This is a genomic window from Novosphingobium bradum, assembly GCF_042646485.1.
GTDB lineage: Bacteria > Pseudomonadota > Alphaproteobacteria > Sphingomonadales > Sphingomonadaceae > Novosphingobium > Novosphingobium bradum.
Genome location: NZ_JBHRTQ010000007.1, coordinates 179,952 through 407,457, shown reverse-complemented (window position 1 = coordinate 407,457; position 227,506 = coordinate 179,952). Strand labels below are relative to the sequence as shown.

At 67.9% G+C, this 227,506-nt stretch carries 205 protein-coding genes, 1 tRNA gene and 1 pseudogene (1 of these 207 running past the window's edge); 86 read left to right on the top strand and 121 right to left on the bottom strand.

Features of this window, described 5'->3' with window-relative positions; genetic code table 11:
• The 17 genes from ACFOD9_RS07855 to ACFOD9_RS07775 form a co-directional block, all read right to left on the bottom strand.
• A protein-coding gene (locus ACFOD9_RS07855) for a TonB-dependent receptor (protein ID WP_379509533.1) crosses the window boundary here: on the bottom strand, positions 1–2,174 show its 5' portion. 352 nt of this gene lie to the left of the window's left edge; 2,174 of the gene's 2,526 nt are visible here — the first part of the coding sequence; the start codon lies at positions 2,172–2,174; the stop codon falls past the left edge of the window.
• Between the two features lie 94 nt (positions 2,175–2,268).
• A complete protein-coding gene (locus ACFOD9_RS07850; RefSeq protein ID WP_379509532.1) occupies positions 2,269–2,460 on the bottom strand; it encodes a YezD family protein in 192 nt (63 codons plus the stop codon).
• Between the two features lie 80 nt (positions 2,461–2,540).
• Entirely contained in the window at positions 2,541–3,005 is a 465-nt protein-coding gene (locus ACFOD9_RS07845; protein WP_379509531.1) for an RrF2 family transcriptional regulator, read from the bottom strand.
• A gap of 146 nt (positions 3,006–3,151) precedes the next feature.
• Complete coding sequence (locus ACFOD9_RS07840; protein ID WP_379509530.1) at positions 3,152–3,946, bottom strand: outer membrane protein assembly factor BamD; 795 nt, start codon at positions 3,944–3,946, stop codon at positions 3,152–3,154.
• 172 nt (positions 3,947–4,118) lie between these two features.
• Positions 4,119–6,434 carry a polyribonucleotide nucleotidyltransferase gene (gene pnp, locus ACFOD9_RS07835; protein WP_379509529.1) on the bottom strand — a complete coding sequence of 772 codons (2,316 nt, stop codon included), beginning with the start codon at positions 6,432–6,434 and terminating at the stop codon, positions 4,119–4,121.
• Between the two features lie 161 nt (positions 6,435–6,595).
• Positions 6,596–6,865 (bottom strand): 30S ribosomal protein S15, encoded by a 270-nt coding sequence (rpsO, locus tag ACFOD9_RS07830; protein WP_379509528.1) that lies wholly within the window; start codon positions 6,863–6,865, stop codon positions 6,596–6,598.
• A gap of 5 nt (positions 6,866–6,870) precedes the next feature.
• Complete coding sequence (gene truB / locus ACFOD9_RS07825; RefSeq protein ID WP_379509527.1) at positions 6,871–7,830, bottom strand: tRNA pseudouridine(55) synthase TruB; 960 nt, start codon at positions 7,828–7,830, stop codon at positions 6,871–6,873.
• Between the two features lie 70 nt (positions 7,831–7,900).
• Positions 7,901–8,272: a hypothetical protein gene (locus ACFOD9_RS07820; protein WP_379509526.1), complete on the bottom strand. Its 372-nt coding sequence runs from the start codon at positions 8,270–8,272 to the stop codon at positions 7,901–7,903.
• A gap of 67 nt (positions 8,273–8,339) precedes the next feature.
• Entirely contained in the window at positions 8,340–9,053 is a 714-nt protein-coding gene (locus tag ACFOD9_RS07815) for a site-2 protease family protein (RefSeq protein ID WP_379509525.1), read from the bottom strand.
• A 51-nt stretch (positions 9,054–9,104) separates the two neighbouring features.
• Positions 9,105–9,842: an alpha/beta fold hydrolase gene (locus ACFOD9_RS07810; RefSeq protein ID WP_379509524.1), complete on the bottom strand. Its 738-nt coding sequence runs from the start codon at positions 9,840–9,842 to the stop codon at positions 9,105–9,107.
• Positions 9,843–9,871: 29 nt separating this feature from the next.
• A complete protein-coding gene (rbfA, locus tag ACFOD9_RS07805) occupies positions 9,872–10,279 on the bottom strand; it encodes a 30S ribosome-binding factor RbfA (protein WP_379509523.1) in 408 nt (135 codons plus the stop codon).
• Positions 10,279–10,842, bottom strand: a complete 564-nt coding sequence (locus ACFOD9_RS07800) for a DUF1697 domain-containing protein (protein ID WP_379509522.1) — start codon at positions 10,840–10,842, stop codon at positions 10,279–10,281. The genes rbfA and ACFOD9_RS07800 overlap by 1 nt, the downstream gene beginning before the upstream one ends.
• A 122-nt stretch (positions 10,843–10,964) precedes the next feature.
• Positions 10,965–13,571 carry a translation initiation factor IF-2 gene (gene infB, locus ACFOD9_RS07795; RefSeq protein ID WP_379509521.1) on the bottom strand — a complete coding sequence of 869 codons (2,607 nt, stop codon included), beginning with the start codon at positions 13,569–13,571 and terminating at the stop codon, positions 10,965–10,967.
• A gap of 22 nt (positions 13,572–13,593) precedes the next feature.
• On the bottom strand, positions 13,594–14,370 hold the full coding sequence (locus tag ACFOD9_RS07790) for a DUF448 domain-containing protein (RefSeq protein ID WP_379509520.1): 777 nt from the start codon (positions 14,368–14,370) through the stop codon (positions 13,594–13,596).
• Positions 14,351–15,970 carry a transcription termination factor NusA gene (gene nusA, locus ACFOD9_RS07785; RefSeq protein WP_379509519.1) on the bottom strand — a complete coding sequence of 540 codons (1,620 nt, stop codon included), beginning with the start codon at positions 15,968–15,970 and terminating at the stop codon, positions 14,351–14,353. Before nusA ends, ACFOD9_RS07790 begins: the two co-directional genes overlap by 20 nt.
• A 2-nt stretch (positions 15,971–15,972) precedes the next feature.
• Positions 15,973–16,581 (bottom strand): ribosome maturation protein RimP, encoded by a 609-nt coding sequence (gene rimP / locus ACFOD9_RS07780; protein ID WP_379509518.1) that lies wholly within the window; start codon positions 16,579–16,581, stop codon positions 15,973–15,975.
• A 137-nt stretch (positions 16,582–16,718) separates the two neighbouring features.
• Positions 16,719–17,033 carry a hypothetical protein gene (locus ACFOD9_RS07775; RefSeq protein ID WP_379509517.1) on the bottom strand — a complete coding sequence of 105 codons (315 nt, stop codon included), beginning with the start codon at positions 17,031–17,033 and terminating at the stop codon, positions 16,719–16,721.
• A 114-nt stretch (positions 17,034–17,147) separates the two neighbouring features.
• On the opposite strand from ACFOD9_RS07775, the gene ACFOD9_RS07770 reads away from it, so the two are divergent.
• Positions 17,148–17,573, top strand: a complete 426-nt coding sequence (locus ACFOD9_RS07770; protein ID WP_379509516.1) for a SufE family protein — start codon at positions 17,148–17,150, stop codon at positions 17,571–17,573.
• A complete protein-coding gene (locus ACFOD9_RS07765) occupies positions 17,570–17,929 on the top strand; it encodes a YbaN family protein (protein WP_379509515.1) in 360 nt (119 codons plus the stop codon). The genes ACFOD9_RS07770 and ACFOD9_RS07765 overlap by 4 nt, the downstream gene beginning before the upstream one ends.
• Positions 17,930–17,932: 3 nt before the next feature.
• Here ACFOD9_RS07765 and ACFOD9_RS07760 read toward each other — a convergent pair whose 3' ends face one another.
• Positions 17,933–18,451, bottom strand: coding sequence for a sterol desaturase family protein (locus ACFOD9_RS07760; RefSeq protein WP_379509514.1), 519 nt, complete (start codon positions 18,449–18,451; stop codon positions 17,933–17,935).
• 156 nt (positions 18,452–18,607) lie between these two features.
• Between ACFOD9_RS07760 and ACFOD9_RS07755 the strand changes: the two genes are divergently transcribed.
• From ACFOD9_RS07755 to ACFOD9_RS07710, 10 genes are all read left to right on the top strand, one after another.
• Positions 18,608–19,018 (top strand): hypothetical protein, encoded by a 411-nt coding sequence (locus ACFOD9_RS07755; RefSeq protein ID WP_379509513.1) that lies wholly within the window; start codon positions 18,608–18,610, stop codon positions 19,016–19,018.
• Between the two features lie 97 nt (positions 19,019–19,115).
• Positions 19,116–20,546, top strand: coding sequence for a 3-isopropylmalate dehydratase large subunit (gene leuC / locus ACFOD9_RS07750; protein ID WP_379509512.1), 1,431 nt, complete (start codon positions 19,116–19,118; stop codon positions 20,544–20,546).
• Between the two features lie 29 nt (positions 20,547–20,575).
• Positions 20,576–21,115 (top strand): DNA-deoxyinosine glycosylase, encoded by a 540-nt coding sequence (locus ACFOD9_RS07745; RefSeq protein ID WP_379509511.1) that lies wholly within the window; start codon positions 20,576–20,578, stop codon positions 21,113–21,115.
• A gap of 31 nt (positions 21,116–21,146) precedes the next feature.
• Positions 21,147–22,238: a zinc ribbon domain-containing protein gene (locus tag ACFOD9_RS07740; protein WP_379509510.1), complete on the top strand. Its 1,092-nt coding sequence runs from the start codon at positions 21,147–21,149 to the stop codon at positions 22,236–22,238.
• A 31-nt stretch (positions 22,239–22,269) separates the two neighbouring features.
• Positions 22,270–22,452 (top strand): hypothetical protein, encoded by a 183-nt coding sequence (locus tag ACFOD9_RS07735; protein ID WP_379509509.1) that lies wholly within the window; start codon positions 22,270–22,272, stop codon positions 22,450–22,452.
• A complete protein-coding gene (gene leuD / locus ACFOD9_RS07730; RefSeq protein ID WP_379509508.1) occupies positions 22,452–23,048 on the top strand; it encodes a 3-isopropylmalate dehydratase small subunit in 597 nt (198 codons plus the stop codon). Before ACFOD9_RS07735 ends, leuD begins: the two co-directional genes overlap by 1 nt.
• A 95-nt stretch (positions 23,049–23,143) precedes the next feature.
• Positions 23,144–23,467 (top strand): DUF1476 domain-containing protein, encoded by a 324-nt coding sequence (locus tag ACFOD9_RS07725; protein ID WP_379509507.1) that lies wholly within the window; start codon positions 23,144–23,146, stop codon positions 23,465–23,467.
• A 10-nt stretch (positions 23,468–23,477) separates the two neighbouring features.
• On the top strand, positions 23,478–23,711 hold the full coding sequence (locus ACFOD9_RS07720; protein ID WP_379509506.1) for a BolA family protein: 234 nt from the start codon (positions 23,478–23,480) through the stop codon (positions 23,709–23,711).
• Positions 23,712–23,748: 37 nt separating this feature from the next.
• Positions 23,749–24,093: a Grx4 family monothiol glutaredoxin gene (grxD, locus tag ACFOD9_RS07715; protein WP_379509505.1), complete on the top strand. Its 345-nt coding sequence runs from the start codon at positions 23,749–23,751 to the stop codon at positions 24,091–24,093.
• 375 nt (positions 24,094–24,468) lie between these two features.
• Positions 24,469–25,263, top strand: a complete 795-nt coding sequence (locus ACFOD9_RS07710) for an NUDIX hydrolase (RefSeq protein ID WP_379509504.1) — start codon at positions 24,469–24,471, stop codon at positions 25,261–25,263.
• A gap of 12 nt (positions 25,264–25,275) precedes the next feature.
• On the opposite strand, the gene ACFOD9_RS07705 is transcribed toward ACFOD9_RS07710, so the two are convergent.
• From ACFOD9_RS07705 to ACFOD9_RS07670, 8 genes are all read right to left on the bottom strand, one after another.
• Positions 25,276–26,331: a 2-oxoacid:ferredoxin oxidoreductase subunit beta gene (locus ACFOD9_RS07705; RefSeq protein WP_379509503.1), complete on the bottom strand. Its 1,056-nt coding sequence runs from the start codon at positions 26,329–26,331 to the stop codon at positions 25,276–25,278.
• 4 nt (positions 26,332–26,335) lie between these two features.
• Entirely contained in the window at positions 26,336–28,192 is a 1,857-nt protein-coding gene (locus ACFOD9_RS07700; RefSeq protein ID WP_379509502.1) for a 2-oxoacid:acceptor oxidoreductase subunit alpha, read from the bottom strand.
• Between the two features lie 3 nt (positions 28,193–28,195).
• Positions 28,196–30,013: an FAD-dependent oxidoreductase gene (locus tag ACFOD9_RS07695; protein ID WP_379509501.1), complete on the bottom strand. Its 1,818-nt coding sequence runs from the start codon at positions 30,011–30,013 to the stop codon at positions 28,196–28,198.
• A gap of 312 nt (positions 30,014–30,325) precedes the next feature.
• Positions 30,326–30,838, bottom strand: coding sequence for a MaoC family dehydratase (locus tag ACFOD9_RS07690; protein ID WP_379509500.1), 513 nt, complete (start codon positions 30,836–30,838; stop codon positions 30,326–30,328).
• A gap of 15 nt (positions 30,839–30,853) precedes the next feature.
• The gene (locus ACFOD9_RS07685; protein ID WP_379509499.1) at positions 30,854–32,149 is read right to left on the bottom strand and encodes a sugar MFS transporter; all 1,296 of its coding nucleotides are present in this window, start codon (positions 32,147–32,149) and stop codon (positions 30,854–30,856) included.
• 248 nt (positions 32,150–32,397) lie between these two features.
• Positions 32,398–33,687 (bottom strand): L-rhamnose catabolism isomerase, encoded by a 1,290-nt coding sequence (rhaI, locus tag ACFOD9_RS07680; protein WP_379509498.1) that lies wholly within the window; start codon positions 33,685–33,687, stop codon positions 32,398–32,400.
• Positions 33,684–34,616 (bottom strand): alpha/beta hydrolase, encoded by a 933-nt coding sequence (locus tag ACFOD9_RS07675; protein ID WP_379509497.1) that lies wholly within the window; start codon positions 34,614–34,616, stop codon positions 33,684–33,686. Before ACFOD9_RS07675 ends, rhaI begins: the two co-directional genes overlap by 4 nt.
• Positions 34,617–34,699: 83 nt before the next feature.
• Complete coding sequence (locus ACFOD9_RS07670) at positions 34,700–36,823, bottom strand: bifunctional rhamnulose-1-phosphate aldolase/short-chain dehydrogenase (protein WP_379509496.1); 2,124 nt, start codon at positions 36,821–36,823, stop codon at positions 34,700–34,702.
• A 120-nt stretch (positions 36,824–36,943) separates the two neighbouring features.
• On the opposite strand from ACFOD9_RS07670, the gene ACFOD9_RS07665 reads away from it, so the two are divergent.
• The 7 genes from ACFOD9_RS07665 to ACFOD9_RS07635 all read left to right on the top strand — a co-directional run bounded on the left by ACFOD9_RS07665 (position 36,944) and on the right by ACFOD9_RS07635 (position 46,959).
• The gene (locus ACFOD9_RS07665) at positions 36,944–38,347 is read left to right on the top strand and encodes an FGGY-family carbohydrate kinase (RefSeq protein WP_379509495.1); all 1,404 of its coding nucleotides are present in this window, start codon (positions 36,944–36,946) and stop codon (positions 38,345–38,347) included.
• A complete protein-coding gene (gene lldD / locus ACFOD9_RS07660; RefSeq protein ID WP_379509494.1) occupies positions 38,344–39,498 on the top strand; it encodes an FMN-dependent L-lactate dehydrogenase LldD in 1,155 nt (384 codons plus the stop codon). The genes ACFOD9_RS07665 and lldD overlap by 4 nt, the downstream gene beginning before the upstream one ends.
• Complete coding sequence (locus ACFOD9_RS07655; protein WP_379509493.1) at positions 39,495–40,742, top strand: MFS transporter; 1,248 nt, start codon at positions 39,495–39,497, stop codon at positions 40,740–40,742. The genes lldD and ACFOD9_RS07655 overlap by 4 nt, the downstream gene beginning before the upstream one ends.
• Before the next feature lie 20 nt (positions 40,743–40,762).
• The gene (locus ACFOD9_RS07650; protein WP_379509492.1) at positions 40,763–41,533 is read left to right on the top strand and encodes a DeoR/GlpR family DNA-binding transcription regulator; all 771 of its coding nucleotides are present in this window, start codon (positions 40,763–40,765) and stop codon (positions 41,531–41,533) included.
• 226 nt (positions 41,534–41,759) lie between these two features.
• On the top strand, positions 41,760–42,851 hold the full coding sequence (locus tag ACFOD9_RS07645) for an alpha/beta hydrolase (protein ID WP_379509491.1): 1,092 nt from the start codon (positions 41,760–41,762) through the stop codon (positions 42,849–42,851).
• Positions 42,852–42,975: 124 nt separating this feature from the next.
• Positions 42,976–45,426: a glycoside hydrolase family 3 protein gene (locus ACFOD9_RS07640; protein WP_379509490.1), complete on the top strand. Its 2,451-nt coding sequence runs from the start codon at positions 42,976–42,978 to the stop codon at positions 45,424–45,426.
• 69 nt (positions 45,427–45,495) lie between these two features.
• Positions 45,496–46,959, top strand: a complete 1,464-nt coding sequence (locus ACFOD9_RS07635; protein ID WP_379509489.1) for an MATE family efflux transporter — start codon at positions 45,496–45,498, stop codon at positions 46,957–46,959.
• A gap of 30 nt (positions 46,960–46,989) precedes the next feature.
• Here the strand turns inward: ACFOD9_RS07635 and ACFOD9_RS07630 are convergent, their stop codons facing one another.
• The 10 genes from ACFOD9_RS07630 to ACFOD9_RS07585 form a co-directional block, all read right to left on the bottom strand.
• Positions 46,990–47,808 carry a CmcJ/NvfI family oxidoreductase gene (locus ACFOD9_RS07630; RefSeq protein ID WP_379509488.1) on the bottom strand — a complete coding sequence of 273 codons (819 nt, stop codon included), beginning with the start codon at positions 47,806–47,808 and terminating at the stop codon, positions 46,990–46,992.
• Positions 47,809–47,950: 142 nt separating this feature from the next.
• Entirely contained in the window at positions 47,951–48,865 is a 915-nt protein-coding gene (locus ACFOD9_RS07625; protein ID WP_379509487.1) for a LysR family transcriptional regulator, read from the bottom strand.
• Between the two features lie 252 nt (positions 48,866–49,117).
• Positions 49,118–50,236, bottom strand: coding sequence for a ThuA domain-containing protein (locus ACFOD9_RS07620; protein WP_379509486.1), 1,119 nt, complete (start codon positions 50,234–50,236; stop codon positions 49,118–49,120).
• Positions 50,233–51,921, bottom strand: coding sequence for a GMC family oxidoreductase (locus ACFOD9_RS07615; protein ID WP_379509485.1), 1,689 nt, complete (start codon positions 51,919–51,921; stop codon positions 50,233–50,235). Before ACFOD9_RS07615 ends, ACFOD9_RS07620 begins: the two co-directional genes overlap by 4 nt.
• A gap of 16 nt (positions 51,922–51,937) precedes the next feature.
• The gene (locus ACFOD9_RS07610) at positions 51,938–52,558 is read right to left on the bottom strand and encodes a gluconate 2-dehydrogenase subunit 3 family protein (protein ID WP_379509484.1); all 621 of its coding nucleotides are present in this window, start codon (positions 52,556–52,558) and stop codon (positions 51,938–51,940) included.
• 296 nt (positions 52,559–52,854) lie between these two features.
• The gene (locus ACFOD9_RS07605) at positions 52,855–55,308 is read right to left on the bottom strand and encodes a TonB-dependent receptor (protein ID WP_379509483.1); all 2,454 of its coding nucleotides are present in this window, start codon (positions 55,306–55,308) and stop codon (positions 52,855–52,857) included.
• A gap of 171 nt (positions 55,309–55,479) precedes the next feature.
• Complete coding sequence (locus ACFOD9_RS07600; protein ID WP_379509482.1) at positions 55,480–56,106, bottom strand: TetR/AcrR family transcriptional regulator; 627 nt, start codon at positions 56,104–56,106, stop codon at positions 55,480–55,482.
• 173 nt (positions 56,107–56,279) lie between these two features.
• Positions 56,280–56,606, bottom strand: coding sequence for a hypothetical protein (locus tag ACFOD9_RS07595; protein WP_379509481.1), 327 nt, complete (start codon positions 56,604–56,606; stop codon positions 56,280–56,282).
• 83 nt (positions 56,607–56,689) lie between these two features.
• Positions 56,690–60,097 (bottom strand): glycosyl hydrolase, encoded by a 3,408-nt coding sequence (locus tag ACFOD9_RS07590; RefSeq protein WP_379509480.1) that lies wholly within the window; start codon positions 60,095–60,097, stop codon positions 56,690–56,692.
• 197 nt (positions 60,098–60,294) lie between these two features.
• Positions 60,295–61,350 carry a LacI family DNA-binding transcriptional regulator gene (locus tag ACFOD9_RS07585; RefSeq protein WP_379509479.1) on the bottom strand — a complete coding sequence of 352 codons (1,056 nt, stop codon included), beginning with the start codon at positions 61,348–61,350 and terminating at the stop codon, positions 60,295–60,297.
• Between the two features lie 88 nt (positions 61,351–61,438).
• Here ACFOD9_RS07585 and xylB point away from each other — a divergent pair, with 88 nt between their 5' ends.
• The 8 genes from xylB to ACFOD9_RS07545 all read left to right on the top strand — a co-directional run bounded on the left by xylB (position 61,439) and on the right by ACFOD9_RS07545 (position 70,030).
• Positions 61,439–62,878: a xylulokinase gene (xylB, locus tag ACFOD9_RS07580; RefSeq protein ID WP_379509478.1), complete on the top strand. Its 1,440-nt coding sequence runs from the start codon at positions 61,439–61,441 to the stop codon at positions 62,876–62,878.
• A gap of 11 nt (positions 62,879–62,889) precedes the next feature.
• Entirely contained in the window at positions 62,890–64,203 is a 1,314-nt protein-coding gene (gene xylA, locus ACFOD9_RS07575) for a xylose isomerase (RefSeq protein ID WP_379509477.1), read from the top strand.
• 93 nt (positions 64,204–64,296) lie between these two features.
• A complete protein-coding gene (locus ACFOD9_RS07570; RefSeq protein ID WP_379509476.1) occupies positions 64,297–64,680 on the top strand; it encodes a c-type cytochrome in 384 nt (127 codons plus the stop codon).
• Between the two features lie 29 nt (positions 64,681–64,709).
• Entirely contained in the window at positions 64,710–65,642 is a 933-nt protein-coding gene (locus ACFOD9_RS07565) for a ThuA domain-containing protein (protein WP_379509475.1), read from the top strand.
• Entirely contained in the window at positions 65,639–66,778 is a 1,140-nt protein-coding gene (locus ACFOD9_RS07560; RefSeq protein ID WP_379509474.1) for a Gfo/Idh/MocA family protein, read from the top strand. Before ACFOD9_RS07565 ends, ACFOD9_RS07560 begins: the two co-directional genes overlap by 4 nt.
• A 13-nt stretch (positions 66,779–66,791) precedes the next feature.
• Positions 66,792–67,847, top strand: a complete 1,056-nt coding sequence (locus ACFOD9_RS07555) for a sugar phosphate isomerase/epimerase family protein (protein WP_379509960.1) — start codon at positions 66,792–66,794, stop codon at positions 67,845–67,847.
• 31 nt (positions 67,848–67,878) lie between these two features.
• A complete protein-coding gene (locus ACFOD9_RS07550) occupies positions 67,879–69,165 on the top strand; it encodes an MFS transporter (protein WP_379509473.1) in 1,287 nt (428 codons plus the stop codon).
• 4 nt (positions 69,166–69,169) lie between these two features.
• Complete coding sequence (locus ACFOD9_RS07545; RefSeq protein WP_379509472.1) at positions 69,170–70,030, top strand: sugar phosphate isomerase/epimerase family protein; 861 nt, start codon at positions 69,170–69,172, stop codon at positions 70,028–70,030.
• A 30-nt stretch (positions 70,031–70,060) separates the two neighbouring features.
• On the opposite strand, the gene ACFOD9_RS07540 is transcribed toward ACFOD9_RS07545, so the two are convergent.
• Positions 70,061–71,275 (bottom strand): ROK family protein, encoded by a 1,215-nt coding sequence (locus tag ACFOD9_RS07540; RefSeq protein WP_379509471.1) that lies wholly within the window; start codon positions 71,273–71,275, stop codon positions 70,061–70,063.
• Between the two features lie 194 nt (positions 71,276–71,469).
• Here ACFOD9_RS07540 and ACFOD9_RS07535 point away from each other — a divergent pair, with 194 nt between their 5' ends.
• On the top strand, positions 71,470–72,522 hold the full coding sequence (locus tag ACFOD9_RS07535; protein WP_379509470.1) for an alpha/beta hydrolase: 1,053 nt from the start codon (positions 71,470–71,472) through the stop codon (positions 72,520–72,522).
• A gap of 34 nt (positions 72,523–72,556) precedes the next feature.
• On the opposite strand, the gene ACFOD9_RS07530 is transcribed toward ACFOD9_RS07535, so the two are convergent.
• Genes ACFOD9_RS07530 through ACFOD9_RS07520 form a run of 3 tightly spaced genes read right to left on the bottom strand, consistent with a single transcriptional unit; the run spans position 72,557 to position 76,349 of the window.
• Positions 72,557–73,438, bottom strand: a complete 882-nt coding sequence (locus ACFOD9_RS07530) for a hypothetical protein (RefSeq protein ID WP_379509469.1) — start codon at positions 73,436–73,438, stop codon at positions 72,557–72,559.
• Positions 73,438–74,772: a DUF1552 domain-containing protein gene (locus ACFOD9_RS07525; protein ID WP_379509468.1), complete on the bottom strand. Its 1,335-nt coding sequence runs from the start codon at positions 74,770–74,772 to the stop codon at positions 73,438–73,440. Before ACFOD9_RS07525 ends, ACFOD9_RS07530 begins: the two co-directional genes overlap by 1 nt.
• Positions 74,769–76,349, bottom strand: coding sequence for a DUF1592 domain-containing protein (locus ACFOD9_RS07520; RefSeq protein ID WP_379509467.1), 1,581 nt, complete (start codon positions 76,347–76,349; stop codon positions 74,769–74,771). The genes ACFOD9_RS07525 and ACFOD9_RS07520 overlap by 4 nt, the downstream gene beginning before the upstream one ends.
• 392 nt (positions 76,350–76,741) lie before the next feature.
• Here ACFOD9_RS07520 and ACFOD9_RS07515 point away from each other — a divergent pair, with 392 nt between their 5' ends.
• The gene (locus ACFOD9_RS07515; protein ID WP_379509466.1) at positions 76,742–77,194 is read left to right on the top strand and encodes a c-type cytochrome; all 453 of its coding nucleotides are present in this window, start codon (positions 76,742–76,744) and stop codon (positions 77,192–77,194) included.
• 45 nt (positions 77,195–77,239) lie between these two features.
• On the opposite strand, the gene ACFOD9_RS07510 is transcribed toward ACFOD9_RS07515, so the two are convergent.
• Positions 77,240–78,361, bottom strand: coding sequence for a hypothetical protein (locus tag ACFOD9_RS07510; protein ID WP_379509465.1), 1,122 nt, complete (start codon positions 78,359–78,361; stop codon positions 77,240–77,242).
• A 118-nt stretch (positions 78,362–78,479) separates the two neighbouring features.
• Between ACFOD9_RS07510 and ACFOD9_RS07505 the strand changes: the two genes are divergently transcribed.
• The 5 genes from ACFOD9_RS07505 to ACFOD9_RS07485 all read left to right on the top strand — a co-directional run bounded on the left by ACFOD9_RS07505 (position 78,480) and on the right by ACFOD9_RS07485 (position 82,666).
• Positions 78,480–78,791: a high-potential iron-sulfur protein gene (locus ACFOD9_RS07505; RefSeq protein ID WP_379509464.1), complete on the top strand. Its 312-nt coding sequence runs from the start codon at positions 78,480–78,482 to the stop codon at positions 78,789–78,791.
• Between the two features lie 115 nt (positions 78,792–78,906).
• Positions 78,907–79,368: a MarR family winged helix-turn-helix transcriptional regulator gene (locus tag ACFOD9_RS07500; protein ID WP_379509959.1), complete on the top strand. Its 462-nt coding sequence runs from the start codon at positions 78,907–78,909 to the stop codon at positions 79,366–79,368.
• A 185-nt stretch (positions 79,369–79,553) separates the two neighbouring features.
• Positions 79,554–80,792 (top strand): cytochrome P450, encoded by a 1,239-nt coding sequence (locus ACFOD9_RS07495; protein WP_379509463.1) that lies wholly within the window; start codon positions 79,554–79,556, stop codon positions 80,790–80,792.
• The gene (locus ACFOD9_RS07490) at positions 80,789–81,580 is read left to right on the top strand and encodes an SDR family NAD(P)-dependent oxidoreductase (RefSeq protein ID WP_379509462.1); all 792 of its coding nucleotides are present in this window, start codon (positions 80,789–80,791) and stop codon (positions 81,578–81,580) included. The genes ACFOD9_RS07495 and ACFOD9_RS07490 overlap by 4 nt, the downstream gene beginning before the upstream one ends.
• 6 nt (positions 81,581–81,586) lie before the next feature.
• Complete coding sequence (locus tag ACFOD9_RS07485; protein WP_379509461.1) at positions 81,587–82,666, top strand: dihydrodipicolinate reductase; 1,080 nt, start codon at positions 81,587–81,589, stop codon at positions 82,664–82,666.
• Between the two features lie 55 nt (positions 82,667–82,721).
• On the opposite strand, the gene ACFOD9_RS07480 is transcribed toward ACFOD9_RS07485, so the two are convergent.
• Positions 82,722–84,284: a tannase/feruloyl esterase family alpha/beta hydrolase gene (locus ACFOD9_RS07480; protein WP_379509460.1), complete on the bottom strand. Its 1,563-nt coding sequence runs from the start codon at positions 84,282–84,284 to the stop codon at positions 82,722–82,724.
• A 292-nt stretch (positions 84,285–84,576) separates the two neighbouring features.
• Between ACFOD9_RS07480 and ACFOD9_RS07475 the strand changes: the two genes are divergently transcribed.
• Positions 84,577–86,871 carry a glycoside hydrolase family 3 N-terminal domain-containing protein gene (locus tag ACFOD9_RS07475; RefSeq protein ID WP_379509459.1) on the top strand — a complete coding sequence of 765 codons (2,295 nt, stop codon included), beginning with the start codon at positions 84,577–84,579 and terminating at the stop codon, positions 86,869–86,871.
• Here ACFOD9_RS07475 and ACFOD9_RS07470 read toward each other — a convergent pair.
• From ACFOD9_RS07470 to ACFOD9_RS07455, 4 genes are read right to left on the bottom strand one after another with little or no spacing between them, the layout of a single operon-like run.
• Positions 86,868–87,326, bottom strand: a complete 459-nt coding sequence (locus ACFOD9_RS07470; protein ID WP_379509458.1) for a Zn-ribbon domain-containing OB-fold protein — start codon at positions 87,324–87,326, stop codon at positions 86,868–86,870. The two genes, ACFOD9_RS07475 and ACFOD9_RS07470, sit on opposite strands and share 4 nt — an antisense overlap.
• Positions 87,327–87,328: 2 nt before the next feature.
• Complete coding sequence (locus tag ACFOD9_RS07465) at positions 87,329–88,549, bottom strand: thiolase family protein (protein WP_379509457.1); 1,221 nt, start codon at positions 88,547–88,549, stop codon at positions 87,329–87,331.
• A gap of 11 nt (positions 88,550–88,560) precedes the next feature.
• The gene (locus ACFOD9_RS07460) at positions 88,561–89,322 is read right to left on the bottom strand and encodes an enoyl-CoA hydratase/isomerase family protein (protein ID WP_379509456.1); all 762 of its coding nucleotides are present in this window, start codon (positions 89,320–89,322) and stop codon (positions 88,561–88,563) included.
• Between the two features lie 10 nt (positions 89,323–89,332).
• On the bottom strand, positions 89,333–90,556 hold the full coding sequence (locus ACFOD9_RS07455; RefSeq protein ID WP_379509455.1) for a CaiB/BaiF CoA transferase family protein: 1,224 nt from the start codon (positions 90,554–90,556) through the stop codon (positions 89,333–89,335).
• A 364-nt stretch (positions 90,557–90,920) separates the two neighbouring features.
• Between ACFOD9_RS07455 and ACFOD9_RS07450 the strand changes: the two genes are divergently transcribed.
• From ACFOD9_RS07450 to ACFOD9_RS07430, 5 genes are all read left to right on the top strand, one after another.
• Complete coding sequence (locus ACFOD9_RS07450) at positions 90,921–91,880, top strand: LysR family transcriptional regulator (protein ID WP_379509454.1); 960 nt, start codon at positions 90,921–90,923, stop codon at positions 91,878–91,880.
• A gap of 131 nt (positions 91,881–92,011) precedes the next feature.
• A complete protein-coding gene (locus ACFOD9_RS07445) occupies positions 92,012–93,280 on the top strand; it encodes an amidohydrolase family protein (RefSeq protein ID WP_379509453.1) in 1,269 nt (422 codons plus the stop codon).
• Between the two features lie 250 nt (positions 93,281–93,530).
• Positions 93,531–94,907 carry a 4-hydroxyphenylacetate 3-hydroxylase N-terminal domain-containing protein gene (locus ACFOD9_RS07440; protein ID WP_379509452.1) on the top strand — a complete coding sequence of 459 codons (1,377 nt, stop codon included), beginning with the start codon at positions 93,531–93,533 and terminating at the stop codon, positions 94,905–94,907.
• Positions 94,904–95,695, top strand: coding sequence for an enoyl-CoA hydratase/isomerase family protein (locus ACFOD9_RS07435; protein ID WP_379509451.1), 792 nt, complete (start codon positions 94,904–94,906; stop codon positions 95,693–95,695). Before ACFOD9_RS07440 ends, ACFOD9_RS07435 begins: the two co-directional genes overlap by 4 nt.
• Before the next feature lie 50 nt (positions 95,696–95,745).
• Entirely contained in the window at positions 95,746–97,308 is a 1,563-nt protein-coding gene (locus tag ACFOD9_RS07430) for an acyl-CoA synthetase (protein WP_379509450.1), read from the top strand.
• Positions 97,309–97,359: 51 nt separating this feature from the next.
• Here the strand turns inward: ACFOD9_RS07430 and ACFOD9_RS07425 are convergent, their stop codons facing one another.
• Positions 97,360–97,995, bottom strand: coding sequence for a TetR/AcrR family transcriptional regulator (locus ACFOD9_RS07425; RefSeq protein WP_379509449.1), 636 nt, complete (start codon positions 97,993–97,995; stop codon positions 97,360–97,362).
• A gap of 136 nt (positions 97,996–98,131) precedes the next feature.
• Between ACFOD9_RS07425 and ACFOD9_RS07420 the strand changes: the two genes are divergently transcribed.
• Positions 98,132–98,899 (top strand): SDR family NAD(P)-dependent oxidoreductase, encoded by a 768-nt coding sequence (locus tag ACFOD9_RS07420; RefSeq protein WP_379509448.1) that lies wholly within the window; start codon positions 98,132–98,134, stop codon positions 98,897–98,899.
• A 115-nt stretch (positions 98,900–99,014) separates the two neighbouring features.
• A complete protein-coding gene (locus tag ACFOD9_RS07415) occupies positions 99,015–99,809 on the top strand; it encodes a short-chain dehydrogenase/reductase (protein WP_379509447.1) in 795 nt (264 codons plus the stop codon).
• Positions 99,810–99,817: 8 nt separating this feature from the next.
• On the opposite strand, the gene ACFOD9_RS07410 is transcribed toward ACFOD9_RS07415, so the two are convergent.
• The 3 genes from ACFOD9_RS07410 to ACFOD9_RS07400 form a co-directional block, all read right to left on the bottom strand.
• Positions 99,818–100,027 carry a hypothetical protein gene (locus ACFOD9_RS07410; protein WP_379509446.1) on the bottom strand — a complete coding sequence of 70 codons (210 nt, stop codon included), beginning with the start codon at positions 100,025–100,027 and terminating at the stop codon, positions 99,818–99,820.
• 120 nt (positions 100,028–100,147) lie between these two features.
• Positions 100,148–100,354, bottom strand: coding sequence for a cold-shock protein (locus ACFOD9_RS07405; protein ID WP_379509445.1), 207 nt, complete (start codon positions 100,352–100,354; stop codon positions 100,148–100,150).
• A 212-nt stretch (positions 100,355–100,566) separates the two neighbouring features.
• A complete protein-coding gene (locus tag ACFOD9_RS07400) occupies positions 100,567–101,682 on the bottom strand; it encodes a phosphotransferase family protein (RefSeq protein WP_379509444.1) in 1,116 nt (371 codons plus the stop codon).
• Between the two features lie 145 nt (positions 101,683–101,827).
• Between ACFOD9_RS07400 and ACFOD9_RS07395 the strand changes: the two genes are divergently transcribed.
• Positions 101,828–102,985 carry a hypothetical protein gene (locus ACFOD9_RS07395; RefSeq protein WP_379509443.1) on the top strand — a complete coding sequence of 386 codons (1,158 nt, stop codon included), beginning with the start codon at positions 101,828–101,830 and terminating at the stop codon, positions 102,983–102,985.
• Here ACFOD9_RS07395 and ACFOD9_RS07390 read toward each other — a convergent pair.
• Positions 102,982–103,575, bottom strand: coding sequence for a TetR family transcriptional regulator (locus ACFOD9_RS07390; protein WP_379509442.1), 594 nt, complete (start codon positions 103,573–103,575; stop codon positions 102,982–102,984). The genes ACFOD9_RS07395 and ACFOD9_RS07390 overlap by 4 nt on opposite strands.
• Positions 103,576–103,944: 369 nt before the next feature.
• Between ACFOD9_RS07390 and ACFOD9_RS07385 the strand changes: the two genes are divergently transcribed.
• Positions 103,945–105,087: an acyl-CoA dehydrogenase family protein gene (locus ACFOD9_RS07385; protein ID WP_379509958.1), complete on the top strand. Its 1,143-nt coding sequence runs from the start codon at positions 103,945–103,947 to the stop codon at positions 105,085–105,087.
• Here ACFOD9_RS07385 and ACFOD9_RS07380 read toward each other — a convergent pair.
• The 9 genes from ACFOD9_RS07380 to ACFOD9_RS07340 all read right to left on the bottom strand — a co-directional run bounded on the left by ACFOD9_RS07380 (position 105,084) and on the right by ACFOD9_RS07340 (position 117,089).
• The gene (locus ACFOD9_RS07380; protein ID WP_379509441.1) at positions 105,084–106,055 is read right to left on the bottom strand and encodes a phosphotransferase family protein; all 972 of its coding nucleotides are present in this window, start codon (positions 106,053–106,055) and stop codon (positions 105,084–105,086) included. The two genes, ACFOD9_RS07385 and ACFOD9_RS07380, sit on opposite strands and share 4 nt — an antisense overlap.
• Before the next feature lie 82 nt (positions 106,056–106,137).
• Positions 106,138–107,022: a crotonase/enoyl-CoA hydratase family protein gene (locus tag ACFOD9_RS07375; protein ID WP_379509440.1), complete on the bottom strand. Its 885-nt coding sequence runs from the start codon at positions 107,020–107,022 to the stop codon at positions 106,138–106,140.
• Positions 107,023–107,043: 21 nt separating this feature from the next.
• Positions 107,044–108,210, bottom strand: coding sequence for an acyl-CoA dehydrogenase family protein (locus ACFOD9_RS07370; protein ID WP_379509439.1), 1,167 nt, complete (start codon positions 108,208–108,210; stop codon positions 107,044–107,046).
• An 11-nt stretch (positions 108,211–108,221) separates the two neighbouring features.
• Positions 108,222–109,004, bottom strand: coding sequence for an SDR family oxidoreductase (locus tag ACFOD9_RS07365; RefSeq protein ID WP_379509438.1), 783 nt, complete (start codon positions 109,002–109,004; stop codon positions 108,222–108,224).
• Positions 109,005–109,015: 11 nt separating this feature from the next.
• Positions 109,016–110,284, bottom strand: coding sequence for an acetyl-CoA C-acetyltransferase (locus tag ACFOD9_RS07360; RefSeq protein ID WP_379509437.1), 1,269 nt, complete (start codon positions 110,282–110,284; stop codon positions 109,016–109,018).
• Positions 110,277–112,547 (bottom strand): CaiB/BaiF CoA-transferase family protein, encoded by a 2,271-nt coding sequence (locus ACFOD9_RS07355; RefSeq protein WP_379509436.1) that lies wholly within the window; start codon positions 112,545–112,547, stop codon positions 110,277–110,279. The genes ACFOD9_RS07360 and ACFOD9_RS07355 overlap by 8 nt, the downstream gene beginning before the upstream one ends.
• Complete coding sequence (locus ACFOD9_RS07350) at positions 112,547–113,722, bottom strand: acetyl-CoA C-acetyltransferase (RefSeq protein WP_379509435.1); 1,176 nt, start codon at positions 113,720–113,722, stop codon at positions 112,547–112,549. Before ACFOD9_RS07350 ends, ACFOD9_RS07355 begins: the two co-directional genes overlap by 1 nt.
• Before the next feature lie 14 nt (positions 113,723–113,736).
• Positions 113,737–115,806: a 3-hydroxyacyl-CoA dehydrogenase NAD-binding domain-containing protein gene (locus tag ACFOD9_RS07345; protein WP_379509434.1), complete on the bottom strand. Its 2,070-nt coding sequence runs from the start codon at positions 115,804–115,806 to the stop codon at positions 113,737–113,739.
• 176 nt (positions 115,807–115,982) lie between these two features.
• The gene (locus ACFOD9_RS07340) at positions 115,983–117,089 is read right to left on the bottom strand and encodes an NAD(P)-dependent alcohol dehydrogenase (protein WP_379509433.1); all 1,107 of its coding nucleotides are present in this window, start codon (positions 117,087–117,089) and stop codon (positions 115,983–115,985) included.
• Positions 117,090–117,245: 156 nt separating this feature from the next.
• Here ACFOD9_RS07340 and ACFOD9_RS07335 point away from each other — a divergent pair, with 156 nt between their 5' ends.
• Complete coding sequence (locus ACFOD9_RS07335) at positions 117,246–118,079, top strand: SDR family oxidoreductase (protein ID WP_379509432.1); 834 nt, start codon at positions 117,246–117,248, stop codon at positions 118,077–118,079.
• Between the two features lie 9 nt (positions 118,080–118,088).
• Here ACFOD9_RS07335 and ACFOD9_RS07330 read toward each other — a convergent pair whose 3' ends face one another.
• Positions 118,089–118,862, bottom strand: a complete 774-nt coding sequence (locus ACFOD9_RS07330; protein WP_379509431.1) for an SDR family NAD(P)-dependent oxidoreductase — start codon at positions 118,860–118,862, stop codon at positions 118,089–118,091.
• Positions 118,862–120,283 carry an aldehyde dehydrogenase family protein gene (locus ACFOD9_RS07325; RefSeq protein ID WP_379509430.1) on the bottom strand — a complete coding sequence of 474 codons (1,422 nt, stop codon included), beginning with the start codon at positions 120,281–120,283 and terminating at the stop codon, positions 118,862–118,864. The genes ACFOD9_RS07330 and ACFOD9_RS07325 overlap by 1 nt, the downstream gene beginning before the upstream one ends.
• 100 nt (positions 120,284–120,383) lie before the next feature.
• On the opposite strand from ACFOD9_RS07325, the gene ACFOD9_RS07320 reads away from it, so the two are divergent.
• The 4 genes from ACFOD9_RS07320 (at position 120,384) to ACFOD9_RS07305 (ending at position 126,275) form a co-directional block, all read left to right on the top strand.
• Positions 120,384–122,738, top strand: a complete 2,355-nt coding sequence (locus ACFOD9_RS07320; RefSeq protein ID WP_379509429.1) for an enoyl-CoA hydratase-related protein — start codon at positions 120,384–120,386, stop codon at positions 122,736–122,738.
• Positions 122,739–122,784: 46 nt separating this feature from the next.
• Complete coding sequence (locus ACFOD9_RS07315) at positions 122,785–124,287, top strand: acyl-CoA synthetase (RefSeq protein WP_379509957.1); 1,503 nt, start codon at positions 122,785–122,787, stop codon at positions 124,285–124,287.
• A 184-nt stretch (positions 124,288–124,471) separates the two neighbouring features.
• Positions 124,472–125,446, top strand: a complete 975-nt coding sequence (locus ACFOD9_RS07310) for a carotenoid biosynthesis protein (RefSeq protein ID WP_379509428.1) — start codon at positions 124,472–124,474, stop codon at positions 125,444–125,446.
• Positions 125,447–125,564: 118 nt separating this feature from the next.
• Positions 125,565–126,275, top strand: coding sequence for a glutamine amidotransferase (locus tag ACFOD9_RS07305; protein WP_379509427.1), 711 nt, complete (start codon positions 125,565–125,567; stop codon positions 126,273–126,275).
• 34 nt (positions 126,276–126,309) lie between these two features.
• Here the strand turns inward: ACFOD9_RS07305 and ACFOD9_RS07300 are convergent, their stop codons facing one another.
• Complete coding sequence (locus ACFOD9_RS07300; RefSeq protein WP_379509426.1) at positions 126,310–127,287, bottom strand: D-2-hydroxyacid dehydrogenase; 978 nt, start codon at positions 127,285–127,287, stop codon at positions 126,310–126,312.
• A gap of 97 nt (positions 127,288–127,384) precedes the next feature.
• Positions 127,385–128,710, bottom strand: a complete 1,326-nt coding sequence (locus ACFOD9_RS07295; protein WP_379509425.1) for an MFS transporter — start codon at positions 128,708–128,710, stop codon at positions 127,385–127,387.
• A 186-nt stretch (positions 128,711–128,896) separates the two neighbouring features.
• On the opposite strand from ACFOD9_RS07295, the gene ACFOD9_RS07290 reads away from it, so the two are divergent.
• Entirely contained in the window at positions 128,897–129,235 is a 339-nt protein-coding gene (locus tag ACFOD9_RS07290) for a hypothetical protein (protein WP_379509424.1), read from the top strand.
• A 43-nt stretch (positions 129,236–129,278) separates the two neighbouring features.
• On the opposite strand, the gene ACFOD9_RS07285 is transcribed toward ACFOD9_RS07290, so the two are convergent.
• The 4 genes from ACFOD9_RS07285 to ACFOD9_RS07270 form a co-directional block, all read right to left on the bottom strand.
• Entirely contained in the window at positions 129,279–129,434 is a 156-nt protein-coding gene (locus ACFOD9_RS07285) for a hypothetical protein (protein WP_379509423.1), read from the bottom strand.
• 3 nt (positions 129,435–129,437) lie between these two features.
• Positions 129,438–130,454 (bottom strand): ribosome small subunit-dependent GTPase A, encoded by a 1,017-nt coding sequence (gene rsgA, locus ACFOD9_RS07280; RefSeq protein WP_379509422.1) that lies wholly within the window; start codon positions 130,452–130,454, stop codon positions 129,438–129,440.
• A gap of 234 nt (positions 130,455–130,688) precedes the next feature.
• Positions 130,689–133,160, bottom strand: a complete 2,472-nt coding sequence (locus tag ACFOD9_RS07275; protein WP_379509421.1) for a patatin-like protein — start codon at positions 133,158–133,160, stop codon at positions 130,689–130,691.
• Positions 133,161–133,226: 66 nt separating this feature from the next.
• Positions 133,227–133,601, bottom strand: a complete 375-nt coding sequence (locus ACFOD9_RS07270) for a hypothetical protein (protein ID WP_379509420.1) — start codon at positions 133,599–133,601, stop codon at positions 133,227–133,229.
• A gap of 510 nt (positions 133,602–134,111) precedes the next feature.
• On the opposite strand from ACFOD9_RS07270, the gene ACFOD9_RS07265 reads away from it, so the two are divergent.
• Positions 134,112–135,293, top strand: coding sequence for a sensor histidine kinase (locus ACFOD9_RS07265; RefSeq protein WP_379509419.1), 1,182 nt, complete (start codon positions 134,112–134,114; stop codon positions 135,291–135,293).
• A gap of 2 nt (positions 135,294–135,295) precedes the next feature.
• Entirely contained in the window at positions 135,296–136,003 is a 708-nt protein-coding gene (locus ACFOD9_RS07260; RefSeq protein WP_379509418.1) for a response regulator transcription factor, read from the top strand.
• Positions 136,004–136,391: 388 nt separating this feature from the next.
• On the opposite strand, the gene ACFOD9_RS07255 is transcribed toward ACFOD9_RS07260, so the two are convergent.
• The 14 genes from ACFOD9_RS07255 to ACFOD9_RS07190 all read right to left on the bottom strand — a co-directional run bounded on the left by ACFOD9_RS07255 (position 136,392) and on the right by ACFOD9_RS07190 (position 148,733).
• Positions 136,392–136,871: an A24 family peptidase gene (locus ACFOD9_RS07255; RefSeq protein WP_379509417.1), complete on the bottom strand. Its 480-nt coding sequence runs from the start codon at positions 136,869–136,871 to the stop codon at positions 136,392–136,394.
• Complete coding sequence (locus tag ACFOD9_RS07250) at positions 136,868–137,578, bottom strand: tetratricopeptide repeat protein (RefSeq protein WP_379509416.1); 711 nt, start codon at positions 137,576–137,578, stop codon at positions 136,868–136,870. The genes ACFOD9_RS07255 and ACFOD9_RS07250 overlap by 4 nt, the downstream gene beginning before the upstream one ends.
• Before the next feature lies 1 nt (position 137,579).
• Positions 137,580–138,551, bottom strand: a complete 972-nt coding sequence (locus tag ACFOD9_RS07245) for a type II secretion system F family protein (RefSeq protein WP_379509415.1) — start codon at positions 138,549–138,551, stop codon at positions 137,580–137,582.
• Between the two features lie 2 nt (positions 138,552–138,553).
• Entirely contained in the window at positions 138,554–139,555 is a 1,002-nt protein-coding gene (locus ACFOD9_RS07240) for a type II secretion system F family protein (RefSeq protein WP_379509414.1), read from the bottom strand.
• Position 139,556: 1 nt separating this feature from the next.
• Positions 139,557–140,924, bottom strand: coding sequence for a CpaF family protein (locus ACFOD9_RS07235; protein ID WP_379509413.1), 1,368 nt, complete (start codon positions 140,922–140,924; stop codon positions 139,557–139,559).
• Positions 140,925–140,937: 13 nt separating this feature from the next.
• Positions 140,938–142,116, bottom strand: a complete 1,179-nt coding sequence (locus tag ACFOD9_RS07230) for an AAA family ATPase (RefSeq protein ID WP_379509412.1) — start codon at positions 142,114–142,116, stop codon at positions 140,938–140,940.
• 2 nt (positions 142,117–142,118) lie between these two features.
• On the bottom strand, positions 142,119–142,790 hold the full coding sequence (locus tag ACFOD9_RS07225; protein ID WP_379509411.1) for a TadE family protein: 672 nt from the start codon (positions 142,788–142,790) through the stop codon (positions 142,119–142,121).
• Positions 142,787–143,332 (bottom strand): TadE/TadG family type IV pilus assembly protein, encoded by a 546-nt coding sequence (locus ACFOD9_RS07220; RefSeq protein ID WP_379509410.1) that lies wholly within the window; start codon positions 143,330–143,332, stop codon positions 142,787–142,789. Before ACFOD9_RS07220 ends, ACFOD9_RS07225 begins: the two co-directional genes overlap by 4 nt.
• The gene (locus ACFOD9_RS07215) at positions 143,329–144,849 is read right to left on the bottom strand and encodes a TadE/TadG family type IV pilus assembly protein (RefSeq protein ID WP_379509409.1); all 1,521 of its coding nucleotides are present in this window, start codon (positions 144,847–144,849) and stop codon (positions 143,329–143,331) included. Before ACFOD9_RS07215 ends, ACFOD9_RS07220 begins: the two co-directional genes overlap by 4 nt.
• A 19-nt stretch (positions 144,850–144,868) precedes the next feature.
• Entirely contained in the window at positions 144,869–145,159 is a 291-nt protein-coding gene (locus tag ACFOD9_RS07210; RefSeq protein ID WP_379509408.1) for a hypothetical protein, read from the bottom strand.
• On the bottom strand, positions 145,149–146,633 hold the full coding sequence (locus ACFOD9_RS07205) for a type II and III secretion system protein family protein (RefSeq protein ID WP_379509407.1): 1,485 nt from the start codon (positions 146,631–146,633) through the stop codon (positions 145,149–145,151). Before ACFOD9_RS07205 ends, ACFOD9_RS07210 begins: the two co-directional genes overlap by 11 nt.
• 17 nt (positions 146,634–146,650) lie before the next feature.
• Positions 146,651–147,619 carry a Flp pilus assembly protein CpaB gene (gene cpaB / locus ACFOD9_RS07200; protein ID WP_379509406.1) on the bottom strand — a complete coding sequence of 323 codons (969 nt, stop codon included), beginning with the start codon at positions 147,617–147,619 and terminating at the stop codon, positions 146,651–146,653.
• 121 nt (positions 147,620–147,740) lie between these two features.
• Positions 147,741–147,962, bottom strand: a complete 222-nt coding sequence (locus ACFOD9_RS07195; RefSeq protein WP_379509405.1) for a Flp family type IVb pilin — start codon at positions 147,960–147,962, stop codon at positions 147,741–147,743.
• Between the two features lie 171 nt (positions 147,963–148,133).
• Positions 148,134–148,733: a M23 family metallopeptidase gene (locus ACFOD9_RS07190; RefSeq protein WP_379509956.1), complete on the bottom strand. Its 600-nt coding sequence runs from the start codon at positions 148,731–148,733 to the stop codon at positions 148,134–148,136.
• 250 nt (positions 148,734–148,983) lie between these two features.
• Here ACFOD9_RS07190 and ACFOD9_RS07185 point away from each other — a divergent pair, with 250 nt between their 5' ends.
• Positions 148,984–149,487: a nitroreductase/quinone reductase family protein gene (locus tag ACFOD9_RS07185; protein ID WP_379509404.1), complete on the top strand. Its 504-nt coding sequence runs from the start codon at positions 148,984–148,986 to the stop codon at positions 149,485–149,487.
• 13 nt (positions 149,488–149,500) lie between these two features.
• Here the strand turns inward: ACFOD9_RS07185 and ACFOD9_RS07180 are convergent, their stop codons facing one another.
• A complete protein-coding gene (locus tag ACFOD9_RS07180; protein ID WP_379509403.1) occupies positions 149,501–150,511 on the bottom strand; it encodes an NAD(P)H-dependent amine dehydrogenase family protein in 1,011 nt (336 codons plus the stop codon).
• Positions 150,512–151,045: 534 nt separating this feature from the next.
• Between ACFOD9_RS07180 and ACFOD9_RS07175 the strand changes: the two genes are divergently transcribed.
• Positions 151,046–153,637: a TonB-dependent receptor gene (locus tag ACFOD9_RS07175; protein WP_379509402.1), complete on the top strand. Its 2,592-nt coding sequence runs from the start codon at positions 151,046–151,048 to the stop codon at positions 153,635–153,637.
• A gap of 136 nt (positions 153,638–153,773) precedes the next feature.
• Here the strand turns inward: ACFOD9_RS07175 and ACFOD9_RS07170 are convergent, their stop codons facing one another.
• Complete coding sequence (locus ACFOD9_RS07170; protein WP_379509401.1) at positions 153,774–154,574, bottom strand: carboxymuconolactone decarboxylase family protein; 801 nt, start codon at positions 154,572–154,574, stop codon at positions 153,774–153,776.
• 184 nt (positions 154,575–154,758) lie between these two features.
• On the opposite strand from ACFOD9_RS07170, the gene ACFOD9_RS07165 reads away from it, so the two are divergent.
• Complete coding sequence (locus ACFOD9_RS07165; RefSeq protein WP_379509400.1) at positions 154,759–155,460, top strand: pentapeptide repeat-containing protein; 702 nt, start codon at positions 154,759–154,761, stop codon at positions 155,458–155,460.
• Between the two features lie 57 nt (positions 155,461–155,517).
• A complete protein-coding gene (locus tag ACFOD9_RS07160; RefSeq protein WP_379509399.1) occupies positions 155,518–155,976 on the top strand; it encodes a hypothetical protein in 459 nt (152 codons plus the stop codon).
• A gap of 22 nt (positions 155,977–155,998) precedes the next feature.
• On the opposite strand, the gene ACFOD9_RS07155 is transcribed toward ACFOD9_RS07160, so the two are convergent.
• On the bottom strand, positions 155,999–156,904 hold the full coding sequence (locus tag ACFOD9_RS07155; protein WP_379509398.1) for a LysR family transcriptional regulator: 906 nt from the start codon (positions 156,902–156,904) through the stop codon (positions 155,999–156,001).
• Between the two features lie 104 nt (positions 156,905–157,008).
• Between ACFOD9_RS07155 and ACFOD9_RS07150 the strand changes: the two genes are divergently transcribed.
• The 3 genes from ACFOD9_RS07150 to ACFOD9_RS07140 are packed head-to-tail and all read left to right on the top strand — an operon-like array spanning position 157,009 to position 158,820.
• On the top strand, positions 157,009–157,722 hold the full coding sequence (locus ACFOD9_RS07150; RefSeq protein WP_379509397.1) for a pirin family protein: 714 nt from the start codon (positions 157,009–157,011) through the stop codon (positions 157,720–157,722).
• Positions 157,723–157,748: 26 nt separating this feature from the next.
• Positions 157,749–158,171, top strand: a complete 423-nt coding sequence (locus ACFOD9_RS07145; RefSeq protein WP_379509396.1) for a DoxX family protein — start codon at positions 157,749–157,751, stop codon at positions 158,169–158,171.
• A gap of 52 nt (positions 158,172–158,223) precedes the next feature.
• Positions 158,224–158,820: a nitroreductase family protein gene (locus tag ACFOD9_RS07140; protein WP_379509395.1), complete on the top strand. Its 597-nt coding sequence runs from the start codon at positions 158,224–158,226 to the stop codon at positions 158,818–158,820.
• Positions 158,821–158,884: 64 nt separating this feature from the next.
• Here ACFOD9_RS07140 and ACFOD9_RS07135 read toward each other — a convergent pair whose 3' ends face one another.
• Positions 158,885–160,366, bottom strand: a complete 1,482-nt coding sequence (locus ACFOD9_RS07135) for a glycerol kinase (protein WP_379509955.1) — start codon at positions 160,364–160,366, stop codon at positions 158,885–158,887.
• Positions 160,367–160,677: 311 nt separating this feature from the next.
• On the opposite strand from ACFOD9_RS07135, the gene ACFOD9_RS07130 reads away from it, so the two are divergent.
• On the top strand, positions 160,678–160,953 hold the full coding sequence (locus ACFOD9_RS07130) for an HU family DNA-binding protein (protein WP_379509394.1): 276 nt from the start codon (positions 160,678–160,680) through the stop codon (positions 160,951–160,953).
• A gap of 56 nt (positions 160,954–161,009) precedes the next feature.
• Positions 161,010–161,261, top strand: coding sequence for a hypothetical protein (locus ACFOD9_RS07125; protein WP_379509393.1), 252 nt, complete (start codon positions 161,010–161,012; stop codon positions 161,259–161,261).
• 126 nt (positions 161,262–161,387) lie between these two features.
• Here the strand turns inward: ACFOD9_RS07125 and ACFOD9_RS07120 are convergent, their stop codons facing one another.
• From ACFOD9_RS07120 to ACFOD9_RS07060, 13 genes are all read right to left on the bottom strand, one after another.
• The gene (locus tag ACFOD9_RS07120; RefSeq protein ID WP_379509954.1) at positions 161,388–161,900 is read right to left on the bottom strand and encodes an isoprenylcysteine carboxyl methyltransferase family protein; all 513 of its coding nucleotides are present in this window, start codon (positions 161,898–161,900) and stop codon (positions 161,388–161,390) included.
• Positions 161,897–162,958, bottom strand: coding sequence for a type III polyketide synthase (locus ACFOD9_RS07115; protein ID WP_379509392.1), 1,062 nt, complete (start codon positions 162,956–162,958; stop codon positions 161,897–161,899). Before ACFOD9_RS07115 ends, ACFOD9_RS07120 begins: the two co-directional genes overlap by 4 nt.
• Positions 162,959–163,104: 146 nt before the next feature.
• Entirely contained in the window at positions 163,105–164,214 is a 1,110-nt protein-coding gene (locus tag ACFOD9_RS07110) for a mandelate racemase/muconate lactonizing enzyme family protein (RefSeq protein WP_379509391.1), read from the bottom strand.
• A gap of 91 nt (positions 164,215–164,305) precedes the next feature.
• Positions 164,306–165,931, bottom strand: coding sequence for a choline dehydrogenase (locus ACFOD9_RS07105; RefSeq protein ID WP_379509390.1), 1,626 nt, complete (start codon positions 165,929–165,931; stop codon positions 164,306–164,308).
• A 13-nt stretch (positions 165,932–165,944) separates the two neighbouring features.
• The gene (locus ACFOD9_RS07100; RefSeq protein WP_379509389.1) at positions 165,945–167,447 is read right to left on the bottom strand and encodes an aldehyde dehydrogenase; all 1,503 of its coding nucleotides are present in this window, start codon (positions 167,445–167,447) and stop codon (positions 165,945–165,947) included.
• Between the two features lie 65 nt (positions 167,448–167,512).
• Entirely contained in the window at positions 167,513–168,976 is a 1,464-nt protein-coding gene (locus ACFOD9_RS07095; RefSeq protein WP_379509388.1) for an APC family permease, read from the bottom strand.
• A gap of 309 nt (positions 168,977–169,285) precedes the next feature.
• Positions 169,286–171,625, bottom strand: a complete 2,340-nt coding sequence (locus ACFOD9_RS07090; RefSeq protein ID WP_379509387.1) for a TonB-dependent receptor — start codon at positions 171,623–171,625, stop codon at positions 169,286–169,288.
• Between the two features lie 301 nt (positions 171,626–171,926).
• The gene (locus ACFOD9_RS07085; protein WP_379509386.1) at positions 171,927–173,558 is read right to left on the bottom strand and encodes a choline dehydrogenase; all 1,632 of its coding nucleotides are present in this window, start codon (positions 173,556–173,558) and stop codon (positions 171,927–171,929) included.
• Between the two features lie 57 nt (positions 173,559–173,615).
• Positions 173,616–175,127, bottom strand: a complete 1,512-nt coding sequence (locus tag ACFOD9_RS07080; protein ID WP_379509385.1) for an APC family permease — start codon at positions 175,125–175,127, stop codon at positions 173,616–173,618.
• A 90-nt stretch (positions 175,128–175,217) separates the two neighbouring features.
• Positions 175,218–176,969 (bottom strand): cis-3-hydroxy-L-proline dehydratase, encoded by a 1,752-nt coding sequence (gene lhpI / locus ACFOD9_RS07075; RefSeq protein ID WP_379509384.1) that lies wholly within the window; start codon positions 176,967–176,969, stop codon positions 175,218–175,220.
• Between the two features lie 32 nt (positions 176,970–177,001).
• Positions 177,002–178,510, bottom strand: coding sequence for an aldehyde dehydrogenase family protein (locus ACFOD9_RS07070; protein ID WP_379509383.1), 1,509 nt, complete (start codon positions 178,508–178,510; stop codon positions 177,002–177,004).
• A 114-nt stretch (positions 178,511–178,624) separates the two neighbouring features.
• Positions 178,625–179,551 (bottom strand): dihydrodipicolinate synthase family protein, encoded by a 927-nt coding sequence (locus tag ACFOD9_RS07065; protein ID WP_379509382.1) that lies wholly within the window; start codon positions 179,549–179,551, stop codon positions 178,625–178,627.
• Between the two features lie 108 nt (positions 179,552–179,659).
• The gene (locus ACFOD9_RS07060) at positions 179,660–181,228 is read right to left on the bottom strand and encodes an aldehyde dehydrogenase (NADP(+)) (protein ID WP_379509381.1); all 1,569 of its coding nucleotides are present in this window, start codon (positions 181,226–181,228) and stop codon (positions 179,660–179,662) included.
• 348 nt (positions 181,229–181,576) lie between these two features.
• On the opposite strand from ACFOD9_RS07060, the gene ACFOD9_RS07055 reads away from it, so the two are divergent.
• Positions 181,577–182,314 carry a GntR family transcriptional regulator gene (locus tag ACFOD9_RS07055; RefSeq protein ID WP_379509380.1) on the top strand — a complete coding sequence of 246 codons (738 nt, stop codon included), beginning with the start codon at positions 181,577–181,579 and terminating at the stop codon, positions 182,312–182,314.
• Between the two features lie 219 nt (positions 182,315–182,533).
• Positions 182,534–182,824 (top strand): Dabb family protein, encoded by a 291-nt coding sequence (locus tag ACFOD9_RS07050; RefSeq protein WP_379509379.1) that lies wholly within the window; start codon positions 182,534–182,536, stop codon positions 182,822–182,824.
• Positions 182,825–182,893: 69 nt separating this feature from the next.
• On the opposite strand, the gene ACFOD9_RS07045 is transcribed toward ACFOD9_RS07050, so the two are convergent.
• Positions 182,894–183,286: a MucR family transcriptional regulator gene (locus ACFOD9_RS07045; RefSeq protein ID WP_379509378.1), complete on the bottom strand. Its 393-nt coding sequence runs from the start codon at positions 183,284–183,286 to the stop codon at positions 182,894–182,896.
• A gap of 370 nt (positions 183,287–183,656) precedes the next feature.
• On the opposite strand from ACFOD9_RS07045, the gene ACFOD9_RS07040 reads away from it, so the two are divergent.
• The 8 genes from ACFOD9_RS07040 (at position 183,657) to ACFOD9_RS07005 (ending at position 189,036) form a co-directional block, all read left to right on the top strand.
• A complete protein-coding gene (locus ACFOD9_RS07040; protein ID WP_379509377.1) occupies positions 183,657–184,403 on the top strand; it encodes a winged helix-turn-helix domain-containing protein in 747 nt (248 codons plus the stop codon).
• A 244-nt stretch (positions 184,404–184,647) separates the two neighbouring features.
• Entirely contained in the window at positions 184,648–185,307 is a 660-nt protein-coding gene (locus ACFOD9_RS07035) for a MarR family transcriptional regulator (protein WP_379509376.1), read from the top strand.
• 110 nt (positions 185,308–185,417) lie between these two features.
• Positions 185,418–186,389: an AraC family transcriptional regulator gene (locus ACFOD9_RS07030; protein WP_379509375.1), complete on the top strand. Its 972-nt coding sequence runs from the start codon at positions 185,418–185,420 to the stop codon at positions 186,387–186,389.
• A gap of 65 nt (positions 186,390–186,454) precedes the next feature.
• Entirely contained in the window at positions 186,455–186,823 is a 369-nt protein-coding gene (locus tag ACFOD9_RS07025) for a hypothetical protein (RefSeq protein WP_379509374.1), read from the top strand.
• Between the two features lie 145 nt (positions 186,824–186,968).
• Entirely contained in the window at positions 186,969–187,271 is a 303-nt protein-coding gene (locus ACFOD9_RS07020; protein WP_379509373.1) for a hypothetical protein, read from the top strand.
• A 110-nt stretch (positions 187,272–187,381) separates the two neighbouring features.
• On the top strand, positions 187,382–188,173 hold the full coding sequence (locus ACFOD9_RS07015; protein ID WP_379509372.1) for a response regulator transcription factor: 792 nt from the start codon (positions 187,382–187,384) through the stop codon (positions 188,171–188,173).
• Between the two features lie 130 nt (positions 188,174–188,303).
• Positions 188,304–188,540, top strand: coding sequence for a hypothetical protein (locus ACFOD9_RS07010; RefSeq protein WP_379509371.1), 237 nt, complete (start codon positions 188,304–188,306; stop codon positions 188,538–188,540).
• Positions 188,524–189,036 (top strand): hypothetical protein, encoded by a 513-nt coding sequence (locus ACFOD9_RS07005; RefSeq protein WP_379509370.1) that lies wholly within the window; start codon positions 188,524–188,526, stop codon positions 189,034–189,036. Before ACFOD9_RS07010 ends, ACFOD9_RS07005 begins: the two co-directional genes overlap by 17 nt.
• Here ACFOD9_RS07005 and ACFOD9_RS07000 read toward each other — a convergent pair.
• The 3 genes from ACFOD9_RS07000 to ACFOD9_RS06990 all read right to left on the bottom strand — a co-directional run bounded on the left by ACFOD9_RS07000 (position 189,033) and on the right by ACFOD9_RS06990 (position 195,983).
• The gene (locus tag ACFOD9_RS07000; RefSeq protein WP_379509369.1) at positions 189,033–189,740 is read right to left on the bottom strand and encodes a hypothetical protein; all 708 of its coding nucleotides are present in this window, start codon (positions 189,738–189,740) and stop codon (positions 189,033–189,035) included. The two genes, ACFOD9_RS07005 and ACFOD9_RS07000, sit on opposite strands and share 4 nt — an antisense overlap.
• Before the next feature lie 574 nt (positions 189,741–190,314).
• Positions 190,315–190,863 (bottom strand): hypothetical protein, encoded by a 549-nt coding sequence (locus ACFOD9_RS06995; RefSeq protein WP_379509368.1) that lies wholly within the window; start codon positions 190,861–190,863, stop codon positions 190,315–190,317.
• A 68-nt stretch (positions 190,864–190,931) separates the two neighbouring features.
• Positions 190,932–195,983, bottom strand: coding sequence for a beta strand repeat-containing protein (locus ACFOD9_RS06990; protein ID WP_379509367.1), 5,052 nt, complete (start codon positions 195,981–195,983; stop codon positions 190,932–190,934).
• 220 nt (positions 195,984–196,203) lie between these two features.
• Between ACFOD9_RS06990 and ACFOD9_RS06985 the strand changes: the two genes are divergently transcribed.
• Together ACFOD9_RS06985 and ACFOD9_RS06980 are read left to right on the top strand one after the other, a co-directional pair.
• On the top strand, positions 196,204–196,611 hold the full coding sequence (locus ACFOD9_RS06985; protein WP_379509366.1) for a hypothetical protein: 408 nt from the start codon (positions 196,204–196,206) through the stop codon (positions 196,609–196,611).
• A gap of 44 nt (positions 196,612–196,655) precedes the next feature.
• Complete coding sequence (locus tag ACFOD9_RS06980; RefSeq protein WP_379509365.1) at positions 196,656–199,010, top strand: S8 family peptidase; 2,355 nt, start codon at positions 196,656–196,658, stop codon at positions 199,008–199,010.
• Between the two features lie 136 nt (positions 199,011–199,146).
• Here ACFOD9_RS06980 and ACFOD9_RS06975 read toward each other — a convergent pair.
• Positions 199,147–199,236, bottom strand: a tRNA-Ser gene (locus ACFOD9_RS06975).
• A 203-nt stretch (positions 199,237–199,439) separates the two neighbouring features.
• Between ACFOD9_RS06975 and hspQ the strand changes: the two genes are divergently transcribed.
• Positions 199,440–199,820, top strand: a complete 381-nt coding sequence (gene hspQ, locus ACFOD9_RS06970) for a heat shock protein HspQ (protein WP_379509953.1) — start codon at positions 199,440–199,442, stop codon at positions 199,818–199,820.
• Positions 199,821–199,983: 163 nt separating this feature from the next.
• Here the strand turns inward: hspQ and ACFOD9_RS06965 are convergent, their stop codons facing one another.
• On the bottom strand, positions 199,984–200,868 hold the full coding sequence (locus tag ACFOD9_RS06965) for an ABC transporter permease (protein WP_379509364.1): 885 nt from the start codon (positions 200,866–200,868) through the stop codon (positions 199,984–199,986).
• A gap of 92 nt (positions 200,869–200,960) precedes the next feature.
• Here ACFOD9_RS06965 and ACFOD9_RS06960 point away from each other — a divergent pair, with 92 nt between their 5' ends.
• Positions 200,961–201,659 (top strand): GcrA family cell cycle regulator, encoded by a 699-nt coding sequence (locus tag ACFOD9_RS06960; RefSeq protein WP_379509363.1) that lies wholly within the window; start codon positions 200,961–200,963, stop codon positions 201,657–201,659.
• Positions 201,660–201,837: 178 nt separating this feature from the next.
• Here the strand turns inward: ACFOD9_RS06960 and ACFOD9_RS06955 are convergent, their stop codons facing one another.
• Positions 201,838–201,987, bottom strand: coding sequence for a hypothetical protein (locus tag ACFOD9_RS06955; protein ID WP_379509362.1), 150 nt, complete (start codon positions 201,985–201,987; stop codon positions 201,838–201,840).
• Between the two features lie 66 nt (positions 201,988–202,053).
• Between ACFOD9_RS06955 and purS the strand changes: the two genes are divergently transcribed.
• A complete protein-coding gene (gene purS, locus ACFOD9_RS06950) occupies positions 202,054–202,290 on the top strand; it encodes a phosphoribosylformylglycinamidine synthase subunit PurS (protein WP_379509361.1) in 237 nt (78 codons plus the stop codon).
• Positions 202,290–202,970 carry a phosphoribosylformylglycinamidine synthase subunit PurQ gene (gene purQ, locus ACFOD9_RS06945; RefSeq protein ID WP_379509360.1) on the top strand — a complete coding sequence of 227 codons (681 nt, stop codon included), beginning with the start codon at positions 202,290–202,292 and terminating at the stop codon, positions 202,968–202,970. Before purS ends, purQ begins: the two co-directional genes overlap by 1 nt.
• Positions 202,971–203,017: 47 nt before the next feature.
• On the opposite strand, the gene ACFOD9_RS06940 is transcribed toward purQ, so the two are convergent.
• The 5 genes from ACFOD9_RS06940 to glmU form a co-directional block, all read right to left on the bottom strand.
• Complete coding sequence (locus ACFOD9_RS06940) at positions 203,018–205,384, bottom strand: putative bifunctional diguanylate cyclase/phosphodiesterase (RefSeq protein WP_379509359.1); 2,367 nt, start codon at positions 205,382–205,384, stop codon at positions 203,018–203,020.
• A gap of 88 nt (positions 205,385–205,472) precedes the next feature.
• Positions 205,473–207,296 (bottom strand): glutamine--fructose-6-phosphate transaminase (isomerizing), encoded by a 1,824-nt coding sequence (gene glmS, locus ACFOD9_RS06935; protein ID WP_379509358.1) that lies wholly within the window; start codon positions 207,294–207,296, stop codon positions 205,473–205,475.
• 21 nt (positions 207,297–207,317) lie between these two features.
• Entirely contained in the window at positions 207,318–207,683 is a 366-nt protein-coding gene (locus tag ACFOD9_RS06930) for a PIN domain-containing protein (protein WP_379509357.1), read from the bottom strand.
• Entirely contained in the window at positions 207,680–207,943 is a 264-nt protein-coding gene (locus ACFOD9_RS06925) for a ribbon-helix-helix domain-containing protein (protein ID WP_379509356.1), read from the bottom strand. Before ACFOD9_RS06925 ends, ACFOD9_RS06930 begins: the two co-directional genes overlap by 4 nt.
• A 161-nt stretch (positions 207,944–208,104) precedes the next feature.
• The gene (gene glmU / locus ACFOD9_RS06920; RefSeq protein ID WP_379509355.1) at positions 208,105–209,496 is read right to left on the bottom strand and encodes a bifunctional UDP-N-acetylglucosamine diphosphorylase/glucosamine-1-phosphate N-acetyltransferase GlmU; all 1,392 of its coding nucleotides are present in this window, start codon (positions 209,494–209,496) and stop codon (positions 208,105–208,107) included.
• 83 nt (positions 209,497–209,579) lie between these two features.
• Here glmU and ACFOD9_RS06915 point away from each other — a divergent pair, with 83 nt between their 5' ends.
• Positions 209,580–210,269, top strand: coding sequence for an HAD-IA family hydrolase (locus tag ACFOD9_RS06915; RefSeq protein ID WP_379509354.1), 690 nt, complete (start codon positions 209,580–209,582; stop codon positions 210,267–210,269).
• Here the strand turns inward: ACFOD9_RS06915 and ACFOD9_RS06910 are convergent.
• Positions 210,266–211,651, bottom strand: a complete 1,386-nt coding sequence (locus ACFOD9_RS06910) for an alginate export family protein (protein WP_379509353.1) — start codon at positions 211,649–211,651, stop codon at positions 210,266–210,268. The two genes, ACFOD9_RS06915 and ACFOD9_RS06910, sit on opposite strands and share 4 nt — an antisense overlap.
• A 137-nt stretch (positions 211,652–211,788) precedes the next feature.
• On the opposite strand from ACFOD9_RS06910, the gene ACFOD9_RS06905 reads away from it, so the two are divergent.
• A complete protein-coding gene (locus ACFOD9_RS06905; RefSeq protein ID WP_379509352.1) occupies positions 211,789–212,688 on the top strand; it encodes an SDR family NAD(P)-dependent oxidoreductase in 900 nt (299 codons plus the stop codon).
• 28 nt (positions 212,689–212,716) lie between these two features.
• Here ACFOD9_RS06905 and ACFOD9_RS06900 read toward each other — a convergent pair whose 3' ends face one another.
• From ACFOD9_RS06900 to ACFOD9_RS06885, 4 genes are read right to left on the bottom strand one after another with little or no spacing between them, the layout of a single operon-like run.
• Positions 212,717–213,055, bottom strand: coding sequence for a DUF2794 domain-containing protein (locus tag ACFOD9_RS06900; RefSeq protein WP_379509952.1), 339 nt, complete (start codon positions 213,053–213,055; stop codon positions 212,717–212,719).
• Positions 213,056–213,088: 33 nt separating this feature from the next.
• The gene (epsC, locus tag ACFOD9_RS06895; RefSeq protein ID WP_379509351.1) at positions 213,089–213,814 is read right to left on the bottom strand and encodes a serine O-acetyltransferase EpsC; all 726 of its coding nucleotides are present in this window, start codon (positions 213,812–213,814) and stop codon (positions 213,089–213,091) included.
• A gap of 47 nt (positions 213,815–213,861) precedes the next feature.
• Positions 213,862–214,497 carry an ATPase gene (locus ACFOD9_RS06890; protein WP_379509350.1) on the bottom strand — a complete coding sequence of 212 codons (636 nt, stop codon included), beginning with the start codon at positions 214,495–214,497 and terminating at the stop codon, positions 213,862–213,864.
• Between the two features lie 15 nt (positions 214,498–214,512).
• Entirely contained in the window at positions 214,513–215,787 is a 1,275-nt protein-coding gene (locus ACFOD9_RS06885) for a heavy-metal-associated domain-containing protein (protein WP_379509349.1), read from the bottom strand.
• 74 nt (positions 215,788–215,861) lie between these two features.
• Here ACFOD9_RS06885 and purM point away from each other — a divergent pair, with 74 nt between their 5' ends.
• Entirely contained in the window at positions 215,862–216,965 is a 1,104-nt protein-coding gene (purM, locus tag ACFOD9_RS06880; protein WP_379509348.1) for a phosphoribosylformylglycinamidine cyclo-ligase, read from the top strand.
• Positions 216,958–217,536: pseudogene (purN, locus tag ACFOD9_RS06875) on the top strand (phosphoribosylglycinamide formyltransferase); the annotation flags it as partial. The gene purM and the pseudogene purN, both read left to right, overlap by 8 nt.
• Before the next feature lie 28 nt (positions 217,537–217,564).
• Here the strand turns inward: purN and ACFOD9_RS06870 are convergent.
• The 5 genes from ACFOD9_RS06870 to ACFOD9_RS06850 all read right to left on the bottom strand — a co-directional run bounded on the left by ACFOD9_RS06870 (position 217,565) and on the right by ACFOD9_RS06850 (position 221,258).
• Positions 217,565–217,816, bottom strand: coding sequence for a hypothetical protein (locus ACFOD9_RS06870; protein ID WP_379509347.1), 252 nt, complete (start codon positions 217,814–217,816; stop codon positions 217,565–217,567).
• 107 nt (positions 217,817–217,923) lie between these two features.
• Positions 217,924–218,346: a nucleoside-diphosphate kinase gene (gene ndk, locus ACFOD9_RS06865; RefSeq protein ID WP_379509346.1), complete on the bottom strand. Its 423-nt coding sequence runs from the start codon at positions 218,344–218,346 to the stop codon at positions 217,924–217,926.
• Between the two features lie 117 nt (positions 218,347–218,463).
• Positions 218,464–219,387 (bottom strand): DUF2889 domain-containing protein, encoded by a 924-nt coding sequence (locus ACFOD9_RS06860; RefSeq protein ID WP_379509345.1) that lies wholly within the window; start codon positions 219,385–219,387, stop codon positions 218,464–218,466.
• Positions 219,388–219,529: 142 nt separating this feature from the next.
• A complete protein-coding gene (locus ACFOD9_RS06855; RefSeq protein WP_379509344.1) occupies positions 219,530–220,339 on the bottom strand; it encodes a tyrosine-protein phosphatase in 810 nt (269 codons plus the stop codon).
• A 136-nt stretch (positions 220,340–220,475) separates the two neighbouring features.
• Entirely contained in the window at positions 220,476–221,258 is a 783-nt protein-coding gene (locus ACFOD9_RS06850) for a sulfite exporter TauE/SafE family protein (RefSeq protein ID WP_379509343.1), read from the bottom strand.
• A gap of 214 nt (positions 221,259–221,472) precedes the next feature.
• Between ACFOD9_RS06850 and ACFOD9_RS06845 the strand changes: the two genes are divergently transcribed.
• From ACFOD9_RS06845 to ACFOD9_RS06825, 5 genes are all read left to right on the top strand, one after another.
• Complete coding sequence (locus ACFOD9_RS06845; RefSeq protein ID WP_379509342.1) at positions 221,473–223,008, top strand: hypothetical protein; 1,536 nt, start codon at positions 221,473–221,475, stop codon at positions 223,006–223,008.
• 146 nt (positions 223,009–223,154) lie between these two features.
• Positions 223,155–224,717: a hypothetical protein gene (locus ACFOD9_RS06840; protein ID WP_379509341.1), complete on the top strand. Its 1,563-nt coding sequence runs from the start codon at positions 223,155–223,157 to the stop codon at positions 224,715–224,717.
• A gap of 168 nt (positions 224,718–224,885) precedes the next feature.
• A complete protein-coding gene (locus ACFOD9_RS06835) occupies positions 224,886–225,407 on the top strand; it encodes a GtrA family protein (protein WP_379509340.1) in 522 nt (173 codons plus the stop codon).
• A complete protein-coding gene (locus ACFOD9_RS06830; RefSeq protein WP_379509339.1) occupies positions 225,404–226,420 on the top strand; it encodes a glycosyltransferase in 1,017 nt (338 codons plus the stop codon). The genes ACFOD9_RS06835 and ACFOD9_RS06830 overlap by 4 nt, the downstream gene beginning before the upstream one ends.
• Before the next feature lie 41 nt (positions 226,421–226,461).
• Positions 226,462–227,370 carry an NAD-dependent epimerase/dehydratase family protein gene (locus ACFOD9_RS06825; protein WP_379509338.1) on the top strand — a complete coding sequence of 303 codons (909 nt, stop codon included), beginning with the start codon at positions 226,462–226,464 and terminating at the stop codon, positions 227,368–227,370.
• Positions 227,371–227,506: the final 136 nt, after the last annotated feature.

Here is a 227,506-nt window from a genome sequence, read left to right as displayed (position 1 = left end):
TGGCCCGAAATGTCGCACGAACGCGGGCTGAGCGCGCCGGCAACACCGGCCTGGCTGAGGTCGGAGGTGACCCCGGCCGCATAGAAGGTGCCGCCGGAAAGCTCGGGCGGGCACGGGGCATTGGTGAACCGGGCATATTTGGCGTCGGTATAGGCGCCGTTGACATAGGCGGTCAGCCGGTCGCTCGGGCGGATCTTGAAATCGGCCTCGATCCCCTGCGAACGGACCTTCTCGGCATTGGCGAGATAGCCGCGCACCGTGCCGAACTGCCCGCCGTTGACCGTGGCCTGGAAGTCCTTGATCTCGGTGAGGAAGGCGCTGAGGTTGAAGGTCGCCCGGCGATCCCAGAACTGCGCCTTGAGGCCGATCTCGAAGTGGTTGACCGATTCCGGCTTCACCGTGCTGGCGGTCAGGTCCGGCACGTTGGCCGTAGTCAGCGGCAGGCCGTTCTGGTTGATCCCCAGGGTCTTGAAGCTCTTGGCATAGGTTGCATAGACCAGGACGTCGCGGGCCACCTTGTAGTTGAGGTTCAGGTCGTAGCTGAGGTTCCACTTGCTCGCCGCGGGCGAAGTGGTCTGCGGCTGGTAGACCCCGCACTGCGCCGCCAGCACCGAGCCGGAGGCCGGCGCCGGGGTGCAGCTGATCACCACGCCCGCGCCGGTGGTCACCACGCGGCTGTAATAGCCCTCCTTCTTGTCATAGTTGATCCGCAGGCCCGGCTGGATGGTCAACTTGTCGGTCAGCTTGTAGCTGAGCTGGCCATAGAGCGCGGCACTGCTGCTCTTGAGCCACTGGGTGTTGTTCGCCGTCAGGCCCGACAGGATGCTGGCATCGGCCGCCTGGGCGCCGGTCAGGCTCCAGCGGCTGGCGTCGCTGCCCTGCCGTTCCAGGCCCTGGGTGTCGATCCGCTGCCTGAAGCCGAACAGGCCCACCACGAAGTTCACCTTGTCGCCTTCGTAGTTGTAGCGGAACTCCTGGCTGTACTGGTTCTGCTGCGAGGGATTGTTCGAGGCCGAAACCACCGAGAGACCCGAGAAATCGCGATCGTTCTGCGGCTTCCAGTCCCAGTAGCGCCAGGCCGAAATGGCGGTGAGCGTGCCCGCGCCCAGCTTCCACTTCACCCGCAGCGAGGCACCGCCGATCTCGTTGCCGGCCTGCAAGGGGGCATCGATGTCGGTCAGCCGGTCATAGACGTTGCGGCTGGGCACGGCATAGTTGCGCCCCGGATTGGCGGCATTCACCGCCGCCACCAGCGCATCATACTGCCGGCTGAGCGCGCGCTGCGTCCGGCCGACCCGCACGAACGAGGTGCCGAAGCCATAGGGATCCTGCTTGCTGAAATCGCCCGAGACCGTGATGCTCAGGTCATCATTCGGCTGAAACAGCAACTGCCCGCGCACGCCGATGTTGTCCTGCTCGTTGATCCAGCGCCTGGTCGCCACGTTGTAGATCGTGCCGCGCCGGCTGGTCGAGGCGATCGCCACGCGGGCCGCCAGGGTATCGCTGATCGGCCCGGAAACAGCGGCCTTGGCCTGTTTCAGGTTGAGGTTGCCCAGGGTCAGCTCGGCGCGGCCCTCGAAGTCGAAGGTCGGCTGGTTGGTGGTGATGGAGATCGCGCCGGCGGTGGTGTTCTTGCCATAGAGCGTGCCCTGCGGCCCGCGCAGCACTTCGACCTGCTGGACATCGAGGAAGTCGAACGTGGCGGCGGCCACGCGCGAATTGTAAACATCGTCGACATAGATGCCGACGCCCTGCTCGAACCCGTCGCTGGTCAGGCCGAACGGCACGCCGAGGCCACGGATGTTGACCGACGTATTGCGCGGGTTCGACGAATAGACCTGCAAGGTCGGCGCCACCTGCTGGAGCTTGACCACGTTGAAATTGCCGGTCGATTCGATGGAATCAGCCTTGATCACCGAGATCGCCAGCGGCACCGCCTGGGCGGTTTCCTGGCGGCGGCGGGCGGTGACGATGATCACCTCGCCCCGGCTCGGGTCGCCATCATCAATCTGGGCATCGGCAGGAGCCACGGCGGCGGCAGAATCTGCGGCAGTAGCAGCGGCAGCGGCAGCGGCAGCGGCATCAGCGCCATCAGCCGCCTGGGACGGCGTTGTCAGCGCGAAGAAGGAAAGCGAGGTTGCGGCCAGAAGACCGCCGCGGACGAACGAATGCATGGATCCAATCCTTTGAGAAGGGAATGGATGCATCCGGCGGTCCGGTCTGCACCTGGGTATTCAGTGTGAAAATCTGCCCCGAAAACAGGGCGGGTCAGGTGAAACGCTGGCGCTCGGTAACTTCGAGCTGGACGACCCGGCCGTCATGGACCGTCAGACCGATGGCGCCGTAGCGCAGCCGCGAAATTGCCTCGATCACGGCGCTGATCGCGGCTGCGGCGGCCTCTTCGGGCGTGGGGATCGGGCGCTTGTCGTCAAACGCCCGGGAATCGGGTGGTGCTGCCATGGGTGCCTCCTTGCGAGGCCTTTTTATCTCTACCATTACGATAGACAATGGCAGATCAGCTTTGCGCCGACAAAGCGCGGCTATTGCGCGCCGGGCTGTTCGCTTTCCGGGAACGGCGGCTCCACCGCGATCGGATCGGCCAGGGTAATCCGGTCGAGGATCGCGGCCATCTCGTCGCGCAGGGTCAGCATCAGCCCGCGCAGGCGGCATTCGGCCTCGGGCAGGCAGTTGGCACACTTTTCATGGGCATTGCGCGCCGCGCAGGGAACCAGGGCCAGGCTGCCGCGGGTCAGCCGGATGATGTCGCCATAGCGGATATCGACCGGCGCCAGGGCCAGCTCATAGCCGCCCTCACGGCCCCGGTGCGAGATCACGATCCCGTCGCGCACCAGTTCGGACAGGATCACGGTGAGGAACTTGCGAGGGATGTTCTGGGCTTCGGCGATGGCATCGAGCCGCACCGCCCCCCCACTGCGATCGGGCCGCCAATGGTCGGCAAGGTGCTGCAAGGCCCTGATCGTATAGCGCGTTTTCTGCGAAAGCATGGTGGCCTAGAGACTCCCCTGCCCCGCCCTTGTCAACCGGCGCGATAGAACACGCCTTTTCCCGCGCAGCCCCCCGGATCACCTCCGGAATGACGGCATCGGGAAAGGCGGCGACCCAGGCATCGCGCGCAGGGCCGCCAGGCCGCTCAGCTCGCGGCCACGCCCGGCGCGTGCTTGTTCATCAGGGCGAAGGCCCGGCCATACCATTCGCTGCCGGGATAGTTCTTGCCCAGCACGGCGGCGGTCTTCTGCGCCTCCTCGGGCAGGCCGATCGAGAGGTAGCTCTCGGTCAGACGATAAAGCGCCTCGGCCGTGTGGCTGGTCGTCTGGTACTTGTCGATCACCGTGCGGAAGCGGATCGAGGCGGCCAGCCACTTGCCCTGCCGCTGGTAGGCACGGCCGATGTCCATTTCCTTGCCGGCGAGGTGATCGTTGATCAGGTCGATCTTCAGGCGGGCATCGGCGGCAAAGCGCGTGTCGGGATAGCGCCGGGTCAGCTCGGTCATCGCCTGGAGCGCCTGGGCGGTGGCTTTCTGGTCGCGGGTCACGTCACTGATCTGCTCGTAATAGGACAGGGCGATCAGGTAGTAGGCGTAAGGCGCGTCCTTGTTGCCCGGATGGATCGACAGGAACCGCTGCGACGACTGGATCGCCTTGGTATAATCACGCGCCACGTAATAGCTGAAAGCGCTCATCAGCTGGGCGCGTCGTGCCCAGGGCGAATAGGGGTGCTGGCGCTCCACCTCGTCGAACAGGGCAGCTGCTTCCTTGGCCCGCCCCCGGTCAAGCCAGCTCTTGGCGGCGAGGTAGAGCGTGTCGACATCGCGCGCGACATAGGCGGTATCGCGGTTCTTGCCCCCCTTGCCGGCGCAGCCGGCGGTGAGCGCCATGGCGGCGGTGGCGGTGGCAAGGATGGCGAGCTTGAGCGGCGAATGCTTCATGGCGACGGGCTATAGCCAGCACCGCCCTGAACGCCAAGTGAAAGCGCCGTCCGCCCGGTGGACGAACCCACGCCCGCCCCGTCGATCCCGCCCACCGGCCCACACCGCCGGCGCGCAACGAAAAAGGGGCCGCCGAAGCAGCCCCTGATCCGTTTCGCCTGGCGCGAAAGTGTCAGTCGTCGTTCTTGAGGAACGCCGGCATATGGTCGGCGTTGCCGCCTTCCTCGCGGCGCGGACCGCGATCACGATCGCCACCCTCGCGGCGGGGACCACGGTCACCACCCCGGCCACCATCACGGCCGCCATCGCGGCGCGGGCCACGACGATCGCCGCGATCGCCCCGGTCACCGCGCGGCTCGCGCGGTTCGCGCGGCGGACGGGTGTCCTCCAGCGCTTCGCCGGTTTCCTGGTCGACCACCCGCATCGACAGGCGAACCTTGCCGCGCTGGTCGATCTCGAGCACCTTGACGAAGACTTCCTGGCCTTCCGAGACGACATCGGTCGGGCGTTCCACGCGCTCGTTCTTCATTTCGGACACGTGGACGAGACCGTCCTTGCCGCCCATGAAGTTCACGAAGGCGCCGAAGTCGACGATGTTGACGACCTTGCCCTTGTAGATCTTGCCGACCTCGGCCTCTTCCACGATCCCGAGGATCCACTGGCGGGCAGCCTCGATCTGGGTGAGGTCGGACGAGGAGATCTTGATCAGCCCCTCGTCGTCGATGTCCACCTTCGCGCCGGTGGTGGCGACGATCTCGCGGATCACCTTGCCGCCGGTGCCGATCACGTCGCGGATCTTCGACTTGTCGATCTGCAGCGTCTCGATACGCGGGGCATGGGCCGAAAGCTCGGTCCGGGCCTCGCCCAGAGCCTTGGTCATCTCACCCAGGATGTGGGCGCGGCCTTCGCTGGCCTGCTTGAGCGCCACCGCGAAGATCTCGCGGGTGATGCCGGCCACCTTGATGTCCATCTGCATCGTGGTGATGCCTTCGGCGGTGCCGGCCACCTTGAAGTCCATGTCGCCGAGGTGGTCCTCGTCGCCCAGAATGTCCGAGAGGACCGCGAACTTGTCGCCTTCCAGGATCAGGCCCATCGCGATGCCCGAAACCGGCCGCTTGATCGGCACGCCGGCGTCCATCATCGACAGGCAGCCGCCGCAGACGGTCGCCATCGAGGAGGACCCATTCGATTCGGTCACGTCCGACAGGACGCGGATCGTGTAGGGGAACTCGTCCTTGGTCGGCAGCACCGGGTGCAGCGCGCGCCACGCCAGCTTGCCATGGCCAACCTCGCGGCGGCCCGGCGCGCCGAAGCGGCCCACTTCACCGACCGAATAGGGCGGGAAGTTGTAGTGCAGCATGAAGTTCTCGTAGCGCAGGCCTTCGAGGCCATCGATCATCTGCTCCGATTCCTTGGTGCCAAGGGTGGTGGTGCAGATGGTCTGCGTTTCGCCGCGGGTGAACAGCGCCGAACCGTGGGTGCGGGGCAGGAAGCCGACCATCGATTCGATCGGGCGGACCTGGGTGACGGAGCGGCCGTCGATGCGCTGGCCGTCGTTGAGGATGGCGCCGCGCACGATGTCGGCTTCCACCTTCTTCATGGTCTTGATGGCGACCATCTGGGTCTGCGGGCCTTCGCTGGCGAAGGCTTCCTTGGCCTTGGCGCGCGCCGCGTTGAGCGCGTTCGAGCGGGCCGACTTGTCGGTCAGCTTGTAGGCCGCGGCAACATCCTTGCCGACCAGGTCCTTGAGCTTCTTCTTGATATCGGCCGTGCTGTCCGAAAGGTCGATGTCCCAGGGTTCCTTGGCCGCCTTCTCGGCGAGCTGGACGATCGCGCCGATCACCTTGCGGATCTCGTCATGCGCGAACAGGACCGCGCCGAGCATCTCGTCTTCCGAAAGCTCCTTGGCTTCCGATTCCACCATCATCACGGCAGCATCGGTAGCGGCGACGACCAGGTCGAGCCGGCCATCGGCCAGCGCCGCATCCTGCTTCGGGTTCAGCACGTAGGCGCCATCGACATAGCCGACGCGCGCGGCCGCGATCGGCCCCATGAACGGCACGCCCGAGATGGTCAGCGCGGCCGAGGCGGCGATCATCGCCACGATATCGGGCTCGGTCTCGCCATCATACGAAAGAACCTGCGCGATGCAGTTGATCTCGTTGTAGAAACCTTCGGGGAACAGCGGACGGACCGGACGGTCGATCAGGCGGGAGACCAGCGTCTCCTTCTCGGTGGCGCCGCGTTCGCGCTTGAAGAAGCCGCCCGGGATGCGCCCGGCGGCGGAATACTTTTCCTGGTAGTGCACGGTCAGCGGGAAGAAGTCCTGCCCTTCCTTGACCGACTTGGCGGCGGTGACCGCGCAGAGCACGACCGTTTCGCCATAGGTGGCGAGGACCGCGCCGTCGGCCTGACGGGCAATGCGGCCGGTTTCCAGGGTGAGGGTCTTTCCGCCCCACTCCATCGATACAGTCTTGACGTCGAACATGAGATTTCCTTCGGACCCGCCTGCCCTATTGCCGGCGGGGTTTGCTGCCGGGGATTCCGTCCCGGTCCGGTGCGGGGCATTTGTCGCGCCCCAGGGGCGCCCCGCCGGATTGCGGAGCCGCCTGAAAGCAAAAGCGCCCCGCTAGGGGGCGCTCCGCTTGATTACTTACGCAGACCCAGCTTCTGGATCAGGGCGTTGTACCGCTCGACATCCTTCTTCTTCAGGTAGTCAAGCAGACTGCGACGCTTGTTGACCATCATCAGCAGGCCGCGACGCGAGTGGTTGTCCTTGTGGTGGCCCTTGAAGTGCTCGGTCAGGTTGCGGATGCGCTCGGTGAGGATCGCGACCTGCACTTCCGGCGAACCGGTATCGCCCGACTGGCGAGCGTTGTCCGTGATGATTTCCTGCTTACGTTCAGCGGCAACCGACATATTCTTCACTCCGCGACATCGGAAAGGTTGAACCCCCGAACGACCTTGAGATCGCCACCCGAAAGCTCGACCAGCGCGACCGGCACGTGACCTTCTCGCGTCCAGCACAGCCCATCGGGAAAGGGCACCCCGGTCAGAACGCGGCCCTGGCGGACCGCCCTTGCCTGCTCCGGGGAGAGATCGAGGGCCGGGATGTCGACCAGCCCCTTCTCCAGCGGCAAGAGTACCTGTTCAAGTGGCGCGCCCTTGCCGATTTCGTTCAGTTTGTCCAGCGAAATCGCCTGGTCGATCCCGAACGGCCCGGCCTTCAGCCGGCGCAGCATGGTCACGTGCCCCACGGTCCCGAGCGCCCGGGCAATGTCGCGGGCAAGACTGCGGATGTAGGTGCCCTTGGAGACATGGACTTCCAGGGTGACTTCCCCAAGACCCTCCCCCCCTGGGGGAGGTGGCAGCCCGTCAGGGCTGACGGAGGGGGCCAGCGCAAACACCGTCACGCACCTGCCCTTGAGCTCCACCACCGCGCCCTTGCGCGCAAGGTCATAGGCCCGCTCGCCATCGACCATCAGCGCAGAAAAGGCCGGCGGCACCTGCTCGATCGCCCCGGTGAACCGCGCCAGCACCGCCTCCACCTCCGCCAAGGTCGGCCGCACCGAACTCTCGGCGATCACCTTGCCCTCAAGGTCGAGCGTATCGGTCTCGCTCCCGAACCTCACGGTGAATGCATAGACCTTGCTCGCGTCCAGCATCCGTCCAGCAAGCTTGGTCGCCTCGCCCAGCGCGATCGGCAGGACGCCGGTCGCTAGCGGATCAAGCGTGCCGCCGTGGCCGACCTTCACCTTCTTGCCGAAGCCCGCCTCGCGCAGATTGCGTTTCACCGCCGCCACGGCCTGGGTGGAGCCAAGGCCAAGCGGCTTGTCGAGGATGATCCATCCGTTGGGAGCAGGCGGGGCAACAGGCGCGGTCATCGGCGCGCCCTAGCGCCTCGCGCGCCGCCTGTCAGGCCTTGTTGTCTCGGCTGCCGCCGGCAGCGGGGGATCAGTGCCGGCGCGCGATCCGCCGGGGCGGCGGACCGGGCATCGCCTCGAACGACCGGAAATCGTAATGCTGCCCGCGCACCACGATCCCGCCGAACTTGTCGAGCGTGCCCATCGGGCGGGCATCGATGCCGATCCGCTCGACATAGGGCAGGTCGATGGCCGGGGTGAACAGGATCGCGCGGAACCAGCGGCGGTGGCTGTCCCTGAACCAGATCTCACGGTCGCTCACCACGCGCCAGTCGTCCACCCCGCCGTGGTTGGCGAAGGGGATCTCGGCGCGCGGTGGCGGCGGCGGGGCGGCGCCCGCCGCCAGCGGGGTCGCGGCCACGGCCAGGGCGGCAAGGGCCGGCATGATCAACTTGCGAAGCATGGCACGCCTCCTCTCTCCACCCAGATGGGGCGGCCGGCCCGAATGGCCAAGCGGCCGCGACACTTTCTTACTGGCCTGAACCACCCGCGATCGCATCGGCCAGCGCGAAATAGTGTCCGGTCAGCCATTCGACCGGCGGCCTGACCAGCCAGCCGATCGGATCGAACCCCCGGACCAGCGTCGGCAGGACGATCAGCACCACAAGCACCAGGGCAAAGCCCAGCCGCCGCACTTTCGCATAGCCGCGCGCCAGCCGCAGCGGCAGCAGCCCCTCGACAATGTGCGACCCATCGAACGGCGGGATCGGCAGCAGGTTGAACAGCGCCAGGAACACATTGATCATCACGAAATTGATGAGGTTCAGAGCCAGGAACCCGACCAGCCCGCCGGCCTCGCCCTCGCCCACGCCGGCCCCGGCAAAGGGCCGCGCCAGCAGGCCCAGCAGCACCGCCCCCACCAGCGCCAGCGCCAGGTTCGTTGCCGGCCCGGCTGCGGCCACCAGCATCATGTCGCGCCGGGGATTGTCCAGCCGCCGCGCGTCGACGGGCACCGGCCTGGCCCAGCCGAACACCGGCAGGTGCGCCAGCGCCAGCATCCCGGGCAGCACGATCGTGCCGATCGGATCGACATGGCGCAGCGGGTTGAGCGTGAGCCGGCCCCGCTCCAGTGCCGTCGGATCGCCGAAATGGCGCGCCACCCGGCCATGGGCCACTTCATGAAAGACAATCGCCAGCACCAGCGGCATGATCAGGGCCGCGGCCTGGACCAGGGTATCGTTCATTGGCAGGAACCTTCGCGTTAGCGGATAGGGCGCGTAATCGGATCGGGCGGCTCAGGCCGGCGGCTCGGCTTCGAGCATCAGCAGCTCGGCCAGCCCCTGCGGGCGGGTGACCATCACCTGGTGCCCGGCAGCGATCCGGACCGTCCGCTCGCAATGGAGCCGGGCGGCAAAGACCTCCTGCTCCCAGGGCGGCAGGATCGTGTCCTCCAGACAGTGCACGTAGGTGGAGGGCAGCGCGGCGAGGTGATCATAGGCCCAGTCGGCATAGACGCTGGCGGATTCGGGCCAGTGATCCTGGGACAGGCGATCAAGGAAGGCCTCGGCCTGCACCGGCCCCATGTCGTTGCAGAAGGCCCGGAAGAACTGCTCGCGCATCGGCACCTCGGGATTGCCGAAAATGCCGTGGAGCGGCGCGCGGGGGTTGGCGTGGATCGCCATGGCCGCGTCGAGCACGCTCGAACCCGGGGCGGGCGCCACGCAGGAAACATGGATCGCCCGGGCGAACAGGTCGGGCCGCGCCGCGATCAGCGCGGGCAGGACCACTCCGGCCATCGAATGACCAACCACCACCACATCACGCAGGTCCGCGCGCGCGATGTCCGCCAACAGCTCGTCAACCAGCTCGGGAAAGGCGATGGCGCTGGTGTCGCGGCCGCGCCTGGTCCCGCAACCGGGCACGTCCAGCACCAGGGTGCGATGCCGGCCCGGCGCCTGGAGCGCCATGGCCGCCACGGTCTGTTCCCAGACCCAGCCGCCCTGCCCGCCGCCATGCAGGAACACGAAGTCCATCGGCCTCCCCCCCTTCTCGCAGGCCGCGCTCAGTCGTCCTCGCCGTCCTCGGCCAGGTCGCGCTTCACGCGCGGATCGTTCAGCAACGAGTCGATCCGGCTGGCTTCGTCAAAGCTCTCGTCCGGCAGGAACTTGACCTTGGCGGCATATTTCAGCTTCAGCTTGCCGGCCACTTCCTTCTGGAAATAGGCCGTGTGGGTCCGCAGCGCCTTGAGCACGATCTCCTCGTCCGAACCCAGCAGTGGCTTCACGAAGACCGTGGCATGGCGCAGGTCCGGGCTCATCCGCACCTCGGTGACCGAGATGGTATGGGCGCTCAGCACGTCGTCGTGCACCATCTGGCGCATCAGCAGCTCGGAGATGACATGGCGCACCTGCTCGCCCACCTTGAGCAGGCGGACCGATCGGTTTTCGGGCGTGGCGGATTGGCGGGCCATCAGTTTTGGTCTTCGTCCATCTTGGTTTCGTCGAACTTGTGCAGGATGCGGGCGAGCGAACGCATATTGCGCGCCGTGCCGCGCCGGCCCAGCCGCCGCTCGAGGAAGGGAGCGGTCAGCCGGCTGGACCCCACCCCTCCGGCATAGTCGATATAGAGCGCGCGGTCACCCAGGGCGAGCCGCTCCGGCCCGCGCCCCTCGTGATCGGCCAGCAGAACCCGGAACTGCGCCGGATCGGCATCGCTTTCGAGGAACATGGTGTGGACCAGGTTAGCCTCGCCGCTGGCCGCGAAGGGATTGTCGGCAATGGCTGCGGCCACCTCGTCGCGGCTGCGGACCGCCGCGATCGAGCGCATCCCGAAGCGATGCCGCAGCAGATGCTCCAGCTTCTCCTCCAGCCCGCGCGTCGGCCGCTCGTCGTGGTCGAACAGCACGTTGCCGCTGGCCACCACCGTCTCCAGCCCGGCGAACCCCTCGGCCTCCAGCGCGGCGCGCAGTTCGGCCATGGTCAGCCGCTGGCCGCCGACGTTGATCGAACCGAGGAAGGCAACGTAGCGGGTCATCAGGTTCGCCCGATCAGCCAGGGGAAATGCGGCACGGCGGCAATCGCCGACCGGACGGGCGCCAGGCCAAGGCCCACAATGCGTCGTGGTCCCCGGCCTGGCTCATGGCCCATTGGCGCCGTTCAGCCGATGGTCCGCTCGCGCATCTCGACCTCGAAGACTTCGAGCATATCGCCCGGCTTGATGTCGTTGGTGTCCTGGAGGACCACGCCGCATTCCAGCCCTGCGCGCACTTCCGGCACGTCGTCCTTGAAGCGCCGCAGCGAGGCGATGACCGTCTTGGAAACGATGACGTCGTTGCGGGTAAGGCGGGCGTTGATGCCCTTCTTGATGTAGCCTTCGAGCACCAGCAGGCCGGCCGCCTTGTCCTTCTTGCCCGCCGGGAACACTTCCTTGACCTCGGCGCGGCCGACCACGTGTTCGAGCCGTTCCGGCCCCCAGATGCCGGCCATTTCCTTGGCCACTTCGTCGGTCAGGTGATAGATCACGTCGAAGTACTTCATCGGCACCTTCGTGCGCTCGATCAGCTCGCGCGCCTTGGCGTTGGGCCGCACGTTGAAGCCCACGATCGGCGCGCCCGAGGCCGAAGCCAGGGCCACGTCGCTCTCGGTGATCGCGCCCACGCCCGAAGTCAGGACGCGCACCTTGATCTCGTCGTTCGAGAGCTTGTTCAGCGCATTGACGATCGCCTCGGTCGAACCCTGGACGTCGGCCTTGATAACCACCGGGTATTCCAGCACCGCCTGCTTGGCGGCGAGCGCCGAGAACATATTCTCGAGGCTGGCCGGGGCATGGGTCGTGCGGCGCGCGGTCGCCTGTTCCTGGCGATAGGCGGCAACCTCGCGGGCGCGGGCCTCGCTCTCGACCACGGTCAGGGTGTCGCCGGCCATCGGCACGCCGCCAAGGCCCAGCACTTCCACCGGCAGGGCCGGCGGCGCTTCCTTGATCTGGCGGCCCTTGTCGTCAAGCATGGCGCGCACGCGGCCCGAATGGGTGCCCACCACCAGGATGTCGCCCACCTTCAGCGTGCCGCGGTTGACCAGCACGGTCGCCAGCGGCCCCTTGCCCTTGTCGAGCTTGGCCTCGATCACGGTCGCCTCGGCGGCGCGGTCGGGGTTGGCGGTCAGTTCGAGCAGTTCGGCCTGAAGCAGGATCTTCTCGATCAGCTTGTCCAGCCCGGCGCCGGTCTTGGCCGAAACCTCCACGTCCTGCACGTCGCCGCTCATCTCCTCGACGATGACTTCGTGCTCGAGCAGGCGCTCGCGGATCTTCTGCGGGTTGGCCTCGTGCTTGTCGGCCTTGGTGATCGCCACGATCATCGGAACGCCGGCGGCCTTGGTGTGATTGATGGCCTCGATCGTCTGCGGCATGATCCCGTCGTCGGCGGCCACCACCAGGATCACGATGTCGGTGACGTTCGCCCCGCGCATCCGCATCTCGGTGAAGGCCTCGTGGCCCGGGGTGTCCAGGAAGGTGATCAGGTCGCCGCCCTTGGTCTTGATCTGGTAGGCGCCGATGTGCTGGGTGATGCCGCCGGCCTCGCCGCGCACCACGTCGGTGCCGCGCAGGGCATCGAGCAGGCTGGTCTTGCCGTGATCGACATGGCCCATGATCGTGACCACCGGCGGACGCGGCTTCAGCGTCTCGGGCGCATCCACGTCGGCGGCGGCGTCGATGTCGACATCGCTCTCGCTCACGCGCTGGATGTTGTGGCCGAATTCCTCGACCAGCAGCTCGGCCGTATCCTGGTCGATCGTCTGGTTGATGGTGACCATCATGCCCATCTTGAACAGCGACTTGACCAGGTCCGCGGCCTTTTCGGCCATGCGGTTGGCCAGTTCCTGCACCGTGATCGCCTCGGGCACGATGACATCGCGCACCTGCTTCTCGCGCTGCTGGTGCTGGCCGCCGAAGTGCGCGCGGCGCTCCTTCTCGCGGGCGCGCTTCAGGGCGGCGAGGCTGCGGGCGCGGGCACCCTCGTCCTCGTTGAGCGCGCGGGTCACGGTCAGCTTGCCGCCACGGCGCTCGTCGGCGCCCTTGCGGTCGCGGGCCGGGGCACCGGGCTTCTTGGCGGCCGGCTCGGGGCGCTTGGGCGCGGGCGCCGAGGCCACGGGGGTAAACCGGCGCGGCGGCGGCGCGGGCTGGGCCGGCGCGCTGGGCGCAGCGGCAGCGGCAGCCGGCTCGGCGGCAGCTTCCGGCGCGGGCGCGGCGGCGGCGGTGGTGGCGGCAGGCGCCTCGATCACAGGCTCGGTGGCCGGAGCCGGCACGGCCGGAGCGGCCTCAGGCTGTTCAGCCGCGGGGGCCTGGGCGGCCTTGCGATTGTCCTCGGCGCGGCGACGCTCCTCCTCAAGCGCGCGCAGGCGCTCCTCTTCCTCGCGGCGGCGCGAGTCCTCGGCCATCCGCAGGCGCTGTTCCTCCGCCTCGCGCAGCAGGCGGGCCTGCATTTCCTGGCGGGTCTCGCGGTTGGCCGAAGGTGGCGGCGGCGGCGGCGCGGGCTGGATGGGCGCGGCAACCGGCGGCGGCGCAGATTGGACCTGGGCGGCGGGCACGGCCTCGGGGGCCGGCGCGGCCTCGCCCGGCTTGCCGATCAGCTTGCGCCGCTTCACCTCGACCACCACCTTGTTGGTGCGGCCGTGGCTGAAGGTCTGCTTGACCTCGCCCGCTTCCACCGAGCGCTTCAGCCCCAGCGGCTTGCGGCCCAGCGTCGGTTTGTTGTCGGTCTCGCTCATCGGTTCAAACAGTCCTTCAAAATCAATGCGTCGTCGCTGCGGGCGCAAGGGCTTCAGCCGAAGCTGAAACCGCCCGCTCGCTCAGGTCATCTTGTCCGGCCGTCCCGGTTTCATTCTGGCCGGCTGCATCCTGGCCGGCTGCATCCCGGGACTGGCCCATGAAGAGCGCCAGCCGCTGCAACACGGCGGCAAGCCTTTCGGCAGCCGCGGAATCGGTCAGCGCCAGGTGGACGACGTTGTCGCGGCCCAATGCCACAGACAAAGCCGCCCGGTCCAGTGGCAAGCGCAGGCCGTGAAGACCGGAACCTTCCTCCTCGCGCCCGACCCGCCAGGCCTGGTCGAGCTTGCGGTTGCCGTCCTCGCCGGCATCGGCGGCATGGGCCAGCCAGGCCACGTTGCCAGCCCGCGCGTTCTCGGCGATGCGGTCGGAACCGACCAGCAGCTTGCCGGCGCGCATCTCCAGCCCCAGCCGGTCGGTGAAGGCGCGCATCAGCGCCGCCTCAATCCGGTCGGCCAGATCGTCCGGGATGGCCAGCGCGACCCCCTTGAAGGCCCGCGCCAGCGCTCCCTTGAGGTTGCCCTTGGCCAGCGCTTTTTCAAGGGTGGCGCGCGAAACGCCGATCCACGCGCCACGCCCCGGCGCCCGCGCCAGAACATCGGGCAGCACCAGACCGTCCGGCGAGATCGCCAGCCGGATCAGCGCATCGCGCGGAGCCACCTCACCGGAAAGGATGCATTTCCTTTCCGGTCCGGCGTCAGCACTGTCGGAGCTTACGCGCTCATTGCGAGGATTCCGCATTGGCGGCCTCCTCGGCTTGGGACTGGTCTTCGTCCTCGAACCAATGGGCGCGCGCGGCCATGATGATCTCGTTGCCCTGCTCTTCGCTCAGGCCATATTCGCCCAGCACGCCGCCCTTGTCGTCGGTGCGCTCGCGGCGGGCGCCATCACGGCGGCGCTGCTCGGTACGCTTCTTGGCGATGAGCTCGTCGGTGGCCAGGTCGGCCAGGTCGTCGAGGGTCTTGATGCCCGCCTTGCCGAGCACGACCAGCATGGCCTCGGTGAGATGGGGGATCTCGGCCAGGGCATCGTCCACGCCCAGCGACCGGCGCAGCTCGCGCGCGGCTTCCTCGCGGCGCTCGAGCGCCTCGGAGGCGCGGCTCTGGAGTTCCTCGGCCAGTTCCTCGTCGAAGCCCTCGATCCCGGCCAGTTCCGCCAGTTCGATATAGGCCACTTCCTCCAGCTCGCTGAAGCCTTCGGCCACCAGCAGCTGCGACAGGGTCTCGTCGACGTCGAGCTCTTCCTCGAACATCTTGGAGCGTTCGGCGAATTCCTTCTGGCGCTTCTCGCTCGCCTCGGCATCGGTCATGATGTCGATCTGCGAGCCGGTGAGCTGGCTGGCGAGGCGCACGTTCTGGCCGCGGCGGCCAATGGCGAGCGAAAGCTGGTCATCGGGGACGACCACCTCGATCCGGCTCTCTTCCTCGTCGATCACCACACGCGAAACGGTCGCCGGCTGGAGCGCGTTGACCACGAAGGTCGCGGTGTCCTCGCTCCACGGGATGATGTCGATCTTCTCGCCCTGCAGCTCCTGGACCACCGCCTGGACGCGGCTGCCCTTCATGCCGACGCAGGCGCCGACCGGGTCGATGCTGGAATCGCGGCTGATCACGCCGATCTTGGCGCGGCTGCCCGGATCGCGGGCGGCGGCCTTGATCTCGATGATGCCGTCGTAGATCTCGGGTACTTCCTGGGCGAACAGCTTCTTCATGAATTCCGGGTGCGCGCGGCTGAGGAAGATCTGCGGGCCGCGGTTCTGGCGCTCCACCTTGAGGATCAGCGCGCGCACGCGCTCGCCCACGCGGGCAGCCTCGCGCGGGATCTGCTGGTCGCGGCGGATCACGCCCTCGGCCCGGCCGAGGTTGACGATCACGTGGCCGAACTCGACCGACTTGATCACGCCGGTGATCACTTCGCCGGCGCGGTCCTTGAACTCGCCATACTGGCGCTCGCGCTCGGCATCGCGGACCTTCTGGAAGATCACCTGCTTGGCCGACTGGGCATCGATGCGGCCCAGGTCCACCGGCGGCAGCGGATCGACGATGAAGTCGCCCAGCTTGGCGCCCGGCTGGAGCTTTTCGGCGGCCTTGAGGTCAACCTGCTTGAAGTAGTCCTCGACCACTTCCACCACTTCGACCACGCGCCACAGGCGCAGGTCGCCGGTGCGCGGATCGAGCTTGGCGCGAATGTCGTTCTCGGCGCCATAACGGTTGCGCGCCGACTTCTGGATCGCCTCTTCCATCGCCTCGATGACGATCGCCTTGTCGATCATCTTTTCCGTGGCGACCGCATTGGCGATCGCCAGGAGCTCGGCGCGGTTTGCGGAAATCGCACTGGCCATAATCAGTCTTCCTGCTCTGCGAGGGGCTCGCCCCCGGCTTCGATGTCTATCTCGATCTCGGTCTCGTCGGCGCCGGAAGCGTCGATCGGCCTGGCGGCGGCGATCAGCCGGTCGGTCAGGACCAGCTTGGCCGATTGAATATCGCCAAAGGGAAACGAAACCCGGCCCGACTTGCGCTCATCCAGCTGCACCGTCTCGCCGTCCACGCCGGCGATCTCGCCCTGGAGGCTCTTGCGGTTGCCGTCCACCGGCGCGGTCAGCGTCACCTTGGCCTCGTGCCCGGTCCACTCGGCGAAATCCCGAAGGCGGGTCAGCGGACGGTCGATCCCCGGCGAGGACACCTCCAGCCGGTAGGCATCGGCGATCAGGATCTCGCCCGCTTCCTCCAGCGAATCGATCCGGTCGGAAATGCGGCGCGACAGCGCGGCGCAATCATCCAGCACCAGCTGCCCGGTCTCGGGCCGCTCGGCCATGATCTGCAGGGTGAGTTCCTCATCCCCGCTGATCGAGCCGATCTCGCCGCCGCGGAACATGATCACGCGCACGAGATCGAAGCCCAGGGCCTTCACCTCCGGCTCGATCACTTCGGTAATGCGCGCGATATCCGCCAATGCCTGCTCCAACCAAGCCCGACCGCCAGCGATGCAACGAAGTTTCGCGCCGGCCCCTTTCGGCGCCAGCCCTGACGTTGCATCACAATGTCGGGATGGATGGGCAAATAGGCGCTTGTCGCGCCGAAAGCAAGCCCTCAGTTGCCGTTGGCGCGCCGGGCCGCATCCCCGGCGCTCTGCCAGTTATCGACCGTGTCCTTCTTGAGGCTGCCCGGCAGGAACTTGCCCACGTCGACCCCGGCATAGTCCCTGGCCGCCCCCGCCGCCACGCCGATCGCCTTGTCGGCGAGGCTGACCTGGGCATCGCTGGCTGCTTGCTGGGCCGCATCGGTGCCCCACGGGTTCACCGCCTTGCGCTCGTCGCCCCCGCGCCCGAACACCACCACGCCGATCGCCACCACGGCCACCACGCCGATCTTGTGCCGAACCAGAAACTGCGCCGCCCTGAACATTGCTGCCTCCCCCAAAGTAGATAGGCCCAGGTACGGCCGCCCCGGTTTCCAGCCGGTTAACCAGTGCCACGCTGTATCTTGCCCCCCGCCGCGCCCGCCCCTAAACGCGCCGCCATGCGCCCGATCGACGATATCCGCGAAGAATATGAATTCCTCGATGGCGATGAACGCTATCGCCTGCTGATCGAGCTTGGCCGCGAGCTCGATCCCATGCCCGATGCCCTGAAAACCGACGCCACCAAGGTGCGCGGCTGCTCGGCCTCGGTCTGGGTCTACCCCACGCAAACCGAGGACGGCCGCCTCCATTTCCTGGCCGACAGCAATGCCGCGATCACCAAGGGCATCGTCGCGCTCGTCCTTTCCGCGGTGCAGGATCGCCCGGCCGCAGAAGTCGCCGCCACCGACATCGCCGAGGCCCTCGCCCCGTTCGACCTGAAAAACCAGCTCTCCTCGAATCGCACCCAGGGCGTGCCCAACATGATCGCCCTGATCCGCGAAACGGCGGCGCGTATCGCCAGCGGCGGTTCGGGAGCGGCGTGAAGCGCCTCGCCCGCCCGTTCTGGCTCGGCGGCGGGCTGCTGGCGGTTGGTCTCGGCATTCTGGGCGTGGCCCTGCCGCTGCTGCCCACCGTGCCGTTCTTCCTCCTCGCCACGGTCTGCTTCGCCCGGTCCAACCCGGCGTGGGAACGGCGTCTGCTCGATCACCCGCGCTATGGCCCGCCGCTGCGCCAGTGGCGGGAGCGCCGCGCGATCTCGCGCAAGGCCAAGCTCGCCGCGCTCACCGCGATGGGCGCCACGATCGCCCTCTCCGCCGCCCTGGCCGGCTGGCCCTGGGTGCTTGCGCCGGTGCTGGCTTGCGGTGCGAGCGGCGCGTGGATCTGGACGCGGCCGGAATAGGCCTCAATCGCCGACCGCCTCGCGCAGCACCGCAATTCCCCGTTCGCGCTGCGCCTTCAGCTCCTGCTTGAGCACCGCCGGATCGCGCGCGAAGACGAAACCGAAGCTGACCCCGCCCTCCTTGCCGATGGTGGCGTGATGCAGCCGGTGCGCCTGGACCAGCCGCCGGGCATAGCCCTTGCGCGGCACCCAGTGGAAATAGCGCTGGTGCACCAGCCCGTCGTGGATCAGCGAATAGACGATCCCGTAAAGCAGAATGCCAAGCCCGATTTCCGTGCCCGGCGCCCAGGCCTTCGCCCCCATCACCAGCGGACTGCCCAGGGCAAAGGCCGCAATGCTCATCGCCGCGCCGACCAGCGCATAGCGGTCGTTCGTCTCCAGCACCTTGTCGTGGGGCTCGTGGTGGTCGCGGTGCCAGCACCAGCCGAAGCCGTGCATCACGTACTTGTGGCTCGACCAGGCCACCCCCTCCATCGCAAGGAAAGTGGCGGCGACGATCAGGATGGCAGCGCCGGTGCTCATGCCGCCGCCCTATCCCAAAGCGCGACGGCGCGCGACATTTTACGACACGAAGGCCAGGCCGGCGTTTCACCGCCGTTCATCTCGGAGGGGTAAAACCTGAACCTGCGGACACCGGCAAGGCCATGTCCGGCAGAATGAACCAGAGGAGTACAGGTCATGCACAAGTTCACCAGGATCGTGGTTCCGGCCCTCGCCGCCATCGCCGCGCTCGGCTCGGCCGGGGTGGCATCGGCCCAGCCCTACGGCGGGTACGACCACGGGCGCGACCCGGGGCGCGACTGGGGCCGTCACCAGACACCGGCCCGCGCCGAGGCCATCCGCGCCCAGATCGTCCAGCTCGAACAGCGGGTCAACCGCTCCGACAACCGCGACCGCATCTCCGAGCGCGAAGCCTGGGGCCTGCGCCGCGAAGTCCGCGACATCCGCGAACAGTTCCGGGCGTTCAACCGCGATGGCCTCAACGACCGCGAATTCCGGATCCTCCAGACCCGGATTGACCGGGCCAGGGACCGCCTCCACTTCGAGCGCACCGACCGCAATGGCCGTCCGGACGGTCGCCGCTGGTAATCACCCGCCGCTCGCCGGCCGGCACACGAAGGGCGCTCCCGCGGGAGCGCCCTTTTGGCTTGTTTTTCGCCCCCCGGCTCCCTAGGTCCGGCCCATCATGACCAGCACTCCGCGCACGCTCTACGAAAAGATCTGGGACGCCCACGTCGTGGAATCCCAGCCCGACGGCACCAGCCTGATCTACATCGATCGCCACCTCGTCCACGAGGTGACCAGCCCCCAGGCCTTCGAAGGACTGCGGACCGCCGGGCGCAAGGTGCGCCGCCCCGATCTCACCCTCGCCGTGCCCGATCACAACCTGCCGACCACCGCGCGGCTCGATGCGGCGGGCCAACGCCTGCCGATCGCCGACGTGGAAAGCGCCCAGCAGCTTGCCGCGCTGGAACACAACGCCCCCGAATTCGGCATCCGCTACATCGGCGCGACCGACCGCGAACAGGGCATCGTCCATGTCGTCGGCCCGGAACAGGGCTTCTCGCTGCCCGGCGCCACGATCGTGTGCGGCGATAGCCACACCTCGTGCCACGGCGGCCTCGGCGCGCTCGCCTTCGGCATCGGCACCAGCGAGGTGGAGCACGTGCTCGCCACGCAGACCCTGCTGCTCACCCGCTCCAAGACCATGGAAGTGCGCGTCGAGGGCGATCTCGGCCCCGGCGTCACCCCCAAGGACCTGGTCCTCCACATCATCGGCGTGATCGGCACGGCCGGCGGCACCGGCCACGTGATCGAATTCCGCGGCCCCGTGTTCGAGGCCATGTCGATCGAGGGCCGCCTCACGGTCTGCAACATGAGCATCGAAGGCGGCGCCCGCGCCGGCCTCGTCGCGCCCGACGAGAAGACCTTCGCCTGGCTCAAGGGCCGTCCCATGGCCCCCACCGGGGAAGCCTGGGACAAGGCCGTGGCCTGGTGGCGCAGCCTCCCCACCGATCCCGGCGCCCGGTTCGACAAGTCGGTCGTGATCCAGGCGGCCGACGTGAAGCCCACCGTCACCTGGGGCACCAGCCCGGAAGACGTCGTGCCGATCGATGGCGTGGTTCCCGCGCCCGAAAGCTTCGCCGATCCCTCCAAGCAGCGCGCCGCGCAAGGGTCCCTCGATTACATGGGCCTCACGCCGGGCACGAAGATGACCGACGTCGAAATCCAGAACGTCTTCATCGGCAGTTGCACCAACAGCCGCATCGAAGACCTGCGCGCCGCCGCCGCCGTGCTCAGGGGCCGGCACAAGGCCGCCAGCGTCAAATGGGCGATCGTCGTCCCCGGTTCCGGCCTGGTGAAGGCCCAGGCCGAGGCCGAGGGGCTGGACAAGGTGTTCATCGCGGCCGGTCTAGAATGGCGCGAGCCGGGCTGTTCGGCGTGCCTCGGCATGAACCCCGACAAGGTGCCCGCCGGCGAACGGTGCGCCTCCACCTCCAACCGCAACTTCGTCGGCCGGCAAGGCCCGGGCGCGCGCACCCACCTCGTCTCCCCGGCGATGGCGGCCGCCGCCGCGGTCACCGGCAAGCTCACCGACGTGCGCGAGCTGGCCTGACCGCCGGCTTCGGCAGGCCACCTCCGTTCATGTCGAACGAAACCCCACGTTCGTTCGTGTCGAGCGAAGTCGAGACACGCCGCAAGCAGGCCTTCGCGCCGGTCGTCGCGCCGAATACGCGGGTTCTGATCCTCGGCTCCCTGCCGGGCGAGGCCAGCCTTGCAGCGGGGCGCTACTATGCCCACCCGCGAAACCGCTTCTGGCACCTCGCCGGCGCGGTGATCGGGCGGGCCGACCTGCCAGACCTTGCCTATGAGGCCCGCCTCGCCGCGCTCCTCGCCGCCGGCCTTGGCCTGTGGGACGCGATCGCCTCGGCCCGGCGCACGGGCAGCCTCGATGCGGCGATCCGTGAGGCCGAGGCCGCGCCCTTGCGGCAATTGGCCCAAACCCTCCCCGCCCTGCGCGCCGTGGGCTTCAACGGTGCCCGCGCCGCCGCGATCGGCCGCAGGGCGCTGGCGGGATCGTCCCTCGCCCTGATCGACCTGCCCTCGTCCAGCCCGGCCCATGCCGCCATGCCGCTGGCGGCAAAACAGGCGCGCTGGCTGGAACTCGCCGCCCACCTGGGCTAGCCTGCCCTCCGCAACGGGAGGGACTAAGGTCATGCTCAAGGCCGCACGCGCACCGGAAAAGGCCTATGCCATCGTGCTCTGGCTGGTCTCGGTGGTCTTCGCCGGGTTCATCATCGGGCTTGGCAACCTCGTCATCGGCGACTTGCCGCAGGTCGGCGCGGGCGAATATGGCGTGACCGCGCCAAGCGCCGCCGAACAGCGCCTTGGCCGCGAAATCGCGCAAGTGTCCGAGCGCATCGGCCAGATCGACGACAGGCGCGCCATCGTCCAGCTCCAGCTTGATCAGGCGCGCAAGGCCTCGCAAACCGGGACCGAAACCTTCCAGGCCTGGATCGCCACCCGCACCGCCACGACCAATCCGGCGCAGGATCCCGAAGTCGTCGCCCGCACCCGCCAGCTCGAAGCGCTCAAGGCCGGCGAGCGCACCCTGCAAGGCCAGGTCAATGCCTTCGACAACGAGCGCCTGCCGCTCGAACAGCAGCGCTCCGAACTGCAGGGCGCCCAGGCCCGCGCCGCCCAGGCCGCCGAGCCGGCGCGCGAGCGGGCGCGGTTCTGGCAGGAACTCAGGGTCTTCCTCCTGCGCCTCGCCGTCACCCTGCCGATGCTGGCGGTCGGCACCTGGCTGGTGGCGAGGAAGCGCAAGAGCGATTACTGGCCGCTGGGGCGCGGCTTCGTGCTGGCCGCGGTCTTCGTGTTCTTCGTCGAACTGGTGCCCTATCTGCCCAGCTACGGCGGCTATGTCCGCTATGGCGTGGGCATCCTCCTCACTTTCGCGGCCGGGGTGTTCCTGATCAAGAATATGCGGCGCTACCTGGAAAGCCGGCAGAAATCGGAGGCCCAGGCCGAGGCCGAGCGGCGGGCCAGGGTCAGCCACGACGAGGCCTTCCGCAAGATGGCCGCGCGCCAGTGCCCCGGCTGCGACCGGCCGATCGCCACGATGGAAGGGGCCGAAACCAACTTCTGCGTCCATTGCGGGATGACCCTGTTCGACCATTGCCCATCGTGCCATTCGCGCAAGATGGCCTTCTTCCGCTTCTGCATGGCCTGCGGAACGCCCGCGCAAGCACCGGCCAGGGCCAATGCAACGCCCCCGCAAGGCGAAATTCCGCCGCAGCCGGCTTGAACCGCGCGGCCGGGCGTCACATAGGGAAACCATGACCAAGGAATCCGACAAGCCAAACCGTTCCGGCGCGTGGACCGGCAAGGCCGCCATCGCCGGCGCCGCGATCGGCTCGGCCGCGCTGGCCGCCGCCCTGCTCTACCGTTCGCGACGCAAGGACGCCGACAAGGCGAAGGCCGCCCCCGCCCGCCCCGAAGACGCTCCGGAGACCGACTGATGGAACCCGTCCGCGAGATCGAGGGCAAGGCCTATCCGTTCGGCCTCAAGAACGTCGATACCGACATCATCATCCCGGCCCACTGGCTCAAGACCATCAGCCGCGAAGGCCTGGGGCGCGGCGCCTTCGAGGCGCTCCGCAAGGAGCCCGGCAACCTGTTCGACAGCCCGGAATACGCCGGCGCGCCGATCCTGGTGGCGGGGGACAATTTCGGCTGCGGCTCCAGCCGCGAACACGCCGCCTGGGCCTTGCTCGACATGGGCGTGAAGGCGGTGATCGCGCCGTCCTTCTCCGACATCTTTTCGGGCAATGCCTTCAAGAACGGCATCCTCACCGTGGTCCTCCCGCAGGAGGCGATCGACCGGCTGATGGAAGTGGCGCGCGAGCACACGATTTCGATCGACCTCGAACACCAGACCGTGACCACGCCCTTCCAGGACCGTTTCACCTTCGAGATCGACCCCTTCCGCAAGCACTGCCTGCTGGGCGGGCTTGACGAAGTGGGGCTGACCCTTGCTCGCCAGGATGCCATCGGCGCCTACGAGGCCCAGGCCCGGGCCGAGCGCCCGTTCCTCGCCACCGGGGTCCCCGCCTGATCAGAATGCCTGAATTTCATTGCCTGACTTTCATCAATGCCAATTGGACCGGCCCTGGCCAGCTTCAGGCGCCGTCCACAACAGGGATCGAGACCATGACCAATTTCAATGACCGCGAACGCGCCGAAGAGGCCAAGTTTGCCCGTGACGAGGACACCCATTTCCGCGTGGTCGCCCGCCGCAACCGCCTGCTGGGCGAATGGGCGGCCGAGCGCATGGGCCTGTCCGCCGCCGAGACCGAGGCCTATGCCAAGTCGGTCGTCCAGGCCGATTTCGAGGAAGCCGGCGACGAGGACGTGATCCGCAAGGTGCTGGGCGACCTGATCGGCGCCGGGGTGGAATCGAGCGATGGCGAAGTGCGCGCCGCGCTGGAGGCCAAGCTGGTCGAAGCCCGCCGCGCCCTGCTCGGCGAAGCCTGAGGATCCTGCGATGGGCATGGCCGCCGACGATATCGCCGCGCTGATCAAGGCGGCCCTGCCCGACGCGGAGGTGACCATCACCGACCTTGCCGGCGACGGGGATCACTATGCCGCCCACGTTGTTTCGGCGGCCTTTGCCGGCAAGAACCGCGTGGCCCAGCACCAGTTGGTCTACAAGGCGCTGGGCGGGCGCATGGGCGGCGAACTCCACGCCTTGCAACTGACCACCGCACTTCCCAATTGAGCGCCAAGCCCCATTCCAATCGAGGTTGCCGAAACCCATGTCCGACACCGCCAACAACCCCACCGACGCCCGCATCGCCGAAATCGTGAACGGCAATGACGTCGTGCTGTTCATGAAGGGCACGCCGCTGTTCCCGCAGTGCGGCTTTTCCAGCCGCGCGATCGCCATCCTCGATCATCTCGGCGTCGACTATGCCAGCGTCGACGTGTTGCAGGACATGGAGATCCGCCAGGGGATCAAGACCTTCTCCGATTGGCCGACCATTCCCCAGCTCTACGTGAAGGGCGAATTCGTCGGCGGCAGCGACATCATGATGGAAATGTTCGAGGCCGGCGAGCTGGCCCAGCTGATGGCCGAGGCCGCGGTCAAGCCCGCCGCCTGAGCCGGCCTTTCCGGGCCAGTCCGGCCGGACGAATCAGAAAGGCCCGCGAACCCCTGGGGGTTCGCGGGCCTTTTTAGCGAGCCGGGTGGGACCGGGTACGCTCAGGAGATATCGTTTTCTCGGGGAGGCGGGCCGCGGAGACCAGGATGCGGACCCGCCTCTATTCGAGACTGCTTGGGGTATCCAGGGTATAGCACGAGCCGTGCCAAACTTGAAAATGCGCGGAAAACAGCCATTCTCGTCAGAAAGCCTGGTTACCCGCCCCGGCCCATGTGTAAACCAAGCCGACAATTCCCCCGCCACGGCACCGGCCCGGTTCCGGCCAGATCCCCGATGGACTTGCCCGCCCACCTCCCGCACAATCCGGAACAGCCCATGACGACCGACCAGCCCCCGCCCGAAGGCGCCGCAACGCCGCCCACCCCGGCCGCCACGCTGGTGGTGTTCCGCCGCGCGCCCGCCGGTGGCCCGCCCGAACTGCTGATGATCGAACGCGCGGCGCATATGCGCTTTGCCGCCCGCGCCACGGTGTTTCCGGGCGGACGGGTCGATCCGGCCGACCACGCCCTTGCCGCCCGCCTCGCGCCCGCCGGCGCGCCGCTGCCGGCGGAGGAGACGGCCAACCGCATCGCCGCCATCCGTGAAACGCTGGAGGAAACCGGGCTGCTGGTGGGTGTAAACCAGGCCGTCACCGCCCGCGCCGCGGCCGAGGCCCGCGCCGTGCTGCTGGACAGCGGCAAACTTGGCACGGTGCTGGAGCGGTTCGGCTGGGCGCTCGCGCTGGACCGACTGGTGCCCTTCGCCCGCTGGTGCCCCAACCGCGAACGCGCCTTCGATACCCGCTTCTACCTGACCGACCTTGGCACTGGCGCGGTGGACCTGGCGGTGGACGGAACCGAGAACAGCCGCCTGTTCTGGTCGAGCGCGGCCGATACCCTGGCCAGCGCCGACCGGGGCGGACCGCAGGTGATCTTCCCCACCCGGCGCAATCTCGAACGGCTCGCCCTGTTCGCCGAATTTTCCGAGGCCGCCGACCACGCCGCCGCCCACCCGGTGACGACGATCTCGCCATGGATCGAGGAACGCGACGGCGAGCGCCATCTCACCATCCCTGAAGGCCGGGGCTATCCGGTCACCTCGCAGCCGCTGGCAACCGCGATGCGCGGATAACCGCGCCGGCGCTCAGCGCAGCGAGGCGTTGAGCGCGTCCAGCGCCTGCGAGCCGGGACACAGCTCGGCCTCGCCCAACTGGTTGAGCGGGGTTTCAACCGTGTTGAGGTGGCGGTGGAGATCCTCGGCGCCTTCGTCCACGTAAAGCAGGCCGGTGACGATCTCGCCCAGCGCGGCGCGTTCGTGCAGGTGGTTCATCGCGCCGATCCGGTCGGTCGGATCATAGTCGTCGCCCAGCTTGCGAAGGAGCAGCATCGAGCCATCGTGCTGGACCACGCGGCGCAAGCTGCCCGGCTCATAGCTGGCCTCGATCGCATCGCGCGGCAGGATCACCTCCAGCCGGTTCACCGCCTCGTTGTGCTCGCGCACATAGTCATACGACTTGGTGGAGCCGGCGTGGTTGTTGAAGGTCACGCAAGGCGACAGCACGTCGATGAAGGCCGGCCCCTTGTGGCGCAGCGCGCCCTTGATCAGCGGCACCAGCTGATCCTTGTCACCCGAAAAGCTGCGCCCGACATAGCTGGCGCCCAGTTGCAGCGCGAGGGCGACCATGTCGATCGGGCTGTCGGGGTTGAGCACGCCCTTCTTGCTTTTCGAGCCCTTGTCGGCCGTGGCCGAGAACTGGCCCTTGGTAAGGCCATAGACCCCGTTGTTCTCGACGATGTAGGTGAGGTTCACCCCCCGGCGCATGGCATGGGCGAACTGGCCGATGCCGATCGAGGCCGAATCGCCGTCACCCGAAACGCCAAGATAGGTGAGATCGCGGTTGGCCAGGTTCGCGCCGGTGGCCACCGAGGGCATCCGGCCGTGGACCGAATTGAACCCGTGGCTGGCCCCCAGGAAATAGTCCGGCGTCTTCGACGAACAGCCGATGCCCGAAAGCTTGGCCAGGCGATGGGGTTCGAGATCCAGCTCCCAGGCCGCCTGGACGATGGCGGCGCTGATCGAATCGTGCCCGCAGCCCGCGCACAGGGTGGAAACGCGGCCCTCATAATCGCGCCGGGTGAAGCCGATGGCATTGCGCGGCTGGACATCGGCAAGGAGGCGCGGCTTGGTGATATAGGTCATCGGCTTAGCCCTTGATCGGAGCGAGCGGGCGCAGGCGCGGGGTGTTCATGGCCTCGGCGATGGCCCCGGCAATGAACCGCGCGGTGATCGGCGAGCCATCATAGTGGAGCACCTTCACCAGCTTCTTCGGATCGAACTCGCATTCGTTGACCAGCAGGGTGCGAAGCTGGGCGCTTTCGTTCTGTTCGACCACGAAGACGAAATCGTGGGCATCGACGAATGCCTCGACCTCGGCATTGAACGGGAAGCCCCGAACCCTGAGCGCATCGAGATGCAACCCTTCGGCCCCCAGCAGGTCCAGCGCCTCGCGCATGGCCGGGCTGGTCGAGCCGTAGGAAATCACCCCAAGGCGGGTCGGCTGACCGGCCGGGGTCACTTCCGGCGCGGGGACCAGGCTCTTGGCGGTCTCGAACTTCTGGCGCAGACGCTCCATGTTGTAGACATAGTCGCGCCCGTCCTCGGAATAGGTCGCCTTGGCGTTGCGGCTGGTGCCCCGGGTGAAGAAGGCACCCTTGGACGGATGCCCACCCGGCAGGGTGCGCCAGGGGATGCCATCGCCGTCCACGTCCTCGTAGCGGCCAAACAGCTTGCCGGCATCGAGATCGGCGGCACTCAGCACCTTGCCGCGATCATAGCTGCGCGCATCGTCCCAGGCGAAGGGGGCCGAGAGGCGCTCGTTCATGCCGATGTCGAGGTCGGTCATCACGAAGACCGGGGTCTGCAAGCGTTCCGCCAGATCGAAGGCCTGCGCGGTCATGGTGAAGCATTCGTGCGGGTCTTCGGGGAACAGCAGCACGTGGCGGGTGTCGCCGTGGCTGGCATAGGCGCAGAGCAGCAGGTCCGATTGCTGGGTCTTGGTCGGCATCCCGGTGGACGGCCCGCCGCGCTGCACGTCGATCACCACCGAGGGGATTTCCGCGAAGTAGGACAGGCCGAGGAATTCCTGCATCAAGGAAATGCCCGGCCCCGAGGTGGCGGTGAAGGCGCGCGCGCCGTTCCAGCCCGCGCCGATGACCATGCCGATCGAGGCCAGCTCGTCCTCGGCCTGAACGATCGCATAGTTGGCCGCGCCGCTATCGGGATCGGTGCGGTACTTGCGGCAATAGGTGGTGAAGGCCTCGACCACCGAGGTGGAGGGGGTGATCGGATACCAGCCGCAGACCGTGGCCCCGCCATAGACCGCGCCAAGGCCGGCGGCGCTGTTGCCATCGATGAACACGCGGTCGCCCACCCCGTCGGCGCGTTTCACCCTGATCGGCAGCGGGCAGGCGAAGTGTTCGCGGGCATGGGCATGGCCGATCCGCGCGGCCTCGCGGTTGCCCTCGATCAGCTTGTCCTTGCCGCGATATTGCCGGGCGATCAGCCCTTCGACCACCTCCAGCTCGATATCGAGCAGGGCAGCCAGCGCGCCGACATAGAGGATGTTCTTGAACAGCTTGCGCTGGCCCGGATCGGAAAATTCGCGCGCGCAGATCGCGGTGAGCGGAATGCCGATCACGTTGATGTCGTCCCGGAATTTGCTGCGCGGCAGTTCCCTGGTGGAATCGTGGAACAGGTAGCCGCCGGCATCGATCTCGGCCACGTCGCGGTCCCAGGTCTGCGGGTTCATCGCCACCATCATGTCGCAGCCGCCGCGCCGGCCGAGCCAGCCTTTCTCCGAAACGCGCACCTCGTACCAGGTGGGCATCCCCTGGATGTTGGAGGGGAAGATGTTGCGCGGGGAAACCGGCACCCCCATCCGGATGATCGAACGGGCCAACATCTCGTTGGCCGAGGCCGAGCCGGAACCGTTGACGTTAGCGAACTTGACCACGAAATCGTTGGTGGCCGCGATGGCGGAAAGGGTCTGGGTCGCGGTCATCGCTCAGGCCTCCACAGCCAGTTCGGGGGTGGTGCCGGGGGTGGCGCAGGCCTTGGGCGCCTGGGGCACCAGCCATTCCACCTTCTGCATATCCCAGGCATTGGTCGGGCAGCGCTCCGAACACAGGCCGCAGTGCAGGCACAGGTTCTCGTCCTTGACCATGACCCGCCCGGTCTTCAGCCCGCCTTCGATGTAGAGCGGCTGCTCCAGGTTGGGCGCGGGAGCCTTCAGGCGGGCGCGCAGTTCGGCGTCCTCGCCGCCTTGGGTAAAGGTGATGCATTCGGTCGGGCAGATATCGACGCAACTGTCGCACTCGATGCAGGTGGGCGCGGTGAAGACCGTGGCCATGTCGCAGTTGAGGCAGCGCGCGGCTTCCGAGCAGGCCTTCTCCACGTCGAAGCCCAGCTCAAGCTCCAGCTTGATGTCCTTGAGCGCGGCCGCGAGGTTCAGCGTCGCCATCTGCTGGCGATCGTCCTCGGAGATGTCGTTGTCGTAGGCCCATTCGTGGATGCCCATCTTCTGGCTGGCCAGGGTCACCCGTTCGCCCGGCCGGTCGGCGACGACATCCTTGCCGCTGAGGTACAGGTCGATCGACACCGCCGCGCGGTGGCCCTGGGCCACGGCCTCGATGATGTTCCTGGGGCCAAGCGCCGCATCGCCGCCGAAGAACACGTCCGCCACGGTCGATTGCAGGGTCTGCTCATTGAGGACCGGCATATCCCACTTGTCGAATTCCAGCCCGATGTCGCGCTCGATCCAGGGGAACGAATTTTCCTGGCCGATCGCCACCAGCACCTGGTCGCAGGGGACCGTTTCCATCCGGCCGGTGGGGGCCAGACGGCGCTTGCCCGCCTCGTCGTATTGCACTTCCACGTGCTCGAAGGTGACGCCGGTCAGCTTTCCGGCCTCATGCTCGAAGGCCATCGGCACCATGCAGTTGCGGATGGCCACGCCCTCGTGCAGCGCCTCGTCCTTCTCCCAGGGCGAGGCCTTCATCTCCTCGAAGCCCGAGCGGACGATGACGTTCACTTCCTCGGCGCCAAGGCGCAGCGAGGAGCGGCAGCAGTCCATCGCGGTATTGCCGCCGCCCAGCACGATCACCCGCTTGCCCACCGTGTCCACGTGGCCAAAGGCGATGTTGGACAGCCAGTCGATCCCGATGTGGATATGAGCGCCCGCTTCCTGGCGGCCCGGCAGGTCCGCCTCGCGGCCGCGCGGGGCGCCGGTGCCGACGAAGATGGCGTCCCAGCCTTCGGCGCGCAGGTCCTTCAGGCTGCCGACATACCGGTTCTGCACCACCTCGACGCCCAGCGCTTCCACATAGCCGCATTCCTCGTCGATCACGCTGTCGGGCAGGCGGAACTTGGGGATCTGGCTTCGCATCATCCCGCCCGGGCGGGTCAGGTTGTCGAACACGGTGACGCTGTAGCCGGCCAGCGCGAGGTCGCGCGCGGCGGCGAGCGAGGCCGGGCCGGCGCCCACGCAGGCGATCCGCTTGCCGTTCCCGCGCTCCGGCGCCTTGGGCAGGCGGGCGGAGATATCGCCCTTGAGATCGGCCGCCACCCGCTTCATCCGGCAGATCGCCACCGGCTCCTCGTCCACCCGCCCGCGCCGGCAGGCCGGCTCGCACGGACGGTCGCAGACCCGGCCGAGGATGCCGGGAAACACGTTGGACCACCAATTGATCTCGTAGCTGTCGGCATAGCGGCCGGCCGCGATCAGCCTCAGGTATTCGGGGACCGGCGTGTGCGCCGGGCAGGCCCACTGGCAATCGACCACCTGGTGAAAGTGGCCCGGCCGGCCGCCATCCGAAGTTCCCATGATCCTCTCAGTTCTTCTTGCAAGCCATTCTGGAAAAACCAGAATCACATCCTCAAATCCGGGTGCTCCGCGCTCTTCCAGCGCGGTTCGCAGCAGTGGCACTTGTGATCCGCCCGGTGATCCCTCCAGCGGTCGGCTTAGGGCTTTTCGCTTGCCGTCCGCCCCCCCCGAGATCCCCCAATGGTATGCCTTTCGACAAAGGGAATAGCATTCGCGATTCCCTGTCAACCCGCCCGGGCCGGCAGGGCCGAGCTATGCACAAGCCATCGGCGCGACGATCCCGCCGCCCCGCCCATGCCCATGCCGCCCCAATCAGGCCGGCGCGCGTTTGACCATGGCCGAACGCAGGCAGGAACAGACCACCTCGTCGCGCTGGTTGATCAATTCGTGGCGGAAGGTGACGATGCCGGCACCGGGGCGCGAGCCCGAAGGCTTCAGCGCCACCACCTCGCTGGTCGCGCGCATGGTATCGCCGATGAACACCGGCCTCGGCATCACCAGCTTGTCATAGCCCAGGTTGGCCACCAGCGTGCCCAGCGTGGTCTCGCCCACCGACAGGCCAACCATGAGGGCGAAGGTGAAGGTGCCGTTGACCAGGATCTGGCCGAATTCGCTGGCCCGCGCCGCTTCGGCATCGATGTGCAGCGGCTGGGGGTTGTGGGTCATGGTCGAGAACAGGAGGTTGTCTGTCTCGGTGACGGTGCGCCGGATCTCGTGTTCGATCCGGTCGCCCACCTGCCATTGGTCGAAAAACCTGCCGGCCATGTCCGCTTGTCCCCTGCCTCTTGCCCGGCGCGTGCCCGGCCGGGCCGGCGCCGCCACCATGGCGGCGCCGAGCCTTCAGACCGCCGGCTTGCGGGCGTAGATACCGAAGGCGGCGATGATCGCATAGCACACCGCCGGCAGGACCAGCGCCACGGCCAGGCTTCCGGCGGCATCGGCGATGGCCCCGGTCAGCAGCGGCAGCACCGCACCGCCGAAGATCGCCACGTTGATGATCCCCGAACCGTCTGCCGATCGCGGCCCCAGCCCTTCGCAGGCCAGGCTGAAGATGGTGGGGAACATGATCGAGTTCATCAGGCCGATCGCCAAAAGGCTGTAGCCCGAAACCATGCCCGAGGTCTGGGTGGAGATCAGCGCCAGCAGGATCGCGCCGGCTGCGTTGAAGGCCAGCACCTTGCCCGGGCTGACGAAGCGCAGGACCGCCGAACCGATGAACCGGCCAACCATCGCTCCGCCCCAGTAAAGCCCGATCAGCTTGCCGGCGGCCTGTTCGTGCAGGCCCATGACATGGCCCTGCATCAGGTAGTTGACGATCAGCGAGCCGATCGAGACTTCCGCCCCGACATAGAGGAAGATGCAGAGCGCGCCGAAGGCAAAGCGCGGGCGGCGCAGCAGGTCGCCGCCGGCAAACTTGCTGCCCTCGGCCGACTTTTCCTCGTTCAGCCGGTTGCGGAAATACCAGACTGCGAGCGCTACCACGGCAAGCGCAACGGCCAGGCCCAGGTAGCCGCGAACGATGGCGCCGCTTTCCGCCGTGCGATAGGCGTCAAGCTCGGCACCGGAAAGCTGGTGTGCGCTCTTCGAGGCCAGGCTGCCCAGGATCAGCAGCGATCCGAAATAGGGAAACACGGTCGTCCCCAGCGAATTGAACGCCTGGGCGAAGGTCAGCCGGCTGTGCGCGGTGGAGGCCGGGCCAAGCAGCGAGATCAGCGGATTGGCCACCACCTGCACCACCACGACCCCGCTCGCCAGCACGAACAGCGCCAGCAGGAACACCGGGTAGGAGGCGCTCTGCGAGGCCGGGATGAACAGCAGACAGCCGGTCATCATGGTCAGCAGGCCGGCCACCGCGCCGCGCATATAGCCGATCCGCTTGACCAGCATGGCGCCCGGAATGCCCACCAGGGCATAGGCGGTGAAGAAGCAGAACTGCACCAGCATGGCCTGGGTGTAGTTGAGCGTGAACAGCTCCTTCAGCTTGGGAATGATCACGTCATTCAGGCTGGTGATGCCGCCGAAGATGAAGAACAGCGCCATGACGAACAGCTGCAATTGCGGCGCATTGACGTGCGGGGTGCTGCCTTCCGTCACCGGCGAGGCCGGATTTTCAGAGGAGCTGGGAATGAGGGCCATGGGATGGATTCCTGCTGTTCGTTCGGAAGGCGCGGGTGCATGACCGACGCGGGGGGCGTTCAGACTGGCGCGGCGGGGCCGCGCAGCGACGGGCAGATCGGATTGTTCAAGCCCGCCTCCCCCAGCGCTTGCGGATGCCGGACACCGCGCCGGCCCGTTATGGCGGACCCGCCGCTTGCGTCAATCGGTGAAGTGCGCCAGCGGCCGGTTCGCCCGGGGCCGGGATCAGACGATCCCCGGGGCCGGGATCAGACGATCCCCGCGCCCAGCCCCACGGCCTTGCGCTCCTGCGCCTTGCGGTCGCGCCAGCGGCTGTCGCGGTAGACGGCCAGCACGTCGAAGGCGCCGCCAGCTTCCACCCGCGCCTTGGCGAGGATCGGGGCAACGTCGATGTTGTAGGCCCGGCGCAGCGCCTGGAAGGCCATCATCGTGTCGTTGGCCTCCTGCGCGCCATGCAGCGCTGCGCGGTCGACCAGGCTGGCCTTGGCATAGCACTGGGTGATCGCCTCGGCCGAGGAAAGCATCGATTCGATCGGATCGGTCACGTTGTGCGACTGGTCGATCATGTAGCTGGGGCGGAAGCCGTCCCGCGGGTTGGCCTCGGCCTCGGCCAGCTCGTTGAACACCAGGAACAGCTGGTGCGGGTTGATCGAGCCGGAATCGAGATCGTCGTCGCCATACTTGCTGTCGTTGAAGTGGAAGCCGCCCAGCTTGCCGAAGCGGTGGAGGCGGGCCACGATCTGCTCGATATTCACGTTGGGCGCGTGGTGGCCAAGATCAACCAGGCACTTGGCCTTGGGGCCAAGCTCCTGCGCGGCCAGGATCGAGCTGCCCCAGTCCGAGATCACGGTCGAATAGAACGCCGGCTCGAACATCTTGTGTTCCAGCAGCATCCGCCAGTCGTCCGGCAGGGCGGCATAGATCTGGCTCGCGCCATCGAGATAGCGATCGAGGCTGCGGGCGAAGTCCTGCTGGCCGGGGAAGTTGGTGCCATCGCCCACCCACACGGTGAGGTCGGTCGAGCCGAGCTGGCGGCCATATTCGATGCATTCGATGTTGTGGTCGACCGCCTGCTGGCGGGTCGCCGCGTCCTGCGCCGAAAGCGAGCCGTTGGCATAGGTGTGCGCCTGACCGGCCTGGTCCTGGAAGGTGTTGGAATTGACCGCGTCCCAGCCCAGCCCCAGCTCGGCGGCTTCCTCGCGCAGCGCCTTGAAATCGGTCACCTTGTCCCAGGGGAAGTGCGGCGAGACGCGCGGGGTGACGCGCGAAAGCTGGTTGATGACCGCGCAATCCTCCAGCTTCTCGTGGATGTTGGTCGGCTCGCCGGCAATCGGGAACTTGGCGAAGCGGGTGCCGCCCCGGCCCGCGCCCCACGAAGGCACGGCCACCGAGAAGCCCGCCACGCGGTCCTTGATCGCGTCGATGTCGATGCCGGTGCGCGCGAGCTTGCGGCCCAGCGCGGCATAGTCTTCCTCCAGCGCCTCGGCGTTGGCGGCATTGTGCTCGGCGATGAGGTCGGCGGAAATGGGCAGGGTCATGGTCTTGCCTTTGCTTCAAGGAGGCCTCGGGATTGCATCCAGGCCAGGAATTGGGACATCATCAAGGTGCTGGTCGTGCCGGGCGTGCCCATGCCGAAGCCGTGGCTGCCCCCGGCATAGGCATGAAGTTCGACCGGCTTCTTCGCCGCGTGCCAGGCCGAGACGATCGAAAAGTCGCCATTGCCGAACAAGGGATCGTCCATCGCCAGGGCGGCGAACATCGGCGGCGCGCCGGCCGGAACGGTCACGGCCGCCATCGGCCCATAGATATAGCCGATGAAGTCGGGGCCGGGCTGCCGGTCGGTCGCCTGGAGGACCGCGTTGAGCGTGGTGATCGCGCCGGCCGAAAAGCCGATCATCCCGACGCGGCGGGGATCGACGCCCCATTCGCCCGCCCGAGCGCGCACCACGCGCAGCGCGGCCAGGGCATCGTCAGTCGCGCGCGGTTCGCGGATTTCCGGCGGCTTTCCGGCTTTGCCGGCGGGGCTCGCGCCGCCCATCAGCCGGGCCATGGTCGCCATCCAGGCCTTGTCGTCGCGCTCCGACGGGTTGAGCCGGTACTTGACCACGAAGGCCGCCACTCCGTGATCGGCCAGGGCCTGGGCAACGCGCCAGCCTTCGTTCTGGAGCGAGAGCATCTGGAACCCCCCGCCGGCCAGCACGAGCACGGCCGCGCCATTGGCCTTGCCCGGCGCGGGCAGGATCGGGGTCAGGGTCGGGTAGGTGATGTTGCGGATCACCGTCTCTCGCCCCATGAACCGCGTCTCGACCTCGTCGCGCGGACTGCCGGGCGTGTCCTTGCCGTAAAGCGGGATCGCCGCGCTGCCGGCCGGGGGCGTGGCGGACCCTTGCGGCGGCACCGCCAGCTGCGCGGCGACCGGAACCGGCGCGGCAGCCAGGGCAAATGCCAGGGCATGGCGAAACTTCATGTCACGTCTCTCCCGTTTCGCCGCGATCCCGGCCACTTGACCCGGCCGGGATCACTGCCTGGTTCTCGCCGGCCTTCCCCGCTTTAACGGGTGAAGGCCTGCACGTTGCCCGCATCGACGTTGATCATGTTGCCGGTCGACTTGGCGGACTGGTCCGAACCCAGCCAGTAGGCGGCCTCGGCGATGTCCTCGGGCAGCACGTCGCGCTTGAGCATCGAGCGGTTGCGGTAGTGCGCTTCCAGCTCGTCGCCGGCATCGACCTTGTTGGAAGCGGCGCGTTCCTTGCGCCAGTCGCCGTCCCAGATCTTGCTGCCGCGGATCACCGCGTCGGGGTTCACCACGTTGACCCGGATGCCCTCGGGCGCGCCTTCCAGCGCGAGGCAGCGGGCCAGGTGGTTGGCGGCAGCCTTGGCCGAGGCATAGGCCGAGGCGCCAGCGGCGGCGGCCACGGCATTCTTCGAGCCGATGAACACGACCGAGGTCCCGCCCTGCTCCTTCATCCGCTTCAGCAGCGGCCAGGCGTGCTTCGAGGTCAGGAAATAGCCCTGGGCCAGCACGTCGAAATTGCGGTTCCACAGTTCAACCGTGGTCTGCTCGATCGGCGCCGACGAGGCGATGCCGGCATTGGCCACCAGCACGTCAAGCCCGCCGAATTCGCGCGCAGTGGCGGCGAAGGCGGCGGCGACCTGGGCCTCGTCGGTCACGTCACACACGGTGGCGCGGACCACGTCCTTGCCGAACTGGCCGGCAAAGCCGTTGCAGACCTCTTGCACCGCGGTTGCATCGCGGTCAGCCAGCATCACGCAGGCGCCTTCGCGCAGCAGCCGCGCCGCGGTCGCCGCGCCGATCCCGCCGGCCCCGCCGGTAACGAGGGCAATCCGCCCGACCATGGGCTTGGGCGCCGGCATCCGCTGGAGCTTGGCTTCTTCCAGCAGCCAGTATTCGATATCGAAGGCTTCCTGCTCGTCGAGCGCGATGTAGTCGCCGATCGCCTCGGCCCCGCGCATCACGTTGATCGCATTGCCATAGAACTCGCCGGCCAGGCGCGCCGTGGTCTTGTCGGTGGCGAAGGTGATCCGGCCAACGCCCGGCACCAGCACGACCACCGGGTTGGAATCGCGCATCGCCGGGCTGTTCGGCCGCTTGCAGCGCTCGTAATAGGCGGCATAGAGATCGCGGTAGGCGCTGACCTGCTCGGCCAGATAGGCATCGTCCTGAATCCGCGCCGGATCGAGGGTGAGCGGGGCGATCTTGGTCCGCAGGAAGTGATCGGGGCACGAGGTGCCCAGCGCGGCCAGCCGCGCGAAGTCGGCCGAGCCGACGAATTCCAGCGCCTCGGCATCGTCCGAAAAGTGACCGAGCTTGCGGCGCGCGCCGGTCATGAAGCCGCGCAGGCGGGGCATGAGATCGGCGGCGATGGCCGCGCGCTCCGGGTTGGGGGTGACGACCTGGCCGCCGAAGGCCGGCCCGCCGGCCAGCTTGCCGTTGAGATAGTTCGCCGCGTCCGCGATCAGCCGCACGGTATGATCATAGCAGGCCTTCGCATCGTCGGCCCAGCAGATGATCCCGTGGCCGGCAAGCATCACGCCCTCGATCCCGGGATTGGCGGCCACGTAATCGCGCAGCATCACGCCCAGGGTATAGCCCGGGCGCTTCCAGCCCAGCCAGCCGATCTTGCCGCCCCAGATTTCCTTCGTCGCGGCCTCGCCGCCCGACGAGGCGGCCAGCGCGATGATCGCATCGGGGTGGACGTGATCGACATGGGCAAAGGGCAGCAGCGAGTGCAGCGGGGTATCGATCGAGGCGGCGCGGCCATTGAGGTTGAAGGTGCAGTGCGGGAGGAAGCCGACCATCTTGTCGTCATCGTCCGGCCCGGCATAGTGCTTTTCCAGCCCGAGCAGCTTGTCCTGGTAGAGCGTGGCGAAGCCATCGAGCTTCATCGAGCCGATATCCCCGCCCGAACCCTTGACCCACAGCACCTCGGTGCTCGCGCCGGTCAGCGGATCGGTTTCGGTCAGTTTGGCCGAGGTGTTGCCGCCGCCGAAATTGGTAACGGTCAGGTCCGAACCCAGCAGGTTCGAGCGATAGAGCAGCAGCTCGGCCGGGCTGAGCCGGGCGGCCACCGAGTCGTCCCAGCGGCTGGTCGGCACGGCAAACGGCAGGGCGGCAGCGGCATTCCGGGGGGAAATCGTGGTCTCGGCGTTCATGGCATCCCTTTTACGGCTGCGGCGTCATTGCGCCTTCTGGTCCGGGTGCTAACATTTCTACTGGAAATGATCAAGAATGATTGCTAGTGATCGTTTGAAAGCGGAATGGGAGAGAAGCGCTTGGACAAGGGCGCAACCATCGTCATCGATCTCGGCAAGACGCTGAGCAAGGTCAGCCTGTGGACGCGTGACGGCCGCATGGTGGATCGCCACGTGCGCCCGAACCGGCTGGTCACGGCCGAGGGCGTGCGCCGGCTCGACGTCGAAGGCATCGGCGCCTGGCTGGTCGAAACCTTGGCCCGGTTTGCCGCCCACCCGGTCGAGCGGATCATCCCGGTCGGCCACGGCGCCGGCGTGGTCGCGCTGGTCGATGGCGCCCTGGCCTTTCCCCCGCTGGACTACGAACAGGTCATCCCGGCCGACGTCATGGCGGCCTACCGGGCCGAGCGCGATCCCTTCGCGCTCACCGGCTCCCCCGCCCTGCCCGACGGCCTCAACATCGGCAGCCAGCTCTACTGGCTGGAGCGCCTCCATCCCGAGGCCATGGCCCGGGCCACCCTGCTGCCCTGGGCGCAATACTGGGCCTGGCTGCTCACCGGCCGCGCGGTCAGCGAGGTCACCAGCCTTGGCTGCCATTCCGATCTGTGGTGCCCCGCCGAAGCCGATTTCGCGCCGATGGCCCGGCGCCTGGGCTGGGCCGATCGCTTTGCCCCGGTCGTCCGCGCGGCCGACGTGGTCGGAACGCTCACCGCGCAAATGGCCGAGGCCACCGGCCTTTCGCCCCGGGTCGAAGTGCTGGCCGGCCTCCACGATTCCAACGCGGCCCTCCTTGCCGCGCGCGGCTTCGCCGAGATCGCCGGCAACGAGGCCACCGTGCTCTCCACCGGCACCTGGTTCATCGGGATGCGCCTGCCGGCCGAGCCGGTCGATACCGCCAGCCTGCCCGAAGCGCGCGATTGCCTGGTCAACGTCGATGCCTATGGCCGGCCGGCGCCCTCGGCGCGGTTCATGGGCGGCCGCGAGATCGAGACCCTGATCGAGATCGACACCCGCCGGGTGGATATCAAGCCCGACCAGCCCGCCCTGCTCGCCGCCGTGCCGCAGGTGCTGGCCGCCGATACGATGATCCTGCCGACCATCGCCGCCGGCTGCGGTCCCTTCCCCCAGGGGCGCTTCGATTTCCGCAATCGCCCGGACGACTGGTACCAGCGCCGCGCCGCCGCCTGCCTCTATGCCGCGCTGGTCGCCGACGTGTCGCTCAGCCTGATCGGCAGCAAGGAACGCGTGCTGGTGGAGGGCCGCTTCGCCGAGGCCGAGGTCTTCGTGCGCGCGCTCGCCGCCCTGCGCCCTGATTGCGCGATCTACACCGCCAATGCCCACAACGACGTTTCGTTCGGCGCGCTGCGGCTGGTCGATCCCGAACTCAGGCCCGCGGGCGAACTGGTCCGCGTGGTCCCGCTCGACCAGGACCTCACCCGATACCGCGCCCGCTGGGCCGCACAAGTCGAGGCTCTCGCCGCATGATCACCGCTTCCGTTGCCGATTTCCGGGAGGCCGCCAAGCGCCGCCTGCCGCGGTTCCTGTTCGAATATATCGATGGCGGCTCCTATGCCGAGGCCACGCTGAAGCGCAACGTCTCGGATCTCGCCGATATCGCCCTGCGCCAGCGGGTGCTGCGCGACGTTTCGCAGCTTGACCTGTCGACCGAGCTGTTCGGCCAGAAGCTGGCCCTGCCGGTCGCCCTCGCCCCGATCGGGCTGGCCGGCCTCAACGCCCGGCGCGGAGAACGCCAGGCCGTGCGCGCGGCGGAAAAGGCGGGCATCCCCTTCACCCTTTCCACCGTGGGCGCCTGCCCGCTGGGCGAAGTCGCCGATGCCGCCTCGCGGCCGTTCTGGTTCCAGCTCTACATGATCCGCGACCGCGCCTTCATGAAGGACCTGATGGCCCAGGCGGTCGCCGCCCAGTGTTCGGCGCTGATCTTTACCGTCGATATGCCGGTGCCCGGCAGCCGCTACCGCGATTACCACACGGGCCTGGCCGGTTCGCCCGGCCTCAAGGGCGCGCTGTGGCGGGTGGGCCAGGCCATGCTACGCCCGCACTGGGCCTGGGACGTGGGCCTGTGGGGCCGCCCGCACACGCTCGGCAATGTCGCCCCGGTCCTTCAGGGCCGCACGGGGATCGAGGATTTCTTCGCCTGGATGCGGAACAATTTCGACCCCTCGATCAACTGGCGCGATCTCGAATTCATCCGTTCGGAATGGAAGGGACCGCTGATCATCAAGGGCATCCTCGATCCCGAGGACGCCAAGGAAGCCGCCAACCTCGGGGCCGATGGCATCGTCGTCTCCAACCACGGCGGCCGCCAGCTTGACGGCGTGCTGTCCACCGCGCGCGCCCTGACCCCGATCGCCCAGGCCGTGGGCGACCGGCTGACCGTGCTGGCCGATGGCGGCGTGCGCTCGGGCCTTGATGTGGTCCGCCTGCTGGCGCTGGGCGCCAAGGGCGTGCTGCTCGGCCGGGCCTGGGCCTGGGCGCTGGCCGCCGGCGGCGAAGCGGGGATCACGAAGATGCTGGGCGTCATCGAGGCCGAGATGCGGATCGCGCTGGCCCTCACCGGCACCACCAGAATCGCCGACATCGACAAGACCATCCTGGCGGGAGAGGGACTGAAATGAGCAACACCGCAAATTCGGGCAGCTGGCGGGACACGATCCTCGCCGGCCTCGCCAACTATATCGACGCCGGCTCGATCGTCTCGGCCTCGGTCGCCCTCGCGCTGTGGCAAGAGCATTTCGGCCTGTCGGAAAGCTATCTCGGCGTGCTTGGCGCTTTCGGCCCCAATGCCATCGGCGCGGGGGTTGGCGCCCTGGTCGGCGGGCGGCTGTGCGACAAGTTCGGCCGCAAGAAGATCTACCAGTGGGATATGCTGGTCTATGCGGCGGGCATGGCGCTGCTGGTCTTCGCGGTGGCGCCGTGGATGATCGTCACCGGCTTCCTCATCGTCGGCCTCGCGGTGGGCGCCGACATTCCCGCCTCGTGGTCGCTGATCGCCGAACAGGCGCCCGACGATGCGCGCGGCAAGCATTCGGGCGCGGCCCAGGTGCTGTGGTATCTCGGCCCGGTGGTCGTCCTGCTGATGAGCCTGGCCCTGACCAACCTCGGCCTGCTCGGCGCGCGGATTGTCTTCGCCCACCTGCTGGTCCTGGCGCTGGGCCTCACCTTCCTGCGAAGCCGGATGAAGGAATCGCGCCGCTGGGAGGAAGCGCAGGCACAGGCCACGCAGGAAGCTCCGCCGCTGTCCTCGCTGTTCCGCGGGCATCACCTCGCCTCGATCCTCGGGCTGGTGGGAATGTACGGCTTCTGGAACCTGTGGGCGGGGACCAACGGGTTCTTCTTCCCCTATATCCTGCACACCGTGGGCGCGGCCACCCAGGCCCAGTCGGTGGCGATCCAGGCCTTGTCGTTCTTCATCGGCATGGTCTCGATCTGGTTCGTGTTCATGAAGCTGGTCGACAAGGTCAACCAGCGCCAACTGTTCATCGCCTCGGCCGTGATCCAGGTGATCGGCATGGCCCTGCTGGCCGTGTTCCCGCTGACCATCCCGATCGCCCTGCTCTATGTCTTCCTGCTCCAGTTCGGCGGCGGGTTCGGCGCGCAGAGCTTCTTCCAGCTGTGGAGCGCCGACCAGTTCCCCACCGCGCTGCGCGCCACGGCACAGGGCATCTGCTTTGCCATCGTGCGGATCGCGCTGGGCGTGTTCAGCTTCTTCGTGCCGATGCTCAATGCCACCGGTTTCTCGAACCTCGCCTGGATCCTCACCGGGTTCCTGGTGATCAGCGGGGTGATCGGCTACCTGTGGGCGCCGCGCAACGAAGGCAAATCGCTTGAACAACTCGAGGCCGAACGGCAGAGAGCCTGAATCGGAACGGGGGGAAGGCAATGCACGCGGCTGAGCGCGAACGGCTGATCGTCGAGGCGTTGGGGCCAACCGGGTTCGTCTCCTACCGCGAGTTGGAGTGCCTGCTCGAAGCCTCCCCCGCCACGATCCGGCGCGACCTCACCCGCCTGGAGGAGGAAGGCCGGATCGTCCGCGTGCATGGTGGAGCCAAACAGGCCGAACCGGTCGACATGGCGCCGCGGCTGGTCGGCACCCCGTTCGACCAGTCGATCACCCTCAACGCCGCGGCCAAGCGCGCGATCGGCAAGGCCGCCGCCGCGCTGGTCAGCCCCGGCGAGGGGATCATGGTCGATGGCGGGACCACCACCCTGCAGATGTGCCCCCACCTTTCCGGGCTGCGCTGCCAGGTGCTGACCAACTCGCTCCACATCGTCAACGCGCTGCTCCCGCAGGAGGGTACCGGGATCCTCGTCCCCTCCGGTTCGGTGTTCCGCGAGCAGAACATCATCCTCGCCGCGGCCGGCGAGGAATCGATGCCGCGGTTCCATGCGCCCAAGCTGTTCATGGGCGCGGCGTCGGTCGGGCCGCAGGGGATCATGCAGGCCGACATCATCCTGGTCGCGGCCGAGCGCCGGCTGATCGACCGCGCGGAAGAAGTGATCCTGCTGGTCGATTCCAGCAAGTTCCGCGACCAGTCGGGCACGATCGTGTGCAAGCTGGATGAAGTGGACACGATCATCACCGATGCCGTGCCGCCGGACATGGAGGCCATCCTCCAGCGCAACCAGGTCAAGGTGATCATCGCGCAATAGGCCGGCCCGTTCGGCCACCCCGCCGGTTCGCCGCCGCGAGCGCCGCCGGCATGGCGCGCGGCTCGCGCGTGATGCGGCCTTGCCGTGCCTGGCCCAACTACCCTGTTGTAAATCGGCCATCATCGATCATAAGCGATCACACCCACACCGGGCGCGCGGAGAGCCGATCGGCGCTGCGTGCCGGGTCGATGATTCCCCCGTTGCATCGTGGAATGGAGATCTTTGCGTGCGAGCGATTCTGAAAACCCTGCTCCTCATCGGGTGCATCGCGCCGCCCGCCTCGCTGGCGTTCGCCCAGTCCACCGTGCCGGTGATCGATGGCAATGCCACGGTTCGCCTGCCCTCGGTGCCGATCCCCTTTTCGGAGCTCGCCACGCCTGAGGCCAAGGCGGCCTACCTGCGCCTGATGGAAGAAAACCGAGTCGCCGCCACCAAGCCGGCGCGCACCATCGCCGACCAGCGCGCGATCGAGGATGCCAAGTTGATCCCGATGAAGGAGCGGCAGATGCAGGCTCTTGCGGTCAGCATCGACCCCCAGGTGATCGCCGGCGTGCAGACCGACGTGATCACGCCCAAGGCCGGCATCGCCCCGCGCAACCGCAACCGCGTGCTGATCAACCTCCACGGCGGCGGCTTCACCACCGGCGCGCGATTTGGCGGGCAGGTCGAATCGATTCCGGTGGCCTGGGCCGGGCGGATCAAGGTCGTCACGGTGGACTACCGCATGGCCCCCGAACATCGCTTTCCCGCCGCCAGCGAAGACGTCGTGGCGGTCTACCGCGAACTTCTCAAGACCTACCGTGCGGAAAACATCGGGATTTTCGGCTGTTCGGCGGGCGGGATGCTCACCGGCCAGACGCTTGCCTGGTTCCAGACTCACGGCGTGCCCCGCCCTGGCGCCGCCGGCATCTTCGGCTCGGGATCGCAGATCCGCGGCTCGGGCGACAGCAACTATGTTGCGGCCCCGCTCATGGGCTGGCCCATGCCGCCGCTGCCGCCGGGCCTCAATGCCACCCAGTATATGCCCTATTTCCGCGGCGCGAACCCCAACGATCCGGTGCTCTCCCCGATTGAGCATCCCGAGATCCTGAGCAAGTTCCCTCCCACCCTGATCGTCTCGGGCACCCGCGACATCGGCCTTTCCCCGTCGCTCAACCTGCACGCCAAGCTGGTCGACGCCGGCGCGACCGCCGAGCTGCACGTTTGGGAAGCCATGACCCATTGCGGGTTCACCGAGCCAGACGTTCCCGAATCGCGCCAGGCCTGGAAGGTGATGGCGCAGTTCTTCGACCGCTATCTCGGCACGAAGCGCAAGTAAGGCCCGCCTCCCGCGCGCGCCGCGTGCAACGGCCCTGCAAGAGCCTTGCAACGATGATGCAAGGCTCTTGCATCGCGGCGCAAAGGGAGCGCTAACACAGACCAGATTCCAAGGGAGTGGCGCCATGACGACCAAGCCAACCAACCGCGCTTTCCGGCGCCGGACAGCGCTGCTGCTGGCCACCCTGCTCGCCACCGGCTCGTCGGCGCTGGCGCAGGTTGCCCACCCCGAGAAATGGCCCGCCCGCAAGGCCTCGGTGCTGGTCGACCGCCAGGCCGAACGGACGATCGACCGGATGCTCGCGCGCATGACGCTCGAGGAAAAGATCGGGCAGATGATCCAGGGTGAAATCCGCTCGGTGACGCCGGAGGACCTGCGCCGCTATCCGCTGGGCAGCATCCTGGGCGGCGGCGGCGCCGCGCCGCTGGGGGCAACCCCGCGATCCGGCCCGGCCCCCTGGGTCGCCAGCCGCCGGGCCTATGACGCGGTGGCGCTCGAGGCACGGCCCGGCCACGAGCCGATCCCGATCATCTTCGGCTTCGACGCGGTTCACGGCGCCAACAATATCCGCGGCGCCACCCTGTTTCCCCACAACGTCGCGCTGGGCGCGGCGCGCGATCCCGAGCTGATCCGCCGGATCGGGCGGGCGACGGCGGAGGAGTCCGCCGCCTCGGGCATCGAGTGGACCTTCGCCCCCACCCTCGCCGTCCCGCAGAACGATCGCTGGGGCCGGACGCTGGAGGGCTATTCGGAAGATCCCGCGCTGGTCGCCAGCTATGCCGGCGCGATGATCGAAGGGCTCCAGGGCCGCGCCGGCCTGGCCCGGCCGATCGCCCGGGGCTTCGTGGCCGCCACGGCCAAGCACTTCGTTGGCGACGGCGGCACCCATGACGGGGTGGACCAGGGCGACACGCGGGTGAGCGAGGACGAGCTGATCCGCATCCATTTCGCCGGCTACGGCCCGGCGATCGATGCCGGGGCGATGACGGTCATGGCCTCGTTCAACAGCTGGAACGGCCAGAAGATGCACGGCAACCGGTCGCTGCTGACCGGCGTGCTCAAGGAGCGGATGAAGTTCGGCGGCTTCGTCGTGGGTGACTGGAACGGCCATGCCCAGCTTCCCGGCTGCACCGCCGACCACTGCGCCGCCGCCTTCAACGCCGGGGTCGACATGGCCATGGCCCCCAATGACTGGAAAGCCCTGTTCGCCAATACCCTGGCCGATGTGAAGGCCCGGGTGATCCCGCTGGCCCGGGTGGACGATGCGGTCCGCCGGATCCTGCGGATCAAGCTCAGGCTCGGCCTGTTCGGCACGCCGCGCCCCTATGAGACCAAGCCCGAGGTGGTCGGCTCGGCGCAGCACCGGGCGCTGGCCCGCGAAGCGGTCCGCAAGAGCCTGGTCCTGCTCAAGAATGACGGCGTGCTGCCGATCAAGGCCAATGCCCGGGTGCTGGTCGCCGGGGAAGCCGCCGACCAGATTTCGCAGCAATCGGGCGGGTGGACCCTTACCTGGCAGGGCGACGGCAATACCAATGCCGATTTCCCCAATGCCCAGTCGATCTGGGCGGGGCTGGCCGAGGCGGTGCGCGCGGGCGGCGGCACGGCCACGCTCAGCCCCACCGGCGCCTATGACACGCGGCCCGACGTGGCGATCGTGGTCTTCGGCGAGACGCCCTATGCCGAGACCGCCGGCGATCTCGCCACGCTGGAATTCGAGCCGGGCGACAAGCGCGCGCTGGCCTTGCTCAAGAAATTCAAGGCCGCCGGCGTGCCGACCGTCTCGGTGTTCCTCTCCGGGCGCCCGCTCTGGGTCAATCCGGAGATCAACCAGTCGGACGCCTTTGTCGCGGCCTGGCTGCCCGGCTCGGAAGGCGGCGGGATTGCCGACGTGCTCGTCGGCACCGCCGATGGCCGGGCGCGCCACGATTTCACCGGGCGCCTGTCCTACAGCTGGCCCCGGCGCGCCGACCAGTTCGCGCTGAACCGGGGGGCGCCGGGCTATGAGCCGCTGTTCCCGCTCGGCTTCGGCCTTGCCTATGCCCACGGCGGCCAGACGCCCAGGCTGAGCGAGGATCCCGGCCTCGATGCGGCCAGCGTCAACCGCTCGGTGGTGTTCTCGCGCGGGCAGGTGCGCGCGCCCTTCGCACTTCAGGCCGACCCGGCGATCCGGCAGGAACCGGTCGATACCGAGCAGGCCCAGGGCGGCGCGCTGCGCTTTGGCTGGTCGGGCACGGCCCCGGTCCGGCTGCGCTTCACCGGCCCCGTGCTCGACTTCGCGCGCGAAGCCAAGGCCGACCATGGCCTTTCGCTGACCCTGCGGGTGATCGGCCAGCCGGCGCAGGCGCCGATCATCGCCCTTGCCGGTGGCCGGCTTTCGGGAGCCGGCCTGGTGGCCGCGCCCGGCACCTGGCAGACCATGCTGATCCCCTTCGCCTGCTTCGCCGCCGCCGGGGCAGACTTTTCGCGGATCACCGACTACCTGACGATCGAGGCGAGCGCGCCGCTCGCGCTCGACATTGCCGAGGTCAAGCTGGTGGGCGGCGCCGATCCGGCGAAATGCCCTGCCCGGCCATGACCGCCCGGCCATGACAGCAAGGCCTGGCCCGCAAGGCCGGCCAGAGCAGGAAGACAGGAACACCCGCGAATGCCCAAGCCAGACCGCGCCGCCGCGGGCCATGCCAGGAACCTGACCGAGGGTCCGATCGGACGGACCCTCATCACCTTCGCGATCCCCACCCTGTTTTCCAATGTGCTGCAATCGCTGAACGGATCGATCAATTCGATCTGGGTGGGCCGGTTCCTGGGGGAATCCGCCCTGGCGGCCACGGCCAACGGCAATGTCATCATGTTCCTGATGATGTCGGCGGTGTTCGGTTTCGGCATCGCCGCCATGGTCCTCGTCGGTCAGGCCATCGGCCGGCGCGACCTGCCCGCCGCGCGTCAGGCCTTCGGCTCGGCGCTGGGCTTCAACCTCGGCCTCTCGCTGCTGGTGATGGCACTTGGCTGGCTCTGCGCGCCGCAGATGCTGCGGCTGCTGGCCACGCCCCCCTCCTATTATGCCGAGGCGCTGATCTACCTGCGGGTGGTGTTCCTCTCGATGCCGGGGATCGTGCTGTTCATCATGATGACGATGGGCCTGCGCGGCAGCGGGGATTCGCTGACGCCGCTGTGGTTCATCGGCCTGGCGGTGGTTCTCGATGCCGGGCTCAACCCGGTGTTCATTCTCGGGCTTGGCCCGGCGCCCCGGCTGGGGATCGCCGGATCGGGGGTGGCCACGGCCATCGCCAACTATGGCTCGTCCATCGCTCTCCTGGCCTGGATCTATCGCCGCGACCTGCCGCTGCGCCTGCGTGGCCGCGAACTGCGCTGGCTGGTGCCGGGCCGGCGCGATGCCTGGGGGCTGGTTTCCAAGGGCTTGCCGATGGGCCTGCAGATGATCGTCGTCTCGGGCGCGGGGCTGGTGTTCATGGGCTTCGTCAACCGCGAGGGGATGCTGACCGCCGCCGCCTATGCCGCGGTCCAGCAGGTGTGGACCTATATGCAGATGCCGGCCATGGCGATTGCCGCGGCGGTCAGCGGCATGGCCTCGCAGAACGTGGGCGCCGGGCGCTGGGACCGGGTCAACGCGATCGCCCGCCACGGCATCGCCTTCCACCTGGCGATCACCGGGGCGGTGCTGGTGCTGATCCTGGCCTTCGACCGGCCGGTGCTGCAATTGTTCCTGGGCGCCCACAGCCCGGCGGTCGAGATCGCCCGGCACATCCAGCTGATCGCCAGCGCCACCTTCCTGATCTTCGGCATTCCCACGGTGCTGTTCGGGGTGATGCGGGCCAATGGCGTGGTGATCGCGCCGCTGCTGGTGATCGCCATCGCCATGTTCCCGGTGCGGCTGATCGTCTACTGGCTGGGCTATCCCGGGTTCGGGGCCGACGCGCTGTGGTTCTCCATGCCGGTGGGATCGGCCTTCACCCTGCTGGTATCCTCGGCGCTCTACCTGGCGGGCAACTGGCGCGGAACGCCGGCCCACGTCCCGCCGACGCTGGAGGAAAACGCCGAGCTGGCGCTGGGCGAAAGCGACCAGGCCGGCCGGATGACGCCGACCGGCTGAGCCAGACCGGCCCCGGCCGGCTCCTGGACCTCAGCTCTCGTGAAAGACGTAGAACCGGGTTTCCAGGCTCACCCGGGGCACGCCGCCGTGAACCGTGGGATCGCGGAAGGCGCCGTGCAGGCAGCCGGGCAGGCGCGCGGGATCGTCGTCGTGGTTCTTGAAGGCGATCAGTTCATCGGGCGAGAGGCTGGAATAGTAGTACCAGCGGTTGTCCGGGTTGTAGACCGCCGCCATGTGCTTGACCTGGAAGCGCATATTCGGCTCGCGGGTTTCGCCCACCAGCCAGTCGCCCGGGGCGATGGTCCGCTGGTCGCAGATCGCCAGGGGGACATCGTGGGGCGGCGGCGACAGCGCGCGCCAGAAATTGATCATCTCGAAGCGCGGGTAGCGGGTGCGGATCGCTTCATCGACATTGTTGCGGATGATCTCGCGGCAGCTTTCGCGCTCGCGGTCCATGTGGGCGAAGGCTGCCGCCGGGGCCGCGCCATTGCCGGCGGTATCGCGGATCACCCAAGATCCCGGGAAGGTGACCGCCTCGGCCCCACCGGTGATCCTGAGCGCCAGATCACGCAGGACCGGCAGGTAGCTGGACTGGATCCAGGCATCGTCGGTCCACCGGGGATTCTCGACCGGCACATGGTGCAGTTCGAAGCCTTCGCGCTGGTAGCTGGCGGCGGGCGCGAGCAGGCGGGCATCGCGGATCGGAACCGCCTGCTCTTCCACGACGAGGGTGGTCTTTTCCGGTTCGAAGTTGCTGACGACGAAAGTCTCGACCTCGCGCATCCGGGGCGAGGCGAAGTTGATAGGCGCAACGAGGCTGTCGGCGATCAGGTCCGCGGCATGGCTCATGGTGTCTCTCCTGCGGTCCGCCGGGGCCGGGGCATGGGCGGATCATGGTGCCGGATTGCCGGCTTGGCCAGGAGTGTAACCGGTCCGGCTTCGCCCGGTAAAATAGGAATGGCGAGGAAAGATATAGGCGGAGCTTATATGTTTATGCCGCCGGGGCGGCCTCGCGCTGGCCGAGGTCGGCGGCGGCCAGCGCCCACAGGTCGGCACCGGGATGGCTGGCATCACCGCGCCGGCGCATCAGACCCCACCGGGCGAGCATCGGCAGCGCACCGGGGACCGGCAGGACGGTGACCTGATCACGGTAGCTGGGGAAGCAATCGGACAGGTCGGGCATCAGCGCGGCCTTCTCGAAGAACAGCGCGCTCCGCAGCAAGGCCTCGAAATTGGCCTGCGAGCAGCGTTCGAGCGGAAGGCCCGCCGCTTCGGCAAGGTGCGCCACCTCGGCCATGAAAGCGGGCTGGTAGCGTTCGGGCAGGGTCACCACCGGATCGCCGGGCACGACATCGCCCTCGATCCCGCCAAGACCCGACCGCTCCACCGGAACGAACAGTTTCATCGCATGGCCATAGAGCGGCAGGATATCGATCCCCGGCGCCGGGCACGGCAGCAGCGAGAGGATCATGTCGAACCGGCCATCGAGCAGGCCGGCGACGAGGTCGGTCGGCGAGGCGTTTTCGATCACCAGGTCGACCCCGGGATGCAGGCGCATGAACTCCACGATCAGCGCGTTCCAGTTGGTGAAATCAAGCGTGATCGGCTCCGCGCCCACTGTCAGCCGGTTGCGGAAGGCCTGGCCCAGTTCGAACAGGCGGTCCTGGGCCTGATCGAACGCCTCGACCGCGCCGCGCCCCGCCGCGACCGCCGCCTCGCCGGCCGGGGTGAGTCGCACGAACCGCCCCCGCCCCCGCACCACCAGGGCCACGCCCAGCGCTTGCTCGATCTGGCGCAGCTGCTCGGAAATCCACGGCTGGCTGACGTTCATCCGCCGGGCCGCGCCGGTGAGCGAGCGCTCTTCGGAGATCGCCAGCAGCGCCCGCAATGCCTTGATGCTGATCATGCCCTGTCCCGACCGATGCAGATGAACCAGCGCTCCGTGATCTGGCCAATGCTTCTTCCGCACTCGGTCCGCATCTGACAAGCCCGCAAGCGATCTTTCCCATGGCGGACTGCCGGAGAGGACGATTGTCCCTGGCCCCGATGCGCCGACGCCTCCGGACCGGGAAGGTCCAGAGGCGCAGGTTCTTTGTTGGCAGCGGGTTGGCCGGAAGGCCATTCCCCGCCGTCCATGCGGATCAACCGGCCATGCGGATCAATGGGCGGGGCAGCGCCCGGACTTGTCCATCACGGCGGTGATGCCACCTTCGAGCAGGGCCAGGTTGTTGGCGTTGGTATAGGTTTCGGGACGGTGGCCGATGGCCGAGTAGAACACCCGGCCCTTGCCCACGCAACGCATCCAGGCGATCGGATGATCGTCGCCCATCCGCAGGTTCTGGCCCATCATGCCGTCCGGCTTGTAGGTCGATTCGTCGAGCCGGGCGATCACGGTGGCGCCATTGAGGCGCGCGCTCTTGCGGAACGAATACCATTCGTCGGACATCACCCACTCGCGCGGGGCGGCGGCGAATTTCGGATCGGTCGTTTCCACCACGACCCGCGCATCCTGGAACTGCGGGTTCATCGGGTGGCCGATGAACCGGGCGCCGAGCAGGGTATCGGCATACCAGTCCCAGAACCAGGCGGGATCGCCTGCCGAACCGTGAATGCCAACGAACCCGCCGCCCTGTTCCATCCAGCGCTGGAAGGCGCGCCGCTGCGAAAGCGTCAGGGCATCGCCGCTGACGTTGTTCCAGATCACGGCGTTGAACTGGCCCAGGGTCCGCGCGTTGAAGGCGCCGCCCTTGTCGGTGAAGACCAGCGCCCAGCCCTTGCGGACGGCCATGGCCTCGAGCGCGGCATGGCCGGCGTCGACCGAGGGGGTGTCCTTGAAGCCGTTGATCTTCTCGAACACCAGGACGTGCGGCTTGCCGGCGGGCAACTGGAACTTCGGCGTATCATTGTCGTAACGAGCGCAACGGGCGATGCGATCGGCCGCCGTGACCGGGACCGCGCGCAGTTCCGCATCGATCGCCTTGAGCTTGTCATCCTTCAGGCCCGAAAAACCGGCGCCGACGCGCAGATTCAGGATCGCAGCGAAGGTCGGCGGCGTGGTGCCCATGAAGCCCGGCGGGAACTTCGAGAAGCGGGAGTTGGTGGCCCGATCGAGCACCGCCTTGGCCTGCGGGCTGAGCAGGATGTCGATGATCGGGGAATCGACCGAGAACGGCGCATCGCGCAGCGGACAGTCGGTCACCGCCCGGGCCGTGGCCGGCTGGGCGATCCCGAGGCAGGCGGCCATGGCGGCCGCGAACAGGGTTCCGATCCGCTTCACAGCACGCCCTCCTTCAGGAATTCGGCCGCATGGTGCGCGGCGCGCGCACTGAGCGCCATGTAGGTCAGCGACGGGTTCTGGCACCCGCTCGACGCCATGGCCGAGCCATCGGTGATGAACAGGTTGGGAATGTCGTGGGCCTGGTTGTACTTGTTGAGCACCGAGGTCTTCGGATCGGTGCCCATGCGCGCGGTGCCCATTTCGTGGATGCCCAGCCCCGGCACGCCCGGGGTCTCGGTGGTCGAGGCGACGAAGCCGCCGGCGGCCTCGATCATCGCCCGGCCATCGGCGATGACCTGCTTGGCCATCTTGTGCTCGTTTTCGCCCAGCGCGCAGTTCACGTGGACAATGGGAATGCCCCACTGGTCGCGCTCGGTCGCGCTCAGGGTCACGCGGTTTTCCGGATTGGGCAGCATCTCGCCGAACCCGGAGATATACATGACCCACGGCCCCAGCTTGTGGGCGGTTTCCTTGAGCGGGGCACCGATGCTGGGCGCCATCATCGTGGCGTTGCGCCCGCTCATGCGGAACGACATCCCCTGGTAGCCATAGCCGCGCAGGAATTCGCCCGGCTCGCCCACGTTGCGGAAACGCGGGATGTAGATGCCGACCGGACGCCGACCGTGGTAATAGGTGTTCGGCCCCTGCGGGAAGATGCCGAAGACCGACAGCGCATAGAGGTGATCCATCAGGTTGCGCCCGACCATGTCCGAACGGTTGGCCAGCCCGGTGGGGAAGGCCTCCGAGGCGGAATTGAGCAGGATCTGCGAGGTTCCGATCGTGGAGGCGCAGCTGAAGATGACCTTGGCTTCGTAGGTCGTGCGCGCCTTGGTGTGGGCATCGATCACCCGCACCCCGGTCACCCGCCCGGTCTTGGGATCATGGACGATGGAATCGACGATGGCATCGGTGACGATGGTCAGGTTGCCGGTCCGCTCGGCCGCCGGCAGCGACGAGGACAGGCTGGAATGATAGGCGCCATAGGAGCAGCCGCGATCGCAGTAGGAGCGGTTCTGGCAGCTGTTGCGCCCCAGTTCCTCGTGCTGCGGCTGGGCCACGGACAGGTTGGCGGTGCGCCCCGGGATGACCTTGCGGCCCGGGAACTTCGCCTCGACCTTCTCCTTGAAGGCGCTTTCCAGATCGGTCATCGCGAAGGGCGGCAGGAATTCGCCGTCGGGCAGTTGCTCCAGCCCTTCGCGCGTTCCGGCAACCCCGATGAACTTCTCGACGTGGTCATACCACGGCGCGAGGTCGGCATAGCGGATCGGCCAGTCGGAGCCGTGCCCGTCCTTGGCATTGGCGGCAAAGTCCATCTCGCTGAGGCGATAGGACTGCCGGCCCCACATGATCGAGCGCCCGCCCAGGTGATAGCCGCGGATCCAGCTGAACGGCTTGCCCGGTTCCTGGGTATAGGGATGTTCGCTATCCTTGACCCAGTACTGCTTGTTGGTCGAGTTGAAGGCGTAGCAGGTGCTCTGCACCGCATAATCGCGGGCGGCTTCCTCTTCGGGGACCATGCCGGCATTCGGCATTTCCCAGGGGCGCATCCAGTCGGTGTACTCCGGCCCCGCGTGCTCGATCTTGCGACCGCGCTCGATCACCAGGGTCTTCAGGCCACGTTCGCACAGTTCCTTGGCGGCCATGCCGCCGCTCATGCCCGAGCCGATCACGATTGCGTCAAACATTGCCGGTTCCTTCTATTCAGTAGCTGACGCCGCCATCGGGGCGGGTTTGCGGCGTAACCGGCACGGACGGCACCCATTTGCCCGGCGCGTGCACATAGGGCAGCTCCTGGGTGAGCGCGGCTTCGGAGAAATAGTAGGCCGTGATGACCAGCTCCTTGAGCTTGGCATATCCCGGATTGGCCACCTTCGGGCCGGACATCATGTCCGCAGCTGCCACTGGACCGGTCCGCGGCAGGGGCGTGGTCGCCGCCTTGTCGTGAGGCTTGAGCAGGGCGAGGCGCGCGTCGGGCGCCAGCGCGGCGAAGGGCTTGCCCTGCGCCTTGGCCGACAGCTCGTCGATCTCGGTCAGCGCGCGCGCCAGTTCGACCCGGCGCGGCCCCGAGGCCCAGTTCGCCAGCAGCCCGTCGACGACCTGGGGCACGCCCGCCTCGATCGCGCCGGCGGTGTCGGTCCTGGGGATCACGGTTTCGGCGAAGGCCGCCAGCGTGGCCATGTGCGGCGCGTCGAGGTAGGTTTTCGCCGCCGCGCCCTTGCGCGCCAGCAATGGCGACCCGATGCTGGCGACAGCGCTCGCGCCCACCAGGGCCATCATGCGCTGCATCAGCGCCCGGCGTTCGATCATGAAGGAATTGGTCATCGGCTGATGCTCCGGCTTCCCGCCCTGCGGACGGCAACTGTTTCGGTGCAGTGAATTAGGCAGAGCCACTTGAACTCGGCGTGTATGTCGGCGATTCCTGCTTCGGACGACGGCGCGGCCGGTCAATCCATCCGCAAATCAGTCTTTCAGACGCATCCTGCCGCGTAGCCCGCGGTCAATGTCTTGTCGTGCGAGTGGGAACCCGATGAGGCTCCCGCCCGGTTTCCACCGCCTGACGGCGGGGAAAAATGGTGCGGGCGTCACGATAAGCGACGCCCGCACCCAATTCAATCCAATCAGCGCGAACCGAAGGCGTAGCGCAGCTGGATACCCACTTCGCTCGGCAGGGTCGTGCTGACCTGGTCGTAGCCCGTGGCACCGAACGGCGCATACATCGCGTCGATCGGAAGGCGGGTCAGCTCCTTGCGAACATTGAAGATGTTCTTCGCGAAGGCGCCCACTTCCCAGGCCCCGTCGCCGCCGGTGACGCCGGCGAACAGATCGGTGATCGCATAGGCGCTGGTCGGACGGGTCGAGGTGCCGAAGTTCTTGCTCTTGCCCTGGTAGTTCAGGTTGAACCGGACGTAGCCCGAAAGCTGGTCGTTGATCGGCATATCATAGCTGCCGTTCAGGTTCGCCTGGAAGTAGGGCGACGGGGTCAGGTCCTGGCCCTTTGCCGAAGCGCAGGTGTTGATCGGGTTGGCCGCCGTGATCGGACGGGCAACGCTATCGTTGCACGGGATGACACCGCCCTGCGAGGTGATCTTCGCGTAGCTGGCCGTGGCGTTGAGGCTCAGGCCATCAAGCGGCTTCAGGCCCAGCTCCGCTTCGACACCGCGCACGCGGGCATCGACGTTGCGGAAGAACGCCAGGTTGGTGGTGCTGACCTGCCCGCTGGTGGTGTTGTAGTACTGGATCCCCTGGAAGGTGGTCAGCTGCCCCTTGTAGTTGATCTGGTAGGCCGCGATGTTGAACCGGATGCCCGGCGCAAGCGTGGTCTTCAGACCGACTTCATAGGAGGTGGCCTTCTCCGGGTTCGGGTTGCTCAATCCGACCGGCAGGCCGGTGTTGGCGACCGCCGGCAGACCGCCGCGATAGGACGTGCCCACCGTTGCATAGGCCAGGATGTCGTCGCCGAACTTCTTCGACGCCGACACGTTCCAGATCGTGGCGGTGTGGCGGTTGGCGTAGGACTCGTTGATGGTGCCAGCCGCGATCGGCAGGTCGCAGGTCCCCGCATAGCTCGGGCTGTCGACCACACCCGCCAGCGCCGGCGAGACAAAGCCGAGGAACGCACAGGGGAAACCGGTCAAACGCGGATCGATGCTCGCGGGGGTGCCGAGGTTGATGAAGCCGGCACCGATCGTGGTGTTCAGCGCGAGCGGGGTATGATCGGTGATGTGACGGATGCCACCGGTCAGCTCGATGTCGCTGGGCAGGTGCAGCTGCACGCTGCCGTAGGCCGATTCTTCCTTGCGCTGGATGCTGACCCCCAGGCCGATCGGCAGGGTATAGCGCGACAGCGGCGAGGTCACCGAGCCCGGCGTGAAGCCGAAGGCACCGGAAAGGTAGGTGTGCTGCAGCAGGCTGGTCGGCGCATTGGCGAAGAAGTTGTAGTAGCCAATGTCATAGTCGATCAGGTGGCTGCCGCGCTGCGACGACAGGCGGATTTCGTGAATGGCATTGCGACCATGCGGAACATTGTTGGTCGGCACGCCATCGAAGCCGGGGATCTGGTTCGCGACATCCTCGCGGCCCACGCCGCGGCCCACGCCCCATTCACCGCCGTAGTTGTAGGACAGGGTATGACCCAGCACGTCCCACTTGGCATTGACGGTGACGATGTCATCGTCGGAGTTGACCACGTTGCGCTGCTCACCGACGGCCAGCTGCTGCTGGGCAGTGATGACCGGGCCGTTGTAGCCAGCGCGGATGCCGAGGGCGGGAACGCCCGGGCTGCCGGAACCGGCAACCTGGGTGAAGAAGCCACCCCGGGTCGCGGTGTGCTGATACATCGCGAAGACTTCAACCGTGTCGGTCGGCGTGAACAGGGCCGAGACGCGGATCTGCTTCTGCTCGATCTTGGGCTTTTCGGTCGAGTTCACGCTCGACACGTTGTTGCCACGCGTGGTGTCGTAGTTGCCGGCAATACGCAGGCCCAGGACATCACGGACGACGGGCAGGTTGACCGCACCCTGGACGCCATAGTGATCGTGAGTGCCGGCAACGCCCTGCACGTAGCCGCCGAATTCGCCCAGGTTGGGACGGCGGGTCGAGACGGTGATGGCGCCCGAGATCGACGGCGCACCGCGCGAGGTGCCCTGCGGACCGCGCAGCACTTCGATCTGGCCGATGTCGAACAGGCTGGAGAGGCCGACGTTCGGCCCGAAGCTGGCTTCGTTCAGGTAAACCGGAACGGCCGGGGCGCCGGAAGCCGGCGACCAGCGCACGCCGCGCAGGATGATCGCCTGGTTGGAACCGGCGGTGTTCGGCGGGGTCAGCGTCAGGCCGGGAGCCAGCTTGGCGACTTCTTCCGAACGGGTGATGCCCAGCTTCAGGACCGTGTCACGCGAGATGACCGAGACGCTGACCGGGACGTTCTGCAGCGATTCCTGCGAACGGCGGGCGGTAACGATGATCTCATCGGTAACCGCGGCACCCTGAGCGGGCGCTTCCTGCGCGTTGGCGGAACCGGCGCTGACAGATGCGAGCGCGGTGGCAGCAAACAGACTGATTTTGAAGCGATTCATTGAAACTCCCCCATGATAAGGCCCTTCCGATTCCGCGGCTCTATAAATTTTCCCGCGTTTAGGTCAACGGTGCCGTAGACAAATTGTCACAAAAATCTGGTAGAATGTTAGCGCTATCGCGGCGGGGGAAAAATTCCCTCCCGAAAATGCGACCCTTGCTTTGTGCCCGCGTCAGCCGCGCGAATCAAGCGTTTCGTTGGCCCGTTCGAACGGTTCACCGAGAATCAGGGCGCGGACGAGATAGTCCAGATCGGCCTCGCTGGTCCCCCAAACGAGGCTCGCATTGAAGGCCACCCCGTTGACGGCATTGAGGACGAGATCCGCGCGATCCGCCCCGGGCAGGCCCTGCCGCTTCATGGCCGCGGCAAGTTCGGCGCGGTCACGATCGCGGCGCAGCGTGACATCGGCCAAGAGGTGCGCGGCATATGCGGGGCGGACCTGGGTTTCGGCCAGGATGAAGCGATAGCACTGGCCCATCACGGGCTGCTGAAACCATTCGATGAGCTGGCGGGCAAGGCGCAGGACATCGGCGACCGCATCGCCCGTGTCCGTGAACTCGACGACCGAAATGTACCGCCCGAAGGCCGCATAGGCCGCATCGACCGCCGATGGCCAGCGCAGGTAGAAAGTCTTCTTGGTGATCTCGGCCCGTTCGCAGATCCGCTCGACCGTGAGCCCGGAAAAGCCACCCTCGGCCAGAACCTCCAGGCAACTGGTCAGCAGGCGTGCCTCAAGCGCCGCATCGCGCGGGCGCCCCCGACGCCGTTTCAAGCTGGCCACTTCAGCCGGCGCGTTCATTGCGCGCACCGCCGGTTGGCAGGGCCGATCGGCCTTGCGCGGAATTCGTCCATCTGCCCCATCCCCATCTCTTGTCAGGCGGGGACATAAAGGCGAACGCGCGGCTGGCAAGATGGTTCTGCCCTGCCCGCGCAGGTCGACACGGAGCGCCTCGCGGCGCTCCGTGTGCAAGGTCAGTTGGCCTTGGCGATCTTGGCCAGGTCCTGATCGACCTTGCCGAGGGCATCGTCGGTCAGGATGTCGGCCGCGAAGCCCTGGATCTGGCGGAGCGTCATCGCCCGGGCCATTTCGATCTGGGGATTGGTGGAGAAGCCGGGAAGATACTTGTCGAGCACGGCCTTGGTCGCCGGGGTATCGACCAGGGTGCCGATGTCGGTGGTCTCGGTCGAATAGGCCGGCGCCGGGGCGGCGGCGGGCGCCGGGGCATCGACGGCCAGCGCGGCCGAGGCGGGAGCCAGCCCGGCGATCATGGCGAGAGCGGCGATGGTAGCGGTCTTCATTCGTTCAGTTCCTTTGCAGTTCGAGACAGATTTACAGGCAATCAGATGAATACAGGGCAACGCGGCGGGGCTGCGCCCCTGCCCTAGCGCCGTTCGCGCAGGAGCGTAACCGGGCCGAGCAGGCCCGAGGGCCGGAGCGGGGCATCGGCCTTGTAGGTCGGCAGCGGGGTCCAGGTGGTCTTCTTCGCGCCGGGCTGGGCATCGCCGATCAGGCGGTTGACCCACAGGTTGGCGACCTTGACCTCAAGCGTGTTGCGGCCCGGATGCACCGCCGATCCAAGGGCGATGCGCCACGGTGCGTGCCAGGCATAGCCGACGTCCTTGCCGTTCACCCGGACCTGCGCGATATCCCCGACATTGCCGAGATCCAGCCACAGCGGCTGCCCGGCGCGCCCGCGCGGCACGGTGAAGGTGGTGGCATAGGTGGCCGTGCCCGAGAAGTACTTGATCCCGGGATCGGCATTCTCGTTGAGCGGGGCCAGCCTGGCCAGGCTGGCCTGTTCGGGCGCGCCGCGGCCGCTTTCGAAGCGCACGGTCCAGGCGCCGTCCAGCCGGGCCGCGGTGTCGAGCACCGGCGGCGCGACGACCTGCTGCGCCGCGGTGGCCGGCTTGCGGAACACCACGAAGACCGCATCATCGGCCTGGAGCGCCAGGGGCACGATGGTGACGCCGTTTTCGATGCGGTAGCTGACCGGCTCGGCCTGGCCGGTTTCCGGGCGCCACAGTTCGGGCTGGCGACCATCAACGCGGAACCGCGCCTCGATCGCCTGCGGGGCGGCCTGGCGATTGACGAGGTAATAGGCATCGCCATCGCCGCTGCGGCGATGCACGAACGGGATCGAGACATCGCCCCCGGTTCCGGTAAAGGTGAAGTCGGGGGCAACGCCGATCTGCTTCAGCGCCGTTTCGACATCGGTGCCGGCGATGACCCGGCCCTTGCCCACGGCCCCGCCAGTGGCGGTCGGCCACAGCTTGCCGACCAGATCGGCCCATTCGGCGGTTTCGGCCGGGCCGGCATCCGTGCCCGTGGGGGTCGATTGCGGGCGATTGCCGATGATCGTCGCCCCGCCCTGCGCCAGCTGCGCCAGCCGGCGCAGCGTGGCCACCGACATCCGGTAGGACGAACCGCCGAGATAGAGCGCCTTGTAGCGCGCGCCGCCGGTGGCGACGATATCGGCGCCATCGGTGGACAGGTGGTTGGCCAGGGCGTCGAAGTTCACGAAGTCATAGGCGTGGCGGACCGGGGCATCGGCCACCGGCTTGTCGCCATAGAGCCCGGTCAGCGGGGCTTCCTCGCCGTAGAAGTAGCCGACATCGGCCACGTTGCGGCCCTGCTGGAGGAGCAGGCTCGAGCGCGCGATGTAATCGACCCAGGGCCGGGCCATTTCCGCCCAGGTATCGTTGCGGTTGAAATACTGGCCGAAGATGAACAGCGACAGGCCGGGCTTGCGATCCTCGACCGGCACGTGGACCGAGGTGTGGATCACCGGGCGGTTGACGCCGGTCACGAACATCAGGTCGATGACCCGCTTCAGGTCCTTGGGGGCATAGTTCCAAGGATTGAGCGAGGCGGTCAGCGATTCGGCGGCGACAAGGTTCTGGCCGTAGATATGGGCGACCGAGGCCGCGCCCTTGATATCGGCGAGATAGGTGGGGACCGGGCCGACCTCGCGCGAATGCATCCACATCGCCGCCATCGGCACGTCGGTGTGGCTCCGCATGGTCATGTCGTCGCCGTGGGTCGGGCGATGGTCCTCGAGCGCTTCGCCATAGACCTTGAGGCCATTGGCATGGGCCACCCGGGCCAGCGTGCCATAGTGCTCGCTGGCCATCAGGTCGGACAGGGTCCGGCGGAAATCGAACAGGAAGCGGTCGCTGTCCTCCCGGCTGCCGATCAGGGTGCCGGTCAGCACGGGGAGCCACGGGGTCGGGTCGTAGCCGCGCAGGCGCTTGAACTGCTCGACCAGCCGCGGGGTCCAGTTGGCCGCGCCAATCTCGATCGAATCGGTCAGGATCGCCCGGACCCCGTGCGCGCCCACCATGTCGGCGCCGGCGGCATCGCGGTACATCCCGATATAGTGATCCATGTAGCGCTGGACCGCCTCGCCATCGAACTTGTCGACCTCGAGCCCGGTGGCCTCGGGCGGGGCGGGATGGTTGGTCTTGCCGACCAGCGAATAGCCCAGGCGAATGATCTTCCAGGCGCCGCCCGGCGCGTTCCACGCCAGGGTGCCATCGGGCCGCAGGTATTGCGTGACATCGATCACCCGGGTGGCCGGCACGCCGATCGCGCCATCGCCGGGGCCGGTCAGCGCGTAGTAATCGGCCACGGTCGAGAAGCCGGCCTTCACCTCGCTGCGATCGACCGCGACGTCATTGGACAGGCTCAGTTCGGCCAGCGCCATCGGCGTGGCCGCCGCGCCCTTGCCCATATCCATGACGTTGAAGGCGAGGCCCGGCGCGGGCGAGGACAGGGTGCTCACCACCGCCTTGGGCGGCGTGAAGGTGACACGGAATTCGCGCGCGGTGGTGGGCGCGAAGGCCAAGGTGGTCGGCACCGCGTCGAGTGGCATGGCGGCAAGCGTGCGCCAGGCATCGCCCTCGCGCACTTCCAGCCTGGCCTCGGCGATCGGGCCGAGGATGCTGCGCCCGCCCGGGACGAACAGCTTGAACGAGCGGACCTGCCGGGGCGCGGCGAAGGTCATCAGGACGGAACTGGGCGCGCCCTCGCCCGGCCGGGCGATCTTCGCCATGGTGGTCAGGTCGCCATCGGCCAGCCGCGTTCCATCGAGCGCCTTGCCATCCGACGTGACGTAGGCCGGCAGGGGCGTGGCGGCAGGCGACGTGGCGGGCACGGCCAGAACGGCAACATCGCGATAGAATTGCGGGCGCTGGGCCGCGCCCTTGGGCGTGATGAATTCATCGAAGCCCTTTTCCGGCTCCAGGTTCTGGAACGGGCCGGTCTGCCCAGACGGCGCGGCGATCTTCACCGACAGCTTGCGGCCACCGGCGATCAGGGTTTCGCTCCACACCAGCTTCTTGAGGCCATCCTCGGGCTTGACCCAGGGGCCACCGGTTTCCGACCAGCCCGGCGACGAGGCGATGGTCAGCTCCAGCCCGCGCCGATCGGCCTCCTGCGCGGCGAAGCGGAAGGCGTCCTTCCATTCCGGGGTCATGTAGACCAGCCGGTTCTTCACGATCTGCGGGGTCATCAGGTTGACGTCAAAGTTCTGGAGGCCGCCGATGCCGACGCGCTGCATCCAGTCCATGTCGCGGGCGATGCCATCCTTGGTGATGTTGCCGTTCATCCAGTGCCACCACACGCGCGGCCGCGCGGACGACGGCGGATCACGGAACTGATCCTCAAGCGCGGGTGCCGCCCCCGGCGCCGGCCCGGCCGGCGCAACGGGCGTTTCCTGGGCCAACGCAGGCACGCCTACCAGGGCGGTGGCGAGAATGAGCGCCTTGCGGAACTTGCCTGCGAATTTCATGATCGAACTCCTCGTCGCCGGGGTCAGGAATGCGCCGATGGCGATCGAATCCTGCCTGTATTATTTATTTCGATACCCGATTTAATTTTCCGAGGGAAGTGCGCCCGATGCGCCAGGGCGCCGGTGATCCGCAATATGCCTGGCAGGCCGATGGCGACGGCCACCGTTTGGCGGGGCACACGGCGGTGCCGGCGCCCTCACTTCGGCGGCACCGCCCCGTCGGACTCGCGCCCCACCAGAGTGAACTTCAATTGCATGGGCCGCGGGGCCGGCGCGCCAGGCTTGCTGCGCTTGACCAGCGCCTTGACCGCGATCCGCGCCATCTCCGTGATCGGCTGGCGGATGGTGGTCAATTCCGGCCAGATCGTGGTGGCCATGGCGGTATCGTCGAAGCCGCAGATCGAGATGTCGCGGGGGACGTCGAGCCCCTGCTGGTGCGCGACGGCCACCGAGGCGGCGGCCATGTCGTCGTTGCTGGCGAAGATCGCGGTGGGACGGGGCTTGCAGCCCAGCAGTTTCCGCGCAGCGGCAAGGCCCGAGCGATAGGTGAAGTCACCATTGGCGATGAGCCGGGGGTCGGCGGCAATCCCCGCCTCGGCCAAGGCCCGTGCGAAGCCGGCCCGGCGCAGCGCGCTGGCTGTCTGGTTCGGGTTGCCGGAGATGAAGCCGATGCGGCGGTGGCCCTTGGCGATCAGCCGCGCGGTCATGGCATGGGCGGCAGCCTCGTCGTCGATGGCGACCGAGGAGGCCTGCGGGTGCGGCTGGCCGGTGGCGACCTGGGCAATCGGCATCCCCTGCTCCAGCATCGCCGCGATCAGGCGGGCATCGTCGCACAACGGCGGCGGCAGGAGGCAGGCATCGATGCGGTGATCGGCCAGTTGCACCGCGATGGCCGCCGGATCGGGATTTTCGGCGCAATGTTCGACCAGCAATTGCGCCCCGCTGGCGCTCGCCTCGCGCAGCGCGCCGACCATGAATTCGCTGAGATAGGCGGCGCTGGGGTTGGAGTGCAGCAGGGCGATGCGGAACTGCTTGCCCCCGGCCAGGCTGCGCGCCGCCTGGTTGGGCACGTAGCCCAGTTCGGCCACCGCGGCGAGTACGCGGATGCGCGTGGCTTCGCGGACATGGGTGTCGCCATTGACCACGCGCGACACGGTCATGGCGGAAACGCCCGCCTTGTGCGCCACGTCGGCGACGGTGGGGCGATGCTCTCCCCGTCGCCTTCGCGGCGTGCCGGATTGGACTTCGGTCATCGGCCGCGCATATCCGGGCACAGGCCCGGTCACAAGCCCTTGGCGAATCACGATGGTAGCGCTAACTTGCGGGCCGGGAGATATTTTCGTGTTTCTTGGCATCGATATTGGCACCTCGGGGTGCAAGGCCGTGCTCGTCGGAGCGGACGGCGCACTGGCCGCACAGGCCAGCGCGCCGCTTGATGTGTCGCGCAGCCAGGCCCTGTGGGCCGAGCAGGATCCGGCCGACTGGTGGGCGGCCACCGAGGCCGCCGTGCTGGCCTTGCCGGCCGACCTGCGCGCGCAGGTCATGGGCGTGGGCCTGGCCGGCCAGATGCACGGCGCGACCCTGCTCGACGCGCAAGACCGCCCCTTGCGCCCCGCGATCCTGTGGAACGATGGGCGCAGCTTCCGCGAATGCGCTGAGCTTGAAGCGCGCGAACCGCGCAGCCGGGCAATCACCGGAAATATCGCGATGCCCGGGTTTACCGCGCCCAAGCTCGCCTGGGTTCGCAAGCACGAGCCGGATATCTTCGCGCAGGTGAGGACTGTCCTGCTGCCCAAGGACTACGTCCGCCTGCTGATGACCGGCGAAAAGGCCAGCGACCTTTCCGACGCCGCTGGCACGCTGTGGCTCGATTGCGCCGCGCGCGACTGGTCGGACGCCATGCTGGAGGCCTGCGATCTTGACCGGACCGCCATGCCGCGGCTGGTCGAAGGCAGCGACGTTGCCGGCACCCTGCGCGCCGACATCGCGGCCCGCTGGGGCATGGCGCCGGTTCCGGTGGCCGGCGGAGCGGGCGACAATGCCGCGGGCGCGGTGGGCATGGGCATGGTTCATGATGGCGACGCCCTGCTTTCGCTCGGAACATCGGGGGTGGTGTTCGTGGCGACCGGGCAGTTCCGGCCCAATCCGGACCGCGCGGTCCATGCCTTCTGCCACTGCGTGCCCGATATGTGGCACCAGATGAGCGTGCACCTTTCGGCCGCCTCCTGCCTTGACTGGGGGGCGCGGCTGGCCGGCACGGACGTTGCCGGTTTCCTCGCCGCGGCCGAGCGGGCCGGGCCGGCGGCCGGGCCGGAGCTGTTCCTGCCCTACCTTTCCGGCGAGCGTACGCCGCACAACGATCCGCTGGTGCGCGGCGCCTTCCTCAAGCTCGACAACGATACCGATCCCGGGCGCCTGGCCGCCGCGGTGCTTGAAGGGGTGGCCTTTGCCCATGCCGACGGCCTGGCCGCGCTGCGCCAGGCAGGCACGGGAATCGAGACGCTCGCGGTCATCGGCGGCGGCTCTCGTTCGCGCCATTGGGGGGCGATCCTTGCCGCCGTGCTGGATGTGCAACTGCACTATCTGGATGGCGGTGAAGTTGGCCCGGCCCTGGGCGCGGCCAAGCTCGCGCGGATGGCCGTCACCGGAGAACCCGCCTCCGCCGCCTGCACCAGGCCCGCGGTGCTCGACACGATCGATCCCGACCCCACGCTGGCCGCGCGTCTTGCGCCCAAGCTCGAAACCTTTCGCGCGGCCTACCGCGCGGTCAAAGACCTTTAGAAGGAACTCCCATGTCAGCCGAATATTTCGCGCCCTTCGAGACCGTCCGCTACGAAGGCCCGGAAACCGCCAACGACCTTGCCTACCGCTGGTATGACAAGGACCGGGTGGTCATGGGCAAGCGCATGGAGGACCACCTGCGCTTCGCCGTGTGTATGTGGCATACCTTCTGCTGGCCGGGCAGCGACGTGTTCGGCGCCGGCACCTTCTCGCGCCCCTGGCATGACGGGCCGAACGACGCGGTCCGCGCCCGGGCCAAGCGCGAGGCGGCGCTGGCCTTCGTCGAGAAGCTCGACCTGCCGTTCTACTGCTTCCACGATGTCGACGTGATGGCCGATGCCGATGATGTCGCCTCGTTCCGCTCGTCGTTCGCGCAAGCGGTCGATCATCTCGAGGAGCTTCAGGGCCGCACCGGCCGCAAGCTGCTGTGGGGCACCGCCAACCTGTTCAGCCACCCGCGCTACATGGCCGGCGCCGCGACCAACCCGGACCCGGAAGTCTATGCCTGGGCGGCCATGCAGGTGCGCGACTGCCTTGAGGCGACCCACCGCCTCGGCGGCGCCAACTACGTCCTGTGGGGCGGCCGCGAAGGCTACGACACGATCCTCAACACCGAGATCGGCATCGAGCAGGCGAACTTCGGGCGCTTCCTCAACCTGGTGGTCGAGCACAAGCACCGCATCGGTTTCACCGGGACCATCCTGATCGAGCCGAAGCCGCACGAGCCGACCAAGCACCAGTACGATTTCGACACCCAGACGGTCTACGCCTTCCTCAAGCGCTTCGGGCTGGAGAACGAGGTCAAGGTCAACATCGAGGCCAACCACGCGACCCTTTCGGGCCACACCTTCGAGCACGAGATCGCCATGGCCCGCGCGCTGGGCATCCTCGGTTCGATCGACGCCAACCGCGGCGATCCGCAGAACGGCTGGGACACCGACCAGTTTCCCAACTCGGTCGAGGAGACCACCCTCGCCCTCATCGAGGTGCTGCGCGCCGGCGGCCTCGGCAATGGCGGCTTCAACTTCGATGCCAAGGTGCGCCGCCAGTCGGTCGATGCGGTGGACCTGTTCCATGGCCACATCGGCGGGGTCGACACGATCGCCCGCTCGCTGCTGCGCGCCGCCGCGATCCTCGAGGATGGCCGGCTCGAGGCTTTCCGCGCCGAACGTTACGCCGGCTGGCAGGGGGACCTGGGCCGCAAGATCCATGCGCCCGAAACCTCGCTCGCCGACATCGCGGACCTGGCCATCCAGTCCAACCACGCCCCCGAAGCCCGCTCGGGCCGGCAGGAGTGGTGCGAGAACTATATTGCTCGATTTTGAGCGAAAATGAAGGCAAACAGACGGTCAACGGACAAGGCGGCACCCTTTGCGGGGCCAGCGCGTTGACCGAATCCATCGATGACGGAGTTTAGGATGAAAACCGGTTCCAAGATCGTTTCGAGCGCGCTGGCCGCGGCGATCGTCGCACTGTCCGCCGCCCCGGCCCTGGCCGCCCCGCCCGCCCCGGTGGTCGACCAGGTGTTCCACCAGCGTTGCGAGGCCTGCCATTCGACCGCCAAGGGCGCTCGCCCGGGCATCGGCCCGAACTTGGCGGGCGTGGTGGGCCGCACCGCCGGCTCGACCGCGTTCAATTATTCGGACGCCCTGAAGAAGTCGGGGATCAAGTGGACGCCGGCCAACCTCGACCGGTTCCTCACCGCGCCCTCGCGCATGGTTCCGGGAACGCGGATGGCCGTGGCCATCTCCGACCCGGCCCAGCGCGCGCAGCTGATCCGCTTCCTGTCGCGCGCCCGCTGAGCGCAAGCGGGGGTTCAAGGGAGAGAGACATGGTCCGCAAGATCCTGAAAATCGCAGGCATCGTGCTGCTCGGGCTGGTGGCGATCATCGCCGTGATCGCAGCCAGCCAGTGGGAGTTCATCCAGCGGATGCTGCTGGGCGGACTCAAGGTCTACGAGACTGAGCCGCCCGCCATGCCGGCCGAGATCAAGCACCCGGCCCTGCTCGTCTTTTCCAAGACCAACGCCTTCCGCCACGAAGAGGCCATCCCCGCGGCCAACGCCCTGTTCGACGACCTGGCGCGCCAGCGCGGCTGGACCGTGTTCAAGACCGAGAACGGGGCCACCTTCTCGCCCGCCATCCTCGCCCGGTTCGACGCCGTGGTGTTCTCCAACGTCAGCGGCGATGTTCTCACCCTGCCGCAGCGCCAGGCCTTCCAGAACTTTGTCCAGAACGGCGGCGGCTTTGTCGGCATCCACGCAGCGGGCGACAATTCGCACACGGCCTGGCCCTGGTATGTCCAGAACATCATCGGCGCCAAGTGGATCGGCCATCCGATGGACCCGCAGTTCCAGAAGGCCACGGTGCGGGTGGAAAACCACGAGCATCCGGCCAGCGCCACCTTGCCCGCGGCCTGGCAGCGGGTGGATGAATGGTATTCCTACGAGAAGTCGCCGCGCGGCGTTCCGGGGCTGACCGTGCTCGCCACGCTGGACGAGCGGACCTACAAGCCGGGCAGCCTGTGGGGCACCAAGCTGGCCATGGGCGCCGATCATCCGATCGCCTGGTGGCGTTGCACCGGCAAGGGCCGGGTGTTCTATTCCGCGCTCGGCCATACGGCCGCGTCCTATACCGAGCCGGAAAACCGGGCCTTGCTGGCAGGCGCGCTGGCGTGGTCGATGCGCCTTGAAGGCGAGGCTTGCGGCACGAAGCCGCTGGTTACCACCAAGTCCGAAGCGCCGGCCGGGGAGACCGCGAAGTGAGCCCGGTCCGCTATGGCATGATCGGCGGCGGGCAAGGCGCCTTCATCGGCGGCGTCCACCGTATCGCGGCGCGCATCGCCGGCAACTGGACCCTGGCCGCCGGCGCGCTGTCGTCCACCCCGGAAAAGGCCCGCGCCTCGGGCGCCGAACTTGGCCTCGATCCGGCGCGCACCTATGGCAGCTGGGCCGAGATGCTCGAGCGCGAGGCGCAATTGCCAGCGGACGTGCGGATCGAGGCGGTGGCGATCGTCACCCCCAACCATATGCACGCCGCCCCCGCGATCGCCGCGCTGGAGGCCGGCTTCGATGTCATCGTCGACAAGCCGCTGGCCGACAGCCTCGCCAATGCCCAGGCCATCGCCGAGGCCGCCGAGCGGACCGGGCGCAGGGTGGCGATCACCCACACCTATACCGGCTATCCGCTGGTCAAGCAGGCGCGCCGCCTGATCGCCTCGGGCAAGTTCGGCAAGGTTCGCCGCGTGGCGGTGAAATACACGCAGGACTGGCTGAGCCGGGCCTCCGATCTGGAAGGCAACAAGCAGGCCGCCTGGCGGGTCGATCCGGCCCAGTCGGGCGATGCCGGCGCCTTCGGCGACATCGGCACCCACGCCGCCAACCTGTGCGAATTCATCACCGGCGAGCGCATCACCCGCATCTGCGCGGAACTGACCATGCTGCCGGGGCGCCGGATCGACGATGACGGCGCGGCCCTGTTCCACCTTTCGGGTGGCGGCAAGGGCACGCTGACCGCCAGCCAGGTGCTGGTGGGCGATATCAACGACCTCGCCATCTCGGTCTATTGCGACGAGGCCGGCCTGCACTGGCGCCAGGAGCAGCCCAATACCATGCGGATCGGCTACCGTGACCGGCCGACCGAAATCTGGAATGCCGGGGGCAATCGCGCGTACCTTGATGCCGACATCCTCGCCATCCAGCGCACCCCCGCCGGCCATCCGGAAGGCTATCTCGAAGCCTTCGCCAATATCTACCAGGCCTTCGGCAATGCCCTGCGCGGGGTGAAGGCCGAGGGCGACGAGCCGGGCTACGCCACCATTTCCGATACGCTCGCGGGTATGGATTTCCTGCGCGCCAGCCTTGAATCGAGCCGCAAGGGCGCGGTCTGGGTCGACCTTTGAAGGAGCACGCATGATGAAAGGCCCCGCCGTTTTCCTGGCGCAGTTCGCCTCGGACGAAGCGCCGTTCAATTCGCTCGACGCCATCACCCGCTACATGGGCGGCCTGGGCTACAAGGGCGTCCAGATTCCCACCTGGGACTCGCGCCTGTTCGACCTCGAACGCTGCGCGCAGAGCCAGGACTATGCCGACGAGATCAAGGGCGTGTGCGCGGCCAACGGCGTGGAAGTGACCGAGCTGTCCACCCACCTGCAGGGCCAGCTCGTCGCCAGCCACCCGGCCTATGACCGCCTGTTCGACGGTTTCGCCCCCGCCGCGCTCCACGGCAACATCCCGGCCCGCACCGAATGGGCGGTGGAGCAAGTGAAGCTGGCGGCGCTCGCCAGCCGGCGCCTTGGCTGCACCGCACACGCGACCTTTTCCGGCGCGCTGCTGTGGCACACGGTCTACCCCTGGCCGCAGCGCCCGGCCGGGCTGGTCGAGGAAGGCTTTGCCGAACTGGCCCGCCGCTGGACGCCGATCCTCAACGTGTTCGAGGACAACGGCATCGACGCGGCCTTCGAACTGCACCCGGGCGAAGACCTGCACGACGGCGTCACCTTCGAGCGGTTCCTCGAAGCGGTGGGCAACCACCCGCGCGCCAACATCCTCTACGATCCGAGCCATTTCCTGCTGCAACAGCTCGATTACCTGGCTTTCATCGACATCTATCACGAGCGGATCAAGGCCTTCCACGTCAAGGACGCTGAGTTCCGCCCCAATGGCCGGGCCGGCGTCTATGGCTCCTATGCCGGCTGGGGCGATCGTCCGGGCCGGTTCCGTTCGCTGGGCGACGGGCAGATCGACTTCACCGGCATCTTCACAGGCCTGACCCACCACGGCTACGACGGCTGGGCCGTGCTCGAATGGGAATGCGCCTACAAGCACCCCGAGCAGGGGGCCGCCGAAGGCGCGCCGTTCATCGCGCGCCACATGATCCGCAAGGCCGACAAGGCATTCGACGATTTCGCCGGCACCGGCACCGACATGGCACTGGTGCGCGAGGTGCTGGGCCTGGATTCGGCCGGCTGAACGACAAGACAATATCGGGAGGGGATAGGACATGACGCAACAACCGCCGAACCGGCGCGCGCTTTTCTGGATCTGCGTGCTGGCGCTGTTCACCGCGGCGCTTTCGAATGCCGTGCGCGCCGGCGCCGCCAATGCCATCAAGCTGGCCGCGCTCGATCCGATCGACGCCCAGCATTCGGGCGAGATGATCGGCACGGTGCTGGGGAGTTCCTTCCTCGGCTTCGCGCTGAGCCTGCTGGTCATCAGTCCGCTGCTCGACCGGATCGGCGCCAAGCGCGCGATCATGGTCGCGGCGGCCTGCTACACGCTCGGCCCGGTGCTGGTGCTGCTGGCGGCCGGGGCGGGATCGTCGGTCTATGTCCTGCTCAACCTGGCGATGGTTGTCTGGGGGTTCGGCTGGGGCGCGACCGAGGCCTCGATCAATCCGGTGACCGCCACGATCTATGCCGATGACAAGACCGGCAAGCTCAACAACCTCCACGCCTGGTGGCCGGCGGGCGTCGTGACCGGCGGGCTGCTCAGCCTGCTGTTCTTCAAGTCGCTCGACCTGCCATGGCAGGCGCTGGTCGGCCTTTGCGCGGTGCCGGGCGTGGTCCTGGGCATCTGGGCCTCGCGGCACAGCTTCCCGCGGACTGAAAGCGCGGTCCAGGGCGTGACCTTCGGGGAAATGATGGCCGAGCCGTTCAAGCGCCCGGGGTTCTGGGTGTTCTTCGCGATCATGTTCCTCACCGCTTCGACCGAACTGGCGCCCGGCGCCTGGGTGGACGTGGCGCTGACCCAGACCCTGAACGCGCCGGGCATCATCGTGCTGATCTATGTCTCGGCGATCATGTTCGTCATGCGTCACTTCGCCGGTGCGCTGGATCGGCGCTTTTCCGACATGGGCCTGCTGCTGATGTGCACCGTGCCGGCCACCGCCGGCCTCTATCTGCTCAGCACCGCCAGTTCGGCGCTTCCGGCCCTGATCGCGGCCACGCTCTGGGCGTTCGGCGTGTGCTTCATGTGGCCGACCATGCTGGCGGCGGTCTCGCGCCGCTATCCGCGCAGCGGGCCGTGGGGCATCGGCCTGATCGGCTTTGCCGGCGCCCTGGCGATCTACTTCGTCCTGCCGGAACTGGGCCGGATCTACGACGATGCCAAGCTGGCCAAGGCCGGCGGCATGGCCGCCTTCGAGGCTCTGCCCGCCGACAGCCCGGCGCTGCACGCAGCCCTCGCCTATGCGGCGGAGAAGTCGTTCAAGACGGTCGCCATCATTCCGGTGGTGCTGTTCTTCATTTTCGGCGCGGTCAGGCTGACCGAACGCAAGCGGAAGGGTTGAGGCGATGAAGATCGGCATGAATATGCTGCTGTGGACCGGCCACGTGACGCAGGAGCACGTGCCGGCCCTCAGGGCGATCAAGGAGACCGGGTTCGACGGCGTCGAGATCCCGGTCTTGGACACCTCCGACGAAGGCCACTACCGCTGGCTGGCCGGCGTGCTCGACGATCTCGGGCTTGAGCGGACCGTGGTGGCGCTGATCCCCGACGAGGCGCACAGCCCGCTCTCGCCCGATGCCGCGCATCGCCGGGCCGCCGGCGACCACCTGGCGCGGGTGATCGAATGCACCCATGTGCTGGGCGGCCAGGTGATCGCGGGGCCGTGGTTCCAGCCGCTCGGCGTGTTCAGCGGCTCCGGGCCGACCGCCGCCGAGCTGGACCGCTGCGCCGAGGTGCATCGCGGCGCGCTGGCGCTGATGCGCGAGGCCGGGATCGTGCCCGGGCTGGAGCCGCTCAACCGCTTCGAGGCCTATCTGCTCAACACCTGCGAGCAGGCCATCGCCTATGCCGAGCGCGTCGGCCCGGGCGGCATCGGCATCCTCTACGACACGTTCCATGCCAACATCGAGGAGAAGGACCCGATCGCCGCGCTTCACGCGCTGCACGCCTCGGGCAACCTGGCCCACGTCCACATCTCCGAGAACGATCGCGGCACGCCCGGGCGCGGCCACGCCGCGATCCCGGAAACGATCCGCGCGCTCAAGGCGCTCGGCTATGACGGCTGGCTGACGATCGAGGCTTTCGGCCGCAGCGTTCCCGAACTGGCCGCGGCCACCCGGGTCTGGCGGGAGTTCTTCCCCAGCCCGGACGAGGTTGTCACCGAGGGATACAGGTTCATTCGCCAGCACTGGGACGACGCCGCCTGACCATGAAGCCGGGCGCCCGCGCGCCCGGCTTCATGCAGTCCCGGCCGCTCGCTCCGGCCCGGCCTCGGCACCCAGGTAGATCTGCTCAAGCGCAAGCGCCGCTGCGCCCTTCCACCGCCAGCCAGTCATCACCTGGTCGATCTGGACTTTTCCCCGATGGCGAAACACCGACAGCACATGGCGGTCCAGCGCGTCCATCAGGGGCGGGCGGAGCAGGTCGGCAAACCGCTGGTCTGGGGTCTGCAGGAGCAGCAGGCCCGGATCGAGGATCGCGACGAGATTGGCGAGCGCAATGCCGAGATGCTCGCCCGCGCGATCGAAGCGGGCCTTGGCCCCGGCGTCGCCAGCGAGCGCCCGATCGGCAAGCTCCTCGAAGTCCGTCTGCACCGCCGCCAGGAACCCGGCCACGTCCAGCGGCTCGCGGGCATCCGGCATCCGATCGACGATCGCGAACATCGAGGCCATGGTCAGCAGGCATCCCCTTCCCCCGCAGATGCAGGGCCGGGCTTTATCGGAAAAGTCGGTCTTCACATGGCCAAGTTCGGCATTGAGACCGTCGGCTCCGCTGGCGACCACGCCATCGGTGAACATCGCCATGCCCACCGCCTGCCCGACATGGACCAGGACGAAATCATCCACCGGCATCTCGCCAAACCAGTGATGTGCCCGGGCGAAGCAATCGAGATCATTCTCCACGGTCACCGGCAGGCCGAGGCGGCGCGAGATGATCGCCGCAACGGGCACTTCACCCATCGGCAAGGGCGGAAAGAACCGGACGATGCCGCGCTGGCGATCCACGATGGCCGGGAGCGACAAGGCCACGCGCATGATCCGATCGCGCGGCAGGCCGCTTTGGACGATGGCATCGTCGAGCAGTCCGGCCACGATCCGGGCCAGTTCGGCAAGCGAGGACAAGGCGATCATCGGCCTGCTGAAGCTGTGCAGAATCTCGCCGCCCAGATCGACGAACGTGGCCACGAATTCGCCCCCCGGAACGATATGGGCCGCCAGCGCGACCCCCGCTCGGGCATTGATCACCAGCTCGCTGCGGGGCCGCCCCCGGCCCGATGCCTTGACGCGATGCTCCTCGAGCAGCCCCATCGTCATCAGGCCGCCGGTGATCTCGGTGATGGTCGCCCCGCCCAGCCCGGTCAGCCGCGCCAGTTCGCCGCGCGATACCGGAGCGCTGCGGCGAATGGCCTTGAGCACGGCCAGCCGGTTCAGCGTCTGGGCATCGTGGCGCATCGCGTGCCTTTCCTTGGGGCCGGAAGAGGAATTTTAATCGGGCACCGAAATATTAATTTCCGTCGCCCGCTGCAATGGGGCAAAGTGCGACCCATGCCAATGGCCAAGCGCAGCACTGGTGGCAACCGCCCAAGCCAAGCACAGTCCCGGCATTCACCAATGAATAGCCGGGCCAACGAGAGGGGATTGCAAGGATGGATCTGAGCCGCCGACACCTGGCCAAGCTGGCTTTGGCCGTTGCCGCATCGAGCGCCATCGAACCCGGCGGCGTCCTGGCCCAGGCCCGGTCGGCGCGCGATGAGTTATGGTTCATCAATCCCGAGCTTCGCGGTTTCGTGAAGCAGGTGAAGCCGTTTATCGACAAGATGCCCCGGTTCACGCTCGCGAACCTGCCCACGCTCCGCAAGGGCTTCACCCCGCCGCAACCGCCGCTGCCGGCCGTCCCTTGGGAGAAGCGGGTGATCGGCGGCGCGGCCGGCCAGCCCGACGTGACCGTGTACGTCATCAACTCGCGGCCCGGCCAGCTGCGCGGCGGCATCCTGCACACCCATGGCGGCGGCTTCGTGACCGGCAATGTCGCGGGCGACCTGGTCTGGTTGCAGGAACTGGCCCGGGCGGTCGATTGCTGCATCGTCAGCGTCGATTACCGCCTGGCCCCCGAAACCGACTATCGCGGTTCGACCGAGGACAACTACGCCGGCCTGCGCTGGCTCCACCGCTCCGCCGAAAGCCTCGGCATCGATCCGGCGCGGATCGCGGTGATGGGCGAAAGCGCCGGCGGTGGCCATGCCGCGCTGCTGGCCCTGCTGGCGCGCGATCGCGGCGAGGTGCCGCTGGCGTTCCAGTGCCTCACCTATCCGATGCTTGACGACCGCACCGGCTCCACGCGCGCCGCGCCCCATCCGATCGGGGCTTTTGGCTGGTCGGCCGCTGACAACGCCTTTGGCTGGCGTTCATTCCTGGGGATGAAGCCGGGCGGCCGCAATGTCCCGGAGGCCGCGGTTCCGGCCCGGCACCGCGATCTCGCAGGCCTTCCCCCGGCCTGGATCGGGGTTGGCTCGATCGACCTGTTCGTGAGCGAAGACCTTGCCTATGCCGAGCGGCTGATCGAAGCCGGCGTGGCCGTTGAAACGCTTGTCTCGCCGGGCGCTTTCCATGCCTTCGACCGTTTTCCGGTTGGCGCCGAGGTCGCCAACGCGTTCAACGCCGCGCGGATCGCCGCCCTGCGCCGAGCCTTGAAAGGCTAGGCGCAGGGCCGGCGCTGGCTGCCGGCCCCGGAGGTCAGCGGGCGAAAACTTCCAGCCGCTGCCAAAGCTGCGACGGCGGTTCGCCGCTGCCTGGCCGCAGGGCGTAGACCGGCTTGCCCGCAAAGCTCCAGGCGCTGCCGCCCGAGGCGGCTGGCACCGGCTGCCATCCCTGCATCGGCCGGGCGGCCAATGGCGCCACCAGCGGGGCCAGCCCGCCACAATCGTTGGCGCAGGTCTGCCCCGAGCGCGGGACATACAAGGCATTGCCGGCGGCATCGAACAGCCGGAAACCCTTGCTGAACGCCCGGGCCGCAATCCCGGCGGGAAGGTCGAGATTCGCCGCGCCCGCATCATAGAGTGCCGGCTGCCAATAGGCGGTCGCCACCGGAACCCCATCGATCAGCTTGATCGGGGCTGCGGAATAGGAGGAAATATAGGGCGGCACAATCCGCTCATCGGCCAGCCTGGCCATGTCGGCGCCGACAAAGCGATAGAGCGCCCGCCCCTTGTAGGCCAGCGCCGGCCGGCCCTCGCGCTCCACCCGGCTCCACTCGCTTCCGGCGGGCAATTGCTCGGGCGGGACAAGCGGCGCCCAGTCCGCGAGACAGGTGCTGCCGCACCGATCGCGGGGGATCCGGGTGCTCCGCTTCAATGGGGCATCGAAGATGAGCACGTAGAGTGGGGTGTCATCGCTGGCCACCAGGGCGATCGCATCACCGGCATCGACCAGCTTGACGTTTTCCGGCAACGCGCGGGACTGGGACGAGGACGGCACGCGCGTCGGCACGGCAGACTGCGCGCGCGCCGCGCCCGAAGAGGCCATCAGCAGGGCCACGGCCAATCCCGCCGCCACGCGCAGCCGGGCGATGCTGGTCCGGTTGGGCGCCCGGCGCCGAAGAGAGTGCGACTGCTCCATCAGGCCATGATCTCGCCAATGGTCTTGCTGGTCTTCATGCTGTCCTGCCCCCAGGTGTCGATCGGCACGCCCATCACCTGCTGCACGGTCAGGCCGATGCGCGAGATCGGCGTACCGTTGCCGGCCACGTGGATTCCGGTCTTTACCTTGCCATTGGCGCGCCCGGCCAGCATCACCGGGATGCCCTCCACCGTGTGAGCCTTGGCAAAGTTCGTTTCCGAGTGGGCGACGACCAGGCTGTGATCAAGCAGGGTGCCATCGCCCTCCTTGAACTTGCCGAGCGTGTCCACGAACAGGCCGAACGCTTCCATGCAGCGCTCGACGAACCAGGTCGATTCGGGCTGGTAGCCAAGCTGCGGGTCGATCTGCTCCTCGTGGGTCAGCTGGTGGTGCGAGATCGTGCTGCCCGCGCGGGTCAGCGACGAGGCGGCATTGTTGAAGTTGATGTTGAACACGCTGGTCTGGTTGCAGGCGAGCCCCATGGCGAGCAGTTCGACCATCACCTTGTGATTGTCGATCACCTGCTCGATCTCGTTGCTTTGGGGCGTGGTGTCGGCCGGCTTGCGCGGCAGGGCACAGGCCTCCAGCGGGGCCGGCTTTTCCAGTTGCAGGGCCAGTTGCTGCTCCACCTGCCGGAGCGAGGTGAAGTAATGGTCGAGCTTCTCGCGGTCAGCCGCGCCCACCCGGGCCATCAGCGCCTTGCGCTGGTCGGTCACCGCGGAAAGCACGCTGTGGCGCGCCAGCATGGCTGGGTTGGGCTTGAAGTCAGCCTTGTTGGGATCGACGAATTCGTTGCCGAACAGCCGGTTGTAGAGCGCGATCGGCGAGGTTTCGGCCGGATTGAGGCTGCCCCCGCCCCGCCCGCTCAGCGAATTGGTAGCATCGCGCGTGGCCGAGATCTCGAGTGAGCGAAACCGCGTGCGCCCACCGATCACATCGGCCACCAGCACGTCGAACGAGGGCGCGGGCAGTTCCGGCTTGGCCGGCGCCACCCCGGTGCGGATGCTGACGCCACCGCTGTTGTGCGGCAGGTTCGCCTTGTCATCGAGGATGGCATCGAACCCGGACAGGATCGAGATCCGATCGCGGTAAGCCTCGATCGGCTTGAGTTCGGGCATGATATCATAGCCCGCGCCGGTCCGGGTCGGCTTCCAGCGATCCTCAGTCACCCCCAGCCCCCAGAACCAGGTGCCGAACCGCACCGGCAGGGGCATCCCATTCGCCAGCGCCGCCCCGTTGCCATCGAGGAAACAGTCCAGCAGCGGCAGAGCCACGACAGCGGCGGCGCCCCGGTAGAGGCCACGCAGCATCGATCGGCGGTCAAACTGGGTCATCGGCGCAAGACTTTCGCTGACGGTCCCTGCACGGCCACCGTCGCGGCTGACGAGAGGGCGGAACGGGCGGGAACGGACATGAATTGCGGGCTGAGCACGATCTCGCGGATCAGCGCGCGATAGCGATGCTGGCTGGCCTCGGCCGCCGCCTGGATCGCGGCGGTCCAGCTTTCGCCCAGGCGGTCAGCCGGAAGACCCGTGGCATATTCCATCGCGCGCCGGGCCATGCATTCGCTGGCCGCCGGGCTTTGCGCCATGGCCCGGGCGAGGCCCGAAAGCCCGCTGAAGGCCTTGCCTTCGAACAGGCCGGACGTGTCGATCGGGGCGCCGTTTTCCTCCAGCCGCCGGCCGCCGATGCCATCAAAGCCTTCCAGCGGCAGGCCGAGCGGATCGGTGATCTTGTGGCAGGCCGCGCAGGCCGGATCGGACACGTGATGGCTCAAGCGCTGGCGCGCGGTCTTGAGCACGGCGTTGCGGGTATCGTTGAAGCCGGAGAAATCGACATTGGCCGGCGGCACCGGCACCGGCTGGCACAGCAGCACCTCGCGGATCGCCTTGCCGCGCAAGGTCGGCGAAGAGCGCCCCTCGTGCGAGAACAGCGCCAGAAAAGCGCCCTGCCCAAGCAGGCCGAGCCGCTCCTCGCTCGCTGCGAATTCGTGCGGTTCCCACCCGGTCGAGGAAGCGACCGGAACCTGGTAGACCAGACCGAGCCGCCGGTTGAGGAAGGTGCGCGGGGTCGAAAACAGGTCGAGATAGGGCTGGTCGCGCACCAGCACGTGATCGACGATGGTCCGCAGAGCCTGCTCGCGGAAATCGTTCGCCACGCCGGCGGTGAAGCGGGGATAGACCACCGTGTCCTTCGACAGGTCGGGCAGGCGATCGAGCTGGAGGAAATCGTCGTAGAAGGCGCGCACGCCCTGCTCGGCGCGGGGCGAGGCCAGCATCCGGTCAACCTCGGCGCGAATCCCCTCGGTCGTCCTCAGGCGGCCTTGCGCGGCGGCATCGAGCAATTGCTGATCGGGCACCGAATTCCAGATCAGGAAGCTGAGCCGCGAGGCGCGCGTATAGTCGTCGTAACCCTGCCCGTCGCGGCCCACCACTTCGGCGCGATAGAGGAATTCGGGCGCCACGAGCATCGCCGCCAGACCCAGTTGGAGCCCGGCATCGCCATCGCCGACCGGTCCCGCTCCGCGCCGGGCGAGGTCGACATAGAACGCCACTTCGGCCCGGGTGAGCGGGCGACGATAGACATAGCGGCCCAGGTCGCTGAAGAAACTGGCAGCACAGGCCGGGGAAACCCTGGCCGGCAGAGCATCGGCACAGGGCAGGAAAGTGGCCCGGCGTTCCTTCGCCAGCACCTGGCCGGCGATGTCGCGCGCCATGGATTCATATTGTTCGAACCCGGCGGCGGAAATGCTGCTCTCGCTCGCCCCGGTGGCGACGAGTTCCTGGACCGGCCGGATGATCGGCTCGAACCGGCCGTTGATGCGGATGTCCGCCCCGAAAATATCGGCGATGCTGTTGCGATACTGGGCTTCGGTCAGCCGGCGCAGCGCCACGATGGACTCGGGCGCCAAGGCTGAAGCCGGGACCGACGTGGGGGCGGATGCCTTGACCGGAGCCGGCGCCGGCGGCCCCGCCGGCGCGCGCGAAACGGCCGCGAGGCTGACCGCGCAAGCGAGGACGGCAACCGTCCTGGCCGCAACCTTCGTGATCGCGGTCGCGGATCTGGCCGCTGCCTCCGCTTCTGTCGGTGCCGTCAGGCGCAGCCTCGGCCGCATATCGCTCCCCATCGATCGGTCAATTTCAGCTCCTGATAATCGCCCTTGCCCGGCCAGAGTCAATTCAAATTATGAATTATGTTGCCTTGAGGGGCTTCCCGGCCCGGTTCGGGTTGACAATTGCCTCGCAGGAAATGATTCAAGAACCGAACGATTTTCCGCACGAGCGGAACGACCGGGAGTTTGATATGCGCCTATTCCGCCTGGCGGTCCTTGGACCGGCCTGCCTTGCCGCCGCCGCGAGCGCCGCGATCACCGCCGACAACGCGACCGATGTGCGAAAGACCCGCTACCGCGAGATGGGCGCCGCTTTCAAGACCATCAGCGACCAGTTGAAGACCGGCACCCTGATCCGGGTCACGCTCAAGTCTTCGGCCCGCCTCATCGCCACTGCCGCGCGCGACCAGTATGCCTGGTATCCGGCCGGGTCCGGCCCCCAGGCCCAGCCCAAGACCAAGGCGCTGCCGGCGATCTGGTCGGACGCCGCCGGCTTCCGCAAGGCTCAGGACAATTTCCAGCGGCAGGCCGCGCTGATGGCCCAGGTGGCCGAACAGGGCGACCTGCCGGCAATCAGCGTCCAGGCCAGGGCGCTGGGCGAAACCTGCGGCGGCTGCCACCGCACCTACCGGCTGAAGGACTGATCCCGGCCCGGCCCTGACCTGCCGGCCAACCGGCCGACCAACCGATCAGGGCCGCCCGTTCAGCAGCTTGCCGCCATCGTAGACGAAGGCCGGGCGCGCCGCGATGTTCAGCGCGGTCGACACCGATGTGCACTTCCCGGCCTGGTCGGGATCGCCATCGGCAAAGAGGCCGAGCGACTGGCGCAGCGACGAGCAATCGACCCCGGCCGTGCTGGCCACGCCCGGCCCGCCGACGCGGAACATGGCGATCACATTGTCAATCGGGCGATAGCCACCAAGCGCGCCCGACAGCTCGCCATCCTTGTTGCGCGTGAGGCGCAGGCGGACATGGCGGGCGATATATTCGCCGCCGCTCGCCCCCACCCAGTTGTAGGGCAGGATGAAGTCCCCCGGATCAGTGGTGAGCACCCCGTTGCGGATCGAACCCGTCACGCGCATCCGGTAGCGCGGATTGGCGCTGAGGGTGACGCTGGAACCGGCCATCGGCACCTGCTTGGCATCGAGCGGCGGACGATCGGCCACGGCGGCGACCAGCACTTCGACGTGCGGATCATCCTGCCAGTCATCAACCCCCGCGACGACGATCGCCACCGGGTGCTTGCCCACGCTCATCGGGCCGGACAGCTCGCCCCGGCCCTTCTCGCCGATCCCGCGCCACATCGTGTTGCATCCGGTGGCGCGGTACATCTGGTTATCGACCCCGCGCTCGCCGGTCGGGCTGGTGAAGCTGTCGTGGCGGCAGGTTCCGGGCGTGGCATGGCCCGGGGTCGCGCCATCCAGGTCCATGCCCGGGGCGACCGGCCCGCGGAACGGCTTTTGCAGCGGGTGTTCGGGCGTGGCGAACAGTTCGGCATCGGTGCAGATGTCCTTCCCGCCCGGACCGAAGACATAATCGTTCTTGTAGGCGCTATCGAGCGCGGCGGCGTTTTCGGGCTTGAGCAGACGTTCGCGTTCGGCCGGCGCGCGGGTTTGCAGGTAGGCATCGCGCAGGCTGAAGGAGCGCCCGTCGGGGCAATCGGTCTTCTCGTCGCCGCGATAGAACGCGTAGCTGAGATCTGAGACGATGAAGGCCTCGGTCGAGGTGGCCGGGCTGGTCTGCGCGCTCAACAGCGGCACGATGGCCGCGCAACCGGCACCAATCGCCGCAATTCGCCAGGAAATCTGCATCAGTACTCCTCCTGCGCCAACCCTAGGCAGCGCGCCCCCATTGTCAAATGATTCAACTTCTGTACGATATCCCGACCAGCCACAACACGACTGCATGACAGGCCCTCAGGAGGCGCAATTGACCAGCACGCGCGTTGCAACTCGCCGGACTTTCCTGTTCGCCTCGATCGGCGCGGTTGCCGCCGGCGCGGCGGCCTCGCAAGCCGCACTCGCCGCCACCGGCACCTGCGCCGACCTTGACAAGCTCGCCGCCACCGGCCTGCGCCGCAGCCTCAACTTCCGCCCGGTTGCCCCCGATCCGAACCGGACCTGCAAGGGCTGCACCTTCTTCCGCGCCGGGACCGAGACTTGCGGCTCGTGCGTCCTGCTCAGCGGGGGGGCGGTCTCGCCGGGAAGCGTCTGCGATTCCTGGGCCGCGAAGGCGGGCTGAAAATCGCCCTCCGCGAACCGCTGTCGATTTGCGGAGCCGTGGTTTTGCGGTATCAAAATGGATCGCCCCCGCGGCCGGGCGGCTGGAAGGTATGATGCAGGACCAGCGATTGCCTGTGGAAACGATTCTCCTGCGCGACAGGCCCGGCCTGTCCGGCGCGGAAGCCGGGACCTTCTTCGGCGCGCTCGCCGCCGCCCGCGACAGCATGGGCGACGTGACCAGGGACATTGCCCGGGAATATGGGCTGGGGCCGCGCGGTCCCTGGCTGGTTGCCCTGATCGGTCGCGGACCGATCTCGCCCAACGAAGTGGCCGACCTGCTCAACATCGGCCGCAGCCTGGTCACCGCGGAACTGGGCCAGTTGCAGGACGCCGGCCTGATCAACCACGAACGCAGCAGCGTTGACAAGCGCCGTGTCCTGCTGACCCTCACGCCGACCGGGATGGCCGTGGCCCACCGGGTGTCGGACGGGCTGGTTGCCCTGCTGGACAACCGCCTGCCCGGCTATTCCCGCGAGGAAATCCTCCTGGTGGGCCGCGTGCTCACCGACCTTGGCGGCGGCAACCACTACGGCTGACCGGTAGCGGCTAGGCGATCTGACCATCCCGGCACATTCGTCCGCTTTGGCACAGTCCCGGCGGTTGATCGCTCGGCCCCGATGATGGACTCGTGTCGCGACTGGCGGGTGAGCCGCGCATCTATGCGCTTGCGGTTGCGCTACAGCTTCGGCAACTGATCGAAACGACAAGGAGAGGCATTTTCATGGCTGACGGACCGGCGCTCAAGTTCGATGCGTTCACGAGCGCCGATCCGCATCCGTGGCCCGCGATCGCACAGGATCGCGCGCGCTGCCCGATTGCCCACGTGGGCGGCGCCTTTCCCTATCACCAGGTCAACTCCTACGAGCTGATCCGCGAGGCCAACCGGCGCCACGAGGATTTCTCCAACCGCATGGGGGTGGTCCCGGCCGGCCCCCAGGCGGAAGGGGAGCAGGTGCTCGAATTCGCCGACCCGCCCGAGCACACAGTCCACCGCGCGCTGGTCGGCAAGGCCTTTTCGGTCGCGCGGGTGAACGAGCAGAAGGACCGCATCCAGGCCATCGCCGACGACCTGGTGGATGCCATCGCGGCGCGCGGCAACAGCTTCCTCTTGCGCCGGGAATTCTCCCGCCCCCTGCCCTCGCAGGTGATTGCCGAGATCCTCGGCGTTCCGCTCGACGATCGGGCCAAGTTCATGGACTGGACCGAGGCGGTCGAGGAAACGATCGGCGGCACGACCGCGCGCGACAAGCGCGACGATGCCCAGGGCAATCTCTACGCCTATTGCGCCGAGCAACTGGAACTGCGCCGCCGCGAGCCGCGCGATGATCTGCTCAGCGCCATCGTCCACGCCCAGGTCGATGACCAGAAGCTTTCCGCCAGCGAGGCGACCGCCATGGTCGGCCTGCTGCTGGGCGCTGGCAACGGCACCACCTCGATCGGAGTGTCCAACCTGGTCTACCTGCTGGAAACCCACCCCGAGCAGAAGGCGAAGCTGCTGGCCGACATGGACGGCCTGCTCGAATCCGCGGTGGAGGAAGGGTTCCGCTTCGATTGCCCGGTGCAGGGCAACCTGCGCGGGGTGAAGCACGATACCACGCTGGGCGGAACCGAGCTGAAGGCGGGCGAACGGATCTATTCGTTCTACACTTCGGGCAACCACGATCCCGACAAGTACGACCGGCCCGACGAGTTCCTGATCGACCGCGACTGGCGCCGCCTGCCGCGCCACTTCGCCTTCGGCTTCGGCATCCATTTCTGCATGGGTTCCGATCTTGCCCGGGCCGAGACGCAGATCGCGATCCGCACGCTCTACACCCGCCTGCCCAACCTGCGCCTGCGCGAGGGCTTCGTGGCCGAGCAGATCCCCGGCATGGTGTTTCGCACCTGGCGCGAGCTGGACATGGTGTTCGATGGCCCGGCCCTCCCCCGGCTGAGCCCGGCGGGCGAGAGCGCGGCATGAACAGCCTTGAAGGAAAGGTCGCGCTGGTCACCGGCGCGGCGCGCGGCCTTGGCGAACACGTGGCCCGCGCCATAGCGCGCGCCGGCGGCAAGGTGCTGGTCACCGACATCGCGCCCGAGGCCGAGGCGGTCGCGCGCGACATCGGGGAGGCGGCGCTGTTCCATCGGCTCGACGTGACCAGCGCACCGGCCTGGGGCGAGGCCGTGGCGGCGGCGGAAGCGGCGTTCGGGCCGGTGACCGTGCTGGTCAACAATGCGGTGCGGATGCAGTGGTCTTCGTTCGACGAGCTGGACGAGGCCGAGTTTCGCGGCGTGTTCGAGGTCAACGAACTGGGCTGCTTCCTGGGGATGAAGGCGGTGGCCGGGCCGATGCGCCGCGCCGGCGTCGGCTCGATCGTCAACGTCAGCTCGATCGCGGGGATGCATCCGGCCAGCGGCATTGCCTATTGCGCCAGCAAGTGGGCGATCCGGGGGATGACCAAGTCGGTCGCCCGCGAGCTGGCGCCCGAGAACATCCGCGTGAACAGCGTGCACCCCGGCTGGATGGACGTGCCTTCGGGCGCGGGCGCCAATCTTGACGAGGTGGCCAGGCTGCTTCCGCTGCGCCGGGTTGGTGATCCGGCCGAGATCGCCAAGCTGGTGGTGTTCCTCGCCTCCGACGATGCCTCGATGATCACCGGCGGCGAATACCTGTGCGACAGCGGGGCCATGCTGCTGGGCACGCTTGAATTCCAGCAGATCGCCCGGGCCAACCATCTGGCCGCGCAGGCCGCGGCCAGCCAGGAGTAAACGCGAATGCCGCTCAGGGTCGTCCACACCGGCACCGGCCAGATCGGCCGCGCCGCGCTTGACGGGGTGCTCAACAATCCCGACCTCGAACTGGTGGGGATGTATGTCCAGTCGCCCGAGAAGATCGGGCAGGACGCCGGGCGCTTCGTCAACCGGCCCGATACCGGCATTATCGCCACCAACGATTGGGACGCGCTGCTCGCGCTCGATGCCGATTGCCTTTCGTACCACAGCAACAGCATCGGCCGCGAGCGCGAGGCTGCCGACGACATCATCCGCTTCCTTGAGCGCGGCACCAATGCGGTGACCACGGCGGCTTTCGCCTGGGCCTATCCGCCCGAAATTCCCGAAGGGTTCGAGCACGTGCGCGAGGCCTGCGCCAAGGGCGGAACCAGCGTGTTCATGTCCGGCTCCGACCCGGGCTGGGGCACCACCGACCTCGCGCTGACCGCGCTGGCCGTGGCCGACAAGGTCGAGTTCGTCCGCATGGGCCGCTATGGCTACTGGGGCAAGCACACGGCCGAATACGTGTGCCGGCACTATTACGGCTTCGGCCAGGGGCCGGACTTCGTGCCGATGCTGGTATCCGATGGCTTCCTGCGCCAGAACTGGGGGCCGGCGCTCCAGCACATTGCCGAAGCCCTGGGGATCGTGATCGACGACTGGAATGTCGTCTGGGAAACCGACAGCCTGCCCCATGATATCGAATGCGGGTTCGGCACGGTCAAGGCGGGCACGTCATCGGTGCTGCGGACGGAATTGCAGGCGATCAGCCAGGGGCGGGTGATCGCCGTGTTCGAGCACGTGGATCGCATGGCACTCGAGGCCGGGCCGCAATGGGGCAAGCCCAACCTGCCCGGCACGGTCGCCTTCCGGGTGGAGGTGACCGGCAATCACAGCTTCATGCTGGAATTCACGACCACCGGATCGACCACGCCGGAAGGCTATGCCGGCCCGCTGGAATACCTTGGCGGCAAGAGCACGGCCATGCCGCTGATCAACGCGATCCCGCTGGTCTGCGCCGCGCCGCCCGGCGTGCTGGGTCCGCGCGACGTGCCCTTTGCCGGGGCACGGCACCGACGCTGAGGGGCGCGCTGAGCGGCGCCTGCGTCAGGTCAGGGCCAGCGTCAATCAGACGGGTTCAGCGTCGCCGGGCGGTCGGCGCGACGCAGGTGTAGCTGCGATAGTCGGAACTGTCGCCCACGCGGTTCCACCTGGCCTGGTTGGGATAGACGCACAACGGCCGGCTCATCACCATGCCCTTGGCGGGATCGCCATCGGTGTACTTGACCGCCACCAGCCTCGCGGGCGCCTGTCCGCGTTCGACCCAGGCTTCGATGGCCGAGATGGCATCCTGGCCCGGACCGGTCGCCGGCTGATCGGCCGGGCGCTGGGCCAGGATATTGTCCGCCCCCGGCCCGCCGCTACAATGCTCGACGCCGGGCAGCAGGAACAGGCGATGGAAGCGATCGACCTCGGCCTTGGCCCGCGCCCACGATTTTCCGCCCGCCCGGTGGCGCGCGATCAGGGCGTCTTCGTACTTTATCATCTTGGGCATCGGGAAATCGTTGAGCCCGACATAGGCGATCATCTTGCCGCCGCGCGCGGCGAAGCCCTGGAGATATTCCTGCCTGGCGCTGGGCACATACATCGAGCGGGTCATGAACGAGACCATGTCGGTCATGGCGGCCGAGGCGGCCGGGCTGGCCGCGCCGCCTTGGGTATCCCCGCTCAGCGCCTTCCAGTAGTATTCGGCGCCCCGGCTGTGGCCGGTGGCATAGGCCTGCTTGAGCATGACCGCCTCGGCCGGCGAGAGGCACTTGTCGGTCTGCCCCGGGCGGCAGACCAGGCTGGCCGGATCGAACCGGCACTGCTTCGGATCGGCGATCACGCCATCGCGCACGCCATCATTGGCATCGCACTGGGCCACCGCCGCATCCGAGACCATCCGGGCCTTGGCCTTGGTGAAGCCAGGCTCCCTGGCGAGGATCGGCGCGATATAGGTGATGTCGCCCATGGTCGGCCAGGGCTTGCCCGGCACGATGTCGCGGTTGAACAAGAGCGGCGAGGCGCCGGCGATGATCCCGTCATAGTCGTCAGGATGGAGCCAGGCGGCGGTATAGCCCTGGACGCCGCCGGCCGAACAGCCCGACCAGTAGGAATGGCGCGGCGCGGCGCCATAGAACCGTGCGACCACCGCCTTGCTGGCCACCGTGGCGAGGTGATCGGCGCGTTCGCGGAAATCGATCACCTTCTCCGGCTGGTTGACCGACCAGGCCATGTCCGTGCCCTTGTGGCCGCGATCGCTACCGAACACGGCATAGCCGCGCTGAACCATCCGGCCCATCGCGCCATAGAAGATCGCGCCGGCAAGGCCGCCATTGCCCACTCCGGCGAAGCGGCCGGCATAGCCCTCGGTGGGCAGCCAGACCTCGAAGTTGATTTCCGATGAGGGCGTGGGCGTGAGCACGCCCGCGACCCGGCAGAACGGCCGGGTCACCGTCCCACCCTTGGCCCAGGGAACGGCAAAGGGCGGCGCGACCGGCGTGGCCGAGCGGATCCTGCCATCAGGAAGCGCGAACGAGGTCAGCGCGGAGCAGGCATCGGCCGGCCCCTGGGCGGCGATCCGCGTGGGCAGGCCCACGCCATAAAGCAAGGCGCCCACGCCCCCCGCCACTGCCACGAATACCCTGGTCCGACGCATGGCGCCCTCCTTCAAAATGATCACGCCATCAGCGGGCCAGCGGCCACCCTAACCCCAAACCCCGCGCCGTTCACGCGGTTTCGGCTCGCTTCGCCAAAAGTGCGCGCGCGCCAGCACGAGACCAAGTGCTTGTAAACACTGGCCTGCCATCCTGGCCGCGCGAGCCAGTCGCAGCTTCGGCTTATCGAATCAACCGCGAACTGATAGTCATTCGCAAGCCGCCGCTCTTGCAGTGCCCGCACGCGGCAAGCCACTTTACGATGGTAGCGCAATCATTCCGATAAGGACGCATATGAGAAGATTGGTCAATCGCGGCACGATTTCGGCTGCGATCATGATGGCGACACTGGTTTCGCAAGGCGCCTCGGCACAGACGCGCGCGCCCGCGCAGGGCCAGCCCGCCAGCCAGGCAACCATCGCAGCGCGCGCCGATGCGCTGATCGCGCAGATGACGCCCGAGGAAAAGGCGGCGCAGCTCGTCACCTATTTCTACATGGGCCAGTCCGCCGCCAGCGACCAGCGGGTCAAGAATGGCGCCGGATCGTTCCTGTTCCTGACCGACCCCAAGGAAATCAACCGCTTGCAGCGGGTTTCGGCGGAACAGTCGCGGCTGAAGATCCCGCTCCTGTTCGGGTTCGACGTGGTCCACGGCCTGTCCACCATCTTCCCCGTGCCGATCGGCCAGGCGGCATCGTGGGACCCCGCGCTGGCCGAGCGCAACCAGGCGGTGGCCGCCGCCGAGGCGCGCGCGGTGGGCCTGCACTGGGCCTTCGCGCCGATGGTCGACATCGCCCGCGATCCACGCTGGGGCCGCATGGTCGAGGGCGCGGGCGAGGATCCCTATCTGGGCGCCGCGATGGCCGCGGCCCAGGTCCGCGGCTTCCAGGGTGCCGACTATGGCGCGCCCGGCCGGATCATCGCCGGGCCGAAGCACTTCGCGGCCTATGGCGCAGCGCTGGGCGGGCGCGACTATGACGAGGTCAACGTTGCCGATGCCGAGCTGTGGAACGTCTATTTCCCGCCGTTCAAGGCCGCCATCGATGCCGGCGCGGGCAATATCATGAGCGCCTACATGGGCATCAACGGCATCCCGGCCCCCGCCAACCACTGGCTGCTGACCGATGTCCTGCGCCAGAAGTGGGGCTTCAAGGGCTGGGTGGTCAGCGACGCCCAGGCGGTGATCAACCTCAAGACCCACGGCCTGACCGCCGACGGGCAAGGCTCGGCCACCCAGGCGCTCAACAGCGGGCTCGACATGGAAATGGCCTTCGCCGCTCCCGCCTTCGCCAACCTGCCCAAGGCCCTGGCGGCGGGCCAGACCAGCCAGGCGACGATCGATGCCGCGGTGCGCCGCCTGCTGGAGGCCAAGCTGCGGCTTGGCCTGTTCGAGCATCCCTATGTGGATGAAGCCAGGGCGGACAAGGTGCTGCGCTCGCCCGCCCATCTCGAAGCGGCGCGCATCGCCGCCGAACGGTCGGCCGTGCTGCTGCGGAACGAAGGCGGCCTGCTGCCGCTCGACCGGCGCAAGCTGCGTGCGGTGGCGGTGATCGGCGGGCTGGCCGATTCCCCGCAGGACAGCAATGGTCCCTGGGTGTTCGCCCAGAACAAGCCGGCCACGCAAAGCCTGCTGGAAGGGCTGCGCGCCAAGCTGGGCAACCAGGTGACCGTGACCTATGCCCCCGGGGTCAAGCTGCCCATCCGAACGAACCCGTCGCAATTCGATGCGATGGGTCCGGCCGTCAAGCGCCCCGAGCCTCTGGACGATACCACGGGGATCGCCGAGGCGGTCAAGGCCGCGCAAGGCGCCGACGTGGCCATCGTCGTGGTTGGCGAAGCGCAGAACATGATCGGCGAACAGGCCTCGCGCTCGACGCTGGATCTCCCCGGCCGCCAGCAGGAGCTGCTCGATGCCGTGGTGGCGACCGGCAAGCCGGTGGTCGTGGTCCTGCTCAACGGCCGGCCGCTCGACCTCAAGGGCACCAAGGCCCAGGCCATTCTCGATATGTGGTATCCCGGCTCGCGCGGGGGCACGGCCACCGCCAACCTGCTGCTGGGCGATGCCGTGCCCGGCGGCAAGCTGCCCTTCACCTGGCCGCGCAACGTGGGCCAGGTGCCGCTGACCTATGCTCACCTCGCCTCACACGATCCGGCCAACGTGGCCAAGCGCTACTGGAACGAGGCCGGCACCCCGGCCTATCCCTTCGGCCATGGCCTGAGCTATTCCACCTTCGCCTATTCGGGGCTGTCGATCGACAAGGCCCAGATCGCGCCGGGCGGTTCGGTGACCGTTTCGGCCGAGGTGACCAACACCGGCACCCGCACGGCGGACGAGGTGGCCCAGCTCTACATTCACCAGCGCACCGGGACGGCCGCCCGGCCCGTGCGCGAACTGAAGGGCTTCACCCGCGTCACGCTCAAGCCCGGCGAGGTCCGCAAGCTGACCTTCAGGCTCGGGCCTGACGAACTGCGCTACTGGAATGCGGCGGCCAGGGACTGGGTGAGCGACGAGGCCGTGTTCGACGTCGCGGTCGGCACCGATTCCACCGCGGCCTTCGGCGCCAGCTTCGCGGTGAAGGCCGGCTCCTAGGCCCGCAAGCCATGGCCCGGGCCGAGCCGACCGCTCGGCCCGGGCTCGGCCGGGGCGAATACCGGCAGTTGAAAGCGCCCTGCATCGTCCTCGCAAGGGATGAACACGAGGCTTGCGCCCTGCCCGATCGCCACATCGGGCCAGGCGAAGCCATGGGGGTTGGAAAGGAACAGGGGGCCGTCGTCCAGGTCGACCAGGATCACGTCCCAGGGGATGGGGAACTGGCCGGCGTAATAGTCGCGCGCGAAGCTGCACCAGGAGGCGATCCGGCCACGCCCGGACAGGCGCTCCCAGGCGAGGGCCGCACTGCCGCAGGCCTCGCAGGATTCGACCGCCGGCCAGGCCCATTGCCCGCATCCGGCGCAGCGTTGCAGGCGCAGCTCGCCCGCGGCGCACCAGGCCCAGAAGGCATCGTGCGCGCCGCCCAGGATCCGGTTTGGTCGTCGGGATACCATGATCACTCCCCCCGCCGCAGGACCAAGGGATGCGCCCGGTCGGTCTGGACCAGCGAAGTCAGCGACAGGCGCAGGTCCCTGACCTGGCGCGGCCCGGCCTCGTGGCGCAACTGGCGGACGGCTTCGGCCACCTGGCTCCACCCCTGCATATAGGAGCCGGACAGGTTGCCGCCGGACAGGTTGGTCGGCAGGCGCCCGCCCAGCGTCATCTGGCCATCGCGGCAGAAGGCAAGGCCGGTTCCCGGCGGGGTGAAGCCATAGCCTTCGACCTGGTTGACGAGGTGGATGGTGGCCGCGTCATAGCCTTCGAAATGGCCCACGTCCGCCAGGCTGGCCCCGGCCATGGCCAGCGCCTGGCCGCCCGCCTCGCGCATCTGCCCGGCCAGCCGTTCGCGCACCATGGCGTGCATCTTGTCGTGCTTCACGCGCGCTTCGCCCCAGCCGGCGACCAGCACCGGGGCATGGGCCATGGCGCCGGCCAGATCGGCGCGGCGCACGATCAGGCAGACCGCGCCATCATTCACCAGGCACAGGTCGAGCAGGCGCAGCGGGCGGACCACCATGCGCGCGGCGAGATAGGCGTCCATCGTCAGCGGCTGGCGCATGATCGCTCCGGGGGTGGCCCGGGCGTGTTCGCGCACCTGGATGGCGAGGGCGCCCAGATCCTCCTCGCGGGTGCCATGGGCCGCCTGGTAGGCGGCCAGCATCAGCGCCCAGTGCGCGGCCTGCGAGCTGAAGCCCCAGGGGTGGTGGTAATAGTAGGAGGGCGGCGAATCCGCGCTTTGCCGATCGGTCAGGCCGCCGAACTGCCGCCCGATCGAGCGCGAGGCGACCGCGAAGATCATGGCGACGGTATCGGCCTTGCCCGCCGCGATATCGGCGCAGACCACCGGCAGCGGGCCAGCCATGATATTGCCGTTGGCGATGCAATAGGGGACGGTGAGCCCCAGTTGCCGGGCGAGGTCGGCCGGTTCCGGCCCGCCGAAGGTGAAGGACAGCGACAGCCCGTCGATCTCGGCGCGATCAAGCCCGCTGTCGGCCAGGGCGCGGGCGAAGGCGATCTCGCACAGGCTTTCGACCGTGGGCGGCTCGTGCCCCGGGGCGCGGGCGCGCGCCGCCGCATAGTCGGCATCATAGTCGGTCTCGCCGATGCCGACGATCGCCGCCCGGCCGCTGAGCTCGGGCGACGGCCGGGGCAGCGCGTGGATGACGCCATAGGTCATCGCCCGGAGGGTCAGCCTGCGCGGAAGATGGTGCCCAGCGCCTCGTGCGCCAGGCCGCTGGGCAGGTCATCGAACATCTTGCGGCGCAGGTCCTTGACCAGCAGCGCGCGGGTATAGCGCAGCATCGGCAGGGGATGGCGGGCCAGCTGCGCCGCCAGCTCGCGCGCGCGGGCCATCAGCCGGTCGGCCGGCAGGACCTCGGCCACGACGCCGAGCCGCCGCGCCTCCTCGGCCCCGATGACCTCGCCGGTGAGCAGGAAATAGCGCCCCCGGTTGGGGCCGAGCAGCATGGGCCAGACCACGTGGACGCCATCGCCGGGGACCGTGCCGTTGATGGCATGGGCATGATCGGCGAAGCTCGCGTGTTCGGCGGCGAGGACAATGTCGCACAGGGCGGCCAGTTCGGCATGGACCAGCGCCGGACCGTTGACCGCCGCGATCATCGGCACCGGGATCGCCAGCAGGTTGCCCAGCAGCGAAACGCCTTCATCGTAGAGCCGGGGCCAGAGCGCAGCCATGGTCGGCTCCGGGTGGATCAGCGCCGGGTCGAAGCCATCGAGGAAACTGTCGCCGGTGCCGGTGAGGATGACGACCCGGTTTTCGGGATCGCCCGCCACATCCCGGAAGGCCGGCCCCAGTTCGCCATGGAGCGACTGGGCGGACGAGCCCCATTTCGCCGGCCCGCCCTGGTGGTGGAGGCGCATCTCCAGCACGCCGCCTTCGCGGGTGAATCGAATGGCCTCATACTTGTCCGCATAGTCGCTCAGCCGCATGGCCCATTCCTCATGCCACGGCCCCACAGGCCTTGAGTTGTTCGATTTCGTCCCATTCGAGGCCGAGTTCCATCAGAAATGTCTCGGTATGCTCCGACGCCTGGGGCGCCCGGGTGGTCTGGACCGGGGCATGATCGAACTGGACCGGGTTGCGGATCAGGCGGATCGGCTCCCCGCCCGAGCCTTCCACCTCGATGATCAGGTCATTGGCGAGAACCTGTTCGTCGGCGACCACCTCGGACTGGCTCTGCGCGGGCGCCCACTGGCCCTTGAGGGTCTTGAGCCGCCGGCACCACCAGGCGAACGGCTGGGCCGCGAAGGCATCGCGGATCGCGGCGCCGGCCGCTTCCCAGTTGTGCATCAGTTCAAGGTCGGTCGAGAAGCGCGGATCGTCGGCAAGCTCGGCGAGGCCGAGATGCTCGAAGGTATCGCGGATGTAGGTGCCGGGGGTGAGGATGCACAGGTTGATCACCCGGCGATCGGCGGTGAGATAGTTGCCGATGAAGGGATTGCCCACGTTCGCCCCGGACCTGGGCAGGTCGGCGCGCTTTTCGTAGCCGTAGTTCATGGTCAGGCACAGGCCGCCGGCCTGCATCCAGGTGGCCGTGCCCAGCAGCGAGACATCGACCTCGGTGGCCTTGCCGGTCTGGCCGCGGTGGAACAGCGCGGCGGCGATCCCGCCGGCGATGTTCATGCCCCCGATCGTGTCGCCGAAGGCCGGGATGGCCTGCATCATGATCCCTTCCAGTTGCGGCGGGGTCAGCGCATGGCCCAGCCCGCCCCGGGTCCAGCAGGCAGTGGCATCGAAGCCGCCGACCTCGCGCTCGGCCCCCTTGTCGCCATGGGCGGTGCCGCGCGCGTAGATGATCGCGGGATTGACCGCGCGGATATGCTCGACATCGATCCGCAGCTTCTGGCGGGCATCGGGCAGGAAATTGGTGAGGAACACGTCCGCGGTGGCGGCGATGCGATAGAGCAGTTCCAGCCCCTCGGGCGTGGCGATATCGAGGCCCACGCTGCGCTTGCCGCGATTGGGATGTTCCATCACCGTGTTGCGATCGGCCGGGATTTCAAGCGCGGCCATCCGCAGGAAACCGCGCTGGGCATCGCCGCGCAGCGGGTGCTCGATCTTGATGACATCAGCCCCCCAATCGGCAAGGACCGCTCCGGCCGCGGGCACGAAGGTATATTGCGCCACTTCAAGGACGCGCACGCCCTCCATCACCCTGGTCATGTCAAAGCCCTTCCCCGTGGTGTAGCCGGTGCGAAACCGCTGGCGACAGGCGCAAGACCATGGCGCGCGTTCATCTGGTGGCCTCCCCTGCCGCCGGCATCCTGGCCGCTGCTTGTGGTGGATCGCGGATCGGCGAACCGGCCCGAACGCTAGCGAGACGGCGCGAAGGCGGGCCAATGCAAAGTGCGGCAGGGGGTTATAGAGATCGGGCATAGCAACCAGGCCGATGCGGCTTGCCATGGCCGCCGGGAAGGGTGTAACCACTTCATAATATTGCCGGGGACGGTGCCGGCGCAGCACCGACGCAAGCAGGATGGAGAGGCAGGATGGCGGCTGGCCCGGTGATCCGGCCAAGGGTGTTGCGATGGACCTGAAGCGGTTGCGCTACTTTGCGAAATCGGCCGAGCTGGGCTCGATCAACAAGGCGTCCGAGGCGGTCCTGATCAGCCAGCCGGCGCTCAGCCGCCAGATCCGCCTGCTGGAGGAGGAGCTGGGCGCCAGGCTGGTCGAGCGGCACAGCACCGGCATCACCCTGACCGAGGCGGGGCGCGAGTTCTGCGCGCGCATCCTGCCCCATGTGGCCGCCATCGACGAGGCGGTGCAGGCGATCCGGCAGAAGGCCACGGCCGGCAAGGCCGAGCTGACCATTGCCCTCTCGCCCGACATTGCCGCGCTGATCGCCGCCCGCATCCAGGCCCAGGCCAGGGAAGCCCTGCCCGGCCTGACGCTGAGGCTGCTGGATTCGCACGTGGGGGTGACCGCCAGGGCGATCCACAGCGGCGAGATCGACGGGGCCATGGTCTATGGTCCGCGCCCGCACTGGCAGGCGCTGGAATGGGGCGGATTGCTCTCTGGCGTGGAGGAGCACGAGCTGTTCATCGACGAATATGTGCTGGTCGGCCCGCCCGACTGCCCGCTTGCGGCCGGATCGACCATCCGCTGCGCCGACCTGGCCGGCTACAAGCTGGCGGTCAGCGGTCGGCAGGGCCAGCACTACGATGCGCGCAAGGCATTGGACAAGCTGGCCAGGGCAGCGGGCGGGCGGATCGAATTCATCGAGCTGAACTCCACCGGCGCGCGCAAGAACCTGGTGGAATCCGGACAGGGCTTCGCCTTCTTCCCCTATACCGACATCTACAAGGAAATCCGCGACGGGCGGGTCAGGCGCTACCGGCTGGATTCGATCACGGTGCAGCGCCACGCCTACCTCGTGGTGAACCACCAGTGCCCGCACAAGGACATGGTGGCGAGGCTTGCCGGGATGTTCAGGGCCGAGATCGGCCGGGTAGCGGGCGAGATCGGGCACGAGGTGCGGATCGCCTGAAGCCGGGCGCGGGCGGTATAACCGCCTTCGATAGCGCGCCGCCGGTTTTGTATTGGGCGGTGCGGGCCGCGCTTCCTATCCTGCCGGGCCTGAGCGCGACGATCGCGATCGCGCGGACCGGGAGCAGGCCGATGGCTGAAGGCGAGACGAACGAGCTGGCGAATGCCGCCAAGATGTATTGGGCGGCCGAGGGCTATGCCCCCGGCGGGACGATCCGTGCGGTCGACTATGCCACCCAGCGCGGCGGCGCCCACGCCCTGTTCGAGGGCATCAGGATTGTCGACTGCGACACCCACATCACCGAGGCGCCCGACCTGTTCACCTCGCGCGCGCCGGCGAAATACAAGGACCAGGTTCCCCGGCTGGTCCGCGATGCGAACGGTTCGCACCGGTGGACCTGCGGCGGCCGCGATTTCGGCTGGACCGGCGGCAACGTGATCACCCCGGATCACCAGAAGCTGCTGGGCCGGCTGGCCTTTCCCACGCTGGAGGAAGGCCACGAGGCTTCGTGGTGCATGAAATCACGGGTCAGGCTGATGGACGAGATGGGGGTCTGGGCGCACATCGCCTTCCAGAATTCCGGGGTGACCCAGGCTGGCTCGCTGATGGCGCTGGGCGACAACGAGCTGGGCCTCACCATCGTGCGGATCTTCAACGATGCCTCGGCCCAGAACCAGGCGGAATCGGGCCAGCGCGTGTTCCCGATGGCCCACCTGCCCTATTGGGACCGCGCCGCGATGATCGCCGAGGCGCACCGCTGCCTTGACCTCGGGCTGAAGGGCTTCGTGCTGCCCGACAAGCCGGAGAAGATGGGCACCCCGCGCTATACCGACGAATGGTGGGCGCCGCTGCTCTCGCTGTGCAACGAGACCGGGACGCCGATCAGCTATCACATCAATTCGGCGATGGACCCCAGCATGGTGATCTGGGAGGGGCTTTCCTTCGAGCGCAAGCTCACGGTCTATCCGATCATGTATTCGCTTTCGTGCGCCGCAACGCTGGGCAACTGGATGGTCTCGGGCCTGCTCGACCGTTATCCGAAGCTCAAGATCGGGCTGATCGAGGCCGGGATGGGCTGGGTGCCCTTCGTGCTCGAAATGCTGGAGCACCAGTTCGACGAGATGATGCCCAATTCCGCCGCCTTGCTTGACAAGCGGCCGTGGGAATATTTCCGCGAGAACTTCTGGACGACCTTCTGGTTCGAGCGGATCGGCCCGAAAACGCAGCTCGAGACGGTGGGCGTGGACCGGGTCCTGTTCGAGACCGACTTCCCGCATCCCACCTCGCTCTATCCCGATGTCCAGGCCCGGCTGGTCGAGGTGCTGGGCGACCAGCCCTACGAGATCCGCAAGAAGGTGCTGCAGGACAACGCCTCGCGGCTCTACAACCTCGGCCTCTAGGCTGGACGGGCCGGGGCGCCCGCCCTGGTTCCGGCCATCCGGTTCCGGCCATCCCGGTCGGTTCGGGCCGCTCCCGCGGGGCGGACATCCGCAAAGCCGCTTGCCAAGCCCCCGGCGTAATAGTAACGCGCCGTTCTGTTACTGTCGTCCGCCACCGGACGGCGGAAGCGGGCGCGCACGGCGGCCCCCTGGCGACAGGGCAAGGCGGCAAGGTCGGCGGCTCGCGGGTTCCAGGGAGCAAGGCCGGCAAATGGACGGAAAAGCCTATATCGCATCGCTCGACGACGGGCGCCGGGTCTATGCGGACGGCCAGCGGGTTGGCGACATCGCCAGCCATCCGCATTTCGCCGGGACGGTGGCGCGGATCGCGGCGACCTATGATCACTTCGACCGCAATGCCGAGGCCAAGGCCCGGTTCTTCACCCCGCCCAGCGATGCCGAGGGGATGCGCGCCCATGCCGCGATCCACACCGACGGGGCGACCCACACCACCCACAACGCCCTGATGACCCTGCTGACCGCGGCCGACCGGATCGCCGAGGCCCGGCCGCAGGGGCGCGATGCCATTCTGGCCTATGTGCAATATGTGCGCGACAACGACCTGCGCGTGGTCGAATGCATCACCGACGCCAAGGGCGACCGATCGAAGCCCCCGGCCCTGCAGGAAGACAAGGACGCCTATCTGCGGGTGGTGGAACGCCGGCCCGACGGGGTGGTGATCCGCGGCGCCAAGCTGCACATCTCGCTGACCTCGGTGAGCCACGAGATGATGGTCATCCCGACCAAGGGGATGAAGCCGGGCGAGGAGGACTATGCCATCGCCTGCGCCGTGCCGGTCAACGCGCCCGGCGTGTCGGTGGTGGACGTGATCAATGGCGCGCCGCCCGAAGGGGCTGATCCGCGCGACTTTCCCTTCGCCTTCGAGAAGGCGGTGCCCCAGGGCTTCGTGATCTTCGACGATGTGTTCGTGCCCAACGAGCGGATCTTCCTTGACGGCGAAGTGAAGCAGGCGGCCACTTTCGCCCATTCGCTGGGGCTGTGGGTGCGCGCCTCCTCGATGATCTCGCTGTGCGACGGGTTCGACCTGATGATCGGCCTCGCCCAGCTGATCGCCGAGGCCAACGGGCTGGAGAAGATCGAGCACATCAAGCTCAAGATCGCGGAGATGATCATCACCGCCACCCTGGTGCGCGCCACGCTGGAAGCCTCGATGGTCCACGCGAAAAAGCTGGACAACGGCGCGCTGGCACCCGACGAAGTCTATACCAATGCCGGCAAGTATCACGCGGCGGCCAACTACGGGATCATGGTGCGGAACCTGATGGACATCGCCGGCGGATCGGTCATCACCGCGCCCTCCATGCGCGATCTCGAGAACGCCGAGATCGGCCATCTGGTTCGCAAGTACATGGGCACCAAGCAATCGGTGGATGGCACCTACCGCACCCGCCTGTTCCACGCGATCCACGACATCACGGCCAGCGCCCAGGGCGGCGCGAAGCAGGCTGGCCTGCTGCTTTCGGGCGGCGGCCTCTATGCCCAGAACGTGGTGACCCGCGGCCGCTACGACATGGCCCGGGCCAAGGCCATGGCGCTGGAGGCCATCGGCCTGGCCGAGGCGCCGTGACCTACGAGGCGATCTCGGTAGACCATCGCGGCGCGGTCGACTGGCTGACGCTCAACCGGCCGGACGCGCTCAACGCGCTGTCGCTGCGGATGATCGCCGAGCTGCACGACTACTTCGACCGGCTCTACCACGACGCCGAAACCCGGATCGTGGTGCTGCGCGGGGCCGGCCGGGCGTTCTGCGCCGGGATCGACCTCAAGGAAACGGGCCGCGCCAAAGATGCCCCCTTCGCCGGTGGCTTCAAGGCCCAGTCCAACCTGGCCGATCTCTACACGAAGATCCGCCGCTGCCCGCAGCCGATCATCGCCCTGGTCCAGGGCGCGGCCTGCGGAGGCGGCTTCGCCCTGGCGCTCGCCTCGGACATCCGCATCGCCGGCGAAAGCGCGAAGATGAATGCCGCCTTCATCCGCGTCGGGCTTTCGGCCTGCGACATGGGGGTGAGCTATTTCCTGCCCCGGCTGGTCGGCCTGTCGATCGCCTCGGAGCTGATGCTGACCGGGCGGTTCATCCACGCCCCGCGCGCACTCGCCACCGGGCTGGTATCGGAAGTGGTGCCCGATGATGCGCTGGAAGCCGCCGCGCAGCCCTATATCGACGAGATGCTCGCCACCAGCCCGATCGGCCTGCGCCTGACCAAGGAAGGGCTGGGCCTGTCGGTCGATGCGCCCAGCCTCCAGGCGGTGATCGCGCTGGAAAACCGCAACCAGATCCTGGCCGGCAATACCGACGGGATCAAGCACCGCATGGCCGACGTGCTCGGCAAGGCCGGTTCGGCCCGGCCAGACTGAGCACACGAACCGAACGAACAAACAGGCGCGGGCAAGGAAAGAGGACGGGTATGTATCCGGGCATCTACGCGAAGACCACTCCCGACAAGCCGGCCGCGATCCGCCCGGCCACCGGGGAAGTGCTGACCTATGCCGAGCTCGACGACCGCTCCAACCGGCTGGCCCACCTGCTGCGCGCGCACGGGGTGGAGCGCGGCGGCCATGTGGCCATGTTCGTCGAGAACAGCCTGATCTATTTCGACGTGATCTGGGCCTGCCTGCGGGCCGGGCTCTACGTTACCCCGATCAACACCCACCAGACCGCCGAGAACGCGGCCTACGTGGTCGATGATTGCGATGCGACCGTGCTGATCGCCTCGGCCGCGCTGCCCGCTTCGGCCGAACTGGGCCGGCTGTCGCCGCGCTGCACGCTGAAGCTGGCGGTGGGCGGCGCGCTTGACGGTTTCGCCGATTACGAGACATCGCTGGCCGGCCAGCCCGCCAGCCCGATCGCCGACGAATCGATCGGCAGCATGATGCTCTATTCCTCGGGCACCACCGGCCGGCCCAAGGGCATCCTGCGCCCGCTCATCCCGGGCCACCCGGCCGACGGCATTCCCGCCGTCCGCTCGCGCCCGCTGCTGTTCGGCTTCGACAGTTCGACCGTCTACCTCTCGACCGCGCCGATGTATCATGGCGCCCCCTTCGGCACCTCGGCCGGCGTGCAGAGCGAGGGCGGCACCGTGGTGCTGATGGAGCGCTTCGATGGCGAGCTGGCGCTGCGGCTGATCGAGGAATACCGCATTACCCACAGCCAGTGGGTGCCGACCATGTTCATCCGGATGCTCAAACTGCCGGACGAGATCCGCACCCGCCACGACCTGTCGAGCCACCGCAGCGCGATCCACGCCGCCGCCCCCTGCCCGATCGAGGTCAAGCGGGCGATGATCGACTGGTGGGGGCCGATCATCGACGAATACTATTCGTCGAGCGAGAACACCTGCATGACCCTGATCGGCAGCGCCGACTGGCTGGCCCACCCCGGATCGGTGGGCAGGCCGCGAACCAACCCGATCCACGTCTGCGACGAGGAAGGCCATGAACTGCCGCTCGGCCAGCCGGGCCTGATCTATGGCGAACTGGGCGCGGCGGCCTTCCGGTATCACAAGGACCCGGCCAAGACCGCCGAGGCCACCCACCCCTTCCACAAGGACTGGATGACCAGCGGCGATGTCGGCTATCTCGACGAGGACGGGTTTCTCTACCTTACCGACCGCAAGGCCTTCCTGATCATCTCGGGCGGCGTGAACATCTATCCGCAGGCGATCGAGGATGCCCTGGCGCTCCACCCCAAGGTGGCCGACGTCGCGGTGATCGGCGTGCCCAACGCCGATCTTGGCGAAGAGGTGAAGGCCGTCGTCCAGCCGGCCCCGGGCGTGGAACCCTCGACCGAAGTGGCGCAGGAACTGATGGACTTCGTGTGCGAACGGCTCGGCCGGCAGCTGACCCCGCGGTCGGTCGACTTTACCGAGGAATTGCCGCGCCTGCCCACTGGCAAGCTCGCCAAGAAGGCGCTGCGCGACAGCTACTGGGGCGGCCCCCAGGGCGCCACGCCGATCGCTGCCCGGATCTGAGCGCCGAAGAAATCCGGGCGCCTTGCCGTCGCTCCTCGCCGGCGCGATCGGTCAGTGCGGCAGGGCCGGCTCCGCGCCGGCCAGCCGTTCGGCCAGGGCCACCATCCGGGGCGTCCACAAGGCGAGATACTGGTCCAGTTCGGCCTCGCTGAAATCGCGCGCCCGCGCGGAGTGGCCGCTGATCATGTCGATGATCCCGGCGGCGATCACCTGCGCCTCGCCCACCGGCAATTGCGGCCGGCCTTGCCGGATCCGCGCGGTCAGGCGATCACGGTATTCCTCGTAGGAGGACCAGGTCAGCCGGCGCAGGGCCGCGAGCTTGATCGACGGATCGCGCATCAGCCGCAGCAGGGCGCGCGATTCCGGCTGCATCTGGGAGCGGAAGGTCGCCTCGACCGACTTTCGCAGCGGATCGCCCGGCACGCCTTCCACCGCATGGGCGATCTGCGCGGTCCAGGCCTTGATCTGCCGCACGGCCGCCGCCTCGAACAGCGCCTCCTTGTTGGGGAAGCGGCTGTAGATGGTCTGCTTGCTCATCCGTTCGAGGTGGGCCAGCGCCTCGTAGGTGACCGCGCCGTAGCCGCCTTCGAGAAACAGCGCCCAGGCGCGATCGAGCACGCGCTGCTCGATCGTGTCCACGTCTGTCGCCCGGGGACGCCCGGCGCGGCCGATTTCCCGTCGTTCCATCATGCGCTCCTTGCCCGCGACCCACACCGCGCCCCGGCATACGCCGCTTGCCAATGCCCCTGCGGCGACCTAGTCCGAAAAACAGTAATCAATCGTTCCAATAGTGCATCACTGGCCGAAAAGGGAGAGACAGGCAATGGACAGGCTCGGCATGGCGAACAAGGTTGCCCTCATCACCGGCGGCGGCGGCGCGATCGGCAGCGCCACGGCGCGGCGCCTTGCCCAGGCGGGGGCCAGCATCGCCGTGGTCGATATCCGCGCCGATGCCGCCGCGGCCGTGGCCGACGAACTCACCGCCCAGGGCCATTCGGCCGCCGCCTTCACCGCCGACATCGCCGAGGAAGACCAGGCCTGCGCCCTGGTGGCCGAGGTGGTCGACCGGTTCGGCCGGCTGGACATTCTCCACAACAATGCCGCCGCCGGCCCCAATCTCAACCCCGGCGACCTCACCCTGCTCGACATGACCGCGCAGGTCTGGGACCGTGCCTTCGCGGTCAACGCCCGCGCGCCCATGCTGCTCTCGCGCGAGGCGGTGCCGCACATGATCGCGCAAGGCGGCGGGGTGATCGTCAACACCTCGTCCGGCGCCTCGCAGATGCCGGCGGCCGATGCGCGGACCGCCTATGGCTCGTCCAAGTCGGCGCTGGAAACGCTGACCCGCTACATCGCCGCGCAGTATGGCCCCGACAACGTGCGCTGCAACGCGATTCTTCCCGGCGTGGTGCTCACTCCGAACATGAAGCGGATCTTCGGCCAGGCGCAATTGGACGCCATGGTCAGCCGCACCATGCTGCGGCGGATCTGCCTTCCCGAAGACATCGCCGCCGCGGTCCACTTCCTTGTCTCGGACGATGCCCGGCAGATCACCGGCGAACTGCTGCGGGTCAACGGCGGCTCGATGTAGCCCGATTCGGCCGCCCCTCTCCGCTCCGACGCTGGACAGGCACCAGCCCCTCGGACAGTAATGCCGGGACAAGACCCGGCGGCGAGGCGCGGACCGGGTCGGACGGGAGAGGCTCATGTACGACGACCTGAAGGGCAAGCGCGCCTTGATCACGGGCGCATCGCGCGGGATCGGCGCCGCCATCGCGCGGCGGCTGGCCCGCGAAGGCTGCGACATCGTGGGCGTGGCCCGATCGGAGCCGCATCTCCTCGCGCTGCAACGGGAAATCACCGAGGAAACCGGGCGCAAGGTTGACATCGCCCTCATCGACATGGGGGCCGAGGGCAGCGCGCGATCGCTGGCCGAACGGTTTGGCGACATCGATATCCTGGTGAACAATGCCGGCGACGATCCCCACGGATCGCTGGCCGATATCGACGAACGCGCCTGGCGGCAGGCCTGGAACGTCAAAGCCTTCGCCTATGTCGATATGTGCCGGGAATACTACCGACTGATGCAGGCGCGGGGCGGCGGGGTCATCGTCAACGTGCTGGGGATTGCCCATCACCGCAAGGATCCCGACTATATCCTCGGTGCAACCAGCGTGGCCTCGCTATCGGCCTTCACCCAGGCCCTGGGCTCGAACAGCCTGCGCCACAACATCCGCGTGCTCGCGGTCAACCCGGGGCTGACCGCGACGGCGCGCGTGTTCAAGGCGAAGGATGCCGAGGCGGCGGCGATGGCCGACGATTCCGCCCAATCGCGCGCCCGGTTCACCGAGTTTGCCGATGAAGTGGCCCAGCGCATGGGCCGCACCCGCGCGGCCGACCCGGCGGAGATCGCGGCCTTCGTCGCCTTCGCGGTATCAGCCCAGGGGTCCTACCTGACCGGCGCCGGCTTCAGCGTCGATGGCGGGGCATCGCGGTCCTGAACCTGGCGCTATTTCAGCGCATATTCGCCCGACTGGGCTTGGAAATTGTCGCGGGCAAAAGCCTTGGCGGCAGTCACCGTCTTGAAATGCGGCTCCTGGAGGACTGCGTCCACCAGCGGGTAGCCCTGCGAATTGTACCGGGTGGTTCGCACCGTGAGACGAAACGTGCCGTCCGCATCCTTGACGATAAGGAACGGACGATTCCTGGGATCGGCCATATTGCACCTCCTGAGGGTACCCGGCCTTGACCGGGCCTTGTGCATCGCCCTCCCGGAGTGCGATGGCAGCCCGGCGGACGATGGTGCGAACGGCGATGACGCCATCCGCACCGTCACCAATCACGCGGACTGGAGATTGACCGCCGACACCTTGCCGCGCTGATCCTGCTCCAGATCGTAGGACACGCGCTGGTCCTTATCGAGCGTCCGCATTCCGGCCCGCTCGACCGCCGAGATGTGAACAAAGGCGTCGTTCCCGCCGCCGTCCGGCGCGATGAAGCCAAAGCCCTTGTCGGGATTGAAGAACTTGACGGTTCCGATGGTCATATGGGTATCCTTTGTCCCATGAATGACGAGCATACGCCAACAGCGGCGCATCCCGGCTCTTAGAGGCTAGAAAGGGACAAAGGGGGGAGCATAGCTGCCCGATATCCGTCGCAGGCGACGTCAGCTTCCTTGATATAGGCCGATCTCGCCGGTTTGCAATCGGCATCGCCCGGCGCGCACTTTCACGGGGCCGGCCCACCGCAATGCGCGGATCAGCCCACGGTCACCAAGGCGTCGTAGGAGGCCGGCGGCTTGAGGCCGAGCATCTGCGCCGTGGTGCGAAGCGACGAATTGTCGAGCGCGCTGACCGTGGAGGGGAGCGCGCGGCCGAACTGGCGGCACAGGATGGCGAAGCGGGTGGAACAGGCGATGTTGCGATAGCCGGCGAAGACTTCGTACCATTCGAGATCATCGACCGGGCGGCCGGTCCATTCGCGCCACAGTTCCAGCGTGCGCGCGCGATCGCCAAGGCCTTCGAGCCGGGGGTGGCGGTTTCCGGTCAGGGTCGCCTGGGTGTCCATGAACAGCCACCAGCCCAGATCGGCCTGCGGCCCGGCCAGGTTGGCCAGTTCCAGGTCCATGACCGCGATGCAGCGCAGGTCATCGCCGAACATCATGTTCTCGATCCGCGGGTCGCCCCAGCCGAATCCGGTTGGCCGATGGGCCGGCAGGTTGGCGTGGAGCCAGTCGCGCGTCGCCAGGGCGACCGGGTGGACCTGGCCATCGCCGGCCCAGACGATGAACCGGTCGGAATAGGCCAGCGCCTGCTCCAGCCCGCTGGAACCCGGCGCGGGCGGCGGCAGGGGCAGGTCGAGCATGGTGTACAGATCCTGGCGATGGATCGCGCAGAAGGTCTGGAAGGCGCTGGTCCACAAAGTCTCGCGCTCGGCCGGGGAGAGGCGGCCCACCCAGCTTTCGGGATCGTTGTAGGAAGGATTGTCGGTCGGCACGCGGCCGCGCAGGCGTTCCATCACGAAGAACGGGGCGCCAAGCACTTCCGGGTCCGCCTCGTCCCACAAGACCTTCGGCGTGGGCACCAGCCCGCTTTCGCCCAAGGCCCGCTGCACCAGCATGGATTCGCGGAACTGGGGGTTCATCATCACCTGGAAATCGCTGGGTGCGATCCGGATCACATAATCGCCCGAACAGGCCCGCCCATCCTCTTGCCAGGTCGCGCCGAACATGATGGTTTCGTTCGAATTGCCCACCGCGCGCGGCGTTTCGGCCGTGTCGATCGCCAGATCGCGAGCATCGGGCAGGCGCTCGCGCAGCCAGGCCTCCATCGTCTGGCGGAAGCCCTTCATCTCGCGCTGCTTGGCAATCGGCATTCCGCTCTCCACTCCCGCAGGAGCGGAAGCGTCCCACATCACGGGCGCCGGGTGCAAGCGCGCAGTTGCCCAGTCGCAGCGCGCGCGCTCTTGCATCGCCGGGCGAAGGTCGCCACCCCTGTCGCCGGGAACGAGGAGAGACGCGATGACCACCGAACAGTCGATGCTGAGCGCGGCGGACGACTTCCTGATCCACCAGACGGTCGAGGTCATCCGCTACGTCGCCAGCAGCGATCGCCGCTTCTACGATCGCCACTTCTGGGTGGGCCACGCCAACGACGGCGAGCTGATGTTCCTTGGCGGCATGGGGGTCTATCCCAACCTCGGCGTGATCGACGGGTTCTTCACCTTCTCGCTCGGCGACCAGGCGATCACCGTGCGCGGATCGCGCGAGCTGACCGCCGACCGGATGAACACCCGCGACGTCGGCCCGTTCAGCCTGACGGTCGAGGAAGGCCTCAAGCGCTTCCGCATCGTCTGCGCCGAAACGGACGGCGTGTCCTTCGACCTTGCCTGGACCAACAGCGCCCCCGCCTTCGAGGAACCGCAGGTGTTCAAGCGCGAGCACGGGCGCGTGATCGAGCAGATGAACCGCTTCGTGCAGACCGGGCGCTGGCAGGGGCACATCGTCATCGACGGGCGCCGGTTCGAGGTGGATCCGGCAAACTGGTGGGGATCGCGCGACCGATCATGGGGCGTGCGCTCGCTCGGGCTGGAGGACGAGCCGTCCGGTATCGTCGAGGCCCACCGCGAAGCCAGCGCCAATACCCTGTTCTGGATCTGGGCACCGATGCAGTTCGAGCACGGCGCCCTCCATTACAACGTCGGCGAAGGCCCCGGCGAAGCGCGCTTCGTGGAGGTGGTGCGCTGGATGAGGCAGGGCGACGAGCGGGTGATCGCGGTGATGAGCGATCCCCGGCATGACCTGGAATACTGCCCGAGGACCGGCCGGCTGGCCGGCGGCACCCTGAGCTACCGTGACCAGGCGGGCGAACGGCGCACGATCCGGGTGCAGCCGCTGCGCGCGACCTGTATGTTCGCCGCCACCGGTTATGCCGTTCCGGCCAGCGGCCTCGGCATGATCGATGACTGGCGGCACGGCAAGTACATGGGGCCATCATGGCGCAGCGTGCGCCGCTTCGACCTGTCCGATCCCGACACCCTGGCCCGGATCGGCGCGGCCGGGATCCATATGCTGTGCCGGCTGGAGCTGGACACCGGCGAAGTGGGCTATGCCGACATCGAGAACACGGTTCGCAACCACCCGCGCTATCCGCGCGGCGGGGCCGCCCCGAAGGGCTAGGGCTTCAGCCCCTTGATGAAAACGGCTTGCAGCAGCGCGGTGTATTCATCCTTGGTGCTGGCATCGATGTCGTCGATGCCGAGCGTGGATCGCACCGAATAGCTGGCGTGGAAGATGTGATCCGCCGCGCCGACAATCGCATAGTAGAGCAGGCCGGGATTGATCGGGCGCAGCGAGCCTTCGCGCACGCCCTGTTCGACAATGGCCCGATAGGCGGCGATCATCGGCTGGATGAACACGTCGGTCACCAGCTGCCGGGCGCCGGGACTGCCCAGTTCGGCCAGATAGTGGATCAGCTTGTTGAGGTAGGGGAACTTGGAATAGGCGTTGATGATGCCCTGGATGTGGATCTGGAGCTTCTTTTCGGCCGGACAATCCAGCGCGACGAGGCTTTGCAGCGCCTCGATCGCATTGTTGGCATCGCGCTCCAGCAGGGCCGTGAGCAGCCCCTCCTTGTTGCCGAAGTGATACTTGATCATCGCGACGTTGACGCCGGAGCGCTCGGACACATCACTGAGCGAGAACGAAACGCTTGAAGTCTCGCTCAGGATCTGGGCGGTGGCATTCAGGAGCGCGGCCGCGGAAAGCAATCCGCGTCTTGCCTTGGGCGGGGCCAGATCCTTGGATTTCAAGCGGACACCTGCGTTATGGAAAGCCCGCGCGGCGCAGCGCGACCGGACCGGGAATGGACCCTTGCGTTAAATTCATCGGCCCGCGCGGTCAAGCCGACGCCCGGCGTAATCGCAATTGCCATTAAACGCTTAATTAGTATCTTGAAGCCGGCGGGCTTTTTCGGCATGGCCGGGCTTGCAAGTCAGGCCTCGATCGCGGATTTCCCTGGGGAGTTCCGCCAGCGCCGCAGCCCGCGAAGAGCCTGTCGGGACAATCAGGTCAGGAAGGACAAACCGGTGGCGCAGCTCGCATTGGCGGCAGATCACGTCTCGGCCGAAGTCGCCGAAATGGCGGATCGGGTCGAGGCCTTCGTCCGCAAGATCGTCATCCCTTGCGAAACGGATCCCCGGCGCGATCACCATGGCGCACCGACCGATGACCTGGTGCGCGAACTGCGCGATCTGGCCCGCGAGGCCGGCGTGCTCACCCCCCATATCCGCGCCGACGGCACCCACCTCAGCCAGCGGGAAACCGCCGTGGTGCTGATCCGCAGCGGACTGTCGCCCCTTGGCCCCGTCGCCTGCAACACGGCCGCGCCCGATGAGGGCAATATGTTCCTGCTGGGCCATGTCGCCAGCCCCGCGCTCAAGGCCCGTTTCCTGGAGCCGGTGCGCCGGGGCGAAGCGCGCTCGGCCTTCCTGATGACCGAGCCGGCGGAATGGGGCGGCGCCGGCGCCGACCCCTCGATGCTGAAGACGACCTGCGCCTTCGATGGCACCGACTGGGTCATCAACGGCCGGAAGGCTTTCATCACCGGCTACCAGGGCGCCAGGGTCGGCATCGTCATGGCGCGCGCCGATGAAGGCGCCTGTATGTTCCTGGTCGACCTGCCCGATCCGGCCATTCGCATCGAACGCATTCCCAACACGATCGACACCTCGATGCCGGGCGGCCATGCCAGCCTTGCGCTCGAGAACCTGCGCGTTCCGGCCGACCAGTTGCTGGGCAGCGCCGGCAAGGGCTTCGAATATGCCCAGATCAGGCTCAGCCCGGCGCGCCTGTCGCATTGCATGAGGTGGCTGGGCGCCTGCCTGCGCGCCCAGGAAATCGCCACCGACTATGCCTGCCGGCGCCAGGCCTTCGGCAAGCCCCTGATCGAGCATGAAGGCGTTGGCTTCATGCTGGCGGAAAACCACATCGAGCTGAAGCAGGCCCAGCTCATGATCGACTGGTGCGCCGGCGTGCTCGACCAGGGCCATCTCGGCACCGTCGAAAGCTCGATGACCAAGGTCGCGGTGTCGGAAGCGCTGATGCGGGTGGCCGACCGCTGCGTTCAGGTGATGGGCGGGACCGGCGTTTCCGACGCGACCATCGTCGAGCAGGTCTTCCGCGAAATCCGCGCCTTCCGCATCTATGACGGACCGACCGAGGTCCACAAGTGGAGCCTCGCCAGGAAGCTCAAGCGCCAGTGGAGCCAGACGGCCGGTTAATCGGCCAGGCTTCGCCCGATCCGGGCGAAGTCCGCCAGCCGGTCAACCAGGGTGCTGGCCTCGGCCGAGGCGGCATTGCCGCGCAACTGGCGTCCCTTGATGCCGTGGACGATCGCGGCGAACCGGAACAGGTTGAGGACCAGGTAGGGCCGCAGGTCGGGCAAGGTGGCCCGGCCGGTCAGCGCGCAATAGCGGGCGGCATAGGCTTCCGGCCCCGGCAGGCCGAAGGCGGCAAGATCGCGGCCGGCAAGCCCCCAGGGCACGAAATCGGGCACGTGATACATCATCAGGTGATAGGCGAAATCGACCAGCGGATCGCCCAGGGTAGAGAGTTCCCAGTCCAGCACGGCCACCACGCGCGGCTGCTCGGGATGGAAGATCAGGTTGTCGCAGCGGAAATCGCCGTGGACCAGCGCGGTGGCGTCGGCGGCGGGAATGTTGTCGGCCAGCCAGTCGGCGAGGAAATCCATGTCGGCATAGGTTCCGGCCAGCGGATCTTCGCGATACTGGGTGGACCAGCGCTTGACCTGGCGCGCGAAATAGCCGCCGTGACGGCCGAAATCGCCCAGCCCCACGGCCACCGGATCGACATTGTGGAGCTCCGCCAGGGTGGAGACCATGGCCTCCATGCACAGGCGGCGCTCATCGTGGGGAACCTGCGAAAAGGTGCCATCCCAGAACACCCGCCCTTCAACCAGTTCCATCACGTAGAACAGCGAGCCGATGACGACGGGATCCTCGCACAGGGCGAGAACCCGGGGCGCGGGAAAACCGACGGTGCCCAGCGCCAGCATCACGCGCGCCTCGCGGTCGACGGCATGGGCGCCCTTGACCAGCTGCCCGAAGGGCTGGCGGCGGACCACGTAATCGCGCCCCGGCGTGGACACGCGGAAGGTCGGGTTCGATTGCCCCCCGGCGAACCGGGTCACGCTGGCCGGACCCCGGAAGCCGGCGACCTGCCCGGCCATCCACGCGGCCAGCGCCTCCGTGTCGAAATCAACGGCGGGGTTGGCGGACTTTGACGATGGAGCCACGGCAGACCTCTGCACTTCAGGAATAGTCCGGTTCCTGCCACCACGGATAATAGTCGGGCATATCCCGGCTGACCGCCTGCGGGAACCGGGGCTGGCGCTTTTCGAGGAAGGCGGCGACCCCTTCGGCGGCATCGGCGCTGTAGCCCCGCGCGAGCACGCCGCGGCTGTCGATCCGGTGGGCCTCCATGGGGTGGCCTTGCCCCAGCCCCTGCCACATCATCTGGCGGGTCAGCGCTACCGATACCGGCGCGCAATTGTCGGCGATTTCGCGGGCCAGGGCATAGGCCGCGGGCAGCAGCTCGTCCTCGGGCAGGACCCTGGACACCAGCCCGCCGGCCAGCGCTTCGGCGGCATCGATCATGCGCCCGGTGCAGCACCATTCCAGCGCCTTCGAGATGCCCGCGATCCGGGGCAGGAACCACGACGAGGCCGCTTCCGGAACGATCCCGCGCCGCGCGAAGACGAAGCCGAACCGGGCCTTCTCGCTGGCCAGGCGGATATCGGCGGGCAGCAGCATCGTCGCCCCGATGCCGACCGCGGCGCCGTTGATCGCCGCGATCAGGGGCTTGGTCAGCCGGAACACGCGCAGGGTGAACTGGCCCCCGCCATCGCGGGCGGCCTCGCTGGCATAGTTGAAGGTGCCATCGGGATTGCGGATCTGGGCTTCGGCGCCATCGATGAACCCGTCGGTCCCGCCCGAGATATCCGCGCCCGCGCAGAAGGCCCGGCCCTCGGCGGTGAGGACCACGGCGCGCACCGCATCATCGGCATCGATCCGATCCAGCGCGTCCATCAGCTCTTCCTTCATCAGCACGCTGAAGGCATTGAGCTTTTCGGGCCGAGCGAGGACGATCGTGGCGATGGCATCGGCCACGCTGTAGCGAATGGTCTGGTAGGTCATGATCGCCCCTCTTTCCGGTTGTCAGGCGTCGAGGCTGCGGGCGATCAGCAGCTTCATGATCTCGGTCGTCCCGCCATAGATCCGCTTGACGCGAACATCTCGGTAGAGCCGCGCGATCGGATATTCGTTCATGTAGCCATAGCCGCCGAACAGCTGCTGGCAGGTATCGACCAGCACCTGCGCGCGCTCCGAAACCCAGTACTTGGCCATGCTGGCCGTGGTGGCGTCGAGTTCGCCGGCAACCTGGCGGGCGATGCAGTCGTCCACGAAGGCGCGCGCGATGGTCGCCTCGGTCTGGCATTCGGCCAGCCGGAACTGGGTATTCTGGAAATCGAGCAGGCGCTGCCCGAAGGCCTTGCGTTCGCGCACATGGTCGAGCGTGGTGGCCAGCGCGGCCTCCATCACCGCCAGGCTTTCGACCGCGATGATCAGCCGCTCCTTGGGCAGCTCGCGCATGAGCATGGCCATCCCCTGCCCTTCAACGCCGCCAAGCAGGGCGCCTTCGGGCACGAACACGTCGTCGAAGAACAGCTCGGAGGTATCGGCCATGTCGCAGCCGACCTTGTCGAGGTTGCGCCCGCGGCGGAAGCCTTCGGCCTGCCCGGTCTCGACCGCGAAGAGCGAAAGGTTGCGACTGCCCGCATCGGTGGCGGTGCGCGCGACGACCAGGACCAGGTTTGCGTTCTGGCCATTGGAGATGAAGGTCTTCTGGCCACTGATCACATAGCCGCCCGCAACCGGCTTCGCAGTGGTGCGGATGCCCTGGAGGTCGGACCCGGTGCCCGGCTCGGTCATGGCGATCGCGCCGATCAGCTCGCCCGAGACCATGCGCGGCAGCCACTGGTGCTTCTGCGCCTCGGTCCCGTACTTTTCGATGTAGGGCGCGCAGATGGCATTGTGCAGCGGGATGCCGAAGCCATCGGCCCGGGCGAGGATCAGCCGCCGGATCAGCACGGCCTCGTGGCGGAAATCGCCGCCCGCGCCGCCCCATTCGGTCCCGATGGACAGGCCCAGCAGGCCCGCCTGCACCGCATCCCGCCACCCGGACAGATCAACGATGCCGGCCTCGTCCCAGGCGGCCAGTCGTTCCGGCGTCAGCTTGTCGAGCGCGAAGCGGCGCACGGCCTCGTCAAACATGACAAGGTCTTCGTCCATCCAGCGGGGCGCCCGGGGGAAAATGTCGGCCATTGTGGCAGTCCTCAGCGCGGGGCCATGCGGACCGCGCCATCAAGCCGCACGTCCTCGCCGTTGAAATAGGTGGTTTCGAGCATGGTCAGCGCCAGCGCGGCATATTCCTCGGGCTTGCCGAGACGCTTGGGGAACGGGATCGAGGCGGCCAGGCTTTCCAGCACCGGCGCCGGCGCCGCTTCCATCAGCGGGGTCTTGAAGATGCCGGGCAGGATCGTGTTGACGCGGATGCCCTCGTTCATCATGTCGCGGGCGATCGGCAGGGTCATGCCCACGATCCCGCCCTTCGAGGCGGCATAGGCCGCCTGGCCAACCTGTCCGTCCTCGGCGGCGATCGACGCGGTCAGCACCATCGCCCCGCGCTCGCCATCCTCGCCGGGCGCGAGCGTGAGCATTCCCGCGGCAGACTTGGCGAGGCAGCGGAACGTGCCGACCAGGTTGACCTGGATGACCGTGTCGAACGCGGCCAGGGGGAAGTGCGAGATCGTGCCGTCGGTGCGCGAACGCGAGGCGGTCTTGAAGGTCTGCCCGATGCCGGCGCAGCACACCAGCACGCTTTCCTGCCCGTGGGCGGCGCGGGCCTTGGCGAAGGCGGCATCGATCGAGGCCTCGTCGGTCACGTCGGCCTCGCAGAACAGGCCGCCGATCTCGCCGGCCAGGGCTTCGCCCAGCTCCGCGTTGCGGTCGAACAGGGCAACCCTGGCGCCGCGCGCCGCCAGGGCGCGGGCGGTCGCGGCCCCCAGGCCAGAGGCGCCGCCGGTCACGATGGCTACTGTGGAAGAAGAGATGATCATCGTGTCGGTCCTCAGGTCGTGATTTCGGTTACGCGCTCGATGATGATCGCGGGGGCCATGCCGCCCGCGGCGCACATCGTGGCAAGTCCATAGCGCTGGCCGGTCCGCTCCAGCTCGTCGACCAGCGTCCCGATCAGCATGGCGCCGGTGGCGCCGATCGGATGGCCAAGGGCGATCGCCCCGCCGTTGACGTTGACCTTGCGCCGATCGACGCCAAGGTCACGGATGAACTTCTCGACGACGACCGCGAAGGCCTCGTTGACCTCGAACAGGTCGATATCCTCAAGGGTCAGGCCGGCGCGGGCGAGCACCTTGCGGGCGGCCGGCACCGGCGCGTTGAGCATCAGGGTGGGATCATCGCCCATGTTGGCGCTGGCCACGATCCGGGCGCGCGGCTTCCATCCGTTGCGGGCCGCCGTGGCGCCCGATGCGATGAGCACGGCCGCCGCCCCATCGGCAACGCCCGAGCTGTTGCCGGCATGGTGGACGCATTCGAACGCCAGGTCCGGGTAGCGGCGCAGCACCTGGCTGCGGAAGGTTTCGCCGCCTTCGCCATAGGGCAGGTCGGCCAGCTGGGTGAAGGCCGGGCGCAGCGCGGCCAGGCTTTCCACGCTCGTCCCGGGTCGCGGCAATTCGTCGCGGTCCAGCAGCAGGTTGCCTTGGTGATCGCGCACCGGCACGAGCGAGCGGCCGAACCGGCCCTCGGCAATGGCCATGGCGGCGCGCGCCTGGCTTTCGGCGCCCAGGGCATCGAGGTCGGCCCGCGAAATGCCTTCGCGCGCGGCCACCGCATCGGCGCAGACGCCCTGGTGAAGCTGCGGGTGCAGCGCATCGAGGTGGGCATTGCCCGAACCCATGCTGGGGCCGCCCAGGCCGGCCGCCACCTCGGCGCGGTCGCGCTCGGCGGTGTAGCTCATCATCTCCGCGCCGCCGGCGATGACCAGGTCTTCCATGCCGCTGGCCACCTGCGCGGCGGCCAGGGCAACCGCCGTGATCCCGCCGCCGCAGAAACGGTCCAGCGTCACCCCGGAGGCGCGGATGTCGAAGCCGGCGTCCAGCGCGGCCATGCGGCCCAGATCGCCCGATTGCAGGCCGCGCTGCGCCGAGGTTGACCAGATGATGTCGTCCACCGTGGCGGTGTCCAGCGCGTTGCGCTCGGCCAGGGCCGCGAGCACGGTGGCGGCCAGGTGCTGGGGATGGCAACCGGACAGCGCGCCCTTGCCCGGCTTGCCAAGGCCGCGCGGGGTGCGAACGGCATCGATGATGTAAGCGTCAGCCATGGGTTCCTGCCTCCTGAGCCGTGGTCGCCCGAGCGGCGACGTGTTCTTCTGCCTGGCGCCGGGTCCTGGGGTCGAGCGGCTCGAGCACGCCCTCCTCGCACAGCGCCCGGACTTCATCCGGGCCAAGACCCAGCCATTCGGCGATCGCCGCTTCGGTATGCTCGCCCAGCAGGGGCGCCGGCCCCAGCGGGATCGGGGGAAACTGGTCGCTGGGCACGATATGGCGTTCGCCCCGCACCTCTTCCACCAGCCACGGGTGGCTCTCGCGCCGGAAGAACCCGCGGGCCACATAGTGCGGATGGTCGAGCAGTTCGGCCAGCCGCAGCATGGGCGCGGCAGGCACGCCGGCCGCCTGCAGTTCGCGCGCGGCCTGCTCCTTGTCGCGCGCCGCGATCCAGGCGGCGAGGTGATCGTCAATCGCCGCCTTTGCCGCCAGTCGGTCGTCCCGCGTAGCCAGGCCCGCGCCCTCGGCAAAGCCGGTCACCTCGCACAACGCCTGCCATTCGGCGTCAGAGGTCACCGTGACCACGCACCATTCATCGTCGCCATCGGCAGGGTAGACGCCCCAGGGGTGGTCGGGCGCTTGCTGGCTGGCCTCGGCGTCCAGCAGGCTGGAGAAGTGATCCAGCGCCACTTCGGCCTGGGCCACGTGCGCGATCCCGCCCTTTTGCGACAGCAGCCGCCGGATCAGCAGCGCCGTGGAGCCGATCGCACAGATCCGCCCGACCACGTGATCGGGATAGATGGTGATGGAATCGCTGAAGCTTTCCGGATCGCCCGGATAGTGCCATTCGCGGGTCAGTCCGGTGGCGGCGCGGACCAGCGGGCCATAGCCCATGCGCCCGCTCCACGGCCCGCTATCCCCGAAGGCCGAGCTTTCCGACAGGACGATTGCCGGGTTGGCCCGGCGCAGCACCTCGGCGCCAAGCCCCAGCTTGTCGAGCGTGCCCGGCTTGAAGTTCGAACAGACCACGTCGGCCTGGGCCACCAGCCGCAGGAACAGCGCGCGGCCCGCGGGGCTTCGCAGGTCGATCCCGGCGCTGCGCTTGTTGCGGTGTCCGGCGGCGAAACTGACCGACATCCCGTGCTTGAGATAGGACTGCCGGTTGCCGTCGGGGAAAGCCCGGCTTTCAACCTTGAGCACCTCGGCCCCCAGGTCACCGAACAGGCGCGCCTGTTCAGCCCCCACGACGATCACGCCAAGATCGAGCACCCTCAGCCCGGCAAACGGGAGCCGGGCCTCCGCCGCCGTGCCAAGCAGCGCGAAGCGACCGCCGGGCGCGGGCTCGCCGCCCGGCCCCATGCGCTGGCCATCGATGGTGAGGACGCCGTTCGCCCGCACCGCGCCATCCGCGCCGCGCACGACCGCCTGGCGTTCGCGGACATGGTCCGAGCCGGCAAATTCCGCGAACGAATTGACGGCGGAAATCGGCACGCCGAACCTCTGCCCATCAAGCTCCAGTTGGGCGCGCGTCTGCGGCGCGAAGAAGGCCGCGATCGCCGCGTTCAGCTCGCGCGAGGCGAAGCGCACGTTGGTCTTGTCAAACTCCGGATCGGAAAACTCGGCCGGTTCGCCCAGCCAGGCGAACATCGCGCGCCACTGCCGGGCCGACAGCAGGCAGATCCGCACATGGCCATCGCGGCAACGGAAGATCGGGTATTGGACGCCAGGCTTGGGCCTGCCGCGCATCAACAGGCCGATCGCCCGGCCCAGCGTCGCGCTGCCATTCACGCCGAAGCCCGGATCGAGCGCCTGGACCGCGCCATCGAGCGCGGCGAAATCGAAATGGGCGCCCTGCCCGGTCTGGAGCGCGCGATACAGCGCCGCCACAAGCGCGAAAGCGGCCTGGGACGCCCCGCAGGTGAAGGCGAGGTCCCCCGGCACCAACAGCGGCTCGCGCCCGCGAATGCCCGACCGCGAAAGCTCCGATGACAGGGCGTGGATGACCGGATCGGTCGCCTTCCAGCCGGCCAGCGGCGAATTCGACCCGAACGGACTGGCCCGCATGGTCACCAGGTCGGGCCGGTCCGCGCGCAGGCCCGCAAGGTCACCCGCATCGTGCCGCGATGACACGACGACATGGGCATCCCCCGGAAGCCCGGCCAGACTATCGGCATCCCAGGTGACGACCCGGGCGCCAAGGTCGGCAAGGTAGCGGGTGATCGGCCGGAAGCAGGCATCCAGCGCCGCGACGACGACGATGCCGCGCAGCGGCCGATCGTCTGCCGGAACGCTGCCGGCCGCAGGCAATCCGTCGGCCATCACAGCGCCTCGACGATCGTCACGTTGGCGATGCCGCCGCCCTCGCACATGGTCTGCAAGCCCCACCGCTGCCCCCGGCGGCGCAGGGCGTGGACCAGGGTGGTCATGAGCCTGGCTCCGCTCGCGCCCAGCGGGTGCCCCAGCGCGATGGCGCCGCCCAGCGCATTGGTGCGCGCCGGATCGGCACCCAGCGCCTGCATCCAGGCAAGCGGAATGGGCGCGAAGGCTTCGTTGACCTCGAACAGATCGAAATCGCCCATGGCCATGCCGGTTTTCGCCAGCGCCTTGCGGGTCGCATTGATCGGCTCTTCCAGCATGATCACCGGATCGCCTGCGGTCACCGCAAAGGCGTGCAGACGGGCCAGCGGCTGGAGGCCATGGTCCCTCACCGCGCGTTCGCTGGCGATCAGCATGGCCGAGGCGCCGTCGCACATCTGGCTGGCGGAAGCCGGCGTGACGATGCCCCCCGGCAGGATCGGCTCGACCCCGGCCATCCGCTCAAGCGTGGCATCGAAGCGGATCCCTTCGTCGCGCGAATGGACGATCTGCGCGCCCTCGCGGTCCAGCCCTGCCAGCGGGAGGATTTCATCGCCGAAAGCGCCGGCCAGGCTAGCCTCGGCCGCGCGGCGATGGCTTTCCAGCGCATAGGCATCAAGATCGGCGCGGCTCAGGCCATGTTTGGCGGCAATCGCCTCGGCGCCGGCAAACTGGCTGAATTCCGGCACGCCGAAGCGCTGCTGGATGCGGGGCGACCAGGCGCTGCCCCCGATGCCGTGCTGCTGCGGAAGATTGGCGGCCAGGCCCATCGGCACCCGGGTCATGCTTTCCACGCCAGCGGCGATCACCAGGTCCTGGATGCCCGAGAGGACCGCCTGGGCGGCGAACTGAACGGACTGCTGCGAGGAGCCGCATTGCCGGTCGATCGTCACGGCCGGAACGCTGGCCGGCAGGTTCGAGGCGAGGACCGCGTTGCGGCCGATCTGGTGCGCCTGCTCGCCCGCCTGGCCAACGCAGCCCATGATCACATCGTCAATGCCGGCGCCATCGACCCCGGCCCGCCGCACGACCTCATCCAGCACCGCGCCGGCCAGATCCGCCGGGTGCCAGTCTCTCAGCGCGCCGCCACGCCGCCCTCCCGCGGTGCGGACGGCGGCAACGATATAGGCCTCGGGCATGACGTGAATCCCTGTCAGGCGCGCACGAACCGCTGGCCCTTTGCGGCCATGCGTTCGAGCAGGGGGGAAAGCGTGATGGGCTGGCCTTGCGCGATCCGCGCCTTCAGCCGCTCGACGATGCCGGACAGGCCGACCGCATCGCCCCAGAACATCGGGCCGCCGCGATAGACCGGCCAGCCGTATCCGGCGATCAGGGCCATGTCGATGTCGGCTGCCCGGTAGACGATGCCTTCCTCGACCAGCTTGGCGCCTTCGTTGACGATGACATCGAGCAGGCCCGAGAGGATCTCGTCATCCCCGATCGGCCGCGGGGAAATCCCCTCGCGGGCGCGCACCGTGTCGATCGCCGCCAGGGTGGCGGACGAGACCACCGGGGTGCCCGAGGCGTGCTCGTAATAGCCCGATCCGGTCTTCTGGCCCCAGTGGCCGGCCTCGCAGAGGATTTCCTGGACCGTCCGGCCCGCGCTGTTCTCGCGGTCCCATCCGACCACGTCGAGCCCCACCAGGTCCATCATCCGGTACGGCCCCATGGGGAAGCCATGGTCGGTCATCACGCGATCGATCTGGTCGGGCGATGCCCCGGCCAGCATCAGCGCATCGGCAGCCTCGCCGCGCCGGGCCATCAGGCGGTTGGCGATGAACCCGTCGCAGACCCCAGAAACGACGCCGAGCTTGCCCAGCTTGCGCGCCAGCCAGATGGCAGTCGCCAGGACATCGCCGTGCACCGCCTTGCCGCGCACGATTTCCAGCAGGCGCATGATGTTGGCCGGCGCAAAGAAGTGCAGCCCGATCACGTCGCCGGGGCGCGAGGTGACCGCGGCAATGGCATCGACATCGAGAAACGAGGTGTTGGTGGCCAGGATCGCGCCTGGGCGGACAACGGCATCAAGCTCGCGGAACACCTGCTGCTTCAGCGCCATGCGCTCGAACACCGCTTCGATCACGAGGTCGGCATCGGCAAGGCTCTCGACGCTCTCGGCCAAGGTCAGCCGGGCGAGCTGCGCCTTGGCGGCATCCTCGTTCAGGCGGCCCTTGGCGACCTGATCCAGCACGGTCTTTTCCACCCGTGCGGCGGCCCGGCGCAGGGCTTCGGCATCCCGGTCCACCAGCGTCACGGTGAAGCCGGCCGCAAGCAGGGCCAGCGTGATCCCGGTCCCCATGGTGCCGGCCCCGATCACGCCGGTGGCCTTGACCGGGCGGGCTGCCACCTCCTTGCCCAGTCCGGGCACCTTGGACACGGCCCGCTCCGAAAAGAAGGCATGGATCTGCGCCGCCGATTCGTCACTGGCCAGCAAGTCCTGGAACAGGCGCAGTTCCTCGGCGATTCCCGCCTCGAAGTCATTGAGGGTCGAAGCGGCCACGGCCTCGCAGATATGGCCGGGCGCCTTGAAGCCCTGGAACAGGCGGGGCTGCTGCTGGCGCAGCCGCGCGATCGCGGCCGCCGCTTCCTCGGGCGTATCGGCAACCTTGCGATCGCGGACGCGCGGCAGCGGCGCCGAGGCGCCTTCAACCTTGCGGGCAAAGGCGATGGCGTCATCCAGCAGGTGCCCTTCGCGCGCCAGGGCATCGACAATGCCGAGCTCGCGGGCCGTGGTTGCGGAAACCGGCTTGCCGCTGGTCATCATGTCGAGCGCGCGGGCAACGCCAACGATCCGGGGCAGGCGCTGCGTGCCGCCCGCGCCGGGCAGCAGGCCCAGGCTGACTTCGGGCAGGCCAAGCGAGGCCGAGGGCACGGCCAGCCGATAGTGGCACGCCAGCGCGAGTTCGAGCCCGCCGCCCAGCGCCGTCCCGTGAATGGCGGCAATGACCGGGACCGGGCTGGCCTCGATCGCGGCCTGGTCCTCCGGCAGCAGCGGCGCCACCAGCGGCTTGCCGAATTCGGCGATGTCCGCGCCGGCACAGAAGGTCCGCCCTTCGCAGATCAGCACGATCGCGCGCGCACCCCCGTCGAGCGCGGCGGCGATCCCGGCGAGGATGCCTTCGCGCAGGGCCAGGCCAAGGGCGTTCACCGGCGGGGAATCGAGCCGGAGAATGGCGATCCCGTCGACCCGGTCCAGCGTTACCACGGAATTGATGCTCTTCATCGGTCAGGACCTTGAGATCGGACAAGCGGGGCGAGATCGGACAAAGCTGGGCGCGAACAAGGCGAAACCGGCGACGGAATCCGCATGGCGCGCGCCACCTGATGCCATTGCCACCCCGTCAGCGCAAGAAGTTAAATGAACGACTAATTAAACTTTCTCTACATTCCGCGAAAGCCTCACGGAAGTAGGACCGCCTTCACGCACAAGCCAGCGTGCTGGTCGGCAACCGCCTGGTTGATTTCGGCCAGGGGGTAGGTTCGCACGATCCGGTCGAGCGGCAAGGCGCCGCTGCGATAAAGCGCGACGAGTTCCGGCAGGAATTCGTCGGGATCGCTGTCGCCCTCGATGATGCCCTTGACCGTCTGCCCGAAGGTGACCAGCGCAACCGCATCGCCCGGCACCGGGGTTCCCGGCGTGGCAATCCCCACCAGCCCCAGCGTGCCCTTGGAGCCAAGCGCGGCGGCCAGCGCCTGCATGACCGGCGGCACGCCGCTCGTATCCAGCGCGAAGTCCACCCCCTGGGGCACGATCTCGCGCACCGCGGCGGCCGTGTCCGGATGGTCGGCGGGATCGATCACATGGGTCGCGCCAAGCTCCAGCGCCAGCGCGCGGCGCCGCGCATGGGGCTCCACCACGATGATCGTGGCCAGTTTGCGGATCGCCGCCCCCATGACCGCGCACAGCCCGACCGCGCCGCCGCCCGCGATGACGATCGAGGATCCGGCCCGCGCATCGAGCGACCGCATGACCGCGCCCACCCCGGTCTGCACCCCGCAGCCCAGCGGCGCGAGCAGTTCGAGCGGCAGGTCGTCGGGCACTTTGACGACATTGCGCTCATAGGCGATTCCGTGGCTGGCAAAGGAGGACTGACCGAAGAAGTTGCTGGCGATCCGCTCCTCGCCATCGCCCAGGCCGGTCGATCCGTCCATGCGGCAACCCGCGCAGTTGAGGTGCAGCCAGGTGCGGCAATAGGCGGGATCGCCGGCCAGGCAGCGATCGCAGGTGCCGCAGGAGCGGAAGGTCATCAGAACCCTGTCGCCCACCTTCACCTTGCCCACCGCGCTGCCGACCCGCTCCACCACGCCCGCGCCTTCGTGGCCGAACACGGCGGGGACCGGGTAGCCCCCGGCACCGGCCTTGAACACGAGATCAGTGTGGCACAGCCCGACCGCCGCGATTCGCACCACCACCTCGTCCGGGCGGGGATCGTCGAGCGTGAGCGCGCGAATTTCGAACGGACCAGCCCTGTCCAGAGCGACCGCCGCGGTGACTTCCAAGCCCATCCAGACTACCCTTGCGATTATCAATTAAACGGATATTTAATATCGCCCAGCGAAAGACGCAAGGCCGGTGTGCGGCGCGGTCAGGCCTCGGCGCGAATGCGTTGCGAGGCCTGGCCCAACCCGCGCGCCGTCCATCTCGATGGGAGAACCCGAAGGATGAACTACCTCCAGGACAAAGTGGTGATGGTGACCGGCGCCGGCAGCGGTTTTGGCCGGGTCACGGCCCTGCAGCTGGCCCGGCTCGGCGCGCGGGTGACCTGCCTCGACGTGGTCAGCCAGAATGCCGAGGAAACGGCGGGCCTGATCACCGATGCCGGCGGAACGGCACTGGCCGTGGCCGCCGACGTGACCGACATCGATTCGCTGCGCGCCGCCGTCGAAGCCACGATCGCCACCTGGGGCCAGGTGGATGCGCTGATCAACAACGCCGGCACCATGCCCCTGGCCTTCATGGCCGATCACGCCATGGCCATGGCCTCCTGGGCCAGGTGCATCGACATCAATTTCAAGGGCGTCGTCAACGGCACGGCGGCCGTGTTCGACCAGATGATCGCGCAAGGCAGCGGCCACATCGTCAACATTTCCTCGATCTACGCCAACCACCCGCTCGCCGGGGCGGCGGTCTATGGCGCGACCAAGGCCTCGGTGGCCTATTTCTCCGATGCCGTCCGCCAGGAATGCCGCGGCAAGATCAAGGTTTCCGTGATCAAGCCCACCGGATCGACCTCCACCAACCTGACGCAAACCGTGCTCAATCCGGCCGCCGCGCTCGGCATTGCCGGGCAGAACGGGGCGGATTTCCTGCAATTCCTCCAGCACCGGGCGCTCGGCACGATCCCCGACGGCGCGGTTGACCCCGATGGCATGGCCTACTGTTCGATCGACCCGGAATATATCGCGGCGGCCATCGTCCACGTGCTCAACCAGCCGGCCGGCGTGCTCATCAGCGACATGACCGTGCGCGCGACGAACGATCCGTTCATCGTGTGATCGGCCCGGTCAGGACTTCAGGGACTGGCCGTCGTCGATGGTGAAGACCGATCCGGTAACCCCGCGCGCGGCATCCGAAAGCAGGTAGAGCATGATCGGATCGAGATCGCTCTCCTGCATCAGCCGCTTGCGGGGCCAACGGGCGATCTGGCCCTTGCCGGCGGGCGATTCGAACCACTCGTCGTTCAGTTCCGTGGCGATGTAGCCGGGGTTCACGATGTTGAGGCTGATCCCCTGACGGGTCCATTCGCGGGCCGCCAGCTTGCCGAAGTGCTGGATCGCCGCCTTGCTGGCGGAATAGAGGGCGATCCCGGGGCCAACGGTGTTCGCGGTCATCGATGAGATGATCACGATCCGCGCCCGCTCCTGCGCGGCCGAGCCATTGGCGATCATCCGCCGCCCCGCCGCCTGGACCGACAGCATCACGCCCTTGACGTTGACCGACAGGACCTCGTCGATCTGGTCGGGCGTGATGTCGATCACCATGCCCGCGGCATTGACCCCGGCATTGGCCACCATCCCGTCGATCGGACCCAGCGCCGCCTCGGCCGCGGCAAACCCGGCCTCGATGGAGGCCGGATCGCCGACATCCATGGCAATGGGCACGCACCGGCCGCCCGCGCCGCGGATGTCATCGACGATCCGTTCAAGCCGGTCCATCCGCCGCGCGGCCAGGGCCACGGCGGCGCCATTGCGGGCAAACAGCTTCGCGAAAGCCTGCCCCAGTCCCGACGAGGCGCCGGTGACCAGGATCGTGCGGCCGGCCAGGACCTGGCCCTGCATCACAGGCTGCCGGGCCGGTAGACCGTTTGCGGCACCATGTATTCGAGCAGCCCCTCCGTGCCGTTCTCGACTCCGAAGCCGCTCTGCTTGTGCCCGGCGAAGGGCACGTCGGGGCGCAGGTTCAGGTTCTGGTTGATCCACACGGTGCCGGTTTCCATCCGCCGGGCAATGGCCGTGGCCGCCTCGATGTCCTTCGACCAGACCGCCCCGGCCAGCCCGTATTCGCTCGCGTTTGCACGGGTGATGACCTCGTCGATATCCGAGAACCGCATCATCGGCAGGATCGGCCCGAAGGCTTCCTCGACCACCACTTCCGCATCCTCGGGCGGATTGTCGACAATGGTGATCGGCACGAAATAGCCGCCGTTGTCGGGCACCTTCGCGCCCTCGATCAGGGTCATCCCGGCCGCGCGCGCGCGCTCCAGCAGCCCCTGGACCCGGTCGAACTGGCGCCGGTTCTGCACCGGACCGAACACCGCGTCCGCCTCCTCGCCGTTGCCGACCTTCAGGGCGCGGGCCAGGCCCACCAGCCGGTCGCGCAGCGCTTCGTAGATGTCCTCGTGCACGTAGAGCCGCTTGGAGGCGACGCAGATCTGCGCCGAATTGTAGAACGAGCCCATGAAGATCTTGATCGCGACCTCGTCGAGATCGACATCGGGCAGGACGATCGCCGCGTCATTGCCGCCCAGCTCCAGCGTGACCCGCTTCAACTGCCGCCCGCAGGACTGGAGCACCTGCTTGCCGGTCGCGGTCGAGCCGGTGAAGGACACCTTGGCAAAACCGGGATGCGCGGTCATCAGCGGCCCCAGCGCGTCGCCGCCGGTCACGATGTTGAGCACGCCGGCCGGGAAGGCATCCTTCAGGATCTCGCCGATCTTCAGCATACACAGCGGCGTGAACGGCGAGGGCTTGAGCACGATGGTGTTGCCGGCCAGCAAGGCCGGAGCCAGCTTCCACACCGACAGCATGACCGGGAAGTTCCACGGCGAAATCGCGCAGACCACGCCCAGCGGGACATGGACCGTTTCGGCGATCTGGCCCTCGCCGGCGCTCTTGCGGTGGACCGGCGGCGCCATGTCCGCGCAGGAATGGAACCACTGCGCCGACATTTCCAGTTCGCCCAGCGCGCCTTGCAGGGGGCGGCCCTGCTCGCGCGTGAACAGCGGGGCGAGCTCGGCCGCATGGGCGCGCAGCAGATCACCCGCTGCCCGCAGCATCGCCTGCCGCTCTGGCAGGCTGGTTGCGCGCCACAGCGGGAAGGCCGCCTGCGCGGCGCGAACGGCTTCGTCGAGATCGGCCTCGGCGCAATCGGGCGCCGTGGCAAAGACCTGGCCCGTCGCCGGATTGACGACCTCGATCCGCGCATCGCCGGCGACGAGCTGTCCGTTGATCAACATTCGATAGTCGGCGTGGAAATCCATCTGGGCCTGCTCCTCGTCCTGTTCCGCCCGCGGCGATTGACACTGAGTTAAATAGTCGTTTAATTTACGTCAACCCAGAAGGCCGAGCGGATCTGCCCCCATGAACCGACATTATCCCGATCCCCGCACGCCTGTCATCGTCGGTGTGGGCCAGGTCGTCCGGCACTGGTCCGGCGATACCCCTTCCGACGCCCCGAATCCGAACGCCTTGCGCCACGAGGCCGCCCGCATCGCGCTGGACGATACCCAGGCGCCCGCCGTCATGCGCGATTCAGTCGATCTTGTCATGGTTGTGCGGACCAATGCCGATTCCCTGCCCGGCGTGCCCCAGCCATTCGGCCGCTGCGCCAATCCCCCCGCCACCCTGGCGCGCGACCTCGGCATCGCCGGCGCCCGGCACGTCTATTCGGTGGTCGGCGGCGATCAGCCGCAATCCCTGGTGAACGAGGCCGCCGAGCGCCTGTTCGCGGGCGAGTGCCGCGCCGCCGTGCTGTGCGGCGCGGAGGCGATCGGCGCGCTCAAGCACGCCCGGCGCAAGCGGATCGGGCTTGACTGGACCGACAGCGTCGAAGGCCCGCTCGAGGATCGCGGGATCGGCGATCCGCTGCTCTCGGACTACGAACGGGCCAACGGCCTGGGAATGCCCACGCAAACCTACCCGCTGTTCGAGCACGCGCTCCGCCAGCGGCTGGGCCACACCCGCGAGCAATACCGCGCCCTGATCGGCGAGCTGTGGGCGCGGTTTTCCGAAATCGCGCAAGCCGAACCCTTCGCCCAGTTCCCCGCCCACCGCAGCGCAGGGTTCCTCGCCACCGAAAGCGCGGAAAACTATCGGGTCGCCGATCCCTACCTCAAGTGGCACGTCGCGCAGGACGCGGTAAACCAGGGGGCTGCCCTGGTCATGACCACGGTCGGCGAGGCGGATCGCGCGGGCATTCCCCGCAGCCACCTGGTCTTCCTCCACGGCTATGCGGGCATCAAGGATCGCTTCGTTACCGAGCGCGCCGACCTGTCCCGCTCGGCCGCGATCGACGCTGCGCTCGACATCGCCTTGAAGGCGGCGGGCAAGACCGGCGCCGACATCGCCCACCGCGATCTCTACAGCTGCTTTCCCTGCGCCGTGCTGCTCGCGGCCGAGGCGCTGGGCACCGACTGGCGGACCGCCGATTGCACCGTGACCGGCGGCCTGCCGTTCTTCGGCGGGGCCGGGAACAACTATGCGATGCACGCCATCGCCCGGATGGTCGAACGGCTGCGCCGCGCCCCGGATGACTTCGGCCTGGTGCTGGCCAATGGCGGCTTCCTCTCCAAGGAAAGCGTGGGCATCTATTCTGCCCGGCCGCCGGAAAGCTGGCAGCCGGTCGACAGCCGGCCGGGCCAGCAGGCGGTCGACGCCGTGCCTTCGCCGGCGCTGATCGCCGCCACGTGCGAGGCGACCGTGGCAAGCTACACGGTCGTCTACGCCAAGGGCGCTCCGGTGCGGGGCTTCGTTCTGGCCCAGGCCGAAGGGGGCCGCATTCTCGCCCGCGCCCGGCCCGGCCACCGGGCCACGCTGGCCGCGCTGGCCGCGCAGGATCCCGTGGGCCAACGCCTGACGATCACTCACGTCGATGGCGTCAACTATTTCGAGCCTTCGGACCGCCTCGGCCAGCCCGCGCCGCCGGGCGGCCTGCCGGCCCGCACCTTCCCCAACGTGCTGATCCGCCGAGATGGCCACCTCCTCGAAGTGACGCTCAACCGCCCCGAGGCGCGCAACGCGCTCTACACCGCGGTCCACTACGAGCTGCACGAGATCTGGGACAACCTGGAGGCCGATCGTGATCTGTGGGTCGCGGTCATGACCGGCGCCGGCGACCGGGCCTTCTGCAGCGGCAACGACCTGAAGGTGACCGCGGCGGGCGGCGACATGAGCCTGCCGGCCTCGGGCTTCGCCGGCCTGTGCAACCGGCTTGACCGGCGCAAGCCGATCATCGCGGCGGTCAATGGCGCGGCCCTGGGCGGCGGTCTTGAAATCATCCTCGCCTGCGATCTCGCCGTTGCTGACGAATCCGCCGATCTTGCCCTGCCCGAAGTCAAGGTCGGGCTGTTCGCGGCCGCTGGCGGCGTGCAGCGCCTGACCCGCCAGATCGGCCGCAAGGCCGCCATGGACCTGATCCTGACCGGGCGCACCTTCGATGCCCGCGAAGCCGAACAACTGGGCCTGGTCAACGCGGTCTGCCCGAACGGCAAGGCGCGGGAAGCGGCCCTGGCCATGGCCGAAACGGTCCTTGCGGCCTCGCCGGCGGCGATCCAGGCCACCCGCGAGGTGCTGAACCTGGCCGACCAGGCCGAGCAACTCGGCACGGCCCTTGCCGCCAGTGGCCCGGTGTTTCGCAAACTGATGAAATCAAAAGACTTCCGTGAGGGCGTCAGCGCCTTCGTCGAGAAGCGCAAGCCCGTCTGGACGGGTGAGTGAAGCGCCAGCTTCCCGCCCTGTCCCGGCGCCAGGAGAGGCAGTGACCATGCACCCACGCGACTATGCGGCCATCACCCCCGACCATCCGGCCGTGATCATGGCCGGCTCGGGCGAAACGATGTCCTATGGCCAGCTGGAAAGTCAGGCCAACCGGATCGCCCACTGGCTGCGCGCGCAGGGCATCGAGCGCGGCGATACCATCGCGGTCCTCATGGAAAACTGCCCGGAGTTCCTCGCCATCTGCTGGGCGGCGCAGCGATCCGGGCTGTACTGGACCTGCATTTCGCCGCGCCTGCTGCCCTCCGAAGTGCTCTACATCGCCTCGGACTGCGCGGCCAGGATCGTGTTCTGCTCGCAGACGACCGCCCCCCTCCTGGCCGAACTCGTGCAAGCCGGCCTGCCGGTCGCACTGGTTGCAGCGCGCGGCAGCGTCGATGGCATGATCGACCTGCCATCGGCGCTGGCCGATCTGCCCGACTGGCCGATGGCCAACGAAACGCAGGGCACCGACCTGCTCTATTCCTCCGGCACCACCGGGCGCCCCAAGGGCATCCGGCGGCCGATGCCGGACGGGCCGATCGACCAGCCGCCCAACCTGGTGAGGCTGATGACCAGCTATTTCTGCATCTCCAAGGGCTGCCGCTACCTGTGCCCCGCCCCGCTCTACCATGCCGGCCCGCTGCGCTGGTCCATGGGCATCCAGATGCTTGGCGGCACGGTGGTCGTCATGGAGAAGTTCGATCCGGAACAGGCCCTGGCGCTGATCGAACGGCACGGGATCGAGGCCGGCCAGTTCGTCCCCACCCATTTCACCCGGATCCTCAAGCTGGCGCCCGAAATTCGCGCCCGCCATGATCTGTCCTCGCTCCGATCGGTGGTTCACGCCGCGGCGCCCTGCCCGGCCGAAATCAAGCGGGCCATGATCGACTGGCTCGGGCCGGTCGTCTACGAGTACTATTCGAGCACGGAAGGCAATGGCCTGTGCGCGATCAATTCCGCCGAATGGCTGGCCCACCCCGGCTCGGTCGGCCGGGCTTTCGTCGGCAAGCTGCACATCTGCGACGAGGCCGGCGAACCGGTGGATAGTGGCGTGACCGGCCAGGTCTATTTCGAGGGCGGCTGGCCGCTGTCCTACCACGACGATCCCGAAAAGACCGCCGCCAGCCACAATCGCCACGGCTGGTCGACCATCGGCGACATCGGCTGGGCCGATGCCGAGGGCTACCTCCATCTCACCGACCGCAAGGACTACATGATCATTTCCGGCGGGGTGAACATCTACCCGCAGGAGGTGGAAGACCGGCTGATCGCCCACCCCAGGGTGCACGATGCCGCGATCATCGGGCGCCCGGACGCCGACCTTGGCGAACGCGTGGTGGCCTTCGTGCAGCCCATCGAATCGCCTGACGACGAAACGGCCTTCGCGGCGGAACTGGCCGCCTACCTCAAGAGCCAGGTTTCCAGCGTGAAAGTCCCCAGGGAATTCGTGTTCGTGACCGAGCTGCCCCGCTCGGAAACCGGCAAGCTGAACAAGCGCCTCCTGTCCTGAGCATCTGCCGCGGCCCCAGCCCCGGCCCCTCGGCAATCCCGTCACCGGGACGGCAAGCCCTGTCCGCCACGTGCGCCGCCAATTGCGGCGGCGAAGCGCGGCGCGTTCGGCAGGCTTGCATCCCCCATGCCATCGCCGCCATGATGCAGATCGTTGCTGGCGCTCCCCCACGTGAGGTGCATTGATGTTCTTCGGATTCCCCACCACCTGGATCGCGCACGATCTCCTGGCCATGGCGCTCTATTCGCTGTGCGTGGTCCATGCCACGCGCCACCCCGAGGCGACCCAGCGCACCCTGATGCTGCTGGGCTTCACCCTGTTCGCGGCCATGTTCGAGAACATCGGCGTGGGTGCCGGCCGCTACTTCTACGACCCGCGCCGCCTGGCGCTGGTCGGCGCGGTTCCGCTGGGCGTCCTGATCCTCGAGAGCGTGATCTTCTACGCCGCGATGACCCTGCTCGATCACCTGCGCGTCCCGGCCTGGGCCAAGCCCTTCGCCGCCGGGATGCTGATGACCCTGCAGGATCTCTCGATCGATCCCACCGCGGTCAACGATCGCTATGCCACGGCCACCGGCGGCAGCGGCGGCGGGCAGTGGACCTGGATCCAGCACTATGCCGATACCTATTTCGGCATCCCCTATGCCAATTTCTCCGGCTGGTTCCATTTCACCTTCGCCTTCGTGGTCGCCTTCCAGGTCGTCTGCTTCGTCCTGCGCCGCGCCGGGCTGGCGGAGCGGATGGTGGCCAATGCCGCCCTGCCCTTCCTCGCCGCCATCGGCGGGGTCTTCATCATCCTCACCCCGTTCACCGTGTTCATGATCGATCTCAGCCCGCTGCTGCCGCCCAGCACTCATGGCGCCGAACTGGCGATGCTGGCGACCAACCTGGCGCTGGGGACCGCGATCCTGCTGGCCACGGCCCGCCCCGCCCCGCTTGACTGGGCGCGCGACGGCGCGATCGTGGTGGCAGCGCCAATGCTGCTCCACGGCTATGACATCGCGGTGGCCTTTGCCCGCGGCCTGTCCATCGCCTACCTGCCGGCCATCGTCGTCCCGGTGATCCACGCCGGCCTGCTGGTCGTGCTGCTGCGCCGCGGCGCGCGCGGGGCCGATGCCCGGGCGAATGGCCCGATCGGGGCCGCCTCACCCGAAATATGAGCTTGCCGCCCTGTTAGGAAGCCTCGCTTGAAGCGGCCCCCGGCTCTCCACTAACCGGACTGGGTTTGACGTTCCGGCCGTCGCGCGATGGCCGCCAGAGGATTGCCGGCAGCCCCGCATGACCCGCAAGAAGGCGCTCATCATCCGTCATGTCCCCTATGAGGGCGTGGCGGGCTACCGCGAGCCGATCGAGGCCGCCGGCTATCACGTCGACCGGATCGACGTGACCGACCCGGCCTTCGCCTCGCTGGACCTGCGCGAACACGACCTGCTGATCATGATGGGCGGGCCGATGGGCGTCTACGAGCAGGACCGCCACCCGTGGATCGCCTGCCAGTTGCGCCGGCTCAAGCTGCGCCTCGATGCCGGCCTGCCCACCCTCGGGGTCTGCTTCGGCGCCCAGATGATCGCGGCGGCGCTTGGCGCGAAGGTCTATCCCGGGCCGGTCAAGGAGGTGGGCTTCCATCCCGTCACAATCCACGACCATGCCCACGACAGCCCGCTGCGCCACCTCGTCGGCGTCCCGGTCCTGCACTGGCACGGCGATACCTTCACCCGCCCCGAAGGGGTGGACCTGATCGCCTCCAGTCCCGTCTACGATCACCAGGCCTTCCGCCGCGGCGCCAACCTGCTGGCCGTGCAGTTCCACGCCGAAATGGGCGAGGACGAGCGGTTCAACGCCTGGATCGCCGAATGGCCCGAATCCGTGATCGAGGCCGGCGGCGACGAAGCCGCCCTGCGCGCCGCCCATGACGAACTTGGCCCCGGGGCGGTCGCGGCCGGGCGGGCGATGATCACCGAGTGGCTCGCCAACCTGGCCCACGGCTGATCCGCACCCGCCGGACGGCGCCGGCCGGCCCGGCTCAGAACCAGTTCGCCTTGTCGACCACGTTGCGAAGCGCCGCGCCCCGGGCAAACTGCCGGCAATTGTCGCGCAGGATCTCGTAGCGGCGCTCGTCCAGGTAGGGGCCGCGCCCGGCCACGTGGGGCGTGATGATGACCCCGGGCAGGTGCCACAGCCGGTGATCGGACGGGAGCGGCTCCTGCTCGAACACGTCCAGCCCCGCGCCCGAAATCTCGCCCGCCGCCAGGGCGTCGGCAAGATCGTCGAGCCGGGTCGTCATGCCCCGGCCGATGTTGATGAAATAGGACAGTGGCTTCATCCGCTGGAACCGGGCGCGGTCGAACAGGCCTTCGGTGGCCGGGGTATGCGGGATCGTCAGGATCACGAAATCGGCCCGGGGCAGCAGGCTGTCGAGCTGCTCGGGACCGTGGAGTTCGCGCACGTGCGGGCCAGGATCGGTGCGCCGCGCATCGGTGGCCAGCACGGTAACCCCGAAGGCATCGAGCAGCCGCGCGGCCTCCGCGCCGATCCCACCAAGGCCGACGATCAGCGCCGTGGCCTCCGGGAGATGGACCGCCGGGCGCAGACCCTTCGGGTTCCATTCCCCGCGCGCCTGGCGCGGCCAGTAGAACTGCAGGCCGCGAGCGAAGGCCAGGACCAGCGCCATGATGTGGGCGCCGATGTGATCATTGTAGATCTCGCGGAAATTGGTGACCGCCAACTCATGCTCGATCAGCGCCGGATAGTAGAAGCCGGCCGGCGGCGCGGCGAAGGGCGCCTGGAGCCACCGCAGCCGGCTGGCCGCGGCCAGCAGCGGCGGCGTCAGGAAACCGAAGGCCGCATCGGCATCGGCGATTTCCCGGATCGCGCCGGCTTCATCCTCGGGGACAAAGAGGCGGATTTCCGGGACGTCGCGCATCAGCCGCGCGGCCCAGTCCCGCGCGGGGCCGCTGTGGGGCGGCAGCATGACGAACTTGGGCGAAGCGGGCGTGGCCATTGGCTATCCTGTGTGGTCGGTCGGGAAGGGTCGGCGTGAGCGGGGGGAGCGGCGCCAGGGTGGCCGCGGTCAGGTGGCCGCGGTCAGGTGGCCGCGGTCAGGCTGCCGCGGGCCGCACCTCATGGCCCGCGCCGCCCTTGCGGCCCAGCATGAAGATCAGCAGCGCCGAGGCCATGGCCAGGAAACCGAACAGCCAGAAAGCCTGGTCATAGCGGCCGAGCACCTCGAAGGCCCGGCCCGCCAGGCCCAGGAAGGCGATCGAGATGACCTGGGTGCCGAAGCCGATGGTGCCATAGACCCGCCCGAAGGTGCGATCGGGAAAGGCCGCGGCGATCAGCGTCAACTGGATCGGCATGGCAGCGCCGATGGCCAGGCCCAGCACCCCCAGCGCCACGAACATCACCGCATGGCCCGGCCAGAAGATGTAGAACAGCACGAACAGCGCGTGCAGGCCCGCCACCACGCTGAACATCCGGCGCGGATCGAAGCGTTCCAGCAGGAAGCCGACCGTCAGCTTGCCCACCGTGGCCGCGCCCGATTGGCAGGCCACCATGAACGAGGCCGACTGGAGCGTGATGCCATGGCCCATGAAGATCGGCACGTTGAGCGTGAGCAGGGTCTGCTCGAGCGCGATCAGCGTGCCGGTGCACAGCAGGATCAGCCAGAACCGCGACGTGGCAACGCAGGCCCACAGGCTCTCGCCGCCCGCCGGTGAGGACGCCTCGGCGCCATGGCCGAAGCCGACCGCTTCCGCATCGAGGGCTTCATCGGCATCGGCCAGTTGCTGCCGGGTCGGGCGGTCGGTCAGGAAGGCCATGGCCAGGACCATGATCGCCACGCCCACCGCGCAGCCCAGCAGCAGCAGGGTCGAGCGGGCGCCGAGATGGATGATCAGCATGGCCAGCAGCGGGGGAATGACTACCCCGCCGGTCGAGGTGGACACCGCCAGGATGCCCAGCGCCCGGCCCCGGCGGCGCTGGAACCAGCGGGTAACGAGGGCGCTGCCGGTCAAGGGGCCGGCACAGGCAATGCCGAATGCGATCAGGAAGAAGGCCGCCCCCAGCGCGGCGAGGCCCGAGGGCACGGTGGCGATCACCGCGGCGCCGGTCATCAACAGGAGCCCGCCGCCCATCACCACCCGCCTGGCCCGGATGCGATCGACCAGGTAGCCGGCCAGCGGCGACCAGACCGCGAGGCCGATCAGCAGCGCCATCATCCCGGAACTCATCTCGGCCCGGCTCAGCCCGAGTTCCTTCGACAAGGGCAGGATGAACAGCCCGAACGAGGAAAAGGTCGCGCCAAGCGTCAGCATCGAGCAGGCGAACGCCGCCCCCAGCACCTTCCAGCCCGGATAGATCGCGTTCCGGCCTTGCGCCTCTGTCATCATCTGCGTCTCTCCCGGGACGTGGCTGCCTGCGGCCATCTTCGCTGGATCGGCTCGCGGGCTGGTGGCGCAACCTTGTCCATTGCGGGGCCGGACGCAAGGCCGCCGCGCCGAAATGGGCCTCGCCATCGCCCTGCCCCGCCCCGCCGCCTGCGCCGGGCTATGGCAATGCTGGCCGCATCCGCTACTGGGGGCGCCGCAAGTCCAGGCAAATCAGGCAGACCCATGGCCCGCAAGCATCTGAAACACGGCCCCGCCGACTGCCCGCCCCGCGAGGACGAGACCGCGGCCCCGGCCGTGCCCTGCTGGCTCTGCGGCCGGCCGACCGGCGCGACCATCGTCTGGCACCATCCCGTGCCCAAGAGCCGGGGCGGGCGCGACGTGGTGCCCATGCACCCGATCTGCCAGCAGACGCTGATCGCCAATTTCACCAATTCCGAGCTTCAGCGCCACGGAATGGACGTGGATGGCCTGCTGGCCCATCCGGCGGTCCGCAAATTCGTCGACTGGGTGGCGAACAAGGATCCCGATTTCACCGCGAGCACGGCGAAGAAGCAGCGCTGACCGGCCCCGTTCCGGGCCGGTGCAAGGCGGCGCCACCGGGCGCCTAGCCCGCCTTCCTGGCCTTGTGCTCGGCCAGCAAGCGGTCCAGCTCCTGGATCCGGAGCCGTTCCGGCGTGCCCTTGGCCAGCCCCTTGAGGCGGCAGGCGGCCCACAGGCTCTTGCGCTCGGATTCCAGCGCCTTGAGATAAAGATCAGCCATGTTTCATGTCCTTGTTCCCGGCCGGCCGGCACGGGATCGCCGCCCGGCCAGACTGCCCGTGGTGTCGGCATCCTCCGCGCTCAGCTTGTGCCAGCGCTGGAGGCGGGCCGGCGTGAGCGTTCCCTGCGCGATCGCCGCTTGAATGGCGCACCCCGGCTCGGCCCCGTGGGTGCAATCGGAAAACCGGCACTCGCTGGCGAGGATCATCAGGTCGTCGAACACCTCGGCGAGGCCTGCTGTGGCTTGCGTCATCCGGAACTCGCGCATCCCCGGCGTGTCGAGCAGCCACCCGCCATGATCGAGGCGGTGCATCTCGCGCACGGTGGTGGTGTGGCGGCCCTTGCCGTCGGTCTTGCGGACCGCCTGCGTGGCGATGCTGTCCGATCCGCGCATGGTGTTGACCAGGGTCGACTTGCCGACGCCCGACGATCCGAGAAGGGCAACGGTCTCGCCCTTGCCGCAGCGCGCCGCCAGGCGGGCCACGCTCGCCGGATCGCGCGCGTCGACCATTTCGACCTCCAGCCCCGGCTGCAGGGCACGCGCCGCATCGCGCAACCGTTCGGGATCGTCGGCCAGGTCGATCTTGGTCAAGACGACGACCGGCATGACCCCCACCTCGCGGGCGAGCACGAGATAGCGCTCCAGCCGCGCAAGGGAGAAATCCTGGTTGCACGAGGTGACGATGAACAGCTTGTCGACGTTGGCGGCGATAAGCTGGAGCCGGCGGTCGTCGCCCGGCGCGCGGCGCTTGAACAGGCTGGCCCGAGCCAGGATGCGCGCCGGCGCCAGGCTGTCACGCTCGACCAGCAGCCAGTCGCCCACCGTGGGGCGATCCTCCTCCCCGTCGGCCTCGGGCAGCCGCGACGGAATCATCCGCTCCAGTCCCGCGCCCGCGACCGCGATCATCCCGCGATGGACGGCCATCACGCGCACCGGCCGGCAATTCCGCGCCTCCTCGGCCGAAACCTGCGCGCTGAAAAACGGGGTCCAGCCAAGTTCGGCAAGCAGGGGATCGGTCATGACCATGGGTTGGGCAGGCAGCTTTCATGGCCCGATCCCCAGCTGGCGGGAATGGAGCGTGGATCGGGGGCGGCAATCGGGCGGGCAGGCTGCCCTGAACATTGGGCGCCAGTGCAACCATGGCCCATACAGATCAACCACCCGGTTGGATACGCCGCCGTTCGGCTGGGCGCCGCCACCCCGCGGCATCGGCGCCCTTCCGGCCCGGCGCGGGCGCCATCGCTGCCCCGGCCATCACAGCCTCGCAACGGCAGAGCGCACCGCGGCGACAACCTCGGGAATGTCGGGCAGGCGATCGGCCTCGTCCAGCAGCACGCGCTCGAAGGCCGCTTTCTTGAAGGCGGCGAAATCGGGCAGGGCCAGGTCCGTGGCGGGATCGAAAGTGCTGGCCACGATATCGATCAGGCGGTCGATCGCATGGATCCGGCCCCAGAGGTAATCGTTCTGGCGCGAGGCCCGATCGAGGAACCCGCCAAAGCCGATCGCGGTCTCGCCGCGCAGGGGCGCGCATTCCGACCCGATGCAGACCGACCGGGCATCCTTCGGGCTGATCCGGTCGACCAGCACCTCCTCGAGCGCGTTCCCGTTCAGGCCCAGGGCGTTGATCGCGGGCAGGAGCACGATGTCGGCATAGGGCCAGCCCAGATATCCCGACAGCACCGCCTCGCGCAGCCTGGGATGCAGCGCCATCACCAGCGGCGAGGACAGAACCTCGTCGAGTTCGCCGCTCAGACCGACCAGGCCGCAGGTGGCGCCGATCCCGGCGAACAGCGCGGTCAGTTCCGCACGCCGCAGCCTGACGAACTGGACCGGGCTTGGCCGTGGTCCGCTGCGGGGTGAGCAGAACAGTTCGCGGATGGCGGCGAGCGGCAGCTTTTCGAGGAATTGCGCGGTCTCGAACACGTAAAGCCCGCGCAGACAATTGCCGACCTGCCGCTTGAGTTCGTCGACCTGCTCGAAATCCAGCCGCGGCTCGAAGGCATCGGCATCAAGCTGGTAGGTCGCGTTGATCTCGTGAAGCACGTGGCTGATCCGGCGCGCCTTGTAGCGCACCCCGAAATTGACCACGAACTGGCCAAACGGCGGCAGGTCGGCATCGACGTTGACCGTATCGGGAATGCGGTAATCGGCCGGAAACATCCCTTCCGCCTCGGCCCAGGCCTCGACCACCAGGGTGATCCACCGGGCATTCTGCGAGCGCCGGTCGAGGTTGCAGGCCCGGCAGGCCAGGTCGCAGATGAGATCGATCGATTCGCGCACCAGCGAACCCATCCAGGCGTTGTAGGTCAGCGTGGAGGAAGCCAGGAGGTTCGAGGAGGTCAGCCGCCAGTGGCGAACCTGATCGACCGTGAACCGTCCACCCAGCCCCCCGTGCGTGGCCTGGCCGATCAGCGCGTCGACCGTGTGGCGCGAGGAACGGGCCAGCGACTTGAGGCTGGCGATCTGTTCGTTGAAGCGATGGGTCTCGTCCAGTTCCTCGTAGATCGGCTCATGCCGTGGCAGGTCGCTCAGGGCGCTTCGCAGGGTCGCGAAGAAGCCGGGAACCTGCAGGACCGGCTCGTTGGCAGCCCGTTCGGGATGGGGGTCGATATAGACCAGCCGGCGGTCGACCTCGCGATAGGCCGCGTGCTGCCGCACGGCATCGATGGCGGCCCGCACCGGCTTGTTGTTGAGAATGCTGCCATCGAGCAGGACCGCGTCTTCGGGTTCGAGGCCGAGTTGCCGGTAGTGCGAGAAATTGTTGGCGAGGAACTGCTCCTTGCCGGTCCACTCCAGCCCGCGCCCGGCGACCAGTTCGGCCATTTCCCTGATCTGCGCCGGCGGGAAGGCGCCGGGGTAGCTTGCCGAGGCGCGGGCGGCGAAGGCCAGCGAGGGGACATTGCCGGCGTCGAACTCCGACAGGGTCAGCCCCGCCGACGAGCGGATGGCGGCGAATTGCAGCATCTGTCGGTGCTCGCGCTCGCGCACCACCGGCGGGTCGTGCATGAAGATCAGCTTGTCGGCGCCGTGATAGTCGGTGACCGAGATCCGCAGGTCGAGCCGGGTCTCGGGCGGCAGCAGGGTCGAACCGGAAGGCGCTCCGCTCGCCATGGCGATCATCCCGTCGAGCAGCAGCGCGCAGAAGTGCGGGCCGTCGAACGGCGGCTTGAACCAGCGCGAACGGACAAAAGTCAGCAGGCGCCGGCGGATGTCCCGGCTGGCATCGCGCGGCAACACGCCCTCGCGCGCCATGCGCGCCAGGACGACCTTCATGATCGGCGTGACATACCATTTGCTCCACTTGCCGGCCCGCGCCGCGGGCGTGATCAGTTGGAGAATGTCGGCCTGGTCAAACCACATGGCGGTCAGCGGCGCGATGCTCAGATCGTGCGCGATCGCCCGGGCCATCACCGCGGCATTGATCCCCCCGGCCGAGGACCCCGAGACGACATCGGCCATGATCCGCAGGTCCACCTGCCTGGCGATGGCCTTGAGCAGATCGAAGTAGACCGTTTCGGTCGATGCGCTTTCGCCGGCCCGGGCGATATCGGGCTCGGTTGCATAGGACCGGCCCGGGTCATGGCGCAGGACCGGATTCTGCGGAGCGTGGAAGGCCTTTGATGCGCGGATGAGGTTCAGGATCTCGACGTTGACGCCATGCTGGTAGATGGCGAGCGAAACGCCGCCGAAGTAGACGATGGCGAGGCGCAGTTCCTTTTCCTGCATGGTTGCTCCCTGCTTGCTATCCCGTTGCGGGGCATCGCATGGGCGGTTCGCTGGCGGCGGAGCCGGTCATGCGGCCGCACCATCGGTCGCACCGGCACTCGCCCCGATCGCGGCAAGGATCCGCGATGGCCATGCATTGGGCGTGGCCGCGAGCTGCTGTGTGCACAGGTGATCCACCATTCGCCACTGCGCCGCCGACAGGCGGACCGGCACCCGCTGTTCGCCGCCGGGATGCCAGCCGTCGTATCCCCTGGGGTTGCGCGCCATCAGCCGCTCGTAGAGCCTGGCCGTATGGGCGTCGGGCCACGGCAGGGCCGCGCGCTCGGCCCTGGTGAACCTGCAGATCGTCCGTCCCAGCGCCATCCGGTCACCGGCCACGAGTTCGATGGTCAGGAGCCGCGGCTTGCGGCCCAATCGCCGGAAGCAATCGCCAAGCAGCACCTTGGCCTCCTCTGCCGCGCGATCGATGTCCCCGGGACAATCCCCGGATGCCATCCCGGCACGGCCAACGAACAGACGACAAGCCCTTCAGGAACCCCGGCTCGCGGCCCGCTGCCGCATCCGGCACACCGCGGAGGGTCGGAGCATGAAGCCTGTCCTTGCCGCCCACATATAGGCCTGCCGCGATCGCCCTGCAATGAATGGCGCGCGCCGTTTCGGCCCGATCAGCCCCGACAGGCGCAACTTGGCGCCCTGCGGCGCAAACGTCTTCAGTACCGGCGCCGAACGGCCCGCCGCCGGCTACCGGGAACCCGAGTTCCCCGCCCGCAACGACCACTGGACCGCCACGTAATTCATGACGACTTTCAACTTACTCCACATGAATCATAACCGTGACCGACGTTACTGATAATTTGATCATGCTCAAGGAATCCAACTTTCCCTGGTGTCAATTAGAAGCATTCCGGTCGAACGACGGCTCCTGCCGGTCGACCAATCGGGGGGGGCGCCATGACCGACACATCCAGCGAGCCTGAGCGCTCGGCGTCTGACCGGCTTCATCCGGTTCCGGCACTGGCCGCGCTGGCGATGCAGCCTTTCGCAATGGTCGTGGCCGATCGCGACCATCGCATCCTTGCCTTCTGCCAGGCGGCCGAATCCCTGTTCGGCTACACCGAAGACGAGACGATCGGGCGCCCCTTCGCCAGCCTGTTCGCCCGTCACCCAGGCGACCTGCCCGAAGGGCACGTCGCCCGCCAGGGCGCGCCGGGTGAGCCTTGGGTGGCGGGCGCGCCCCGGGTCGAGAACGCCCGGCGCAAGGACGGCAGCATCTTTCCGGTAGAGGTCGCGCTCAGGGAAATAGAACTGCGCGGCGACACCTGCCGTGTCGCCCACCTCAGGGCGCTTGGCGAACCGGATGGCCATCGCCGCGAATTGCAGGCGATGCTGGGCGAACTGGCCCACACCTCGCGCGTCGCGGCGATGGGTGCGATGGCCACGGCGATCGCGCACGAGCTGAACCAGCCGCTCACCGCCATCGCCAACTATGCCGAGGCGCTGCGAAGCCTGCTGCAGAAGCGGACCGACATTGCCGGCCGTGAGGAATTCCTCCGCCTGGCAGACACCTGCATCAACCATGCGCTGAGCGCGGGACAATTGCTTCACCGGGTCCGCGAATTCATCAAGGGGGGCGAGCCACGGACCCGACCCGTCGCGGTTGCTTCCTTCGTCGACGAGGCCATCGCGCTGGCGCTGATCAACGGCTCGCGGCGGTGCACCCGCCTCACCACCGCCCTCCCCCGCGATCTGCCGCCCGTGCTGGCCGATCCGCTGCTGGCGCAGCAGGTGGTTTTCAACCTCATCCGCAATGCCCTGGAGGAGCTTGACCGAGCCGGCGGCCACAAGCACCGGCTGCGGATCGGCGCGCGGCTGGCCGACCAGCCCGGCTTCGTCGAAATCGCGGTCGAGGACAGCGGCCCGGGCATCGCCGACGAGATCGCGCAGACGCTGTTCCGCAGCTTCGTCACCACCAAGAGCGGCGGGATGGGGGTGGGACTGGCGATCTGCAAGCAGATCGTGGAAGCCACCGGCGGCCAGATCCGCGCGGAGCGCTCGATCGACCTGGGCGGGGCGGCCTTGCGCTTCACCCTTCCCGTCGCCGCATCCAAACCAGAACAGACCAAGGGGGGTTAACCATGCCGAGCCATGTCGTGCACATCGTCGACGATGATCCGGACGTTCTCGATTCCGTGTCCTTCCTGCTCGAAACCGACGGTTTCGCCACGACCCGGCACTGTTGCGCGAAGGCCTTTCTCCAGCACCTCGGGGACCTTGAGCCGGGTTGCATCCTGCTCGATGTCCAGATGCCGGGCATGACCGGGCTGCAATTGCAGCAGCACCTGCACACCAATGGCTGCCGGATGCCGGTCGTCATCATCACCGGTCATGGCGACGTTTCCTCGGCGGTCGCGGCCATGAAGGAAGGCGCGGTCGACTATCTCCAGAAGCCGTTCGGCAAGGCCGACCTTCACGCCGCGCTCGATGCGGCCTGGAACACGCTGGACCGCGAGGAGAGCGACGGCCACGCGCGCGACCAGGCCTGCGAGGCGATCGCCCGGCTCACCCGGCGCGAGCGCGAGGTGGTCGACGGCCTGGCCCGGGGCCAGGCCAACAAGGTCATCGCCTACGATCTGGGCGTCAGCCCGCGCACGGTCGAATTCTACCGCGCACGGGCCATGCGGAAGCTGGGTACGCGCAGCCTCTCGGAAGCCCTGCAACTGGTGTTCCTCGCCCGGCAGGCATCGGCAGGCGCACCGGCCGATCGCCTAGTGGCAGCGCCAAAGCCCCGGCTGGTCCGCAAACCGCTCGCCAACCCGGTAGAGGAGCAGTGTGCCGCCGCGTGAGCGAAGGCCGATGCAGTCACCATGGCGGAAGCTGGCGCCCATCAGGCGCAGTTCGGTGCCAGCTCCGTCCGGGCCGCAATCCCACCGGCAGACCCACTGGCAATCGATCAGGCGCAGGGCGCCGGCCCGGCAGCCTGTTCGCCGGTCGGGAGCCAGGCGCCAGATCCGCGCCTGATCGGGCGACGACCGCAATTGCCCGGCAGACAGCCGGCCATCGGGCAGCACGGGCACCTGCAGGACATATCGCGGCAGGCCTGTCCGCCCCTGCGACGCGAGCCGGAGCGGTTCGATCCCAACGGTCCACCAGGCCATGCTTCACCTCGTCGTCACCGCCCCGCGGCGGAAAACCGTCCTGCCGGCGGGAGCGCCCTGCTGGCGCCCCGCGCCATTACCCCGCGACCACCCGCGCGATGACCCCGCCAGCCCCGATCGCCACGGCATAGGGCACCATCGTGAAGGACACGGACTGTTCAAGGGTTCCGGCTGCCTGCGCGCGGCGGCGGCGGCTCCGCAAGGGCCACCACAGCGCCATGGTCAGCACCAGCCCCGCCAGGGCGACCGCTTCCAGCAGGGTGAACCCCCGGGCAATCGGAAACCAGGCGGCCACGGCGGCATAGAACTTGGCATCGCCGCCCCCCACCAGCCGCGCCGCGAACAGGCCCATGCCGGCGGCCAGCGCCATCGCGCCGTGCAGCAGCGCCAGCCCGGCCGCCGCCGTGCCCGAAACAGCCGCGACAAACCCGAGCCCGGCCACGAAAGTCGCCGCGCACAGCAGGTTGGGAACGATGCGGCGGTGCAGGTCGAACCACGCGGCCGTGACCGCCGCCGTGGCCAGGGCCGCGGTCCCCAATGCGTGGAGCAGGTTCACCGCAGCACCCGGCCGATCGTGTCGCGGCCGAACACGATGCGGACCGGATAGGCCGCCGGCGCCGCCGGGCGCATCACGATGGTCCGGCCATGTGATCCCGAAACCTTCGCCAGCACGGCCGGGCGCGGCATCCGCACCGGCTCCCACTGCGCCACACCCGGCGCCGCTTGGAGCATGACCTCTTGATCCGACACCCGGGCCAGCGCGATCCGGGGCCGGGCAGCCACCCGCACCGCCGCCTCGGGCGCAGCACCGGAAGCGATCGGGGCGCCCTTCGTGGCATCGGCCAGCGCCGCGCGGGCCGGCTCCTTCGCGGGCGCCAGCCGATCTTCCAGCATGGCGAGGTTGCGCCGGAAGCGCGCGTCATCCGGCGAGGCAAGGATCGCCCGGCGGAAGTAGTTCGCGGCGAGGTCCGTCCGCCCGATCCCGGCATAGGCGATGGCCAGCCCGTTGCAGGCTTCCGCGTCATAGCCAGGTTCGCCCCGCAGGTTGCTGAAGGCAACCACCGCCTCGGCAAAACGCCCGTCCGCCAGGGCCGCCTTGCCGGCCTGCAACTGGCCGGCGAACCACACCTCCGAGCGCGTCTCCAGCGCGACCGCCTGCGGGCTCAACGAACGGTGCACGCCGAAGATCTTGCAGCCCCCCAGCCCGAGCAGCGCGGTGCAGGCGAGGGCGACGGACAGGGCGCGGTGTTTTGCTATCGGCATCTCAACCTCCAAGCATGGCAGGGATGATCTGGCGGATCATGCGGATCGCGGCGGGCAGCATCATCACGCCGACCATGACCGGCAGCATACAGGTGACCAGCGGGATCGACATCAGCACCGGCAGCCGGTGGGCCTTCTCTTCCGCCCGCAGGCGCCGCATCTCGCGCATCTCGCCGGCATAGACCCGCAGCGTTGCGACAATGCTGGTGCCCAGCTTGTCCGACTGAATGATCAGCGTGGTGAACGAGCGGATTTCCTCCACCTGGGCCAGGGTGGCCAGCTTGCGGAAGGCATCCTCGCGCGATGCGCCGGCCCGCAGTTGCAGGGTGGTGACGGACAGGAGCTCGGCGATCAGCGGGTGCGAAATCGCCATTTCCCGGCCGACCCGATCAAGCGAGGCCTCGATCCCGAGGCCCGACTGGACGCAGACGATCAGCAGGTCGAGGCAATCGGGAAAGCCCCGGGTGATTTCGTCGCGGCGCCGGTCGATCCGCGCCTGGACATAGAGATTAGGCAGGTAGAGCCCGAGCAGGGCCAGGGCCGTGCCCGCCACGTAGGCTCCGAGGAACCCCGGCACGTGGCCGGTCAGCCAGGCCAGCAGCAGGAACCCGCCCGGCAGCGCGAACAGCAGGAGCAACCGCGCCAGGGTGAAGACCTGGGGCGCCGCGGCCGAATAGTAGCCGGCCGAGCGCAGGCGCGCGGTCAGCCGCTCCTGGCGCGTGTCCGACAGGTCGAGACCGGCCGCCTCGACGGTGCCGGCGATCCGCGCCCAGGCGCCGTGGGCAGCGGCCTCGCGCAGCGACGGGCTGCTCTCGATCGTCCCTTCGCCCTTGACCCGGGCGAGCTGCGACCGGAGCGCCCGCCGGTGGGCCAGGCCCGACCACAGCGCGACCAGGCTGCCGACCACCGCGACGAAGATCGCCACCAGGAAGGCCGAGCGGGCGATGCCAATGCTTGCAAGGAAGGTCGTCATGGTCACACCTTCAGGTCGATCATGCGCCGGATCCACAGGAGCCCGACCAGATAGAGCAGGATCAGGATGCCGAAGCCCCAGACGAACATCGGGTCCTGCGCGGTTTCAAGGTAGAAGGCGGGATTGACGAGGAACATCCCGGCCAGCGAGACCGCCGGCAGCACGCTCAGGATCCAGGCCGTCAGCCGGCCCTCGGAACTGAGCGCCCGCACCTTCATGAACATCGCGGCCCGGGCACGGATAACATCGGCGAGGTTCTCGAGAATCTCGGCGAGATTGCCGCCCGTTTCGCTCTGCACCGACAGCGAGACCACGAACATCCGCAGGTCGTCATTGTCCCAGCGGTCGGCCATGGCCTGGAGCGCGTCCTTGAGATCGGCGCCATAGGACACCTCGTCGGCGACCAGCCCGAACTCGCTGCCGATCGGATCGGCCATTTCCTCGGTCAGCATCTCCAGCGCCGAGGCGATCGGGTGGCCGGCGCGCAGGGCGCGCACGAAGATGTCAAGCGCCACGGGAAACTGCTGCTCGATGCGCTTGCGCCGACGCTGCCCGCGCATCGAGAGCATGGCCACCGGCAGGAAGACAGCCAGGATCCCGGCCAGCACCGCCGAGAACACCATCACGCCCAGCGGCGAGCCGAACCCGGCCATCCTCGCGGCAATCAGCAGCAAGGCCAGCACCGCGGCAAAGCCCCCGGCCATCGCCAGCAGAACCTCGCGCGCGCCCAGCGGGACGGCCGCGGCGAACAGCATGGAGCGGAATGCCCGGTAAGGCCCGGCCAGCAGTCCACCAGCGGCACCGCCATCGCCCGGCGTGTTCTTGCGGAGCGCGGCCATGACATGGTCGCGGCTGGTGCCCTCGCGGATCAGCGCGAGGCGCCGGTTGATCGCCACCCCCCGGTCGCGGCGGCGCCAGGCGGCACCGAGCACCAGCTCCGATACCAGGAACACCGAGGCGAAGATGGCCAGCAGGACGGCGATGCGGATGACGATCTGGGGCATATCAGGTCAGCTTCAGTTCGGGGCGGAACAGGTCGGCGCTCAGGGCAACCCCGTAGGCGGCAGCCTCGGTCAGGAAGCGCGGCCGGATCCCGGTTGCCTCGAAGTGGCCAAGCACGGTGCCATCGGCGGCCCGCCCGGTGGGCTTGAAGTGAAAGATCTCCTGCATGGAGATGATGTCGCCCTCCATGCCGGTGAGCTCCTGCACGCTGACGATGCGGCGATGGCCGTCGATCAGGCGCTCGATCTGGACCACGATGTTCATGGCCGAGGCGATCTGCGCGCGGGCCGAGCGCGAGGAAATGTCCACCCCGCTCATCCCGATCATCTGCTCGACGCGCGACAGGGCATCGCGGGGCGAATTGGCGTGGACCGTGGTCATCGAGCCGTCGTGGCCGGTGTTCATCGCCTGGAGCATATCGAAAGCCTCGCCGGCGCGGACTTCGCCGACGATGATCCGGTCGGGCCGCATCCGGAGCGAGTTCTTGACCAGGTTGCGCTGGCTCACCTCGCCCTTGCCCTCGATATTGGGCGGGCGGGTTTCGAGGCGCACGACGTGCTCCTGCTGCAATTGCAGTTCCGCCGAGTCCTCGATGGTGATGATCCGCTCGCGCTGGCCAATGTAGGATGACATCGCGTTGAGAAGGGTCGTCTTGCCCGAGCCGGTGCCGCCCGAGATCAGCACGTTGCGCCGCGAGCTGACGATCGCCTTGAGCACTTCGGCCATCGCCTCGGGCATGGTGCCAAGCTCGATCAGCCGGTCCATGCTGATCCACTTCTTGGCGAACTTGCGGATCGACAGCGCCGGGCCATCGATCGCCAGCGGCGGAATGATCGCGTTGACGCGCGAACCGTCGGCCAGGCGCGCATCGACATAGGGCGATGCCTCGTCGATCCGGCGCCCCACGGCGCTGACGATCTTCTGGATGATCCGCAGCAGGTGGCGATCGTCCTGGAAGCGGGTCTGGGCGTGTTCGAGCAGGCCCTGGCGCTCGACGAACACCTCCCCGGCGCCGTTGACCAGGATATCGGTCACCGTCTCGTCCTTGAGCAATGGCTCCAGCGGTCCGAGGCCGAGCAGTTCGTCAAGCACCTCGCTGACCAGGGCCTCGCGCTCCTGTGCATTGAGCGGCTCGCCCCGGCTGCGGAGCAGTTCGGCCACGATCTCGGTGATATCCGCGCGGATCTGGCTGTGGGGCAGCTGGTCCAGCGCGGCGAGATTGATCTTGTCGAGCAGCGAGCGGTGGATCGAGACCTTGAGATCGAGCATCCGCTTGAACTCGGCCCGCCCGGCCTCTTCGCTCCCGACCGCCACGGCGGGCTGCTCGTCGCCCTGTTCCTCCTGCGGCTTCTTGATGTTCCACGTGGTCATGGCTGGTCACCTTTTACGAGGTCAGGATCCGGGCGAGCGCCTCGACATCGGTGCCGAAGCGGGTGTGGCGGTGGATTTCGGGCAACAACCGGCCCTCGTTCTGGGCAAGGACGATCCCGTCCTCCTGGTCGGCAAGGCTGGCGAGAATGTCGTGCTCCAGCACCGAGGCCACCGCATCGCTGCCGATCGCCTTGAACAGGCCATGCTCGGCGCGGTTGACCACGACCGCCACGCGGTCGGAGGCCACGCCGACGCTGTCGAACAATTGCAGCCGGCGCTTGGCCTGTCGCATCGGCGCCACGGCGGGATTGGTCAGCAAGAGCACGCGGGTGGCACTGGCCGCCAACGACAGGCCCCAGCTCGTCCAGTCGGTGGGCAGGTCGACGAGGACGAAATCGAACTCGCGCCGCACCAGCGAGAGCAGCGCCAGCAGGCGGTTGTCATCGACATGGTCGAGCGGGGTGATCGCCTCGGGCGAGGCCAGCACGGCAAATCCGCGCCCGCTGTCGGTGACCGCGCTGGCCAGGAGTTCGGCATCCAGCCGGTCGCCCGCATCGAGCAGCGCCTCGATCGTCACCCGCGGTTCCCGGCCGAGGTAATAGGCCACCTCGCCGCCCTGCAGGTCGAGATCGACGACGCAGACCCGGCGGCCACCACTGGCAAGGGCGGCGGCCAGATGGGTGATCACCGTGGTCACCCCGCATCCGCCGTTGCTGCCGGCCATGACCACCATCGGCGCCAGCGGGCGCCCGTTCGCCAGGGCCGCCGACTGGTTGACGATCGCCTTCACCTGCCCGGCCAGCTCGGCCGGATCGAAGGGCAGCCGCGCGATGTCGGCCAGGCCCTGCTTGAGCAGGGTTCGCATCGTCGCCGCGTCGGCCCCCTGCAATGCCGCGATCACCGGCAAGCCGGGATGGCTGGCGCGAACCTCGGCGATCCGCCGGCTCGATCCGGCATCGGCCGGGTCTACCTCGATCACCACCACGTCGGCTCCGGCCAGGGCATCGTCAGGCACCGCGCTGGCGGCCGGCAGGGCGACGAGCACCGGCTCGGCAGCCTCCGCCAGCGCCGGGGCGGCACGCAGCGCTGCCAACCGGTCGTCGGCGGCGACCACCACCAGCCGGCGCCGCGACGGGGTGGGTGGTGCCACGAAAAAGGCCGGATCGGCGGAAAAGGCAATCGGTCTGGTCATGGTCAATAGGCGATCGCGCCCACTCCATCTTCGAGGATCAGGGAGGCGTGAACGCCAGGCAGGACCAGCGAGCCGCCAAGCAGGCTGAGGAAGCGCATCCGCGCGCCGCTCACCGCGACGGTCACCACCGGCGCGACGTCGCTGAGCGGATTGCCGGCCTCGTCGGTGGCCGGATCGCCCAGGAAGCCGACGCCCGACCCGCTGTAGCTGACCGTCACGTCCCGGGTGGCGATATCGGGCGCGATGATCTGCATCCGGGTGACGATCCGGTTGAAGGCGGCCGCGTCGACCGTGCCGATCATGCCGCTGGTGCAGGCTCCCGCAACGCAGCGGCACTGCGCGGCGCCAGCACTGGCCGAGCAACTGATCGTGCCAAGCGCCTCGCGGCAGATGCGGTCGCCGATGTGCAGCGCCCCGCCGGGGCAGCTATTGCTGAAGTCGTAGGCGTTGAGCCCCTGGGGGACGATCGCGGTGGCGACCGCGTGGCGGACGCCGACCTGGGTGGCCTTTTCCAGCTGGTTGATCGCCCAGGCATAGCGGCCAACATCGATGATCCCGAACAGGAACAGGAAGATCAGCGGCGCCACCAGCGCGAACTCGGCGGCACTGGCGCCGCCGCGCTCGCGCCGCAACACGGCGGCGAGGCCGCGGACAAGGCGAACCACCCGGCTCATAGCCCGATCACCGCGGCGCTCGACCGGGCGCCCATCAGGACCGGCCTCGTGCGGTCTGGCTCGATCGCGCCAAGCACGTGGAACAGCGAGGAATAGGGCACGTTGGCGGCCGCCACCACGACGATCGGGCCTTTCGTCCCATCGCTCATGTCGGCGTAGATCCCGGTCTTGACGAAGGCATCGCAGGTCACCGTCACGGTCACCATGTCGGCGGTCCAGCCCGGCACTACCGGCCTTGCGGCCGCATCGGCCAGTTGCCCGGTGCGGGTGATCAGCTTGATCCGGTCCTGCACGGCGGGCGCGAAGGCCGGGCAGAAGTCGGCAAGGTCCAGCCGCGAGGCATAGCGCGCGCCATCGCGGACCGCCTCCACCAGCTTGTGCTGGGTCCAGATGAAGTTCCCCGCCTCCAGTCCGGCGAACAGCAGGACCAGCAGCAGCGGCAGGATGAGCGCCAGCTCGGCCCCCGCATTGCCGCCGTTCGCGCCCGAAATGCGCCCGATCAGACGCTGGATGATGGGCCGGATGGTGTTGGGGCCGGTCATCGGATCAGCACCGCCTTGTTGCGGCCATAGAACTGGAAGCCGTTGAGATCGCCAGCCCGCAGCGCCGGCCCGATCACCTCGACATTGAACTGGCCCTTGGTGGTGCTGCCGCTGCCCGTGACGATCGAGGGCGAGAGCAGGAACACGTCCATGATGGCCTTGATCGTGACATCGTCGCGGCCATGCAGCCCTTCGCAATCGACCACGGCGACCGTCATCACCCGGCGGTCCTTCTGGGTCTGGCTGGGGGTCACCGGCGCGCCGAATACCGGCTCGGCATAGGCACACTGGTTGACGAAGGTGTGCCGGTAATTGGCGCCCTGCTTCCTGGTCGTGACGCTTGACGAGACCAGCCGCGGCGCCAGGCGAGTGGCTGGATCGGCCAGTTCCCACTTGTAGACCTCGTAGCGGGTGCCCTTGGCGAACTGCGAAGCGAGAACACCGGGATGATTGGCGGCGAGATAGCCGTCGATGTCCCAGTCGCCATCGCCGAGATAGGTGCAGGCACCGGTGGAGAAGCACTTGTCCTCGGGGAAATTGACCACGCCCGCGTTCGGCACCCACGCGTTCGCGCGGCTGTCATAGGTGCCGCAGGCCGGCGGCGGCGGCGGCGTGGCCGAACTGGTGGTGACCGTGGTCGTCTCAGCCAGAACGTAGTTCTTGCGGGTGCCCTGGGCCGGGCAGAAGTCGCCGGTGCCCGGCGTGCAGTCGGGCTTGGTATTGTTGGGATAGATGTCGAAGCGGGTGTCGAAGGCGCTCGACTGGTTGGTGCGAAAGCCCGGCAGGGTCTGGACGTTCTCGGCCAGGCGGCACGACGGGTCGGCCACGTTCTCGCCCATCGAGCTCTGGCTCGAGCCGATGTCGAGGAAACCCAGGTTGCCGGGCGCAAGCGGATCGACCCCGGAGCTTGACAGTGAGCGCATGACCAGCCCCTTGCCTTCGCTGGTGGGGAGCTGGAAATCGCTGCGATCCACGCAGACCATGGCCGTGGGCATCTGGCAGACCGCCCGGTCAAGCCTGGCCATGGCATGGGCGGCGATATCGCCCGAGGTCAGCACGGCAACGATCGGGGTCAGTGCGTAGAACACCTGGCGGCCGGCAACCGTGACCCTGACCACGTGGGCGTTCCGGCCATCACCAGCCGGGTCCAGTTCGCCGCTGGGCGCGTCGTTCGCATAGTCCTGGTAGAAGGCGAACTGGAGCGTGGTGATCGGCCGCCCTTGCGAATCGTTCGCCACCCGGGTCTCGTTGACATAGGCACTGGCGGCCGTGGCAAAGGCCGAGCGCGCCGCCGCCTCGGCCCGGGCCATCGCATCGGCCTCGCCATCGAGCTGGGTCGCCGCCGCCAGGGCAGCCTGGTCGGCGGCGTTCTGCAACTCGCTTTGCGTGGTGGCGAGGCGGCCGTAGTCGAAGCCCACCCCGGCCACCACCACCAGCGCGGCGAGCGACAGGGCGAACATCGGTGCCGCCGCACCCTGCGCGTGCCTGACGACGGAACGGAGACCCCTCGGCGTCACTCTATGCTCCGTGGGCGCCCTAGCGGCCGCTGGAACTGCTGGAAGGCGACTCCGTGGAGCGGACCCGTTCGGGCTGCTTGATCCGGTCGGCGTCGTGGCGGGCGGCCGCCTGGGCGGCGTGCTGGGCGCTGGTCGGCGGCACCGGGCTGTCATAGGCCGGCTCGGGATCGATCACCTGGGCCATCATGGTCTGGCGGTTGGCCTCGCCGAACCCGGCCACCGGCTTGCCCGTGCTGGCCAGATCCTCCTGGCAGCCGCCGAGCAGCGCGAGCACGGCCAGGCCGAGGCAGGTCTTGCGGTCAGAATTCATAACCTTGCTCCTTGGGCTGGGCCGGGGCGGATGCCGGGGCCGGCGGCGCGGCGGGCGCGGGGGCGCCGGCCTGGGGTGGCAGCGCGCGCGGGTGGTAGCCCTCGCCGTCGATCAGCACGTCGGTCGCCTTGGGGTCGGCGATCCGATCGGTCGGCAGGCGCACCTGGCCGGGCCGGAGCGGCGCAACGAGATGCGGGGTGACGACGATCAGCAGCTCGGTCTCGCCCTTGGAGAAGCCCGAGGAGCGGAACAGCGTGCCGATGATCGGGATCGAGCCGAGCAGCGGGAACTGGCGGACCGTGGTCTGGAAGTCGCGGCTGAGCAGGCCGGCGATGGCAAAGCTCTCGCCGTCACGCAGTTCGATCGTGGTGCTGGCCCGCCGGGTCCTGAGCCCCGGGATCACCAGCCCGCCGACCGAAACCGAGGCCGACGGATCGAGCGAGCTGACCTCGGGTTCGACCACCAGGCTGATCACGTTGTCGGCCAGCACCGTGGGCGTGAACCCGAGGCTGACGCCGAACGACTTGAACTCGACCGAGATCGCCGAGGTGCCCGCCGTGGAGGTGCCGGTCTGGGCCACCGGGATCGGGAATTCGCCGCCCGCCAGGAACGATGCCCGCTCCCCCGACAGCGCCACCAGGGTGGGCTCGGCCAGGGTCTTGGACAGCCCCCGCTTTTCAAGCGCATCAAGCGTGGCATCGATGCTCACCGAGCCGATCGTGAACGACTTGGTCAGCGCCCCGAAGGTGTCGGCCACCCCGCCCAGCACCAGCCCGGGCGCGGCGGCGCCATTGTTGAGCAGCGATCCGCCGCCCGGCGTCACCGCCGAGCCGGAGCCCAGCACCACGCCGAACCGGCCATCCCGGGCCACGCCGATCCCGCGCAGGCCAAGCTGCTCGCCGGCCTGGCGGGTCACTTCGGCGAAGCGCACCTCGAGCATGATCTGCTGGCTGCCGCCAACCGTGAGCATATTGATGACCTTGTCGCCGGCGAAGCCCTTCGCCAGTTCGGCGGCCCGCGCGGCGGCGCCCGCATCATGGACCATGCCGGTCAGCAGCACCGAGCCGTTCATCAGCCGCGCGTCGATGCCCTGGCCGGGAAGCAGTTCGCCGAGTTGCCGGCGCAGGCCGTCCACGTCCGGCCCCACCGCCACGTCCATCACCGCGATCACCCGGTTCTGGCGATCGTAAAGGGTCAGGCTGGTGGTCCCGAACTGCTTGCCGAGCACGTAGATCGAGCGGTCCGACAGCGGCAGCACATCGGCCACCTCGGCGCTGCCGATCATGGCCCGGGCGATCGGCCGATCGGCGGTTACGACCTGGCTCTTGTGGACCGCAACCTCCAGCTCGCCGGCATGGCGGGCGATCGGCGGAAGGGGCACTTGCGGCCGGGCCGCTTCGGCCAGGGCGGGCGCGGCGGTCGCTCCGGTCGCCACCAGGGCGAGCGCGCAGATTCCGCTGTTGAGGAACTTCATCTCGGTTTCCCCTCTTGTTACCGGCCGAGCGCCTGGCCGACCGGATAGTCGGTGGGCTCGACGCCCCTCACCACGGTAAGGATCGGGCCGGCACGGACCGGCGTGATGGCGGCGGCGCCGCCAATGGACGGCAGGGCCGGCGGCATGATCCCGCCAGCGCGGTAGGACTCAGCGCGGTAGGACTCAGCGCGGTAGGACTGGGCCGCAATGCCCGCCGCCGCGGCCTGCCGGGCGGGAATGGCGATGCGCGGGCCGGCCACGTCGCGGCTGGTCACCAGTTGCGTGCCGCTGCCAACATCGGCCACGCCGTCCTCGAGCCGGCGCAGGGCCAGGCTGAGCGAGCCGATCTTCTCGGCGATGGCCAGCCGCTGGGCATCGCGCAGCGAGACGGCGAGCGTGGCGGTGCGGGCCACCTTCGGTTCGTTCTGGCGGTCGCTGGCCAACTGGTCGATGGCGAGCACGCGCACGCCCTTCAGCACCACGTCAGAGCGCATATCGTTGTTCTGGGCGCCGCCGCCGTCGATCTGGCGGGTAAGCAGCACGTCAACCAGGGTGCCCGGCAGCACGAAGCCCGAAACCCCGCGCACATCGTTCACCGCGATCGAGATCGCGCGCATACCCTGGGGCAGCAGCGCGGCGAGCGTGGCCCGGCCATTGGCGCCGCTGACGTTGCTCGCCAGGAGCGGCTCACCCGCGACGAGCGGCCGCAACACGACACGCTCGTTCTTGAGGGCGTCCGGAACGGTCCGGAAGGCGCCTTCGGGCACCGATGCCGCCGGCCAGTCCTGCAGCCGCACGTTGGTGGAATTGAGGCTGGCGCCGAAATCGAGCGGCGCTGCGGCAACCACGATGCGGGCCGTCTCCTGCTGCCGGACCGTGCCTTGCTGCCTGGTCTCCATGCCGGAGAACCATGCATTGGCCAGCACGACGGCAAAGACGCCGATCAACACCGCGACTGCGAGCAGGATCAGATTGCGCTTCTGCACGCGTTCCTCCAGCTGTTCGGATGACGACAGGGCGCACTCCACCGCCCGCCGAAGCGGCGGTGGAGTGGCTGTCCATCGGGGATGGGGGCGAATTACCCGGCCAATGGCCGGGCAGGCGCGCTCAGGTGGACGGCGCCGAGGGGCCGTTGATGCCGGCGCAGTTGCCGCCGGGGCAGCCCTGGGCGATCTGGTTCGAGGCGTTGTTGAGCGAACCCTTGATCTGGTAGCTCAGGCCCAGGGCGGCAGCCGCAAGGGCAACGCCGATGATCGAGAGGATGAGGGCGTATTCGGCCGCGGAAGCGCCCGAGGTATCGGAGAAGAAAGCCCTGAGGAACTGTCTCATGGTTAACGTCCTTTGCCATGCCCGCCCAGCCGGCCTGGCCGGGCGGATCGTTGCGAACAGGAGCTCAAGAAGTGCCTACCCGTCCCGAACAGATGGGTTACGCCGATGGGCTAACCGGACAATCTCGTAATACCACTGTATTGGCGATGACTAATGTTCGCACGCTTCAGGTCAGCGCCGATGCGGCAAGGGATCGATGGCCATGCCGTTGATGCGAACCTCGTAATGCAGGTGCGGTCCGGTGGAGAGCCCGGTCGTCCCGACATAGCCGATGACGTCGCCCCGGCGGACGCGCTGCCCCAGGCCCACCGCGATCCCGCCGAGATGGGCGTAGCGGGTCTGCAAGCCCGATGGGTGCGCCAAAGTCACCAGCAGTCCGTAGCCACCATGCCATCCGGTGCCCACGACCACACCCTCGCTCGCGCAATGGATCGGCGCGCCGTAGGGGCCGGCCAGGTCGATGCCGCGATGCAGGCGCACCCCGCCAAGCAGCGGATGGACCCGCCAGCCGAAGCCGCCCGTTGTCCGCACGGTTGCGGGCCGAACCATTGTCGTCCGAACCGGCGCTTGCCCCTTCCCGCCGGCAACCGCGCTCGGGCGCTCCGTGCGCGGCTGGCTCCTCGCCGCGCCGATGTCGACCGGCTGCCCGCCGGCATCTGCGGCGCGGCTGATCGTTACCGCGCCCGCCTCGCCCGCCGGAGCAGCGCCCGCCGTGTCGGCCAGACCAGCCGTCCCGCAGCACAGCAGGGCCAGGTTCAGGACGAGGGGCATGGTCACAGGCGGCTTCTCCGCGAAGCAGGGCCATCCCTGCCCAGCTTCACCTAACGCCGGGCCATCCGCCCCCGGCAATACCGCAGTTCTACGAAGCCCCCTCCCCGCCCCGGCAACCATCATCAACCGGAACCGGCGGGACACAGCACGCATTTGCTTTGACACCAGCGATCGAAGGCCGTCACACTGGCCGACATCGCTGGACACCGGCCAGGCCGATCATGCCGCCGGCTGCTCGCAGGAGAGACCGATGAGCGACAAGAGCATTCCCAATCCGATCACCCGGCGGGTCGTGAATTTCGTGCACGAGCATCGACAGGCCTACCTGGAGACCGGCGGCGCCAAGGGCCACATCCTGGATATTCGCGCGTCCGGCGGCCGGTCCTTCGCCACCCATTGCCTGATCCGCTATCGCGGCCGCAAGAGCGGGAAGACGATGATCACCCCGCTCACCTATGCCGACATCGCGGGCGAGGTGGCGATCGTCGCCTCGAAGGGCGGGGCGGACGAGCATCCGTCGTGGTATCTCAACCTGACGGCGGCGGACCGGATCGACTTTCAGATCGCCACCCAGGCCTTCCGCGCCACCTGGCGCGAACCGGAAGGGGCCGAACGCCAGAAGGTCTGGGATTTCCTGGTCGATTGCCACCCCTTCTATGCCAATTACCAGAAGCGCACGGACCGCAGGATCCCGGTTGTCCTGATGCTGGGTGTCGAGGAAATTCCGGTCTTCCAGCCCGGCGACATCGCATAGCCTGAGGCGGCCCCTAGCCGAGCCGGTGGGGCGCCCCCATCAGCGGCAGGTCCGAGGCCAGGACCAGGCCGGGCTTGGCGGCCAGGACCGGGCGGATCGCATGGATGGCCGGCATCGCGGTCTGCAATGCGCCGGTGGTATCCCCGCTGGAATGGAAGGTAATCTGGGTATTGGGCATCCCGGTGATGTCGATCCGATAGCCCTGGTGGGGCTGCCAGTCCGGCTCCATGGCATTTCCAAGGCGCGTCATCGTGCCGACCTGCACCAGCCGCTTGCCGTCCTTGATGCCGACGAACCGGATGTTCATCCCGCAGGCCATGCCCTTGGCGATGGTCATGTAGCCGAAATCGAGATCTTCGGTGGCCACGCCCAGTTCGCCTTCGAACAGGATGTCGTCGAGAACGACCCCCAGCGACAGCGCGATCATCTCCACGCAGTCGGCGAAGACCCCGGCGCGATCGCGGACCCGGTCAAGCGCGCCGGGCGCATCGCGCGGCCCGCCGAAGCCCAGGGCGCGCCAGGTTTCCGGCGAGTTGTAATAGGAGGCCTCGACCGATTCCTGCACCTTGATGAAATCAACCCGCCGCGAGACATGGGTGCCCAGCACGGCCAGCATCTGCGCGAAACCGGGATTGATGCCGGTGCCGAACAGCGAGGCGCCGCCCTTCAGCGCCGCCGCCTTGAGCCGGTCCTGCGCCTCGCGGCCATAGGACCAGCCGGTCAGGAAATTGGCGGTCGAGATCACGTTGACCCCCGCCTCGAGCAGGCCGACCATCGCATCGACATCCCAGATCAGCGGCATATAGAGGACGAGATCGGGCTTGGCGGCGACCACCTCGGCCAGGCTGCTGACGGTCGCCAGGCCGATGGGGCCAAGGCCGATCAGCTCGCCGACGTCCTTCCCGGTCTTGTCTCCGGGCCGGGTATAGCAGGCGACCAGCTCGATCTCGGGATCCTTGACCATCTCCTCGATGGTGATTTTGCCGACATTGCCAAAGGCCCATTGGGCGACGCGGATGGTCATGTGATCCCTCTCCTTCGTTTAGCCGCCGGCCCTGGGCCGGCCCTTGCACAGCTGGTCGTGGTCCCGGCGGGGCGCGGCCGGCCAGCGAATGGCCCGCGGCGCCGCGACCAGGGAGCGGATCGGAACCGATAGCGACGCCGCCTTCACTCCAGGGACATGGTTCGAGCCGCAGTCACTCGCCATGCCGACTTCATGGACGCGCGTTGCGACGGCTGTAAACGGCAGCGCCCTGTCAAATCGCCGCGGCGATCACTGATGGCGCCGATCGGCGCCAGAACGCCCGATGCGCGCGAAAAGCCGCGCACCCAAGCCAACATATCCAGCATATCTATCTGAAATACATGACTTTTCTATAGCACACCCTCCACAACGCAATGCGGCGGATTTCACATGATACGAAAAATATATGCCGGTATTCGGGCATGGTCTTACCTGCTAGGCTTTGGTTCTAAAAAGAAGGCTCCGGCGCAATACACGACATTGCGAAGTTAACGTGTTCGCGCGAACCACGGGCCAAAAACGGAGAGGAATGGCATGAACTCTGTTTATCTGAGAGCACTTCTGTGTGCGTCGAGCGCGGTCGCTGCGCTGTCGGCGGTCTCGGCCCAGGCCCAGGGCACGCCGGCCCCCGCCGCGACAGCGCCTGCGGCCGATGCCGCGCCGGTCCGGCGCCAGGACGATATGTCTGACATCATCGTGACCGCCCGCCGCGTCGAGGAACGCCTCCAGGACGTGCCGATCTCGATCACGGTGTTCAACCAGGACCAGCTTGCCCAGCGCAACGTGGCCACGGCCACCGATCTGGCCAAGTACACGCCCTCGCTGCAGGTCGACAACCGCTTCGGTCCCAACGGCGCCACCTTCGCGATCCGCGGGTTCCGCCAGGATCTGCGGACCACGGCCTCGGTCGGCGTGTTCTTCGCCGATGTGGTCGCGCCCCGCGCGGGCAACGCGGGATCGCCCGCGGGTGACGGCGCCGGGCCGGGCTCGTTCTTCGACCTCCAGAACGTCCAGGTGCTCAAGGGGCCGCAGGGCACCCTGTTCGGTCGCAACACCACCGGCGGCTCGATCCTGCTGGTGCCGCAGAAGCCCAAGGACAAGTTCGAAGGCTATGTCGAGGGAACCTACGGCAACTACGACCAGAAGCGCATCGAGGCCGTGATCAACCTGCCCCTGAGCGATGTCGCGCGGTTCCGCGTCGGCGTCGACTGGAACGACCGCAAGGGCTACATCCACAACATCTCGGGCATCGGCCCGGAAGATTTCGGCAACCTGCACTACATCGCCGCGCGTGCCAGCCTGGTGGTCGACCTCAGCCCGTCGCTGGAAAACTACACGATCGTCTCCTACGCCAGCTCGCACGACAACGGCCCGCTGCCCAAGACCACGCTGACCGTGTCCGGCCCGAACTGCGCCTTCTCGCCGCCCGCATCGTCCGCGCTCACGCTGGCCTCGGTTCTCGGGCAGTTCAGCTGCCAGCGCATGGCGCGCGAAACCGCCACGGGCGAATTCTACGTCGGCAGCAACATCGAGGCCGATCCCAAGCTTGACCAGCGGACCTGGCAGATCATCAACACCACGACCCTCCAGGTGAACGACAACCTGCGCCTGAAGAACATCCTGAGCTATTCGGAAGTCGCCGGCCGGACCCAGTCGGAACTGTTCGGCGGGTTCTACACGGTGCCCGCAACCGTCCAGCTCACCAGCACCTTCTCCCGGCCGACCGGGGCGCTCGAAGGCCGCACCTTCAACTTCGCGCGCTCCTACAGCATCCCCCACGGCAACACGACCGACCAGCGCAACGTCACCTGGGAGTTCCAGATCCAGGGCAATTCCGGAGACCGCCTGACCTACCAGGCCGGCGCCTACTACGAGAACAGCACGCCGAACTCCTACACCGGTTCGCAGACGCCGATCTTCGCCTCGTGCAGCGATCTCACCAATTTCGTCTGCACGGACGTTCCGGGCCTGCTGCTCGGAAACCGGATCGGCAACGTCAACTACAACAACGCCATCGTCTCGCTGCGCGATATCGGCCTCTATGCCCAGGCCACCTACGCCATCACCGACCAGCTCAAGCTGACCGGCGGGTTCCGCTATACCTGGGACCGCACCCTGGCCAACGCGATCCAGTTCATCACCTACTTCAACTCGAACGGGTCCGATGGCGTCCGCGGCGCCAACGGCCTCCAGCTTGCCGCCGGCACCCCGCTGCCCTCGCCGCTCCGGGTCTGCACGATCCCGGGTTCGGATGCCGATTGCCGGATCATCGCGCGCCAGGATTCCAAGGCGCCGACCTGGCTGCTCAACCTCGATTACAAGCCGATCGAGGACGTGCTGCTCTATGCCAAATATGCGCGCGGCTATCGCCAGGGCGCGGTCAGCTACAACGCCCCGCCGCCCTACAACATCTTCAAGCCGGAAAGGGTCGATTCCTACGAAGTCGGCCTGAAGAGCAGCTTCCATGGCGCGATCAGCGGCACCCTCAACATCGCCGCGTTCTGGAACAATTTCGCCAACCAGCAGCTTTCGGGCCGCCTCCAGGCCTCCAACGGCGCCGCCGCGGCAACCCTGGCGATCGTCAACGCGGGCAAGTCGCGGATCCGCGGACTTGAGGTGGAAGCCGGCATTTCGCCGTTCGAAGGCTTCTCGCTCCAGGGCAACTATGCCTACATCGATGCCAAGGTCCTGGCGGTCAATTTCGTACCCGGGCCGGTTTCCGGCAGCCCCTATGACATCTTCATCCCGCCGGTGGTGGCCGGAGGCGAGCTGCCGCAGACGCCCAAGCACAAGTTCAGCGCCACGGCCTCCTATCGCCTGCCGATCGACGAGGCGGCCGGGAATCTCAGTGTCTCGGCCACCTACACCTGGACCGATCACTACATCTACGACCGCAATGCCGGGCCGCTCGGGATCGTGCCGTCGTTCGGGCTGCTGAACCTCAACGCAACGTGGAAGGGGATCGCCGGATCGCCGATCGACGCGGCGGTGTTCGCCACCAATGTGACCGGCAAGAAGTACTTCAACACCGTGTTCGACAGCCGCACCAGCGCCGGTTTCGTCTCGCAGCAATATGGCGAACCGCGCTTCTACGGCATCCGGATCAAGTACAACTTCGGCAGCTGATCGCCGCACTGACTGGAGGGAGCAGGCCTGCTGGCGCGGGCCGGCTCCCTTCCCGTCCCGGCCTCGACAAGGCCATCATACGCGAATCGGCGCGCGCCGCCGATCCCCCGAACCGTCCGCGCGGATCGCCCCCGGCTCAGGGCGCCGGCTTTGGCGGCTGCCGCGTGTCCATGTACCAGCGCCCGTCGCGCATCCGCGCGATCACGTCGAACACCAGCGCCTGCAGGTCGGACGCCTTGGGCCACCCGGTATAGGCGGCATAGTGCAGCGCGAACTCGCCCATTTCGGCAATCGTCACGTCGCCTGAATTCAGCGAGGCATAAACGTGCGCGCGAATGGGAACCTCGGCGTCGTTGAGGCCGCAGCAGGCCACCGTGATGATCCGCCGCAGCTTGCGGCTGAGCCCCGGCCGATCCCACATCTCGCCGAACACGTGCGGCAGGATGCCCACGGCGGTATAGGGATCCTGCGTGGTGGGCGGCGGGAAGGTCATGACCGACTGCCAGGTGACGCTGCCCTGCGCCGAACGCTCGGCGACCGACTGCGATACCGGCGCCGGCCCGCTCGGCTCGGCAATGCCCAGCCGGTCCGCCGCGCGCGAGATCGCATCGTCGAGCAATTCGGCCTTGTACCAGCCGCAATAGACCGCGAACTGCAAGACCGCCTCGCGCAATTCCCCAAGGTTCAGCGCGCCCGAGGCCAGGGCGCCATGGGCATAGCGCTCGTTCTCCACGCCGTTGGCGGTATAGCCCACGCAGCTGAGCGCGATCACCCAGCGCTCGGCCAGCCCGAGGCCCGGCCGCGGCCAGATCTCGGCAAACACGAAGTCGCGCCGATAGCGGCGAAACGGCGTTGCCCGGCCCGGCCCGCCCTGCTCCAGGTGGAGCGCCTTGAGCGCCGCCTGTCCGGCCGCTTCGCGTTGCTGCTGATGATCCACGCACACCTCTCCAAGCTGTTGCCATGCTCCCCCGATTGTCCTTGCCCGGAGGTAGCCTTCCGCCTCATCATGCGGGCTGGTCCCGGGCTTGGCAACGCGCTGGCACCGCGCCGGCGATATCCGGCAAGGCGCCCCCTCGCGCAGGCCGCTTTACCCGGCCGCCAGGAACGCCCTATCAGGCAGGATGACCTCCCCGATCGTTCTTGCCCGCGTGGTTGAAGGGGCACGGCTTGCCCGCGCCGATGTCGCGGCGCTCCTCGCCGTGCCCGGCGGCGGCGCCGTCCACCTGGTCGACTGCGATCTCGACGAGGCCGATCTCGCCGAGCTCGACCTTGCCGGCTGGCGCTTCGAACGCTGCGCCCTGCGCCGCGCCAACCTGGGCCAGGCCAGCCTGGAGCGCACGCAATGGCTCTCGTGCCGCGCGCCGTTCGCGCGGCTCTTCGGCGCCGACCTGACCGAAGCCGCGATCCAGTCGTGCGATTTCAACAACGCCGACTTGCGCCACGCCCGCCTCACCAGCGCGCGCATCATCGGCAGCAAGCTGACCGGCGCCGACCTGACCGACGCGCGCATCATCGATGTCCACTGCGAGGAAGTGCTGCTGGCCGGGGCGAAACTGGCCGGGCTGGGTTTTCGCAAGCAGCACCTGCGACGCCTCGATTTCAGCCAGGCCGACCTGCGAAAGGCCGACTTGCGCGAAGTGGTGTTCGAGGCCTGCAGCCTGCGCGATGCCCTGCTGGCCGGCGCGCGGTTCGACAAGGCAGACCTGCGCGGGGCCGATCTGGGCGGATTGCGGTTGGTCGACGCCGCGCTGTTTCGCGGGGCCACCATCTCGCCCGACCAGGCGGCGCAATTGCTGGCCGAACTCGGCCTGAAGCTGGGCTAGCCGCGCATCCCGCCGGCCTATCGCCTCCAGGCCACCGCCCGGCAGATTGCCGAGGCCATGGGCGCCGATCGCGCGGGCGACGTCTGGCCGGGGGGCGAGGTCGTGCCGGGCGGCTATGCGCCGGTGATGATCAACGACCGGGAGCGGGGCCGTCACATGGTTCCGCGCCAATGGGGCGTCCCGCCCCCACCCCGGGGCGATCACCTGGTGCCTTTCGTTCGCAACCTGGCCAGCCCGTTCTGGATCGGCACCCTGCGCCACGCCCGGTTCCGCTGCCTCGTGCCGATGACCCATTTCCGCAAGGGGGCTAGCTGGTTCTCCGATCCGGCCTGGCCGCTGCTGGCCTGCGCGGGCATCTGGCGCGATTCCGAAATTCCGAGCTTTGCCGTGCTGACCTCGGGCGCAGCCGGTGCCCTCCCGGTCATCCTGCGCCCCGCCGATTTCGACACCTGGCTGCGCGCCGACATCAAGGTGGCGCGATGCCTTGTCGAAGGCCCGGGCCACCCTCCGGCCTGAACCGGCATGGCGCGGCGGTCCCTCATCCGCGCCGCGCCTCCAGCCGGTCGGCAATGGCCCGGAGCATCCAGGCCCGCGCCGGTCCCGGCGGGCAATCCCTGCGCCACAGGGCGTTGAATCCATAGCCGATGCCCGGCGCCTCGGGGATCGCCAGCCGAACCAGCCGCCCCGCCGCCAGGTCTTCGGCCACGGCATGGCGCGGCATATTGCCCCAGCCGATCCCATCGAGCAGCAAGGCGTGCTTGGCGCCAAGATCGGCGAGCCGCCAGGTCCGGGCACTCAGCACGGAAAAATCCCGCCCCTCGGTCAGCGGCGAGCGATCGGTCAGCACCAGTTGGCGGTACTGCCGGCTGGTCCCGGGCAGGATCCGCGCCATGCGCGCCAGGGCATGGGACGGCGCGGCCACGGGCACGAGCTCGACCGCGCCGATCGCCATCCGCTCCAGCGCGGGATCATCCACGATCACCGGCCCGCCGATGCCAAGGTTGGCCCGCCCTTCCAGCACCAGCGCCGCGATCGCCCCGAGCGCCTCGACGTGCAGGCGCAGCTCCACCGTCGGGAAGACCTGCTCGAATTCGCGCAGGATGCCGGCGACCTGGGCGGTCGGATACATGACATCGACCGCCAGGGTCAGTTCCGGCTCCAGTCCCTGGTTGAAGCTTCGCACGCCGGCCACCAGGGCATCGACCTCGTCGGTCACCGCGCGGGCATTGGCCAGCATCGCCTTGCCCGCATCGGTCAGCACCGGCCGGCGCGAGCCTTCGCGGGCGAACAACGTGACGCCAAGCTGCGCCTCGAGGGCGGCGATCCCGTAGCTCACCACCGATATGGCGCGCCCCAGCCGGCGGGCAGCGCCATTGAAGCTGCCTTCATCCACCACCGCCAGGAACAGGCGGATCTGGTCCAGCGTCGGCTGCCCTACGTCCATCGTTCAACTTTCCCGAACATCATCATGCATTTTATCGGAATTTCCCGATCAATCCGCAAGGCCTAGTTCCGGCCCGATCCCACGACAGACGGATTGGACACGCGATGATCGAACTCCGCCCCTTTGCCAGCCTCGGCGCGGCCCATCATGGCTGGCTCGACGCCCGGCATCATTTCTCCTTCGCCGAATACCACGATCCCGAGCGGACCAGCTGGGGCAGCCTCAGGGTGTGGAACGACGACGTGATCGCCGCCCGGGCCGGGTTCCCGCCCCATCCGCACCGCGACATGGAAATCGTCACCTATGTGCGCCAGGGCGCGATCACCCATCGCGACAGCCTCGGCAATGCCGGACGCACGGTCGCCGGGGATGTCCAGGTGATGTCGGCCGGCACCGGCATCCAGCACTCCGAATTCAACCGCGAGGACGAGGAAACCCGGATCTTCCAGATCTGGATCCTGCCCAATGCCCGCGGCCATGCGCCAGGCTGGGGCACCCGGCCCTTTCCCAAGGCCGATCGCGCGGGCCGGTTCGTCGCCCTCGCCTCCGGTTTCGCCGACGATGGCGATGCCCTCCCGATCCACGCCGATGCCCGGGTGCTCGGCGCGGCGATCAGGGCCGGCGAGACGATCCGCCATGATCTGGCTCGCCACCGCCACGCCTACCTTGTCCCGGCCAGCGGCCGCGTCCGGATAGCCGCCGCGCCGGGCGACAGCGTCGAAGCCGCCGCCCGCGACGGCGTGGCCATCACCGCTGTCGAAAGTTTCACGATCACGGCGCTGGAAGACAGCGAACTCGTCCTCGTCGACGCCGATTGACCATCCTCCATCGAAGGACCCGAACCATGACCACGATCTCCCCCGCCGCCGCCGCCGCCGTGCCTTCCGAAAATCGCGCCGCGCCTCTGGCCGCCGCCGGCCGCGTCATGCTGGCGGCCATCTTCCTCCTGAGCGGGGTCAGCAAGATCGCCGATCCGGCCGCCGCGCTCGGCTACATCGCCAGCGCGGGCCTGCCGCTCCCTCACCTGGCGCTCGCCGGGGCCATCGCGGTCGAAGTGCTGGGCGGTCTGGCGCTGGTCGCCGGCTATCGCGCCCGGCTGGTCAGCCTGGCCCTGGCCGGCTTCAGCCTGGTCACGGCGCTGGCGTTCCATGCTGCCCTGGGCGACCAGAACCAGTTCATCCATTTCTTCAAGAACGTCGCCATGGCCGGCGGCCTGCTCCAGATCGCCGCATTCGGCCCCGGCCGCATCGCTATCGACCGCGCCTGACCCCCACCTTTTCCGCCTCCCCCCTTCCCCCTTCCAATTACAGGAGAATCCCATGGAAACCCGCCAGGCCAACCCCCGCGTCATGCCCCTGTTCGTCGAGCGCTGGTCGCCGCGCGCCTTCGATGGCTCGGCGATCCCGCGGGACGATCTCGACGTGATCCTCCAGGCCGCCGCCCTCGCCCCCTCGGCCTTCAACTACCAGCCCTGGCGCTTCCTCTATGCCCACCGCGAGGATGCCAACTGGGACCTGTTCCTTTCGCTGCTGATCCCCTTCAACGCGAGCTGGGCCAAGGCGGCCGGAGCCCTGGTGGTCATCCTCTCCGACAGCGTGATGCAGCAGGGCGAAGCGGCCAATCCGTCGCACAGCCACAGTTTCGATGCCGGGGCGGCCTGGGCGCAGATGGCCCTCCAGGCCACCGCACTGGGCTATCACGCCCATGGCATGACCGGGATCGACTTCGATCGCGTGCGGACCGAACTGGCCGTGCCCGAAAGCTTCCGGATCGAGGCCGCGGTGGCCATCGGGCGCCGGGGCGCCCCGGACCTGCTCCCCGAAGGCCTGCGCGAGCGCGAATTGCCCAGTGGCCGCAAGCCGCTGTCCGCCCTCGCCCACGCCGGCCCCTTCGCGCCGACCTGGCTCGGCTCCTGATCGCCGCCCCTGATCGCCGCCCCTGATCGCCGCCCCTGATCGCCGCCATGGTGCCGGCCAGACCCTAGCCGGCCAGGCTCCCCAGCTCGCGCGCCAACAGCTCGTGCCACAGATCGAGGCGCGCCGCCCGGCGCCCGGCCTCCATGCCTGGCACGAAGCGCGCGACGCCGGGGCGCATCGCGGCAGCCTGCGACAGCGAGGCATGAAGGCCGCAACCCACGCTGGCCAGCATCGCCGCGCCCAGGGCCGTCGTCTCCACGTTGCGCGGGCGTTCCACCGGCAGGCGCAGGATATCGGCCAGGTCCTGCGCCACCCAGTCGTTGGCGCTCATCCCCCCATCGAGCCGCAGCGATCGCCAGACGCACCCATCGCCCGCATAGGCCTGTTCGAGATCGTGCATCTGGTGTGCAAGCGATTCGAGCGCGGCGCGCACGACATGGGCACGGCCCGTGCCGTGGGTCAGCCCGGCGATCACGCCGCGCGCCTCCGCCCGCCAGTGCGGCGCGCCAAGGCCGGACAGGGCCGGCAGCAGGCAAACGCCCCCGCTGTCGGGCACGGAACGAGCGAGGCGCTCGGTTTCCTCGGCCGAACCGATCAGGCCCATGTCGTCGCGCAGCCACTTCACCAGGCTGCCCGCGACAAAGATCGAGCCTTCCAGCGCATAGGTCCGCTCCCCCTCGAGCTGGGTGAGCACCGTGCCAAGCAGCCGATGCGTCGATCGCGGCGGCTGCGCGCCGGTGTTGGCCAGCACGAAGGCTCCGGTGCCGAGCGTGGCCTTCACGTCGCCCGGAGCAAGGCAATTCTGCCCGATCGTCGCGGCCTGCTGGTCGCCGGCAAGCCCGCAGATCGGGATGGGCGCGCCGAACAGCTCGGGCCGGGTCGATCCGAACCGGCCGGCCATGTCGACGATTTCGGGCAGGCTGGCGCGCGAAACCCCGTGAAGCGCCAGCAGGGCATCGTCCCAATCATGGCCGTCGATCGGCATCAGCATGGTGCGGCTGGCGTTGCTGGCGTCTGAAATGTGCAGGCCGCCGGTCAGCTTCCAGACCAGCCAGCTTTCCACCGTGCCAAAGGCCAGCCGGCTGCCAAGATCCCGCGCCTCGGGCACGTTCTCGAGGATCCATGCCATCTTGGTCGCCGAAAAATAGGGATCGAGCAGCAGGCCCGTGCGCGCCTTGATCATCGGTTCGTGCCCGGCATCGCGCAGTTCGCGGCACCGGTCCGCCGTGCGCCGATCCTGCCAGACGATGGCCCGGGTCACCGGTTCGCCCGTCGCCCGGTCCCAGGCCACCACCGTCTCGCGCTGGTTGGTTATGCCGATCGCGCCGATCCGGTCGGCGCCGCCCGCCCGCTCGACCATGGCCCGCGCGCAGGCCAGGGTCTTGTCCCAGATTTCCGCCGCATCATGCTCCACCCGGCCTGCCGTCGGGTAGTGCTGGACCAGGTCGGACTGGCAGAAACCGTCGATCTCGCCGCTCGCGCGATAGAGCATGGCCCGCGTCGAGGTCGTCCCTTCATCAATGATCAGAAGCGGGCTATCCTGCACTGTCATTCTCCGTTCCTGCCCGCCGCCCAGCGCGACCGTCCGGCGACCGGGCTGGCGACCGAGCCGGCGCCTCGCTCCACGGTGTCGCACAGGCCATGGACGGCGGAAATGTCTTTTCCGACATTCACCGCCCCCTGGCCTGCCCCCCGCTCGCAGACGGGAATGGCGGCCGGGCCGGACTGCCGCGGCGCTGCAAGCAAGGGGGCGGAGCGCCCAGCCATCGCATCTGGCCGGGGATCAATGCCGCGCAGCGCTGGACGTCGCCGCGCGACCCGGTTAGCCCGGCAGGACCATTACAGAAGGACCCTTTGATGAACTCCTCCGATCTCGCCGACACCGTCGCCGCCGCCGCCAACCTCACCAAGGCCGATGCCCGCAAGGTCGTCGATGCGGTCTTTGCCGCCATCACCGATGCCGCCGCCAAGGGCGACGAGATTGCCGTGAACGGCTTCGGCAAGTTCAAGGTCAAGGAAAGCGCCGCCCGCGAAGGCCGCAACCCCGCCACCGGCGAGGCCATGCAGATCGCCGCCTCGCGCAAGCTGGGCTTCGCCGCCGCCAAGGCGGTCAAGGACAAGCTCAACGGCTGATCCTTTGCGGCGCCGGGCCATGCCCGGCGCCGCCCTTACCCTGCGGGACCTGCCCGGTGGACCTCGACGATCAACTGACCCGCCACTTCGGCTCGAGCGACCTCGGCAGCCTCTCCCCCGAGGCGCTGGCCAACGGCGTGGAAAAGCTCACCGTGGAATTCGGGATGGAGCGCGATCACGGCCGCCGCTTTGCCATGTGGTGCCTGTTGCACATTCTTGGCGCCGCGCCCGATCTCGATATCGCCTTCCCCGATCCCGCCGACCGCAACGCCGCGCGGGACTTCATGGACCTGCTCGATCAGGCCTAGGGCTTCGCCGGCCAGGCCGGGTCACAGGAGAGTGGCCGGAACCCGCGGCCTGTTTGCGCCCCGGCGCCCGGGAAGGCGGCGTCAGGCTGCTGCAATTCGCTCGCCGCCGGACGAAGTGTCCCCCGTTCACTGGCGGCCATGGTCGCCAGGCAAAGCGGCGTAAAGCGCCCGATTTTCCGCCCCGATCCGCACAACCAGCATCGCCGCGTTGAGCAGGGTGAACAGCATGGCGATCCACACCAAACCGAAAACCAGTGGCAACACCGCGATCTCCGCGGTGACCACCACGTAGTTGGGGTGGTGCAGGAAGCGATACGGCCCCTTCCTGACCAGTGGCACGCCCGGCATGGCGATAATGCGCGTGGTCCAGCGCGGCCCCAGGCTTGCCAGCACCCAGGCCCGCAGCCCTTGCAGCACGCCGAACAGCGCCAGCAGCAGCCCGTTGACGGGGCGATCCCCAGCGGTGGCCCACAGCGCGACAAGCCAGGCCGCGTGCATCGCCACCATGGCGGGATAGTGCCCGGCGCCGACTTCATGGGCACCGGCGGCGAGCAGGCGCGCGGTGTTGCGCCGGTCGATGGCCAGTTCCCCAAGGCGTTGCACCGTCACGAAGGCCAGTATGGCGAACGGCCAGTTCATGCCGGGCAACGCAGCGTGAGGGAGGAAGTGGTAAAGCCCGGTCCCAGCGCGCTCAGCACGGTCAGCGGCATCAGCCCGGCCTTGCGGCAGCGGTCGAGCACGAACAGCGCGGTGGGTGCCGACATATTGCCGTGATCGCGCAGCACCGCGCGCTCGGTCGCCAGCGAGCCCTCCCCGAGCGACAAGGCCCCTTCGACCGCATCGACCACCTTGGCCCCGCCGGGATGGAAGATGAACCGATCCACGTCCGCGATGCCGAAGCCCTGCGGGGCCAGCATCTCGGCCATCGCCTGGCGCATTTCGCGCCGCGCGAAGGCCGGAATGGCGCGGTTGAGGACAACGCCGAGGCCGGTCGGCTCCGCCTGCCAGCCCATGATATCCAGCGTGGCATTCCAGGTCTTCTCGGCAGCGCCGCAGAGCTGCGCGAAGCCATCCACGCCGCCCCGCACCACGCAGGCCGCCGCCCCGTCGCCAAACAGCGCGGTGGAGACGATATCGGCCTTGTCCGCATTGTTTGTGCGGAGCGCAAGACTGCACAATTCGACCGTCACGAACAGCACCGTCGATCCCGGCGCTGCCCGGGCAAGCTTGCCGGCAAGGGCCAGCCCGGTCACCCCGCCCGCGCAGCCAAGCCCGAACACCGGCACGCGCGCGACATCGGAACGAAACGGGAGGTGCGCCATCGCGCGGGCCTCCAGGCTCGGCGTGGCGATGCCGGTGGACGATACGGTGACGATCGCGTCGACGTCCTCTGCCCTCAGCCCAGCTTCGGCCAGGGCACGCGCCGCCGCTGTCACGAACAGATCGAGCGCTACCGCGAGGTATACCGCGGCGCGCTCCTGCAAGGTACGCGGGGACCGATACCAATCGACCGGCATCGCAAGCTGGCGGAACTGGACCCCGGCATTGGCATAGACCGTCGAAAGCCGCTCGAAATCGCCGAAATTCCGGCCGATCAACCCGCGTGCGGCATCGAGCGCCTCGGCCTGCGAGAGCACGTGCGGCGGCGTTTCAGTTGCCAGCGAAAGGATCGATACCGGCTCCATCTGACCTGTCACCTGCAATGGCCAGCCGGCCGGTGGGGAATGGGAGTACCCCACCACCTTGCGCCCATGCGCTGGTGCTGTCAGCCCAATTCGGACCGCGCACCGCCGGGCAGGATTCCTCCCCCCAACTCCCGACGACGTGCCCGCCCGCCCCTGCGCTAGATCTGCCCGACGACGAATTCCGGCTGCCCCAGATAGCCGGCATCGACTTCGATCCCAAGCCCGGGCGCGGTGGGCGCGCTGCCGAACCCGTTCTGCGAGCGGGGCGAATAACCGGCGGTGTGGCCGTCGGTCCAATCGTTGAAGAAGGGCGTCATCAGCAGCGATTCCGGGCGCGTGGTGGCGGCAATGTGGCTGGTCGCGGCGGTGATGATATCGCCGCCCCACATATCCTCCACCGAGACCGCCATGTTCAGGTCCTGGACGAGATCGCGCGCGCGCACGAGATTGGTCAGCCCGCCCAGCTTGCCGAACTTGAGATTGATCGAGACGGCGTTCGCCTCATACTTGGCGCGATAGACCTCGTCGTTGTCGACGATCGATTCGTCGAGAACCAGCGGCAGGGCCGAATTGCGGTGCGCCAGGATGCAGTCGGTGGTGGAGCGGCAGGGCTGTTCGACATAGACCGGCAGGCCCGCCATGCCCTGGATCGCCAGCTTCGCCGCGGCCAGCGACCAGCCGCCGTTCGAATCCGCGACGATCACCGTCTCCTCGTTGCCCGCGTTCACGCAGACCTTGGTCCGCGCGATATCGTCAAACGGATTGTTGCCGACCTTGAGCTGGAACCGGTTGACCCCATCGGCGCGGCGCTGCTGGATGAATTCGGCCATGGCCTCGGGGCTGGCCAGCGGCACGGCCTCGTAGATCGGGAAGCGCGGATTGATCACCCCGCCAAGCAGGGCGGAAATCGGCCGGTCGAGCGACTTTCCGAGGATGTCCCAGCAGGCGATGTCGATCGCGCTCTTGGCGAAGGTCTGCCCCATCAGGGTGGCGTTCATGATCGCATTCACGTTCAGGATGTTGGTCGGATCCTGCCCGAGCAGCGCCTCGCCAAGGTCTTTCAGCGCCGTGCGGATGCCTTCGGGGAACGTGGGCAGATAGACCTTGCCCAGGGTCGTGATCTCGCCCCAGCCCTCGATGCCCTCGTCGGTGCGGATGCGGACCACGGTTCCGTCTTCGACCGACGCCCGCCGATCGCCCGACATGACATAGGTGCCGTGCGCGTAGCCGACATCGTAGCGAAACACGTCCAGACCAACAATTTTCATTTCGACAGACCTTGATTCCTGAATGTTCGACCGGCGCGATGCCGGCCACGAAAAATCCGCTCTGGGCTCCGGCGCAGGCCGCGCCGACGTTTTAGCAGCAAGCGGGCGACTGGGGAGCGCACATCTTCCCGAGAATGTGATCGCTGAGCTTTTCGGCCAGCATGATGGTGGGCGCATTGGTGTTGCCGGTAATCAGCTTCGGGAAGACCGAAGCATCGACCACGCGCAGGTTCTGCATCCCGTGAACCCGCCCGTCCTCGTCGACCACGGCCATCTCGTCCGTCCCCATCCGGCAGGTGGACACCGCGTGATAGCCGGTGCCGGCGTTGGCCCTGATCCACGCATCGAGGTCTTCGTCCGACTGGATGCGGGAACCGGGACTGAGTTCCTCGCCGCGCAGCTCGTCCCAGGCTGGCTGGGCGATCATCTCGCGGGTCTTGCGGACGCCTTCGCGCAGTTGGCGCAGATCCTCCGGGGCGGTCAGGAAATTCATCCGGATGACCGGCGCAGCCTTGGGATCGGCCGAGCGAAGGGTCACGCTGCCCCGGCTCTCCGGCCGCATCACGCTGGTGAAGTACTGGAACCCCGGGCTGATCCGGGCTTCGCCGCGATAGAACTCGCCCACCATGGGGAAGAATTCGTGCTGGAGGTTGGCATATTCGACCGCATCGTTGCCGCGGAAGAACGCCCCCACCTCGAAATAGTTGGACGTGCCCAGCCCCTTGCGAAGAAACAGCCATTTGATCCCCAGCACCAGCCGGCCGATCATCGACAGCTGCCGGGTGGGAGAGGCGGTCCTGCTTTCGGTGGAGTACTGGATGGCCACCGCAACGTGGTCCTGCAGGTCCTTGCCCACGCCGGGCAGGTGTTGGCGGACCGGAATGCCAAGCTCGCCGAGTTCCTGCGCGTCGCCGATCCCGGCCAGCATCAACAGCTGCGGCGAGCCGAAGGCGCCGGCGCACAGGATCACCTCGGCGCCGGCCATGGCGCGGCATTTGCGGCCCCGCAGTTCATACTCGACCCCGGTTGCCCGGGTGCCGTCGAAGGACAGGCCGGTCACCTGCGCGCCGGTCCGCACGACCAGGTTGCGCCGGCCCCTCGCCGGATCGATGTAGGCGCGCGCCGTGCTCCACCGCACGCCCTTGTAGGTCGATGCCTGGGCAAGGTTCACGCCTTCCTGATCGCGCCCGTTCTGGTCCGGGTTGAACGGCAAGCCATATTGCCGGGCCGCGGCGATGAAGGCGCGATACAGAGGGTTGTCGGCCTTGCACCGGTGGACGTGCAGCGGCCCGTCCCCGCCCCGGTAGTCGTCGGCGCCACCCTCGAAGGTCTCCATCTTGCGGAAATAGGGCAGGCAGTGGGCATAGGACCACTTCGGATTGCCGAGCCTGGCCCAGTTGTCATAGTCGGCCGGATTGCCGCGCACGAAGACCATGCCGTTGATCGACGAGGACCCGCCCAGTACCCGCCCGCGATGCTGGTCGCTGACAGTCCCGTTCAGCCCCGGCTCCGGCTCGCTCTTGAAGCCCCAGTTGAACTTCGTCGATTCCAGCGGAAGGCCAAGCGCGGCCGGCATATCGAGGATGACGCTGTTGTGGCGCGGCCCCGCCTCGAGCAGCAGGACCCGCTTCGTGCCATCCTCCGAAAGACGATTGGCCACGACGCAGCCGGCCGAGCCTCCACCCACGACCACATAGTCAAATGCTTCTTCGGACATCCGGCCCATCCTTCTACGCGCCCAGCTGGATCCAGATCGTCTTGAGCTCGGTGTACTGGTCGTGGGCGGAGAAGGACTTTTCCCTGCCGCCGAAACCGGATTGCTTGAACCCGCCGAACGGCACCGCCTGGTCCCCCTCGGAGAAGCAGTTCACCGAGACGGTTCCCGCGCGGATCGCCCGCGAGACCTTGTGGGCCGTGGTGAGGTCGTTGGTGTAGAGCGAGGCAGCCAGCCCATAGGGGGTGTCGTTGGCGATCGCGATCGCCTCTTCCACCGTGTTGAAGGTGATCACCGAAAGGACCGGCCCGAAGATTTCCTCGCGGGCGATCACCATGGCATTGGTCACGTCGTCGAAGATCGTCGGCTGAACGAAATAGCCGCCGCTTTCCGCGCGAACCCGCTCGCCGCCGCAGATGATCCGCGCGCCTTCGTCCTTGCCGCTCTGGATGTAGCCCAGGATGCGGTCCATGTGGCGCTCCTCGATGACCGCGCCGATGCGCGTCCCTTCCGCGAGCGGATCGCCCACGGTCCATTCCGCGAACTGGGCCAGCAGCGCTTCGAGCAGGCGGTCCTTGATGTCGGCATGGACCAGGAGCCGCGAGCCGGCGCTGCAATTCTCGCCCTGGCTGAACAGGATGCCGATCGCGATCTGCTCCACCACCGGCTGCAGGTCGGCAACATCGTTCATCACGATCACCGGGCTCTTCCCGCCCAGCTCCAGCACAACCTTCTTGAGGTTGGATTCGGCCGAATAGTTGAGGAAGTAGCGCCCCACTTCGGTCGATCCGGTGAACGAGAGGCACTCCACGTCGGGGTGCCGGCCCAGGGCCTGCCCCGCGGTTTCGCCAAAGCCTGGAACGACGTTGAACACACCGTCCGGAATGCCCGCCTCCTTGACCAGTTCCGCAAAGCGCAGGGCGCTGAGCGAGGTCTGCTCGGCCGGCTTGACCACGATCGAGTTGCCGCCCGCCAGCACGGGGCCGACCTTCATCGCCAGGATCGCGAGGGGGAAGTTCCACGGGATCACCGCGCCGACCACGCCGACCGGCTCGCGCACGACCAGCGAGACGATATCCCCCGCCGTCGGGGAAACCTGGTCATAGAGCTTGTCGATCGCTTCGGCGTGCCAGCGAAGGGTATCGACCGCATCGGGAAGATCGGCGGCAAGGGCATCGTCAACCGGCTTGCCGTTGTCGAGGCTTTCGACCAGGGCCAGCTCGATGGCATGGGCCTCCACCAGGTCCGCCAGCCGCAACAGCGCGCGCTTGCGCTCCTTGGGCGCGAGAGCCGCCCACCGCCCGTCCGCGAAGGCCGCCTTGGCCGCGGCAACCGCCACGTCGACGTCCCGGCCATCGCATTCGGCCACGCGGGCCAGCTCCCGGCCGGTGGCCGGGTTGATGGTCGCAAAGGTCTTGCCCGACAGCGCGGGCACGAACCGCCCATCGATGAACGCCTGGGTCTGGAACCTGAGCGTGCTGGCCATCCCGGCGAAGTCTGGACGGGTACCGGTCGTCATGATCGTCTTTCCTGCTTGTCTGACCCGAGAGGGTCCAATTCGTGTTCCATCGCCCGTGCGCCGGCCTATTCGACGAGCACCCTTGCGAGCCGTGCATACTTCGCCGGATCGCGCCGCTTCACGCACCAGCCGTAGCCCATCCCGCCGCCGAAGATGACGAAGACCAGCCCGGCCAGCAGCCGCGAGACGGCGCCCGACATTCCGATCAGCAGCTCCACGCTGTCGAGCGCGTAGTAGAGGAAGCCGGAAAGCCCGATCACCGCCAGCAGCGGCGCGATGAAGGTCTGCGCCAGGCGCTTGTCCACGGCGCTCTTGCGGAAGAAGGCGAAGATGGCGACCGCCGAGATCGTCTGCGCGAGGATGATCCCGACCGAGCCCATGCCGGTCATCGAGGCGAACAGCACGCCGTAGGGATCAAGCCCCAGGACCGCGAAGATCGCGATGGCCAGCATGGCGGTAACCGTCTGGACCGCGCAGGCCACATGGGGGGTCTGCGCGCCGGCCAGGGTGGCGCCCAGCGGCTTCCACAGCAATCCCTGCCGCCCCAGCGAGTAGAGATAGCGGGCGATGTTGTTGTGAAAGGTGAGCAGCGCGGCGAAGATCGCCGAAACGATGAAGACGTTGAACACCTGCGTCGGCCCCGGGCCAAGCGCCCTGGTGCTGACATCGAACAGCAGGTTGCCGCCATCGGCCCGGGCAATGGCCACGGCCTGCCCTTCGCCCAGGAAATTGACGATCAGCCAGGTCACTGCGCTGTAGACGAAGGCCATGAAGATGACCGAGAAGTAGGTGGCGTTCGGCACGGTCCGCTTGGGGTCGCGCGCCTCCTCGCTGTAGATCGCGCTGCCCTCGAAGCCGATGAAGGTGGCGCAGGCGAACATCAGGCCGACGCCAAGCCCGGGATGGACAAGCGAGGCCGGGCTGAAGCCGGCCAGCGAATAGTGCAAGGCGGAGGCCGGCCCGTTGCGGACCATGCCGACGCTGAGGACGAGCAGGAGCAGGCATTCCAGCGACAGCGAAATGCCCAGGACCACGGCTCCGGAATGCACCCCGCGCACCCCCAGGAGCAGGCAGGCCATGGCCGCCGCGGCCGCCAGGAGCCACCACGGCACGTGCAGGCCGCTCGCCCCGGCGACCAGCTCGGCTGCATAGTAGCCGAAGCCGCCGTAAAGGCCGATCTGGATGGCACTGTAGGAAAAGATGGTCAGCGCCGCCGCGCCAAGCCCCGCCGACTGGCCAAGCCCCACGGTCACGTAGGTATACAGGGCGCCGGCATTGCTGATGTGCCGGGTCATGGCCACATAGCCCACGGCGAACAGCAGCAGGATCCCGGCCACGATCAGGAAGGCGGCCGGCGAGCCGATGCCAACCCCCATGCCCAGCATGATCGGAACGATGGCGATGACCCCGGTCAGCGGCGATGCGGCGGCAATGATGAAGAAGGCGATATCGAGGGTGCCGAGCGTGTTCTTCTTCAGTCCGCCACGCCCGTCCGCGCGGATTGCGGGGGAGCCTTCATCGAAGGTCATTTGCATCGAAGGTTCCATGACCGCTCCCGCATATGCTTATCGCTGTTCAACCTCGTTCGCGTCTCGCCCCTCGTCCATCGCGCAGACGGCGGGCGGGTCGGGAATTCCGCTGCCGCCCCCGCATTCCGGAGCGCCGCGGCCCCGGCCCGGGACGGCCATCAATCCAGGTCTCCGGCACCCTTCAAAAAGGACCGAGTGATGCCCGCCGCGCCCTGCCGCGAAAGAAAACCTTCGCAAACGGGGGCATTGCTTTCACGGCGGGATGTGACGGACATCACTCGGTTCAGTCGGGTGGAGGCGGAAATCAGATCAGAAGGCGTACTTCGCGCTGAGACCGAACGTGCGCGGCAGCCCGTAGTGGGCGAGCTGGTAGCCGTTGAACGTCTGGTCGAAGGCGATGGTCTGGTAGACCTTGTTGGCGACATTGTTGACGTAAGCCGAAACGGTCACGCCGTTTTTGCTTTCGAGGGTCACGTTGACATCCTGGATCACGAACGAGGATCCGAAGTTGATCGCGCTGTTGACGATGCCGAAATAGCGCGATCCGGTGTAGCGGGCGTTATAGCCCAGCGACAGCGTCCAGTCGTTCGGCAGGTCGAACGTCTTCGTGGCGCTGAAGCTGCCGGTCCACTTGGGCGCATTGATCGCCCGCTGCCGCTCGCCGCCCGGGGCATTCGGGGTGACGATGCCCTTAACCCAGAAGTCGTTGTAGGCGATATTGGCATTCAGCGTGAGGCTGGGGGTCGGCAGGGCGGTGATTTCGATCTCGCCGCCGGTGGCATAGGCGTCCTTGTTGACGACCGAGAACGAAACCCCGCTGAACTGGAACGTCTGGAAGTCGTGGTAGGTATAGTGGAACGCGCTCAGGTTGAGGATCAGCCGGCGGTCGAACAGCTTGTTCTTGAACCCGATTTCCGAGGCATAGAGCGTCTCGGGCTTGAACGAGAGTTGGCCCGGGAACACAAAGCCGTCGGTCGCCGTGCTGTAGCCGCCCGACTTCAGCCCCTTGCTGTAGCTGGCATAGATCATCGAATCCGGCGTGATCTTGTAGCTGAGGCCGGCCTTGCCGCTCCAGTCCTTGCTGTTCTGGCTCAGGCTGATCAGGCCCAGGCCCGAGACGATCCCCGGAACCGTGCCGACCCCGTAGATCGCGGTGCAGGCATTGGTGACCGTCTGAACGCAGGTGGCCTTGTAGGTGTAGTCCTGGTCGTCGATCGAATAGCGCGCACCCAGGGTCGCGGTGAGCTTGTCGGTGATGTCGTAGTCTGCCTGGCCGAACACCGCGTAGGACCGGGTCCGCAGCGTATAGTCGGTCTGCATACTCGCGCCCTTGCCGTTGACCGCATCAAGCGGCAGCACCGTCGATGCGGCACCGATCGCGGAGCAGACCGTCGGCGACGAAGGATCGCAGAAGGTCGGCAGGTTGTACTGCGTGTAATACTTGCCCGAAACCTCGAACAGGTAGACGCCGCCCGTCCAGCGCAAGGCACCGGCGTTCTTTGCCGCCCGCAGTTCCTGCGTGATGGTGTGCGCGTCAGCCCCGTCCTTGTAGGTGGTCTGGAACAGCGGCGAACCATCGGTATCTTCGCGGTAGTTGACCAGCGACTTGGCATAGCTGGTGATCGAGTAGAGCGTGATATCGCCCACCTCGCGCGTTGCCGTGGCCGCAACGGTCCAGATGCGCTTGTAGATCAGGCCCGGGTCATTCACCGACTGGGTGAAGTTCCCGTCGACATTGCGATAGCCATAGAGGTCCTTGCCGGCGCCGGTGCCGTAGAAGTTCTGGGTGGCACCCATGATGACCGGATAGCCGTTCGGGCCATAGTAGGCGGGGGTCGGATTGCCGCCGCTGTACGAAGTCCCGCGGGCGCGCCAGCCTTCGGCGCGAAGCGTGATGTTGGTCAGTTCGTCCGGCCGGTACTTGATCTGAAGGCGCCCGGAAATGACGTTTTCCGAAGCTAGGTCGGGGCCGTTCAGGTTCTTGATGAAGCCATCCCGGGTGCTGCTGTAGAATGCCGCACGCGCGGCGAGGCGATCGTTGCCGACGTTCAGGAAGCCCTGGAAACGGTGCGCGTCGTAGTCGCCGATGGCTGCCTCGATCGCACCGGAGGTGCCGGCTTCGGGCTGGTTGCTCAGGAACTGGATCACGCCGCCGGTGGCGTTGCGCCCGAACAGCGTGCCCTGCGGACCGCGCAGGACTTCCGAGCCGTGCACGTCGTAGATCGGGAAGCCAGAGGCCGCCGAGTTGGCCACGTAGACGCCGTCCTGGTAGATAGCGACCGGCTGCTCCTCGTGCTCCGCCGCGTCAGCCTGGCCGACGCCGCGAATGCTGAAGGTCGAGACCGCGGTTCCGGCATAGGGCACCGCCGCGAGGCCCGGCGACAGGCGCGAGAGATCTTCGGGTCGCAGAATCTTGAAGCGATCGATCATTTCCGCGGAGACCGCGGTGACCGCGATGGGAACCTTCTGCGCGCTTTCCGCGCGGCGGGTCGCCACGACGGTGATTTCCGCGATCCCGCCCTGCGCCGCATCGCTGGCCTCCGCCGGAGCGGCAGCCGCGTCCTGGGCATGGGCGGCGCCCGAAACCGACACAGCCAATGCGGCGGATGCGATCAGGGTGAGCGCGCTCGATGACCGCAGACCGCCCATCCCGCCATGCCCTCTAAGCTTCACTGGAAACACCATAACATACTCCCTGCTTTCTGACAGGCCGTTGCCCGGCTCGGTCGGACGCGCCCGAAGAAGTCCGACGCCGTATGGCCACTCGATTTCGGCGGCCTATGTTGGATATGGTATACAATCCGCAATGTCAGTCAATGGTCTTTGTATATTGTATCCGAATTTTGCACGGCGGGCATTCGCCTGGGCATATGGCGCCTGATCCGGCCGCCAGGGCGGGCCGGGCACCGGGCTGGCCACCACGCCGATCGGGGCGATCAGGCATTGAAATTCAACCGGAAATCAGCGGTTCAGGGGCCAATGCCGGGGCATTCCTGACCCGGTCGGCAAGCTTTTCGGCAACCATCATCGTCGGGCAGTTCAGGTTGCCGCTGGTGACATGGGGGATCACCGAGGCATCGATGACCCGCAGCCCCGCGACGCCATGAACCCGCCCCTCGCCGTCCACCACCGAGTCCTCGCCAAGGCCCATGCGGCACGTGCCCGAGGGGTGATACTGCGTGCCCACGTGCTGGCGCAGCCACGCCGCCATGGCGCGGTCGTCGAACCGGGCGAGGTCCGGCTCGGCCGGCGCTCCGCGCAGGGTATCCCACCCCTTCTGCCGGACCATTTCCAGGGTGCGGCGCACGCCATTGCCCAGGTCGCGGACGTCGTCGCGGTGCTGGAGGTAATTGTTGACGATGATCGGCGCATCATCGAACCGCGCGCTCTTCAAGGTCACGTAGCCCCGGCTTTTCGGGCGCATCAGGCAGGTCTGGTACTGGAACCCGTCGCGCACCGAGACCTCGCCATGGGCGAATTCCCCCAGCATCGGGCAGAACTCGTGCTGGATGTCCGCGTGGTCTGCCTGATCGCTGCTGCGGAAGAACGCCCCGGTCTCCCAGAAGTTGGTGGCGCCCAGTCCCCGGCGCAGGAACAGCCACTGCGCCCCGATGCCCGCCCGGCGCAGCAGGCCAAGGTCGACCCCCGGCGAAACGCCGTTCCGTGCGGAATGATAGGAGACCGACACCGCCGCATGGTCTTCCAGGTTGCGCCCGACCGCCGCGTTGTCGTGGACCACGCCAATCCCGAACCGTTCGAGCGTCTGGCGCTCGCCGATGCCGGACAGCATCAGCAGTTGCGGGCTCTTGTAGGTTCCGCAACTGATGATCACCTCGCGGGCGGCATGAACCTGCACGGCCGTGCCGCGCGCATCGACCATCTCGATGCCAATCGCGGTCCTCTCGGCAAACAGCACGCGCGTCACCGTGGCGGCGGGGCAGATGGTCAGGTTGTCGCGGGCAGCGGCCGGCTTCAGGTAGGCGTGGGCCGTGCTTGCCCGCACGCCGCGATCGATGTTGGTCTGGTAGACGGTGACGCCCTCCTGCCGGGCGCCGTTGTAGTCGTCGGCAAGCGGCAGGCCGGCCTGCTGGCCCGCTTCGAGAAAGGCCTCGAACATGGGGTTGCGGGCCGGCGCCCGGGTGATGCGGACCGGCCCGGACCGGCCGCGGAACGCATCCTCGCCGCCATCATAGGCTTCCAGCTTCTTGAAGTAGGGCAGGCAGTCGGCATAGCTCCATCCGGCCAGCCCTTCGGCGGCCCAGTCGTCGTAGTCCCGCCGGTTGCCCCGCACGTAGACCATGCCGTTCACCGAGGTCGATCCGCCCAGCAACCGCCCGCGCACGTGCGTGATCAACCGGCCATCAAGGTAAGGCTCGGGGCCGGTGTCGAACGACCAGGTCAGCTTGGGGTTGGTCAGCGGAAAGGCGAGCGCCGCCGGCATACTGACCAGCACGCTGCGACTGCGCGGACCGGATTCCACCAGCAGGACCCTGACGGCGGAATCCTCGCTCAGCCGCGCCGCCACGATCGCGCCGGCGGCGCCGGCACCAACGATGATGTAGTCGTAGGTCGTTCGCGGCATGGTTGTAACCCCGTTGCAGTGTCGATGCGAAGCCGGTGAACGGCGGGCGCGGCCCGGCTAATCCGCGTCCACGGCCGCCGGGCCGTCGGTCAGCGAGGCATGAATGCGGGCAAAGGCTTCGGGCGCGCGCCGGCGCAGGACCAGCGCAAAGCCCATGCCGCCAGCAAAGACGAGGAACACCGTCATCGCCACCGGCACCGCCAGGGCCAGGTCGATCCCCAGCAGAAGATCGGCGCTGCGGAAGGCGAACAGGAGGATGGCGACGAACCCGAGGCAGGCCAGCGCCGGCGCGACCAGGATCCTGCCCGGGCTGCGGCCCGTCCGGTTGCGGAGGAAGAAGGCGAGGATCGCGAGCGATGCCACGGCCTGCGCGAAGATCAGGCCAACCGCGCCCCACCCCGTCAGGGTGGCGAAGACGACGTTGTAGGGATCAAGCCCGATCACGGCGCAGAGCGACAAGATCACCAGGACCGAGGCAATCTGGGCGATGCAGGCCACATAGGGCGCCTTCTGGATCGCGGAGGTGTGGCCCAGCGCCGGCCACAGCAGCCGTTGCCGGCCGAGCGTGTAGAGATAGCGCGCGATGTTGTTGTGGAAGGTCAGCGTGGCCGCGAACAGCGCGGTGATGATGAAGACATTGAAGAAATAGGTCGCCGAGTGGCCCAGAACCAGGTCACTGACGTGGAAGATCAGGTTGCCGCTTTCGCGGCGGGCAACGGCCACGGCCTTGTCCAGGCCCAGCGCATTGATCACCAGCCAGGTCGTCACCGAAAACAGCGTGCCCATGAACACGACCGCAAAGTAGGTCGCGCGCGGAATGGTCCGGTCGGGATCGCGCGCTTCCTCGCGATAGATGGCGCTGCCTTCGAAGCCGATGAACCCCGCGCAGGCAAAGACCAGCGAAACCCCGACGCCAGGGGCAAGCAGCGCGCGCGGTGAAAACGGCTGCAACGAGAATTCCGCCAGGGGCACCGGACTGTTCAGGACGATGCCCAGGCACAGCACGAACAGCAGCAGGCATTCGGTGGTGAGCAGCACGCCCAGCACGACCGCCCCCGAATGCACCCCGCGCAGACTGAGCAGCAGGCAGGCCATGGTGGCGGCGAAGCAATAGGCCCACCACGGCAGGGCCAGCCCCGTGGCTTCCTGCACCAGTTCCGCGGCATAGTACCCGAACCCGCCGTAGCAACCGGCCTGGACCGCCGTATAGGCCAGGATCATCAGCGCCGCGCAGCCCAGCCCCGCATGGCGGCCAAGCCCCAGCGTGACATAGGCATAGAGCGAACCGGCGGTGCGGACGAAGGGAGTCATCGCCAGGTAGCCGACCGCGAACAGCAACAGGATCCCGGTAACGAAAGCGAAGGCGGCCGGACTGCCGATCCCGTTGCCGCGGCCGATCATGATCGCGGTCGTCGCGATGATGCAGGTGAGCGGCGAAGCGGCCGCGATGATGAAGAACACGATGTCCTTGGCGCCCAGGCAATCGGCCTTGAGCCCGCTTCCGGGTGATGGTGCCCGGGCCGCGCCAGTGGCAGGATCGTGGGACGCCAGCCCTTCGCAAGTGCTCATGTTGTGCCTGCCTTCCACTTTCATCGCGGGGAAATCCGGCGGCGGCCGCGCGGTCTCCCGATCCGCGCGCCCTCCCCGGCGGTCATGCGGTCATGCGATCAGCCAATCTGGCGGCTGCGGCGAGAATTGGCCGGTGACGGCGGCGTCAAGGCAGGCCGCAAGGCTGCCGAACCGCACCGCGCGCCGGGTCAGGCCGGGGCCGTAATGGGCATATTTGCCCGAATTGGTCATCAGGGTCCGGGCGGATTCCGGGATCACCGGGGTTTCGATCATGCACCAGCAGGTGTCGGTGATGATCGTGCCGCCGAAGCGCTCGATCGCCTCGATCCAGCCGGCGGCCAGCGCGTCCTCGTGGACCTTGCGGCCCATGGTCAGCATCAGCCGCGTGCCCTCGGCCCGGCGCCGGCCCTCGCACAGCCCGGCGATGGCCTCGCATTCCGCCAGCGAGAGGTGGGGATTACCCAGCGAGATCACCTCAACCGCCTGCCCGCCCCCATGGCCGTTGAACTCGCGCCAGACTTCCAGCAGGTCCGCCGGGCCGACGGCAAGGTGCCGCTCCGGCTCCAGACCGCCCAGGGCATCGGCAAGGGTCGGGGCTTCGGGCGTCACGCCGACGATGTGGAACATCGGCGCCGCGCCGGTGGTGGCGAAGGCGGCGGCAAAGGCCTTGAGATCGTCGGTGGTGGGCCGGCTTTCCGCAAGGCCGCAGATCACCGGGATCGTGGCCCCGCACAGGGCGCCAAGGTGATGCCCCAGCAAGGGAAACAGCGAATCGTCGGCGCCTTGCGGAAGCGTCACGTCGATGCGGATGCGCCCGCGTCGGCCCGCCGAGGTATGCGGGCCAACCAGCGGCCCCCGGCCGACCAGCGCGGCGCAGATATCGAGGTAATCGGGATACTTCAGCGTGCGCGCGCCCAGCACGCTGTTGGCAAAGGCCACGGCGTTGGATTCACCCCAGACGATCTGGTCGCCAAATTCCGGCGCCGAATCCAGCAGGTAGGGGGCGCAGGTGAAAGTGGGCCGCGCGCCGAGTTCGAGATAGACCTGGCCCAGCCGGTCGGCCTGTTCGCCGAACGCGGGGGCCACCCCCAGCTCGCGCCAGCGCCGCCGGTCGACCGAGATGGCGTTGAGCGAGGTGGGCACGGCAACCCTGCCGCCCCAGGCGAGCAGTTGCTCGGCAAATCGGAGGCTGGCCGGCCCCGTGTAGATGCACCCGTCGATGTGCGCCTGCGACACGTCGATGAACTCGCTGGCCCCGAACAGCCGGGCCATGCCGACCATCAGCTGCATGGCGAACTGCCTGGCCCGGCCATGATCGCCGGCCAGCATGGCCCGGTCGCGGTCGGTCAGGTCCATGGGGCGCTGGCGCGTGCTGTCGTTCGGCAGCAGCCAGCTTGCCTCGTCGTGTGCGCCGATCACGGTCAGGCGCGTTCCATCCATGGCCAGCACGTCGGCCTCGGCCAGCGCGGCGAAGGCTTCCTGCCCCACGCAAAAGACCGGAATCGAACGGTCGAACATCAGCGCGGCAACCAGCACCCCGAGCGCGATGATCTCGTCGGCCTCGGCAATGACGATGCCTGCCGGCCCCGCGCCATTGAGGATCAGCTCGAGCAGCACGCTGCTCCCGGTGCACGAGCCGCGCCCCCTCGGGATCGCCAGGATGCGGCCCTTGAGCGACTGGCCCTGGAGCGGGTGATGGCGGTCGATGATCTCGCCGGTCCGCGGATCGACCCCACCCCAGAAGCTCAACGGAACGCTCGAATAAAGCGCCGCGGCACGGGCCTGGCCGGCGATCAGCGCGATGCCATCTGCCAGCCGGCGCGGATCATCGGCAACGGGCAATTTCGGCCCTGGCGCATCACGCAGCGGCCCGCTCACGAGAGATACCGGCCATACCCGGTCGGATTCTGGAGAATGACCGTCTTGAGGACCGTGAACTCCTCGATCGCCTGGCGGCCGTTCTCGCGTCCGTAGCCGCTTTGCCGGATTCCCCCGATCGGGACCTCCGAGGGCACGTCGAGGAAGGTGTTGACCCACACGATGCCCGATCGCACGCGCCGCGCCATGGTCATCGCGGTTTCGAAATCGCGGGTCCAGATGGCCGAGGCCAGGCCATAGTCGGTATCGTTCGCCAGGCGGATCGCCTCTTCGGCATCGTCAAACGGGATGATCGCGATCACCGGCCCGAAAATCTCCTCGCGCGTCAGGGCGGAGCCGGCCGGCACGTCGGTGAACACCGTCGGCTCGACGAACAGGCCGCCAAGGTCCGGGCGGACCTCCCCGCCATGGAGCAGCGTGGCCGTGGCCTTGCCCTGGGCGATGTAGCCCTGGATCTTGTCGAACTGCGCCTGGTTGTTGACCGAGCCCATGACCGTGGCCGGATCGAGCGGATCGCCCACCCGGACCGCGGCCAAGCCTTCGCAGACCGCCGCCGCGAACCGGCCCGCCAACTCGCGCTGCACGTAGACGCGGCTGCCGCTGCAACATTCGGCGCCGGTGTTGTAAACGAAGCCCTTGATCACCCCGTCCACCGCTTCCTCCAGCGGAGCATCGGCAAAGACGATCGAAGGGTTCTTGCCGCCCAGCTCAAGCACGCACTTCTTGAGGTTGGCGGCCGAAGCCTCGGCGATCCTGCGCCCGGTCGCGGTGGAGCCGGTGAACGAGATCACACGGATTTGGGGATGCTCGGCCAGCCGCTGGCCCACCGGATCGCCAAACCCGGTGACGATGTTGAACACGCCGGCCGGAAGGCCCGCATCGGCAAGGATCCGCGCCAGCTCCAGCGCCGTGCCCGAAGTAAACTCGCTGGGCTTGAGCACCACCGGACAGCCGGCGGCCAGGGCATAGGGCAGCTTCTGGCTGAGCACGACCAGCGGATAGTTCCACGGGGTGATCAGCGCCACCGGACCGGCCGGGTCGCGCAGGACCAGACCGAGCTTGTCATCGCCAAGGTTGGCGTGGGCATCGCCGTGGATCGCCCGCGCCTGGCCGGCGGCGAAATTCCAGATGTCCCCGGCCCACCGCACTTCCTCGCAGGCTTGCGAAAACGGCTTGCCGGTTTCGATCGTCTCGATCAGCGCCAGCTCTTCGCAGCGGTTCCGCAGATGGTCGGACACGCGCATGAGCACGTCGGCCCGCTCGCCCGCCGGAAGGCTGGACCAGCGCCGGTCCTCGTCGGCGGCAACGGCGGCGGCCACCGCCTGGTCCGCATCCTGGGCCGAGCCGCGCGGCCATTGCGCCACCAGCGCGCCCGTCGCCGGATTGTGGCGTTCGATCACCGCGCCGTCAGCGCCGGGAACGAAGGCGCCGTCGATGAAGTGGCCATATTCGCGGACCTTGCCCGCGAAGCGCGCCAACACCTCTGCACTGGAATGATCGGTCATGATGAACCTGTCGCCGGTTGAGACATGAGGTGAAGGCGGCGGCCACCGCTTGGCGCGCCTTGCCGGCAAGGCGTGGTCGGGTCGACCGCGCGGCTGCCGGCAAGGCGCCCCGGATCAGTGGGCGGCCTTGGCGGCCTGCTTGCTCGGCTGGGTCGCCGCGGCCTCTTCGACCCACTGGATGACCTGCTTGCGCCGCTCGCCGGCCAGCGGCATCCGCGGCATCCGCACGCGCTCGCTGCCGCGGCCCATGATCTGCTCGGCCAGCTTGATCGACTGGACCAGATCATGCTCAGCATCGAGATGCAGCAGCGGCATGAACCAGCGATAGATCGCGCGGGCTTCCTCCCAGTTGCCTTCCTCGAAGGCCGCCACGAGGCGCACCGATTCTTCCGGGAAGGCGCTCGTCAGGCCCGAAACCCAGCCCGAGGCGCCCAGCATCAGGCCTTCCAGGGCAATGTCGTCCAGCCCGGCCATGACCTGGTAGCGATCGCCGAACCGGTTGATCACGTCGGTGAAGCGGCGCGGGTCCGGGGCGCTTTCCTTGACCGCGACGATGTTCTCGATGTCGGAGAGGGCATCGAGCGTGCCGAAATCGATCGACACACGGTAGGCCGGCGGATTGTTGTAGAGCATGATCGGCAGTGAGGTCGCTTCGGCCACCGCGCGGAAATGCGCCTCGAGCTCGGCCGCGGTCGGCACGTAGACCATCGCGGGCAGGACCATCAGCGCGTCGACGCCGATCTTCTCGGCATCCTTGGCATAGCGGATCGCCCGGTCGGTCGAGAGTTCCGACACGCCCGCGACCAGCGGGACGCGCCCGCCCACGGCTTCGACGCCGGCCGCCAGCAGCGCGCGCTTTTCCTCCGGTTCGAGCGAGTTGTTCTCGCCGCAGGTGCCCAGCAGGATCAGGCCGTTCACCCCATCGTCGACCAGGCACTTCTGGACGTTCTGCGATGCATCCAGGTCAACCGAGAGATCGGCTCTGAACTGCGTGGTGGCCGCGGGATAGACGCCCCGCCAGAGGGCCGTCGAAACAGACATGGACATAATCCTCCTTGATTGCGCGCCCTATGTATATTGTATCCAATATACACGCAAGCGGAGTTTTCGCAGCCGCTGCGCGCCGTGCCCGGCCGCGCCGCCAGGCCGCTAGGCGCCGTCGACCAGCCGGGGAATCGCCAGCGGATTGGCCGACTTCAGCTCGTCGGGAAGCAGGGCCTCGGGCATATCCTGGTAGCTGACGGGCCGGAGGAACCGGTCGATCGCCAGGGTCCCGACCGAAGTGGTGCGGCTGTCGCTGGTGGCGGGGAACGGCCCGCCGTGCACCATCGCATGGGCCACCTCGACCCCGGTCCCGAAGTTGTTGAAGATGATCCGGCCAACCTTTCGCTCAAGCAGCGGCAGCAGGCCTTGAACCAGCCCGGCATCGCCGTCCGCCACGTGCAGCGCGGCGGTCAATTGCCCCTGCAAGGCCCGCAGGACCGAATGCAGCTCGGCCGCCTCGCCGCAGCGCACAAGCAGCGCGGCGGCGCCAAACACCTCCTCCTGCAGCGCCGGATTGGCAAGGAAGGCCTTGGCCGACACCGAGAACAGCGCGGCCTGGCCCTGGTTGCCACTCGCCGCCCGGCCCCGCCCGGCCAGCGTCACCTCGCCGGCAGCGCCAAGGCGGTCCACGCCCTCGCCATAGGCCCGCGCGATGCCCGCCGTAAGCATGACCTGGGGTTCGGCGCTCGCCATGGCCAGGGCGGCGCCCTCCACGAAGGCATCCAGCCCCTCGCCTTCAACCGCCACCAGCAGGCCGGGATTGGTGCAGAACTGGCCCGCCCCCAGGGTCACCGAGGCCACGAAGGCGCGGGCGATCTCCGGCGCGCGCTCGGCCAGGGCGCCGGGCAGGAGCAGCACCGGATTGATCGAGCTCATCTCGGCATAGACAGGAATGGGTTCCGGGCGGCCTTGCGCCACCTCCAGCAGGGCCAGCCCGCCCGACCGGCTGCCGGTGAAGCCGACCGCCTTGATCCGGGGATCGGCGACCAGCGCCCGGCCGATATCGGTCCCGTTGCCGAACAGCAGCGAAAAGACGCCGGCCGGCAGCCCGCATTCGGCCACGGCCTGCTGCACCGCCTTGCCGACCAGTTCCGACGTGCCGGGGTGGGCGCTGTGAGCCTTGACCACCACCGGGCAGCCCGCCGCCAGGGCCGAGGCCGTGTCCCCTCCGGCCACCGAGAACGCGAGGGGGAAGTTGGACGCCCCGAATACCGCCACCGGCCCCAGGCCGATCATCCGCAGGCGCAGGTCGGGACGGGGCGCCGGCTGGCGGTCGGGCTGGGCCGGATCGACCCGCGCCTCGAGAAACCGCCCGGCCCGCACGACCTCGGCAAACAGCCGCAACTGGGTGACGGTGCGGCCGCGCTCACCTTCGAGCCGGCCGCGCGGCAGCCCGGTCTCGGCCATCGCCCGCTCGATCAGCGCATCGCCGATGCCCAGGATATTGGCCGCGATGCGTTCGAGAAAGTCGGCACGGGCGCCAAGCGGCAAGGCACGGAACGGATCGAACGCCTCGTCCGCGAGCCCGCAGGCCCGCTCCACGTCGGCCAGGCTCGCGCCGGGATAAGCCGGATCGAGCCGTTCGCCGGTGGCCGGATTCCATCCGTGGATGGCCTGGCCCGATCCCGAAATCCTGTCAGCCCCGATAAACAATTCGCCCGAAAGTCCTGTCATTTCCAACCCATTCGTGTTTGGCGAGGCCGGCCGATCGCCAGTCTCGCAGCCTGTGTGCGGCGGCGACCCGGTGCGGCGCCTTGCCGCCATCCGGCCGCGCGCCGCGCGGATCGGCCCGCACTCGATAAATCGTATATTTCATCCAATCATATTATATACTATGCGTCAACACGCCAGCCTTGGCGAGAGCGGCGGATCAGGCCATCGGCCCTGGCCACCTGCCGCCGTCCGGTCCGGAATTCGCCGGTCCGGGCATCGGTTCCTTTGTCATGCATCCGAATTCCGGTAATAGGCCGTCGGGATCGACAGGCCGACGTCCCCGTGGTGATCGGTTGGCAGGAGAAGCAGATGAATTCCGGCCTGAAACGGCAAACCGTCACAGCCGAAGTGTGCGATTGGCTGCGACAGAAGATCGTCGCGGGGGAATACCAGGGCGGCCAGCCGCTCCGGCAGGACTCCATCGCCGCCGAACTCGACGTGAGCCGCATCCCGGTGCGCGAGGCGCTCCTGCAGCTCGAAGCCGAAGGCCTGGTCGCCATCCAGCCGCACAAGGGCGCGGTCGTGGCGGAAATGAGCATCGACGATGCCCGCGAAATCTTCGATGCGCGCTACCTGCTGGAACCCGGGCTGGTCCGCGCCGCGATTGAAAACGCCACCGAGCAGGACATCCTCGACGTGGCCGCCGCGCTCGCGCGCTATGAAAACGGCATCAAGGCGAAAGCTCCCCCCTCGGAACTGTCCCAGTACAACTGGGCCTTCCACAATGCCATGTGTGCACCGGCCAAGCGCCCCCGGATCATGGCCATTGTAGCCTCGTTGCACGCCACGTCGGATCGCTATCTCCAGCTCCAGATCAACCTGGCGAAAGCCCAGGCCGAAGCCACCAAGCAGCATCGCCAGCTCTATGAAGCCTATGCCGCGCGCGACGCCGACAAGGCGGTCGAACTCGCCGGCGAACACATCCGCGCCGCCGAAAACGACGTGTTCGAACAGATCGCCAAGATGCAGCAAGGCACCCCCGCGCCCGCCAAGACGTCGGCGACATCCAGGCGGCGGACGACGGCGCGAACCTCCGGGGCAAAGTGATTGCCGACCACGGCGCAGACCGAAGCGAACGTCCGCAAGCCCTTGATCTGACGGCAGCAGCGCATCGCCTCCGCCTGCCGGAACGGCAGGTTAGTGCTCTCGGCCCGGCGGTCGGCCCGGCGGTCGACCTCGCGCTTGGGCGCGACCTATGCCCATTGCGCGCGCCCCGCAAACAAGGCTAGGTTTTCGCGTCCCTTCCAGCCATTTCGCGTGACTTTCATGCTGATCCATATGTTCGCATTCCGGTGGCTGCCCGCCGCCACCGCTGATGACAAGGCGCGCGCCCTCCAGGAGCTCCGCGCGTTCGCCGGCAGGATCCCCGGCATGATCGAAATTCATGTCGGCACGAACCTGGCCGCCCGCCATGCCGGATACGAGACGGGCGGCGTGATGAAGTTCACCGACCAGGCGGCGCTGACCGCCTATGGCGACCATCCGCTGCACCAGGCGCTGCTGGCTTGGCTGCTGCCGCTGATCGAGCCGATCGAGGTCGACTTTCCTTCAGAGTGATTGGCCATCTTCAACGCCGATCACGCTGCCGGTCACCCGGAGGATCGCGTCAGGGCTTGGGCAGCAAGGTCAGGCAGCGGCCTTGTGGCCAAGCTGATGGTCCAGGGCGATCTGCTTGCGACGGGCGGAATAGTCTGGCGCGACAATCGGCGCGTCCGGCTTGAGCCCCCAACGGGCGCGGTAGCCTTCGGGAGTGAGATCATGCGCCAGGCGAAGATGCTGCTTGAGAGACTTCATGACCCGGCCGCAATCGAGACAGGTCACCGCGCCGGGCTTGATGGCGCGCTTCACGTCGACGGCGGGAACAGGCGGAACCAGGATCGCCTCATTGGCTTTCACGGCCTCCAGCGCGACCGCGATCGACTGGATGACCTGCGGAATATCTTTCGTTTCAAGCGGATTGTTGCTCACGTAGGAGGAGACGATATCTGCCGTGAGGGTGATGATTGCTTCGCGATCCATATTCAGCCTACCTGCCAATTGACCGGGTGACGCGCTTTCCCGCCCGTTGAATGGCCTCACTCTCCCGCGTTCCCATCAGCCGGGAAATAGTCGAAAAGCCCGGGTTCGATCACAATCGGTTTAGGTCGCTTGCAGTAACCCGGGAAAGGTTCCGGCAGTTCCCGGTTCGGTTTGCATGACGCAACCAGCTTCCCACGATCGGCCTGCCAGTCGCTTTCAGGTCCGATCGCCCGAGGGCCAACCGCCACGCATCGCACCAAGCCCCGGAATCCAACCTACGGCCGTAAACCACTGGCTTATTTGAATGAGCCATCCGCGAACCGATGATGGTTGCCATATTTCACAGGCAATCACCGCGATGACACCGAACATGACTTTTCGCGACGGCCGGCCAGCGAACGACGACGAGCCTGGCCCCCCGCCGTCATGCATGGCCTCCCCTGGCCCCGTCCAATCGCGTGCGATCCTTGGCCCCGTCAGGTTGATTGGCCTGCGAGATGCCGCTTACGCGGAGCGGCTGGCGTGGTTGGACCAGTGGATTGAAGCCGACGCCGTCCTTCCGTTCGAGAACGAGAACCTGCGGATGATCTCGCAGGCCGACCGATCATTTTCCATTCTGGTTCTCCATGGCGACGATACGCGGCGAATGGCCCGCATATTGCGCGACTGGCGCAGCCTCCTCCCCGGCAAGTTGCTTGTCGCGTGCCTGTCCGCATCCACCCCGGACGAGCGGGCGGACCTGCTGCGCTCCGGCGGCGACTTCGTGTTCGATATCAGCACCCCCGGGCCGTTGGCCTTCGCCGCGCTGACAGCAGGGTTGCGCCGCCGCTTGGCTGCCAGCGCGCCTGCGGGTGCGCCGGCCGACGCGGTAAGTCTGGATGCCCCGCTGACCCGCGCGGAAGTCGCCATCCTCGAAGTCCTGCACGAGAACGACGGCCAGACCGTACCCTATGGCCAAATTCTCGATCGGCTCGGCAAGTCTGGCACCAGCGAGGCGGTGAAATGCCTGCAAGTGCAGATCCAGCGGCTACGCAGGAAGATCCGCTCCGGCGCATCGATCGAGAATGCCAAGTCCCAGGGCTACCGCGGCGAATTTGATCGCCCCCGGTTCGCCTGACCTGTGACCGGCGCCCCCCTGCTGACGCCCCATGCACCCCGCCGTTGAACCGCCCCGCACTCCGCCTGAGGCGCCCACGGCCTGCGAACGGCGTGGCCTGGATGTATTCGCGCCGCCGTTGCAACAGGCCTGCGCCGTCCTAATTGCCGATCGCGCCACGAGCCATCTCGCTGACCTTACCCGCCACGCGCGCCTTCTAGGCTATCCCACGCGTGTCACGACCACCATTCGCCAAGCGCTAAATGTGATCAATGACGATCACACGATCGGCATCATCCTGATGGAAAGTCGGATGGGCCGCTTGGACGATCTGGAATTTCTGGACCAGATCACAGCGATGCGGCCCTTCTGCGCCCCGATCATCCCGATCGTCATAACCGACGATTGCTCGCTTGTGCATGGGGTCGCCGCCTTGCGAGCGGGCGCGCGCGACTTGTTATCGCTACCAATGTCGCAAGATGTTTTCGCATCGGCCTTGCGGCGCGCTGCAAGAGCCTGGCACCGCCTGCGATCACGCGAACAACTGGTCCTGGGGGCACAGCCCGGTTCCCCAATGACCCATTCGCCCAAGATGGATGGGGCGGCGCAGTTGGCACAACTGAAGTTGCTAATTCACGACCAGCACCTTCGCCATGTCCATGTTGGTGAGCAGCTTTTCTGCGATCCGGCGTGGGATATCTTGCTGTCCGTCGCCGCTGCCGGATTGAACAACAAGGCAATTCCCGTATCCCGTGCCTGCGCTTCCAGCCGCGTTCCTTTGAGCACGGCGCTTCGCCACGTTACCAAGTTGGTCGAAGCCGGCCTTATCCATCGCCGCAAGGATCCCAACGACCGCCGCCGGGATCTGCTCGAACCGACACCGCCGACCTTGGCGACAATGGCCAACTTCCTGGCCACGGGATGAAGCCTGCCGGCCGGGCGTTACAAGTGCTTGCTCTCAGAACACTATCACATCTGTAATGAAAGCCATTCGCAATTGAGGAAATCGGGGGACTGCGCCGCCAAGTTCAGGCCATGCACTTATATTCCCTTCCCTTTGGTCAGGATGCCGCAACCGAATTCGACCGGCCAGACCACTATGCCGACGGCCTGCAACTGTTGCTGCCCTCGCTGGAGGCGCGCAGCCTTTCCGGCCTCGACGATTTTGCCTCGATCATCGCAAAGCGGCAAGTCGATGGCATCGGATTGATCGCCAATGCCTCCACTCCGCTGGAAGCCAGTGTCGGGCAGTCGAACGGCTGGCACCTGCTGGTTCCGTGCAACGGCAGCGGTGTTCTGCGCTGCGAAAATACGGATCATGACTTGGCCGCCGGGCGCGACGCCATTCTTCTCCCCAATCTTGCCCGCACAAGCCAAACTTCCGCCGGATCGGCGGCCATCGTCGCGATCGACATCGCACGGCTGAACGCCACGCTGGCCGCCCACGCCGGTCCCGATGCCCCCGCACCTCGCCTTTGCGAACGCCCTCACCTGCTCGATCTCGAGCGTCGCCCCGCCGCCTTCCCGACCTTCCTGGCGATTTCGCGGCTGATCGATGCCGTGCAGGAGGATCCGGCCCTGGCCCACCAGTTCGGCGTGGGCGACCTGATCTACCGCTGGGTCGCCGCGAACCTGGCCGGCGACGAGGCGAAGGCGGTGCAGCCTGCGCCACCACCTTCCCGACTGGACGAATTGTGCGACCGCATCCGGGCATCACGAAACCGCCCGCTTACGCTGACCGAAATGTGCCGGGAAAGCGCCATGTCGGCCCGGACCCTGCAATATGCCTTTGCCACAAGGTTTGGTTGTTCGCCGATGGAATGGCAGCGCCGGGAGCGGATGCTCATGGCCCAGGCCCTGCTCCTGGAAGGCCAAACCCGAAACATCACCGAGCTGGCGATGGAACTCGGCTTCTCCTCATCGGCAGCATTCGCCACCCAATACCGCCGCTATGTGCACGAGCCGCCCTCCTCCACGCTGAGGCGCTCAGGCCGGTCCATTGCGTAAAATGAATGGGCATTTGCGTTTCCTTGAAAGCCAGAAATCCTGGTTCTGGCTACGAATGCAAGAATATGAGTTACACATTGCCGTCCGCGAACCGCCCCTACGCCATGCTAAAAAAGATCGACAAAGCCTTTGATCACCTTCTCGAAGCCCAGGAACTCATCCATTCAATGCACTGGACCCATGTCCCCACCGCACGCGCACTAGGAAACCTCGTCGCTCATCGGATCACTATTGCCATGAAACAGTTGATGGGCATCGCCTCCACCGATGACCGCAGCAAACTGACCTCCCTGGCCTCCGCGGTTACCCACGCGGCGATGAGCGCCCCGCAGGCCGCCAAGATCAAGCCGCACAGGCGAGGCGCCGAATGCTTCGATGCCGACACCTATATATCAGGCCTGATCCTCCAGGCCCTGGAGACGCAACCGCGATAATCGCCGGCCAGCGATCCGGGGCGAGGCGCTGACTCCGCCCCACCTATAAACGGTTGGACTACTCTTGTGGTCTTCGCGCTGATTCAGGCCGTGCGTTCTCGCGCCTATACGCCTCCAAAGTGTTACGAGGCTATCGGGGCGATTTATGGCGATGCATCTGAATCGGGCTCACGCGCGCCGACAATCGGTTTCCGCCGCCCCCGGGTTCGCGGCCAACGCCCGATCATCCCGTTCCATTGGATGCAATCCTGCTCCGCGCGGCGCTTGGGGCGTCCTCGCGCAGGCGCGCGCCGCGGCGCAAGCGGGGATCGCGCAGGACCGCGAGAACGTCGCACGTCCCGCCTCGCTGCGTCCGCTGACCAAGGCATTCATCGTTTCGGCCCTGGCGATCACGGCTTGGCTCATCGTGCTTGCGCCAATCTGGGCACTGCACCGCCTGCTGAACTGAGGCCGCCGGCCCCGCGCAAGCGGCCAGATAGATCCACCTAATCGTGGATTAGTTCCAAATCGACAATAAAATACAATGACTTTGATGGCCCTTCGGGCGCAGGGGGGATCATGTCCGATATACCGGAAAACACCAAATGGTCGCTCAACAACGCCGGCTTATGCGGCATCCGCACATTCTTGCGGCCCTGCCAATCGCCCGAAGCGGCCTCGCTCCCGGATAGCGGTTTTCCGCTGCATCCCATCTGCAAGCCGGACAATGAAACGGTCTACATCGTTGACGACGATGAGGCCTTTCTGGAGGAAGCCGTCGAAGCGGTGGAACTGTTTGGCCATCGCGTACGCGGCTTCCGCTCGGGCAACGAACTGCGCGAGATCGCCGAGGACGATCCGACCGGATGCCTGCTGCTGGACATCAAGTTGCCCGGTCAGGACGGCATCAGCATTCACGAATGGATCGTCAAGAACGGCTTCGCGCTGTCGGTCATCTACGTCTCGGGAACCCAGGATGTGGGGACCGTCGCCCACTGCATGAAGGCGGGCGCGGTGGAATTCATCCAGAAGCCATTCGGGGAAATGGCCCTGCGAAATGCCATTCACATTGGCATCGCCCAATCGCGCAAGATGCGCTGCTGGTCGCAGAGCACCCAGCTGGTCAGGGCACTTGTCGGCACCCTCACACCGACAGAGCTGCTGGTCGCCCAGATGATCGCAAAGGGCTTCCCCACCAAATCGATCGCCAGCGACATGGATCGCAGCGAGAACACGGTCAAGATCCATCGGCACCGCATCTTTTCCAAGCTGAAGGTCAACTCCACCGCCAGCGTGGCCAATATCCTGGGGCAACTCGACGAAGCCCATTTCCGGTCCACCTTCCAGAACGCGGACCTGGCGCCGGCCTGAAGGTCCGTCTCGCCAAGACCCAACGCCTAAGCCAACGGACTATGCCGAGTGGCCGAAATAGCCACGCCAGCGGCCCGACTGGCGTTCCAACTATCGACGGCTGCGGCATCGATGCCTGAAAATCAGCCCCATGACAGATGCTGCCACAGGCTCCGAACGCGATTCCATCTCCGGATGGCTGGCCACCTATTGCGAAGAGATCCAACAGCGCGCCCGCACCAGCCACGGCCGGTTCCGCGCCGTCGCGGTTTGCGAGCTCACGACCGCACGGGCGATCCTGCGAGCGATCCAGACCGGCGCCGGCGCCGACGCCGACAACCAGTTGAAGGCAGGGTTCCGGCGACCGGGGCATGACCGGCAAGCCTGACCTGATCGCCGTGGCCGCATTGCTGGGCCTCGCGGGCCTGCTGGCAGCCCCGGCCAGCTCGGGGAAACCGGCCGTGGCGCCACCCCGGCCCCGCCCTGCCGCCACGACGGCCACCGTTCCGGCCGGTTGCCATACCGCCGAATTGCCGCCGGTGAACGCTGCGCGCTATCAGGAAATCACCCTGCCCGCGCCGCTTGCCAACCAGACCGCGAGCGCAATCCTTGAACGGCTGGGCCGGCCCGTCCTGTTCGAGCGGGAAGGTGATGCCCGCAAGCTGCAATTCCGCGCAAATGGCTGCGTGCTCGACATCTACCTTTACCCGGCAGAAGCCTCGCCCGACCCACGCGCCACCTTCGCCGATGCCCGGCGCCGTTCCGATGGGCGCAATGTCGACAAGCAGGCCTGCCTCGACAGGATTGCTGCAGAACGGCTGCCGGGCCGATCCTGTTCGGGCAGCCGCGATAGCGCCGCCGCCCAAGGCCGGCCCACGCGCTAATCCGCGGCCCTGTAGAACAGTTTTCGCCAAATCGGCCGCCGCGCCTCGCGCAGTTGGCGCCGCAATCTCTCCACGCGGGACTGCAATTCGAGGCCGCGATGGTGATACTGTCGCTCGTTGGTCCTGAACTGGGCGATCTGGACGAGCAGCTGGCTCTTTTCTCCCCCTTCGCGGGTGAGTTGCCCATCCAGTTGGCGAACCCAGTCTTCCAGCTTGTCGACCTCGGCCCGCAAGTGCTGGTTCGTCCGTTCGGCGGCAACCAGCCGCAGCTCGATCGCCCGGCGCTCATCCTTTTCGCTCAAGGCGATGCGATGGAGCCGCTCAATGTGCCGATAGGCCGATCGCAACGTATCGATCACCAGCTCCTCGCGTGCGGCCTCGCCTTGCCGGTTTTCCGCCGGGCCATCAGGACCGGACAGCGCCGCCGTGGGTGTCTTGTGAGCATCGCGCATCAGATCGGCCATCTCACGCTCAGGCATCTGGATGTAGGATGGCGCTCCAGGCCGGTTGCCGGGAACCACACGCCACCGCCCCGCGGCCACCGCCCGCCGGACCCTCGTCCGCGCCGCAACCAGGGAAATCCCCAGCTCCTCGGCAAGCTGACGATAGGTCAGCGTGACCAGATCAGCTTCCTTCAGCAATGCGCGGCCTTTTCGCGGAAAGCAGTCGCCTGGAATCTCTGCCCCCGGGTCGCGGACGGCCATGGCTCGTGCGCGTGGGTGCGGCAGTTCCAGCGCCCCACCGCTTCAGCAATCCGCGAACCTGCGCCGCCGCAACTTCCGTTTCGCAGCCGAGATCGAACACGACATCCGCCCCGGCCCTGTAGAGCGCCGAACGTTCGGATGCCGTGGACGAATCAACCACGGCGGCGATCAGGGTTCCTTGAAGCTGCGCCCACCAATGATGAACCAGACCCTGCAGTGCAGTCGCATGGCCGGAATGGATCACAAGCAAGTCGAAGCCGCGACTAGCCATATCCCGCTCCCACGGCACCTGCCCCCCGACAGGGGAAGGTAGCCACGAAGCGATCCAGGCCAACCGCGCGTCCACCGCGCCGTCCGTAGTACCCTCCACCCTTGCCGCGAACCCAACCATTGCGGGATCCCATTGGCAAAGCGTCGAAGTGTTTCCCGCGTTTGGAACGGTTCGAGAGGCTGCCGGAAGGCTTACCGAGGTCGGCATACAGACCTGCTCTCCATTTCCAATATCCGTGCAAAAGCGCCGTCGCGGAAATATTGTTGATAGTTCTGCGGAAGCCACAACCGCATCCTCAAAGGATCAATTAGGCTTTGTCACTCCAACCGTCAGAATGGATATCTTCCAGGAATTATCGACCCGCTCATACTGTATATCGAAGGTGATATTTGACGGATTTGAAGGGATGACTCCGATCAATCTGATCCTCGAACCATCGAATATCGGATTCTGCTTGAGGCGAGGACCCAGAACAAGCGCAGGATACAGCGAGATTCCATTCTGCCGGAAAGGTGCGAAGTTCTGCGAAAGTGCCTGTGGCGAATTGGCCTTCTGAAAGGTCGGTGAACCCAGTGCGTACAGGACGCTGTAGTTGTTCGTGGCGTTAGCCCCATTCAGCGTCTCGAGCGCCGAACGGATCAAGATCAACAAGGTGGCGCTGTCCGGACCGGACTGGGCAGAGGCGGCCTGCTGGCTCGCCGGCGCATTGGCGCCGGCCTTGGCCCCGGAAGCTGGCTGAGCTGAAGACGCTCCAGACTTGGCCCCGGTGTTAACCGGCTTGGCCTGCCCGAATGCCGGTTGTGCCAGCGCCCCCGCCGCAAGGAAGATCAGGAAGGTTGAGGCGGCTTTCATGATGGATACCTTCAGTGCAGGTCAGGCGCGATGGGGCGAGACCTTGCGGCCTCGCCCCATCAGGATCGTCAGAACTTGATGCTGGCGCCGACGGCGGCCCCGAACGAGTCCTTGCCGAAGCCCACGTTGGCACCGACGCCCACGCCATCCGGGGTGACCGCCTGAAGGCGAACAGCACCGGCCCACTGGCCCTCGAACGTACCGACACCACCGGCAATGCCGCTTTCGCCCTCGAGCAGGACCATCGGAGCCGCGTTCATCGCAAGGCCCATCGCCACACCCTGGTAGGCCCGGTCCGCGCGCCGCGTGAGCAGGTCGAAGTGGGCGGTCTCGCGCTGGTCCAGCGAGGTCAGTCGGGTGTTGGTCTCGAACAGCTGCGCGCCGGTCACCGCCTCGGTCGAGGTTGCCGACAGGGCGCCGTTGGCCAGGCCGCTGATCTTGCCGCCATTGCCGCCGTTGATCACCACGCTGCCGGCGCGAACCTGACCGGTGCCGGTCTGGATGTTGCCTGCCGTGGTGGTGTAGCTGCCGGTCACCGCCATGTTCCCGCCAACCGAGGCATTGCCCGCCACGGTAAGGTTGGTGCCGACCGAAGCCGCGCCGGTCGAGACCAGGGCCGCACCGGTAACCGTGCCGTTGGTGGTGGTGATGTTGCCGTTGGTGGTCGAATAGTCACCCGAAACCGCAAGGTTGCCGGTCACCGAGCTGTTGCCGGTGATCGCCGCGCCGCCGCTGGAGACGGTCAGCCCATTGGCCACCGTGGCCCCGCCGTTGGCCGCCAGCGCGCCCGTCAGCGTGGTCGCACCGGTCACCGCCAGCGTGCCGCCGATGGTGGCGTTGCCGCTGTTGTTGATCGTGGTCGAGTTCAGGTTGGCGACGTTGTTGATGTCGCCGTTCGTCATGTCGAGGTTGCCCGCGATCATCGCGTTGCCGGTGTTGCCGACCGTGAACGTATTCCCGTTTGTCGTGTCGGTCAGGGTCAGCCCGCTGTTATCGAGCGTCTGCGTGGTCGACGTGGTGCCGCCATGCAGGACGATCGCCGTCTGGTTGACCCGGACGTAGCTGCTGCCCGCCTGCAGGTTGGACTGGGTGGCCAGCGCACCGCCGATCGTGTTGGTGCCAGCCTGGTTGCCGCCGACGATGTTGCCGGTGACGTCGAGGTTGTCGGCCACGGTGACGTTGCCCGAGCTGTCGCTGATCGCGCCGGCGCCCATGTCGATGCCGCCATTGGTGGTCAGCACGCCGGTGAGCGTGGTCGCCCCGGTCACCGCCAGGGCGCCGCCGATGGTGGCGTTGCCCGAAGTGCCCAGGGTGTTGGTGCTGATGTTGCCGGTGTTGGAGATGCCGTTGGTCATCGTGAGGCCCGTGGTGAGCGTATCGCCGTGGGTCGTCAGGTTGCCGTAGAGCTGGGTATCGCCGGTCTGCGTAAGGTTGCCGGTGTTGGTGATGCCGTGGGTCGTGGTCGCCCCGGCCACCGCCAGGGTGCCGCCGACCGTGGTGTTGGCGCTGACGGCCAGGTTGCCCGTGACCGAGCTGTTGCCGGTGATCGCTGCGCCGCCGCTGCTGACAGTCAGGCCATTGGCGACGGTGGCGCCGTTATTGGCGGTCAGGAGGCCATTGACGGTCTGGCCACCGTTGACGGTCTGGCCGCCGTTGATGATCGAACCGCCGCTGACGGTCTGGCCACCCGTAACGGCGAGGCCGTTATTGATCGTTGCGCCCCCGTTGGCAGTGAGCGCGCCGGTCAACGTGGTGGTGCCGCCAACCGCGAGATCGCTGTTCGGACCAACCAGGGTCAGGTCGCCGGTCTGGCTGGTGTTGCCCGTCTGGGTCAGGTCGCCGGTCAGGGCAACGTTGCCGTTCTGGGTCAACACGCCGTTGTTGGTGATGCCGCCGTTGGTGGTCAGCAGGCCGGTCAGGGTGCTGGTGCCGGTGACCGCAAGGGTGCCGCCGACCGTGGTGTTGGCGCTCACGTCAAGGTTGCCCGTGACCGAGCTGTTGCCGGTGATCGCCGCGCCGCCGCTGGTGACAGTCAGGCCATTGGCGACGGTGGCGCCGTTATTGGCGGTCAGGAGGCCATTGACGGTCTGGCCACCGTTGACGGTCTGGCCGCCGTTGATGATCGAACCGCCGCTAACGGTCTGACCACCCGTAACGGCGAGGCCGTTATTGATCGTGGCGCCGCCGTTGGCAGTGAGCGCGCCGGTCAACGTGGTGGTGCCGCCAACCGCGAGATCGCTGTTCGCCCCAACCAGGGTCAGGTCGCCGGTCTGGCTGGTGTTGCCAGTCTGCGTCAGGTCGCCGGTCAGGGCAACGTTGCCGTTCTGGGTCAAGGTGCCGGTGTTGGTGATGCCCGCCGTGGTGGTGAGGCCGGTCACGTTCAGCGTATTGTTGATCGTGGTCGCACCGTTCAGCGTGGTGGTGCCGCCAACCGCGAGGTTGTTGGTCACCGCCGCCGAGTTCAGCGTGGCGAGGCCCGTGGTGTTCAGCGTGGCGGTGCTGATGTTGCCGGTGTTGGTGATGCCGTTGGTGGTCGTCTGGCCGGCCACCGAAAGGGTGCCGCCCAGCGTGGTCGTGCCGTCCACGATCAGGTCGGTGCCGGCCCCCACCAGGTGAACGTCGCCGTTCATGGTGCTGGCGCCGTTCACGGTCAGGCCGCCGGCGCCCGCGGTCAGCGAGTTGCCGGAAACCGCGCCGCTGGCCGTCACGCTGGAGCCGCTGATCGCCCCGGTGGACGACAGGCTGCCAACGCTGGCGGCCCCCGCCACGCTGAGCGAACCCGAGCTGAGCGCGCCGGTCACCGTGGCCGAACCCATCGTGGCCGAACCGAAGTTGGCGCTGGAGCCATAGACCGTGCCCAGCGACGTCCCGACGTTGCCGCTGATCGTGGTCAGGCTGCCGCTCGTGGTGGTGAAGCTGCCGGTCGTGCTGGTGGCGCCGCCGCTCAGCGTGGCAAGGCCGCTGACGCCCAGCGTACCGCCAACCGTCGCGTTGCCGGTGTTGTTCAGCGTCGTCGAGTTGACCGTCGTCGAGTTGACCGTGGTGATGTTGCCGGTGTTGGCCGTGATCGATCCCACGTTGCTGATGTTCGAACCATTGAGGTCAAGGCCGCCGGCCAGCGTCGTGGTGCCCGAAACGTTCAGGCTGTCGGCGATCTGGACCGGGCCGGCGCCGCCGTTGGAGATCGCGCCCGTGACCGTGAGGGTGTCGGTGGTCAGGCCGTTGGAGACGGTCGCCCCGTCATAGATGTTGGTGGAACCGTAGAGATAGGTGCCCAGGGTGCTGACCACCTCGGCCGCGTTCATGACGCCGCCCACGGTCAGGTCGCTGGCCGCACCCAACAGCGCCACGTCTCCCGTGATGTTGACCGCGCCGGTCTGGGTGAGGGTGCCGGTGTTGGTCAGCCCGCCGGTGTTGGCGATGCCGGCCGTGGTGGTGGTCCCGGTAACGGTCAGCCCGTTGTCGACGGTCGCGCCATTGTAGAGGTTGGTGAAGCCGTTAACCTGGGTGTTGCCATCCAGCAACGTGTTGCCTTGAATTTGCGCCCCGTTGCCCGAGTAGAGGCCGCCATACGCATAGGTCATCCCCTGCGTCTGCGTGTAGCTCCCATTGTAGACAGATCCATCGATCTGCGTGGACCCGGTAATATGAGTGCCGGCCAGCTGCGTATAGCCGAAGGCGGTGAGGCTGCCGTTCACCGTCGCGCTGCCTTGCAGCGAGGTGTTGTTTGCCACCGTCAGGCCATCGTTGACGAGGACGTTGCCGGCCCCACCGTTGTCGATGCCGCCGGTAACCACGAGGTTGCCGTTGTTGGTCAGCGTTCCGGTGTTGGTGAGGCCGCTGGTGGTGAGCGTCCCACCCACGGCGACGTTGCCGGTGGCGGTGATGTTCTGGACACCAGTGATGCTGCCATTGTTCGTGCCGTCGGACAGGTCGAGACCGGAGCCGTTGGTATCGATGCCGCCATTCGCGCTCAGCGCGCCGGTCACACCCAGGTTATCCCAGACAACCACGCCATCGCCGGAACCACCCGAGCCATTCCGGATGGTGCCGTTGACGACCAGATCGCCGGTGGCGACGATATCGGAGCCGGAGATGTTGTTTGCCGTGATATTGCCGCCGACCGAAGCGTTGCCGGTGGTGGCCAGCGTGTCGGTGGTGAGGCCGCCGGTGTTGGTAATGCCGTTCGTGGTGCTGACGCCGCCCACGCTCAAGGCGCCGCCCACGGTCAGATCGCTGCCGCTGCCATAAAGCGTGACGTCGCCAGTGTTGGTCAGCGTGCCGGTGTTGTCCAGGCCGCTCGTGGTCGTGGAGCCATAGACCTGAAGACTGCTCGCCGTGGCATCGCCGGCATGCAGCAACGTGATGTCTGCATGACCAATCATGGCATTGGACGAATCAATATTGTTGGCGCCGGTGATGGACCCGCCGCTCATGCTGATCGAGTTGGTCGAGAGTGTCCCACCCACGGCGACGCTGCCGGTGGTCGAGATGGAGTTGGCCGAGATGCCGTCGGCACTGATGTCACCGCCGCCGGACAGGGTCAGGTTGCCGGCGATGGTGGTGTTGCCGCTGACATCGAGCTGATCGTTGATCGTGACCACGCCGCCGCTGCCGACGCCATCGTTCGTGATCGTGGGCGCGGTGATCGTTCCGCTCGAGGTCAGGCTGCCGGTGCTGATTGCGCCCGTGTTGGTAATGCCGTTGGTCGAGGCGGCGCCCACGATAGTGGCACTGCCGTCGACGAGCAATTGGTCACCAACTTCGACCGCCGCTGGGCTGGCGAGGCCATCATTCCGGATCACACCCGTCAGGACGACGTCGCCCCCCCCGCTGCTGCCGATCACAACGAGATCGCCGCCCGTAATGGTAACGTTGGAAGTGGTATTGATCTGGCTGGCGGTAATCACGTCAGTCGTGATGTCGCCCGTGCCGGTGGTGATGTTGCCGCCATTCGTGTTGAGCGCCGCACCCGAAACGTTCCCGCTTGCGGTATCAGTGGCGACGGTATCGGCCGGGTTCGTGCCGATCGTCACCTGCGCCTGCGCGGCCGACGCCATGACCACCGATGCCAGCAGCGTGGTCGAACCCAGCAGCATTCTCTTGCGAACAGACATCATGAAATTGGCCCCCGTCTAGGAAATTCAAACACCAGCACAAGCCGACTCAAAGCAGCCGGATTGCATCAAGAGCAGTCGGTAGGCCGCCGCAGTCTGGCCGATCAATTTGAATCCTTGCAGATAAACCAATGGATTATACGAATAGATCACTCATCTATTCTTAGGATATGCCCGTAGATCGTATGAGATAGGCCGAATTCCTCTCACCACTGGACACTGTATGCACGGAACGACACTCATCCGCCCGCTGGCCATCGCGGCGGCGTTCGGAGCCGCCTTGCTGGGCGCCGCCCCCGCGCAGGCGGCCGGGTTCGTCAATTCCCGGGCCGAGTGGATGGCGCTCTCGCTGGAGGCGCGCGGAGCCTATGTGCAGGGGCTGAACGACAGCCTGAACTACGTGTTCGTGGACGACAGCCTGATCAACGCGCTGGCCAAGGCGGGGCGAACCAAGTGCCTGATCGAGCGCCGGATCACCGCCGCCGCCCTCGTGGAAGGGATCGATTCCGACTACCGGCAGGAGCAGTTTGCCGGCCTGGCCCCGGCCGCGATCTATATCCTGCGGATGCAGGAAATCTGCCGCTTCCACATCAACCAGAAGCGCGCCGAGATGGGTCTCGGCCCGATGTGATCGATCACGCCCCGTCGCATGGCCGGGCGATTGGAAAGAATATCATGCGCCACCAGATCAATTCCGCCCTCCGCCTCAGCGCCGCCGCCCCCGCGCTAAGCGCCGCACTGGCCTGTGCCAGTCCGGCGCTGGCCGATGACCAGCAGGCCGCGCCAGGCGCCGCCGCGCCGCGCTTCGGGGTGGAGGCGGTGGCCCAGCCGCGCCTTGCCGCGCTGGATGCATCAAACCCCAATCTGGCCGAATGGTCGCTGATCAACCTGACCGCGGCCGACCTTGCCAGCGCCAGCGGCGGCGCAGGCATCAAGGTGGCCCTGCTCGACGGCGTCACCGATTGCCGCGATACCGATCTTGCCGGGCACTGCACATACACCCTGCTCAGCGGCGGAACCTACAAGTATTACAGCAACCACGGCACCCACACCGCCGGCATCGTCGCGGGCGCACGATACGGCATCGCCCCCAGTGCCACGATCACCAACTATGCCGTGTTCGACGACAGGGGGTTCGTTGCCACGGGCGCAAAGCTGGTGAACACCTGGAAGGCCGCCTATTCGGGCGGCGCGCGCATCGCCAGCATGAGCTTCGGCTGCACCCGCATGGCGCTGTGCTTCTCGGCCAGCGAGGTTTCGGCCATGGCCGATGCCAGGCAGCCGATCCTGTTCGTCAAGGCCGCCGGCAACGACGGCGCAGGCCTGGTAAATGAAAGCATCGCGGTTTCCTCGGCCACCGCCAATGCGGCACTCAACCGGCTGCTGCTGGTCGGCAGTGTGAGTGCCACCGGCACGATCAGCACCTTCTCCAACCGCCCCGGCGAGGCCTGCCTGATGGCCAGCGGCAGTTCTGCCTGCGCGGAATCGCTGAAGTGGAAAAACCACTTCCTCGTCGCGCCGGGCGAGTCGATCTATTCCACCCTCCCGGGCAACCTCTACGGCTTCATGTCGGGCACGAGCATGGCCACGCCCGCCGTGGCCGGTGTGGCAGCCCTGCTCCAGCAGCGCTGGCCCACGCTCAAGAGCGCCCCTGAAACGCTCGCCAGGATTCTGCTCACCTCGGCGACCGATCTTGGCGCGCCCGGGGTCGACGGGGTCTATGGCTATGGCCTGCTCAACGTCGCCCGGGCCTTCCAGGCAAACGGCACGATTACCCTCGCCACCACGAGCGGTTCGTCCGTAACGCTGAGTGGCACAACCATTTCGAGCACATCGGCCATGCTTTCGAAGCTGGTTTCGGCGCTCGGCAAGGTTACCGTCTTTGACGGCTTCGGGAGGGATTACACGCTCGCCGAAACAGGTGCCGTGCGGACAACCGGCAATTTCCTCGCGGCGCGCCAGATGCTGGGCCGGCGCCTGCTTGGCACCAGCCTTGAAGATTGGTCCGCCGCATTCTTCGCGGACCAGTCCCGGGCGCGCGGCTTTGCCTTTACCGGTGCTGCCGGGGATCCGCTGACCGGCTCGCTCAATCTCGATCGGACCATGCGGATGGGTGTCGATCTACCGATAGACGGCGGCCTGGTCCAGGTCCGGCTCACCGGGGCGGGTGACCCCCGGCAGGATTTCGCGCAGGATCCGACCATGCGTCCGCTGGCCCAGTTCGCGTCGACCAGCCTCCTGCGCGGCGCGCTGATCGGCGGCGTGAATGCGACACTGCCCGGCCAGGCTCGCCTGATGGTCTATGGTGTGGCGACTGGCGGCATGGTGGCTCCCGACTACGGCAATGACCTGCGCCAGTTGCGCGTGAGTTTCGATGGTTATACCCCACGCGCAGCCCTTGGCCACGATGGCAGCCCGCACCCGGCCCGCAGCGGGCTGGGGATGGGTGTCTGGAAACAGATCGGTTCGCGCACGGTCGTGGGGGTCAACGCCTCGGCGATCATACAAGCGAACGGCTACCATTCGATCACCAGTGACCTGGCGATGTTCCGCAAGCCCAGCCGCACCTTCAACTTCGGCCTTGCCGGCTATCGCCAGCTTGGCGGTTGGGGGCTTTCGCTATCGGTCGAGGCAAGCCACCTGCGTACGGGCTGGTCCGACGGCCTCACATTCACGCCAGCCACGCTCGTTTCCGGAGAATTCGGCATCCGGCGAAAGGGCTTGGCATTCCGCAGCGGCACGGGACTGGCTGACAGTCTTGCGCTTGCCCTGACCGTGCCGCCCCGCGCAATTGCAGGCCAAATGCGCGTCGACTATCTGGCTCCGACCCCTGATGGACTAGACCTCAGGTCTGCAACGGTGCGCGCACCGATCTCGGCCCTGGGCCATGATCCGGTGCGGATGGAAACCGCCTACCGGATCGGAACCGGGGATCGCTGGTCACTCGAGATTACCGGCGGAATCAATCTCGAACACATCGATGGTCTGGCCCCGATAGAGGGCATGGTGTCCTTCAGACTACCGCTCTGAAATCCTCTGGCAGCGCACCGCCGCTGGGGCCAGAAGCTGCGTCAATGCCAGCGATCCGGGCACGAACGCGTACGGCCAAAATGCGCCAGTTTTACGCCCCGTTGGCGTCGCCGAAAATTGTCAGGATGGGGGGACTTGGCGGAGAGGGTGGGATTCGAACCCACGGTACGGTTGCCCGTACACCGCATTTCGAGTGCGGCGCATTCGACCACTCTGCCACCTCTCCGCGAAGTGCCGGTGAGCGGGCCGCGAGGCCCCCTGGTCGGGAGAGGCGCGGTTAGCGGATCGATTTGGGCTTGCCAAGCCCCGACGCGCGCCAAATCAGCAATTCCTTGCCGCGCCGACGGCCAGGGCGCGCGATTTCGGAGGATTGCGCGGTGGCCGCCTTGCCCGGCCCGGGGATCCGCCTATATTGGCGCCATGGAACGGATTGATCGCGCCAGCTTCTTCTCCCCTCAGGCCGGCCGCCTGATCGATGCCCCGCGCCACGCCCATGCGCGCTTCGGCATCGGCGACGTGGTCCGCCACAAGCTGATCGAATGCCGCGGGGTGGTGTTCGATATCGATCCGGTCTTCGCCAACAGCGAGGAATGGTACCAGTCGATCCCGCAGGATATGCGCCCGATCCGCGAACAGCCCTATTACCACCTCCTCGCCGAAAACGGCGACAAGGCCTATGTGGCCTATGTCAGCCAGCAGAACCTGGTGGGGGATGGCGACGGCGGTCCGGTGGACCACCCCTCGGTCGAACAGCTGTTCGAGGATTTCCGCGACGGCCACTACCGCCTGCGCCGCGGGCTGACTCACTGACCGATGAGTACGGAAAGGCCATCCGGCCTTTCCGTCGCGGCACCGGCCCACGCCCCCGGCCCGACCACCCGCTAGGATACACTGTCGGGTGGTCGGGCCGGGGGCGTGGGCCGGTGCCGCAAGCTTCCGACGGATGTCGGAAGCGCACCCAACCCGAAATGCTTCAGTTCTTCAGGCGCCAGCCCGAGCGCAGCAGGACATAGGTGATCGCACCCAGGGCCAGGTTCAGCACGCCTAGGCCGATCCCGCCATGCAGCACCGCCGTGTTGGTGCTGCCGATGTCGCTCTGGCCCAGGAAGCCGAAGCGGAAGCCGGAGATCACGTAGAAGAACGGGTTGAGCCGGCTTGCCGTCTGGAAGGCCGGGGCCAGCCGGTCGATCACGTAGAAGGTGCCCGAAAGCATGGTCAGCGGGGTGATCACGAAGTTGGTCACCGCGGCGTTGTGATCGAACTTTTCCGCCCACATCGAGGTGAGCAGGCCGACGATGGCCAGCAGCACCGAGCCCATCAGGCCAAACCAGATCACCGCCCACCAGTGGGCCACCGAAAGGTCCACCCCCGGCCACAGCAGGATCGCGCCGGTGAGCGCCAGCCCGACCAGCAAGGCCCGCGTCAGCGCCGCGCCGATCAGGGCGATCATCAATTCCATCTCCGAGAGCGGGGGCATCAGGTAGTCGACGATGGTCCCCTGCATCTTGCCCGAGAGGAGATTGAAGCTCGAATTGGCGAAGGCATTGTTCATCATGCCCATGGCGATCAGGCCCGGCGCGACGAAAGTGGCGAAGGAAACGCCCAGCACCTGCCGGCTCCCCCCGCCCAGCGCGAGGGTGAAAATCATCAGGTAAAGCAGGGTGGTGATCGCCGGAGCCCAGATGGTCTGGGTCTGAACCTTGAAAAAGCGGCGCACTTCCTTGATATAGAGCGTCCACAGGCCCAGGCCGTTGATCCCGTGAATGATCGCCACCCCCTGCCCCGGAAATTCGCGTTTCGGCGCGGAGGCTGAATTCGGCGCGGGACGGTCGGCGGCAAGCTGGGGTTGATCGGCCATGAGGTGGCGACTATCGGCACCACAAGCCATTGGCAAGCGCACCGGCAGGCAATGGGCCATGCCGGCGCGGCAAAGGAAAGTACACGGGCCTCATGAGCTGGACCGACGAACGCATCGAAAAGCTGACCAAGATGTGGGAAGGCGGGTCCACCGCCAGCCAGATCGCCGACGAACTGGGCGGCGTCAGCCGCAACGCGGTGATCGGCAAGGCCCATCGCCTGGGCCTCAAGGCGCGGCCCTCGCCGGTCAAGCCCAACGAGAAGGAAGCGGCCCCCGCCGCCGCGCCCAAGCCCGCGCGGGCCGAGCCGGCGCCCAGCGCGCCGCGCGCCGCGCCTGCTCCCAAGGCCGAGGCTGCCCCGCGCCCGGCGGCGCCCGCCCCCCGGCCCGCCGCCCCGGCCCCGGCACCCGCCGCCGCCGCGCCGGCCGGTACGGATGCGCCGGCCCCGGCCCCGCAGCCGCGGATCGTTTCGGTTGGCCCCGGCGGCTTCCTGCGCCAGGGTCCCGGTGACCAGCAGGCCCCGATCCCGCCGGCACCGCCGCGCCGCCTGGTACCGGCCAAGCCGAGCCCGGAGATCGCCGGCAAGACCAGCCTGCTTGACCTGAATGACCGGATCTGCCGCTGGCCGATGGGCCATCCGGGCGAGCCGGACTTCCACTTCTGCGGCGAGAAGGTGAACCCCGGTTTTCCCTATTGCGTCGAGCATTGCGGGCGGGCCTACCAGGCCCAGCTGCCGCGCGGCGCCCGCCGGGCACCGCCGCCGCTGCCCTTCGGCGGCCCTCGCGTCCGCTAGCGCCGGCCGCCAATTGCAAGGCCGCTGCAACGGCCCTGCAAGCCGGCAACACAAGATCGGAAAGGCCCGCGCATCGCGTGGGCCTTTTTGGTTGGGCGCCCTGCGCGGGTGGGCCAACGAAAAGGGAGGCGGAACTGGCGGCCCGCCCCTCCCCCTGCTCATGGCCTGACGCGCGCCGTCAGAAGCAGAAGCCGACCCGGCCGCCGATCGACCTGGCATCGCCGATGTCGCCCCGGGATCGCGCCGAGGCCGGCCCGGACAGGCCCGGTGCCGGCAATTGCACCGGATGGCCGAGGCCGGACTTGCCCGGAGCGGGGTTCGCGGGCATAGGCGCGCCAACTGGTTCCCGGCGCGAATCCGCCTCCTGAATCGCGCCCGCACGAAAGGCTCCGCCATGAAGGTCCGCGTCCACGTCAGCCTCAAGAACGGCGTTCTCGATCCGCAGGGGCGGGCGATCCACCACGCGATCGAGGGGCTGGGCTTCTCGGGCGTGAAGGACGTGCGCGCCGGCCGCCTGTTCGAGCTGGAGGTTGACGACAGCGTGACCGATGCCCAGCTTGACGACATGGCCGGCAAGCTGCTGGCCAACATGGTCATCGAGAACTACCGCATCGAGAGGGTTGCCGCCTGATGGCCTTCCGTTCCGCCGTCATCACCTTCCCCGGCTCCAACTGCGACCGGGACATGGCCGTTGCCCTGGAACAGGTTTCGGGCACGGCGCCGCACCGGGTCTGGCATGGCGACAGCGCCCTGCCCGATGGCCTTGATTTCATCGCCGTGCCGGGCGGGTTCTCTTATGGCGACTACCTGCGTTCGGGCGCCATGGCGGCGCGTTCACCGATCATGCAGGCGGTGGTCGCCGCCGCCGGCAAGGGCGTCCCGGTGCTGGGCGTGTGCAACGGCTTCCAGATCCTGACCGAAGCGGGCCTGCTGCCCGGCGCGCTGATGCGGAATGCCGGCATCCGCTTCGTCTGCCGCACGGTGGCACTCAAGGTGGAGAACACGCGCAGCCTGTTCACCGCCACCTATGGGACCGACCAGGTGATCCAGGTTCCGGTCGCCCACCACGACGGCAACTATTTCGCCGACGCGGCCACGCTTGACCGGCTGGAAGGCGAGGGCCGTGTGGCCTTCCGTTATGCCGAACCGGTCAACGGCTCGGCCCGAGACATCGCCGGCGTGCTCAACGATGCCGGCAACGTGCTGGGCATGATGCCCCACCCCGAACGCGCGATCGAGGCCGCCCACGGCAGCAGCGACGGCCGGGCGCTGTTCGAATCGGCGATCCGGGGGCTGGTCGGAAGTCTTTGATCGGTACGGAAAGGCCATCCGGCCTTTCCCTGGCGGCACCCGGCAAACTAGGCCGCGCGCCCGGCGAGGCTTCCCGCTTCGCCCGGCCCGAACAGCGCGCGGGCGTCGCTCGCTGGCATCGGGCGGCCGAAGAAGAAGCCCTGGATCTTGTTGCAGCCCAGCGACTTGACCACCTGCAGCTCGGTTTCGGTCTCTACGCCTTCGGCGGTCGTGGTCACGCCCAGGCTTTCGGCCATGGCGACCACGGCGCGGATGATGGCCAGGCTTTCCGGGTTCTTCTGGGCCGCGCCCTGGACGAAAGAACGATCGACCTTGATCGTGGAGAACCTGAGCTTTCGCAGGTAACCCAATGAGGAATAGCCGGTTCCGAAATCATCCAGCGCGATCGAACAGCCCAGGGCCATGATCTGCTCCAGCGTGTTGCGGGCGGCCGAGGCATCGCGCAGGAAGATGCTTTCGGTGACCTCGATCTCCAGCCGCGGCGCCGGCAGGCCGGTGACCGCGAGGGCGGAAACCACCGTGGTGGCGAACTGCGGATCGAGCAATTGCTCGCCCGAGACGTTGACCGCCACCTTGATGTGGCGCGGCCAGCGCATGGCCTCGGCGCAGGCTTCGCGCAGGACCCATTCGCCGATCGGCACGATGAGGCGGGTATCCTCGGCCAGCGGGATGAACTTGGCCGGGCTGACCATGCCATGGTCGGTGCTGTTCCAGCGCAGCAGCGCCTCGAAGGAAACGACGTTCTCGCTGTCGGCGCTGACCACCGGCTGGTAGTGCAGCAGCATCTCGTTGCGTTCGAGCGCGCGGCGCAGCGAGAATTCGAGCTTGCGGCGTTCCTCGGCATGGGCATGGAGCGCCGGCTCATAGGTGAAGTGCTTGCCGCCGCCGGCATCCTTTGACCGATAGAGCGCGAGGTCGGCGTTTCGCATCAGGGTCTCGACGGTAGAGCCATCGCGCGGGCCGATCGCCGAGCCCACGCTGGCACCGACATAGAGCGTGTGGTGATCGACCTCGTAGGGCTGCGACAGGCGCTCGATCACCGCCTTGGCGACGAGATCGACGCGGGCGAGATCCGAGGCATCGCGGATGACGATGGCGAATTCGTCGCCGCCCAGGCGCCCGCACAGCTCGTTGTCGCTCATCAGTTCGCGCAGGCGGGCCGAGACTCGGGCAAGGAGCTGGTCCCCGACCACGTGGCCAAGGGTATCGTTGACCGCCTTGAACCGATCAAGGTCGATCATCAGGAAGGCGCAGCGGGTGCGCCATTGCTCGGCCTGGCGCATGGCCTCGCCCATGGCCTCGGTCAGCATGAGGCGGTTGGGCAGGCCAGTGAGCGTATCGTAGCGGGCCAGCTGGGCGATCTTGTCGGCGCTCTCCCGCTGTTCGGTGACGTCGGAGCCGACCCCGCGGAAGCCTTCGTAGATGCCGTTCTCATCGAGCTTGGGCGTGCCCGACAGTTCCCACCAGCGCTGGCGGCCCTTGATCGTGACGCGCACCAGCAGGTTGGAGAAGCTTTCGCGCCGCTTCAGGCGTTCGGCGAGGTCATGCAGGCTGGAGGGGAACTGGCCGGTTTCCCAGGCCTCGCCGGCGATGAGCTGGATGAACGACTTGCCCTCGATATCCTCGGGATCGAGGCCGAGGGCAAAGGCGAAGCGCGGGCTGACCGCGCGGACCCGGCGGGAGGTGTCGATCTGCCACAGCCAGTCGGCCTCGCCCTCCTCGAACTCGCGCAGGAGCAGCGAGACGACTTCGGACTTCTCCAGCATCCCCGCCTCGGCCACGCGGCTGGCGAGGAAGGTGCGCGCGCCCTCGATCGTGCCCACCGCGATGATGATCATGAAGACCGTGGCGATGATCGCCGGCTGCCACATTCCGGCGAGGCAGAACTGGAGGACCGACATTCCGCCGACGATCGTGCTGAACAGGATCGTGCCCAGCGGCACGGCCGGCACGACCACCGCGCTCGCGGTCATCAGCATGGCGAGGATGGTCCACAGCTCCAGCCGCGCCTCGGGCGGACCGTAGCGCGAGAAGAACAGGATCGGCACGGCCCAGACCACCGCGACAATGGCCGAGCTGACGGTCTGCGCGTTGACTTCCTCGCGGCTCATCCGGCGGCGGTCGGCATCGCCCAGCGAGCGGTCGAAGCGGGCGCCGTAGTAGAGCGCGCCACACAGCGCCACGAACCAGCCGATCAGCACCAGCAGCATGATGTGGCCGATGAAGATCTGCACCGTGGCGATGGCCGCGATGCCGTGGGCGATGATCCGGGCGATCGTGACCCGCGCCAGCGAGGCATATTGCAGGCCGCGCAGGCGCCCCCAGTCCCCCTCGGGCGGCTGGGTCAGCCCGAGCACGGCCAGGATCGGGAGATCCTTGGGCAGGGTGGCAATTTCAGGCGAGCGCGCTTTCACGCATCCGCCCTAGCCCGGCATAGGTTGACGCCCGGTAAAGTTCAGTATTTTTCCGGGGCTTCGCTCGATGGTCCGGCGCTGGCCAGCCTCATTCCACCGTGACCGATTTGGCGAGGTTGCGCGGCTGGTCGACGTCGGTGCCCTTGGCGCAGGCCACGTGATAGGCGAGGAGCTGCACCGGCACGGCATAGACAAGCGGCGCGATCAGCGGGTGGACCTTGGGCATCTCGATCGTGGCGAGGCAGCCCTCGCCCGCTTCGGCCAGGCCTTCGGCATCGGAGATGAGGACGATTTTTCCGCCGCGCGCACGCACTTCTTGCATATTGCTCACCGTCTTTTCGAACAGTGGACCGGAAGGGGCCAGGACGATGACCGGAACGGCCTCGTCGATCAGGGCGATGGGGCCGTGCTTCATTTCACCCGCAGCATAACCTTCGGCATGGATATAGCTGATTTCCTTCAGCTTCAGCGCGCCTTCCAGGGCCAGGGGATAGTCCTGCCCGCGGCCGAGATAGAGCACGTCGCGCGCCGGAGCGATGAGGTGGGCCATGGCGGCGATCTCATCGTCGTGGGCGAGCGCGGCGTTGAGCGCGGAGGGGGTTTCGATCAACTGGGCGACGACCTCGCATTCCTCGGCCCGGCTCATCCGCCCGCGCTTGACCGCCAGGTGCGCGGCGAGCGCGGCGAGGACGGCGAGCTGGCAGGTGAAGGCCTTGGTCGAGGCGACGCCGATTTCCGGGCCGGCGTGAGTCGGCAGGAGCAGGTCGGCCTCGCGGGCCATCGAGCTGGTGGGCACGTTAACCACCACGGCGATGGTCTGCCCGGCTGCCTTGCAGTGGCGCAGGGCCGCCAGGGTATCGGCGGTCTCGCCCGATTGCGAGATGAACAGGGCAAGGCCACCCGGCTCCAGCACCGGATCGCGATAGCGGAACTCGCTGGCCACATCGATGTCGACCGGCAGGCGGGCGAACTGTTCGAACCAGTACTTGGCGACCAGCCCGGCATAGTAGCTGGTGCCGCAGGCGACGATGGTGACGCGGTTGATGCCCGAAAGGTCGAAATCGAACTGCGGCAGGGCCACCGCCTGTTCGAGCTGGCGCACATAGCTTCGCAGGGTCTGGGCCACCACGGTCGGCTGCTCGAAGATCTCCTTCTGCATGAAGTGGCGGTAATTGCCCTTCTCGATCGCTGCCGCCGAAGCGCCGGAGGCCACGATCGGGCGCTGTGCCGGCTGGTTCGCCTGATCATGGACCTGCGCGCCATCGCGGGTGATCACCACCCAGTCGCCCTCTTCGAGGTAGGAAATGCGCTGGGTCAGCGGGGCCAGCGCGAGGGCGTCGGAGCCGAGGAACATCTCCCCCTCTCCATAGCCCAGCACCAGCGGCGAGCCGAGCCGCGCGCCGATCAGCATTTCGGGATGCGACTTGAAGACGATGGCCAGCGCGAAAGCACCGCGCAGGGTGGGCAGGACCGCCTGAACCGCCTCTTGCGGCGACTTTCCGGCCTCGACCTGTTCGGACAGGAGATGGGCGACCACTTCGGTATCGGTATCGCTTTCGAACCGGCGGCCGCGCGCGGTCAGCGCCTCGCGCAGCGAGCGGAAGTTCTCGATGATGCCGTTGTGGACGAGCGCGAGGTGCTCGGTCGCATGGGGGTGGGCATTGGCCGCGGTCGGCGGGCCGTGGGTGGCCCAGCGAGTGTGGGCGATGCCGGTGGTGCCGGGCGCGGGATTGCGGGCCAGTTCGACCACCAGGTTGGACAGCTTGCCCGGCGCGCGGCGACGGACCAGCTCGCCATCATCAACCGTACAGACCCCGGCGCTGTCATAGCCGCGATATTCCATGCGGCGCAGGCCATCGACCAGCCGATCCGCCACCTGGTCCTTGCCGACGATGCCGATGATGCCGCACATAGGGAAATCTGCCTTTTCGGATCAGGTGTAGGGGATGCGGATGCCCGGGATATTGGCCGGGAATTCCGCCGAGTTGCGAGTTACGAGAATGGCGCCGTGTTCCTGCGCCGAGGCAAAGACCAGGGCGGCGGGAAGGCTGAGCGCGGGGCGTTCGGCCTTGAGGCCCGCGGCGCGGCGGGCGATTTCCGGGGTCACCTCGCGGATGGCGAAGTTGGCGAGGAAGCGCTCGGTCTCGTCGCGGCAGGCGGCGGGCACCTGGGCCATCACTTCAAGCCAGGTGATCCGGCTGATCCACGGGCGCTTGATCCGACGCAGCTCGGCGACGGCCTGGTGATGGCCGGACAGGGTATCCACCACGATGCCGGTATCGAAGCAGGTATCGGTCATGCCGGATCGCCGGATTCGGGCTGGCCGAGTTGCGGCTGAGCGGCCCATTCGGCCCGCAGCGCGCGCTCGTAGGCGTTGCCATCGGCGCCGCGGCCGAACCTGGTCCACAGGCCGAAGCCCTGCTCCAGCCAGTCCCGCTCGGCCGCGCGATAGGCGCTGACCGCCTCGCGCAGTAGCGCGGCGCGGCTCTTGCCGAGCTCAGCCGCGCGCTCGTCGAGCCAGCGGATATCGTCATCGGGGAGATCGGCGAGGATACGCATTGTGATATATTGATATCATATCATGATATGGTAGGCAAGAGGCTTTGCCGATCCACGGACCGCCTCGCCCTGCCGGATTGCGCGTTCCGGGCCTATGACGGCAAGGTGAATTTTGCGTCACCCGGCCATCCGCAATTGCCCCGAGGCCTACCCTCTTTCGCTTAGCCCTTCTTCGCCGCGGCTTTCTTTTTCTTCATCGCATCGTGGAAGCGATCGGCCCAGCCCGGTTTGACCAGTTGTTCGGCGCGCACCAGCCGCAGTTCACCATCATCGACATCCCGGCTGACCGCGCTGCCGGCGGCCACGATCGCATCGGCGCCGATCCGCACCGGGGCGATCAGCGAGGAGTTGGAGCCGATGAAGGCGCGCTCGCCGATCACGGTGCGATACTTGAAATAGCCATCATAATTGCAGGTGATGGTGCCCGCGCCGATGTTCGCCCCGGCGCCGATATCGGCATCGCCAAGGTAGGTGAGGTGGCTGGCCTTGGCCCCTTCCCCCATCACCGCGTTCTTGACCTCGACGAAGTTGCCGACCTTGGCCCCCGCCTTGAGCACGGCGCCCGGCCGCAGCCGCGCATAGGGGCCGACTTCCGCGCCACTTTCCAGCCGCGCGCCCTGCAAGTGGCTGAAGGCGTGGATCGTCACCCCGTCGGCGACGCTGACCCCGGGGCCGAAGACCACGTTGGGTTCCACCGTCACATCGCGGCCAAGCCGGGTGTCCCAGGCGAACCACACCGTATCGGGCGCGATCAGGGTGGCGCCATCGGCCATGGCGCGCTGCCGCCGCGCGGCCTGCCAGCGGCCTTCCGCCTCGGCCAGTTCGCCCCGGCTGTTGATCCCGGCCACCTCGTCTTCGTCCGCGGTTGTCACCACCGCGCAGTGTCCGCCTTCGGCATTGGCGATGTTGACCACGTCGACGAGGTAATATTCGCCCTGGGCATTGGCATTGCCGACCTTGGCGAGGAGATCGAACAGGCGCGCGGCCTTGACCGCCATCAGCCCCGAATTGCACAGCCGGCAGGCGCGCTCGGCCTCGGTGGCGTCCTTGTGTTCGACCATCTTGGCGATCCGGCCATCGCCGTGGGCCAGCACGCGGCCATATTGCAGCGCCTCGGCCGGTTCGAAGCCGAGCACGACCACTTCCGGCGCATCGGCGGCGTGGAGCCGATCGAGCATGGCCCGCATGGTGGCGGTGCCGACGAAGGGCACGTCGCCATAGAGGATCAGCACATCGCCCGAAAAGCCGGCCAGCGCCTGTTCGGCCTGCTGGACGGCGTGCCCCGTGCCCAGTTGCGGCTCCTGCACGGCGATGGCGGCGCGGCCGGCGAGCTGCTTTTCCAGCTGCTCACGCCCGGAGCCGACCACGACCACCTGCCGTTCGGGCGCCAGCTCGGCCACGCTGGCGAGGAGGTGCTCGATCATCGGGCGGCCGGCGATGGGGTGAAGCACCTTGTGCAGGTCGCTCTTCATCCGGGTGCCCTTGCCCGCGGCAAGGACGACGACAGCAAGCGGGGCGGCAAGCGGGGCGGCGAGAGCGGGAGACGCGGTCATGCCGCATCCTGTGCCAGCATTTGGTTGCAGATTCCATCACCGCGACATTGCGATTTCGACAGGTTTGCGCCACGGGCGCGGGGATGACGGACTTTCCCTTCCGGATCGTCGGGTTCGATCTCGACGGCACCCTGCTCGATACCGGCGGCGACCTGGGCATGGCGCTCAACCATGTGCTCACGGGCCTGGGCCGGCCGGCCATTGCGCTGGGCGAGGTTCCCGGCCTGATCGGCGGCGGGGCGCGGATGCTGCTGGAGCGCGGCCTTGCCCGCACCGGCGGCGCCCTGCCCGAAGCGGACCTGGCGCCGCTCCACGCCGAGCTGATCGCCTACTACAGCGCCAACATCGCCCGCCACACCCGGCCCTATCCCGGCGCCGAAGCCATGCTCGATGCCCTGGCGGCGCGCGGGGTTACCCTCGCGGTGGTCACCAACAAGCTGGAACACCTGGCGGTGGAAGTGCTGGAGGCGGTGGGCCTGGCCGGGCGCTTTGCCACGATCATCGGCGGTGATACGCTTGGCCCGGGCCGCTCCAAGCCCGCGCCCGACCTGCTGCTGGAGATGGCGCGCCGGCTGGGCGACGGCCCGGCGGCCTATGTCGGCGATACCACCTACGATACCCGCGCGGCGGCGGCGGCGGGGTTGCCCTGCGTGGCGGTGAGCTTCGGCTTCAACGACGAGCCGGTGGCCAGCCTTGGCGCCGACGCGGTGATCGACCATTTCGATGGCCTGGTCCCCACGCTGGAGGCGCTGGCCGTAGTGGCGGCGGGCTAGAAGCTCGCGGTCAGCGCCACGGCGGCATAATGGGTGTTGCCGGTGGCCGGGGCATTGGGGGCATCGCGCAGGAAGCGACCCTTGCCGATCCAGTCATAGTCCACCTCGCCACGCAGGCGGCCGGGCACCAGCCAGTAGCGCGCCCTGAGGTCGATGTTGTGGCCGGCGAAGCGGCCCGAGGCGCCGGTCTTGTCGATCACGCCGGTCTGCGAGAAGGCATCGGCGGGGCTGGCCAGCCACATCGCCCGCCACGCGGCCATGGCATCGAAGCGCTTGCCCGGCGCCAGATCAACCCGCAGGCCCGGCGCGCTCAGATTGGCGCGGCCGATCACCGCGAAGATCCCGGCCGGCGGGAATTCGAAGCGGCGCCCGCCGAACAGGGTATCGAAGCGGGTGTTGGCGCCGCCGGGCCGATCGCCGCCGATCCAGTCATAAAGCAGGGTGACATGGGCCTTGGCCGCGCCGGGGAAGGTCCAGCCGAGCGCGGCGTGGACCATGCCGGCGTCCACCTGTTGCACGGCGGCCGTGGCGGCGGCGGACGTGCTGGCGTGGCCGGTCTGCCAGGCGGCTTCGAGGTCGAAATCGGGCCGGCCGGGCCGGGCTTCGCGCACCAGCCGCGCGCTGACGGTGTTGAGATGGCGGTCGCGCGTGGGGCGGCCGGGGGCATCGCGTTCAACCAGCCGGTAGAAGCCCAGCTCCGCCGCGCCGCCCAGCAGCGTGGCCGGCCGGGTGACCAGGGCGCCCATCAGCTGGAGATCGAAGCTTTCCCGATCCAGCGCCGGCCGATTGGCGAGCAGGCCGGCGAGATCATCGGGCAGGCGAACCTGCGGGAGGAGGTAGAACAGGGTGGCGCCAGCGCCGCCCCTGCCCTTGAGGACGGCGCGCAGGCCGGTGTAGGCGCTGGTCGCGTTGCGATAGTCGTCCGAGGCGATGAACCGCCGCGAGCCGAGGTTGAAGGTGAAGCGCCCCGCCTCCACCGTGGCCTTGCTGCCCGGGCCGAGGGCGCCCGGCAGGTCAAGCCCGACCCAGGCCTGGACCGGCTCCACCGCGTTGACGTCGGCGGTGGAGATCGCGCTGCCGGCCTTGCCCAGCCACGCCCGCGAATCCTGCAGTTCGCCGCCGATCCGCAGCGGGCCGGCGGCATATTCGAGCACCAGGTTGGTCCGCAGCGCGAGCTGCTGGTCGGTGGGATTCAGCCCGGCGCGCGGCTGGCCATCGAGCCATTCGTAGCGCAGGCGGGTGGCCAGGGTGAGCTTCAGCTCTGGCGGAGCGCCCAGCGCATCGTGGAGCGAGGGCACCGGCGCATCGGCGCTGGCGGTGGCGGGAAGGCAGGCCGCGGCGCCGGCGAGCAGCGCGGCAACCGCGCGACAGGCGCGAAACATCGTATCCGATCCCTCGGTAGGGTCTCTTCGCGGCTCGCTCTAGCGGGCCTGCGGCGATGTGCAAGCTCGGGCGTTGTCAGGCCCGGTGCTTCGTGGCATCGCCATGCCCATCAGCCGATGCCCGGGAGCCGCTTGCCATGACCATTTCCTTTGCCGGCAGGGTCGCGATCGTCACCGGGGCCGGGGGCGGCCTGGGCCGGGCCTATGCGCTGGAACTCGCCCGGCGGGGCGCACGGGTGGTGGTCAACGATCTGGGCGGCGCGCGCGACGGGTCAGGCTCGTCCGATGCCGCCGAACGGGTTGCCGAGGAAATCCGCCACGCCGGGGGCGAGGCCATGGCCGACGGCGGATCGGTGACGGACTATGCCCAGATGGAGGCTCTGGCTGCGCGCGCCAGGGAAGCCTTCGGCGGCATTCACATCCTGATCAACAATGCCGGGATCCTGCGCGACAAGTCGTTCGGCAAGATGTCCATGGCCGATTTCGAGCAGGTCGTTCGGGTGCACCTGATGGGTTCGGCCAATTGCGCGCGGGCGGTGTGGAACACCATGCGCGAGCAGAACTACGGCCGCATCCTGATGACCACCTCGGGCTCGGGCCTGGGCGGCAATTTTGGCCAGGCCAACTACGGGGCGGCCAAGCTGGGCGTGGTTGGGCTGGCAAAGGCGCTCTATGTCGAAGGGGCTCGCCACGACATCCGGGTCAATTCGATCGCCCCCCTGGCGGGCACCCGGATGAGCGAAGATATGCTGCCGGGGGAAGTCTTTGCCCGGTTCGATCCGGCCAAGGTGGTCCCGGGCGCGCTGTTCCTGGTGTCGGACGCGGCGCCGACCAATGCGATCATGGGCGCGGGCGCCGGCCACTTCCAGGCCTTGCAGGTGACCGTGACCCCGGGCGTGCTGCTGGCGGACGACGAGCAGACGGTGGAAGGCGTGGCCGCGGCCTGGGACCGCATCGCCGACCGCACCGGCGACATCGTCATGCAATCGGCGATCGACCAGGTAACCCAGGCAATGAAACTGATCGGGCGGGACTGAAGCCGCATCGCTCCGCCGGGGGAGCTGGCTATTCCACCGCCTTGAGCAGGCGCCGTTCGATCGGGCTGAGCACGCCGGCGAGGTCATGCCCGCGCTTGAGCACCTGGCCGGCCTCGCCGAACAGGGTCCACATCCCCTGCCGGGCGCGCAGTGCCGGCCGCTTCTCCAGCCGCGCCTGGGGGCGTTCGGCGGCGCGGCGGAAGGCGGAGAAGCTGGCCGCGTCCTGGCCGAAATCCATCGCATAGTCGCGCCACAGGCCGGCGGCGACCATCCGGCCGTAGACATCGAGGATGCGGGTCAGCTCAATCCGGTCAAAGCCGACCTGCTGGACCTGGGGGCGGCCCGCATGGGCCGGGAACGGGAGGATCTCGGCGCCGCTCTGGTCGGGCCGGACCAAGCGTCAGACCCCGGTGCGCTTGACGCGGGTGGCCGGGGCCGGGGCGCCTTCGCGCGCGGCGCGCAGCGCGGCCAGTTCGGCCCGGAGCGCCGCCACTTCGCCTTCGAGCGCGGCCAGCCGCGCGGCGCCGGCGCCGACCAGTTCGGCGGCATCGCTGCACGGCTCGGTGCACGGGGTGCCATAGGGAATGAATTCGCGCTGCCAGGTTTCGGCGGCGACGAGCGTGGACCGGGCCTTGACGCCGACCATGGTCGCCCCCTCGGGCACGTCTTCGGTGACGACCGCGTTGGCCCCGATCCGCGCGCGCTGGCCCACGGTGATCGGGCCGAGGATCTGCGCGCCAGAGCCGACGATCACATTGTCCTGCAAGGTCGGGTGGCGCTTGCCGCCCACGCCGTTGGTGGGATTGGTGCCCCCCAGCGTGGCGCAGGGGTAGATGGTCACGTTGTCGCCGATCTCGGCGGTTTCGCCAATGGTGATGAAGCCGTGTTCGAGGAACAGGTGCTTGCCGATCGTGGCGCCGGGGTGAATATCAATCCCGGTCAGGAACCGGGCGAGATGATTGACCACGCGGGCCAGGAAATAGAGCCGGCCCTCGAACAGCCAGTGCGCCACGCGGTGGAATGCCACGGCCCACAGCCCGGGATAGAGCAGGACTTCCCAGCGCGAGCGGGGAGCCGGATCGCGGGCCTCGATCGAGTCCACATAGGCTATCAAACGCTTGAACATCGGCCTCTATTGTCCTCTATCCTGCCGCCGCTGGCAAGTGTGCCGGCCTAGAACAGCCTGGGCTGGCTGGTTCCGTGGACTTCCTCGAGCGCCTCGCGCCACACGGCCAGGGTGGGCGCGACCTTGCGTTCGAGGCTGATCCGGTCGATCGCCGCCACCAGCCGTTCCACCCCCACATGGCTACGCTCGGCCCGGGGCACAAGATAGGCGGCGGCATCTTCGCCCAGGGTAAAGCCGCGCAGTTCGGCGTGGAGCGCGATGAGATCGGCCATCATCGCTTCGTCGGGTTCCCCCACCGCGAGGTGGAGCGAGCCGCCCAGCCGCGAGGCGAGATCGGGCAAGGCCACCTGCCAGCCGCCCTCGCCTGGCTCCTGACCGCCCTCCCGTCGCCCCCCATTGCTGACGATCAGCAGCGGCGTGCCGCTTTCCTGGGCGCGGTTCCAGCGGTGGAACAGCTCGGTCTCGTCCATCGTATCGGCATCGTCGATGGCCTCGCCCTGCCCGGACTGGACAAACCAGCGCGCCAGCAGCGACTTGCCGCAGCGCGGCGGCCCGCCCAGGACGGCGGTGCGAAAAGGCCAGGCCTCGGGATGGGCGAAGGCATCGATCACCTGGGCATTGGCCTTGCCGACCACGATTCGCCCGGGGCTCGCCCCGGCGAGCGGGAGCGGAAGCTGCCGCACCACAGCGCCCTTCCGCTAGCGGCGGATCGACAGCGCGTTGCTGCCCACCACCACCGCATAGCCGCGCCCGCGCAGGTCCCTGGCCAGTTCATCGAGGCTGCCGGCATAGGTCACGCGCATGACCGAGATGCCGCCCATGGCAAGGCTCGTGGTCGCGGCGCCGCGCACCCCGCCGATGCCGCGCACCGCGCCCAGCGCGGCGTCGACAGCCTTGGCATCGGGCGAGGCGAACTGGATGGTGAAGGTGGCCGCCACTTCCGCCGCCGGGGCGGCCGCGATGCTGGGGGTGGCCTCGGGCGACTGGCTGGCCGCCGCCTCCTGGGCCGCGCTGACCCGCTCGGCCGAGGCGATCAGGGCCGCGGCCTGGGCGCTGAGCGCGGGGCGATCAGCGTTAAGCGTGGGATTGACCCGCAGCGTGCCGGCCACCAGCGCGCGGGTATAGATCGCGTCCATCCGCTGCACCGCCTGATCGAGCATGGCGGCCAGCTTGTCGGGGCCGGCGGCGGTCAGCTCGAAGCTTTCCAGAACCTGGTTGTCGGGGCCATAACGGGCGGTAAAGCTGCCCTTGATCGGGCCGCCCGGCCATTGCCGTTCGAGCCGCGCGGTCGGCATGATCACGTCGCTGGCGCCGAACTGGTCGAGCACGGTGCGCCACCAGGCCCGCGAGCGGCGCGAGACCTGGCCGGCGGTGATCAGCAGCGAATCGCCCCCGCCGCCATTGGGGCGGACATAGTCGATCGCGCTGGCCCCGGCGCGGAACTGCGCCCAGGCCACCTGCCAGGGGGTGCGGCTCTCGTAGACCTGGGCCACGCCGCCGGAATAGAGCACGGGGATGGTGAGCAGCGGCTGCGAGCGCATTCCCACGGCATTCGGCCCGCCGATGAACTGGCCGGCACGGGTGCGATCGAAGATCACCCCCAGCGTGGCGATATAGCGGCGCGGGCCGATCTGTTCGGACTGGACGACCACGGCCGAGACCATGCCTTCGATCTGGCCATCGGGCATGGCGGGGCCGCCGGCCTTGGCCCAGGCCTGCTTCGCCGCCTCGCGCCAGCCATTGCGGCGGGCTTCGGCGCCGGTCTTGCCGGTGGTGTTGACCGCGATTCCATCGATCTCGATGTCCGAGGTGCTGGCGACCGGGGCGATTCCGCGATCCCCCTCGATCTGGGCGACCACCGCCGCGCCCACGAGGCCGGCCAGCAACAGCCCCGCGCCCCACAGCATGGGGGCACGCCGGCGGGCGCGGTTTGCCGCGCCGGGCGCGATTATGGGAGGGAGGGTGATAGCCATCGGGGGAAACTGTCGGCCTTTTGCCCAATGCAAAGTGGAAATCCAAGCGCGAAAGCGGTAGGCGCGCTTTCATCATGGCCAACGAACCCGAAAAGCAATCCTATTCCTACGAACAGGCCGGCGTCTCCATCGCCGCCGGCAATGCCCTGGTGAAGGCCATCGCGCCGCTCGCCCGCGCCACCGCGCGGCCCGGCGCCGATGCCGAACTGGGCGGGTTCGGCGGCTTCTTCGACCTCAAGGCGGCCGGCTACAAGGACCCGCTGCTGGTGGCCGGCAACGATGGCGTGGGCACCAAGGTCAAACTGGCCATCGACCATGATCGCCACGATGCGATCGGGATCGACCTGGTTGCCATGTGCGTCAACGATCTGATCGTGCAAGGCGCCGAGCCGCTGCTGTTCCTCGATTATTTCGCCACCGGCAAGCTCGACAGCGGCGTGGCCCAGCGGGTTGTCGCCGGGATCGCCGATGGCTGCAAGCTGGCCGGCTGCGCGCTGATCGGCGGCGAGACCGCCGAGATGCCCGGGATGTATGCGCCGGGTGACTATGACCTGGCCGGCTTCTGCGTGGGCGCGGTGGAGCGCGGCGAACAGCTGACCGGCGACAAGGTGGCCGAGGGCGACGTGCTGATCGGCCTGGCCTCCTCGGGGGTCCATTCCAACGGCTATTCGCTGGTCCGGCGCCTCGCCGCCGACAAGGGCTGGAAGCTGGATCGCCCGGCCCTGTTCGATGCCGACCGGCTGCTGATCGATCACCTGATCGAGCCGACCCGGATCTACGTGAAGAGCCTGCTCCCGCTGATTCGCCAGCAGCGCATCCATGCCCTGGCCCACATCACCGGCGGCGGCCTGCTGGAAAACGTGCCCCGCGTGCTTCCCAAGCACCTCCATGCCCGGATCGACGCCGGCGCCTGGGAGCAGCCCCGGCTGATGGCCTTCCTCCAGGCCCAGGGCAATATCGAGCCGGAAGAGATGGCCCGCACCTTCAACTGCGGCTTGGGCATGGTCCTGGCGGTTGCCGCCGACGAAGTGCCCGCGCTGCTGGCCGACCTTGCCGCCGCCGGCGAGCAAGCCCACGTCATCGGCGCGATCGAGGCGGGCGAGCGGGGCTGCACCGTATTCGGCGCCACCGAGGTCTGGTCCGCGCGCGAGGACTGGGAGGCCGTCCACCTTGCCTGACGGCGCGCCGCGCGCGAAGGTTGCCGTCCTGATCTCGGGCTCGGGCACCAACATGGCCGCGCTGCTCTATGCCAGCCGCGCGGCCGATTGCCCGTTCGAACTGGTGCTGGTGGCGGCCAACGATCCCGAGGCCCGCGGCCTGAAGCTGGCCGCGGCGGAAGGGGTGCCGACCTTTGCCCTTTCACACAAGGGCATGGCCCGGGCCGACCATGACCGCGCGATGGATGCCGCGATCCGCGCCTCGGGCGCGCAATACGTGGCGCTGGCGGGCTATATGCGGATCCTCACACCGGAATTCGTGGCGGGCTGGCAGGGCCGGATGCTCAACATCCATCCCTCGCTCCTGCCGAAATACCCGGGGCTGCACACTCATGAGCGCGCGCTGGAGGCGGGCGACAGCCACGGCGGCTGCACGGTCCACCTCGTCACCGCCGAACTGGATGATGGCCCGCTGCTCGGCCAGACGCCGGTGGCGGTCCTGCCAGGCGACACGGCCGAAAGCCTTGCCGCCCGGGTGCTGATCGCCGAGCACCAGCTCTATGCGCGCTGCCTGGCCACGCTGGTTGCCCGGCCCGGCGACACCGCCTGACCGGACCGCCTCAGGCCGGGATTTCCGTTTCCTCCACCGTCGGGCGGCTTTCGCGGGTGCCGCGATAAAGTTCTTCGGGGCGCGCCGGATCGCCCGAGATCATCACATAGTCCTCATGGACTTCGACCAGGGTGCCGACGAAGGGGAAGCCCGCGAGGCTGCCGGTGACGCGATAGCTCACCATGTCGCCGACCTTGAAGGTCGCCGGATCGAAATTGAATTCGAACGGACAGGATTCGTCCGAGGTGCCCATGCCCAGCATTGCCTTGCTCCTTTGCCCGCAGGATAGTGCCTGCCGCGCGGGCAGGCAACGAAAAGAGCCGCCGGATCGCTCCGGCGGCTCCTGGAATTTCCGTCCGGAAGGCCGGATCAGCCGACGATCTCTTCCGGCTTGAAGAAGAAGGCGATCTCGATCGCGGCGTTCTCGTCGCTGTCGGAACCGTGGACCGAATTGGCCTCGATCGATTCGGCGCAGGTCTTGCGGATGGTGCCCTCGGCGGCATCAGCCGGGTTGGTGGCGCCCATCACGTCACGGTTGCGCTTCACCGCGTCCTCGCCTTCCAGCACCTGGACGACGACCGGGCCGGAGATCATGAACGAGACCAGCTCGCCGAAGAACGGGCGTTCCTTGTGGACGGCGTAGAAGCCCTCGGCCTGTTCGCGGCTCATCTGGATGCGCTTGCTCGCCACCACGCGCAGGCCCGCTTCCTCCAGCATCTTCGTGACCGTGCCGGTCAGGTTGCGACGGGTGGCGTCGGGCTTGATGATCGAGAACGTGCGGGTCACCGCCATGGTCAGTTCCTTGCAAAACGGGTTTTATGGTTGGCCTGATGGCTTCGGGGCGCCCCCTAGCCGGGAAAATGCTGCACCGCAAGGCGCCGGGGCGCGGACTTGCGCCCCTTGCCCCGCTCAGCCCGCCTCCGCCGCGCCCAGCGCCGCTTCCAGCCGCTGCGCCAGCAAGGGCACTTCGGCCAGCGAGCGCATCACGTCGTTGAGGTGGGTGCAGCCCTCGGTCCTGGCGAACTCAGTCAGCACCCGCTGGCGCAGCTCGCGCACCGGGGTGCCGACCACCCGACCGATGTTGAGCGTGGCCGCCGGGCAATAGCTGAAGGGCAGGATGCGTGGATCGGCCTCGAGGCTGGTGAGGGTCAGGCTCGCGCGGTCGATCGTGGCGCGCACCAGGTATTCGTGGACGGCGGTGCGCCCGCCCTCGGGCATCGGCGCGGAATCCTGGAAATGGGTTTCCACCCGGATCGTCGGCCCATCGAGGCTGACCTCGATCCGCCGCGCCCGGCGCGCCGAGGGGCCGTCCTGCACAGACAGGGCGTGCCAGGCGAAGGGATCGCCATTGCCATCGAGCGGCACCACGGTGCGGTTCATGTCCGGCAAGGTCCGCCCCCCCGGCTGGTAGACGGGCGATTCCGGGCTGAAGCCCACGCAGACGCCCATCATCTTGCGGCGATGCTGCTCGATCGCGCCCGATTCGGCCGCCGAATGCATCCGGTGCAGCCAATCATCGGCCCATTGCGACCAGGCCCAGGGCGCCACCAGGCTGGCCCCGGCCACATCGTCGAGCAGGAGATAGAGCGGGGTTCCGCCGCGCAGATCCTCGGGCAAGGCCTCGGCGATGGCGCCGCGCAACTGGCTGCCCGCGCGCGAGCCGACCAGCGCCGCCGTGCCGGGGCGCGCCGGCTCGGTTTCCAGCGCAAGGATCTGCCGGTCGGGCGTGACCGTGGCTTCGAACCCGCCCTCGGCCAGGACCGCCGGGATGGCCGGATCGGCCAGGGTCAGCAGGTCGCGCGCGCGGCCGACCATGTGCATCCTGGCGCGCATCCCCTCGGGCCAGAGGGTGTCGATGGTGGAGGTGCGGCGGACCGACCACGGCTGGCGCGGCGGCGTGGGGCCAAGCGGGCCGCTATGCGGCGGAATGGCGGCGGGATCGATGGTGGAAATGGGGGTAACTCCTGTGAGGCGATCAGATCACCAGCCGGCCGCGAATGGCCTCGCGCCGCGCCGCGTCGATCCCGAGCACCTGCTCGAGATAGGCTGTCATCGAACCGGACCGCTCGTCGATCGCGCCAAGGCAATTGGCCATGAACCGGGGGCTGACGCCAAGCAAGGCCATGATCGCATCGTCCCCGATCGGCTGGCCAGAGCTTTCCTCCAGCCGCCGCCGCAAGTGGGGCAGCCGCTCGGCGATGCCGGAGGCGGTATTGCTCAGCAGGTAATCGGCCATGGCATCGTCGGGGTGGACACCGAGCAGGTGGTGGGTGAGCCAGGCGAGGATGCCGGTGCGGTCCTTGCCGGCGGCGCAGTGGATCAGCATGGCCCCGTCACGCTCGGCCAGGGCGGCAAAATAGCGGCTGTAGAGGCTCACATAGGCCGGATCGTAGGGCAGGTGGCGGTAATGGGCGGCCAAGAACCCGGTCATCGCCTCGGCGCTGCCATCGCTGGTCCGCAGGGCCGCGAGGTGCGGCGCCTCGCGGCGTGGGCCGGCGGCGGCGGCATCGACCGGAGTCTCGATCACGTGGATCGCCAGGGTGCCGCGCCAGGCATTGGGCTGCTCGGCCCGCTCGTCCGGATGGCGCAGGTCGGTGACCATGGCCAGGCCCAGCCCGGCCAGCCGCGCGACATCGGCCGGGGTGGCCCGGGCATGGTGCGCCGAGCGGAACAGGCGCCCGGGGCGAAGCCGGCCGCCAGCGGTGGTCGGCAGGTCGCCATAGTCGCGGAAATTGTTGATCGCCTCCATGCGGATGACCCGCGCGGCGGCAGATGATTCGGTCATTCGCAAGGCTCCCCGGTGGTGCACGGCGGCGCGCCATCCGGCCGCGATGATGGGCCGGGCCGGCGCGCCGTTCAAGTGCTACCCGAGCTTCCCGCGCGAAGGCCGCACGGCCGGCCCGGTCAGCCCAGCGCCCCGATCAGGCCAGCGCCTTGTAGAGGCTGAACAGGCTGGTCGCGGTGAGCAGCACGCCGACCAGGGTCAGCAGGCGGCGCGGCGCGATGCGCTTGGCGATCAGCGCCCCGAAGGGCGCCGCCGCCAGCCCGCCGATGATCAGGCCGACCGCGGCCACGGTGAAGGCCTGCCAGCCCAGGGCGGCGATGAAGGTGATCGAGATGGTGGTGGTGAGGAAGAACTCGGCGGTGTTGACCGTGCCGATGGTGGTGCGCGGCTCGGTTCCCTGGACCAGCAGGTTCGAAGTGACCACCGGCCCCCAGCCACCGCCGCCCGCCGCATCGAGGAACCCGCCGACCAGCCCGAGCGGCTCGACCACGCGCGCCGCCTTGTGCTCGCCCCCGTGCTCCATCCGCCAGGCCCGCCACAGCAGGTAGAGGCCGATCCCGGTCAGGTAGGCCATGACGAAGGGCCGGGCCACGGCGCCATCGATGTGGGTGAGCAGGTAGGCGCCGGTCACCCCGCCGATCATCCCGGGGATGGCCAGCCGCGCGAACAGTTTCCAGTTCACGTTGCGGTGGAAGATGTGGCTGATCGCCGAGGCCGCGGTGGTGAAGGTCTCGACCACGTGGACGCTGGCCGAAGCGCGCGCCGGGGTGAGGCCGACCACGCTCACCAGCAGGGTGTTGGTGATTACGCCAAAGGCCATGCCCAGCGCTCCATCGACCAATTGGGCAACGAACCCCACCCCGACAAAGGGCAACATCGCCTCGAGCTGGGCGGCGGTAAGCTCTGGCAGTGGAAACATCGGGGGCTTCTCCGGCGGTCGGCAGAATCCATGCCACTTAATCTCTACCGATTGAGTAGGCAATAGGCTGATCGCGCGTCCGGCGTGGCGATCGGCCGTTTGTGCGGCGCCCTCTCGCCATCGGCGGCGCGCCGACCTATGCCGATGAAGGGCCGCGCCGGACGGGACAGCGGCTATAAGTGGCGGTTCAGGGCGGACGAGGGTGGGGCGGACGATGGATCATGGCGAAGGAGTGCACGCGGCCGAGCCTGGCCTGGCCGGCGCGCTGGGGCAGTGGCTGGACCGGCAAGGAGCCTGGCTCCACGGCGCCCTCGCGGGTCTGGTCCTGCTGATCTGCGCGGTGGGCGCGGCGGTCTTCACCATCGATCCGGACGAAGCGTGGATACTGCTCTCCACCTATCAGGTGTTCGGCCTGCCCGTCGCCGGCGCCGGGGCGATCGACCTGCCCACGCTCACCACCGGCGGACCTCATTTGCTGGTCCACGGCCTGCTGGGCCTGGCCACCCGCGCCATAATCGCGCACCGCCTTGTCTCGCTGGCCTGCCTGGCCGCGCTGCTGGGCCTGGTACTGGCCCTGATGCGCCGCCAGATGACCGAGCGCCGGGATGCCTGGTTGGGCATGGCCCTGGTCCTGGCCACGCCCGGCCTGCTCTTGCAGGGCGCCCTGGCGATGGCCGAGATCATGGCCACGCTCCTCCTGCTCGCCACGATCATCTACTGGGATGGCCGGGGACGGCTGAGCCTGGCCGGCACGGTCCTTGCCGGCGTGCTGCTTGGCCTGGTCTGCGCGACCCGCGCCAATGCCCTCGCCTGCGTGCCGGTCTTCGCCCTGTTCGCCTTGATCGACCGCGACAACTGGCTCGAGGGGCTGGTCCGCGCCGCCGCGCTCGGCTTCGCCGCCGTGGCGACCCATGGACTGTGCGTGGCGGGCCAGGCGGCGCTGTTTCCGGCAGGCAACTGGGGCAAGCTCTACGAATATCTCAGCCAGTCCACCGGCATCGGGGCCGGAAAGTCGCCGTGGCAGATGCTGCGCCATTTCTGGTTAGCGGCGGATTTCTTCCCGCCGCTGCTGGTCATTGCCGTGCTGGCCGGACTCTTGGCCTGCCAGGCGCGCGGCGCCGCCGGGCTGCGCCTGCCGTTGCTGATGGTGACTTTGGCCCTGGCCGGCGCGGCAAGCTGGGTCATCGCCGCGCCGATCCCGCAGGTGCGCTATGCCTGGCCCTTCGCGCCGCTGTTGTTCGTCGCGGCGGGCCTGGTGCTGGACCGGAGCGGCCTGCTCGCCCGGCCCCGGCAGCGCCTCGTGCTTCACCTTGGCGTGATCGGGCTGGTCCTGCTGCAGGTCGCGGCATCGCTGATCGCCCTTGGTACCGGCGACAGCCTGGTTGCTACCTACCAGGCCAACCGCCAGGCCGCTGTCACCGATCGCAGCCCCGACTGGTCGGCATCCCGCGACCAGCAAGCCCTGGCCCGCCGGGTCGCCGCCCTGCCCGCCGACGCGCGCCTGGTGACCCGGATCCAGCCGCTGGGCTTGCCGATCACCTACCTGTCCGGCCGGCGGATCGACGACCTCATGCCGTGGACCCCGGCGCGCCGGCCGGCCTGGCTGGTGGTCACGCCCGGCGACCGGGCCGTGTTCGACCCGGACGCGGCCCTCGCCCAGTGGGCGGCGCGCAACGCCGTCCCGGTATTTCGTTCGGGCGAATATGCGCTCTACCAGGTGGTCGGACCGGAGCCGTTCCCGCCGCCCTGATCAACCTTGCCGCGGTTTGCGGCCCGATGCGGACGGTTCGCGCGGGATCCCCGGGTTGCAATCCTTTGACACCGCCTTGCCCCACCTTTAGCGCGCGACGCTGACATTCGGAGTTTGCCATGGGCCATTCCCGTCGATTGCCCCTCTTGCGCGCAGTCTTGGCCGGCCGGGCAGGATCGCCCGCCGAACTGGTCGTCACGCTGGGCGGCGGCGCGCGGCGCCTTGGTGGCTGGCTCGATCACCGGGCGGTCTGGGTCTATGGCGCACTGATCGCGCTGGTCATGGCTACCTGCCGGCTCGCCATCGTCAGCTTCACCATCGAACCCGACGAATCCTGGATTCTCCTGTCGACCTACAAGGCCTTCCACCTGGCCCCGCCGGGCGCCGAGGGAATCCGGTTTCCGACCATCACCAGCGGCGGGCTCCATTTGCTGGTCCACGGCCTGCTGGGCCTCGCCACCCGCGCGATCCTGTTCCACCGGCTGGTCTCGCTGCTGTTCCTGGCCGGATTGCTGGCCATGGTCTTCGCCCTGCTCCGCCGCCGCGGCACCGGGCGCGGCCAGGCGGCCATGGCCACGGCCCTGGTCCTGGCGACGCCCGGGCTTGTCCTGCAATCGGCCCTGGCCATGGCCGAGATCATGGTCACCGTGGTGCTGCTGGCCACCGCGATCCACTGGGAGCGGCGGGGGCGGCTCAGCCTGGCGGGATCGGCGCTGACCGGAATGCTGCTCGGCCTGTCCTGCGCCACGCGAACCAACTGCCTGGTGGCCATGCCGGTGTTCGTGGCCTTTGCCGCGCTCGATGCCGAAGACTGGGCGCGCGGCCTGTCGCGCGCCGCGGCCCTGGCGGCCGCCGCCCTGGCCACCTATGCCCTGGGCGTGCTTGGCTATGCCGCGCTGTTCTCCATCGGCGATTGGAATGGCTTCAAGGCGGCGATCCTCGGGGCGACCGGCGTTGCGAAGGAAAAGGGCCTGGGCCAGCGGATCCCCGACATTGCCCTGGCCGCGGACTTCTTTCCGCCATTCCTCATCGCCGCCTTGCTGGGCGCGATCGCCGCCTGCCGGCCGCGCGGGATCGAGCCCTTGCGCCTGCCCCTGCTGCTGGTCGCCCTGGGCCTGGCCGGCGCCGCCGCTTGGGTGGCCAAGGCACCGATCCCCCACGTGCGTTATGCCTGGCCCTTCGCGCCGTTCCTGTTTGTGGCCGCGGGACTGATGGTGCCGCTCACCGGCCTGCTCGCGCAAGGCTGGACGCGCCTGGCCCTGCACCTGTTCGTGATCGCCGCGGTGCTCCAGCAAACGGCGACCTCACTGGTCTACATCAACACCGGCGACAGCCTGGTGGCGGTCTACCAGGCCAACCGGCAGGCGATCCTCTCGGGCCGGATGGCCAGCCATTCCAGCGCCGCCGACCAGCAGGCCATGGCCCGCGCGCTCGCCGCTCTCCCCGCGCAGGCAGAGGTGACCACCCCGACCACGCCGATGGGCTATCCCCTCACCTACCTGTCAGGGCGGGAGATCCGCGGCGTCCTGCCCTGGAACGACGCCGGAAGCGCCCCCCGCTATGTCCTCCTCTCCCCCGGCGACTTCGCCGTGTTCCACCCCGACGCGAAGACCATCGCCTGGCTCCACCGCAATGGCACCCCGGCCTTCCACTCGGGCGAATATGCGCTCTTCGCCATCACCGGGCACGAACCCTATCCGACCCCCTAGGCCGGCCTGCTCCGTGAGCAGCGCCGAACGGGGGCTGCAATCGTGCATCGCATGGTCGCACACGGTCGGCGCGCGCTTCTCCACCATCGGACGGCTCACATTCGATTGCCTGGATCGAAAAGGAGAACTACGTATGAAGCCCGCCGGATCCACAACAGTCGAACCCGCATGAGAATTCGCGATCTGGTGATCAGGGCTGCTCACCTTGGCCAATCCCGAGCAAGACGCGCGAAATCTGCATCGCGCCGTTCCCTCAATGCGGTGGAACTGCCGGGCAGAGATGGCCAATCGCAGCCAGGTGCCGCCGACCGATGGCAATTCCTCCGGTTCTGCATGGTTGGCGCGGTCAATACATCGTGCAGCCTTGCCCTGATCTGGTCGCTCATGGCGGCAGGGGTGGGCAAGTACCGTGCCAACCTGGCCGGCTATGCCGTGGGCATTTGCATCAGCTTCCTGCTGAACCGAAGCTGGACTTTCCGCGAGTCCGGCCACTTCAGGCTGGGACAAGTCGCCCGGTTCATGACCGCATTCCTGCTGGCCTACCTGTGCAATATTGCCGCGATCGCCCTGTCGATCGAACTGGGGATCAATCCCTACCTTGCACAAATAACCGGCATCCCGGCATATACCTTGAGCTTTTACGTTCTGATCAACCGATTTGTCTTCTCCAATAATTTGCGGTGCACATGACCGTTCCCGAGCGCCTGACAACCATCAGCATTGTTGTTCCAGTCTATTCCGGCGAGGACTACCTGCGCCGGCTCGTCGAGAGCACTTTAGAAATCAAGACAAACTGGGAGAATGGGGCGCTTCCGGTGCGAATCGTCGAAATGATCCTGGTCGACGATGACGCGCGCGACAATTCACCAGCCATCATTGATGCGCTCGCCCGCGAATACCCATGGGTCACCGCCTTGCACCTTTCCCGCAACTACGGGCAGCACGGTGCCACCGTGGCGGGAATCCTCTACAGCTCGGGGGACTGGGTGGCGACGCTCGACGAAGACCTGCAGCACCCGCCCGCCAGGTTGCCCAGCCTGCTGGCCCATGCGATCCGCTCCCGAGCCGACGTCGTCTATGCAAGCCCTTTATCGGGCGTCCATCGCAGCCGGTTTCGTGACTGGTCATCGCGCGGGGCCAAATGGCTGGTGCAATTCGTCACGGCCAACGCGCACCTCTCCTTTGCCAACAGCTTCCGCTTCATCCGCGGCGAAACCGCGCGCTGCTGCGCCAGCGTCGCGATGCACGATTCCTACTTTGACGTCCTGCTCACCTGGTTCACGCAGCGGATCGTTCCGCTCGAGATGGACCTTCGTGACGAACGGTACATCCGCACCGGCAAGAGCGGATATCGCTGGCACACCTTGCTTTCGCACGGGTGGCGGCTGCTGTTTTCAAGCCAGATCCGCGTCCTCCAGGCATCGACCATTTTCGGCGCGATCATCGTGGTCCTGTCCTTCGCCTATGGCGTGGGGCTGACACTGGCAAAGATCATCAATCCAGATTCGATTGTGGTCGCCGGCTGGCCTTCGCTGATGGCGGTCATCACCTTCCTGGGCGGGTCGATCATCGCCCTGCTCGGCATCGCCCTGCAATATATCTCCACCCTGGTCCTGCGCGCCCACGGCAAGCCGGCGTTCTTCGTGATCGACCGATCGGGCGATGATGTTCTCCTGAAACACTTTCCTCCCGTCGGGCCATGAAAATACTCGCCCGGCCCGGCGCCTCCGGGGCAACCCGTCGGGTGGCCCTGTTTGGCGGCGGCTTGATCGGCTCGGCCATCGCCAGGGCGCTCGGCCGGGCCGGGTTCCAGGTGCGCGGTGATCACCCCTATGATTGGCACAATGCCACGAAGCGCTCGCAGGAGCTGGCCAGCGTTACGTCCGCGCTGAGCCGAATCTCGCCTGGCGGCGAGGAATCCGGCCGCATCGACCTTGTCTGGGCCGCCGGGACCAGCGGCTTCGGATCAAGCTTGGAGGAAATGGACGCCGAAACCGCATTGGTCACCGAACTGGCACTGGTCTGCCGGCAGCTCGGTTCGCCCCCGGAGGCGCCGCGCATCGCCTTCCATCTCGTCAGTTCGGGCGGCGGGCTCTTTGAAGGCATGGCTCCGACAGGCCGGACGACCGAACCCAGACCGCTGCGGGCCTACGGCAATGGCAAGCTCGCCCAGGAGCGATTGGCAAGCGCGCTGGCCGACACCATCGCGGCTGTCCGGATCTACCGGCCAGCCTCGGTCTATGGCTTCGCTCCCGGCGCCCGTCGCGGCCTCATTGCCGCGCTGATCGCCAATGCACTGACGGGGCGCCCCACGACAATCACCGCAACGCCGGCGACGCTGCGGGACTATGTCCTGTCGGACGACATCGGCGCCTTTATCGCAGCCGAGATCGACCGGGATGAGGACGGCCTTGCCACGCACCTGCTGGGCACGGGCAAACCCTCGACCATGCACGAGGTGCTGACGACCATCGAGGATCTGCTCCAGAAGCCGGTCCTTCGCAGCTTTGACCCGCACCCAAGCAATGGCCTGAACTTCTCCTATGCGCGTTCGGCGCTGCCTTGTGGCTTTTACGCCGCCCCCCTCGCCCTCGGCATTGAGCGGACCTATGCCCGTATGAAGCACCAGGCAGCCCGCGCTGGGCGGCGCTGAATGTCCTGGCCTTGCCGGTATCGTCTGCAAGTTCCTGGAATGCCTATGGCAAATGACTAGTTTCAAACGGCAAAGCCCTTGGCTAATATCGTAGCAAGGACGATGCCATGAGCCCCTCCAGACAAGGCCCGTGCCG

Coding starts and splice junctions, on each gene's coding strand:
- ACFOD9_RS06850 (WP_379509343.1), bottom strand. CDS start 221,258: ATGTTTCCACTGCCAGAGCTTACCGCCGCCCAGCTCGAGGCGATGTTG.
- ACFOD9_RS07375 (WP_379509440.1), bottom strand. CDS start 107,022: ATGACCTACCAGACCATTCGCTACAGCGTGGCCGATGCCATCGCCACG.
- ACFOD9_RS07530 (WP_379509469.1), bottom strand. CDS start 73,438: ATGGAGCAGTCGCACTCTCTTCGGCGCCGGGCGCCCAACCGGACCAGC.
- ACFOD9_RS07440 (WP_379509452.1), top strand. CDS start 93,531: ATGGACGGAAAAGCCTATATCGCATCGCTCGACGACGGGCGCCGGGTC.
- ACFOD9_RS07265 (WP_379509419.1), top strand. CDS start 134,112: ATGACCGACACATCCAGCGAGCCTGAGCGCTCGGCGTCTGACCGGCTT.
- ACFOD9_RS07705 (WP_379509503.1), bottom strand. CDS start 26,331: ATGACCTATATCACCAAGCCGCGCCTCCTTGCCGATGTCCAGCCGCGC.
- ACFOD9_RS06980 (WP_379509365.1), top strand. CDS start 196,656: ATGCGCCACCAGATCAATTCCGCCCTCCGCCTCAGCGCCGCCGCCCCC.
- glmU (WP_379509355.1), bottom strand. CDS start 209,496: ATGACCGCGTCTCCCGCTCTCGCCGCCCCGCTTGCCGCCCCGCTTGCT.
- ACFOD9_RS07220 (WP_379509410.1), bottom strand. CDS start 143,332: ATGACCGGCCCCAACACCATCCGGCCCATCATCCAGCGTCTGATCGGG.
- ACFOD9_RS06830 (WP_379509339.1), top strand. CDS start 225,404: ATGACCGTTCCCGAGCGCCTGACAACCATCAGCATTGTTGTTCCAGTC.
- ACFOD9_RS07205 (WP_379509407.1), bottom strand. CDS start 146,633: ATGAAGTTCCTCAACAGCGGAATCTGCGCGCTCGCCCTGGTGGCGACC.
- ACFOD9_RS07445 (WP_379509453.1), top strand. CDS start 92,012: ATGGCTGAAGGCGAGACGAACGAGCTGGCGAATGCCGCCAAGATGTAT.
- ACFOD9_RS07595 (WP_379509481.1), bottom strand. CDS start 56,606: ATGAAGACCGCTACCATCGCCGCTCTCGCCATGATCGCCGGGCTGGCT.
- leuD (WP_379509508.1), top strand. CDS start 22,452: ATGGAACCCGTCCGCGAGATCGAGGGCAAGGCCTATCCGTTCGGCCTC.
- purM (WP_379509348.1), top strand. CDS start 215,862: ATGGCCAACGAACCCGAAAAGCAATCCTATTCCTACGAACAGGCCGGC.
- ACFOD9_RS07485 (WP_379509461.1), top strand. CDS start 81,587: ATGCCGCTCAGGGTCGTCCACACCGGCACCGGCCAGATCGGCCGCGCC.
- ACFOD9_RS07260 (WP_379509418.1), top strand. CDS start 135,296: ATGCCGAGCCATGTCGTGCACATCGTCGACGATGATCCGGACGTTCTC.
- ACFOD9_RS06915 (WP_379509354.1), top strand. CDS start 209,580: ATGACGGACTTTCCCTTCCGGATCGTCGGGTTCGATCTCGACGGCACC.
- xylA (WP_379509477.1), top strand. CDS start 62,890: ATGTCAGCCGAATATTTCGCGCCCTTCGAGACCGTCCGCTACGAAGGC.
- ACFOD9_RS07005 (WP_379509370.1), top strand. CDS start 188,524: ATGACCGGCAAGCCTGACCTGATCGCCGTGGCCGCATTGCTGGGCCTC.
- ACFOD9_RS07495 (WP_379509463.1), top strand. CDS start 79,554: ATGGCTGACGGACCGGCGCTCAAGTTCGATGCGTTCACGAGCGCCGAT.
- ACFOD9_RS07535 (WP_379509470.1), top strand. CDS start 71,470: ATGGATCTGAGCCGCCGACACCTGGCCAAGCTGGCTTTGGCCGTTGCC.
- ACFOD9_RS07385 (WP_379509958.1), top strand. CDS start 103,945: ATGGCGGATCGGGTCGAGGCCTTCGTCCGCAAGATCGTCATCCCTTGC.
- ACFOD9_RS07790 (WP_379509520.1), bottom strand. CDS start 14,370: ATGCGGAATCCTCGCAATGAGCGCGTAAGCTCCGACAGTGCTGACGCC.
- ACFOD9_RS07820 (WP_379509526.1), bottom strand. CDS start 8,272: ATGCTTCGCAAGTTGATCATGCCGGCCCTTGCCGCCCTGGCCGTGGCC.
- ACFOD9_RS07720 (WP_379509506.1), top strand. CDS start 23,478: ATGGGCATGGCCGCCGACGATATCGCCGCGCTGATCAAGGCGGCCCTG.
- ACFOD9_RS07025 (WP_379509374.1), top strand. CDS start 186,455: ATGAGTTACACATTGCCGTCCGCGAACCGCCCCTACGCCATGCTAAAA.
- ACFOD9_RS06910 (WP_379509353.1), bottom strand. CDS start 211,651: ATGTTTCGCGCCTGTCGCGCGGTTGCCGCGCTGCTCGCCGGCGCCGCG.
- ACFOD9_RS07725 (WP_379509507.1), top strand. CDS start 23,144: ATGACCAATTTCAATGACCGCGAACGCGCCGAAGAGGCCAAGTTTGCC.
- ACFOD9_RS07110 (WP_379509391.1), bottom strand. CDS start 164,214: ATGAAAATTGTTGGTCTGGACGTGTTTCGCTACGATGTCGGCTACGCG.
- ACFOD9_RS06960 (WP_379509363.1), top strand. CDS start 200,961: ATGAGCTGGACCGACGAACGCATCGAAAAGCTGACCAAGATGTGGGAA.
- ACFOD9_RS07380 (WP_379509441.1), bottom strand. CDS start 106,055: ATGGCCGGGCAGGTCGCCGGCTTCCGGGGTCCGGCCAGCGTGACCCGG.
- ACFOD9_RS07210 (WP_379509408.1), bottom strand. CDS start 145,159: ATGAATTCTGACCGCAAGACCTGCCTCGGCCTGGCCGTGCTCGCGCTG.
- ACFOD9_RS07275 (WP_379509421.1), bottom strand. CDS start 133,160: ATGCAGGAAAAGGAACTGCGCCTCGCCATCGTCTACTTCGGCGGCGTT.
- rsgA (WP_379509422.1), bottom strand. CDS start 130,454: ATGACCGATCCCCTGCTTGCCGAACTTGGCTGGACCCCGTTTTTCAGC.
- ACFOD9_RS07340 (WP_379509433.1), bottom strand. CDS start 117,089: ATGGGCTTGGAAGTCACCGCGGCGGTCGCTCTGGACAGGGCTGGTCCG.
- ACFOD9_RS07400 (WP_379509444.1), bottom strand. CDS start 101,682: ATGCCGATTGCCAAGCAGCGCGAGATGAAGGGCTTCCGCCAGACGATG.
- ACFOD9_RS07355 (WP_379509436.1), bottom strand. CDS start 112,547: ATGGCCGACGGATTGCCTGCGGCCGGCAGCGTTCCGGCAGACGATCGG.
- ACFOD9_RS06845 (WP_379509342.1), top strand. CDS start 221,473: ATGGATCATGGCGAAGGAGTGCACGCGGCCGAGCCTGGCCTGGCCGGC.
- rhaI (WP_379509498.1), bottom strand. CDS start 33,687: ATGACCCTGCCCATTTCCGCCGACCTCATCGCCGAGCACAATGCCGCC.
- ACFOD9_RS07085 (WP_379509386.1), bottom strand. CDS start 173,558: ATGCCGCGAACGACCTACGACTACATCATCGTTGGTGCCGGCGCCGCC.
- glmS (WP_379509358.1), bottom strand. CDS start 207,296: ATGTGCGGCATCATCGGCATCGTCGGCAAGGACCAGGTGGCGGATCGG.
- lldD (WP_379509494.1), top strand. CDS start 38,344: ATGATCACCGCTTCCGTTGCCGATTTCCGGGAGGCCGCCAAGCGCCGC.
- ACFOD9_RS07550 (WP_379509473.1), top strand. CDS start 67,879: ATGACGCAACAACCGCCGAACCGGCGCGCGCTTTTCTGGATCTGCGTG.
- ACFOD9_RS07245 (WP_379509415.1), bottom strand. CDS start 138,551: ATGACGACCTTCCTTGCAAGCATTGGCATCGCCCGCTCGGCCTTCCTG.
- ACFOD9_RS07000 (WP_379509369.1), bottom strand. CDS start 189,740: ATGGCCGTCCGCGACCCGGGGGCAGAGATTCCAGGCGACTGCTTTCCG.
- ACFOD9_RS07735 (WP_379509509.1), top strand. CDS start 22,270: ATGACCAAGGAATCCGACAAGCCAAACCGTTCCGGCGCGTGGACCGGC.
- ACFOD9_RS07510 (WP_379509465.1), bottom strand. CDS start 78,361: ATGCAGATTTCCTGGCGAATTGCGGCGATTGGTGCCGGTTGCGCGGCC.
- leuC (WP_379509512.1), top strand. CDS start 19,116: ATGACCAGCACTCCGCGCACGCTCTACGAAAAGATCTGGGACGCCCAC.
- ACFOD9_RS07235 (WP_379509413.1), bottom strand. CDS start 140,924: ATGACCACGTGGAACATCAAGAAGCCGCAGGAGGAACAGGGCGACGAG.
- ACFOD9_RS07225 (WP_379509411.1), bottom strand. CDS start 142,790: ATGAGCCGGGTGGTTCGCCTTGTCCGCGGCCTCGCCGCCGTGTTGCGG.
- ACFOD9_RS07425 (WP_379509449.1), bottom strand. CDS start 97,995: ATGGAACGACGGGAAATCGGCCGCGCCGGGCGTCCCCGGGCGACAGAC.
- ACFOD9_RS07590 (WP_379509480.1), bottom strand. CDS start 60,097: ATGAAATTCGCAGGCAAGTTCCGCAAGGCGCTCATTCTCGCCACCGCC.
- ACFOD9_RS07080 (WP_379509385.1), bottom strand. CDS start 175,127: ATGAGCACTTGCGAAGGGCTGGCGTCCCACGATCCTGCCACTGGCGCG.
- ACFOD9_RS07600 (WP_379509482.1), bottom strand. CDS start 56,106: ATGAACGCGCCGGCTGAAGTGGCCAGCTTGAAACGGCGTCGGGGGCGC.
- ACFOD9_RS07350 (WP_379509435.1), bottom strand. CDS start 113,722: ATGCCCGAGGCCTATATCGTTGCCGCCGTCCGCACCGCGGGAGGGCGG.
- ACFOD9_RS07760 (WP_379509514.1), bottom strand. CDS start 18,451: ATGAGCACCGGCGCTGCCATCCTGATCGTCGCCGCCACTTTCCTTGCG.
- ACFOD9_RS07700 (WP_379509502.1), bottom strand. CDS start 28,192: ATGACCGCGACCCAGACCCTTTCCGCCATCGCGGCCACCAACGATTTC.
- ACFOD9_RS07470 (WP_379509458.1), bottom strand. CDS start 87,326: ATGGTATCCCGACGACCAAACCGGATCCTGGGCGGCGCGCACGATGCC.
- ACFOD9_RS07320 (WP_379509429.1), top strand. CDS start 120,384: ATGAACCGACATTATCCCGATCCCCGCACGCCTGTCATCGTCGGTGTG.
- ACFOD9_RS07185 (WP_379509404.1), top strand. CDS start 148,984: ATGAGCGACAAGAGCATTCCCAATCCGATCACCCGGCGGGTCGTGAAT.
- ACFOD9_RS07745 (WP_379509511.1), top strand. CDS start 20,576: ATGTCGAACGAAACCCCACGTTCGTTCGTGTCGAGCGAAGTCGAGACA.
- ACFOD9_RS07330 (WP_379509431.1), bottom strand. CDS start 118,862: ATGCAGGGCCAGGTCCTGGCCGGCCGCACGATCCTGGTCACCGGCGCC.
- ACFOD9_RS07130 (WP_379509394.1), top strand. CDS start 160,678: ATGAACTCCTCCGATCTCGCCGACACCGTCGCCGCCGCCGCCAACCTC.
- ACFOD9_RS07710 (WP_379509504.1), top strand. CDS start 24,469: ATGACGACCGACCAGCCCCCGCCCGAAGGCGCCGCAACGCCGCCCACC.
- ACFOD9_RS07145 (WP_379509396.1), top strand. CDS start 157,749: ATGACCACGATCTCCCCCGCCGCCGCCGCCGCCGTGCCTTCCGAAAAT.
- ACFOD9_RS07540 (WP_379509471.1), bottom strand. CDS start 71,275: ATGCGCCACGATGCCCAGACGCTGAACCGGCTGGCCGTGCTCAAGGCC.
- ACFOD9_RS07610 (WP_379509484.1), bottom strand. CDS start 52,558: ATGACCAATTCCTTCATGATCGAACGCCGGGCGCTGATGCAGCGCATG.
- ACFOD9_RS07525 (WP_379509468.1), bottom strand. CDS start 74,772: ATGACCCAGTTTGACCGCCGATCGATGCTGCGTGGCCTCTACCGGGGC.
- ACFOD9_RS07685 (WP_379509499.1), bottom strand. CDS start 32,149: ATGGCCCTCATTCCCAGCTCCTCTGAAAATCCGGCCTCGCCGGTGACG.
- ACFOD9_RS07010 (WP_379509371.1), top strand. CDS start 188,304: ATGACAGATGCTGCCACAGGCTCCGAACGCGATTCCATCTCCGGATGG.
- ACFOD9_RS07850 (WP_379509532.1), bottom strand. CDS start 2,460: ATGGCAGCACCACCCGATTCCCGGGCGTTTGACGACAAGCGCCCGATC.
- purQ (WP_379509360.1), top strand. CDS start 202,290: ATGGCCTTCCGTTCCGCCGTCATCACCTTCCCCGGCTCCAACTGCGAC.
- ACFOD9_RS07160 (WP_379509399.1), top strand. CDS start 155,518: ATGGGCGCCGATCGCGCGGGCGACGTCTGGCCGGGGGGCGAGGTCGTG.
- ACFOD9_RS07450 (WP_379509454.1), top strand. CDS start 90,921: ATGGACCTGAAGCGGTTGCGCTACTTTGCGAAATCGGCCGAGCTGGGC.
- ACFOD9_RS07190 (WP_379509956.1), bottom strand. CDS start 148,733: ATGCCCCTCGTCCTGAACCTGGCCCTGCTGTGCTGCGGGACGGCTGGT.
- ACFOD9_RS07015 (WP_379509372.1), top strand. CDS start 187,382: ATGTCCGATATACCGGAAAACACCAAATGGTCGCTCAACAACGCCGGC.
- ACFOD9_RS07295 (WP_379509425.1), bottom strand. CDS start 128,710: ATGGCCGCAGGCAGCCACGTCCCGGGAGAGACGCAGATGATGACAGAG.
- ACFOD9_RS07635 (WP_379509489.1), top strand. CDS start 45,496: ATGCCCAAGCCAGACCGCGCCGCCGCGGGCCATGCCAGGAACCTGACC.
- ACFOD9_RS06995 (WP_379509368.1), bottom strand. CDS start 190,863: ATGAAAGCCGCCTCAACCTTCCTGATCTTCCTTGCGGCGGGGGCGCTG.
- ACFOD9_RS06985 (WP_379509366.1), top strand. CDS start 196,204: ATGCACGGAACGACACTCATCCGCCCGCTGGCCATCGCGGCGGCGTTC.
- ACFOD9_RS07630 (WP_379509488.1), bottom strand. CDS start 47,808: ATGAGCCATGCCGCGGACCTGATCGCCGACAGCCTCGTTGCGCCTATC.
- ACFOD9_RS07800 (WP_379509522.1), bottom strand. CDS start 10,842: ATGACCCGCTACGTTGCCTTCCTCGGTTCGATCAACGTCGGCGGCCAG.
- ACFOD9_RS07105 (WP_379509390.1), bottom strand. CDS start 165,931: ATGTCCGAAGAAGCATTTGACTATGTGGTCGTGGGTGGAGGCTCGGCC.
- ACFOD9_RS07430 (WP_379509450.1), top strand. CDS start 95,746: ATGTATCCGGGCATCTACGCGAAGACCACTCCCGACAAGCCGGCCGCG.
- ACFOD9_RS07755 (WP_379509513.1), top strand. CDS start 18,608: ATGCACAAGTTCACCAGGATCGTGGTTCCGGCCCTCGCCGCCATCGCC.
- ACFOD9_RS07195 (WP_379509405.1), bottom strand. CDS start 147,962: ATGAGACAGTTCCTCAGGGCTTTCTTCTCCGATACCTCGGGCGCTTCC.
- ACFOD9_RS07475 (WP_379509459.1), top strand. CDS start 84,577: ATGAGAAGATTGGTCAATCGCGGCACGATTTCGGCTGCGATCATGATG.
- pnp (WP_379509529.1), bottom strand. CDS start 6,434: ATGTTCGACGTCAAGACTGTATCGATGGAGTGGGGCGGAAAGACCCTC.
- nusA (WP_379509519.1), bottom strand. CDS start 15,970: ATGGCCAGTGCGATTTCCGCAAACCGCGCCGAGCTCCTGGCGATCGCC.
- ACFOD9_RS07290 (WP_379509424.1), top strand. CDS start 128,897: ATGGCCCGCAAGCATCTGAAACACGGCCCCGCCGACTGCCCGCCCCGC.
- ACFOD9_RS07060 (WP_379509381.1), bottom strand. CDS start 181,228: ATGACAGGACTTTCGGGCGAATTGTTTATCGGGGCTGACAGGATTTCG.
- ACFOD9_RS07695 (WP_379509501.1), bottom strand. CDS start 30,013: ATGGGAACTTCGGATGGCGGCCGGCCGGGCCACTTTCACCAGGTGGTC.
- ACFOD9_RS07030 (WP_379509375.1), top strand. CDS start 185,418: ATGCACTTATATTCCCTTCCCTTTGGTCAGGATGCCGCAACCGAATTC.
- truB (WP_379509527.1), bottom strand. CDS start 7,830: ATGACCGCGCCTGTTGCCCCGCCTGCTCCCAACGGATGGATCATCCTC.
- ACFOD9_RS07740 (WP_379509510.1), top strand. CDS start 21,147: ATGCTCAAGGCCGCACGCGCACCGGAAAAGGCCTATGCCATCGTGCTC.
- ACFOD9_RS07055 (WP_379509380.1), top strand. CDS start 181,577: ATGAATTCCGGCCTGAAACGGCAAACCGTCACAGCCGAAGTGTGCGAT.
- ACFOD9_RS06925 (WP_379509356.1), bottom strand. CDS start 207,943: ATGCGTATCCTCGCCGATCTCCCCGATGACGATATCCGCTGGCTCGAC.
- ACFOD9_RS06855 (WP_379509344.1), bottom strand. CDS start 220,339: ATGACCGAATCATCTGCCGCCGCGCGGGTCATCCGCATGGAGGCGATC.
- ACFOD9_RS07775 (WP_379509517.1), bottom strand. CDS start 17,033: ATGTTCAGGGCGGCGCAGTTTCTGGTTCGGCACAAGATCGGCGTGGTG.
- ACFOD9_RS07120 (WP_379509954.1), bottom strand. CDS start 161,900: ATGAACTGGCCGTTCGCCATACTGGCCTTCGTGACGGTGCAACGCCTT.
- ACFOD9_RS07305 (WP_379509427.1), top strand. CDS start 125,565: ATGACCCGCAAGAAGGCGCTCATCATCCGTCATGTCCCCTATGAGGGC.
- ACFOD9_RS07670 (WP_379509496.1), bottom strand. CDS start 36,823: ATGAACGCCGAGACCACGATTTCCCCCCGGAATGCCGCTGCCGCCCTG.
- ACFOD9_RS07650 (WP_379509492.1), top strand. CDS start 40,763: ATGCACGCGGCTGAGCGCGAACGGCTGATCGTCGAGGCGTTGGGGCCA.
- ACFOD9_RS07605 (WP_379509483.1), bottom strand. CDS start 55,308: ATGAATCGCTTCAAAATCAGTCTGTTTGCTGCCACCGCGCTCGCATCT.
- ACFOD9_RS07180 (WP_379509403.1), bottom strand. CDS start 150,511: ATGACCATCCGCGTCGCCCAATGGGCCTTTGGCAATGTCGGCAAAATC.
- rpsO (WP_379509528.1), bottom strand. CDS start 6,865: ATGTCGGTTGCCGCTGAACGTAAGCAGGAAATCATCACGGACAACGCT.
- ACFOD9_RS06965 (WP_379509364.1), bottom strand. CDS start 200,868: ATGGCCGATCAACCCCAGCTTGCCGCCGACCGTCCCGCGCCGAATTCA.
- ACFOD9_RS06955 (WP_379509362.1), bottom strand. CDS start 201,987: ATGCCCGCGAACCCCGCTCCGGGCAAGTCCGGCCTCGGCCATCCGGTG.
- ACFOD9_RS07480 (WP_379509460.1), bottom strand. CDS start 84,284: ATGCGTCGGACCAGGGTATTCGTGGCAGTGGCGGGGGGCGTGGGCGCC.
- ACFOD9_RS07845 (WP_379509531.1), bottom strand. CDS start 3,005: ATGCTTTCGCAGAAAACGCGCTATACGATCAGGGCCTTGCAGCACCTT.
- ACFOD9_RS07420 (WP_379509448.1), top strand. CDS start 98,132: ATGGACAGGCTCGGCATGGCGAACAAGGTTGCCCTCATCACCGGCGGC.
- ACFOD9_RS07490 (WP_379509462.1), top strand. CDS start 80,789: ATGAACAGCCTTGAAGGAAAGGTCGCGCTGGTCACCGGCGCGGCGCGC.
- ACFOD9_RS06860 (WP_379509345.1), bottom strand. CDS start 219,387: ATGCGCGCCAGGATGCACATGGTCGGCCGCGCGCGCGACCTGCTGACC.
- ACFOD9_RS07395 (WP_379509443.1), top strand. CDS start 101,828: ATGACCACCGAACAGTCGATGCTGAGCGCGGCGGACGACTTCCTGATC.
- ACFOD9_RS07325 (WP_379509430.1), bottom strand. CDS start 120,283: ATGGATTTCCACGCCGACTATCGAATGTTGATCAACGGACAGCTCGTC.
- ACFOD9_RS07300 (WP_379509426.1), bottom strand. CDS start 127,287: ATGGCCACGCCCGCTTCGCCCAAGTTCGTCATGCTGCCGCCCCACAGC.
- ACFOD9_RS06990 (WP_379509367.1), bottom strand. CDS start 195,983: ATGATGTCTGTTCGCAAGAGAATGCTGCTGGGTTCGACCACGCTGCTG.
- ACFOD9_RS07020 (WP_379509373.1), top strand. CDS start 186,969: ATGGCGATGCATCTGAATCGGGCTCACGCGCGCCGACAATCGGTTTCC.
- ACFOD9_RS06885 (WP_379509349.1), bottom strand. CDS start 215,787: ATGGCTATCACCCTCCCTCCCATAATCGCGCCCGGCGCGGCAAACCGC.
- ACFOD9_RS07655 (WP_379509493.1), top strand. CDS start 39,495: ATGAGCAACACCGCAAATTCGGGCAGCTGGCGGGACACGATCCTCGCC.
- ACFOD9_RS07625 (WP_379509487.1), bottom strand. CDS start 48,865: ATGATCAGCATCAAGGCATTGCGGGCGCTGCTGGCGATCTCCGAAGAG.
- ACFOD9_RS07415 (WP_379509447.1), top strand. CDS start 99,015: ATGTACGACGACCTGAAGGGCAAGCGCGCCTTGATCACGGGCGCATCG.
- ACFOD9_RS07555 (WP_379509960.1), top strand. CDS start 66,792: ATGAAAGGCCCCGCCGTTTTCCTGGCGCAGTTCGCCTCGGACGAAGCG.
- rbfA (WP_379509523.1), bottom strand. CDS start 10,279: ATGGCCCGCCAATCCGCCACGCCCGAAAACCGATCGGTCCGCCTGCTC.
- infB (WP_379509521.1), bottom strand. CDS start 13,571: ATGAGCGAGACCGACAACAAACCGACGCTGGGCCGCAAGCCGCTGGGG.
- ACFOD9_RS07840 (WP_379509530.1), bottom strand. CDS start 3,946: ATGAAGCATTCGCCGCTCAAGCTCGCCATCCTTGCCACCGCCACCGCC.
- ACFOD9_RS06905 (WP_379509352.1), top strand. CDS start 211,789: ATGACCATTTCCTTTGCCGGCAGGGTCGCGATCGTCACCGGGGCCGGG.
- ACFOD9_RS07250 (WP_379509416.1), bottom strand. CDS start 137,578: ATGCCGATAGCAAAACACCGCGCCCTGTCCGTCGCCCTCGCCTGCACC.
- ACFOD9_RS07815 (WP_379509525.1), bottom strand. CDS start 9,053: ATGAACGATACCCTGGTCCAGGCCGCGGCCCTGATCATGCCGCTGGTG.
- ACFOD9_RS07045 (WP_379509378.1), bottom strand. CDS start 183,286: ATGGATCGCGAAGCAATCATCACCCTCACGGCAGATATCGTCTCCTCC.
- ACFOD9_RS07230 (WP_379509412.1), bottom strand. CDS start 142,116: ATGACCAGACCGATTGCCTTTTCCGCCGATCCGGCCTTTTTCGTGGCA.
- ACFOD9_RS07040 (WP_379509377.1), top strand. CDS start 183,657: ATGACTTTTCGCGACGGCCGGCCAGCGAACGACGACGAGCCTGGCCCC.
- ACFOD9_RS07335 (WP_379509432.1), top strand. CDS start 117,246: ATGAACTACCTCCAGGACAAAGTGGTGATGGTGACCGGCGCCGGCAGC.
- grxD (WP_379509505.1), top strand. CDS start 23,749: ATGTCCGACACCGCCAACAACCCCACCGACGCCCGCATCGCCGAAATC.
- ACFOD9_RS07240 (WP_379509414.1), bottom strand. CDS start 139,555: ATGCCCCAGATCGTCATCCGCATCGCCGTCCTGCTGGCCATCTTCGCC.
- ACFOD9_RS07345 (WP_379509434.1), bottom strand. CDS start 115,806: ATGAAGAGCATCAATTCCGTGGTAACGCTGGACCGGGTCGACGGGATC.
- ACFOD9_RS07050 (WP_379509379.1), top strand. CDS start 182,534: ATGCTGATCCATATGTTCGCATTCCGGTGGCTGCCCGCCGCCACCGCT.
- ACFOD9_RS06930 (WP_379509357.1), bottom strand. CDS start 207,683: ATGACCGATACCTGCTTCGATACCGGCATCGTGGTGGATACCCTGTCC.
- ACFOD9_RS07360 (WP_379509437.1), bottom strand. CDS start 110,284: ATGGCTGACGCTTACATCATCGATGCCGTTCGCACCCCGCGCGGCCTT.
- ACFOD9_RS07155 (WP_379509398.1), bottom strand. CDS start 156,904: ATGGACGTAGGGCAGCCGACGCTGGACCAGATCCGCCTGTTCCTGGCG.
- ACFOD9_RS07565 (WP_379509475.1), top strand. CDS start 64,710: ATGGTCCGCAAGATCCTGAAAATCGCAGGCATCGTGCTGCTCGGGCTG.
- ACFOD9_RS06870 (WP_379509347.1), bottom strand. CDS start 217,816: ATGCTGGGCATGGGCACCTCGGACGAATCCTGTCCGTTCGAATTCAAT.
- ACFOD9_RS06835 (WP_379509340.1), top strand. CDS start 224,886: ATGAGAATTCGCGATCTGGTGATCAGGGCTGCTCACCTTGGCCAATCC.
- ACFOD9_RS07370 (WP_379509439.1), bottom strand. CDS start 108,210: ATGGCCGACATTTTCCCCCGGGCGCCCCGCTGGATGGACGAAGACCTT.
- ACFOD9_RS07810 (WP_379509524.1), bottom strand. CDS start 9,842: ATGGACTTCGTGTTCCTGCATGGCGGCGGGCAGGGCGGCTGGGTCTGG.
- ACFOD9_RS07310 (WP_379509428.1), top strand. CDS start 124,472: ATGTTCTTCGGATTCCCCACCACCTGGATCGCGCACGATCTCCTGGCC.
- ACFOD9_RS07690 (WP_379509500.1), bottom strand. CDS start 30,838: ATGGTGGCGGCGCCGGCCCGGCCGGGCACGCGCCGGGCAAGAGGCAGG.
- ACFOD9_RS07065 (WP_379509382.1), bottom strand. CDS start 179,551: ATGTCTGTTTCGACGGCCCTCTGGCGGGGCGTCTATCCCGCGGCCACC.
- purS (WP_379509361.1), top strand. CDS start 202,054: ATGAAGGTCCGCGTCCACGTCAGCCTCAAGAACGGCGTTCTCGATCCG.
- ACFOD9_RS07285 (WP_379509423.1), bottom strand. CDS start 129,434: ATGGCTGATCTTTATCTCAAGGCGCTGGAATCCGAGCGCAAGAGCCTG.
- ACFOD9_RS07405 (WP_379509445.1), bottom strand. CDS start 100,354: ATGACCATCGGAACCGTCAAGTTCTTCAATCCCGACAAGGGCTTTGGC.
- ACFOD9_RS07455 (WP_379509455.1), bottom strand. CDS start 90,556: ATGACCAGGGTGATGGAGGGCGTGCGCGTCCTTGAAGTGGCGCAATAT.
- ACFOD9_RS07100 (WP_379509389.1), bottom strand. CDS start 167,447: ATGACGACCGGTACCCGTCCAGACTTCGCCGGGATGGCCAGCACGCTC.
- ACFOD9_RS07410 (WP_379509446.1), bottom strand. CDS start 100,027: ATGGCCGATCCCAGGAATCGTCCGTTCCTTATCGTCAAGGATGCGGAC.
- ACFOD9_RS07770 (WP_379509516.1), top strand. CDS start 17,148: ATGCGCCCGATCGACGATATCCGCGAAGAATATGAATTCCTCGATGGC.
- ACFOD9_RS07165 (WP_379509400.1), top strand. CDS start 154,759: ATGACCTCCCCGATCGTTCTTGCCCGCGTGGTTGAAGGGGCACGGCTT.
- ACFOD9_RS07515 (WP_379509466.1), top strand. CDS start 76,742: ATGCGCCTATTCCGCCTGGCGGTCCTTGGACCGGCCTGCCTTGCCGCC.
- ndk (WP_379509346.1), bottom strand. CDS start 218,346: ATGGCGGTGACCCGCACGTTCTCGATCATCAAGCCCGACGCCACCCGT.
- ACFOD9_RS07640 (WP_379509490.1), top strand. CDS start 42,976: ATGACGACCAAGCCAACCAACCGCGCTTTCCGGCGCCGGACAGCGCTG.
- ACFOD9_RS07615 (WP_379509485.1), bottom strand. CDS start 51,921: ATGTTTGACGCAATCGTGATCGGCTCGGGCATGAGCGGCGGCATGGCC.
- ACFOD9_RS07570 (WP_379509476.1), top strand. CDS start 64,297: ATGAAAACCGGTTCCAAGATCGTTTCGAGCGCGCTGGCCGCGGCGATC.
- ACFOD9_RS07095 (WP_379509388.1), bottom strand. CDS start 168,976: ATGACCTTCGATGAAGGCTCCCCCGCAATCCGCGCGGACGGGCGTGGC.
- ACFOD9_RS07070 (WP_379509383.1), bottom strand. CDS start 178,510: ATGACCGATCATTCCAGTGCAGAGGTGTTGGCGCGCTTCGCGGGCAAG.
- ACFOD9_RS07175 (WP_379509402.1), top strand. CDS start 151,046: ATGAACTCTGTTTATCTGAGAGCACTTCTGTGTGCGTCGAGCGCGGTC.
- ACFOD9_RS07315 (WP_379509957.1), top strand. CDS start 122,785: ATGCACCCACGCGACTATGCGGCCATCACCCCCGACCATCCGGCCGTG.
- ACFOD9_RS07545 (WP_379509472.1), top strand. CDS start 69,170: ATGAAGATCGGCATGAATATGCTGCTGTGGACCGGCCACGTGACGCAG.
- ACFOD9_RS07150 (WP_379509397.1), top strand. CDS start 157,009: ATGATCGAACTCCGCCCCTTTGCCAGCCTCGGCGCGGCCCATCATGGC.
- ACFOD9_RS07465 (WP_379509457.1), bottom strand. CDS start 88,549: ATGACCTATGGCGTCATCCACGCGCTGCCCCGGCCGTCGCCCGAGCTC.
- ACFOD9_RS07365 (WP_379509438.1), bottom strand. CDS start 109,004: ATGATCATCTCTTCTTCCACAGTAGCCATCGTGACCGGCGGCGCCTCT.
- ACFOD9_RS07140 (WP_379509395.1), top strand. CDS start 158,224: ATGGAAACCCGCCAGGCCAACCCCCGCGTCATGCCCCTGTTCGTCGAG.
- ACFOD9_RS07675 (WP_379509497.1), bottom strand. CDS start 34,616: ATGAAGTTTCGCCATGCCCTGGCATTTGCCCTGGCTGCCGCGCCGGTT.
- epsC (WP_379509351.1), bottom strand. CDS start 213,814: ATGTTCAAGCGTTTGATAGCCTATGTGGACTCGATCGAGGCCCGCGAT.
- ACFOD9_RS07460 (WP_379509456.1), bottom strand. CDS start 89,322: ATGCGGCTGAGCGACTATGCGGACAAGTATGAGGCCATTCGATTCACC.
- ACFOD9_RS07585 (WP_379509479.1), bottom strand. CDS start 61,350: ATGACCGAAGTCCAATCCGGCACGCCGCGAAGGCGACGGGGAGAGCAT.
- ACFOD9_RS07090 (WP_379509387.1), bottom strand. CDS start 171,625: ATGGGCGGTCTGCGGTCATCGAGCGCGCTCACCCTGATCGCATCCGCC.